228 protein-coding genes, 1 tRNA gene, 1 other RNA gene and 1 pseudogene (2 of these 231 only partly in view) are annotated in these 223,575 nt (G+C 59.8%); 135 read left to right on the top strand and 96 right to left on the bottom strand.

Annotated features, from left to right (window positions below; genetic code table 11):
- The 4 genes from B8783_RS03055 to B8783_RS03040 form a co-directional block, all read right to left on the bottom strand.
- A protein-coding gene (locus tag B8783_RS03055) for a DUF2493 domain-containing protein (RefSeq protein WP_009802165.1) crosses the window boundary here: on the bottom strand, nt 1–495 show its 5' portion. Its footprint begins 444 nt before the window's first position; the window shows 495 of its 939 coding nt (coding positions 1–495); its start codon is at nt 493–495; the stop codon falls past the left edge of the window.
- Nucleotides 496–811: 316 nt separating this feature from the next.
- Entirely contained in the window at nt 812–1,852 is a 1,041-nt protein-coding gene (locus B8783_RS03050; RefSeq protein ID WP_084418288.1) for a DUF7146 domain-containing protein, read from the bottom strand.
- 96 nt (nt 1,853–1,948) lie between these two features.
- A complete protein-coding gene (locus tag B8783_RS03045; RefSeq protein ID WP_084418287.1) occupies nt 1,949–4,006 on the bottom strand; it encodes a ParB/RepB/Spo0J family partition protein in 2,058 nt (685 codons plus the stop codon).
- Nucleotides 4,007–4,132: 126 nt separating this feature from the next.
- Complete coding sequence (locus B8783_RS03040) at nt 4,133–5,329, bottom strand: DUF932 domain-containing protein (protein WP_084418286.1); 1,197 nt, start codon at nt 5,327–5,329, stop codon at nt 4,133–4,135.
- A 220-nt stretch (nt 5,330–5,549) separates the two neighbouring features.
- On the opposite strand from B8783_RS03040, the gene B8783_RS03035 reads away from it, so the two are divergent.
- The 4 genes and pseudogenes from B8783_RS03035 to B8783_RS18810 form a co-directional block, all read left to right on the top strand.
- Nucleotides 5,550–5,828 (top strand): hypothetical protein, encoded by a 279-nt coding sequence (locus B8783_RS03035; RefSeq protein WP_206740500.1) that lies wholly within the window; start codon nt 5,550–5,552, stop codon nt 5,826–5,828.
- Nucleotides 5,825–6,184 carry a toxin-antitoxin system TumE family protein gene (locus B8783_RS03030; protein ID WP_084418285.1) on the top strand — a complete coding sequence of 120 codons (360 nt, stop codon included), beginning with the start codon at nt 5,825–5,827 and terminating at the stop codon, nt 6,182–6,184. The genes B8783_RS03035 and B8783_RS03030 overlap by 4 nt, the downstream gene beginning before the upstream one ends.
- Complete coding sequence (locus tag B8783_RS03025) at nt 6,181–6,573, top strand: HVO_A0114 family putative DNA-binding protein (protein WP_009802170.1); 393 nt, start codon at nt 6,181–6,183, stop codon at nt 6,571–6,573. The genes B8783_RS03030 and B8783_RS03025 overlap by 4 nt, the downstream gene beginning before the upstream one ends.
- Nucleotides 6,570–8,216: pseudogene (locus B8783_RS18810) on the top strand (recombinase family protein); the annotation flags it as partial. The gene B8783_RS03025 and the pseudogene B8783_RS18810, both read left to right, overlap by 4 nt.
- Here the strand turns inward: B8783_RS18810 and B8783_RS03015 are convergent.
- A tRNA-Ser gene (locus tag B8783_RS03015) sits at nt 8,187–8,276 on the bottom strand. The pseudogene B8783_RS18810 and the gene B8783_RS03015 overlap by 30 nt on opposite strands.
- Nucleotides 8,277–8,440: 164 nt before the next feature.
- Here B8783_RS03015 and B8783_RS03010 point away from each other — a divergent pair.
- From B8783_RS03010 to B8783_RS02985, 6 genes are all read left to right on the top strand, one after another.
- Nucleotides 8,441–9,172 (top strand): 50S ribosomal protein L21, encoded by a 732-nt coding sequence (locus B8783_RS03010; protein WP_084418284.1) that lies wholly within the window; start codon nt 8,441–8,443, stop codon nt 9,170–9,172.
- A gap of 39 nt (nt 9,173–9,211) precedes the next feature.
- The gene (rpmA, locus tag B8783_RS03005) at nt 9,212–9,481 is read left to right on the top strand and encodes a 50S ribosomal protein L27 (RefSeq protein WP_084418283.1); all 270 of its coding nucleotides are present in this window, start codon (nt 9,212–9,214) and stop codon (nt 9,479–9,481) included.
- Between the two features lie 106 nt (nt 9,482–9,587).
- Complete coding sequence (locus tag B8783_RS03000) at nt 9,588–10,112, top strand: GNAT family N-acetyltransferase (RefSeq protein ID WP_084418282.1); 525 nt, start codon at nt 9,588–9,590, stop codon at nt 10,110–10,112.
- A gap of 10 nt (nt 10,113–10,122) precedes the next feature.
- Nucleotides 10,123–11,163, top strand: a complete 1,041-nt coding sequence (gene obgE / locus B8783_RS02995; RefSeq protein WP_084418281.1) for a GTPase ObgE — start codon at nt 10,123–10,125, stop codon at nt 11,161–11,163.
- Entirely contained in the window at nt 11,163–12,278 is a 1,116-nt protein-coding gene (proB, locus tag B8783_RS02990; RefSeq protein ID WP_084418280.1) for a glutamate 5-kinase, read from the top strand. Before obgE ends, proB begins: the two co-directional genes overlap by 1 nt.
- 44 nt (nt 12,279–12,322) lie before the next feature.
- Entirely contained in the window at nt 12,323–13,783 is a 1,461-nt protein-coding gene (locus B8783_RS02985) for an SLC13 family permease (RefSeq protein WP_233355652.1), read from the top strand.
- A 7-nt stretch (nt 13,784–13,790) separates the two neighbouring features.
- On the opposite strand, the gene B8783_RS02980 is transcribed toward B8783_RS02985, so the two are convergent.
- From B8783_RS02980 to B8783_RS02965, 4 genes are all read right to left on the bottom strand, one after another.
- The gene (locus B8783_RS02980; RefSeq protein ID WP_084418279.1) at nt 13,791–14,087 is read right to left on the bottom strand and encodes an HPr family phosphocarrier protein; all 297 of its coding nucleotides are present in this window, start codon (nt 14,085–14,087) and stop codon (nt 13,791–13,793) included.
- Nucleotides 14,084–14,488, bottom strand: a complete 405-nt coding sequence (locus tag B8783_RS02975; protein WP_084418278.1) for a PTS sugar transporter subunit IIA — start codon at nt 14,486–14,488, stop codon at nt 14,084–14,086. The genes B8783_RS02980 and B8783_RS02975 overlap by 4 nt, the downstream gene beginning before the upstream one ends.
- A gap of 80 nt (nt 14,489–14,568) precedes the next feature.
- Entirely contained in the window at nt 14,569–16,179 is a 1,611-nt protein-coding gene (locus tag B8783_RS02970) for a stimulus-sensing domain-containing protein (RefSeq protein WP_084418277.1), read from the bottom strand.
- 26 nt (nt 16,180–16,205) lie between these two features.
- A complete protein-coding gene (locus B8783_RS02965) occupies nt 16,206–16,670 on the bottom strand; it encodes a peptidylprolyl isomerase (RefSeq protein WP_084418276.1) in 465 nt (154 codons plus the stop codon).
- Between the two features lie 134 nt (nt 16,671–16,804).
- On the opposite strand from B8783_RS02965, the gene B8783_RS02960 reads away from it, so the two are divergent.
- Nucleotides 16,805–17,326 (top strand): DUF1993 domain-containing protein, encoded by a 522-nt coding sequence (locus B8783_RS02960; protein WP_084418275.1) that lies wholly within the window; start codon nt 16,805–16,807, stop codon nt 17,324–17,326.
- Here B8783_RS02960 and B8783_RS02955 read toward each other — a convergent pair.
- The 5 genes from B8783_RS02955 to B8783_RS02935 all read right to left on the bottom strand — a co-directional run bounded on the left by B8783_RS02955 (nt 17,323) and on the right by B8783_RS02935 (nt 22,235).
- On the bottom strand, nt 17,323–17,721 hold the full coding sequence (locus B8783_RS02955; RefSeq protein WP_084418274.1) for a DUF779 domain-containing protein: 399 nt from the start codon (nt 17,719–17,721) through the stop codon (nt 17,323–17,325). The genes B8783_RS02960 and B8783_RS02955 overlap by 4 nt on opposite strands.
- Nucleotides 17,693–18,721 (bottom strand): alcohol dehydrogenase AdhP, encoded by a 1,029-nt coding sequence (gene adhP, locus B8783_RS02950; RefSeq protein ID WP_084418273.1) that lies wholly within the window; start codon nt 18,719–18,721, stop codon nt 17,693–17,695. Before adhP ends, B8783_RS02955 begins: the two co-directional genes overlap by 29 nt.
- Nucleotides 18,722–18,828: 107 nt before the next feature.
- Entirely contained in the window at nt 18,829–20,319 is a 1,491-nt protein-coding gene (gene adh / locus B8783_RS02945) for an aldehyde dehydrogenase (RefSeq protein WP_407646315.1), read from the bottom strand.
- 165 nt (nt 20,320–20,484) lie between these two features.
- A complete protein-coding gene (locus tag B8783_RS02940; RefSeq protein WP_084418271.1) occupies nt 20,485–21,468 on the bottom strand; it encodes a GAF domain-containing protein in 984 nt (327 codons plus the stop codon).
- Between the two features lie 71 nt (nt 21,469–21,539).
- Nucleotides 21,540–22,235, bottom strand: coding sequence for a response regulator transcription factor (locus tag B8783_RS02935; protein ID WP_084418270.1), 696 nt, complete (start codon nt 22,233–22,235; stop codon nt 21,540–21,542).
- A 254-nt stretch (nt 22,236–22,489) separates the two neighbouring features.
- Here B8783_RS02935 and B8783_RS02930 point away from each other — a divergent pair, with 254 nt between their 5' ends.
- From B8783_RS02930 to B8783_RS02910, 5 genes are all read left to right on the top strand, one after another.
- Nucleotides 22,490–23,539, top strand: coding sequence for an acyltransferase family protein (locus B8783_RS02930; RefSeq protein WP_084418269.1), 1,050 nt, complete (start codon nt 22,490–22,492; stop codon nt 23,537–23,539).
- An 88-nt stretch (nt 23,540–23,627) separates the two neighbouring features.
- On the top strand, nt 23,628–25,100 hold the full coding sequence (locus tag B8783_RS02925) for a caspase family protein (RefSeq protein WP_084418268.1): 1,473 nt from the start codon (nt 23,628–23,630) through the stop codon (nt 25,098–25,100).
- A gap of 163 nt (nt 25,101–25,263) precedes the next feature.
- Nucleotides 25,264–26,538, top strand: a complete 1,275-nt coding sequence (locus tag B8783_RS02920; protein ID WP_084418267.1) for an MFS transporter — start codon at nt 25,264–25,266, stop codon at nt 26,536–26,538.
- Nucleotides 26,539–26,625: 87 nt separating this feature from the next.
- Nucleotides 26,626–27,726, top strand: a complete 1,101-nt coding sequence (locus tag B8783_RS02915; RefSeq protein ID WP_084418266.1) for an MORN repeat-containing protein — start codon at nt 26,626–26,628, stop codon at nt 27,724–27,726.
- Nucleotides 27,727–27,829: 103 nt separating this feature from the next.
- Nucleotides 27,830–28,297, top strand: coding sequence for a GyrI-like domain-containing protein (locus B8783_RS02910; protein ID WP_084418265.1), 468 nt, complete (start codon nt 27,830–27,832; stop codon nt 28,295–28,297).
- 250 nt (nt 28,298–28,547) lie between these two features.
- Here the strand turns inward: B8783_RS02910 and B8783_RS02905 are convergent, their stop codons facing one another.
- Genes B8783_RS02905 through B8783_RS02890 form a run of 4 tightly spaced genes read right to left on the bottom strand, consistent with a single transcriptional unit; the run spans nt 28,548 to nt 31,863 of the window.
- Nucleotides 28,548–28,928 carry a DUF7668 domain-containing protein gene (locus tag B8783_RS02905; RefSeq protein ID WP_084418264.1) on the bottom strand — a complete coding sequence of 127 codons (381 nt, stop codon included), beginning with the start codon at nt 28,926–28,928 and terminating at the stop codon, nt 28,548–28,550.
- Nucleotides 28,929–29,114, bottom strand: coding sequence for a DUF3553 domain-containing protein (locus tag B8783_RS02900; protein ID WP_084418263.1), 186 nt, complete (start codon nt 29,112–29,114; stop codon nt 28,929–28,931). It abuts the gene before it with no gap.
- Nucleotides 29,089–29,520, bottom strand: coding sequence for a DUF4279 domain-containing protein (locus B8783_RS02895; RefSeq protein ID WP_084418262.1), 432 nt, complete (start codon nt 29,518–29,520; stop codon nt 29,089–29,091). Before B8783_RS02895 ends, B8783_RS02900 begins: the two co-directional genes overlap by 26 nt.
- Complete coding sequence (locus B8783_RS02890) at nt 29,521–31,863, bottom strand: UvrD-helicase domain-containing protein (RefSeq protein WP_084418261.1); 2,343 nt, start codon at nt 31,861–31,863, stop codon at nt 29,521–29,523.
- Between the two features lie 107 nt (nt 31,864–31,970).
- Between B8783_RS02890 and B8783_RS02885 the strand changes: the two genes are divergently transcribed.
- Together B8783_RS02885 and B8783_RS02880 are read left to right on the top strand one after the other, a co-directional pair.
- Nucleotides 31,971–33,770 (top strand): AsmA family protein, encoded by a 1,800-nt coding sequence (locus tag B8783_RS02885; protein WP_084418260.1) that lies wholly within the window; start codon nt 31,971–31,973, stop codon nt 33,768–33,770.
- 118 nt (nt 33,771–33,888) lie between these two features.
- Nucleotides 33,889–34,509: a hypothetical protein gene (locus B8783_RS02880; RefSeq protein WP_084418259.1), complete on the top strand. Its 621-nt coding sequence runs from the start codon at nt 33,889–33,891 to the stop codon at nt 34,507–34,509.
- Between the two features lie 36 nt (nt 34,510–34,545).
- Here the strand turns inward: B8783_RS02880 and B8783_RS02875 are convergent, their stop codons facing one another.
- Nucleotides 34,546–35,079 carry a DUF3833 domain-containing protein gene (locus B8783_RS02875; protein ID WP_084418258.1) on the bottom strand — a complete coding sequence of 178 codons (534 nt, stop codon included), beginning with the start codon at nt 35,077–35,079 and terminating at the stop codon, nt 34,546–34,548.
- A gap of 133 nt (nt 35,080–35,212) precedes the next feature.
- Here B8783_RS02875 and B8783_RS02870 point away from each other — a divergent pair, with 133 nt between their 5' ends.
- Complete coding sequence (locus B8783_RS02870) at nt 35,213–35,764, top strand: DUF4287 domain-containing protein (RefSeq protein WP_233355650.1); 552 nt, start codon at nt 35,213–35,215, stop codon at nt 35,762–35,764.
- 83 nt (nt 35,765–35,847) lie between these two features.
- Here B8783_RS02870 and B8783_RS02865 read toward each other — a convergent pair whose 3' ends face one another.
- The 3 genes from B8783_RS02865 to B8783_RS02855 all read right to left on the bottom strand — a co-directional run bounded on the left by B8783_RS02865 (nt 35,848) and on the right by B8783_RS02855 (nt 38,499).
- Nucleotides 35,848–36,660, bottom strand: coding sequence for an enoyl-CoA hydratase/isomerase family protein (locus tag B8783_RS02865; RefSeq protein WP_084418257.1), 813 nt, complete (start codon nt 36,658–36,660; stop codon nt 35,848–35,850).
- A 93-nt stretch (nt 36,661–36,753) separates the two neighbouring features.
- Nucleotides 36,754–37,308 carry a nuclear transport factor 2 family protein gene (locus B8783_RS02860; RefSeq protein WP_084418256.1) on the bottom strand — a complete coding sequence of 185 codons (555 nt, stop codon included), beginning with the start codon at nt 37,306–37,308 and terminating at the stop codon, nt 36,754–36,756.
- 78 nt (nt 37,309–37,386) lie between these two features.
- Nucleotides 37,387–38,499: an NADH:flavin oxidoreductase gene (locus B8783_RS02855; RefSeq protein ID WP_084418255.1), complete on the bottom strand. Its 1,113-nt coding sequence runs from the start codon at nt 38,497–38,499 to the stop codon at nt 37,387–37,389.
- A 151-nt stretch (nt 38,500–38,650) separates the two neighbouring features.
- On the opposite strand from B8783_RS02855, the gene B8783_RS02850 reads away from it, so the two are divergent.
- Nucleotides 38,651–39,664 carry a hypothetical protein gene (locus B8783_RS02850; protein ID WP_084418254.1) on the top strand — a complete coding sequence of 338 codons (1,014 nt, stop codon included), beginning with the start codon at nt 38,651–38,653 and terminating at the stop codon, nt 39,662–39,664.
- Between the two features lie 186 nt (nt 39,665–39,850).
- Here the strand turns inward: B8783_RS02850 and B8783_RS02845 are convergent, their stop codons facing one another.
- From B8783_RS02845 to B8783_RS02835, 3 genes are read right to left on the bottom strand one after another with little or no spacing between them, the layout of a single operon-like run.
- On the bottom strand, nt 39,851–40,027 hold the full coding sequence (locus B8783_RS02845; RefSeq protein WP_084418253.1) for a DUF4169 family protein: 177 nt from the start codon (nt 40,025–40,027) through the stop codon (nt 39,851–39,853).
- Between the two features lie 7 nt (nt 40,028–40,034).
- Nucleotides 40,035–40,625, bottom strand: a complete 591-nt coding sequence (locus B8783_RS02840; protein ID WP_084418252.1) for a GNAT family N-acetyltransferase — start codon at nt 40,623–40,625, stop codon at nt 40,035–40,037.
- Between the two features lie 4 nt (nt 40,626–40,629).
- Nucleotides 40,630–40,926: an aspartate decarboxylase gene (locus B8783_RS02835; protein ID WP_084418251.1), complete on the bottom strand. Its 297-nt coding sequence runs from the start codon at nt 40,924–40,926 to the stop codon at nt 40,630–40,632.
- 137 nt (nt 40,927–41,063) lie between these two features.
- Here B8783_RS02835 and B8783_RS02830 point away from each other — a divergent pair, with 137 nt between their 5' ends.
- From B8783_RS02830 to B8783_RS02820, 3 genes are all read left to right on the top strand, one after another.
- A complete protein-coding gene (locus tag B8783_RS02830; RefSeq protein WP_084418250.1) occupies nt 41,064–42,092 on the top strand; it encodes a hypothetical protein in 1,029 nt (342 codons plus the stop codon).
- Between the two features lie 256 nt (nt 42,093–42,348).
- Nucleotides 42,349–42,843 carry a MarR family winged helix-turn-helix transcriptional regulator gene (locus B8783_RS02825; protein WP_233355649.1) on the top strand — a complete coding sequence of 165 codons (495 nt, stop codon included), beginning with the start codon at nt 42,349–42,351 and terminating at the stop codon, nt 42,841–42,843.
- On the top strand, nt 42,840–43,286 hold the full coding sequence (locus tag B8783_RS02820; protein ID WP_084418249.1) for a hypothetical protein: 447 nt from the start codon (nt 42,840–42,842) through the stop codon (nt 43,284–43,286). Before B8783_RS02825 ends, B8783_RS02820 begins: the two co-directional genes overlap by 4 nt.
- A 34-nt stretch (nt 43,287–43,320) precedes the next feature.
- Here B8783_RS02820 and B8783_RS02815 read toward each other — a convergent pair whose 3' ends face one another.
- The 8 genes from B8783_RS02815 to fumC form a co-directional block, all read right to left on the bottom strand.
- Nucleotides 43,321–43,758: a GNAT family N-acetyltransferase gene (locus tag B8783_RS02815; protein WP_084418248.1), complete on the bottom strand. Its 438-nt coding sequence runs from the start codon at nt 43,756–43,758 to the stop codon at nt 43,321–43,323.
- Between the two features lie 51 nt (nt 43,759–43,809).
- Nucleotides 43,810–43,947 carry a hypothetical protein gene (locus B8783_RS18440; protein WP_169711684.1) on the bottom strand — a complete coding sequence of 46 codons (138 nt, stop codon included), beginning with the start codon at nt 43,945–43,947 and terminating at the stop codon, nt 43,810–43,812.
- An 86-nt stretch (nt 43,948–44,033) separates the two neighbouring features.
- The gene (locus B8783_RS02810) at nt 44,034–44,597 is read right to left on the bottom strand and encodes a phage tail protein (protein ID WP_233355648.1); all 564 of its coding nucleotides are present in this window, start codon (nt 44,595–44,597) and stop codon (nt 44,034–44,036) included.
- Between the two features lie 112 nt (nt 44,598–44,709).
- Nucleotides 44,710–46,350 carry a SulP family inorganic anion transporter gene (locus B8783_RS02805; RefSeq protein WP_084418347.1) on the bottom strand — a complete coding sequence of 547 codons (1,641 nt, stop codon included), beginning with the start codon at nt 46,348–46,350 and terminating at the stop codon, nt 44,710–44,712.
- A gap of 111 nt (nt 46,351–46,461) precedes the next feature.
- Nucleotides 46,462–47,271 carry an SDR family oxidoreductase gene (locus B8783_RS02800; RefSeq protein WP_084418246.1) on the bottom strand — a complete coding sequence of 270 codons (810 nt, stop codon included), beginning with the start codon at nt 47,269–47,271 and terminating at the stop codon, nt 46,462–46,464.
- Between the two features lie 80 nt (nt 47,272–47,351).
- On the bottom strand, nt 47,352–47,648 hold the full coding sequence (locus B8783_RS02795; RefSeq protein ID WP_084418245.1) for a CcdB family protein: 297 nt from the start codon (nt 47,646–47,648) through the stop codon (nt 47,352–47,354).
- A gap of 3 nt (nt 47,649–47,651) precedes the next feature.
- Nucleotides 47,652–48,071, bottom strand: coding sequence for a type II toxin-antitoxin system CcdA family antitoxin (locus B8783_RS02790; protein ID WP_084418244.1), 420 nt, complete (start codon nt 48,069–48,071; stop codon nt 47,652–47,654).
- Nucleotides 48,072–48,112: 41 nt separating this feature from the next.
- Nucleotides 48,113–49,522, bottom strand: a complete 1,410-nt coding sequence (gene fumC, locus B8783_RS02785) for a class II fumarate hydratase (RefSeq protein WP_084418243.1) — start codon at nt 49,520–49,522, stop codon at nt 48,113–48,115.
- Between the two features lie 148 nt (nt 49,523–49,670).
- Here fumC and hemH point away from each other — a divergent pair, with 148 nt between their 5' ends.
- Together hemH and B8783_RS02775 are read left to right on the top strand one after the other, a co-directional pair.
- Nucleotides 49,671–50,732, top strand: coding sequence for a ferrochelatase (gene hemH, locus B8783_RS02780; protein WP_084418242.1), 1,062 nt, complete (start codon nt 49,671–49,673; stop codon nt 50,730–50,732).
- A 116-nt stretch (nt 50,733–50,848) separates the two neighbouring features.
- Nucleotides 50,849–52,096 (top strand): pentapeptide repeat-containing protein, encoded by a 1,248-nt coding sequence (locus B8783_RS02775; protein WP_169711683.1) that lies wholly within the window; start codon nt 50,849–50,851, stop codon nt 52,094–52,096.
- A gap of 142 nt (nt 52,097–52,238) precedes the next feature.
- On the opposite strand, the gene B8783_RS02770 is transcribed toward B8783_RS02775, so the two are convergent.
- On the bottom strand, nt 52,239–53,036 hold the full coding sequence (locus B8783_RS02770; protein WP_084418240.1) for a GGDEF domain-containing protein: 798 nt from the start codon (nt 53,034–53,036) through the stop codon (nt 52,239–52,241).
- 118 nt (nt 53,037–53,154) lie between these two features.
- On the bottom strand, nt 53,155–55,431 hold the full coding sequence (locus tag B8783_RS02765; protein ID WP_084418239.1) for a TonB-dependent receptor: 2,277 nt from the start codon (nt 55,429–55,431) through the stop codon (nt 53,155–53,157).
- Between the two features lie 216 nt (nt 55,432–55,647).
- On the opposite strand from B8783_RS02765, the gene B8783_RS02760 reads away from it, so the two are divergent.
- Complete coding sequence (locus tag B8783_RS02760) at nt 55,648–56,004, top strand: RusA family crossover junction endodeoxyribonuclease (protein WP_084418238.1); 357 nt, start codon at nt 55,648–55,650, stop codon at nt 56,002–56,004.
- A gap of 80 nt (nt 56,005–56,084) precedes the next feature.
- Nucleotides 56,085–56,483 (top strand): MAPEG family protein, encoded by a 399-nt coding sequence (locus B8783_RS02755; protein ID WP_084418237.1) that lies wholly within the window; start codon nt 56,085–56,087, stop codon nt 56,481–56,483.
- 33 nt (nt 56,484–56,516) lie between these two features.
- Here the strand turns inward: B8783_RS02755 and B8783_RS02750 are convergent, their stop codons facing one another.
- The 7 genes from B8783_RS02750 to B8783_RS02720 all read right to left on the bottom strand — a co-directional run bounded on the left by B8783_RS02750 (nt 56,517) and on the right by B8783_RS02720 (nt 61,838).
- A complete protein-coding gene (locus tag B8783_RS02750; RefSeq protein ID WP_084418236.1) occupies nt 56,517–56,981 on the bottom strand; it encodes an SET domain-containing protein in 465 nt (154 codons plus the stop codon).
- Between the two features lie 127 nt (nt 56,982–57,108).
- Nucleotides 57,109–57,564 (bottom strand): PaaI family thioesterase, encoded by a 456-nt coding sequence (locus tag B8783_RS02745; protein WP_233355647.1) that lies wholly within the window; start codon nt 57,562–57,564, stop codon nt 57,109–57,111.
- A gap of 6 nt (nt 57,565–57,570) precedes the next feature.
- Nucleotides 57,571–58,068 (bottom strand): SspB family protein, encoded by a 498-nt coding sequence (locus B8783_RS02740; protein WP_084418345.1) that lies wholly within the window; start codon nt 58,066–58,068, stop codon nt 57,571–57,573.
- Nucleotides 58,069–58,245: 177 nt separating this feature from the next.
- On the bottom strand, nt 58,246–58,446 hold the full coding sequence (locus tag B8783_RS02735) for a hypothetical protein (RefSeq protein ID WP_084418235.1): 201 nt from the start codon (nt 58,444–58,446) through the stop codon (nt 58,246–58,248).
- Nucleotides 58,447–58,532: 86 nt separating this feature from the next.
- Nucleotides 58,533–58,892: a transfer-messenger RNA gene (gene ssrA / locus B8783_RS02730) on the bottom strand.
- A gap of 66 nt (nt 58,893–58,958) precedes the next feature.
- The gene (locus B8783_RS02725) at nt 58,959–60,479 is read right to left on the bottom strand and encodes a VWA domain-containing protein (RefSeq protein WP_084418234.1); all 1,521 of its coding nucleotides are present in this window, start codon (nt 60,477–60,479) and stop codon (nt 58,959–58,961) included.
- Between the two features lie 141 nt (nt 60,480–60,620).
- Nucleotides 60,621–61,838 carry a hypothetical protein gene (locus tag B8783_RS02720; protein ID WP_084418233.1) on the bottom strand — a complete coding sequence of 406 codons (1,218 nt, stop codon included), beginning with the start codon at nt 61,836–61,838 and terminating at the stop codon, nt 60,621–60,623.
- Nucleotides 61,839–62,084: 246 nt separating this feature from the next.
- Here B8783_RS02720 and B8783_RS02715 point away from each other — a divergent pair, with 246 nt between their 5' ends.
- Entirely contained in the window at nt 62,085–62,879 is a 795-nt protein-coding gene (locus tag B8783_RS02715; protein ID WP_084418232.1) for a thymidylate synthase, read from the top strand.
- A gap of 92 nt (nt 62,880–62,971) precedes the next feature.
- Nucleotides 62,972–63,655, top strand: a complete 684-nt coding sequence (aqpZ, locus tag B8783_RS02710; RefSeq protein ID WP_084418231.1) for an aquaporin Z — start codon at nt 62,972–62,974, stop codon at nt 63,653–63,655.
- Nucleotides 63,656–63,688: 33 nt separating this feature from the next.
- On the opposite strand, the gene B8783_RS02705 is transcribed toward aqpZ, so the two are convergent.
- The 3 genes from B8783_RS02705 to B8783_RS02695 form a co-directional block, all read right to left on the bottom strand.
- Nucleotides 63,689–64,045 carry a carboxymuconolactone decarboxylase family protein gene (locus B8783_RS02705; protein WP_084418230.1) on the bottom strand — a complete coding sequence of 119 codons (357 nt, stop codon included), beginning with the start codon at nt 64,043–64,045 and terminating at the stop codon, nt 63,689–63,691.
- A 93-nt stretch (nt 64,046–64,138) separates the two neighbouring features.
- Nucleotides 64,139–64,924 (bottom strand): SDR family oxidoreductase, encoded by a 786-nt coding sequence (locus tag B8783_RS02700; RefSeq protein ID WP_084418229.1) that lies wholly within the window; start codon nt 64,922–64,924, stop codon nt 64,139–64,141.
- 73 nt (nt 64,925–64,997) lie between these two features.
- Entirely contained in the window at nt 64,998–65,711 is a 714-nt protein-coding gene (locus tag B8783_RS02695) for a VUT family protein (RefSeq protein ID WP_084418228.1), read from the bottom strand.
- 125 nt (nt 65,712–65,836) lie between these two features.
- On the opposite strand from B8783_RS02695, the gene B8783_RS02690 reads away from it, so the two are divergent.
- Entirely contained in the window at nt 65,837–66,364 is a 528-nt protein-coding gene (locus B8783_RS02690) for a dihydrofolate reductase (RefSeq protein WP_084418227.1), read from the top strand.
- A gap of 86 nt (nt 66,365–66,450) precedes the next feature.
- On the top strand, nt 66,451–67,359 hold the full coding sequence (locus tag B8783_RS02685) for an SMP-30/gluconolactonase/LRE family protein (RefSeq protein WP_084418226.1): 909 nt from the start codon (nt 66,451–66,453) through the stop codon (nt 67,357–67,359).
- Nucleotides 67,360–67,373: 14 nt separating this feature from the next.
- On the opposite strand, the gene B8783_RS02680 is transcribed toward B8783_RS02685, so the two are convergent.
- Entirely contained in the window at nt 67,374–67,715 is a 342-nt protein-coding gene (locus B8783_RS02680; protein ID WP_084418225.1) for a DUF3088 domain-containing protein, read from the bottom strand.
- A 4-nt stretch (nt 67,716–67,719) separates the two neighbouring features.
- The gene (locus B8783_RS02675) at nt 67,720–68,907 is read right to left on the bottom strand and encodes an Mrp/NBP35 family ATP-binding protein (RefSeq protein WP_084418224.1); all 1,188 of its coding nucleotides are present in this window, start codon (nt 68,905–68,907) and stop codon (nt 67,720–67,722) included.
- Between the two features lie 90 nt (nt 68,908–68,997).
- Between B8783_RS02675 and hflK the strand changes: the two genes are divergently transcribed.
- From hflK to B8783_RS02645, 6 genes are all read left to right on the top strand, one after another.
- Nucleotides 68,998–70,152, top strand: a complete 1,155-nt coding sequence (gene hflK, locus B8783_RS02670) for an FtsH protease activity modulator HflK (protein ID WP_084418223.1) — start codon at nt 68,998–69,000, stop codon at nt 70,150–70,152.
- 2 nt (nt 70,153–70,154) lie between these two features.
- Nucleotides 70,155–71,051 (top strand): protease modulator HflC, encoded by an 897-nt coding sequence (hflC, locus tag B8783_RS02665; RefSeq protein ID WP_084418222.1) that lies wholly within the window; start codon nt 70,155–70,157, stop codon nt 71,049–71,051.
- A gap of 36 nt (nt 71,052–71,087) precedes the next feature.
- The gene (locus B8783_RS02660) at nt 71,088–71,285 is read left to right on the top strand and encodes a DUF2065 domain-containing protein (RefSeq protein ID WP_084418221.1); all 198 of its coding nucleotides are present in this window, start codon (nt 71,088–71,090) and stop codon (nt 71,283–71,285) included.
- A 75-nt stretch (nt 71,286–71,360) separates the two neighbouring features.
- Complete coding sequence (locus B8783_RS02655; protein ID WP_084418220.1) at nt 71,361–72,824, top strand: Do family serine endopeptidase; 1,464 nt, start codon at nt 71,361–71,363, stop codon at nt 72,822–72,824.
- 100 nt (nt 72,825–72,924) lie between these two features.
- A complete protein-coding gene (locus B8783_RS02650; RefSeq protein WP_084418219.1) occupies nt 72,925–73,308 on the top strand; it encodes a MarR family transcriptional regulator in 384 nt (127 codons plus the stop codon).
- A 14-nt stretch (nt 73,309–73,322) separates the two neighbouring features.
- The gene (locus B8783_RS02645) at nt 73,323–74,171 is read left to right on the top strand and encodes a C40 family peptidase (protein WP_084418218.1); all 849 of its coding nucleotides are present in this window, start codon (nt 73,323–73,325) and stop codon (nt 74,169–74,171) included.
- Between the two features lie 4 nt (nt 74,172–74,175).
- On the opposite strand, the gene B8783_RS02640 is transcribed toward B8783_RS02645, so the two are convergent.
- The gene (locus tag B8783_RS02640; protein WP_169711682.1) at nt 74,176–75,042 is read right to left on the bottom strand and encodes a c-type cytochrome; all 867 of its coding nucleotides are present in this window, start codon (nt 75,040–75,042) and stop codon (nt 74,176–74,178) included.
- 233 nt (nt 75,043–75,275) lie between these two features.
- Between B8783_RS02640 and B8783_RS02635 the strand changes: the two genes are divergently transcribed.
- Entirely contained in the window at nt 75,276–76,133 is an 858-nt protein-coding gene (locus tag B8783_RS02635) for a prephenate dehydratase (RefSeq protein WP_084418216.1), read from the top strand.
- A gap of 3 nt (nt 76,134–76,136) precedes the next feature.
- Here the strand turns inward: B8783_RS02635 and serB are convergent, their stop codons facing one another.
- A complete protein-coding gene (gene serB / locus B8783_RS02630; RefSeq protein ID WP_084418215.1) occupies nt 76,137–77,066 on the bottom strand; it encodes a phosphoserine phosphatase SerB in 930 nt (309 codons plus the stop codon).
- Nucleotides 77,067–77,117: 51 nt separating this feature from the next.
- On the opposite strand from serB, the gene miaA reads away from it, so the two are divergent.
- The 12 genes from miaA to eda all read left to right on the top strand — a co-directional run bounded on the left by miaA (nt 77,118) and on the right by eda (nt 90,332).
- Nucleotides 77,118–78,047, top strand: coding sequence for a tRNA (adenosine(37)-N6)-dimethylallyltransferase MiaA (miaA, locus tag B8783_RS02625; RefSeq protein ID WP_084418214.1), 930 nt, complete (start codon nt 77,118–77,120; stop codon nt 78,045–78,047).
- A gap of 180 nt (nt 78,048–78,227) precedes the next feature.
- Nucleotides 78,228–80,018, top strand: coding sequence for an acetolactate synthase 3 large subunit (locus B8783_RS02620; protein WP_084418213.1), 1,791 nt, complete (start codon nt 78,228–78,230; stop codon nt 80,016–80,018).
- A 146-nt stretch (nt 80,019–80,164) separates the two neighbouring features.
- A complete protein-coding gene (ilvN, locus tag B8783_RS02615) occupies nt 80,165–80,716 on the top strand; it encodes an acetolactate synthase small subunit (RefSeq protein WP_084418212.1) in 552 nt (183 codons plus the stop codon).
- Nucleotides 80,713–81,717: a hypothetical protein gene (locus tag B8783_RS02610; RefSeq protein WP_084418211.1), complete on the top strand. Its 1,005-nt coding sequence runs from the start codon at nt 80,713–80,715 to the stop codon at nt 81,715–81,717. Before ilvN ends, B8783_RS02610 begins: the two co-directional genes overlap by 4 nt.
- Nucleotides 81,718–81,731: 14 nt before the next feature.
- Nucleotides 81,732–82,751, top strand: a complete 1,020-nt coding sequence (gene ilvC, locus B8783_RS02605) for a ketol-acid reductoisomerase (RefSeq protein WP_084418210.1) — start codon at nt 81,732–81,734, stop codon at nt 82,749–82,751.
- A gap of 23 nt (nt 82,752–82,774) precedes the next feature.
- Nucleotides 82,775–84,445 (top strand): phosphatidylglycerol lysyltransferase domain-containing protein, encoded by a 1,671-nt coding sequence (locus tag B8783_RS02600; protein ID WP_084418209.1) that lies wholly within the window; start codon nt 82,775–82,777, stop codon nt 84,443–84,445.
- 4 nt (nt 84,446–84,449) lie between these two features.
- Entirely contained in the window at nt 84,450–84,722 is a 273-nt protein-coding gene (locus tag B8783_RS02595) for a hypothetical protein (RefSeq protein ID WP_199288147.1), read from the top strand.
- Nucleotides 84,723–84,844: 122 nt separating this feature from the next.
- On the top strand, nt 84,845–85,264 hold the full coding sequence (locus B8783_RS02590; protein WP_169711681.1) for a DUF3617 domain-containing protein: 420 nt from the start codon (nt 84,845–84,847) through the stop codon (nt 85,262–85,264).
- A gap of 143 nt (nt 85,265–85,407) precedes the next feature.
- Nucleotides 85,408–86,877 (top strand): glucose-6-phosphate dehydrogenase, encoded by a 1,470-nt coding sequence (gene zwf / locus B8783_RS02585; protein ID WP_084418207.1) that lies wholly within the window; start codon nt 85,408–85,410, stop codon nt 86,875–86,877.
- A complete protein-coding gene (edd, locus tag B8783_RS02580; RefSeq protein ID WP_084418206.1) occupies nt 86,874–88,718 on the top strand; it encodes a phosphogluconate dehydratase in 1,845 nt (614 codons plus the stop codon). Before zwf ends, edd begins: the two co-directional genes overlap by 4 nt.
- Complete coding sequence (locus B8783_RS02575; protein ID WP_169711680.1) at nt 88,711–89,691, top strand: glucokinase; 981 nt, start codon at nt 88,711–88,713, stop codon at nt 89,689–89,691. The genes edd and B8783_RS02575 overlap by 8 nt, the downstream gene beginning before the upstream one ends.
- Nucleotides 89,688–90,332 (top strand): bifunctional 4-hydroxy-2-oxoglutarate aldolase/2-dehydro-3-deoxy-phosphogluconate aldolase, encoded by a 645-nt coding sequence (gene eda, locus B8783_RS02570; RefSeq protein ID WP_084418204.1) that lies wholly within the window; start codon nt 89,688–89,690, stop codon nt 90,330–90,332. Before B8783_RS02575 ends, eda begins: the two co-directional genes overlap by 4 nt.
- Nucleotides 90,333–90,335: 3 nt before the next feature.
- Here eda and B8783_RS02565 read toward each other — a convergent pair whose 3' ends face one another.
- The 4 genes from B8783_RS02565 to B8783_RS02550 form a co-directional block, all read right to left on the bottom strand.
- Complete coding sequence (locus B8783_RS02565) at nt 90,336–91,253, bottom strand: DMT family transporter (RefSeq protein ID WP_084418203.1); 918 nt, start codon at nt 91,251–91,253, stop codon at nt 90,336–90,338.
- A gap of 64 nt (nt 91,254–91,317) precedes the next feature.
- Nucleotides 91,318–92,328 (bottom strand): LLM class flavin-dependent oxidoreductase, encoded by a 1,011-nt coding sequence (locus tag B8783_RS02560; RefSeq protein ID WP_084418202.1) that lies wholly within the window; start codon nt 92,326–92,328, stop codon nt 91,318–91,320.
- A gap of 63 nt (nt 92,329–92,391) precedes the next feature.
- The gene (locus B8783_RS02555) at nt 92,392–93,168 is read right to left on the bottom strand and encodes a GGDEF domain-containing protein (RefSeq protein ID WP_139792219.1); all 777 of its coding nucleotides are present in this window, start codon (nt 93,166–93,168) and stop codon (nt 92,392–92,394) included.
- 73 nt (nt 93,169–93,241) lie between these two features.
- On the bottom strand, nt 93,242–93,841 hold the full coding sequence (locus B8783_RS02550; RefSeq protein WP_084418200.1) for a tetratricopeptide repeat protein: 600 nt from the start codon (nt 93,839–93,841) through the stop codon (nt 93,242–93,244).
- 163 nt (nt 93,842–94,004) lie between these two features.
- On the opposite strand from B8783_RS02550, the gene B8783_RS02545 reads away from it, so the two are divergent.
- From B8783_RS02545 to B8783_RS02485, 13 genes are all read left to right on the top strand, one after another.
- On the top strand, nt 94,005–94,865 hold the full coding sequence (locus B8783_RS02545) for a hypothetical protein (RefSeq protein WP_084418199.1): 861 nt from the start codon (nt 94,005–94,007) through the stop codon (nt 94,863–94,865).
- 68 nt (nt 94,866–94,933) lie between these two features.
- On the top strand, nt 94,934–95,905 hold the full coding sequence (locus B8783_RS02540; RefSeq protein ID WP_084418198.1) for an oxidoreductase: 972 nt from the start codon (nt 94,934–94,936) through the stop codon (nt 95,903–95,905).
- A 22-nt stretch (nt 95,906–95,927) separates the two neighbouring features.
- The gene (locus B8783_RS02535; RefSeq protein ID WP_233355646.1) at nt 95,928–96,329 is read left to right on the top strand and encodes a cupin domain-containing protein; all 402 of its coding nucleotides are present in this window, start codon (nt 95,928–95,930) and stop codon (nt 96,327–96,329) included.
- 44 nt (nt 96,330–96,373) lie between these two features.
- Nucleotides 96,374–97,198, top strand: a complete 825-nt coding sequence (locus B8783_RS02530) for a class I SAM-dependent methyltransferase (RefSeq protein ID WP_169711679.1) — start codon at nt 96,374–96,376, stop codon at nt 97,196–97,198.
- 80 nt (nt 97,199–97,278) lie between these two features.
- Entirely contained in the window at nt 97,279–98,022 is a 744-nt protein-coding gene (locus B8783_RS02525) for a TVP38/TMEM64 family protein (RefSeq protein WP_084418195.1), read from the top strand.
- A gap of 163 nt (nt 98,023–98,185) precedes the next feature.
- The gene (locus B8783_RS02520; protein WP_084418194.1) at nt 98,186–99,721 is read left to right on the top strand and encodes a 2-isopropylmalate synthase; all 1,536 of its coding nucleotides are present in this window, start codon (nt 98,186–98,188) and stop codon (nt 99,719–99,721) included.
- Nucleotides 99,722–99,845: 124 nt separating this feature from the next.
- Nucleotides 99,846–100,193, top strand: a complete 348-nt coding sequence (locus B8783_RS02515) for a hypothetical protein (protein WP_139792218.1) — start codon at nt 99,846–99,848, stop codon at nt 100,191–100,193.
- A gap of 264 nt (nt 100,194–100,457) precedes the next feature.
- Nucleotides 100,458–101,498 (top strand): rod shape-determining protein, encoded by a 1,041-nt coding sequence (locus B8783_RS02510; RefSeq protein WP_084418192.1) that lies wholly within the window; start codon nt 100,458–100,460, stop codon nt 101,496–101,498.
- Nucleotides 101,499–101,599: 101 nt separating this feature from the next.
- Nucleotides 101,600–102,505 carry a rod shape-determining protein MreC gene (mreC, locus tag B8783_RS02505; RefSeq protein ID WP_084418191.1) on the top strand — a complete coding sequence of 302 codons (906 nt, stop codon included), beginning with the start codon at nt 101,600–101,602 and terminating at the stop codon, nt 102,503–102,505.
- A 3-nt stretch (nt 102,506–102,508) separates the two neighbouring features.
- Nucleotides 102,509–103,069, top strand: a complete 561-nt coding sequence (locus B8783_RS02500; RefSeq protein WP_084418190.1) for a hypothetical protein — start codon at nt 102,509–102,511, stop codon at nt 103,067–103,069.
- Nucleotides 103,069–104,988 (top strand): penicillin-binding protein 2, encoded by a 1,920-nt coding sequence (gene mrdA / locus B8783_RS02495; protein WP_233355645.1) that lies wholly within the window; start codon nt 103,069–103,071, stop codon nt 104,986–104,988. Before B8783_RS02500 ends, mrdA begins: the two co-directional genes overlap by 1 nt.
- Nucleotides 104,988–106,160, top strand: a complete 1,173-nt coding sequence (rodA, locus tag B8783_RS02490; protein WP_084418188.1) for a rod shape-determining protein RodA — start codon at nt 104,988–104,990, stop codon at nt 106,158–106,160. Before mrdA ends, rodA begins: the two co-directional genes overlap by 1 nt.
- An 81-nt stretch (nt 106,161–106,241) precedes the next feature.
- A complete protein-coding gene (locus tag B8783_RS02485; protein ID WP_084418187.1) occupies nt 106,242–107,657 on the top strand; it encodes a sodium-dependent transporter in 1,416 nt (471 codons plus the stop codon).
- Between the two features lie 120 nt (nt 107,658–107,777).
- On the opposite strand, the gene B8783_RS02480 is transcribed toward B8783_RS02485, so the two are convergent.
- Nucleotides 107,778–108,197 (bottom strand): hypothetical protein, encoded by a 420-nt coding sequence (locus B8783_RS02480; protein ID WP_139792217.1) that lies wholly within the window; start codon nt 108,195–108,197, stop codon nt 107,778–107,780.
- A gap of 95 nt (nt 108,198–108,292) precedes the next feature.
- Entirely contained in the window at nt 108,293–109,249 is a 957-nt protein-coding gene (pip, locus tag B8783_RS02475) for a prolyl aminopeptidase (protein WP_084418185.1), read from the bottom strand.
- Between the two features lie 132 nt (nt 109,250–109,381).
- On the opposite strand from pip, the gene B8783_RS02470 reads away from it, so the two are divergent.
- Nucleotides 109,382–109,996: a hypothetical protein gene (locus B8783_RS02470; RefSeq protein ID WP_084418184.1), complete on the top strand. Its 615-nt coding sequence runs from the start codon at nt 109,382–109,384 to the stop codon at nt 109,994–109,996.
- 24 nt (nt 109,997–110,020) lie between these two features.
- Here B8783_RS02470 and B8783_RS02465 read toward each other — a convergent pair whose 3' ends face one another.
- The gene (locus B8783_RS02465) at nt 110,021–111,682 is read right to left on the bottom strand and encodes a DUF262 domain-containing protein (protein WP_084418183.1); all 1,662 of its coding nucleotides are present in this window, start codon (nt 111,680–111,682) and stop codon (nt 110,021–110,023) included.
- Between the two features lie 116 nt (nt 111,683–111,798).
- Between B8783_RS02465 and B8783_RS02460 the strand changes: the two genes are divergently transcribed.
- From B8783_RS02460 to B8783_RS02390, 15 genes are all read left to right on the top strand, one after another.
- Nucleotides 111,799–112,653: a fumarylacetoacetate hydrolase family protein gene (locus B8783_RS02460; protein ID WP_084418182.1), complete on the top strand. Its 855-nt coding sequence runs from the start codon at nt 111,799–111,801 to the stop codon at nt 112,651–112,653.
- A gap of 6 nt (nt 112,654–112,659) precedes the next feature.
- A complete protein-coding gene (locus B8783_RS02455) occupies nt 112,660–113,436 on the top strand; it encodes an MBL fold metallo-hydrolase (RefSeq protein WP_084418181.1) in 777 nt (258 codons plus the stop codon).
- A 306-nt stretch (nt 113,437–113,742) separates the two neighbouring features.
- Nucleotides 113,743–114,975: an EAL domain-containing protein gene (locus tag B8783_RS02450; RefSeq protein ID WP_084418180.1), complete on the top strand. Its 1,233-nt coding sequence runs from the start codon at nt 113,743–113,745 to the stop codon at nt 114,973–114,975.
- 67 nt (nt 114,976–115,042) lie between these two features.
- Nucleotides 115,043–115,897, top strand: a complete 855-nt coding sequence (locus tag B8783_RS02445; protein WP_084418179.1) for a TIGR01459 family HAD-type hydrolase — start codon at nt 115,043–115,045, stop codon at nt 115,895–115,897.
- A gap of 55 nt (nt 115,898–115,952) precedes the next feature.
- On the top strand, nt 115,953–116,384 hold the full coding sequence (locus B8783_RS02440; RefSeq protein ID WP_084418178.1) for a MaoC family dehydratase: 432 nt from the start codon (nt 115,953–115,955) through the stop codon (nt 116,382–116,384).
- Nucleotides 116,384–117,307 carry a riboflavin biosynthesis protein RibF gene (ribF, locus tag B8783_RS02435; RefSeq protein ID WP_084418177.1) on the top strand — a complete coding sequence of 308 codons (924 nt, stop codon included), beginning with the start codon at nt 116,384–116,386 and terminating at the stop codon, nt 117,305–117,307. The genes B8783_RS02440 and ribF overlap by 1 nt, the downstream gene beginning before the upstream one ends.
- A gap of 63 nt (nt 117,308–117,370) precedes the next feature.
- Nucleotides 117,371–117,832, top strand: a complete 462-nt coding sequence (locus B8783_RS02430; protein WP_084418176.1) for a YbjN domain-containing protein — start codon at nt 117,371–117,373, stop codon at nt 117,830–117,832.
- A 110-nt stretch (nt 117,833–117,942) separates the two neighbouring features.
- Complete coding sequence (locus tag B8783_RS02425) at nt 117,943–118,416, top strand: YbjN domain-containing protein (protein WP_084418175.1); 474 nt, start codon at nt 117,943–117,945, stop codon at nt 118,414–118,416.
- A gap of 199 nt (nt 118,417–118,615) precedes the next feature.
- Nucleotides 118,616–121,561 (top strand): isoleucine--tRNA ligase, encoded by a 2,946-nt coding sequence (ileS, locus tag B8783_RS02420; protein WP_084418174.1) that lies wholly within the window; start codon nt 118,616–118,618, stop codon nt 121,559–121,561.
- Nucleotides 121,558–122,118 carry a signal peptidase II gene (lspA, locus tag B8783_RS02415; protein WP_084418173.1) on the top strand — a complete coding sequence of 187 codons (561 nt, stop codon included), beginning with the start codon at nt 121,558–121,560 and terminating at the stop codon, nt 122,116–122,118. Before ileS ends, lspA begins: the two co-directional genes overlap by 4 nt.
- A gap of 28 nt (nt 122,119–122,146) precedes the next feature.
- On the top strand, nt 122,147–122,626 hold the full coding sequence (locus B8783_RS02410; RefSeq protein WP_169711678.1) for a DUF3035 domain-containing protein: 480 nt from the start codon (nt 122,147–122,149) through the stop codon (nt 122,624–122,626).
- A gap of 51 nt (nt 122,627–122,677) precedes the next feature.
- A complete protein-coding gene (locus B8783_RS02405) occupies nt 122,678–124,036 on the top strand; it encodes a M16 family metallopeptidase (RefSeq protein ID WP_084418171.1) in 1,359 nt (452 codons plus the stop codon).
- Nucleotides 124,037–125,566, top strand: a complete 1,530-nt coding sequence (locus B8783_RS02400) for a M16 family metallopeptidase (RefSeq protein WP_084418170.1) — start codon at nt 124,037–124,039, stop codon at nt 125,564–125,566.
- Between the two features lie 128 nt (nt 125,567–125,694).
- Nucleotides 125,695–127,590 (top strand): DNA mismatch repair endonuclease MutL, encoded by a 1,896-nt coding sequence (gene mutL / locus B8783_RS02395; protein ID WP_084418169.1) that lies wholly within the window; start codon nt 125,695–125,697, stop codon nt 127,588–127,590.
- The gene (locus B8783_RS02390) at nt 127,591–128,259 is read left to right on the top strand and encodes an HAD family hydrolase (protein ID WP_084418168.1); all 669 of its coding nucleotides are present in this window, start codon (nt 127,591–127,593) and stop codon (nt 128,257–128,259) included. It abuts the gene before it with no gap.
- A gap of 10 nt (nt 128,260–128,269) precedes the next feature.
- Here the strand turns inward: B8783_RS02390 and B8783_RS02385 are convergent, their stop codons facing one another.
- Nucleotides 128,270–128,557 (bottom strand): hypothetical protein, encoded by a 288-nt coding sequence (locus B8783_RS02385; RefSeq protein WP_139792216.1) that lies wholly within the window; start codon nt 128,555–128,557, stop codon nt 128,270–128,272.
- Between the two features lie 160 nt (nt 128,558–128,717).
- On the opposite strand from B8783_RS02385, the gene B8783_RS02380 reads away from it, so the two are divergent.
- The gene (locus tag B8783_RS02380) at nt 128,718–129,869 is read left to right on the top strand and encodes an alpha-hydroxy acid oxidase (protein WP_084418166.1); all 1,152 of its coding nucleotides are present in this window, start codon (nt 128,718–128,720) and stop codon (nt 129,867–129,869) included.
- Between the two features lie 636 nt (nt 129,870–130,505).
- Here the strand turns inward: B8783_RS02380 and B8783_RS02370 are convergent.
- Both B8783_RS02370 and B8783_RS02365 read right to left on the bottom strand, forming a co-directional pair.
- Nucleotides 130,506–130,991: a YaiI/YqxD family protein gene (locus B8783_RS02370; protein ID WP_084418164.1), complete on the bottom strand. Its 486-nt coding sequence runs from the start codon at nt 130,989–130,991 to the stop codon at nt 130,506–130,508.
- Nucleotides 130,984–133,062 (bottom strand): amidohydrolase family protein, encoded by a 2,079-nt coding sequence (locus tag B8783_RS02365; RefSeq protein WP_084418163.1) that lies wholly within the window; start codon nt 133,060–133,062, stop codon nt 130,984–130,986. Before B8783_RS02365 ends, B8783_RS02370 begins: the two co-directional genes overlap by 8 nt.
- 201 nt (nt 133,063–133,263) lie before the next feature.
- On the opposite strand from B8783_RS02365, the gene B8783_RS02360 reads away from it, so the two are divergent.
- From B8783_RS02360 to B8783_RS02330, 7 genes are all read left to right on the top strand, one after another.
- The gene (locus B8783_RS02360) at nt 133,264–134,577 is read left to right on the top strand and encodes a PQQ-dependent sugar dehydrogenase (RefSeq protein WP_084418343.1); all 1,314 of its coding nucleotides are present in this window, start codon (nt 133,264–133,266) and stop codon (nt 134,575–134,577) included.
- Between the two features lie 61 nt (nt 134,578–134,638).
- Nucleotides 134,639–135,832 carry a GAF domain-containing sensor histidine kinase gene (locus B8783_RS02355; RefSeq protein WP_084418162.1) on the top strand — a complete coding sequence of 398 codons (1,194 nt, stop codon included), beginning with the start codon at nt 134,639–134,641 and terminating at the stop codon, nt 135,830–135,832.
- A gap of 74 nt (nt 135,833–135,906) precedes the next feature.
- Nucleotides 135,907–136,329 (top strand): hypothetical protein, encoded by a 423-nt coding sequence (locus B8783_RS02350; protein ID WP_084418161.1) that lies wholly within the window; start codon nt 135,907–135,909, stop codon nt 136,327–136,329.
- A gap of 40 nt (nt 136,330–136,369) precedes the next feature.
- Nucleotides 136,370–136,807: a hypothetical protein gene (locus B8783_RS02345; protein ID WP_084418160.1), complete on the top strand. Its 438-nt coding sequence runs from the start codon at nt 136,370–136,372 to the stop codon at nt 136,805–136,807.
- A gap of 2 nt (nt 136,808–136,809) precedes the next feature.
- The gene (locus B8783_RS02340; RefSeq protein ID WP_084418159.1) at nt 136,810–137,022 is read left to right on the top strand and encodes a helix-turn-helix transcriptional regulator; all 213 of its coding nucleotides are present in this window, start codon (nt 136,810–136,812) and stop codon (nt 137,020–137,022) included.
- 78 nt (nt 137,023–137,100) lie between these two features.
- On the top strand, nt 137,101–137,607 hold the full coding sequence (locus B8783_RS02335) for a hypothetical protein (RefSeq protein WP_084418158.1): 507 nt from the start codon (nt 137,101–137,103) through the stop codon (nt 137,605–137,607).
- 131 nt (nt 137,608–137,738) lie between these two features.
- Nucleotides 137,739–138,449, top strand: a complete 711-nt coding sequence (locus tag B8783_RS02330; protein WP_084418157.1) for a hypothetical protein — start codon at nt 137,739–137,741, stop codon at nt 138,447–138,449.
- On the opposite strand, the gene B8783_RS02325 is transcribed toward B8783_RS02330, so the two are convergent.
- The 5 genes from B8783_RS02325 to rnhB all read right to left on the bottom strand — a co-directional run bounded on the left by B8783_RS02325 (nt 138,446) and on the right by rnhB (nt 144,329).
- Nucleotides 138,446–139,000: a 2-hydroxychromene-2-carboxylate isomerase gene (locus B8783_RS02325; RefSeq protein WP_407646314.1), complete on the bottom strand. Its 555-nt coding sequence runs from the start codon at nt 138,998–139,000 to the stop codon at nt 138,446–138,448. The two genes, B8783_RS02330 and B8783_RS02325, sit on opposite strands and share 4 nt — an antisense overlap.
- A gap of 71 nt (nt 139,001–139,071) precedes the next feature.
- Nucleotides 139,072–139,947 carry a tRNA 2-thiocytidine(32) synthetase TtcA gene (gene ttcA / locus B8783_RS02320; RefSeq protein WP_084418156.1) on the bottom strand — a complete coding sequence of 292 codons (876 nt, stop codon included), beginning with the start codon at nt 139,945–139,947 and terminating at the stop codon, nt 139,072–139,074.
- 104 nt (nt 139,948–140,051) lie between these two features.
- Complete coding sequence (locus B8783_RS02315; protein ID WP_084418155.1) at nt 140,052–141,788, bottom strand: alpha/beta hydrolase; 1,737 nt, start codon at nt 141,786–141,788, stop codon at nt 140,052–140,054.
- A gap of 247 nt (nt 141,789–142,035) precedes the next feature.
- Nucleotides 142,036–143,667, bottom strand: a complete 1,632-nt coding sequence (locus B8783_RS02310; RefSeq protein WP_084418154.1) for an acyl-CoA synthetase — start codon at nt 143,665–143,667, stop codon at nt 142,036–142,038.
- A gap of 92 nt (nt 143,668–143,759) precedes the next feature.
- On the bottom strand, nt 143,760–144,329 hold the full coding sequence (gene rnhB / locus B8783_RS02305) for a ribonuclease HII (RefSeq protein ID WP_084418153.1): 570 nt from the start codon (nt 144,327–144,329) through the stop codon (nt 143,760–143,762).
- A 51-nt stretch (nt 144,330–144,380) separates the two neighbouring features.
- On the opposite strand from rnhB, the gene B8783_RS02300 reads away from it, so the two are divergent.
- A complete protein-coding gene (locus tag B8783_RS02300) occupies nt 144,381–145,352 on the top strand; it encodes a quinone oxidoreductase family protein (RefSeq protein WP_084418152.1) in 972 nt (323 codons plus the stop codon).
- Here the strand turns inward: B8783_RS02300 and B8783_RS02295 are convergent.
- The 4 genes from B8783_RS02295 to B8783_RS02280 form a co-directional block, all read right to left on the bottom strand.
- Nucleotides 145,349–145,567, bottom strand: coding sequence for a dodecin (locus B8783_RS02295; protein WP_084418151.1), 219 nt, complete (start codon nt 145,565–145,567; stop codon nt 145,349–145,351). The two genes, B8783_RS02300 and B8783_RS02295, sit on opposite strands and share 4 nt — an antisense overlap.
- 145 nt (nt 145,568–145,712) lie before the next feature.
- Complete coding sequence (locus B8783_RS02290; protein WP_084418150.1) at nt 145,713–146,621, bottom strand: M23 family metallopeptidase; 909 nt, start codon at nt 146,619–146,621, stop codon at nt 145,713–145,715.
- Between the two features lie 21 nt (nt 146,622–146,642).
- Nucleotides 146,643–146,864 carry a DUF2093 domain-containing protein gene (locus B8783_RS02285; protein ID WP_084418149.1) on the bottom strand — a complete coding sequence of 74 codons (222 nt, stop codon included), beginning with the start codon at nt 146,862–146,864 and terminating at the stop codon, nt 146,643–146,645.
- Between the two features lie 71 nt (nt 146,865–146,935).
- On the bottom strand, nt 146,936–147,691 hold the full coding sequence (locus tag B8783_RS02280; protein WP_084418148.1) for a hypothetical protein: 756 nt from the start codon (nt 147,689–147,691) through the stop codon (nt 146,936–146,938).
- A 188-nt stretch (nt 147,692–147,879) separates the two neighbouring features.
- Between B8783_RS02280 and recA the strand changes: the two genes are divergently transcribed.
- Nucleotides 147,880–148,968: a recombinase RecA gene (recA, locus tag B8783_RS02275; protein ID WP_084418147.1), complete on the top strand. Its 1,089-nt coding sequence runs from the start codon at nt 147,880–147,882 to the stop codon at nt 148,966–148,968.
- A gap of 151 nt (nt 148,969–149,119) precedes the next feature.
- On the opposite strand, the gene B8783_RS02270 is transcribed toward recA, so the two are convergent.
- Nucleotides 149,120–149,590 carry a MaoC family dehydratase gene (locus B8783_RS02270; protein WP_084418146.1) on the bottom strand — a complete coding sequence of 157 codons (471 nt, stop codon included), beginning with the start codon at nt 149,588–149,590 and terminating at the stop codon, nt 149,120–149,122.
- Between the two features lie 177 nt (nt 149,591–149,767).
- Between B8783_RS02270 and B8783_RS02265 the strand changes: the two genes are divergently transcribed.
- On the top strand, nt 149,768–150,253 hold the full coding sequence (locus B8783_RS02265; RefSeq protein ID WP_084418145.1) for a CinA family protein: 486 nt from the start codon (nt 149,768–149,770) through the stop codon (nt 150,251–150,253).
- A gap of 154 nt (nt 150,254–150,407) precedes the next feature.
- Entirely contained in the window at nt 150,408–151,337 is a 930-nt protein-coding gene (locus B8783_RS02260) for an NAD(P)-dependent oxidoreductase (RefSeq protein ID WP_084418144.1), read from the top strand.
- Here the strand turns inward: B8783_RS02260 and B8783_RS02255 are convergent.
- The 9 genes from B8783_RS02255 to B8783_RS02215 all read right to left on the bottom strand — a co-directional run bounded on the left by B8783_RS02255 (nt 151,334) and on the right by B8783_RS02215 (nt 160,389).
- The gene (locus tag B8783_RS02255; protein WP_084418143.1) at nt 151,334–151,894 is read right to left on the bottom strand and encodes an AAA family ATPase; all 561 of its coding nucleotides are present in this window, start codon (nt 151,892–151,894) and stop codon (nt 151,334–151,336) included. The two genes, B8783_RS02260 and B8783_RS02255, sit on opposite strands and share 4 nt — an antisense overlap.
- Nucleotides 151,891–152,652 carry a tRNA pseudouridine(38-40) synthase TruA gene (truA, locus tag B8783_RS02250; protein WP_084418142.1) on the bottom strand — a complete coding sequence of 254 codons (762 nt, stop codon included), beginning with the start codon at nt 152,650–152,652 and terminating at the stop codon, nt 151,891–151,893. Before truA ends, B8783_RS02255 begins: the two co-directional genes overlap by 4 nt.
- Entirely contained in the window at nt 152,649–153,146 is a 498-nt protein-coding gene (locus B8783_RS02245) for a GNAT family N-acetyltransferase (RefSeq protein ID WP_084418141.1), read from the bottom strand. The genes truA and B8783_RS02245 overlap by 4 nt, the downstream gene beginning before the upstream one ends.
- The gene (fmt, locus tag B8783_RS02240) at nt 153,143–154,111 is read right to left on the bottom strand and encodes a methionyl-tRNA formyltransferase (RefSeq protein ID WP_084418140.1); all 969 of its coding nucleotides are present in this window, start codon (nt 154,109–154,111) and stop codon (nt 153,143–153,145) included. The genes B8783_RS02245 and fmt overlap by 4 nt, the downstream gene beginning before the upstream one ends.
- Before the next feature lie 135 nt (nt 154,112–154,246).
- Nucleotides 154,247–154,786, bottom strand: coding sequence for a peptide deformylase (gene def / locus B8783_RS02235; RefSeq protein ID WP_084418341.1), 540 nt, complete (start codon nt 154,784–154,786; stop codon nt 154,247–154,249).
- Between the two features lie 49 nt (nt 154,787–154,835).
- A complete protein-coding gene (gene rmuC, locus B8783_RS02230; protein WP_084418139.1) occupies nt 154,836–156,206 on the bottom strand; it encodes a DNA recombination protein RmuC in 1,371 nt (456 codons plus the stop codon).
- A gap of 222 nt (nt 156,207–156,428) precedes the next feature.
- On the bottom strand, nt 156,429–157,604 hold the full coding sequence (locus tag B8783_RS02225) for a PAN domain-containing protein (protein ID WP_084418138.1): 1,176 nt from the start codon (nt 157,602–157,604) through the stop codon (nt 156,429–156,431).
- Between the two features lie 66 nt (nt 157,605–157,670).
- Entirely contained in the window at nt 157,671–159,500 is a 1,830-nt protein-coding gene (locus B8783_RS02220) for an ABC-F family ATP-binding cassette domain-containing protein (protein WP_084418137.1), read from the bottom strand.
- A 49-nt stretch (nt 159,501–159,549) separates the two neighbouring features.
- Nucleotides 159,550–160,389, bottom strand: coding sequence for an ABC transporter permease (locus tag B8783_RS02215; RefSeq protein ID WP_084418136.1), 840 nt, complete (start codon nt 160,387–160,389; stop codon nt 159,550–159,552).
- A gap of 228 nt (nt 160,390–160,617) precedes the next feature.
- Between B8783_RS02215 and B8783_RS02210 the strand changes: the two genes are divergently transcribed.
- Complete coding sequence (locus B8783_RS02210) at nt 160,618–161,139, top strand: GcrA family cell cycle regulator (RefSeq protein WP_084418135.1); 522 nt, start codon at nt 160,618–160,620, stop codon at nt 161,137–161,139.
- A 135-nt stretch (nt 161,140–161,274) separates the two neighbouring features.
- Here B8783_RS02210 and B8783_RS02205 read toward each other — a convergent pair whose 3' ends face one another.
- The 8 genes from B8783_RS02205 to B8783_RS02170 form a co-directional block, all read right to left on the bottom strand.
- Nucleotides 161,275–163,023 (bottom strand): cation:proton antiporter domain-containing protein, encoded by a 1,749-nt coding sequence (locus B8783_RS02205; protein WP_084418134.1) that lies wholly within the window; start codon nt 163,021–163,023, stop codon nt 161,275–161,277.
- 132 nt (nt 163,024–163,155) lie between these two features.
- Nucleotides 163,156–163,833, bottom strand: a complete 678-nt coding sequence (locus tag B8783_RS02200) for a TorF family putative porin (RefSeq protein ID WP_084418133.1) — start codon at nt 163,831–163,833, stop codon at nt 163,156–163,158.
- Nucleotides 163,834–163,989: 156 nt separating this feature from the next.
- On the bottom strand, nt 163,990–164,802 hold the full coding sequence (locus B8783_RS02195) for an SDR family NAD(P)-dependent oxidoreductase (RefSeq protein ID WP_084418132.1): 813 nt from the start codon (nt 164,800–164,802) through the stop codon (nt 163,990–163,992).
- A gap of 101 nt (nt 164,803–164,903) precedes the next feature.
- Nucleotides 164,904–165,368 carry a 23S rRNA (pseudouridine(1915)-N(3))-methyltransferase RlmH gene (gene rlmH / locus B8783_RS02190; protein WP_084418131.1) on the bottom strand — a complete coding sequence of 155 codons (465 nt, stop codon included), beginning with the start codon at nt 165,366–165,368 and terminating at the stop codon, nt 164,904–164,906.
- A gap of 20 nt (nt 165,369–165,388) precedes the next feature.
- Entirely contained in the window at nt 165,389–165,724 is a 336-nt protein-coding gene (gene rsfS, locus B8783_RS02185; RefSeq protein WP_199288149.1) for a ribosome silencing factor, read from the bottom strand.
- Between the two features lie 111 nt (nt 165,725–165,835).
- Nucleotides 165,836–166,456: a nicotinate (nicotinamide) nucleotide adenylyltransferase gene (gene nadD, locus B8783_RS02180; RefSeq protein ID WP_233355643.1), complete on the bottom strand. Its 621-nt coding sequence runs from the start codon at nt 166,454–166,456 to the stop codon at nt 165,836–165,838.
- Nucleotides 166,457–166,469: 13 nt separating this feature from the next.
- Complete coding sequence (locus tag B8783_RS02175) at nt 166,470–167,756, bottom strand: glutamate-5-semialdehyde dehydrogenase (RefSeq protein WP_084418129.1); 1,287 nt, start codon at nt 167,754–167,756, stop codon at nt 166,470–166,472.
- 59 nt (nt 167,757–167,815) lie between these two features.
- Nucleotides 167,816–169,270, bottom strand: a complete 1,455-nt coding sequence (locus tag B8783_RS02170) for a TrkH family potassium uptake protein (RefSeq protein WP_233355642.1) — start codon at nt 169,268–169,270, stop codon at nt 167,816–167,818.
- 361 nt (nt 169,271–169,631) lie between these two features.
- Between B8783_RS02170 and B8783_RS02165 the strand changes: the two genes are divergently transcribed.
- The 14 genes from B8783_RS02165 to murB all read left to right on the top strand — a co-directional run bounded on the left by B8783_RS02165 (nt 169,632) and on the right by murB (nt 185,197).
- Nucleotides 169,632–170,126, top strand: a complete 495-nt coding sequence (locus B8783_RS02165; protein WP_084418128.1) for a division/cell wall cluster transcriptional repressor MraZ — start codon at nt 169,632–169,634, stop codon at nt 170,124–170,126.
- Nucleotides 170,126–171,118: a 16S rRNA (cytosine(1402)-N(4))-methyltransferase RsmH gene (rsmH, locus tag B8783_RS02160; protein ID WP_084418127.1), complete on the top strand. Its 993-nt coding sequence runs from the start codon at nt 170,126–170,128 to the stop codon at nt 171,116–171,118. Before B8783_RS02165 ends, rsmH begins: the two co-directional genes overlap by 1 nt.
- Complete coding sequence (ftsL, locus tag B8783_RS02155; RefSeq protein WP_084418126.1) at nt 171,115–171,453, top strand: cell division protein FtsL; 339 nt, start codon at nt 171,115–171,117, stop codon at nt 171,451–171,453. Before rsmH ends, ftsL begins: the two co-directional genes overlap by 4 nt.
- Nucleotides 171,453–173,108, top strand: a complete 1,656-nt coding sequence (locus tag B8783_RS02150) for a peptidoglycan D,D-transpeptidase FtsI family protein (protein ID WP_084418125.1) — start codon at nt 171,453–171,455, stop codon at nt 173,106–173,108. The genes ftsL and B8783_RS02150 overlap by 1 nt, the downstream gene beginning before the upstream one ends.
- Nucleotides 173,105–174,538, top strand: coding sequence for a UDP-N-acetylmuramoyl-L-alanyl-D-glutamate--2,6-diaminopimelate ligase (locus B8783_RS02145; RefSeq protein ID WP_084418124.1), 1,434 nt, complete (start codon nt 173,105–173,107; stop codon nt 174,536–174,538). Before B8783_RS02150 ends, B8783_RS02145 begins: the two co-directional genes overlap by 4 nt.
- Entirely contained in the window at nt 174,538–176,028 is a 1,491-nt protein-coding gene (locus tag B8783_RS02140; protein ID WP_084418123.1) for a UDP-N-acetylmuramoyl-tripeptide--D-alanyl-D-alanine ligase, read from the top strand. The genes B8783_RS02145 and B8783_RS02140 overlap by 1 nt, the downstream gene beginning before the upstream one ends.
- Nucleotides 176,018–177,211, top strand: a complete 1,194-nt coding sequence (gene mraY, locus B8783_RS02135) for a phospho-N-acetylmuramoyl-pentapeptide-transferase (protein WP_084418122.1) — start codon at nt 176,018–176,020, stop codon at nt 177,209–177,211. Before B8783_RS02140 ends, mraY begins: the two co-directional genes overlap by 11 nt.
- A gap of 10 nt (nt 177,212–177,221) precedes the next feature.
- Nucleotides 177,222–178,649, top strand: coding sequence for a UDP-N-acetylmuramoyl-L-alanine--D-glutamate ligase (murD, locus tag B8783_RS02130; RefSeq protein WP_084418121.1), 1,428 nt, complete (start codon nt 177,222–177,224; stop codon nt 178,647–178,649).
- Nucleotides 178,646–179,800 carry an FtsW/RodA/SpoVE family cell cycle protein gene (locus B8783_RS02125; protein WP_084418120.1) on the top strand — a complete coding sequence of 385 codons (1,155 nt, stop codon included), beginning with the start codon at nt 178,646–178,648 and terminating at the stop codon, nt 179,798–179,800. The genes murD and B8783_RS02125 overlap by 4 nt, the downstream gene beginning before the upstream one ends.
- Nucleotides 179,793–180,896, top strand: coding sequence for a UDP-N-acetylglucosamine--N-acetylmuramyl-(pentapeptide) pyrophosphoryl-undecaprenol N-acetylglucosamine transferase (locus B8783_RS02120; RefSeq protein ID WP_084418119.1), 1,104 nt, complete (start codon nt 179,793–179,795; stop codon nt 180,894–180,896). The genes B8783_RS02125 and B8783_RS02120 overlap by 8 nt, the downstream gene beginning before the upstream one ends.
- Nucleotides 180,897–181,010: 114 nt before the next feature.
- Complete coding sequence (murC, locus tag B8783_RS02115) at nt 181,011–182,444, top strand: UDP-N-acetylmuramate--L-alanine ligase (protein ID WP_084418118.1); 1,434 nt, start codon at nt 181,011–181,013, stop codon at nt 182,442–182,444.
- Nucleotides 182,441–183,607, top strand: a complete 1,167-nt coding sequence (locus B8783_RS02110; protein ID WP_084418117.1) for an energy transducer TonB — start codon at nt 182,441–182,443, stop codon at nt 183,605–183,607. Before murC ends, B8783_RS02110 begins: the two co-directional genes overlap by 4 nt.
- Nucleotides 183,608–183,803: 196 nt before the next feature.
- Complete coding sequence (locus B8783_RS18295; RefSeq protein ID WP_233355641.1) at nt 183,804–184,199, top strand: hypothetical protein; 396 nt, start codon at nt 183,804–183,806, stop codon at nt 184,197–184,199.
- A gap of 38 nt (nt 184,200–184,237) precedes the next feature.
- On the top strand, nt 184,238–185,197 hold the full coding sequence (gene murB, locus B8783_RS02105) for a UDP-N-acetylmuramate dehydrogenase (RefSeq protein ID WP_084418338.1): 960 nt from the start codon (nt 184,238–184,240) through the stop codon (nt 185,195–185,197).
- Here murB and B8783_RS02100 read toward each other — a convergent pair.
- Together B8783_RS02100 and B8783_RS02095 are read right to left on the bottom strand one after the other, a co-directional pair.
- A complete protein-coding gene (locus tag B8783_RS02100) occupies nt 185,194–187,245 on the bottom strand; it encodes a TonB-dependent receptor domain-containing protein (RefSeq protein WP_084418116.1) in 2,052 nt (683 codons plus the stop codon). The genes murB and B8783_RS02100 overlap by 4 nt on opposite strands.
- Before the next feature lie 118 nt (nt 187,246–187,363).
- The gene (locus tag B8783_RS02095) at nt 187,364–188,221 is read right to left on the bottom strand and encodes a formate/nitrite transporter family protein (protein ID WP_084418115.1); all 858 of its coding nucleotides are present in this window, start codon (nt 188,219–188,221) and stop codon (nt 187,364–187,366) included.
- 185 nt (nt 188,222–188,406) lie between these two features.
- On the opposite strand from B8783_RS02095, the gene B8783_RS02090 reads away from it, so the two are divergent.
- From B8783_RS02090 to lpxC, 5 genes are all read left to right on the top strand, one after another.
- Entirely contained in the window at nt 188,407–189,315 is a 909-nt protein-coding gene (locus tag B8783_RS02090) for a D-alanine--D-alanine ligase (protein ID WP_084418114.1), read from the top strand.
- Complete coding sequence (locus tag B8783_RS02085; protein ID WP_084418113.1) at nt 189,303–190,169, top strand: cell division protein FtsQ/DivIB; 867 nt, start codon at nt 189,303–189,305, stop codon at nt 190,167–190,169. The genes B8783_RS02090 and B8783_RS02085 overlap by 13 nt, the downstream gene beginning before the upstream one ends.
- Before the next feature lie 2 nt (nt 190,170–190,171).
- Complete coding sequence (gene ftsA, locus B8783_RS02080) at nt 190,172–191,467, top strand: cell division protein FtsA (protein ID WP_084418112.1); 1,296 nt, start codon at nt 190,172–190,174, stop codon at nt 191,465–191,467.
- A 94-nt stretch (nt 191,468–191,561) separates the two neighbouring features.
- On the top strand, nt 191,562–192,998 hold the full coding sequence (ftsZ, locus tag B8783_RS02075) for a cell division protein FtsZ (RefSeq protein ID WP_084418111.1): 1,437 nt from the start codon (nt 191,562–191,564) through the stop codon (nt 192,996–192,998).
- Nucleotides 192,999–193,147: 149 nt separating this feature from the next.
- Nucleotides 193,148–194,068: a UDP-3-O-acyl-N-acetylglucosamine deacetylase gene (gene lpxC, locus B8783_RS02070; protein ID WP_084418110.1), complete on the top strand. Its 921-nt coding sequence runs from the start codon at nt 193,148–193,150 to the stop codon at nt 194,066–194,068.
- Between the two features lie 61 nt (nt 194,069–194,129).
- On the opposite strand, the gene B8783_RS02065 is transcribed toward lpxC, so the two are convergent.
- Nucleotides 194,130–194,606, bottom strand: a complete 477-nt coding sequence (locus B8783_RS02065; protein WP_084418109.1) for a helix-turn-helix domain-containing protein — start codon at nt 194,604–194,606, stop codon at nt 194,130–194,132.
- Nucleotides 194,607–194,788: 182 nt separating this feature from the next.
- Here B8783_RS02065 and B8783_RS02060 point away from each other — a divergent pair, with 182 nt between their 5' ends.
- From B8783_RS02060 to ligA, 3 genes are read left to right on the top strand one after another with little or no spacing between them, the layout of a single operon-like run.
- Nucleotides 194,789–195,610, top strand: a complete 822-nt coding sequence (locus B8783_RS02060) for an outer membrane protein assembly factor BamD (RefSeq protein ID WP_084418108.1) — start codon at nt 194,789–194,791, stop codon at nt 195,608–195,610.
- Nucleotides 195,611–195,665: 55 nt separating this feature from the next.
- Nucleotides 195,666–197,366, top strand: a complete 1,701-nt coding sequence (gene recN / locus B8783_RS02055) for a DNA repair protein RecN (protein ID WP_084418107.1) — start codon at nt 195,666–195,668, stop codon at nt 197,364–197,366.
- Nucleotides 197,363–199,468 carry an NAD-dependent DNA ligase LigA gene (ligA, locus tag B8783_RS02050; protein WP_084418106.1) on the top strand — a complete coding sequence of 702 codons (2,106 nt, stop codon included), beginning with the start codon at nt 197,363–197,365 and terminating at the stop codon, nt 199,466–199,468. Before recN ends, ligA begins: the two co-directional genes overlap by 4 nt.
- 4 nt (nt 199,469–199,472) lie before the next feature.
- Here ligA and B8783_RS02045 read toward each other — a convergent pair whose 3' ends face one another.
- Complete coding sequence (locus B8783_RS02045; RefSeq protein WP_084418105.1) at nt 199,473–201,284, bottom strand: aminopeptidase P family protein; 1,812 nt, start codon at nt 201,282–201,284, stop codon at nt 199,473–199,475.
- Between the two features lie 44 nt (nt 201,285–201,328).
- The gene (locus tag B8783_RS02040; RefSeq protein ID WP_084418104.1) at nt 201,329–202,189 is read right to left on the bottom strand and encodes a 50S ribosomal protein L11 methyltransferase; all 861 of its coding nucleotides are present in this window, start codon (nt 202,187–202,189) and stop codon (nt 201,329–201,331) included.
- Nucleotides 202,190–202,266: 77 nt separating this feature from the next.
- Between B8783_RS02040 and B8783_RS02035 the strand changes: the two genes are divergently transcribed.
- Together B8783_RS02035 and B8783_RS02030 are read left to right on the top strand one after the other, a co-directional pair.
- On the top strand, nt 202,267–203,166 hold the full coding sequence (locus tag B8783_RS02035; RefSeq protein WP_084418103.1) for a peptidylprolyl isomerase: 900 nt from the start codon (nt 202,267–202,269) through the stop codon (nt 203,164–203,166).
- Nucleotides 203,163–203,441: an ASCH domain-containing protein gene (locus B8783_RS02030; RefSeq protein WP_084418102.1), complete on the top strand. Its 279-nt coding sequence runs from the start codon at nt 203,163–203,165 to the stop codon at nt 203,439–203,441. Before B8783_RS02035 ends, B8783_RS02030 begins: the two co-directional genes overlap by 4 nt.
- 75 nt (nt 203,442–203,516) lie before the next feature.
- Here the strand turns inward: B8783_RS02030 and B8783_RS02025 are convergent, their stop codons facing one another.
- A complete protein-coding gene (locus B8783_RS02025; RefSeq protein WP_084418101.1) occupies nt 203,517–204,146 on the bottom strand; it encodes a hypothetical protein in 630 nt (209 codons plus the stop codon).
- Between the two features lie 144 nt (nt 204,147–204,290).
- Here B8783_RS02025 and dapB point away from each other — a divergent pair, with 144 nt between their 5' ends.
- The 10 genes from dapB to B8783_RS01975 all read left to right on the top strand — a co-directional run bounded on the left by dapB (nt 204,291) and on the right by B8783_RS01975 (nt 214,154).
- Complete coding sequence (gene dapB / locus B8783_RS02020; RefSeq protein WP_199288146.1) at nt 204,291–205,100, top strand: 4-hydroxy-tetrahydrodipicolinate reductase; 810 nt, start codon at nt 204,291–204,293, stop codon at nt 205,098–205,100.
- Nucleotides 205,101–205,185: 85 nt separating this feature from the next.
- Nucleotides 205,186–206,430, top strand: coding sequence for an acetyl-CoA C-acetyltransferase (locus B8783_RS02015; protein WP_084418100.1), 1,245 nt, complete (start codon nt 205,186–205,188; stop codon nt 206,428–206,430).
- A gap of 121 nt (nt 206,431–206,551) precedes the next feature.
- Nucleotides 206,552–207,451, top strand: coding sequence for an alpha/beta hydrolase family protein (locus B8783_RS02010; RefSeq protein WP_139792212.1), 900 nt, complete (start codon nt 206,552–206,554; stop codon nt 207,449–207,451).
- 164 nt (nt 207,452–207,615) lie between these two features.
- Nucleotides 207,616–209,082 (top strand): sigma-54-dependent transcriptional regulator, encoded by a 1,467-nt coding sequence (locus B8783_RS02005; RefSeq protein WP_084418336.1) that lies wholly within the window; start codon nt 207,616–207,618, stop codon nt 209,080–209,082.
- 47 nt (nt 209,083–209,129) lie between these two features.
- Nucleotides 209,130–210,137, top strand: a complete 1,008-nt coding sequence (locus B8783_RS02000; RefSeq protein WP_084418098.1) for a restriction endonuclease — start codon at nt 209,130–209,132, stop codon at nt 210,135–210,137.
- Nucleotides 210,138–210,203: 66 nt separating this feature from the next.
- Nucleotides 210,204–211,085, top strand: coding sequence for a methylated-DNA--[protein]-cysteine S-methyltransferase (locus B8783_RS01995; RefSeq protein ID WP_084418335.1), 882 nt, complete (start codon nt 210,204–210,206; stop codon nt 211,083–211,085).
- Nucleotides 211,086–211,126: 41 nt separating this feature from the next.
- Nucleotides 211,127–211,597, top strand: coding sequence for a hypothetical protein (locus B8783_RS01990; protein WP_084418097.1), 471 nt, complete (start codon nt 211,127–211,129; stop codon nt 211,595–211,597).
- Complete coding sequence (locus B8783_RS01985) at nt 211,594–212,064, top strand: VOC family protein (protein ID WP_084418096.1); 471 nt, start codon at nt 211,594–211,596, stop codon at nt 212,062–212,064. The genes B8783_RS01990 and B8783_RS01985 overlap by 4 nt, the downstream gene beginning before the upstream one ends.
- A gap of 55 nt (nt 212,065–212,119) precedes the next feature.
- Nucleotides 212,120–213,472, top strand: a complete 1,353-nt coding sequence (locus B8783_RS01980; protein WP_084418095.1) for an ABC1 kinase family protein — start codon at nt 212,120–212,122, stop codon at nt 213,470–213,472.
- Nucleotides 213,473–213,503: 31 nt separating this feature from the next.
- Entirely contained in the window at nt 213,504–214,154 is a 651-nt protein-coding gene (locus B8783_RS01975) for a hypothetical protein (RefSeq protein ID WP_139792211.1), read from the top strand.
- A gap of 39 nt (nt 214,155–214,193) precedes the next feature.
- Here B8783_RS01975 and B8783_RS01970 read toward each other — a convergent pair whose 3' ends face one another.
- Nucleotides 214,194–215,468: a cytochrome P450 gene (locus B8783_RS01970; RefSeq protein WP_084418093.1), complete on the bottom strand. Its 1,275-nt coding sequence runs from the start codon at nt 215,466–215,468 to the stop codon at nt 214,194–214,196.
- Between the two features lie 97 nt (nt 215,469–215,565).
- On the opposite strand from B8783_RS01970, the gene B8783_RS01965 reads away from it, so the two are divergent.
- The 6 genes from B8783_RS01965 (at nt 215,566) to B8783_RS01940 (ending at nt 219,277) form a co-directional block, all read left to right on the top strand.
- Nucleotides 215,566–216,198: a TetR/AcrR family transcriptional regulator gene (locus B8783_RS01965; protein ID WP_169711676.1), complete on the top strand. Its 633-nt coding sequence runs from the start codon at nt 215,566–215,568 to the stop codon at nt 216,196–216,198.
- A gap of 21 nt (nt 216,199–216,219) precedes the next feature.
- Nucleotides 216,220–216,399 carry a rubredoxin gene (locus B8783_RS01960; RefSeq protein ID WP_084418091.1) on the top strand — a complete coding sequence of 60 codons (180 nt, stop codon included), beginning with the start codon at nt 216,220–216,222 and terminating at the stop codon, nt 216,397–216,399.
- A gap of 57 nt (nt 216,400–216,456) precedes the next feature.
- Nucleotides 216,457–217,203: a CPBP family intramembrane glutamic endopeptidase gene (locus B8783_RS01955; RefSeq protein WP_084418090.1), complete on the top strand. Its 747-nt coding sequence runs from the start codon at nt 216,457–216,459 to the stop codon at nt 217,201–217,203.
- 107 nt (nt 217,204–217,310) lie between these two features.
- Nucleotides 217,311–217,757 carry a PaaI family thioesterase gene (locus B8783_RS01950; protein WP_084418089.1) on the top strand — a complete coding sequence of 149 codons (447 nt, stop codon included), beginning with the start codon at nt 217,311–217,313 and terminating at the stop codon, nt 217,755–217,757.
- Nucleotides 217,754–218,743 (top strand): alpha/beta fold hydrolase, encoded by a 990-nt coding sequence (locus B8783_RS01945; protein ID WP_084418088.1) that lies wholly within the window; start codon nt 217,754–217,756, stop codon nt 218,741–218,743. Before B8783_RS01950 ends, B8783_RS01945 begins: the two co-directional genes overlap by 4 nt.
- A gap of 42 nt (nt 218,744–218,785) precedes the next feature.
- Entirely contained in the window at nt 218,786–219,277 is a 492-nt protein-coding gene (locus tag B8783_RS01940) for a GNAT family N-acetyltransferase (protein WP_084418087.1), read from the top strand.
- A gap of 77 nt (nt 219,278–219,354) precedes the next feature.
- Here B8783_RS01940 and B8783_RS01935 read toward each other — a convergent pair whose 3' ends face one another.
- The 3 genes from B8783_RS01935 to B8783_RS01925 form a co-directional block, all read right to left on the bottom strand.
- A complete protein-coding gene (locus B8783_RS01935; protein ID WP_084418086.1) occupies nt 219,355–219,861 on the bottom strand; it encodes a hypothetical protein in 507 nt (168 codons plus the stop codon).
- Between the two features lie 115 nt (nt 219,862–219,976).
- Nucleotides 219,977–220,762 (bottom strand): hypothetical protein, encoded by a 786-nt coding sequence (locus B8783_RS01930; protein WP_084418085.1) that lies wholly within the window; start codon nt 220,760–220,762, stop codon nt 219,977–219,979.
- A 162-nt stretch (nt 220,763–220,924) separates the two neighbouring features.
- Nucleotides 220,925–222,181, bottom strand: a complete 1,257-nt coding sequence (locus tag B8783_RS01925; protein ID WP_139792210.1) for a hypothetical protein — start codon at nt 222,179–222,181, stop codon at nt 220,925–220,927.
- Nucleotides 222,182–222,563: 382 nt separating this feature from the next.
- Between B8783_RS01925 and B8783_RS01920 the strand changes: the two genes are divergently transcribed.
- The 3 genes in view from B8783_RS01920 to arsB are tightly spaced (at most 12 nt apart) and all read left to right on the top strand, a layout consistent with a single transcriptional unit that may run on beyond the window.
- Nucleotides 222,564–222,941 (top strand): ArsR/SmtB family transcription factor, encoded by a 378-nt coding sequence (locus B8783_RS01920; RefSeq protein WP_084418083.1) that lies wholly within the window; start codon nt 222,564–222,566, stop codon nt 222,939–222,941.
- The gene (locus B8783_RS01915) at nt 222,938–223,417 is read left to right on the top strand and encodes an ArsI/CadI family heavy metal resistance metalloenzyme (protein ID WP_084418082.1); all 480 of its coding nucleotides are present in this window, start codon (nt 222,938–222,940) and stop codon (nt 223,415–223,417) included. Before B8783_RS01920 ends, B8783_RS01915 begins: the two co-directional genes overlap by 4 nt.
- A 12-nt stretch (nt 223,418–223,429) precedes the next feature.
- On the top strand, nt 223,430–223,575 hold the 5' portion of the coding sequence (gene arsB, locus B8783_RS01910; protein WP_084418081.1) for an ACR3 family arsenite efflux transporter. The gene runs 886 nt beyond the window's last position; 146 of the gene's 1,032 nt are visible here — the first part of the coding sequence; the start codon lies at nt 223,430–223,432; its stop codon lies off the right edge, out of view.

Raw genomic sequence — 223,575 nt, 5'->3', positions numbered from 1 at the left:
CGCCGTCAGCGTCCGGTGACTGATCCGTGATCCCGAGTGCGGTCGCCAAGTCTGACCGATATGGGTCTCGAAGTGGTCGGCGGCGATATCGCGCATGAGCTCGTAAGCGTTGCGCCGCTCGATCAGCGTGGTTCCTTGCGCCGTCAGGGCTTCAAGTTCGACCGAGCGAATTTCCGACCCGTCCTGTTCGCGCTGCGAGCGTTTCTGGGCCTGCTCATTGTCGTCCAGGTCGCGGTCGACGCGGGCCGCTGTGCGATGAAACAGGTTGGTCACGGACCAGAGCAGGTCTTCGAGATCCGGTTCGAGACGCGTGTCTTCCAGCGTGGCGGCGAGCGCGTCGAAGATGTCGGCTATCGCACCCTGGAGGGCGTCGGCTTCGGGCAAGGGTCTCGGGTCGGGTTCGTCGGCGAAAGGCCGATAGCCATAAAGCTGCAATTCTTCGAGTACGGCCGCGGTTGCGGAGCTGGCCATTGGTTCGGTGGTCTCGGCGGTCATGGGATCGTCTCCTGTTCGGCATGAGCCGCGCCTCTCGCGGCCTTCCCGAGCGACGGGAAAGCGGGGGCTGTCCGGGACTGCACCGCCACGGCGGCCGGAGCCAGAGGCGGAGGACGGCGAAGGCGGCGCTCTTTTGTTTGGCGATGCAAAGCCGGGCCTTTACGCCCGGCGGCGGAAAAGAGCGCTGCCGCAGCCGTTGCCGGCCCGGTCAGTCTCCGCTCCGTCTCGCTCCTCTCGGAAGGCCGAAGGCGAGGCTCTCGAATTAGGAGGTGATCTGACGATGGCGACCAGACCAGTGACGGGACTGCTCGGCCGCTCAGTGTTCGTCGGAAAGCAACCGTGAGAAGTCGGTCGTGGCCAGTTGCTGACCCAGATGCGTCCCTAGGTCGTCCCGTCCGAGCTTGCGGAGGTCTTCGTTGAAGTCGCCGCCAAGAGAAAAAAGCCGGATCGTCTCGACACCGACGGCTCCTGCGCGTTCGGCCAGATTGGCCGCCGCCATGGCGCCTGCCTCGTCGTTGTCGGCGGCAATGTAGAGACGCCGAAGTCCGGTCGGCAGGATCAGCGCGGCGAGATGATTGGCCGACAACGCGGATATGACGGGCATGTTGGGCAAGGCCATGCGCACGGAGAGCGTGCTTTCCAGCCCTTCGCCAGCAGCGAGGATGTCGCTCGCAGTTCCGATCCGCACGCCATGGCCGAGCAGGTTCCCCATCGCCTTGCGTGATGGATCGAGGGGCGCCTTGCGAGCCGTCGCCGGGTCGAGCCATGTGCGGTGAACGCCGGTGAGATTGCCATTCCCGTCCGTGACCTTGGCGAGCAATGCAGGCCAGGTCTCCGGTGGGGTGTCTTTGGGCTGACCTTCTCGCCAATAGTAGCAGCACGGATGAAATCGCAGCGCTGGCGCGTCGCCAAGCCCGGAAAGACCGCGCCGATGAAGATAGCGCTCGGCGAGCGTTCCACCGACAGATCTTCCCATGGAGAAGAGGCGCCGTGCAGCCTCCGGCGATCCGGTGGGTGCGACCACGCGTTCGCGAGTTGGCGGTTCGGGTCGTGGGAGGCTCAGGAACAGCCGCGCCTCATCAAGCGTCTCGCCGAAGGTGCGAAGTTGCCGGGCGCCGGCGATGAGATCTAGCAGGTCGCCATGTTCGCCCGTGGCGGCGTCTGTCCATTTCCCGGCGGCGCCCGGACCGTGGGCTGGTCCCGTCAGGCGAACATAGAGACTGCGACCGGACGTGTTCTCGATGTCGCCGACGATCCAGTACCGGCCCTGCTTGCGGCCGTTGGAGAGGTAATGGCGGCAGACGGCCTCCGCCTCGCGGCCGAGCCGTCGTGCGATTTCGGATGCAGCGCTGTTCATTTGCGCCTCCATGCTGAGAGCAAAAAAGAAGGAGCCCGCCACAGTGGGCGGGCTCCAGGGGCGGCTGCGGGAGCCGTTGGGGGGCTTGGCTCCCGGTCACTCGGCCGCAGTGGCGAAGGCGTTGCCGGTGACAGCTTCATCATCGGTGATGACGACGGAATCGCCCATGGCCGTTTCGCCGCCGTTATCCGCCGATTGCGCTTCGCTCTCAGGGAGAGCCGGCATGTGCAGGACTTCGGGCAGCCAACCGGTTCCTTCGAGAAGCTCTTCGGCCGCCGCGACCATCTCTGGTTTCTTGAGACCAGCGATGCGGTCGGCCGCCCCGTCGCCCTTGGCTTCGCGCACCGCTTCCAGAATGCGGGCCTTGGTGATGCGTGCGAGATAGCTCTCGCCCGTCGGCGTCCAGCCCGCCGCCGCCATGTCGAGCCCGAGCGTCGCCGCCAGCACATCGGCATGGGCGAGTGCCCGCGGTCGGCGATTGTAGGGCTCCTGAAGGGCATTGACCGTCATGGCGACACAATGCGCGAACAGCGCCTCACGGCTGTCGCTGTCGAACCCGACCAGTGCGTCCCACAGATCTTCAGGCACCTTGGGAAGTGCCGCGAGCCAGTTTTCGGTGCGGGCGTCGACACTGAGCGCATAAGCCGTGTCGCCGAGACCCGGCGCCTGGGCGCCGAAACCGGCGCTGTGCGGGGTGATCTCGACGCAGCTATCCAGCGGATAGTGATAGAAGAGCCGGAGCGTCATCGCGTGCAGGGCGGCGAGGAACGCCGTCTGCGGATCGTTGGCGAGCGCGTCGCGAAGGGCGAGCGTGCGATGCGCCGTCAATTCCATGACGAGGCGGTCGGAGAGCGGCTTCAGGCCATCGTCTTCCTCTTCCGCCTCGTCGCTGGCGGCGGGGGTCGGAACGTCGTCGACGTCCTCCTCGGCAGACGCGTCCATCCCATCGACCTCGTCCTGTCCGTCGGATTCGACGGAAGGTTCATCCTCGGGACGGACATAGCCGCGTTCGACACGCAGACGGCCGTCATGGCCGATGCTGACGAAGACGCCGGCCACGGCGATTTCGTCCGGCTCGAAGCGGACGGGCCGCTCCTGCAAGGCCTCCATCGCCGTTTCGATCTCGCCGAGCCGGGTGTCGATATCTTCCGGGAACTCCTCGGCGTCGGCGTACTCGTCTTCGAGCTTGTCGTATTCGGCCTTCAGCGCGTGGAAGCTCGCGATCTCGTCCTCGCTCATCGGCTCGGTCTCGCCGATGATCCGGCGCAGGCCGTAGGTATGGCCGTAGGGAAAGTCCGTGCCGATCTCGATCCATTTCCAGCCCTCGGCGCGGATCGCTTCCGCATCGGTTTCGAGCTTTTCATCGACGAGTTTCGCAAGCAGGCCTGCATCCTGCAGCCAACCGCCATCATCGGACTGGAAGAGATCGCGAAGGATAGCGCCGGCGGCCGCCTCATAGGCGTCGAGCCCGACGAACTGCGCCCGCCGGTCGGAGGCGCGCACGGCGCCTTCGGTCAGCATGCGGCGGATTTCATAGGGCTGTTTCGCGTAAGTCCGTTTGATCGACTCCCAGACCTGTTCCTGGCGCTCATGGTCGGGATTGACCGTGAAAGCCATGAGCTGGTCGAGGGTCAGTTCCTCCTCGGCGTAGGCGTCGAGAAGCGACGGCGCGATGGCGGCGAGCTTGAGCCGCTGCTTGACGACATTCGCCGAGACGAAGAAGGCCGCCGCGATTTCTTCCTCGCTCTTGCCTTTCTCGCGCATCGCCTGGAAGGCGCGGAACTGGTCGAGCGGATGAAGCGGCGCACGCTGAACATTCTCGGCGAGACTGTCTTCTTCGGCGAGGCCGTCCGTGCGCACGATGCAGGGCACGGGCGCTGTGCGGTTCAGCCGCTTCTGCTTGACCAGAAGTTCGAGCGCCCGGTAGCGGCGTCCGCCGGCCGGGATCTCGAACATGCCGGTTTCAGCGCCGTCCTCATCCAGCACCGGCCGGACGGTGATCGAGGACAGAAGCGTGCGCCGGGCGATGTCTTCGGCGAGCTCGTCGATCGAGACGCCGGCCTTGACGCGGCGGACATTGGACTGGCTGAGCACCAGCTTGTTGAAGGGGATGTCGCGCGAGGCGCTGAGGGTGATTTTCTGAGACTTGGTCATGTCAGTTCTCCGTGGGCGGGCTGGCCGAAAGCCTCTCTCTCGACCTCCAAACCCGTCACGGAGAACCCGGCCCGCCTCTTCCTCTTGAGGAAGCGACGGACCGGAAAGGCGGAGCGCCGGCCGCAGCTACGCCGCGCGCTCGAGGAGCTTCTTCGCCTTGCCCTCCATTTCGAGCCGGGTGTCCTGCTGCGGCTTCGACCGGGCGACGGCGGTGATGCCCTGCACGAAATCGAATACGGACTCCGGCGGCCGACCTTCTTCGGCGAGGACTGTCTCGACGATTCTGGCCGTCTCCGCCTTGGAGAAGCCCCGTTTGCGGAGGAAGTCGGTGCGGTCATCGTCGCTGTGGGCGACGATGCGCTCGCGCGCTGCTCGAATGCCTTCGACGAAGGGTCGCGGCGAGGAGTCAGCGAAGCGGGTCAGCGCCGGCGCCGCCTCGTGCGCGAAGCGATTGGCGGCGTATTTGGAATGTCGGATGCTAATTTCCTGGAAGTCCTCAACGCCCCAGAGATTGCGGTTCTGGCAGACGGCGCGCAGATAGAAACTGGCGATGCCGAGCGTCTTCGCGCCGACTTCAGAATTCCAGCAATAGAAGCCCCGGAAATAGAGATCGGGAGATCCGTCGGACAGCTTGCCCGCCTCGATCGGGTTCATGTCGTCGACCAGGAAGAGGAAGACGTCTCGGTCGGAGGCGTAGAGCGTGGTCGTGTCCTTGGTGATGTCGACCATCGGATTGTAGACGCCGCTCGACCAGTCGAGCGTGCCGGGCACTTTCCAGCGTGTATCGCCGATGCCGTTGCCTGCGATCTTTTGCACGGCGGCGACGAGTTCGTGGTCATAGATGCGGCCATAATCCGGGCCGGTGACAGCGCGCAGCTCCGTGCGCCCATCCTCGGTTTCCAGCGTCTTGATCTGCTCGGCTTGGGTAGCGGTGAGCCCGTATTGCAGATTGATGCCCGCAAGCGGCGCCGGGAGCTGGCGCAGATAGGCCGCCGGCGCGCTGACTAGGCTGGCGAGCTGGCCGAAGCTCCAATGGGTCGGCGCGACCGGCGCCTCGGCGTCGGGCAGGATGAGCGCCAGGTTTTCCGGATCGTCGCGATGGGCTTCAACGCGGATCGCCGCGCTCTCGACTGTCCGCGTGCGGCTGCGCTCGGCGCGGCCCTTCACCGACGCGTAGAGCTCCGACAGGGACAGATAGCGCTCGTCATTCGGCCGGGAAAACCATTCCGAGGAGACGCGGCCGATCCGCTCTCCGCGCGAGATATCGACTTTGTAACCGCCGCTCGCGTCGCGCCGGCCGTCCAGGGTTTCAAGGTTGGTCATGGGTCAATCTCCGCGACAGGTCGGCCGAGAGCCTCTCTCTCGACCTCCAAACCCGTCACGGCGAAAGCCGCCGAACTCTTACTCTTTATCGGGGAACATGTTCGTCTTGATTGGCCAGGCATTTGGCGCAGCACCGCCGAACACCTGTCTTCGCCGCCGTTGACGCTTCACCCGGATGCGGAGCATTTCTCCGCGTACTACGGGGCGGCACAGTCGCTTCATGTCCAATTCCGTACCCAAACGCCGGCAGCGTTCGCGCGCGGCAAAAATTGATCTTTACGACTACGCGCAGATTCCGGAACCGAAGCCGCGTGGACGTCCCGAACCAGAGTTGACCGACTGGCGCGTCACCGATGAGTGGCTGAAGCGCGTGCCGGTCACTTCGTCCGAAGTGGATGTGTTTGAGGCCTGGTTCGGTGATCTGTTCGACGATTTGTTCGGCCCCTTGGGTTCGGTTGGCTCCTTGACAAAGTTATCATCTAAAGATAACCTAATATGACAGAGGAGACATACGATCCGAGCCTTGACGCCTTGCTCGATCTCGATGGCCAGGTGCTCGTCATCGACCCTGCGAGCAGGCATTGGGTGAAGTTCGTCGTTACGCGCGTGCCCGTTAGCCCGGAGAAGCCCCATGGGCTCGACTATTCGCTGACGCTGCACGGACCTGACGGCGAGCGGCTTGTCGGCTTCGACAATGCTCATCCTGTCGGCCGCCGCAAACGCGGAGAACCGCAGGATCACCGCCACCGGCTCCGGACCGTGCGTCCCTATGACTATCAGGATGCCGCGAGCCTGATCGTCGATTTCTGGGAGACGGTGGATGCAGTGTTAAAGGAGCGAGGCGTACTGCAATGACGACGTTGAAGATCGGCATCGCCGATTATGAGGAGATGAAGGCCCGCACCATGCGGATCGCCCGCGGCGAGCAAAAGCCGGGGCCGGACGATCCGAAGGTATGGTTCACATCGACCGAGTCCTTTGCCCAGGTGCTGTCAGCCGGTAATCGCGAACTGTTGCGGACCATCGCCGAACGCGCACCGGCTTCGCTTGACGAGTTGGCGGAGATGACTGGGCGCGCCAAATCGAACTTGTCGCGAACGCTGAAGAAGATGGCCGAATACGGTTTGGTCGAGATGGAACCGGAAGGGCGCCGGCGGCGTCCGCGAGTCCTCTACGACCGTGTTTCGCTTGATCTGACGTTGACCGGCGAGGAATGGCGAAAGGCAGCGGGAGGCGCATCATGAACGCACCGCAAAACGCCGTGAAGCTCCGCGCCGCGCTTTACCTGCGCGTCTCGACGACGCGGCAGGCCGAGCATGACGTCTCGATCCCTGACCAGAAACGCCAGGGCGAAGCGTGGTGCGAGGCGCGCGGCTACGAACTCGTCGAGACCTATGTGGAGCCAGGAGCGTCAGCAACGAACGACAAGCGCCCCGAATTCCAGCGCATGATCGAGGCGGGTACGTCCAAGCCCTCAGCCTTCGACATCGTGGTCGTCCACTCATTCAGCCGTTTCTTCCGCGACCATTTCGAGCTGGAGTTCTACGTCCGGAAGCTCGCCAAGAACGGCGTCAGGCTCGTCTCCATCACCCAGGAGATGGGCGACGATCCCATGCACGTCATGATGCGCCAGATCATGGCGCTGTTCGATGAATATCAGTCCAAGGAGAACGCCAAGCACGTCCTGCGCGCGCTCAAGGAAAACGCCCGCCAGGGCTTCTGGAACGGCTCGCGCCCGCCCGTCGGCTATCGCGTGGTCGCGGCCGAACAGCGCGGCGCCAAGACCAAGAAGAAACTGGAGATCGATCCGCTGCACGCCGACACGATCCGGCTGATCTATCGCCTCGCCCTGGAAGGGGACGGAACGCGCGGGGCCATGGGCGTCAAAGCGATCGCCACGCATCTCAATGGCAGGGGCATCTTCACGCGAGACGGCGGCCGCTGGGGCATCGGACAGGTTCATCGCATCCTGACCCGGCGGACCTATATCGGCGAGCATCAATGGGGCAAGCATCGCAAGAACAAGGAGCCGACCAAGCCGGAAGACCTGGTGACGGTTCCGGTTCCGCCGATCATAGACCGCAAGACCTTCGACGCCGTGCAGAAGCTGATGCAGGCGCGCAATCCCAAGGTCGCGCCGCCACGCGTAGTGACAGGACCAACCTTGCTGACGGGGATCTGCTTTTGCGGCAAGTGCGGCGGCGCCATGACCATCCGCACTGGCAAGAGCGGGCGTTACCGCTACTACGCCTGCTCGATCAAGGCGCGTCAGGGCGAGACTGGCTGCAAGGGCCGGACAATCCCGATGGATAAGCTCGATACGCTGGTTGCTCAGCATCTGGAGGAGCGTCTGCTGACGTCTGATCGGCTGGAAGAGGTTCTCGTCGATGTGCTCGACCGACGGCAAGAGCGCGCTGAGCGCCGCCGTGAGCACATCGCCGAACTGAACCGGCGGGCAACGGAATCGGAGCTGCGGCTGAAACGCCTTTACGACGCCATCGAGATCGGCGTCGCCGACCTCGACGATCCGGCGCTGAAAGAGCGCATCGCCGGTCTGAAAGTCCTTCGTGATCAGGCGAAAACCGACGCGGAACGCGCCGAAGCCATGCTCGACAGCGCCACTCATCAGGCCGTCACGCCGGAAATGATCGAGAGATTCGCCGCAGCGGCCCGCGAGAAAATGCGGTTGGAGGGCGGCGGCTATCGGCGCGATCATCTGCGCGCGTTAGCTCAGCGCGTCGAGGTCGACGAGCGCGAAGTGCGCATCATGGGATCGAAGAACGAGCTTCTGAGAACCCTAGCCGCCGCAAATAGCGCAGAATCGGCGGCGAACGGCGTGCCCAGTTTTATACCGAAATGGCGGAGAGAGAGGGATTCGAACCCTCGGAGCCCTTGCGAGCTCACTAGTTTTCGAGACTAGCCTATTCAACCACTCTAGCACCTCTCCGTGGGGCGGGGGGATAGCGCGGGGCGGACCTGTACGCAAGCCCCCGGATTCATGCAGGACAGGGTTTGACATGGGGGCACTGATAGTGTTTATCCGCGCCTTCATGTCCGGCGCCATGCGCGTGCGGATAATCAACTAATTACACCTTCCGGAAGGATGAGGCCATGTTCGCGGTCATTAAGACTGGTGGCAAACAATACAAAGTCGCTGAAGGCGATCAGATTGTTGTCGAGAAACTCGCAGCTGATATCGGCGCGGATGTAACATTTGACGTGCTGATGCTTGGTGACGGCAAAGACGTCACTGTCGGTGCGCCGCTTGTTGCAGGCGCGAGCGTCGTTGGCGAAGTCAACACGCAGCGCAAAGGTGACAAGGTCACCATCATGAAGAAGGTCCAGCGCTCGACCTACCGCCGCAAGAAAGGCCATCGCCAGCTTGAGAGCGTTGTCACGATCACCTCGATCCTGACCGACGGCAAGAAAGCTCCTGCGAAGAAGGCTGCTGCGAAAAAAGAAGACGCGCCGAAGGCCGAAGCTAAAGCGGCTCCGAAGACCGAGGCACCTGCTGCCAAGGCTGAAGCGGCACCGAAAAAAGAAGCTGCTCCGAAGAAGGAAGCAGCTCCTAAGGCAGAAGCGAAAGCCGATGCCAAGCCAGCAACCGACGAGCGCGGCCGTCTGGCCAAGGCCGAAGGCAAGAAGGATGATCTCAAGCAGATCTCCGGCGTCGGCCCTGCCATGGAGAAAAAGCTCAACGAAGCCGGTATCTTCCACTTCTGGCAAGTTGCAGACCTCAACAAGACCCAAGCCTCTGAGCTGGATGACGAAGCCGGTCTCGGCGGACGCATCGAGCGTGACGAGTGGGTCAAGCAGGCCAAGAAACTGGCAAAAGACGCCTGAAGTCTGTTATAGGCTTCAATCAGATCAAGGAGCGCCCTCATGGCACATAAGAAATCAGGCGGCTCGTCACGGAACGGTCGCGATTCAAATCCGAAATACCTTGGCGTGAAGAAGTTCGGCGGTCAGCACGTGATCCCGGGCAACATCATCATTCGCCAGCGTGGCACCAAGACCTATCCCGGCACAGGCGTCGGCATGGGCAAGGACCACACCCTCTTCGCGCTTGAGGAAGGCCGCGTCGAGTTCAAGCGTTCGCGCGGTGACCGTCAGTATGTGTCGGTCGTCCCGATGGCAGACGCTGCAGAGTAACAGGGCCGGTCTCTGGCCCTTGATGGCCGGATGATCGAACCAGATATTGCGAAGGGGAGACAGTCGGCTGTCTCCCCTTTTTGCTGCGCGGCAGGACGAGCATTGCATGACTGAGATCAGGACAGAGCGTTTTCTGCTTCGCCCGCCCGTTCTGGCGGATGCCGAGCGCATTACGGACATCGTGAGCGATCCGCGAATCTACAGGATGGTGGCCCGCATCCCGGCCGGTCAGCAGCTGGAACAGACGGGCCGCTGGATTCTCAGTGTCGAACGCGGCAGTGAATTCGGCACCGATCACGCCTTCGCCCTCATTGAGGACGATACATTGATTGGCATGATGGGCGCCCATCGTAGTCCCGGTGACGAGGTTTTCGAGCTTGGCTACTGGGTGGCACCCGAGGCCTGGAAGCGCGGCGTTGCGACAGAAGCGGGCCAGGCCGTTATTGACTGGCTGGCGGCCCGCGGACAGGCGGACGAAATCATCTCAGGCCATTTTGCTGACAATCCCGCTTCGGGCAGGGTACTTCACAAGCTTGGCTTCGAAGAAACGGGTATGTCCCCGGTTTTTTGTGCCGGGCGCGACCAGCAGGTCGATCACATCTTCATGGTACGCCGGGCCAAGGCGCGCTAAGGACTGAAACATGAAATTTCTCGACCAGTGCAAAATCTATATCAAGGCCGGTGACGGCGGACGCGGAAGCTCATCCTTCCGGCGTGAAGCCTATGTCGAATTCGGCGGGCCAGATGGCGGCGATGGCGGACGCGGCGGCGACGTCTATGCCGAGGCCGTCGAAGGCCTCAACACGCTGATCGACTATCGCTACCAGCAACACCATAAGGCCGAACGCGGCACCCATGGTATGGGCAAACAGCGCCATGGGCGGTCTGGCGAAGACATCACGATCAAACTGCCTGTCGGCACGCAGATCTTCGAAGAAGATCAGGAGACGATGATTGCCGATCTTACCGAGGTCGGACAGCGGGTCATGCTCGCCAAGGGCGGAAATGGCGGTTGGGGCAACCTCCACTTCAAGACATCGACCAATCGGGCCCCGCGCCGCGCCAATCCGGGCGAGGAGGGCGAGGAACGCACAATCTGGCTGCGCTTGAAACTCATCGCGGATGCGGGGCTTCTCGGCCTGCCGAATGCGGGCAAATCGACCTTCATGCGGGCTGCAACGGCCGCGAAGCCAAAAGTGGCAGATTATCCGTTCACCACGCTTCATCCCGGCCTCGGCGTTGTCGATATCGGCATGAGCACACGTTTTGTACTGGCTGACATTCCGGGCCTCATCGAAGGGGCTGCTGAAGGGGCAGGGCTTGGCCACCGGTTCCTCGGACATGTTGAGCGCTGCAAGGTGCTTCTGCATCTGGTTGACTGTACGCAGGACAATGTCGGCGACGCCTGGCGAACCATCCGCAAGGAGCTGGAAGACTACCAGCCGGAGATGGCCGACAAGCCAGAAATCGTTGCGCTGACCAAGGTGGACGCGCTCACCGAAGAGCTGATTGATGTTCAGGCTGCAGAACTTAAAGCCGCATGCGGGCAAGAGCCGCTGCGTATTTCCTCAGTTGCCCGCACTGGCGTTAAACAGGCGCTCAGCCTCATCGCGCGTGAGTTAGGTCAGCTGGAAGACCTCGAAGATGATGGCGCAGACGCCGAAGAGGGCTGGCAGCCCTGATGACGGGGCCGCTGACATCTGCGAACCGGGTCATCATCAAGACCGGGTCGGCGCTGATGGCATCATCAGGCACGCCGCGGCATGCCTGGCTGGCCAGTCTCGCGGCTGATATCGCCGCGCTGAAGGCGAGCGGAAAACAGGTGGTTCTTGTTTCCTCTGGCGCCGTTGCCCTCGGCAAGGGGTTTCTCGGGCAGAAGAGACCCCGCAAACTTGAAGACAAACAGGCCGCCGCTGCGCTTGGCCAGCCACTGCTGATGGCGGCCGTCGCAGGCGCGCTTGCGCCGCATGGCATTCACGCGGCGCAGGCTCTGCTGACCCTGGAAGATACAGAACAACGCCGCCGATGGCTGAACGCCCGTGCGACGCTCGATACGCTGCTCAGCGCAGGCGCTGTGCCCGTCATCAATGAGAATGATACGGTTGCGACCGACGAGATTCGCTATGGCGACAATGACCGCCTTGCCGCCCGGGTCGCACAGATGCTGAGCGCCGACGTGCTCATCCTCCTGTCTGACATCGATGGCCTATACACCGCCGATCCGCGCAAGGACGCCTCGGCCAGGCATATCGCCGAAATCACGGAACTCACCGAAGCCCATGACGCGATGGCGGGCAGCGCCAATAGCGAGGCCGGCGTCGGTTCGGGGGGCATGGCGACCAAGCTGCAGGCAGCGCGGATTGCGTTCGGTGCGGGTTGCGCGACCGCAATTACGATTGGCGACCGGGATAGGCCTGTCTCCGCTCTCATTGATGGGGCGCGGGCGACATGGATTATGCCTTCGGTTACGCCAGCAACGGCACGTCAGACCTGGCTGAAGGGGCATTTGACACCTGAAGGGGCGATCTTGATCGATGCAGGCGCCGCGCGTGCGCTGCAGTCTGGCTCCAGCCTGCTGGCGGTCGGTGTGTCGGGCATTGAGGGGCGCTTTGAAAAGGGCGCTGCCGTCGCCGTGAAGTCGTCTGAAGGCGCTGTCATCGCCAAGGGCGTGACGGCCTATGACGCAGCCGATGTCCAGCGAATCGCCGGCGCGCATAGCGATGATATAGAGGCTCGCCTCGGCTATAGAGGCCGCCCTGCCGTCATTCACCGGGATGATCTCGTCCTGGAAAGCTAAACCTGCTTCCAAGGCGCTTGACGAAAGCGGCCAAGGCTGGCCCAGTGCGGAAAATTGGAGGAAACCCCATCACCGCACGATTGATCGGCTTCTGGCTCGGACCGGCCCTGGCTGCGACCATGGCGTTGCTCGGCGCGCCGGACGGCCTGGACACACCCGCATGGGGCACTGCCTGCCTGCTCGTCTGGATGGCCATCTGGTGGGCGACCGAAGCCATTCCAATCCCGGCGACGTCGCTTCTGCCGCTGGTTGTGCTGCCACTGATTGATGCTGGCAGCCCCCGCCAAGTTGGCGGCGATTATATGCACCATATCGTTGTGCTCCTGCTCGGCGGGTTCATTATCGCGATGGGGATTGAGCGCTGGAATCTGCACAAGCGGATCGCGCTAAACGTCGTCCACCACTTCGGATCCTCACCCCGCCTTCTGATCCTCGGTTTCATGATCGCAACGGCGCTCTTGTCCATGTGGATCAGCAATACAGCGACGACGCTCATGATGGTGCCAATCGCGCTATCAGCCGGAGCCGCTCTTGGCGGTGACAGGAGGGCTTTCACGACTGCGCTTCTGCTTGGTGTCTGTTACGCCGCTTCTATTGGCGGGGTCGGCACGCCTATCGGCACGCCGACAAACCTGATTGCGATCAACTGGCTACAGGTTGAGGCCGGCGCAGAAATCGGGTTCCCGCAATGGATGGCATTCGGCCTTCCGGCGGTCTGCCTGATGATACCCGCGGCATGGTGGGTGGTGACGCGGAGTCTGGGGCGCATGGACTCGTCCCGTGCTATTGGGGACGATGTCGAGCATCAATTGTCTGCTTTGGGCGGTATAACAACACCAGAAGCACGCGCCGCCGCCGTCTTCGGCCTGATCGCGTTTCTCTGGGTGACGCGCCTTATCGTGGTGAACGCACTTGAGGCCGCCGGCTGGCCGCTCCTGTCGAGCTATAGCGGCGCACAGGTCGATATGATGATTGCGATCTTCGGCGCTGTCCTGATGTTCATCGTGCCTGCCAGCAAAGAGGAAGGGCGTGCCCTGCTTAACTGGGACGAGGCCGAAAAGCTGCCCTGGGGCGTGCTCATTCTGTTTGGCGGCGGCATTGCGCTCGGCAATGCGGTGTCTCGCACGGGTCTCTCAGCCTGGATCGGCGATCAGCTCGGCGTTCTGTCGGTGTTGCCACCGCTCTTCTTTATCGTCGCCGTTGTGACGCTGGTCATCTTCCTGACAGAGCTGACCTCAAACGTTGCCACGATGACGACGCTGGCGCCCATTCTTGGTGCTTTGTCCATCGCGGTCGGAGCTGCCCCTGAAAGCCTGCTGGCCCCTGCCGCCGTAGCAGCCTCTTGCGCCTTCATGCTGCCGGTCGCCACCGCGCCCAATGCGATCATCTATGCGAGCGGAGAGGTGACGATTGGACAGATGATCCGCCGCGGTCTTTGGGTGAATTTGATAGGCGTCGTGATTATCAGCGTCATCGGCTACTATATCGCGCCAATGGTTCTCTGATGGGGGACTAGTCGTCCTCGTCGCGCTCGCCGAAGCCGTCAGCAATCATCGCGCTAACCGCGTCGACGGCGGCCGCCGCATTCGGCCCGCTGGCGCGCACGTCGACCTCGCTGCCTTGGTGAGCCGCCAGCATCAGCAGATCCATAATGGAATGCGCATGCGCCACATCACCATTACGGACGACAAAGACCTGCGCCGGAAGTGTGCTTGCCAGTCGCGCCAGTTTCGCAGAGGCCCGCGCGTGCAGACCTTTGCGATTGACGATCTGAACCCGCCGCTCAACCGTTGTTCCCTGGTCGCTCACGCCGTCCGATCCATGACTTCTGACGCGACCCGAATATAGTTCTGGCCTGCATCGCGGCCGACCCGGACAGCTTCGTCCAGCTTCACGGTCTCGCGCACTTCGATCAGCTTGATCAGCATCGGTAAATTTACCCCGGCGATGACGTCGATCTTTGCATCGGGCATGACTGAAATCGCGAGGTTCGAGGGAGTCCCGCCGAACATGTCGGTCACGATGATGACGCCTTTACCCGTGTTGCAAGCCGCGACCGTTTCTCTGATCTGCTCACGGCGCGCATCGATATCGTCTTCAGCTTCAATAGAGATCGAACGGAAATAGTCCTGTTCGCCGACGACATGCTCGGTCGCGCGAACAAGTTCTCGCGCCAGTTTTCCATGGCTGACCACAACGATCCCGATCATGCGCCCTCAACACGTTTCCCGCAAAACGGATGCTGACAGACGAGGCGTATACGTCAAGACGGTTTCGTGACGAAGATGGGTTATGTTGCGGGAAGTTCTACGATAAATCGCGCACCGCCCTCGGCGCGGTTCTCGGCCCAGACATGGCCCAGATGTGTATTGGCGATCTGGCGAACGATTGAAAGGCCGAGCCCTGAATTGCGTCCGAACGCAGATCCCTTGGGTCGGTCAGTATAGAAGCGCTCAAAGATCTTCTCGAATTTGTCATCCGGTATGCCGGGGCCTTCATCTTCAACAATGATGCGGGCCGTTGTCTGTGGGCCGATGCGGCCCTGTTCGACGCGGACAAATACCTTGCCAGCGGGCGGTGAGAAAGACAGGCCGTTATCGATCAGATTGCGGATGACCTGTCCGAGTGGGCCCTCTCGGCCACGCACGCGAAGGCCCGCGCCCATGGTGGCATCCTCATAGACGACACTCGCCTGATCGTCCTCGATGGCCAGATACTCATAAGTCGCGACAATATCGGCGACAAAGCGCGCAATGTTGAGCGTCTCCGTCGGTACCCGCGTGATCTCGGCTTCCAGCCGTGACGCATTCGAGATGTCGGTGATCAGCCGGTCCAGCCGCCCGACATCATGCGCGATGACCTTGTGCAGCTTTCGCATGGCCTCGGGATTGTCCTGCACGCGTTCGGCGGTCTCAACGGCGGAACGGATGGAGGTCAGTGGGTTCTTGATCTCATGGGCGACGTCGGCGGCAAACCGCTCATTGGAGGTGATCCGTTCGAACAAGGCCTCGGTCATCGCTTCCATTGAGCTGGCGAGCGCGCCAATTTCGTCGCGCCTTCGAGTGATGCGCGGCAGGTTCAATTCCTGGCTGCTGCCTGACCGCACCCTGTCCGCTTCCTCAGAGAGGCGCCTCAGTGGACGGGCAATCCCGATTGTCAGCAAGGCAGATGTTATGAGTGCGACGAGAACAGCCACGCCAATGAACGGGATAAGCGCGGCGCGCTCAGCCCGGATAATCTCGTCAATATCGTTCGATTCCAGCGTCAGGACGCCGACGACAGCCGAAACATGCTGCACGGGCAGGGAGACCGAAATAATGCGTTGGCCGCGATCATTGAACCGCTGGCTCGCGGCCTCACCGCCCGCCATTGCGACGGCGTATTCCTGCTCGAATGTCTGTGTTCGAACTGCATCACCACCGCGATTCGGCACCAGCGCCCCGAAGGTCGAAACGGCCCATTCCGAAAGACTGCGACTCCAGCGTGAGAGCTGGCTCGGCTCCTGCAGCGGCGGAAGCCCGGAAACGATGACGCGGTCAGACAGGAAATAGCTGTCACCGACCAGCTCACCATCCGGGTCATAGACCTTCCCGCGAACAGAAACCGGCAAGGAAAGGTCAGCGAGCGTCGCGCGGGCCAGTTCCTCATCCATGACAGGCTCTGGCTGGCCAAAGGTTGCGCCTTCGGCCAGCAGATTTGAGAAGACCTGCGCCTGTCCGACGAGGTCCTGTTTCTTGGCAACGACAAAGCTCGCCCGCATCTCGTTCAGCACCATGGCGCCGATAATGAGAATGGCGAGCCCCGCCAGATTGGACGCAAAGATCAGCCGTGCGATGCGCGAACTCAGCAAATGCTTGCTGGGTTTAGGGACACGTCTACCGGTGTGATCCTTGCGCGCCATGCCGTGTTGCCTTTGCTGCGCCGATATCAGGCGTCAGCAGCGACTTTCATCGAGACAATCGAGTCCGGGTCGCGCACAGGTTCGCCGCGCTTCAACTGGTCGACATTGTCCATGCCTTCCACAACCTGGCCCCAGACGGTGTACTGCTTGTTCAGGAAGCTGGCATCGTCGAAGCAGATGAAGAATTGCGAGTTGGCCGAGTTTGGATTGTTCGTCCGGGCCATTGAGCAGGTGCCGCGAACGTGCGGCTCATTGTTGAACTCCTGCTTCAGGTCCGGCTTGTCGGAGCCGCCTGTGCCGGTGCCATTCGGGCAGCCAACCTGCGCCATGAAACCGTCGATCACGCGGTGAAAGACGATGCCGTCATAAAAGCCTTCGCGGGCCAGTTCCTTGATGCGCGCAACATGGTTGGGCGCGAGGTCCGGGCGAAGTTCGATCTTCACCGGGCCCTTGGTGGTTTCCATCAGAATTGTGTTCTCGGCGTCAGCCATGTGTAGTCTCCATTGATAATCTGCCCCCCGGCATAAGGCCCTGAAGCGAGTGAGCAAACCCCCCATCGCATTCGCTTGCGTCACTTGGGGCGACAAACTAAGCCTCAGGCCAACCAATCGGAGGAAACCAGACAATGAGCCTTTCACTTTACGATGCCGTCATCCCATCCATGAAGCAGATGGTCGGGAGTATTCAGGGCGTGCTTGAAAAAGGCGCTCAGCACTATGAAGGCAAGGGCGAGTCGCCAGACAGCCTGCTGACCGACTGCATTCACGAGACAATGCTGCCGCTGACCTTTCAGCTCAATTCGGTGATCCATCATTCCTTTGGCGCCATCGAAGGCGTGCAGGCCGGCGAGTTCAATGCCGTCTCCGGGCTCGATACGCCAGACTATGCCGGTTTTCAGGCAAATCTGGCCAAAGCAGCGCAATCGCTGGCCGATCTTTCGGCTGACGACGTGAACGCACTTGCCGGCAAGGACGTGATGTTCAAATTTGGTGAGATGCGCATGCCGTTTACCGCTGAAGGCTTTCTCTTCTCATTCTCAAAGCCCAACCTCTATTTCCACGCGACAACCGCCTATGACATTCTTCGCATGAAGGGCGTGCCGCTTGGCAAGCGGGACTTCCTTGGCCAACTTCAGCTGAAGGGCTAGGCCGCCTGGTGTCCACCGAGGGCGGCAAGCTCGTCCTCGGTGAAAACGCGTGAGCGGGTCAGGAAGCGCTTTTCCCGGCCATTGTCGAGCGAGAACATCCCGCCGCGGCCCGCCACGACATCCAGGATGAGCTGGGTGTGTTTCCAGGCCTCGAACTGGCTGCCGGAAATGTAGACCGGCACACCCGCCACCTCACCCAGCTTCACGTCCCGCTCACCGATCCTGAAATCGTCGGCCGGATAGCACATCGGGCTGGACCCGTCGCAGCAGCCGCCCGACTGATGGAAAATGATGTCAGGATAGTCTGCCTGGATTTCCTCAATCAGATCATGTGCGGCCTGCGTCGCAAGGACACGGGCAGGCGTTTCAGGCGAAGTCGAGGACGATCCGGCCATCAATTTTTCCTTCCACCATCTTGCCGAAGACATCATTGATCTCTTCCAGGCGTGCTGTCGCTGTATGGGCCCGCACAGCGCCCGCTGCCGCAAAGTCGAGCGATTCCTGGAGGTCCAGCCGCGTGCCGACAATTGACCCGCGCACGGTGATCCCGTTCAGCACCATGTCAAAGATAGGCAGGGGGAAATCGCCAGGCGGCAGGCCATTCAGCGAAACTGTCCCGCCGCGGCGCACCATTCCAAGGGCTTGTTCAAACGCTTTCGGCGAGACGGCCGTCACGAGTGCGCCGTGCGCACCGCCAATTTCCTTGCGCAGGAATATCGCCGGGTCGGTCTCCATGGCATTTACTGTCACATCGGCGCCGAGCTGGCTGGCCAAAGCCAGTTTTGACGGGTCGATATCTACCGCCGCCACCCGGCGGCCCATCGCTTTGGCATATTGCACAGCCATATGGCCGAGGCCGCCAATACCGGAAATCACCACCCAGTCGCCGGGTTTGGTGTCCGTCATCTTCAGGCCCTTATAGACGGTCACGCCTGCACAGAGGACGGGGGCAATCTCCACAAAGGAAATATCCTTTGGCAGGTGGCCGACATAGTTCGGGTCGGCGATCACATATTCCGCAAATCCGCCATTGACCGAATAGCCGGTATTTTGCTGGCTCTCGCAGAGGGTTTCCCATCCGCCGAGGCAATGTTCACAATGGCCGCAGGCAGAATAGAGCCACGGCACGCCCACCCGGTCGCCTTCCTTCACATGGGTGACGCCTTTTCCTACGCCGGAGGCATAGCCGACACCCTCATGGCCCGGAATGAAAGGCGGCTCGGGTTTGACAGGCCAGTCACCATGCGCAGCGTGCAGATCGGTATGGCAGACCCCGCAAGCTTCGATCTTTACCTGGATTTCGCCGGGGCCTGGCTCCGGTGTCTTCACTTCTTCAAGGACAAGCGGCTTGCCGAATTCACGCACAACCGCAGCCTTCATTGTCGACTCTGTCATGGGGGTGTCTTTCTTTAAGGTACTGGAATAGGGGGAATTTCTCCGTCAGGCGCCTACGTGGCGGCTCTGGAGATCTGCCCCAGGGCCGCCACGCATCAGACTGTGTCCTAGAAGAAGCCGAGCTTCTGCGGCGCGTAACTCACCAGCATGTTCTTGGTCTGCTGGTAGTGATCCAGCATCATGCGGTGGTTTTCACGCCCGATACCGGACTGCTTGTATCCGCCAAAGGCCGCGTGGGCTGGATAGGCGTGGTAGCAATTGGTCCACACCCGGCCAGCCTTGATGGCGCGGCCAAAGCGGTAACAGGTGTCTGCTTCGCGGGACCAGACGCCGGCGCCAAGACCATAGAGCGTGTCATTGGCGATGGAGAGGGCTTCCTCATTGTCCTTGAACGTGGTCACGGACACGACCGGCCCGAAGATTTCTTCCTGGAAGACCCGCATCTTGTTGTGGCCCTTGAACACGGTTGGCTTCACATAGAAGCCGCCCTCAAGATCGCCCGGCAGGGTCAGGCCTTCGCCGCCGATCAGCACTTCGGCGCCTTCCTGACGGCCAATGTCGAAATAGGAGAGGATCTTGTCTTTCTGCTCGGATGAGGCCTGCGCGCCGACCATGGTGTCGATGTCGAGCGGGTTGCCCTGCTTGATCGCGGCAACACGCCTCAGGGCCCGTTCCATGAACTCGTCATAGATTGACTCATGGATGAGGGCGCGCGACGGGCAGGTGCATACCTCGCCCTGATTGAGGGCGAACATGACAAAGCCTTCGATCGCCTTGTCGAAATAGTCGTCATCCTCGCGGCAGACATCCGGGAAGAAGATGTTCGGCGACTTGCCGCCGAGCTCCAGCGTGACCGGGATGAGGTTTTCCGACGCATATTGCATGATGAGGCGTCCGGTTGTCGTCTCGCCGGTGAAGGCGATTTTTGCGATCCGGTTCGATGAGGCGAGCGGCTTGCCAGCTTCAAGGCCAAAACCTTGCACGACGTTGAGAACGCCGGGCGGCAGAAGATCGCCAATCAGCTCAAGCAGGACGCAGATCGAGGCCGGTGTCTGTTCGGCCGGCTTCATCACCACGCAATTGCCGGCTGCAAGGGCCGGGGCCAGTTTCCAGGTCGCCATCAGCAGCGGGAAGTTCCAGGGAATGATCTGGCCGACGACGCCAAGTGGCTCATGGAAGTGGTAGGCGACCGTATCATGGTCGATCTCGCTGATGCCGCCTTCCTGGCCGCGGATGGCGCCGGCGAAATAGCGGAAATGATCAATGGCGAGGGGCAGGTCGGCCGCCATGGTCTCGCGGATCGGCTTGCCATTGTCCCATGTCTCCGCGATGGCGAGGGTTTCGAGGTTCTCTTCCATCCGGTCTGCGATCCGGTGGAGGGCGAGCGCGCGTTCCGCAACCGATGTCCGGCCCCAGCTATCTGCAGCGGCATGAGCGGCATCGAGCGCTGCTTCAACATCGCTCGCGTCTGACCGGGCAATCTGGCAGATGACCCGTCCATTGACCGGTGAAACATTATCGAAGTAGCGGCCAGCCTTTGGCTCTGCCCATTTGCCGCCGATGAAATTGCCGTAGCGCTCTTTAAAAGGCGCTTTCATGATGCCGTGGCCGAGTGTCTGCGTGTCCATATCTGATCTCCCTTTTCTGGCTGCCTCCTCTATTGGGCAGCCGATGGGAGCAATATCCGGCGGCGCGCGGGCGGCGTCATCAGGCCGGCTTTATGGACGGGGCTCTATCTGTCTCAGCTCTGAGACAGGCGCCCCCTAATTGTTTGTGGACGTATCCATGCCGAGGCGATTTAGGCGCCGGTAAAGCGTTGCGCGGCCAACACCGAGCGAGCGGGCCGCCTCGGACATATTGCCATTGGCGCGCAGGATGGCGCGTTTCAGCTCGGCGCGTTCTGCGGCCGCGAGGTCGCTTTTCGCAGGCGTTCCAGCCAGCACGTCGGCGGCTGGGCGCGGCTCAAAGGCAGGTGTGTCGCCGAGGCCGAATTCAGCGCGTGCGGCGCGGGTCGCGCCGATCACGACATCGTCACTGTCTATGGCAAGCAGGACTGCGCCCGCGCGGCCATGCCGTTCACCCATGACGATCCGGGCGCCCTCGAAATGAGCGCGGAAATTGTCGCTCTCGATACGTCTTGCCGTATCGCAGACGCTCGCGGCGATCAGCTGCGAGAAGGTGCCGGTGAGATCAGCGCGGCAGGACGAGACGTCGAGCGCCGCGACAAGCTCTCCCTGATGGTCATAGATCGGCGCGTCGATACAGCTCATGCCCGTATTGCGGCTATGGAAATGCTGGTCCTGGTGAATGGTGACAGCGCGTTTCTCGGCAAGGCAGGTGCCGATGCCATTGGTGCCTTCGCGCGCTTCGGACCAGTCGGCGCCTTCCCATAATCCCCATGAGCGGAAGGCGGCCTCATCGCCGGCCATGCCGCGCCGTTCGAGAATGATGCCGTCCGCATTGGTCATCAGAACGCTGCAGCCTGCTTCACCAACAGACCCAAACAGGCGGTCGAGAGAGGGCGACGCCACGCGCAGCAATTGTTCAAGCGGAAGACGCGCCTCGGTAAGGGCCTGTTGCGTCAGGAGATCAGGGCCGCGGCGCTCTTCCGGCTCCAGCCCGTATCGCTTCAACGAGCGGCGCCAGGAGGCAACAAGCGAAGAGCTGGCCGCGCCATTTTTGGACTCGGCGGCTTCACGCACGCGGTCAGCATGCGATGCTGAATTTGAGCGGCTTGTATCGGCCATCTATTGTTTCCTCGACGCTGATCATAGCAGATCGCGAGAGAAAACGAATAATTCTTTCTCAGAAGCGCCGATCAGCTCTCATTGTAGCGATAGCCAACGCCGTACAGCGTCTCGATCGCGTCGAATTCATCATCGGTTTCGCGGAACTTCTTGCGAAGCCGCTTGATGTGGCTGTCGATCGTGCGGTCATCGACATAGATCTGGTCGTCATAGGCTGCGTCCATCAGCTGGTCGCGGCTTTTGACATAGCCGGGCCGCTGGGCGAGCGATTGCAGGATCAGAAATTCGGTGACCGTCAGGCGAACGGGCTCTCCATCCCAGGAGCAGGCATGCCGGTTTGGATCGAGCGTCAGACGCCCGCGAACAATCGGCTTCTGGTCACTCTCGTCGGCAGCCGCTTCGCCGCCGCGTGACCGGCGCAGGACCGCCTTGACGCGTTCGGACAGGAGACGGTTGGAGCAGGGCTTACGAACAAAGTCGTCCGCGCCGATATTGAAACCGATGACCTCATCGATCTCCTCGTCCTTGGACGTAAGAAAGATGACCGGAAGCTCAGATGTCTGGCGCAGGCGCCGTAGCAGCTCCATGCCGTCCATCTTTGGCATCTTCACGTCAAGGATGGCGAGATCTGGCGGAACTTCGGTCAGACCGGACAGCGCCGACAGGCCGTCATGATACGTCTTGACCGTATAGCCTTCAGCTTCAAAAAATATCTTGAGCGATGCGACAATGTTCTCGTCGTCATCTACCAGGGCCAATGTTGCCATGATCGCCTCCTTTAAACCCGCCTTGGACCGACCGGAAAATCTCTTGCGACGCGTTGAACCATGGTTCTCGCCGCATCGGAAGCCCCCGACCGCCGATTACTAAAACGTCATCGTGTGGCCGTCCTTCGGTGAGAGCTGGACCATTTCTGGGCAAGCGCTGTCCCGCTTTGCCACAATTGCCGGTCTATACATCCTGATAATTGAGCACGATTCTTGCTTCTCGCCTGTCAGGCTAGTTTTGCAAGGACAGGCAAATGACCAAGAATCGCATTGATTGGGTCGATTACGGCAAGGGTATCTGCATCATTCTCGTGGTGATGATGCACTCGACACTCAACTATGGAGAGATGGTGCATGGCACCGGCTGGATGCATGATGTGGTCGCCTTCGCGCGCCCGTTCCGCATGCCGGATTTCTTCCTGATTGCGGGGCTGTTCCTGTCAAAGTCCATCAACGGACCTCTGACAGACTATATTGACCGCAAGGTCATCCACTTTGCCTACTTCTACATCCTATGGCTCGTCCTGCAGACAGCGGCGTTTGAGGCAAACCTGTTGCTGAGTGATCCGGCCGCTGTTGGCATGATCTTCTTAAAACAGCTTATTTTTCCAGCCAGTAGCCTCTGGTTTATCCATCAGCTTCTGTTCTTCTATGTCGCGACGCGCCTCTTGCGCCGTGTGCCGGTCCTACTTGTTTTCGGCGTCGCCGCGGTCGCTCACAGTGCGCTCTATGCAGAGCTGTTTACGGCCCCATGGTCCGTCATTGAACGGTTTGCGAACTGGTATGTCTTCTTCTTCGCTGGCTATGCCTTCGCGCCGCTGATCTTCAGCTTCGCCGAGAAGATGCGCAACCATTGGCCTGTGGCGCTTGCCAGCCTTCTGACCTGGGGTGTCTGGAATGCGGCCCTCGTTCATATGGGCTATGCCGATCTTCCCGTCGTCAGCCTTGTTCTCGGCTTTGCGGGGGCCTTCGCGATCGTCACAGTCGCGGCCCTGCTGGCCCGTTTCGAATTGGGACACGTGCTTCGCTATGCAGGTAAGAATTCGATTGTCATCTATCTCACCTTCTTCATTCCGATGAAGGTGGCGCAGAAGGGGCTTGCCGCGACTGGCCTCATTCCGGACATCGGCACGGCTTCGCTGGTGATCCTGGTGTTTGCTGTCGCAACGCCTCTGATCTTCCATTGGATGATCAAGTCGACGCCGCTCAGCTTCCTCTATGTCCGTCCAGCCTTCCTTCGGATCGGGCATCATAAGGCAGCAAAGCCAGCGGCGCGTAGCCTGGCAGACCCGAAAACGGTCTAGCGCCCATCGCCTCCGGCGTGGCAGGGCTTGCAGGCTTTGCCACGCCGCCGCTATCTTCCCCTTGCCGGACCGGCGGATGGGGGACTGAATGATCAGACTGATCGCAATTGTCTTTGCTGTTATCGCGCTTGCCATGCCGGCGATTGCTGAGCCGCGTATCGCGCTTGTCATCGGCAATTCTGACTATGAAACAACGGGTTGGAAGCTACAGAACGGCGCGCGCGATGCCCGGCTGATGAAGGCTGCGCTTGAGGGACTCGGCTTTGAGGTTGAGGCGATCACGAATGCCGATGAAGATGAGATGGAAGAGGCGTTTGCGAGCTTTGGGGCCCGCCTGAAAGAGGCCGGTCCCAATGCGACGGGGTTCTTTTTCTTTGCCGGTCATGGGGTTCAGTCCGAAGGTCTCAATTACCTCATTCCGACAGAACTTGTTGCTTATACAGAGGCCGATGTCTGGGCGAATGCGCCGCGGCTTGAGCTGCTGTTCCGTTACCTCGAAAATGCGGGAAACGCGGCCAATTTCATTGTGCTCGATGCGTGCCGGAATAACCCGCTGCCATCGGCGGTTCGCACCACCGGTGGCGGTCTGGCCGCAACGGGACGGGTGCGGGGAACACTGATCGCCTACTCAACCGCGCCGGGCGCCGTTGCCGAGGAAGGCGCCGGGAGAAATAGCGAATTCACCCTGGCGCTTGCCGAACTTATCAGCCAGCCGGGACTGTCAGCGGAGACCCTTTTTCGCCGGGTTGCGACGCGGGTAGAGACGCGGACGGGATATCGTCAGCAGCCCTGGATCGAGAGCGGTCTGCGCGGAGATGCCGACTTCTGCTTTGCGGGCTGTGAGACCGATGAGGAAGGCCGCGATGAAGCTGCGGCGCTGGCCGCCTCGCTCGGCTCTGACAGCGCGGTGGTGCTGCAGAGTTTCCTCGCCGCTTTCCCCAAATCGCGCAGCCGAAGCCTCGTCGAGGCGAGGATTGATGAGCTTGATGGAAATTCATCCGTCTCAACGGGGCCGATCCTCGGTCGATCCCTTCCCAAAACAGAAGATGGGCCTGAAGAAGAGGCACCGCCCCAGCGCACCGAGGGCGAGGTCAAAGCCATTCTCGGCGTCAGCACGCTGATCAGTGATCTCGTCGCGCCATGGCGCAAGGATGTCATGCAAACCGCAGCGCGCGCAGCCGTTCTGGCGCGCACACCGGTGTCGGAAGACACGACACGGATCAATGATGACAGCCTGTTCGTGTTCTTTGAGGAAGGCTCCAGCGCGCTCGATGAAGAGGGCGCCACCAACCTTGGGCTTTACGCACGCTATACGGCGGGGTCGCTGCCGGAAGGAACGCATGTGAAGGTCGTTGCAGGCTGCTCAAAGGACGAGAAATCCGGCAGTCTTTGCCGCGAACGTGCCAATAATGTTGAGCAGTTTCTCGTCAGCCAGGGCGTGCCGCAATCTGCGTTTCTGGCGAGCCAGAGCTATGGGCGCTACCGCCAGCTGGAAGACACTGGTTTCGGCATCGACGAGGCACCTTTGAATCGATACGCGATGGTGCAAATTATCGATTAGCCCTCGCAAAACACGGTATCGTAGCGGTGTCGCAGAGCGGCCTTTTAGTGTCGTGGCAGTGTTTTTCTGGAGCATCTGACGGCGATTCCGCGTCCAAAGCGCCGCTCAGTTGACGCACGCGTCATATTTGCTTCACGCGTGAAGTGTTCTATCTCCATCGCGAATGAGTTCTTTGCCCCCCTCCGGACAACAAGATGGGTCTGACGACGTCGAGGTGATCGCCGCCCCGGCCGGAAAGCCTGCGCCGCCTGAGCGGAGATTATCGAAAACCGAGACGCTTTTGCTCACCCTGGCGTGCGCAGTTGTCACCGCGAATGCCTATTATATTCACCCGATCATTTCCGAGGTGGCCAATACGTTCGATGTTGGCCACGGCCTGATTGGTATCGTGCCGGGGGCCAATCAGATTGCGCTGGCGCTGGGTGTGCTGCTTCTCCTGCCACTCGGTGATCGGATTTCGAACCGCAAGCTGGTGACAGTGACGGTGGCCGGTCAGTTCATCTCGATCGCCTGCATGGCGTTTGCGCAGGATTTCAGGCTGTTCACCCTGGCTTCGACGGTGCTCGGCTTTTTCACCATCGCGCCTTATCTTCTGCCGACCTATGCGTCCAAGCGCGTTGACCCGGCGAGGCTGGGCGCGGTCACCGCAATGCTGACGACCGGTGTGGTCGGCGGCATTCTGGTGGCGCGCGCCGGGGCGGGCATCATCGCCGAGACACTGGGCTGGCGGAATGTGTACTACATCGCTTCAGGCCTGATGTTGCTGGTGTCGATCCTGTTGCCGTTCATCATGGATGAGCGCGAGGCTGGCGCCGATGATCAACCCAGGCAAAGCTATTTTAGCCTGCTCTTTTCCATGCTTGGTCTGGTGCGCAAGAATCCGGAAATCCTTCTGTCAGGCACCATACAGGGACTTGGCTTCGGGGTGTTCCTGTCGGTCTGGATGGGCATCGGCCTGCATCTGCCGGATATGGGCTACGGCGTCGATGTGGTGGGCTATCTGGCCGGGCTTACCATTCTCAATCTGTTTACAACGCCCTTCCTTGGTCGCTGGGCTGACAATATCGGGCCGTACAAGGCCCGCCTTGCTTTTGCAGCGATCAATTTCTCCGGCGTCTGCCTGTTATGGCCGATGGGCAATTCGCTCTGGTTGCTGATCATCCCGATCATGTTGATGACGCTGGTGGGCCCGGCCGTCGACATCTGCAGCCGCATGACCTTCCTGTCTCTGGCGCCAAATATCCGCACCCGTTTGATGACGGTCTATATTGTGATGATGTTCATTGGCGGCGGCATTTCCAGCTCTGCGGGCACGGCGGTTTATGATGCCTTTGGCTGGGCGGGCAACGCGGTTCTGGCCATGATCATGTCCGGCACGCTCGTCGCCCTGTCAGTGATTGCCTGGTTCTGGCGGGGGCGGGAACAGTCCCCCCGCTGAGACACCCCCTTCAAGTTCATTTGATTGCCACCTCGCGGTGCGCTAGATTTGACGCGGGACGCATCAACATTTTCACAAGGGGACATTATGAAAACCGAGACCGCTTTGCGCGCCAAGCTGGCCGGCGCCTTTTTGGCGTTGATATCGATGACGGGCTTGATGGCCGGGCCGGCCATGGCGGACGATACGACCGAAGATCAGTCCGGCGACTCCGTTACAAAAACCTGCAACAGTGGCGATTGCACCTCAGGTGATGGTGTGGCGCGATATCAGCGCGATGGTGACTGGCTGTTCGACTATCGGGGCAGATTCGTCGACGGCATCCCGCATGGCGAGGGCAACATCACATTTGCGACCGGCATCACCTTCGTGGGAAACCTGGACAAAGGTGACTTGACCCACGGCACGCTGACCTACCCCGACGGCGACGTTTATGTCGGAGCGCTCAAGAAAGAAAAGTACTCCGGCCAAGGCACCTATACTTTTGGCGAGGGCGACTATGCAGGCGACGTTCTGACGGGAACATTCGTGGAAGGATTTCCGCTTCAGGGCACCTATCGCGCGTCAGATGGCCGTGTTTATCAAGGATGGTTCGAGGCCTGGCGGTTTGACGGTCAAGGTGAGTTGAACTTCACCAATGGCAACAAATATGTCGGCACGTTCAAGCAAGACCAGATGTCTGGCAAGGGCGTCTACACCTGGGGGCCCGGCGAATTTGAAGGCGATACGCTGACGGCCACATTTGCCGATGATGCCCCCGTTGAGGGCACGTATCGTTGGGCAAACGGGCAGACTTATACCGGTGAATGGGATGGTTGGTCGCGCAGCGGACAGGGTGAAATGCGCTATTCCAATGGCAATCTCTATACAGGCGGATGGGCTGAGGGCGTCCGGTCCGGAACAGGGACCTATAAATGGCCTGATGGCCGGGTTTTTACGGGCCAATGGGTTGATGGCCAGCGTGTCAGCGGCACTGAAACCGACGCTGATGGCATGGTCTATGTCGGCGATTTTGAGGACGACAATCGACAGGGGCAGGGGACGCTGACCTATCCAGATGGACAGGTTTTTACCGGCACATGGGTCAACGATTTGCCAACGGTCGGCACGTATCAGGCCCCTGGGACGGAGCCGCGCCCGGTTCGTTATGAAAATCGCGAATTTGTTTTCACCGATGGCGCGCCATAAGACGGTCTCGTAGAGGGCAGTAAAACTAGCCTGATGAACGTTCTGGCTGGCTGGTGGATGGCAAGTCTTTAGGGTAGTCTCTCGGCGACACCTGGAGAGTCGTATGGCTATTGAACGACGCACATTGCCCGCGCTGCATTACCTTTATACCGACCATGCCGAACAGCTCGACGCGGCCGCCGTGGCCGAAGCGATGGGCCGTGGATTTGCCGAAGTCGGCGCTTTTCTGCAGGCGCACGACATTGCGCCGCTTAGCATGCCGGTTGCCGTCTATGTCGAGATGCCTGGCAATGAACGTCTGGCGTTCCGCACCGGTATTTTCGTCAGCGAGAAGGATGCGCTCAAGGCGTCTGGCAATGTGAAGCAGGGATTCATCCCCGAAGGCGACGCGGCGATGGATACCCATGTCGGCTCTTATCAGACCCTGCATGTGAGCCACAAACAGCTCTGGGATGACATGCTCGACTGGGGCATCACCAAGGGCCTGCCAATGTGGGAGCTCTATGTCGACGATCCTGGCGTGGTGCCGGAGGCAGAGCTGCGCACGGAGATTTACCGGCGGGTGGGGTGAGATCTTGGCGCGCGCGCCCGTGTGGTTCGACTTCGCTCACCATGCGGGCTGTGGGGCGTTGGTTTGTAAGCGCGTTGGTGGCCGGCTGAGCTCCCTTCTCCCGGGTGCGGGAGAAGAGAAAGCGTTTTGCCTGTGGCCGGGGGATGGGCCTCGCCCTTCGACAGGCTCAGGGTGAGGCCTATGGGGGCCTTCCAACATGCACCCTCATCCTGAGCTTGTCGAAGGATGAAGCGGCTAAAACCGTCCGGGCCTAAGGCACATAAATCAGTCCCGGCTCAATCGCGTAGCCGCTCTCAGTTTCCTTGACTTCCGCATGAAGAACCAGATCGGTGACAGTGCCGTCCGCGGCGGTGAGATCGATTAGCAACTTCCAGCAATCGCCTATCCAGTAAGAAACGGACGTGCTCCACGCACTTTCAGCCAGTTCACCGAGCGGATCAGGATACGCTTTGATGTTGCCTCGGCTGATTTTGAGGATGTCCTCGTCAATGGAACCCATCGCTACAAGCGGGTCTGCGCCGGGTGACAATCCCAGTACCATGAAATCAGCGAGCTGTTTCAATGCTGGCCGCCACAGATCAGGAACTTGCAGCTGCTCATCGAGCCTCTTCTCCACAGGTATGAATGCCACCTATACCCCCGTCACAAACGTAGAGATCACCTTCTTCAGCCCGGCCTTCTCAAAGTTCACCTGCAGCTTTGTGCCGTCAGCGGCCAGCACCTGTCCGTAGCCGAATTTGTCATGGTGGACGCGTTGGCCGACGCGGAAGCCGGACTCGATGAGTCTGTCATCAATCTTCGCTTTCCGGACCAGCATAGACTGATATTACAATCAGAATTCCAGCTTTTCCGAGCAGCGCCGCAGTAGCCGGCGAAAGTGCGAAGCAAGGTCGCTCATCGGTGAAAGCTGTGATGATGATCTCTTTGTCCCACGTTGCGGGCAGCTGAGCGACCAAATCCACGTTGAGCGCTCCTTTTTCAAAGAGCGCCAGTATCGCATCTTCAACTGAACGGTGTTTGAGGGCAGCGCTTTCAGGTGTGCTGAAGTGCCAGAAGCGGTGCGCCGGGTTGATCGATTTCTTCCGTTGTTCAAGCGTGTTTGACGACTTCCGGGGCTGTATTCCTAGAAGCCTGGTAACATTGTTCGGATCAAGATCCTGAGCCGTTACAGAAAAGAAGGAAGACGTCTCATAGTCATTTGAATCGTTCTTGTTGACTGCCACCTATACCCCCGTCACAAACGTGGAGATCACCTTCTTCAACCCGGCTTTCTCGAAGTTCACCTGTAGCTTTGTCCCGTCCGCCGCGAGCACTTGGCCGTAGCCGAATTTGTCGTGGTGGACGCGTTGGCCGATGCGGAAGCCGGATTTGCCGGCGCTTGTGGCGATGAGTTCGGCCTTGCCGTCGATGATGGGGCCGGTCTTTGAGCCTTTATTGGCGTTCTCTTTCAGGCGGCGCCAGCCGGGGGAGTTGTAGGAGCTGCGCTCACCCAGATCCTCGATCGTGCCCTGAAAGCCGGTATCGCCGCCCGGCATGGTGGAATAGCCGGTCTCGCTGACGGCTTCGACATGCTCATGCGGTAGCTCGTCTACAAAGCGGGACGGCAGGACCGATTGCCAACGCCCGAAAATCATGCGGTTGGCGACGAAGCTGATCGAGCATTTTTCGCGCGCGCGGGTGATGCCGACATAGGCGAGGCGGCGTTCTTCCTCGAGGCCCTTCATGCCGCTTTCATCGAGCGAGCGGCGGGACGGGAAGACCTCTTCCTCCCAGCCCGGCAGGAAGACCATCGGCCATTCAAGTCCCTTGGCGGCGTGCAGGGTGAGGATCTGGACTTCATTGCCGGACGATTGCCCACCGACATCCATGACCAGCTGCACATGTTCGAGAAAGCCTGCGAGGCTGTCGAACTGGCCGATGGCGTGGATCAGCTCTTTCAAATTGTCGAGGCGGGTCTGCGCCTGCGGGGACCTGTCCTTCTGGAGCATGTCGGTATAGCCGCTCTCGTCGAGGATGACCTGCGCGAGTTCGTGGTGAGGCATGCCATTATTGAGGCGGTCGCGCCAGAGATTGATCTGGTCGATGAAAGTGACGAGGCCGCGCTTGGCGGGGCCTTTGATCTCATCGGTCTGCAGCACCATGGGCGTCAGCGTGAAGAGCGAGCGGCCATCCGCGCGTGCGAAGGTCTGCAGTTTCTGGATCGTGGTTGCGCCAATGCCGCGCTTGGGCTGATTGACGACGCGCTCAAAGGCGAGGTCATCATCGGGGCTGCGGACGAGGCGGAGATAGGCGAGGGCATCGCGGATCTCGGCGCGCTCAAAGAAGCGCGGGCCGCCGATGACGCGGTAGGGGATGCCCAGCATGATGAGGCGCTCTTCGAAGAGGCGCATCTGCCAGGAAGCGCGCACCAGGATGGCGCAGTCTTCATACTGGCCGCCCTTGTTCACATAGTTTTCGATATCGTCGCAGATGAGCCGCGACTCTGCCTCCCCATCCCAGAGGCCGCGGACCTTGACCTTGTCGGCGTCCGGGTCTGCGGAGGTTTCCTCGCCGACATAGAGCGTCTTGCCGAGCCGGCCCTTATTGTAGCCGATGACGGAGGAGGCGGCCGCAAGGATATGCTTGGTCGAGCGGTAATTGCGCTCAAGCCGGATGACTTTGGCGCCCGGAAAATCCTTCTCGAAGCGCAGGATGTTGTCGACCTCGGCGCCGCGCCAGCCATAGATCGACTGGTCGTCATCGCCGACGCAGCAGATGTTACTGGAGCCGCGCGCGAGCAGGCGCAGCCAGAGATACTGGGCGACGTTGGTATCCTGATACTCGTCAACCAGGATGTATTTGAACCGCTTATGATAGTCTGCGAGCAGGTCCGGATTGTCCTGGAAGATGGTGATGTTGTGGATCAGCAAGTCGCCAAAGTCGCAGGCATTGAGGACTTTCAGGCGTGACTGGTAGATGTCGTAGAGCTTGATGGCCTTGCCGTCGGCGAAGTTCCAGGCCTCATCCTTGGGGACTTTGGCTGGGACGAGGGCGCGGTTTTTCCAGCCGTCGATGGTGGCGGCGAGGTGGCGCGGCGTCCAGCGCTTGGTGTCGATGCCTTCGGCTTCGATGATCTGCTTGCAGAGGCGGATGACGTCATCTGTGTCGAGGATGGTGAAGCTGGATTTGAGGCCCGCCAGTTCGGCGTGACGGCGAAGGATCTGCGCGCTGATCGAGTGGAACGTACCGAGCCATCGAAGGCCCTCACCGGCATCGCCAATGAGATGCATGGCGCGTTCGCGCATTTCGCGGGCGGCCTTGTTGGTGAAGGTGACGGTCAGCGTCTGGCTCGGCCAGGCGAGCTTGTTGGCGATGATATGGGCGAGACGGGTCGTCAGAACGCGCGTCTTGCCTGTGCCCGCACCGGCCAGCACGAGCAGTGGGCCTTCAGTCGTCTCGACCGCTTCGCGCTGCTCGGGGTTGAGGCCATCGAGATAGCTCGCGCCAGTGTCAGGGCGCGGCGCGCGGGCGGAGGCCATCTCGGAGATGGAAGGCTGTCGATTCGGGCTGGAACTCATAGAGAACATATAGCAGGAACCGCCGCCAATGGCAGGGGCAAGCTGCGGCAGGTCTTTAATGGGCGGCGACAGTCAATTGGCGAGAACCGACGCGCTGCCGATGCGTTATCCCTTGTATGCAGGCCACCGTCATCAGGACATTCAAGATCATTTTGATGGTCATCGCGGCGCTGCTGGTGATCGCGGTCCTCTTTCTTCTGGCCATGACCCAGCCGCGCTTTGGCACGCCGATGGCGAACTGGGCGCTCGGCCAATGGGGGCCTGAAGGCTCCAGCGTCGGGCAGGCGCATGCGAAGTTTCCGGCCATTACCACGGTCGTTGCCGATGAGGTCAGCCTGCCAGACCGTCTGCAAGTGGCGGAGCTGGAGATGCGGACAAACCCGCTCGGCTTCCTGCCATTTATCAGCTGGGTTTCACGGCTGAAGGCCAATGACGGATATGTGCGCTTTGCGAGCGACAGCGAAGACAACGGCAAGGACGATAAGAGCCTTAATGACTACAGCCGCATTGTCGACGAGATCAATGTGGCCGACATCGAGGTGCGGATCGAGGACGCCGATGGGCGGCGGACCATCTATGTACGCGACGGCGCCGGGTCGCTGAGGTCAGGCACGCTGAGCGTCTATGCGACTGGCGCGAACTCAACGCTGGAATTTGAAGGTGGGACAAAGCAGGCGGCGAGCCATATTGATGGGCGTCTGAAAATGACCGGCGAAAATTTCGCCGATCTCGCAAGCCTCGCCGGGCTGGCCGCGCCGGATACACCGCCCTTCGATATCGTGATGATGGTGGATGTCGGCGAAAAATCCTGGGCGTTCGAGATTTTGCCCGAGACCAGAATTGGCGATAGCGATCTGTCCGGCAAGGTCGATGTGGACCCGGCGCGCGATACGCCCTTTATTCGCGCTGATCTGACGTCTCAGACGCTCGACGCAGACGATCTTGGTATCGTCTTCGGTATTCCGATCGGCGTGGGCGAAGCAGAAACCAGCGGACCCGTGCAGCAGAAGGCGCGCGCTGCCTATGAGCGCAGCGACCGGCTAATCCCCAATGGCGTGATCGATTTCTCGCGGCTCGACGCTGTGGATGGCACGATCAAATATACCGCCGAGAGCGTCACGGACTCCGTGTTCGATGTGCGCGGGCTCAAAATGGATTTCGATATTGATGGCCGGGTTGTCCGCGCTCCACTGCTTCAGATGTCATTTGTTGAAGGCGTCTTGACCGCCTATGCCACGCTGGACGGGTCACAATCGCCAGCCTTCACGACGGCGCAAGGCACGCTGGACGGCGTTCCGTTCGACAACCTTTCGCTGTCGCCCTATCTGCGCGGAACCGCCGATGGGAAGTTCAATATCAGTGCGCCGGGCAACGGGTTTCAGCAAGCGGCCGCCGGGCTTGAGGGAAATGTCGCTCTCTGGTCCAGGGACGCTGACATTCTGGCGCTTGCGGCAGAAGGGGCCGCGCTCGATATCGGTGAGGCGATAACGCTGCTTGGTGAAAGCGCGGACAACCGCACCTATGCAAATGCGCGCTGCGCTGCCGTTGCGATTGATTTCACAGGTGGCATTGGAACGCTGGACCCTGCCGTCGTTGATACAGATGACAGTGTGGTGGTCCTGCGCGGCGATATAAATCTTGGCGACGAGACCCTGAAGCTTAGCCTGCGATCAGACGCAAAAGATGCTTCGCTTGGCACCTTGATTGGGGATGTTTCGATTGGTGGCACTTTGCGTAACCCCCAAATTCAGCCGATCAGCGCGTCCACTCTGGCACAATTTGGGATTGCCGCAGTGCTTGGATCCTTGAGTGGCGGCCTCGCGGCTTTGCCCTTCATCGAGCCCGGTATGGCAAGCGATGCGCCGTGCGGGGCCTTGCTGGCTGAGGCTGAGGCGAGCGCACAGGCTCCGCAATAATCGTCATCAAAATTTCATGCTCGAATTGCGTTGAATTTCAGAGGTTTCGTTAATCCGGCATGCTTCTTGCGGCTCATGACAGGTATTTGTTCTGACGTGGGAAGTGGACGCAAGATCAATGACTATCGACCAAGCCATATTTGAATACGGATATCGCTCGAGGATCGGCGCAATGGGCGGCGCCTTGCTGATGTGGCTGCTCTTCGCAGTAGCAGTGGCAGGCGCAGCAACGCTGCTTTATTTCGGCTATAGGACGGAAAGTGCGGTCTGCGCCGTGCTGGCGCTCCTCTTTCTTCCTTACACGATTGCTACGCATCGCCGCGCGCGTATGCGCCAGGAGTGGCGCGTGTGTCTCAGACGTGGACATGCGACCCTGGTTTTGCCGGCCAATCGGGCCCGCCATTATCCAACAGACTGGTTTGAAGGCGAGATCAGCTATCGCGATATTCGCGCAATCGTCCGCCGCGAAGAGGTCTATTCCAATGTGGGCATCATGGGGACGACGATGCCTTACTGGCTGGTCCTGCATGACGGACAGCGCATTCTGCTCGGGGAAGACCGCGCGCCATCCGAACAGGGCACCGCGGATTTCGGGACCGTCGGACGGGCCGCAAATGCCATCAGCGCGGCCTCCGGGCTGGGGCTGACCCGGCTTGAGCAGGCTGAAGGCCGGCAGGGCATTCCTGTTATCTGGCCAACGCGTCCGCCATCCTGGCCGCAGGATAGCCTGCGGTCCTGATAAGGGGCCGATGTAAAAAGCGCAGGCGCGCGCAGACTATTTCTGGAAAGCGATTGTGACTTGGCCAATGCGGATGCCATAGCGGGTCACATAGGCGCGGTTGATCATCACATCGTCCTGCAGCAGGTACATCCAGTCATCGAAACCGACATTCCAGGTGTCGTCGCCGACTTTCAGGTCGACCTTGTATTTCCAGTTGAAGGCGTTTCCGACAGCGCGGCCTTCGGCCATGTCCGGCACGTCATTGGCGGTGCCGCGATAGCGCCCGTCGCCGAGGATTTCGATGGTCCAGGTGCGGGTGTCCTGCTCGCCGTCATAATAGTCGAACTCTTCCACCAGGGTGAGCGTGTTGCCATCAACTGTGCCGGTAATGTCGACATCAAACTGTCGCCGGACCTTGCCAAAGCGATCCTCGAAAATGCCGTAGGCTTTGGTCTCTCCCTCAAAATAGTTTTCGAGACGTAGTGTCTGCTCAGCTTGTGAGAAATCATCCAGCGAGGCGGACACGCAGCCCGTCGTCGAGACAGCAAGCGTGATGGCGGCGGGGGCGAACAGCATGGACAATTTCATCGGGGCAACTCCTGAGGCGTGTCTGGAGTCTACGCGCCGGTTCGACTTTTGGATCAGCTTGACAGGTGCGAGCCCGCGACGGCTTGATGAGAGGCCTTAACGTTGGGGCACAGGAGAAGGAGGGGGGGCAGGTATGGCGAAGACGCAGGAAGAGATTCTGGCCGCGCACATTGCCGGCATGGAGGCCAAGACCGGCAAGCCGCTGGCGCATTGGGTGAAGCTGGTCCAGTCCAGCGGACTGGAAAAACATGGCGAGCAGGTGAAGATGCTGAAGGAGCAGCACGGCTTCGGTCATGGCCACGCCAATATGGTCTGCCAGGCAGCGAAGGGCCGGTTTGAGGCCGATGAAGGCGACATGCTGTCGGGCCAGTATGAGGGGAAGGAAAGCCTCCGGCCGATCTACGACGCCCTCGAAGCCTTTGCGAAGACACTTGGCGATGATGTCGAGATCGCGCCGAAGAAGACGGCGGTGGCGTTCCGACGGTCAAAGAATTTCGCTGTGGTTACGCCGGCGACCAAGACCCGCGTTGATCTTGGCCTCAATCTCAAGGGCGAGACTGGCACGCTGCGTCTCGCCGAGGAAAAGCCGGGCAGCATGTGCACGCACAAGATCAAGCTGCAGGCGGCCGAAGAGGTCGATGACGAAGTGAAGGCCTGGCTGAAAGCCGCGTATGAGCGGGCTTGATTGTTGATGCGGTGATGTCCGCGCCCCTGCGTGGTTCGACTTCGCTCACCATGCGGGGCTAATTCAGAGCTTTCAAACGCCGACTAGTCGATCCGCGCCTGCGCTTTATGGCGCGCGGCGTTGAAGTCGGGTTTGCGCTTTTCCGCAAAGGCGGCGACCGCTTCTGTATGCTCTGGGAGGGTGAAACACGTCTCGAGCTTTTCGTGCTCGCGCGCCTGAATGCGGGCCGTATCGGTGTCGCAGGCATTGGCGCTGAGCAGTTCTTTCGTCATCCGCAGCATTGGTGATGGATTGGCCGCGATCTGCTCGGCCAGCTCCAGAGCGTCATCCAGCAGGGTCTCCGGGTCTGACAGGCGATCAGCTAGTCGGATGCTGACAGCTTCCTCCCCAGAGACGGGACGGGCGGTCAGAAGCAGATCATGCGCCGTGCCCCAGCCGACGCGCTGGACGAGGAAGTGCGAGCTTGCGAGTTCCGGCACGATGCCAACCTTTACGAAGACGAGGCCGAACTTCGCCGCCGTCGACGCGACAATCATGTCGAAGGGCAGGATTTGCGTCACGCCAATGCCGAAGGCCGGGCCGTTGACGGCGGCGATGCAGGGCTTGGATGAGCGGATGAGGCTGATCCAGTCAATGCCGCCATCACGCTTGTGGGCCTTTGTCTCGGACGCATCGATGTTGGACTGGAAGTAGGACATGTCGGCCCCGGCGCAGAAGCCGCGGCCGGCGCCCGTCATCACGATTGTGCCAATGGCGTCGTCCTCATTGGCAGCCGTGATCGCCTGACCGAGCTCGCGGCTCATATCAGGCGTCCAGGCATTAAGCTTTTCGGGCCTGTTCAGCGTGATGAGGCAAACAGCGCCGCGTGTTTCAACCGTGATCTGTTCATATGGCATGGCGTTTCTCCCGATATCTTTTGGGAGAGATTAGACGCCGTGCCGCAAGGGTAGTCACGATCAAATTTTGCGGGTGCAGCGCGTTCCGCCCCGCTAGTCTTCCATCACTTCGGCGTGCGCCAGCGTGTCGGTGTATTGCTGGAAGCTTTTGATCTTGCCGTCTTCAAGCGTCCAGACGTGGACGAAGGGAATGTCCATTTCCTTGCCGGTGGCCTTGTTCTTTGCGGTGTAGCGACCGATCGTGATGACCTTGTCGCCGCTTGGCAGAAACTCGTCAGGCGTGGCTTTGAAATAGTCCCACTCAGCGCCGAGGCGCGCAAAGAGGCCGGTGACGATCTCGTTCGTGCCTTCATAAGGGTTCTGGTCAGAATAGGGGCTGTTCTCGGCCTCGTTCCAGACGACATCGTCGGCGAATTCAGATGTGGCGAGTGCGATGTCACCGGCAGCGAAGCCGTCATAGACGGTTTTCACGATGGCGGTGCTGTCGGTGGATGTCTCGGCCTCTTCCGGGGCCTCCGCATTATCGGTGACTTCCATCTGCGCATCTACGGGTGGAGCCTGCGCTTCGGCGGGTTGCACGCCGGTCGTGTTTGTCTCGCCGCAAGCGACGAGCAGGGCAATTGCGGCGATGGCGATCGTGTACTTCATATTTCGGTCCCCCAATGAACTGGAAGGCTGAGTAGTCCACGAAAGCCACCGCGCGTCAATCGAATGGGCGGGTGCCCCCTAGTAAAGCGTTTTCATCGCTTCGGCGTCATAGCCTTCAAGCTCGTCCATGCGGCCTTCCTTGACCTTCTGGGCCCAGAGCGGGTCCTGAAGCAAGGCGCGGCCGACGGCGACGAGGTCAAACTCGCCCTTGTCGAGACGTTCGATGAGGTCTGTCAGCGGACGGGTCTTGGAGTCTTCGCCGCGCATGCCGCCGATGAACTCACCCGAGAGACCGACCGAGCCAACTGTGATGGTTGGAAGACCGGTGAGCTTCTTCGCCCAGCCGGCGGTGTTGAGGCCGTTCTCGCCGTCAACGTCCGGGAATTCGGCTTCCCAGAAGCGGCGTTGCGAGGCGTGCAGGATATCAACGCCTGCATCGACGAAGACTTTCAGGAAGGCTTCAAACTCCTGCGGGGTCTGGGCAAGCTTGGCGTCGTAGTCCTGCTGTTTCCATTGCGAGAAGCGCAGGATGATCGGCATGTCGGGGCCGACCGCCTTGCGCACTTCGGAGATGACCTCGCCGCCGAATGTGGCGCGGTCAGCCAGCGAGCCGCCATACTTGTCTGCGCGGCGGTTCATGACCTCCCAGAAGAACTCGTCGATGAGATAGCCGTGTGCGCCGTGGATTTCCACGCTGTCGAAGCCGAGCTCCTTGGCGCTAGCCGCGGCGGTTGCGTAGGCGGCGACCATGTCGGCGACTTCGGATTCTGAAGGCTCTTCGAAAATCTGCTTGCCCTTATGGGTGACGCCGGACGGGCTGTCGGACGGGGCGTCCGGGTAGTGGCCAGTGCCAGCCTTGCGCAGGAGGCCCTGGTGCCAGATCTGCGGCGCCATCTTGCCGCCCTTGTCGTGAACGGCATCGATGACCTTCTTCCAGCCGGCGAGCGCAGGCTCTGTATGGAAGAGGGGGTAGTTCGGATTGTCGGACGCGCCCTTACGAGGGACCAGCGTGCCTTCGGAGACGATCAGGCCGACATCAGCTTCGGCGCGGCGGGCATAATAGTCGCGCACATCATCGGTGGGCACACCATTGGGGCTGAAGCCCCGTGTCATGGGGGCCATGACGATGCGGTTTTCCAGTTCAAGCGATTTGACTTTGAACGGCTCGAACAGGGGGGCAGCTGAGGACATTGGGCAACTCCGTTATATTTCACTAGGCAAGCATCTGGGATATCCGCGAAGCCGGTTCAACTAAAAACCACCGCCCAAATTATTCAGTGGCCGTTCACTTGAGAAATTCTAACCCTGATGACATGAATAGGCCCGTGGATGGGAGGGAACAATGAAAACGACAATGGTTTTGCTTTTTGCGGCGGCTCTGGCGGCCTGCTCAACGCCGGGGATCAGCTATTCCGGGCGCCTCGTTCCTGAGAATACCGCCGCCGTAGAAACACGTTCTGTCGATGTTGGGCGTTTCGATGGGCCGGCAGGCAACTGGTATGCGAGCCGCTTCGAACAGATGATCTCCAGCGCGCTTTTCGACGGACGCCCCTGGTTCCGCATCGCTCGCTATAGTGATGGCTATGTGCCACAGAATGAGCGGGCCGGGATCTATGAGGGCACAATCGATATCGAGGATTATTTCGCCGAGGAGTATGGTGAAACCACAAGCGAGTGCGTTGAATGGGATGGCCCCTTCGACTGTGAGCGCCGCGTGGATGTGGAACAGATCTGCCTGCGCGAAACCGTGAAAGTGTCAGCGACGCCGCGCCTCATAGAGTATGGCTCTGGGCGGCTTCTTTTCCAGAACACCTATTTCGGAGAAGCAACATCAGAGAGCTGCGAGGAAAACTATTATCTTTCGCGGCGGGGCAGACGGTCTGGGGCAGGTTGGGATTATGGCATGCGGGCCGGTGTTCAGCCGCCGCACGGCCTGGTCCAGGATGCATTGGCCAGCACGCTGCAACAGGTGCGCAACGATATCGCGCCGCGCAACGCAACGATGAAAGCGACCTTCCTCGATGAGGCATCTGATCCGGTGGTGGCGGCCGATCCGCGGTTTAAGCAGGCCTTGAAAGCCGCGAAAAACGATCCGGGTGTCTCGTGCGCGATGTGGCGGGATTTGAGGGTGGCCTATCCTCAGGCCCCGGCGGTCACCCACAATCTGGGCGCGTGCCTTGAGTCATCCAGGGACTTTCTGGGGGCCCATTCGCTTTATGCTGAAGCGGCAGACCAGTCGGTCGCGTTGAATGGTGCGGTGAATCCGGACATTGCGCGATCATTGTCGCGGTTGTCCGCCTATCGGCGTGGGCTGGAAGTTCTGGACCGGCTGCTGGGACAACCGGCGCGCAGCTGATCCGGCCTCAGTGACTACATGGTGGCCATGAGGAAGCCGAGTGCCGTTGCACCGGCGAAAAAGGCCGCGATGATTGTCGTCTTGTATAGAACCTTTGCCATGAAGCGTTTCCCTTTCTGAAAGGACGCGGGGGCGCTTTCGGGCGCCCTGCGACACATTAACAGAAGATGAACGCAAGATATATGCTCAGCGTTCCCGCTTGGCCTGGTCGATCGTGGTCTGGAGCTTTGTCGCGGCCAATTTCTCGGCATTTTTCTGGGACTTGGTGCGCCCGAATTTTTCGCGATTTTCGGCGGCGGTGCGGCTTTTTTCGGCTTTTGCCTTGGCTTTGCGGGCCTTGTTGAGGTTGATCGGGGTCGTCATTCGGTCCTCACTCAAAAGCTGCGAGCCGGGTGTCCAGCGTTTCACGCACGGCAGGCCATTCGGCTTCGAGGATCGAGAACACCACAGTGCTGCGTAGAAAACCATCCGGCAGAATGCGGTTGTGGCGAAGAAGCCCTTCCTGCTGTGCCCCGAGTTTCAGCACGGCACGGCGCGAGCGGACATTGCGCTCGTCCACATGAAAATAGACCCGGATCGCCCCGGCGTTGAAGGCATGGGTCAGCAGCAGCCGCTTGCAGGCTGGATTGATGGCCCGGCCCTGAAACTCCGGCGCATAAATGGTCATGCCGACTTCGACATTGCGCCACTCCGGGTTGGGATTGAGATAGGACGTCATGCCGGCGAACTGCCCATCCGGCGTCAGCACTGCGAAAGGGATCAGCGTGCCCGCCTCGGTGCGCTGGCGGATGGTCCTTGTCCACGGCGTGATCCAGTCACCCGGCGGGTTGTAGAAGGGCCAGGTCGCAAGCCGCTCGCCCGAGCGTTCTGCCATATCGCGCAGAAGCGGAGCGTGACGCTCTAGATCGAACGGGACGAGGCGGACGAATTTGTCCTCCAGCAGGCCGACCGACAATTGCATATGGCTAGTCCTGATGCGTGTCGCGCCACTGCTCCATGGCGAGCGAGATAGCAAAGGTCTCACGGTATTTTGGGCTGGAGGCGGGCCGAGGCGCGCGCGCCGATGTCATGGCCATGATCTCCGCGAGCTTGTTGTGCGCGGCGCCCGACTGGCCGGCGCCAATATAGGCATGCAGCTCAACCAGCGCCGAGGAAAGCGGGTCATGGGCGCGGATAACGAAATAGGGTTCGTCTTCTGCAAGTTTCGACAGGACATCGAATTCAGATGGATTGGCTTTCGAGCCGACGGGGGCTTTGGACATTTGGGCGGACCTTTCTGACAGCATTGATTCCCTTCGCGCACCGTAGCGCACTTTGCGCGTGCCGATATAGCCAACGCTTTCACTTCCCGTCGAGCACGCTATCGTGTTGGCAATACGGGGAAACGGGAGAGGCACGCATGATCATATTCTGGGCCGGGTTCGCCGCGGCGATCGTCGCGCTCATCGCGTCCTACGCGATTGCCGGTCGCGACTGGGGTCCGCACGCGGTCTTGCTCAGGATCAGGGGCCAGAGGTTGGCCATAAGTGGCGCATTGGGAGAGTTGACCGTCTTCATTCTGTGTAGCCTTCTTCTCCTTATCCTTGGGGCAGTCAGTCATCACAGCTCCATCACACAGATCGTCGCCACTTACGGGCTGCTATTGACGGCCTTCTTCTTCGGCCTCCTTGTCTTCCAGAGTCTGTCCGGCTGGGGAATTGGGGGCAAAACGACGGAGGGCAGCAAAAGCGTGCGGCTCGCCTCTGCGCTTTTGTGTTATCGCATATATGCGTCGATATTTCTGACCGGAGTGCTGGCGGCCTTACTCATTCTCTATGATCACGCATCGGTCCAGCTGCTGGCATTCGAACAGCTTGCTGAAGCGCCCCGCGCGAAACTCGAGAACCGCATGCCGGCAAACATCGAGACATTTGTCACGACGCTGGAGTGGTCTGCGCTCGATATGCAGATGCTGTTGCGCAGCAATTACGACATACTCGATCCGACCCTGGTCTTCGCCGTCGGCATATTTGTCATCAACCTGTTTGTCCTGATGACGCCCTTGCGCTGGATGTCTGCTATTGGCCAAACCCACCAAACGCTGTGGTCTCTCATGGTGGCGCTCATTACGCTCGGTGCCGTGTGTGTCTGGCTATACAGCGTTTCATACTATCCCACAGTGAATGCCTATATGCATGCGCTGGAAGCGTATGGCGCCAATCTGAAATCTGCGCCGCCGGATGCCGTTCAGCGCTATGCCGAGATTGTTCTCGACTTTTCGGTCCAAAAAACCGCCTACTGGTTTGTCAGCAACATGATTTTCAGCAATGGCGGAGCTTTGATTCTGATCGGACTGGCGACGTCGCAGGTCCTGTTCGAAACTGTCCTCCGGTGGAGAAAGAAACCGAACAGGTCTGATATTCTGGCGTCTCCGGTGACGCCAGACTAGTGCCTGGTGCCGAGGGCGCCGGTGCGCTGCTGTAATCCACTGCCAGCGCATGAAGTCGACAATCACGACATCCGGGTCTTGTTCACGGCGGCCGTCGATATTCGACTTTCCGGTTTTCGCCCAGGGAAAGACCGGGCCCCATCACCGGAGGCGAGCCCGGGTGCGTTTTCAGGGGATGGGCGCCGCTGGTCCCGGTTGAAATATCCATTTGACAACATGCTGTCAAAGTGACAACAAGCAGTCAAATGGAGCGTGGATGATGAAGATGGATCAAACTCATGGGCCGGTGATCACGGACCTCATGCTGGAGGTTTTCCGCCTGAATGGAGCTCTGCTCGAGGCGGGGGACCAACTGGTCAAGGACCTCGGCCTGACGAGCGCCCGCTGGCAGGTGCTCGGCGCCGTCATGTTGGAGGGCGCACCGCAGACCGTGGCGCAGATTGCCAGACGCATGGGGCTTTCGAGACAGGCGGTTCAACGTGTCGTCCACGATCTGACGGCGCAGGGCCTAGTCGAGCCGAGGGAGAACCCCGACCACAAGCGCGCGCCCCTGATCACACTGACGCCTGAAGGAGAGGCCGCCTATGGTGACGCCATCAAGCGACAGGACGACTGGGCCAGCGAGCTTGCGGCCAAGATCGACGGTGAGCAGGCGCGGGCCGCGCTCGAGACGTTAAAGGCGCTTTCGGCGCTCTGCGGCGCGACGAGACGCCCTGCCTTGCCCTCAAAGGGGAAAGGAGGGGCACAATGAAACAGATCGTGCATCGTCTGGCGGGCACGCTGGCGCTCTTACTGATCAGCAGTTTCTGGCTGGCGACAATTCTGACCGAGCTTAGCGGCCGCGAAGAGGCGATCTTTCTGGCCAAGCGGAGCATTCTTTACGCAATGGTATTGCTCATTCCGGCGCTCATGATCACGGCCGGCAGCGGCTTTGCCCTGGCTGGCAAGCGGGTCGGGCGGCTTGTGAGCGCCAAGAAAAAGCGGATGCCGTTCATTGCGCTGAACGGTCTGCTGATCCTCGTCCCCAGCGCTGTCTTCCTCTGGTGGAAAGCGGGACAGGGCGAGTTCGATCTTTCCTTTGCGGTGGTTCAGGCCATGGAGCTCGCTGCTGGCGCAACCAACATCACGCTTATGGGACTGAACATGCGCGACGGCATTCGCCTGTCACGGATGCTTGCGAGGAGACCGGTCTAGAACACCGCGACGGGTCGTCTTTCCTTTTGCGCCCTCAGCGTCTGCGGCAGATATGCGTGATGTCCGGCATTCTTACAGGCTCGAAGCCGAGTGATTCCCAGAAGGGGGCGGCCAGCGCTGTTGCCCGGGCATTGCAGGTGAGAAGCGGGGCCTGCTCGAAGCCCCGCCTCATTGCGGCCCTGGCCAGCGCGCGGCCGTGGCCGACGCGGCGGTGGGCTGGATGGACGTAGAAGCGGCGCATCCGCATTGCCGGCTCGGCCAGACCGGTTTGCGGCGTGACCCCGCCGACCGCGACCAGCTCTTCCCCCTCATGGGCGGCAAACAGGGCAGCGCCATCGCGGTCGAAGCGCTGCTCGCCGGAGGTCCATTGAGCCTGCAGCAGGTCCATGTTGCGTACGCCTTCGGACCGGGCGGCGGACAGCAAGCGGTCCATCCCGTCTGGAAGCGAACCGGATACAATAACGATCTTCATTCTCTGCGACCTCAAGCGGCCGGCTGGCTGTATCCGGGGGTTGCCCTGAGCCTAGTGTCCACTGCCGAACACGCCGGTGCGGACATCATAGTCCACGGCGAGGGCGTCGTCAGGATCATCTTCGCCATCGACCATCAGCTGGTCTGCGCGCTTCAGACCCTGGTGGCAGTTGCGGGACAGGTGGCGCAAACTCAGGCAGAATCTCCGAATGCGTCACGCCCATGTCTCAGCCAATGCCCGGCCGCCGGTCGAGGGCGGCCGGGACAGGCAGAAGCCTAGTTTCGGGATGGATAAATCCCCTGCATGACGACGCACATCTTGACCGCCAGATAGGGGTCGCGGATCGCTATTGGCTGAGCGCCGCCTCCCTCTTTATAACCGAGTTTGACGTCATTGCCGCTAGCCACGGTCACAGCGGACGCCTGATTTTCAACGACCGCGAGCTCCCCGTGCGAGGGTACTTGCCTCCCGTCGAGCGTGACCTCCTCTTGCCCTCCGCGCGATCCAGGTTTGATCTCGGAGAGGCCTGGGCCCTTACCCTGATGGACAGGCGAGCGACCGCGAAGGTCCGGCAGGGCGAAGGTCGTGAGGCCATCGCCGCCATACGTTGTTCCAAGGAGCGAGAACAGCGCCGTGTTCTTGTTTATCCCAAGGAGAGTTCCATCTGCCGGCGCCGAGCCGCGTGGACAGAAGTTGCTGGCGGTCATGAAGATTTCGCCGAGATATTTCTCCTGCGCTGCTGCGGGTGCGGCAAGCGTGGTGGCGGTGATAGCGCCAAGGGCTGTTGCGCCCAGAGCCATACGGATGCGGCCCGCCAGCCGGTGAGTATTTGATGTCATTTCTGTTAGTCCCCCATCAAGGGCGATCACGCCCCCTAAATGCTGCCCGATGCAACATCTGGGACCTACATTATCGACTACTGTACGGCTGTACAGCCGCCTGACGGGACTTCTAGTGCCCGCCGCCGAAAACGCCCGTGCGCACCGAATAGTCCGCTGCGAGGGTATAATCGGGGTCATCATCGCTATCGACCATGAGTTGGCCGGCTCTTTTCAGGAGCTTGTGACAGTCACGGGACAGGTGACGTAGACGCAGTGTCTTGCCGTGGGCTTCATACTTGGCGGCGAGGTCTTCAATGGCCTGCAAGGCTGACTGATCGACAACGCGGGAGCGCATGAAGTCCACGATGACCACGTCCGGGTCTGTCTCCGGGTGGAAGAGTTCGGCAAAGCCATCGGTCGAGCCGAAGAAGAGCGGGCCTTCGATTTCATAGACGTGCGCGCCGGGGGTGTGCACCGAATCGCGCTCGATAATGCGAATGCGGCGGGCATTATTCCAAGCATAAGCGAGGGCGGACACGATCACGCCGACGACGACGGCCGTGGCAAGGTCATAGGCGACGGTGACGCCGGTCACGAGCACGATGACCAGCGCATCGGTGAACGGGATGCGCGTCATGATGCGAAGGCTATTCCAGGCGAATGTGCCGATGACGACCATGAACATGACGCCGACAAGCGCGGCGAGCGGGATCAGCTCAATGATGCCGGAGCCGACAAGGATAAAGGCGAGCAGGAAGAGCGCCGCAGTGATGCCGGAAAGGCGTGTGCGACCGCCGGATTTCACATTGATCATCGACTGGCCGATCATGGCGCAGCCGCCCATGCCGCCGAAGAAGCCGGTGACGAGGTTTGCGGTGCCCTGGGCGATACACTCCTGGCTGGCGCCGCCGCGCTTATTGGTCATTTCGCCAACAAGGTTGAGCGTCAACAGGCTTTCAATGAGGCCGATGGCGGCGAGGATCACCGAATAGGGCAGAATGATCTGAAGTGTTTCGAGATTGAGTGGCACCATCGGGATGTGGAAGGTGGGCAGGCCGCCCTGGATGGAGGCAAGATCACCCACGCGTGGCACGTCGAGGCCGAGACCGATGACGAGTGCGGCGACAAGGCCGATGCCGGCAAGCGGGGCAGGGATGGCTTTGGTCAGTTTTGGCGTGCCCCAGATGATCGCCATGGTGAGGGCAACGAGGCCGAGCATCAGGATCAGCGGCCAGCCAGTCATCCATTCGCCGCCCGCCATGCCGTGGCCGGACGCAGCGGCGGTGCCAGGCACCTGAAACTGGGACAGTTGAGCAAGGAAGATGACGATGGCGAGGCCGTTCACAAAGCCCAGCATGACTGGGTGCGGGACCAGCCGGATGAACTTGCCGAGCTTAAAGATACCCGCGCCAAGCTGAAGGATGCCCATCAGGACAACAGTGGCGAAGAGGTATTCGACGCCGTGCTGGGAGACGAGAGCGACCATGACGACGGCAAGCGCGCCGGTTGCGCCGGAGATCATGCCTGGACGCCCGCCAATGCAGGCGGTGATGAGGCCAACGATGAAAGCGGCATAGAGCCCGACAAGCGGGTGCACACCGGCGACAAAGGCAAAGGCAACCGCTTCCGGCACGAGCGCCAGCGCGACGGTGAGGCCGGAGAGCACTTCGGTCTTGATGCGGCCCGGCGTGAACTTGGCGAGGTTCGCCTGTGAGAAATTCTGCGCGCCGAGGCGATCTGCGAATGTCTGGAAGGTTGTCTTGGTCGTCACGCGGCAGCCCACCCGTTCAGTTTCAAAGTCATGGCATGCCTATGACGGCCTTCATGCTGCGGCGCAACACGAAGACCGTCATTGGAGCTGAATTTTCTCGGCCGTGCGTGCCTAGCTGGACGAGACGATTCCGCCATCGCACGGGATGGTGTGACCGGAAATGAAGGACCCTGCGCGCGATGAGAGGAACATGGCGAGACCCGCAATATCCTCTGGCGTGCCGACGCGGCCTGATGGGTTGCGCTCAGCGACAGAGTCCCAGTCAACGCCTTCGGTTTCGCCGCCAAAGCCAACGCCGGTGGACAGCATCCAGGTCGGGAAGGGGCCCGGCGCGATACCGTTGACGAGGATATGTTCGCCAACATGCTGGGCGGCCATGAAGCGCGTCAGGTGAATGACGGCGGCTTTCGATGTGCCATAGGCATAGCCGCTGAAGGGCGAGGTATGCAGGCCATCGATTGAGGCGATGTTGATCACGCGGGCCGGGTCTTCAGCGCTGGCGGACTTGCGCAGGAGCGGGATCAGCTTCTGGAACAGGAAGAAGATGCCTTTGACGTTGACATCCATCACCTTGTCCCAGCCGCTTTCCGGGAACTCTTCCAGTGTCGCGCCCCAGGCAACGCCGGCATTGTTGATCAGCACGTCGACCTTGTCTTCACGCTTGGCAATCTCATCGGCGAGATGCTGGATGCCGACCATCTGGCCCACGTCTGACGGGATCGCGTAGATCTCGCCGCCATATTGGTTCTTGAGGCGCTCAACGGTTTCTTCGCAGGCCTTTTCCTTGCGGGAGGAGATGATGACCTTGGCGCCATTCGCGAGATAGCCCGCCGCGAGCATCTCGCCGATGCCACGCGACCCGCCGGTGATGACGACGGTCTTGTCTTTGACCGAATAGAGATTGCTGAAATCGGTTGCCATGAGCGTTTCCTCCTATGCTTCACTGGTGAAGCTTTTGACGGAGGACGCGCGCGGGGGCAAGTGGATGGAGCGCGCTAGCGCTAATTTCCGAAGAAAAGCCGGGCGAGGGCGCGCTGTATCTCGTATTCGTGGGCGAGGAGTGAGCCGATTTCATCACCCAGAGCCGAGACATGAACACTGGCAAGCAGATGCGTGCCGAGCAGGTATGCCTCGCCGTTCAGCGTTACATTCGGCGTCACGACGTCGATGGGTTTCGCAGCGCCAGCTGGATAAAGCGGTGCGGCGAGGACGTAATCGCCAGTATCAATGCCGGGATATTGCAGGACCACGATGGGCGGTCGATTATCTGCTGCCCGAAAAACGGCGAGATGTCTCATCGATCAGAACGCCCGATACCCGTCGGACCAAAGGCCTTCGCGTTTTACCAGGTCGTTCCAGCTCTCAATGGCTTCGCGGTTTTCTTCAGAGAAGCGCTTCATCCGCTCGGTCTTAACCGCGCGCTCGACTGCAGTTCGCGCGATTTCGGTCGCATCCAGCCCGTAGGATGCCGCTTCCTGAAGAAGCGCGGGATGCAAGTCGAGTTCGCCGCGCTGAAATGTGGCGCGGTCTTCCGCCAGTCCGCCGGCCTGGCCCGATAGGGCCGCTTCTACGGCGGCATGCGAGGATGCCCGGAGGCTGCCGGTCGCGCCTGACATGAAGCTGTACAACGTAGTCGGCGCAATACCGGCGCGTTCCGCAATACCGGAAACAGGTAGCTTAGAAGCGCTGATAGCTTCGCGGAGCGCGTCAGGATGCAGCATCTACGGAAATTACGGAATTCCGTAGATGCTGTCAATCTACATCACCCCGGCGAGATCATCTTGCTCGGGTCAACGATGGCGTCGAAATCCTCTTCGGGGATGCCGTCCTTGATGGCTTCTTCGCGCAAGGTCGTCCCGTTCTTGTGGGCGGTCTTGGCGATCTTGGCGGCGCGGTCATAGCCGTATTTTTCCTTCAGCGGGGTGACCAGCATCAGGGAGTTTTTGAGGCCGCGTTCGATATTGTCGAGGCGTGGCTCAATGCCGACGACGCAATTGTCGGTGAAGGACACCGCAGCGTCTGCCAGCAGGCGGACCGATTGCAGGAAGTTGTAGGCCATCATCGGATTGAAGACGTTGAGCTCAAATTGGCCCTGGCTGCCGGCAAAGGCAATCGCGGCATTGTTGCCGTGAATGTGCGCGCACACCTGCGTCATCGCCTCGCACTGGGTCGGGTTGACCTTACCCGGCATGATCGAGCTGCCCGGCTCGTTCTCTGGCAGGGCGAGCTCACCGAGGCCCGAGCGTGGGCCTGAGCCGAGGAAGCGGATGTCATTGGCGATCTTGAAGCAGGACATGGCGACCGTGTGGATCGCGCCATGACCGAACACCATCGCGTCATGCGCGGCGAGCGCTTCGAACTTGTTCGGAGCGGTCTTGAATTGGAGGCCAGTAATCTGGGCGATCTTCTCGGCTACCATGGTATCGAAGCCTTCAGGTGAGGCAAGGCCGGTGCCGACGGCCGTGCCGCCTTGGGCCAGTTCCATCAGCTTGGGCAGCGTGCTCTCGATCCGCTCAATGCCGTTCTTCAGCTGCGTCGCATAGCCGGAGAATTCCTGGCCGAGCGTGACGGGTGTGGCGTCCTGCGTGTGCGTGCGGCCGATCTTGATGATGTCTTTCCAGGCCTCTGCCTTGTCATTCAGCGCCTTGTGGAGCTGTTGCAGGGCAGGGATGAGACGGTGGCTGACTTCCTCGGCGCAGGCAATGTGCATCGCGGTCGGGAAGGTGTCGTTCGAGGACTGCGACATGTTGCAGTGATCGTTCGGGTGGACGGGCTTTTTCGAGCCCATCTCGCCGCCGAGGATCTCAATGGCGCGATTGGAGATCACTTCATTGGCGTTCATGTTGGACTGGGTGCCGGACCCGGTCTGCCAGACAACGAGCGGGAAATGTTCGTTGAGCTTGCCTTCGATCACCTCGTCCGCCGCCTGGATGATGGCGGCGCCGAGCTTCGGGTCGAGCTTGCCGAGCGCCATATTGGTTTCGGCGGCGGCTTTCTTCACGATGCCGAGGGCGCGGACGATCGGCTCTGGCTGTTTTTCCCAGCCGATCTTGAAATTGCCAAGTGAGCGCTCTGCCTGGGCCCCCCAATACTTGTCACCGGGGACTTCAACTGGCCCCATTGTGTCAGTTTCGGTGCGTGGTTTCGGCTGCTTGTCGCCAAAAATGCCCATGGAAGGCTCCTGTCTGTGATTTTTTGATTTAGGTTGCCAGCGGGCTTTAACATGGGTGCACCATCACGCAAATGCGCCGAAGTGCTTGCCGCGGCGAGATGCGCTCTATCTATAGGCCGGTAAAAGAAACTGAGGGGCTTCGACGGACATGCCAGATACTCGAACCGCGCTCAGCGCGCAGAGACCGCCACATGCACCGGCTGATCATCCGGTTGTGTCGCAGGGCAAGACCGGCGTTCTGCTGGTCAATCTCGGCACGCCTGACGGGACCGATTACTGGTCGATGCGACGCTATCTGTCGGAATTCCTGTCTGACCGGCGTGTGATTGAGCTGACGCCGCTCCTCTGGCAGCCCATCCTGCAGGGGCCGATCCTGACCTTCCGGCCGAAGAAATCCGGCCGCGCTTATGAGAAGGTCTGGATGGAAGAGGGCTCTCCGCTTCTGGTCTATACCAAACGCCAGGCCGAGAAGCTTGCCGCGCGCATCGGACACGAAAACCTGATCGTCGATTTTGCGATGAATTACGGCAATCCGTCGATCGCGTCGAAAATCGAGAAGCTGAAAGATGAGGGGTGTGACCGTATCGCTGTGGTCGCGCTCTATCCGCAATATTCGGCAACCACGACAGCGAGCGTTTACGACCGGACATTTGCTGCGCTGAAGAAGATGCGCTGGCAGCCAGCGGTCCGCACAGCCCCGCCATTCTGCGAGCATCCGGCTTATGTCCAGGCGCTTTCAGACTCGATCCAGCAGCATATTTCCGGGCTGGATTTTGTACCTGAGCGCGTCTTGATGAGCTATCACGGGCTGCCGAAATCCTATCTCGACAAGGGCGATCCGTATCATTGCCAGTGCTACAAGACGACCCGGCTCGTCGCTGAAAAGCTGGGCTGGGACAGCGATTTTGCGATGACGACATTCCAGAGCCGGTTTGGCCCGATGGAATGGCTACAGCCTTACACGGACAAGACCCTTGAAGCGCTGCCAGGTGAGGGCGTGAAAAAGCTGGTTGTTGTGTCGCCAGCCTTTGTCTCTGATTGTCTGGAGACGCTGGAGGAAATTGCGATGGAGGGCCGCGACGGCTTCATGGAAGCAGGCGGAACGCATTTCTCTGTGGCGCCATGCCTGAACGACACTGACCACGCCATTGACCTGCTTGAAACGCTGGTCGCCCGCGAGCTGGCAGGTTGGACGAATTTGCAGACCTAGTTGACGATCTTGCGCGCTCCGCTCAAACTCTACGCTAACGATCACGAAGGATGTGGTGCAATTTCCGCCGTAGTATATACACTCGTCAGAGTTTATTGAGTTGTCGCGGTGATAAATTGAGTAAGCCTAAAGACCTCCAAGACTGGTTGGGTTTGAAGAAGTCCACTGACTACGCTGCAGTAGCGTGGCTTGGCCCTATTGTTTGTGCGTTGGCCATACTACTGCTCTTGACGGGCGTTGCGATGATCATCGCAACGATTTTTCTATTATTTATAACAATGCTCGGAGCTGAAGTTGATCTCGGTATCAACCGAAGTGAAGGCATTAGAAATTACGGTCTGGTTCTAGCAGCGTTGCTAGGTGCTCCATTCATCGTTTGGCGCTCGGTTGTGGCCGCAGAACAATCCAAAACCGCAGCAGAGGCTCTTTTCAATGATAAAGTTAACTCGGCCGCACAAGGTTTGGTCTCTCGGCATCAAGTAAGCTGCAAAGATATTACGAGCGGTGAACGATACGTGGAATGGCAGGACGATTTGGTGGCTCGATCAGCCGCAATTGACCGATTAGAAGGCTTGGCCTTTGAGCGCCCTGATGCCTCAGTAAGGGTCGTGCGCTTGCTAGCAAATTATGTTCGCGGAAACTTTCCATGTTTGAGCAAACAACCTACGCCGAACTTTGCTAGTCGCCCCCTCCCCCGGATGGATATGGAGAGGGCGATCGCTTCAATTGGTAGAGTGCTTCCCCTAGCTGCACAGTACGATAGCTCAGAGTGGCGATTAGATCTAAAGGATTGCAACTTTGACGGCGTTCATTTCTCGGAGGGGTGCTTTAGGGCGGTCAATTTTGGACGCTCTCGATTCGAAGGGGCTGTCTTAGCTTCCGCGAATTTTGAGGGCTGCATTTTTGTAGATTGCTTACTTAATTTCGCCGACTTCCGCCGCGCCAATTTTAGAGGCGCCAATATGGATCGCATCGTACTCGAGAAATGTAATGGCGTGTTTGGGTTTGCTGGCGCGGACATCGAGGGGGTAACCTTTGTTGGAGCGAACTTACTAGGGTTGAGTTATTTGGGACCTAAAAATGTCGTCCAGAAAACGTTTGGGAACGCAGATACGAAAGTTTCCGCCCCCGTCAGCCGAAGAATGTTAAATTCGACCGATTGGAACGAGGCTCACCTGTTCATGCATTTTGCTGAAGACGACGAGCTGGACACACATAATCGAGATTTGGTTAATAGACTCAAGCAATCAGGATTTTTGCACTGGGCGCCTTATAGTTCTGACGATCTTGCATTAGGAGAGATGATCAATAAGTTCTACAAAGAGTTGAACATGAATGTTTGGCCATATTGGGAATATGGCTGATCCGTAAATGCCTAAACATTGCAAAAGCTAGTATATAGTTTAGGGGCTCGTTCAAACTACTCAGCATTAGTGTTTTTGCTCAAGGGGTTGTTGAAAATGCGAGGAAAACTTTTAATCTAACACATATAACTATGAGTGCATGTTAGACGGCCTGCCGCATACGATCTGTGGTGTTGAGCGTCCGTGTGGTGTTGCGCCCCGCAGCTTTGGCTTCGTACAATGCCTGATCTGCATCGGCCAACACACGTGTCAATTTCGCGTTAGAAGACAGCGCCGCAACGCCGAAACTGGCCGTGAGCGTCAAACCCGGCGCGATCTCTGAGAAACTGGTATCGGCAAAAGACTGGCGAAGCCGGTCCGCGATAAAATAGGCCTGCCGGGGTGTCACATTGGTCAGCAGAATTGCGAATTCCTCACCGCCCCAACGGGCGATGACATCGCTCGGCTGGCGAAGCGATTTGCGGGCGGTGTCAGCCACCTTTGTCAGGACCTGGTCGCCGACAACATGCCCGAACGTGTCATTGATCGTCTTGAACCAGTCGATGTCAAACAGGATGACGGATGCATCCTGACCGGTGTTCTGCATCAGTTTTTGCTGAGCTTCGATCAACGCTTCGAATGAGCGCCGGTTAAGGGTGCCGGTAAGGGAGTCCGTTGATGCCAGAATTCTCAGGCTTTCGCGCTGCTCGAGAATGCGCCGGTCTCGTAGGTAGTGGGTGTAACCTGCAGGGATGGTGACGCAGATGCCGATAAAGACAGTCACGCAGATGAACAAAAGCCCATTCTCGTTGAGGCCGAACAGAACCATGATCGACGCCAGTATTCCCGCAAGCGCGACGGACGCACAGCTTATCAAAACTGGAATGAGTGCAGGCTTGTGGTCCGGCTGAAGCAGGAGGGTCTTGAGTGCGATCTTCATGTCGGCGGGTGTGGCAGACATTAGTTACCGCAAAATATAAAAAGTAGCCATTTCACCATTTTATTTAGACCGTGCGATAGAAAAAAAGAGCCACGCATTCTGCGTGGCCCTCAACGTCTCCCGGATTTTTACGATCCGATCAGAACGACTTGCTCAGGCGAGCCCCGAAGAAGGTTGGCGTGCCTGAAATGAAGGTCGGGATGTTGAAACTGTCACCTGTGTTGCCGGCGTCGATGATATAGTCTTCGCCTGTGACGTTGGTGATGTAGGCTTCGACACCGTAGCCATTCTCGAGGTTGAGCTGCAGCTTGAGGTTCAGCAGACCATACGCGTCCTGACTGATTTCGTCGCGCTGCTCATTATCGAAGTAGACGCGCGACTGCCAAGTGTAGCTCGGCACCAGGACGACCTCGCCGAAACCGGCGTCAGCCAGCGTGAAGATCGCCGAGACGGCTGCCGTGTGGTCCGGCGATAGGCGAAGCTTGTTGCCTTTAAAGGATCCGTCCTCGAAGCGAGCCTTGTTGTAGCCATATGAGGCGACAAGATTGATCGCGTCATTGACCAACCAGTTGGCCTGGGTCTCGAAACCCTCAGCCGTGGCGTCGCCAGCATTGATCGGCGCAATCAGGCCGTCTTGGACTACGGTCGTCTGGAAATTTGTGTAGTCGTAATAGAACACCGACGCATCTAAATTGAGGTCGCCGTTGAGGAAGACGCCTTTGATGCCGCCTTCTATGGCATCAACGATTTCCGCATCGAGGATCGCAAAGCCAGCCGCTGGCTGGGAGCCCGAGGCGGTGATAACTTCCGGTCGGCGACCGCGGGCATAGTTGGCGAACAGGTTGACGTTGTCGGTCAGCTCAAACTTGGCGGCCGCCCGCCAGGTGAAATCATCAAATGTTTCTGACCGTGAGATGAGACCGCCGGACGGTTGAACAAACAGCCCCGCACCGGTTAGTGCACTCGGCCCGTTCAAGAGTTCGACATTGAGGCCGCTCGTCTTGTCTTCCGTTGTGTAGCGAAGACCGGCGGTGAGTTGCAGGCGGTCTGTCACATCGACGGTGCCATCTGCGAAAAGTTCAACGGCCTGGGTGTCCCCGAAATTGGTGAAGGCCTCATTGTGGATGGGCTTCAGCGGGACAATCACGGTGCCGCCAGATTGCTGGAACACCGTCAGGTTAATGTCTGGAAGCTGGCTGACATCGGGGGCATTTGGCGGAACAAGGAAGCCGCCGAGCAGGGCCTGCACGGCACGCTCGTCAAAGGTCAGCGGGACGTATTGCTCGCCCGTCTCGTCGAAATAGCTCGCACCGACAAACCCGCGGGCCCGCCCGCCATTATCGTAGTTGAGGCGCAGCTCCTGGCTGTACTGTTCGCCTTTCGCGCCTTCGGCAAAGATCATGAGGTCGAGCCCGAATCCGTCCGGATCAAAGACTTCGAGGCTGTCAAAGTCGCGCCAGCCGCTGATCGACGACAGGGAGAGACTGTCACTGATCTGCCAGTCGCCCAGCAAGGTCACACTTCGTACCTCGCGGTTCAATCCTAGCTTCTTGCCGCCGAGAAAATCGCCGAATGTGTTGAGGTTGGCAGGGTCCCATGGCGCGGTCGAACGGTTTGGAAGCGGGGCGAAGGCTTTCGACTTGAAGCTGGTGCCTGAGGGATTGTCTTCCTGATAATTGGCAATGAGATCGAAGCGCAGCGTCGAGCTTGGCTCGAAGGCGAGCGAGGCCCGGACCGCGCGCATGTCCTGGCTGTTGAAATCCTCTTCGTCAGGATTGAGGCTTTCGACATAGCCGTCGCGCTCACGCAGCCGGCCAGCGAGCCGGAAAGCAAGCTTGTCACCTGCGATCGGGCCGGTCACATAGCCGTCGAGATATCGCTCATCGTAATTGCCGATACCCGCTGTCACCTGGCCGGAAAAATCGAACTCTGGCTTGGCCTGGATGATGTTGACGCCGCCGATCAAGGCGCCGCGCCCGAACAGGGTAGGTTGTGGGCCCTTGGCAACTTCGACGCGCTCAAGGTCGAAAAGCTCGACGATGGAGCCGCGAGAGCGGGAGATGGAAACACCGTCCTGAAAGATGGCGATGCGCGGCTCGATATTGGATTCGCCGCTATCGGATGTGATGCCCCGGATGACAAAGCCCGGATTGTTCGGGCTTTGCTCCTGCACCTCGAAGCCGGGCACGTAGCGCGCAAGTTCGCTGAATTCGTCGAGGCCGAGATCGTCCATGAACTGCTCGTCGATTGCGGAAACGGCGACGGGCACGTCGCGCAGGTTTTCTTCACGCTTCTGAACGGTGACGGTCACCGTAGACTGGCGCAGTTCACCCTCATTGGTTTCCTGGGCGCTCGCGGGTCCGGATACGATCGCCGTCAGGGCAATCGCGGTTGTGCAAACATAAATAGATTTCATTGGGAGGCTCCGCCATTTGAGTATGGTCTGGCGGCGCTCTTAGGTGTGCTCTGCGACAGCGCGACGACGCTTTCACGACAGTGGGAAGACGATTGCACCTATTCGAAAAATGGGCCTGCAGCCTGTGCGTCTGGGGGCACTGACAATGACTGCGAAATACTGTCGAACCGGCGAATGCCTCTTTCCAATATCAGCGTGGCGGCATAGCTGAATAGGATGGATGACTGGATCAAATCCGGCAAAGTGCGCGGCCGCATCACTGAAGACGGTGCGCTGGAAGTGCGCTGCTCTGGCCTGACGACGCAGGCGAAATACTACAAGCCGCTTCTCAAGGAGTTTTTCCGCAAGGACTTCACGCGCCTGCGGCCGGGCCATGGCGACTATTACGTGCACATCGTGATGGAATATACCGGCGATCCGCCATGGATGGATCTCGACAATCTCGCCAAGGCCTTGCTCGACAGTGTGTCCGGCAATGCGTTCGTAGATGACCATCAGGTCGCGCGCCTGCTGGTTGAGCGCCGCGTCGGCGAGCGCGAAGGCATTTATATGCGTGTCGAGGCGATGGACTGATTGAAAGGACTAAATTTTTTCCATGGTCGTACGGGTCGTGCCGGTATAGAATGGGGGTCTTCTAATGGAGGGCTATCGGAATGTCTCAGGAACTTCTCTATCTCTATGGGTCTTTGCTGATCCTGCTGGTGCTGATTGTCGCGCAAGCGGCGAATACGGTCATCACAAACGGAATTAGCTACGGGGTAGGCCCCCGTGATGAGCCTGCCGAGACAAATGCGTTTGGCGGACGGGCCAAGCGGGCCGTGGCCAACCATATGGAAGGCCTCGCGCTGTTTGGCTTTGCGATCCTTATCCTCGAAGTGAGCGGCCTGAATTCCGGCCTGTCGACGATGGGCGCGGCCCTCTATTTCTGGGCACGGCTTGCCTATGGGCCGATCTATCTGCTGGGCGTTCCATGGATCCGCACAATCGTCTGGACAGTCGGCCTGATCGGCACGCTGATTGTCTATTACGTCATTGGAGTTGCCGCTTTTTAAGGCGCGGCCCCCATTGGGTCTTGCCGCATCGGACTAGCCAGCGCACCGGATTTCAGATGACTTGCTTGCGAATGCAATGTTCAGCACGTCCTGCGATAGCTGCCGTCCAAGCGGTGTGATCGAGGCCATCATATTGTCGGCCGTTGTGTCGAATTCGCGATAGTCGCAGGTCAGTTCGACGCCGGCAGGGATGTCGAACAGCGCGTAGCCGGCATCAATCGACGAGAAGTCCGTGTTTGGCTGTTCGCTATGGTTCATATAGCGACCTTCATCGCCGTCCAGAATGCACACGCTGGTGTCATAGGGCGGGATGTAGGTGTAGCGCTTCAGGAAATCAGACAGACGCTCATCAGCATCGCTGAAGCTGTCCAGCGAGATCATGCGATCAACGCGCGGGTCAAATCTCCAGATAAGCTCACCACGTCTGACAGGTTCGCGAGAAAAAACGCCAAGACCCTCGATTTCAGAGGCGGCGAGGTAACAGGGCACCAGCATCATGGCCGGACAGCTCCCAACAAGACCGGGGCGCCGCCCGGTGGCGAATCAGGGTTTTGCCCGCGCTGGCGTCGCGCAATTTCCTAATTGCGCCCGATTTGGATTTATTCAAGTGAATTTATTGGGACGGTCAGAACCGCTTGAATGGCTTCGGCGCTGCGGTCGCTGTGGCGGTTGCGACAAGCTTTCCGTCGGGGGTGAGACAACGCGCTTCAGAGAAGCAGACCGTCTTGCCGAATTTCAGGATTTTCGCCTCGACCGTCGCTTTGCCGACAAAGAGCGGCGCGAGGTAGGACACTTTCATTTCCAGCGTCGGCGCCGTCATCGTGACGTTTGATGCGATGATGATGTTGGTCGAAATGGCCTCGTCCAGCATGGCGGCGATGAAGCCGCCCTGGATTGCGCCTGTCGGGTTGGCGAAGCTCTCATTGGCCGTGAACTCGACAACGACCCGCATCTCGTCCTGATGGACTTCAGCCAGATGCATGCCGAGCGTATCCGAACAGGCCGGCCGCTTTTTCGAGTTCTGGAAGCGCGCCAGCATTTCGGCATCGCTGAGGCGTGGTTTTTCGACTGGGCCAGTCAAACCGGACTATTTCCGGCGGAAGGCGTCGATGCTGACGACGGTCGATCCGGTATCGTCGCCCGAAGCGCGCGGACGCTCTTCCTGGGCGGCGTAGTCGGAATCTGCGTCTTCCATAGCGGGCGCGACGACATCCTGACCGGTGGATTTCTCGTCCTTGTCGAAGGACAGGCCGAAATTCACTGCCGGGTCAACGAAACGGGTCATCGCCGCAAACGGGATCGACAGGTGTTGTGGCACGCCGTTGAATTTCAGAATGACTTCGAAATGGCCGTCATGAACTTCGAGGTCCCAGAACTGATGCTGGACCACGATCGTCATTTCCTCGGGGAAACGCTCGACCAGATGGTCGGCCATACGCACGCCCGGTGCCTTGGTCCGAAAGCTGATATAGAAATGGTGCTCGCCGGGGGCTGCGCCATTGCTGGCCGTCTGCCGGAGCGCTTCACGAACGACCCCGCGCATCGCTGCGCGCGTCAGAGCTTCGTATCCGATATAGTCAGTCATACGGTCCATCCCTTTTCAGATGTCACGTTGTAGCTGCGATTCCGCAAGGTTCAACATGCTTCATTTATAAAGCGAGCGCCGCTCTCGCAGCTCGCGAACTTGGGCATTTTTCCGACACTGACGACGGAAAGGCAAGACGCGACTGCGCCTTGCCGACCGAAATGATGCGAATAAGCGTTAGCCGCTCTGTTCACCTTCCGATGTGACCGTCTCGTCCTTGGCACGCGTATTGGTGACCGCAGCGATGAGGCCGATACCGCCAAGGATGACAGCGCCGATGACAACCCATTGTGTTGGAAGGCCGAGCGCGACAGCCGCCCAGATAAGGCCGCCAAGAAATAGCATAAAGCCGATGACGTAGATCATGAATGATGACATTTGTTTCTCTCCATTTTGCAGCTTCAACGCGGGCGGGGGCCATAGCGTTCCGAACATCGCGATGGATTGCTGTGCGGGGGAGAGAAAGTGGAGGCTTCTGTTGCCAGGCGCCTCCGGGCCCCGCCTAAGGCGCTGAAGCCCTAGGAGTTAAGTTCGGTAAACCGAGCGCAGACTAGGCTGCGAGCAGTTCGCCTTCAGCAAAGTTGTCATTAGCAACTATTGTGAATTGAGCTTCTAACGCAGCTCATGCGGGCGAAAGCATCGTCTTTACACGTCCGTCGATCCTATTTCGGCCCCATCCCGATCTGCCTAATGAGCAGAAGAAATTTGGTGGAGCCGCCGGGTACCGCCCCCGGGTCCGAACCGCTTATTGCACGCACGTTTATCGCCATAGTCCCCGAAGGAACATCTTCAATATAGGCAAAGGGGGCGCCCGTTGAAAGGGCCAATTCAGTCAGCAGTCCGGCCCCGCTGCAGATGAGAGGGGCCGGTTTGCTGTCTTTGGGTATGGATCAGAACTTGATGCGCAGGTTTGAGATCGACGTTGCAATTTGCTGATAGCTCTCCAGCAGCTCTGCACCATTATCAGCCTCAAATGCGAACTCCGGTCCGGAGGCACAGTATTCCATGATCTCCTTACCCGCCTTAGGCGCGTCGAAGGCGATCGTGTAGACCGTGACGTTGTCGTCCTTGATTGCATCACAGATTTTCTTGGACTGGGCAAAGGAATTGCCCTGCGAATTGTGAAATTCCGAGTTAAATTCGCCGTCGGTCATGATGATGATCGATTTGACGACGCCAGCGCGGTCATGTTCCAGCGGCTTGGCGCTGTAGTCGAAGACATTGCCCCACTTGTCGGAAATCATGTACCAGCCCCAGGCAATGCCCTGGTGGCCAGCTGTGCCACCGCCAGCCTTCAAACGATCAATATACTTCTCGATCTGTGTTGCGTTGTTGCTCAATTCGAATGGCGCGACATCGCTGCAGTCTGTTCCAACTGTCCGGAAACCGGCCGATTCATAGCGGCTACCCGGATGCCAGTAGGCATAGGCTGAAGTAAGGTAGCCCTCAGGATTGTCCGGATCTGTACTTGCATTGTAGGAGCCTTCTGGAAGGCGATTGACCAGCGCGCCGGATTGAAGCTGCTTGGGCTGCTTATCGGTGAACGCTTCGTCGCCATTGCGCTCATAGACGCAGGTCGAATTCATCGTATATTCTTTATCGACCGGTTTTTCGACCCAGCGTGTTTTCTCAACGTTCTTCCACTCACATTGATATGGGCCGTAGCGAAGGCAGATTCCCCAAAAGGAACTGATGCACGGATAACCGCATTCCTCTTCGCGGTCGGTGTAGGTTTCCTCAACCGTTTCCATTTCAGTGTGAACGTATTTGCGAACTTTCTTGAGGCCTGTGACCTCTTCAAAGAATTCGCCAGCGTCGATCATGCTATTATAGGCCACCATGGCGATGCGAACATCACCAGAGCTTGACGAGCCAGGCTCTGGCAGAAGCGTGTCGGCGGCGTCCTTGGCAGCCACTTTCAGATCAGCCAGCCGGCCATGACTATTCATCGAACCGGAAATATCGAAAACAAAGGCGACATCGAGTTTGCTCACGCCAAAAACGACAGTGGATGCAACCTGGAAATCGAGCTTCTTGTTGCCAATGATCTGGGTGAGGATTGTCGCCTGACTACAGTTGGCGCTGACCCTGATTTCGTCTTTTGATGGAAGCTGGACTTGCAAACCGTCGCAAGTGAGGCCGCCGCTGCCGGATCTGGACATGGCGTCAAAGTATGACTGGGCGAAGCCGCGTATGTCATCCTTATCTGACGTCTTTTGCATCATCCGTGCTGCGGCAAGCGCGGCGGAGTCGGCTGCTTGCTGGACGTGCTCTTTCTTCGTGAAGCCGATCTGCGAGTCGATGGCAAAGCCAGCGACCGCAATGATTGGCAGTAGCGTCAGGGCAAATATCATCGAGATATTCGCGCGCTTGTCAGCCCAGAATTGAGCGATGGTTCCTGAGAATCCCATAACTGGCGGTTTCCCCCCGCAAAGAAAGTTTGAATTTTGAGGTTTTGTTGTACCGGAACGAGATTGCCGGGACGTTTGGATTGGTAAGAAAAATGGTGGCGATTGTTTACGCTTGATTAGGACTGCTCGCAGCCCTCCTGCTTAGTGAACGATGCGAATGTCGCTCAGGCTGCCAAATGTCTTGGCATTGAGATGCGCACAGTCGGAGGCGAGGTCCGCATTGCCCGAAAAGGTCACCGTGTCTGCCACCAGCATGGTGCAGGGGGAGCCGGATGCCGCGCCGCCATTGAAGGTCAGATGATTGTTCGGGAAATAGAGAACGCCTTCCAGGATACTGGTGGCGTTGCCGTTCATCTGGATATCGATTGACGAGGGCATGGTTTCACGGTCGCCATACATCAGGATGCCAGCATATTCCCCGGTCAATTTCGCCGACAGATCGATCGCGCCACCATTCGCGTTCTGAAATTCTCCTGCATTCATGAAGATCAGGGTGACGTTATCCCCATGGATGGCAGCCCAGCCGGACTTCATTTCCAGATCGGCCCCGTCGAAGACGAACGTGCCGCCGGTTTCCAGTTCCAGATCGCCTTTGGCTGAGACGGTCGAGCAGTATTTGCCAGATTGCAGGAAGAGGTCCCTGGAGTCGATTTTTGTCGGCGTCTGGCATGGCCAGTCCTCTATATCGTCCGGGACGCTGATATCATTATAAGGATCGACCAGTGCCCGGCCATTGGGGATGGGGTCGAGGCAATTTGTTGTCGTGATCGCGGCTGCATTGGGGATGCCGCCGGCGGCATAGGCGCACGATGCCGTCAATGAGCCTGAGCCGGAAAGAGCAATGCTTTCGGTGCTGCGGGAGTTGGAGATCACCGCGCAGCTCAATGAGACATTGGCTGAGCCGGTCACATCAACGCCCGTCCAGTTGCTGGTGCCGAGCGCAAGCACGCATCCATCTGCGGCGACGTTGAACTGCGTGGCCGTCGCCACTGTGAACTGCATGGCCTCAGACCCGGCCAATGCCGCGAAAGGCGACGGTTCCGTGCACGACCAGCTGGCATTGACGCGTGTGCGCGTATTGGTGAGCGAGAAATCCGTCAATTCGCAGGTCAGGCCGTCTGTATGCTCTGAGACTTTCTGCTGCATGGCATGTTCAGCAATGGCGCGGATGTCCTCATCCGGTTCATCATCCATGAGCGCGAGCGTCGCCATGATGGCCGCCTTGTCCGCAGCCGACTGCATTTCTGCTTTGGTATTTGCAACGTTGCGGACGTCCAGCGTGACGGAAATCACCCAGAAGAAGGGCAGGGTAGAGAGCGAGGCAATGGCCGCGACCTTGCCGGAGGTGTCGCGCCTCAAACATTTAAGGCGCCTGACCCATTGAGAGGAAGACGCTTTGATTATGGATACCATTGCGCGTTCCGTTAAACCATCTGGTCAGCCCGTTAACACTTTTAGAGGGAATAGATTTCGCAGGTTCTATTCTGAGAGGGGAAGATTGTCCGTGCACGTTCATCTCGCATTAGCCATGCTGGTGCTGCAGATGCTGGGGATAAATGACCGTCTGGTCTGGACTTCGCGGTGCGAGTCGCCATTGATCTGCATATGCGCCAGTATCTAGATCTGCTTCAGGATGTGCTCGACAACGGGATCGCCCGCGATGACCGGACGGGGACCGGCACGCTCGGCGTTTTCGGCCGTCAGCTTCGCTTCGATCTCGGCTCAAGCTTTCCGCTGCTAACCACCAAGAAACTGCATCTACGCTCTATCATCATTGAGCTTCTGTGGTTCCTGAAGGGCGATACGAACATCAAGTATCTGAAAGATAATGGTGTTTCGATCTGGGATGAATGGGCCGATGAAAATGGTGATCTTGGCCCCGTCTATGGCAAGCAGTGGAGAAGCTGGGCTGCGCCGGACGGGCGTGTCATCGATCAGATCGAATGGGTGCTGAACGAGATCCGGACAAATCCGAACTCGCGCCGTCTGATTGTCTCCGCCTGGAACCCGGCGGACGTGAACGAGATGGCGCTGCCGCCCTGTCACTGCCTGTTTCAGTTCAATGTCATGGACGGCAAGCTGAACTGCCAGCTTTACCAGCGCTCGGCCGACATCTTTCTCGGTGTGCCGTTCAACATCGCGTCCTATGCGCTGCTGACCATGATGATGGCGCGCGCGACGGGGCTGAAGCCCGGTGAGTTCGTCCATACGCTGGGCGACGCGCATCTCTACTCAAACCATCTCGAGCAGACCAAACTGCAGCTGACGCGTGAGCCATTGGCCCCGCCGCAGATGATCCTCAATCCTGAGAAGACGGACCTCTTCTCATGGGAGTATGAAGATTTCGAGCTCGTCGGCTACGAGGCCCATAAGCACATCAAGGCGCCTGTTGCTGTCTGACGCAGTGCAGCACAAAGTTTTCGCGACAAATCACGTAAATTTTGCCAAATCTCTCGGGCGCGGCGTGGGGCCGCCCATGAGGGGAATACATCATGAAGAAGTTTGTGGCCGAACTTATCGGCACATTTACGCTCGTTCTGTTTGGTTGCGGGGCCGCTGTGCTTGCGGGCGCGCAGGTTGGTCAGCTCGGCATCGCCTTTGCCTTCGGCCTGACCATTACCGGCATGGCCTATGGCATCGGCCCGATTTCGGGCTGCCATATCAATCCGGCTGTCTCCTTTGGCAGCTTCGTCTCCGGGCGGATGCCGCTCAATGAAATGCTGCTCTACTGGGCCGCGCAATTCGTCGGCGCGGTGATCGCGGCCGGCGTGCTCTACCTGATCGCCAGCGGTAAGGCCGGTTATGAGCTCGCCACGGGCGGTCTCGGCCAGAACGGCTTTGGCGAGCACTCACCGGGCGGTTACAGCCTGCTTTCGGGCTTTGTGTTCGAAGTCGTGGCGACGTTCATCTTTCTGATCGTAATTTTCGGCTCGACCCAGAAGGCCGCGCCCGGCGCGGTCGCTGGTATGGCGATCGGCCTGACGCTGACCTTGATCCACATTACCGGCATTCAAGTGACCGGCGTGTCGGTCAACCCGGCCCGCAGCTTCGGACCGGCTGTCTTCGTCGGCGGGGCCGCCCTGACGCAGCTCTGGCTGTTTATCGTCGCGCCGCTGATCGGGGCGGGCCTTGCCGGCCTCGTTCTGAGAGCAGGCATCGTCGAGAAGGAAGACTAGGCCGCATACTACTGTTGGGGGCGCCGGAGGGTCTTATCCGGCGTCCTTCAGCTGCGTCCACGCCGTCCAGGCATCGGCCGCATACATCAGGGACGGTCCGCCGCCCATATAGACGCAGACGCCGAGCGCATCGGCGACTTCTTCGTCGCTCGCGCCGAGTTTCTTCAGAGCTTTGGTGTGAAAGCCGATACAGGCATCGCACTGTTTGGCGACGCCGATCGCGAGCGCGATCAATTCCTTGGTCTTGTGATCGATTGCGCCATCGGCATTCGCGGCTTTGGATAGGCTGCTGAACGCGCTCAGCGTGCCACCTGCCACCTTGCTGAGGCCGGACAGGCCCTCATTCACCCCGTCGGTGATCGCTGCGTAGTCTTTCTTTCCCGTGGCCATGAGCGGTTTCCCTTTCCTGTCTGGCGTCCTGCTGATCTCGGGTCGGGGCAGGCAGGACGCCATAAGGGAAAATACGGAAACCGGCTTTGCTGTTTAGCGCGGCGCCATGCGGATGGAGCCGTCGAGCCGGAAATTGTGCCCGTTGAGATACGTGTTGCGCGCGATCTCCACCGCGAGCGAGCCGAACTCCTCAGGTTTGCCGAGACGTTTGGGGAAGGGAACAGATGCGGCCAGACTGTCCAGCACTTTCTGTGGCGCGCCCAGCATGAGCGGTGTCGCGAAGATGCCTGGCATGATCGAGTTCACGCGGATGCCGACGTCCATCATGTCGCGCGCCATAGGCAGGACGAGGCCGTTCACACCCGCCTTGCACGAGCCGTAAATAACCTGGCCGATCTGCGCGTCCTGGGCTGCGACTGACGCCGTCAGCGTAATTGAGCCGCGTTCGTCATCATCGTTCAGCGGCTCTGAGTTTGCCATGCCCTCTGCAGACATGGAGGCGATGCGGTAAGACGAAACCAGGATGCCCTGTGCGCCGCGATCATATTGCTCTGTCGGCGTGCGCTTATAGCTCATCGTCTCCTTGTCGAAGGAGAGCGTCTTGCCGCGTCCGGACGTCATGGCGCAATGGACGGTGATCCGCTCCTGACCGTGCGCCGCGCGGGCCTTCTCGAAGCCAGCTTCGCAGGACGCCTCATCCAGGATGTTCACATTGCAGAAGACGCCGCCAATGGCCTTGGCAACTTCCTCGCCCTTGTCTTCCTGAATATCGAAGATGGCGACTTTCACGCCATGGGCGGCAAGCGCCTCTGCCGTTGCGCGGCCGAGCCCTGATGCGCCGCCTGTGACGATGGCGGGTGTGTTTGATCCGATTTTCATGCGTGTCTCCCTGTTTATGCGTTTTGGTTCAGGTTAGAGCGACGCAAACAGAGGGGGAAGCGGTGTCGCCGGGTCAGTCTGCCGGGGCAGGGCTGGAAGCCGGCGAGAAGCCATCATCGTCGTAGGGGTCCACCTTGCCGGCATCCTCCCGGCGCCGGATCAGCCATGACACAATCACCGCGCCAACCATCTTGCCGATGATAAACACAATCCAGTTTGCCCAGTGCAACATATTGCCCGGCTCATCTCCCAGCCGGATCTGGCGCGCCAGATCTGCGCCATAGAGGAAGATCGTCGTGTCAATCGGCGCAGCGACGGCGCTGGACAGAATGATTCGGGTGGACAGCCGGTATCTAGTAAAAGTGAAAATCAACCAGTCCGCGATTTCCGAGACAGCAAAGGCGAGGCCGGATGCTAGCGCTATCACTGGCCAAGCATAGTAAAACGACCAGCCAATCGCGAGCGCCATGACGATAAGAACGTAGTGACCCATTCGCCTTTGAACGAAGTCACGAAACACAAAAACCAGACCTGTCACCATGGTAAGCGGGTGCAGCTCTATGCCGTTCTGAAAAGTCTCATTCGGTGAAACCAGCGTCATGCTGTCAATAACGCCAAATGACCAATTCAAAAATGGAATGGTTGCGAAATATAAAAACGCCCAGAAGCGACCTTTGAAGTAATATATTAGCCCCAATGTAATGCAGAGGCCAATCAATACAGGAACTAGATTTCCCGGTTGCTGGTTTGTTATTGCGTCTACGATACCATTCAAGAAATCCATCATCAGTAGAAACTGCTCTTATTTGTGATGTGCGCCATTGATATTGCTATATGGCTGGCCCAAGAGGGTACTGGGTGGCCTAATCATTACCGTCGCAGGTGGGGGCGGAAAAGCAAGGATATTGGTGTATGCCACACCAGGTAAAGTTGTCGCTGATCGTAGCGCGAGCGCGCAACGGCGTAATCGGTCGCGATGGGGATCTGCCTTGGCATCTGGCCGATGACATGGCGCTGTTCAAGCAAGCTACGGCTGGCAAGCCGATCATTATGGGCCGTGCAACGTGGGAGAGTCTTCCGCGCAAGCCGCTGCCTGGCCGACAGAATATCGTCCTGACGCGAGACTGGTCCTATGCGGCGCTTGGCGCGCGCGTGTATTCAAGTCTTACGGCATCTATCGCTGCCGCGCGTGCGATTGCGGCCAAGGACGGCCAGGATGAAGTGTTCATCATCGGCGGGCAAAGCGTCTATGCCAAGGCCCTGCCCATTTCAGATATTCTCTACATTACAGAAGTCGACGTTGAGATGGAGGGCGATGCCCGGTTCCCGGAATTTGACGAGGGCGAATTTCGTGAGGTGGGCTCTACGAGCTACAAGAAAAGCCGTCGCAATGACCATGACTTCACCTATCGAATTCTTGAGCGGGTCAGCGCTAATTAAACCTTTCGGCTTTCCGCAAGGGCGCGCCTTGTAACGATCCATCTCCCGCGCAAAGCTTCCTGCATAAAAACAGGAGGCGAAGTGACATGGATTTTGAAGTTTTTGCTGACGGATTGAGGTTTCCCGAAGGTCCCGTCGTGATGGCGGATGGCTCGGTGATCGTCGTTGAGATCGAGAGCAAGAAGATTACCCGCTGCTGGCCGGGCGGCAAAACTGAAACCGTCGCCGAGCCGGGCGGCGGCCCGAATGGCCTCGCGATCGGGCCAGATGGGGCGCTCTGGTGCACCAATAATGGCGGGTTTCTCTATCATGAGCGCGACGGACTTCTTATTCCCGGTCATTGCCCCAAGGATTATTCGGGTGGCCGTATTGAGCGGATCGATCTGGACACCGGCAAGGTAGATGTCGTTGCCACCCATTGCGGTGACAGGCCCCTGAAAGGCCCGAACGATCTTGTCTTCGACAAGGCCGGAAACCTCTATTTCACAGACCTCGGCAAAACCTATGCGACCAGCCGCGATACCGGCGGAATCTACTATATGGCCGCCGGGTCGAGCACGGTTGAGGAGCTGGATTACAATCACATCTCCCCGAATGGCATCGGTCTCTCGCCGGATGAGCAGACGGTCTATTTTGCCGATACGATGACGGGCCGCGTCTGGGCGTATGATCTGGAAAGCCCGGGCGTGGCGAAACAGGCAACCCCTTTCACCAAGGGCCGCGTCGTGGCGGGTATGCCGGACCTCCGCTATTTCGACAGTCTCGCGATCTCGGCGGCGGGCAATGTCTGCGTCGCCTCGATCATCAAGGGCGGTATCACGACGGTTCAGCCCGACGGCAATCACTCGCACATCGCGCTGCCTGATCCGTTCGTGACGAATATCGCCTTTGGCGGTGAGGATATGCGCGACGCCTACATTACCCTGTCAGGGACAGGGCAACTCATCAAATGCCGCTGGCCCGAAGCGGGACTGAAGTTGAACTTCAATGCCTGAGCGCGTCTCTGCGCTCAGGGGTGCGGGCGGGGAAAGCCGTGACGTTCGGCGAGGGCTTCAAGGATCGCATCGCGGTCGTTGATGAAGGCCCGCCCGTTGACTGTGCCCGTCTGGTGCGGTGAGGTTTCCCCTTCGGCCAACAGCAACATCGGCAGGGACTGGTTTTCCTCACCTATAAGCTCAACGATCTTCGTGCGCGGACGCGGCCATTGAATGCGTTCGACTTGAAGGTTTTTGCCGTGCTGCGGCGCGGAGGCAAGAACCCCTTCGACCATGGCGCAGGGGGGGCAGAAATAGATCTCACCGGGCATGTCGGGGTCTTCGCCGGGAAGCAGCAGATAGAGTGTGTCAGCCATTGTATTAGTCCTCGAAAATGATTGTAGGCGGCGCCTTTGTCTGCAGGCTGTCCAGGTTCAGCGCGACAGCGCGGGCAAGCTCGTGAAACAGTGTGCCTGCCGCGTCATCTGTAATGGCTGCGGGTTTGCCAGCGTCTCCGCCCTCGCGAATGGAAGCCATCATAGGAAGCTGCCCGAGAAGGGGCAGACCGAGCGTCTCGGCCATTCTCGCGCCGCCCCCTTCGCCCATCAGATAGTGGCGGTTGCCGGCCGGGTCCTCGAACCAGCTCATTGTTTCGACGATGCCGAGCACCGGAACGGCCGTCTTGGCAAACATCGCGGCGCCGCGGCGCACATCTGCCAAGGCGACTTCCTGCGGGGTGGTCACAAGCACAGCCGCCGTCACAGGCACTTTCTGCGCGATGGCGAGCTGGGCGTCACCGGTGCCGGGCGGGGTATCAATGATGAGCAGGTCAAGCGGATCTTCGGGCGTGCCCCAGGCCGCATCGTTCAGCATCTGCGTGATGGCTGACATGACGATCGGCCCGCGCCAGATCATCGGCGAATCCGGGTCGGACAGATAACCGATGGAGAGCGACCGGATGCCATGTGCGTCAACCGGAATGAGCTTGCCATTGGCGTCTGTTTCCGGCGCGCGATCAGTTGTGCCGAGCATGGTTGGCGCGCTTGGGCCGTAAATATCTGCGTCGAGCAGCCCGGTTTTCAGACCGAGTTTCGCAAAGGACGCCGCTAGGTTGATTGCAACGGTCGATTTGCCGACCCCGCCCTTGGCGCTGGCGACGACCAGAATTCTTGAGATGCCCGGGATACCGCCAGCGCGCTCTGCGCCGGGTTGTCCCTGGCTGAGCGCTTCATCCGACAGACGCGCGCCCTTGCGCACGCGTTGACTGCCAGCCCGTAGCGGGGGCTCGCCTGCATGGCTGTGTTGATGGTTTGGCGGCGTCTGGCCGGGCGCGCGTTCAGCGGTCAGCATGGCTCGCACATCGCTCACGCCTTTGACATTCATCGCACGGGCTTCGGCTTCCACGCGCCGGATTTCGGACGCCTGGAGATCGTTCGGGTCACCCTCGAGGATGAGTGTCACCTCACCGCCATCCTTCACGCGGACCCCCTGTAACCAGTCGGGCTCGCCCAGGGCGCGGCGGATTTCTTGTTCGAGATTGCCAGATTGTCGCTGTTTACGGCGAAACATGCGGGTAACTCCTTGATGCGCAGGCCATGGGGTGCACATATCTGCGTAGTGCCTATATGGCCAGAGACGGACAGTCATGAAGGAGGGGCAATGCCCTGGAATGATAATAAGGACGGCGAAGGTTCGTCCAAAGGCAGTGGCAGCCCGTGGGGGTCTGGTAACAAAAAGCCTGATTCTCCCTGGAACCGCCCCGGCGGCTCCGGAGGCGGCAACAATGGCGGCGGCGGAGGCGGTGATAAGAATCGCCCGGATCTGGAAGAACAGATGCGCCGCATGCAGGAACGCTTTCGCCGTGGTCGCGGCAATAACGGCAGCGGCGGTGGTGGCGGCGGACGCGGCGGGCAGAATTTTGGCCCGTTCAGCTTCGTCGTTCTCGGCTTTGTTGCGCTGCTGGCGTGGCTTTTCACCGGTGTCGTTGTTGTAGACGAAGGTGAGACGGCTGCTGTTTTCCGGTTCGGCAAATGGGAAAAGAATTTCGGCCCAGGCCTTCACGTTCACCTGCCAACGCCGATCGAAGCGCATGAAATCATGCCTTCGCAGAAGCAACAGGTCACGCAGATCGGTGCCAATGAAGAAGAGCGTCTGATGCTGACGGGCGATGAGAATATCGTCGACGTCCAGTACCGCATCTTCTGGTATTACGACGAAGAAGACCCAGAGGACTTCATTCTCAACGTTGAAGACGGCGAAGACCTCGTCAAAGCCGCTGCGGAAAGCGTCATGCGCGAAGTGGTCGGCAAGTCGAACCTCAACGATGTCATCACAACCGGCCGTAACGAGCTGCAGCAGCAAGTGCGTGAGCAATTGCAGGCTCTGCTCAACGATTACCGCGCCGGTGTGGAAATCCTGAACGTTGAAATTCAGGAAGCCCAGGCGCCGTCTGAAGTGCGCGCAGCATTTATTGACGTGGTGAATGCCGGTCAGGACGCCGAACGTGCGGTCCAGGTTGCCAATCGCTATGCGAATGACATCATCCCGCGTGCGCGTGGTGAAGCCCAGCAAATCCTGCAAAACGCCGAAGCTTACCGCGATCAGGTGATTGCAGACGCTGCCGGTCAGGCCAACCGCTTCAAGCAAATCCTTGCTGAGTATCAGCAGGCCCCACAGGTGACACGCGAACGTATGTATCTCGAAACCATGGAGCGCGTCCTGCAACGCAGCGACAAGCTCATCCTCGACAGTGAATCCGGTGCAGTGCCTTATCTGCCGCTGGACAGCGTCAATCGCCGCAATCAGGAGAACTAGACATGAGACCGTTTGGTATTCTTGGAGTTGTCGCGATCGTTCTCGTACTGATCGTGCTGTTCAATTCATTCTTCATTGTCGACCAGCGCAAGCAGGCCCTGCTTCTGCAGGTGGGTCGTGCTGTCCAGGCTTATAATGAGCCGGGCACAGATGAAGCTGGCCTCAAATTGAAAATTCCGCTCGTGCAGAATGTGGTGATGTATGACCGCCGCAATCTTGGTCTGAACGTTCCGGGCATTGAGGCCTATGCCTCGAACCAGGAGCAACTCATCGTCGACGCGTTTGTGCGCTGGCAGATTTCAGATCCACTTGCCTTCTATCAGCGCCTCAACACGGAGCGTGAAGCCCGTGAGCAGCTGACGAACTTTACCGATGCTGCGATCCGGAACGCGCTGGCTTCGCGCCTGCCGGAGGAGATTATCTCCGGTCAGCGCTCCGAGTTGATGGATCAAATCCGCGATAATCTGGCTGGCAATATCGCAGGCCGGGGTATTGAGATCATCGATGTGCGTATCCGCCGCGCAGACCTGCCGGACGATGTGTCCGACCGCGTTTTCCAACGTATGGAAGCCACACGTGAGCAGGAAGCTGAGGAAATTCGCGCCAAGGGCGACGAACGCGCCCAGCTGGTGCGCGCCACGGCCGAACGTGAACGTACAGTGCTGTTGGCTGAAGCGCGTCAGCAATCGGAAGAGATCCGTGGTGAAGGCGATGCGAAGCGGAACGAGATTTACGCAGAAGCGTATGAGCGTGATGCCGAGTTCTTCCGCTTTCAGCGCGCGCTGATTGCCTGTGAAGAGGCATTCACGGAAGGCACGCGTGTTGTTGTGGCCCCGGATCAGCTTGGACTTTGCAATGATTTCATTGAACAGGCCCGACGGAACGGTTCGCGCCGTTAAATCAGTCACTGACTCTGGCGAGCAGGGCGTGTCAGCATGAGCTGGCAAATCCTGCTCGCCGCTTTCGGTTTATGGTTCGCGATAGAGGGCATCCTCTATGCTGCTGCGCCAGACACGATGAAGCGCATGGCCGAATTTCTGGCGCGATTGCCGGTCGAGAGTATTCGTAGCGGCGGTATGTGGTCGGCCCTGCTCGGGCTGGTTCTATTTTATGTCGCCGTGCGGTTTTGCTGACGCGTTGCACTTTGCCCGCGAAGCGTCATATTCTTGCGCTACTTTAGCGGGCAGTTGAGTATTGGAGACCGGTTGATGAAACGACTTGCGACACCCTTGATGGGCATGATGGCCAGCGCGCTCATTCTAGCTGCGCCCGCCGTCGCCCAACGAGCCAGTGGCGCGGACAGCTCGCTTTCCGATAAGGTATCGCAGATCAATCAGAAGCAGGCGCCGGATTCCTTTTCCGGCCTGGCGAAACGCCTGATGCCATCTGTCGTCAACATCACCACCAGCCAGACCGTTGCCCCCGAAGGCCTGCCAGAATTTCCGGACGGCTCGCCGCTGGAGCGGTTCAATGAATTTTTTGGCCGAGACCCTGAAGGCTTTCGCCGCGAGGGCTCGCTCGGCTCCGGTTTTGTGATTTCTGCTGATGGCATCGTCGTGACGAATAATCACGTCATCGAGGGCGCCGATGAAATCAATGTGGTCTTCAACTCCGGCCGCACCCTTCAGGCACAGCTGGTTGGCACCGATCCGGAAACCGACGTCGCCGTCCTGAAAGTCGAGAGCGATACTGATCTGCCTTTTGTCGAGTTTGCTGACAGCGACAATGCTGAAGTTGGCGACTGGGTGATGGCGATTGGCAACCCGTTCGGGTTCGGCGGCTCTGTTTCAGCCGGCATTATTTCCGCGCGTAACCGCGACATCCAGTCCGGCCGCTATGACGACTTCATCCAGACCGATGCCGCCATTAACCGCGGTAACTCCGGCGGACCGCTGTTCAATCTCAACGGTGAAGTTGTGGGCGTGAACACGGCGATCATTTCGCCAACCGGCGGCTCAGTCGGCCTTGGCTTTTCGATCCCGTCCAATCTGGTTGAGCAAATTTCCGGGCAGCTGATCGAGTATGGCAAGCCGCGCCGCGGCTGGTTTGGCGTCAACGTCCAGGGCATCGATGATGATCTGGCCGGCGCCTACGGCCTGAACAAGGCCAGCGGTGTGATCATTACATCGATCGACAGCGAAGGCCCTGCGGCCAGCGCCGATTTCGAGGTTGGCGACCTTGTGCTTCGGTTTGATGGCAAGACGGTCGAGAATGTACGCGGCCTGACGCGCGTCGTCGCAGATACCGAAATCGGCAAGACGGTCAGCGTCGACATTATCCGCGACCGCAAGCGCAAGACGGTGTCTTTCAAGATTGGCGAGCTGACCTCTGATGACGAGGTAGAGGCCCGTGAACCGCTGCCGGAAAATGCGCTCGCGCAGAACCCGCTCGGCGCCGAATTGAAAACAATCGATGATGATGCGCGTCGTCGCTACGGGATTGCGCGCGATGTCGATGGCGTTCTTGTCAACTCCGTCGCGGCGAGCGGGCCGAGCTTTGGCAAGCTGCGCAAGGGCGATGTGATCACCGAGATGGGCTTTGAGAAAATTGCCAATCTGGACGATGCCTATACCGCACTTGAGCCAGGCAAGGCACCTCCAGGAAAGCCGCTACTGGTGCGGATCAACCGCACAGGGCAGACAATGTTTTTCACAATCAAGACAGAGCGTTAGGCCGCGCAGGCGGATTCGGTCGCCTGACAGCACTTTACCTCGGTCCCAAATCAGATTCACATTTGAGGTGAAGGTAAACAGCCGTCAGGGAGCGTGGAACATGGCACTGAGTGAGCGACAGTCTCTCGAGCTTTGGCGCCGGACAATGACGGCCTATGTGCGCTCCTCCGAGAGCGATCTCTCGGCGCGCCAACAAGCCATCTTCATGACTGTTGCTCTCTCTGCGGGCCCGCATACCGTTCGCGGCCTCTCTGCAGATTTGAACCTCGCAAAACCCGCTGTCACCCGCGCCCTCGATGCGCTTGAGAAAGCGGGCTTCGTGCGCCGGCGCCGTGACGAAAACGATCTTCGCAGTGTGTTTATTGAGCGGACGGTCGAAGGCATGAACTGGCTGCGCGGGTTCGCCGGCCTGATCATGGCAGCCGAAGCCGGTGAAGAGCCAGCGCCCCTGGTCGCCAGCAAGTCGGCTGAAGCGGCCGCCTGACGAAAGGCCAAGCTATGCCGTCATTTGACGACCGCCGCCTCAGCATTCCCGACGCAAACCCTATAGGGCAGTTCCAGGTGAGCGCCGCTGTCGTGCCGATGCGTGATGCGCCGCGCGCCGATGCACAACAGGTGACACAAGCCCTGCACGGCGAAACCGTAACGCTGCTGAGGGAAGAGGGCGAATTTGGACTGATCCAGATGCACCGCGACCGATATGTCGGCTGGGCGCCTCTGGAAGGCCTGTCCGCGCCCATCATAAAGCCCACCCACAAAGTCAGTGCCCTACGGACCTATGCCTTTTCGGCGGCGGATCTGAAGTCAGTGCCGAACATGCTGATCTCGCTGGGAGCCCGGATCCATATCACGGCTGAGGCGGGCGAGTTTCTCAAGGCAGAACGGGCTGGATGGCTGCCAAAGCAGCACGTGGCGCCCATCAATGATTTCGAAGATGACCCTGCGGGCGTGGCCCTCCGCTATCTCGGCGCACCTTATTTCTGGGGCGGTTGCGAAAGCCTTGGCCTTGATTGTACCGGGCTCACGCGCGCGGCTTACGATGCCTGCGGCGTGAGCCTGCCGCGCGACAGCGACATGCAGTTTGCCTGGTCCGGGAAGTCGGTCGACAATTGGAGAGAGGCGGGCACCCTTCAGCGCAATGACCTGGTCTTCTGGAAAGGCCACGTGTCCATCATGCTCGACGCTGAGCGGATGCTGCATGCGAACGGCTATCATATGGCGGTGGCTGAAGAGCCTCTGTCAGAAGCGATCGAGCGGATCGCAAAAACAAACGGCGAACCCGTTGGGGTCCGCCGTATTGATCTTGTTGAAGAGAGACACCGTAAGCCGGACTGGCTAACGGCCTGATCCCTTACTCTTCGGTTTCGTCGGTCTCGGCTGGCGCTGCAGCGTCCGTGTCCGGTGTTGTCGCTGCAGGGGCAAGCTCGACTTCGCCCTCATTGCCATTGGCCTGATTGGTGTCGTCGACGGAATCAACGGTTTCAATCTCGCCAGTTGCCTGAGCAGGCGCGTCTTCGACGGTCTCAGCACCCAGTGTCGCTTCAACGGCGTCACCTTCGCTCGCGTCGCCTTCAGCTGACGCGTCCTGGCCTTCGACAGCTTCGCCGTCCGCGCCGTTATCTTCAGGCAGAGGCTCAGGGAAGTCCGGTGCGTTTGGCGTATTGGATGCGAGGTAGGCAATCACGTCTGCGCGCTCATCGTCGCGGCGAAGACCAGCGAAGGCCATCGTGGTGCCGCGGATGTAGGAGGATGGATTTTCCAGCCACGAATCGATGCTGGAATAGGTCCACTGCGTTCCGGCGGTGGCTTGCATGGCTGAGGAGTAGCCAAAGTCAGCGCGGTGAGCGTGGGCCTCTGCCAGAATGCCGTGCAGATTAGGGCCTGTGCCGTTAGAGCCGCCCTCCGTGATGGTGTGGCAGGTCGAGCACTTTGCCTTGAAGGTCCGCTCGCCATTGCCAGCATCTGCGGAGGCCAGCAGGGCGCCGAGGTCGTAGACCTCTTCGACTTCTACGCCGCCAGCCGAAGATTCGGCGATGTCGGTGTAATAGGCGAAGCGGGTGTGGGCCCAATCGTTAAGAGTGCCGCCCTCCTCTTCGGTGTGATGACCGCCTTCACCTTCGGAAGCAAAAACGCTTTCGGAAAGTAGCTGCAAGCCCATGACGCCGAGTACGACGGCCAGGATTGCGCCAAATACCTTGTTCCAGAAGAGATCGCCCATAGGGATCGTCCTTGTATGATTATCAGCCTTGTGCGCGCCTTCTGGCACGCTATCGAGTCGTAGGCAATATAACGGCATGCATCACAGGATGCGCGGGCTGATATAGCGGCGAAACGGCGCAGTTTGCGAGGTCCTGGTCTAAAGACGGGGCTTGAATTGTCGCTTCGGCTCGCGCAAGGCATGTCGCCGCAGCCCGAATTGGGGCCGCCGAGCTGAAGTTGGAGTGGCGAATCATGAGCGAAACACGAACAGGCCGGATCGCCTATCAGGGTGAACCCGGCGCAAATTCGCACATTGCCTGCAATGATACCTATCCAGGCATGGAGCCGGTGGCCTGCAAGACATTTGAGGATGTCATCACCATGGTCGAGCGCGGCGATGCCGATCTCGCCATGATCCCCGTCGAAAACACGATTGCGGGCCGCGTGGGCGACATCCACCATCTATTGCCCGGCACCAGCCTGCATATGATTGCCGAGCACTTCATGCCGATCCGCTTTCAGCTGATGGCGCTTCCGGGCGTGACCATCGACGAGATTGAAACGGCGCATTCGCATATCATGGCGCTCGGCCAGTGCCGTCGTTATCTGCGCGACCGGAGCATCAGTGCGGTGATTGCTGCCGATACCGCAGGGGCCGCGCGCATTGTGCGCGATCTCGGCGATCGTACAGTTGCAGCCATTGCGCCTGAGCTTGCGGCAGAAGTCTATGGGCTGGATATCCTCGCTCGCAACATTGAGGATGCCGAGCACAACACGACGCGCTTTGTGATTATGGCCCCGCAGCCGGTTGAGCATGATCGCACCGACGGGCCGACTGTCACTGCGTTTCTTTTTCAGGTCCGCAACATTCCTGCCGCGCTTTACAAGGCGATGGGTGGGTTCGCGACGAATGGCGTCAACATGACCAAGCTGGAAAGCTATCAGGTCGACGGCTCATTCACGGCAACGCAATTCTATGCCGAGATCGAAGGCCATCCCGATGAGCGCAATGTGCAGCTCGCGCTTGAAGAGCTGGGCTTCTTCTCGACCTCGCTGAAAATTATCGGCGTGTTCCCCGCCCATCCAGAGCGGTTTCGCTTTGCGCGTTGAGGCTTAATGCTTCCAGACGATCTCGCTGTCGGAATATCCTTGGAAATAAAGCGCAGCAGTGAGGTCAGTGACCGAGATCGCACAGTCTGAGGCGGCTGCCGTCACGGGCTTGGCGCGGTAGGCGACGCCGAGGCCGGCTGCTTCGATCATGGCCAGATCATTGGCGCCGTCGCCCATCGCCAGAGCATCGCTGACGGTGACATCCATCTCTGCCGCTTCTGATTTCAGGGCGTCCAATTTGGCCTCGCGGCCGAGAATCGGTGTGCCGACCTCGCCCGTAAGCTGCACGCCATCATCGATCAGCGTATTGCCGCGATGGCTGTCGAAACCGGCCGCGTTGGCGATTCGCGACGTGAAATAGGTGAACCCGCCGGAGACCAGAATGCAGCGCGCGCCCTCCGCCTTCATCGAGGCGACCAGCGTTTCTGCGCCCGGCATCAGTGTGATGCGTTCCTTGTAGCAGCGCTCCAGCGCTGAGAGGTCGAGGCCTTTCAGCTTGCCGACACGTTCTCTTAGGGCGTCCTCAAATTGCAGCTCGCCGCGCATGGCGCGTTCGGTGATTGCCGAGATCTCGGCTTTCAGTCCGGCGAAGTCTGCCAACTCATCGAGGCATTCCTGTTCGATGATGGTGGAGTCCATATCGCAGATGAGCAGTTTCTTGCGCCGATTTGCGGTCGGCGAGATGCAGATGTCGGCCTTGTCCTTGAAAACTTTCTCAAGGGAGTCGCGCAGAGCTGCTGTGTCTGCAACGTCTGCGGCCTGCTCGATCGCAGTGAAGTGACCGTCGCCGCTCAGCAGGCGGACAGGGCCGACATTGCTGATATTGCAGCTCGCCAGCGCCGTCCCCAGCGTATCACCGAGATGTTGGAGGCTGTGCGAAGACTTCGCGACCACCGTGGCAACGTGGCTGAAATCTGACGTTTTTTTATCCATCGCGGCTGTCCTTACTTAACGAGGGCGTTCAAACTCTCTACGTCTATATTGATGAAACCTGCAATCCTGATCCACGGACCAACTGCCAGCGGAAAAACAGCCCTCTCAATTGAGGTTGCACGTAAATACAATGGCGAGATCGTCAACGCCGATTCCATGCAGGTCTACAGCGAGCTGAAAGTTATTTCCGCGCGCCCCGACGCAGAAGAGATGGAGGGGATCCCGCATCATCTGTTTGGGCACATGCCTGCAGGTGAGCGCTATTCGACCGGCATCTGGCTGGAGCAGGCGCGCGCCGTCATCGAAGACATTCAGAAGCGCGAGAAGACGGCTGTCGTGGTCGGCGGAACGGGGCTTTATCTTTTGGCGCTGGTGGACGGCCTCTCCGATATCCCGCCCGTGCCAGAGGATGTCCGCCACGAAGTTCTGGAAATTTCCAAGAAGGACGGTCTGCGCGGTCTCAAGATCCGCCTCCAAGCTGTCGACCCGGAAGCGGCCGAGCGGATAAATGATAATGATCGCCAGCGCCTGATGCGCGCCTATGAGGTGTGGCTGGCCACTGGGCGCGCGCTGACCAGCTTTCAGCAGCAGCGCACAAAGGGTGTTCTCAACCCCGATGAATGGCTGGGCGTGGCGCTAACCCCGCCCCGGTCAAAGCTTTATGCGCGGATCGACAAACGGTTCGAAGGCATGCTGATGGAAGGCGCGATGGAAGAGGCGCGTAAGCTGGTAGACCTCGGCATCGACCCTGAGCTGCCAGCCATGAAAGCGCATGGCATGCCCTGGCTCTCTGCCTTTATTCGCGGTGAGATCGATTCTGAAACCGCTGCGGAGAATGCCAAGCGTGATACGCGCCGCTATGCAAAACGTCAGTTTACCTGGATCGGACGTCAGTTCCCGTTCTGGCCGAGAATACCGGGAACAGAGCTTTCAACGCGGATGAGGGTTATTTCTGCCCTTTATAAGGAGGTTGACCGCTAGCTTGAGGCACGTTATGCCCCTTTCAAGTTTTGGAGGAAACACCCTTGCGCCAGCAGAAGGTAATCGTACTTAGGCACCCGTGACCGACATGTCATATGTCGGCGCGGGCGCGCATGGAAGGGTCTCTAACGAGGCCCTTTTTCTTTTTAAGCCCTGATCATTCGCCGGAAATCTAAACAGATGAGCAGCAATATGGACACCCACACGCTTTCGCAGACCGATACGACGCCCCGCATCATGACGGGCGCCGAAATTGTGATCACCGCGCTGAAAGAGCAGGGCGTGGAAACGATGTTCGGATATCCGGGCGGGGCGGTTCTACCCATTTATGACGCGCTCTATTCAGAGCCGTCGATCCGGCACATCCTTGTTCGACATGAGCAGGGGGCAGGCCATGCCGCAGAAGGCTATGCCCGTTCCACGGGCAAGTGCGGCGTCGTGCTCGTCACCTCCGGACCCGGCGCGACGAATATGGTCACGCCGATTACAGATGCGATGATGGACTCCATTCCAATGGTCGTCATCACCGGCCAGGTGCCGAGCCACCTGATCGGCACGGATGCCTTCCAGGAATGCGATACGGTCGGCATCACGCGGTGCTGCGCCAAGCACAATTATCTCGTCACCGACGTCGATAATCTGGCCCGCGTCATCCATGAAGCGTTCCTGATCGCGACATCCGGACGTCCCGGCCCCGTCGTGATCGACATCCCGAAGGACGTCCAGTTCGCGACCGGTCGCTATATCGGCAAGGCCGGCGTTGTGAAGAAAACCTATCAGCCGAAGACCGAACCGAGCGAGCACGCCATCCGCGATGCGCTCGACATGATGGCCACCGCGCGGCGCCCGGTTTTCTATACCGGCGGCGGGGTCATCAATGCCGGGCCAGAAGCCTCCAGGCTGCTGCAGGAATTGCAGGCAGTCACGGGTGTTCCGGTCACATCGACCTTGATGGGCCTTGGCGCCTTCCCGGCCAGCCACGAAGACTGGCTCGGCATGGTTGGCATGCACGGCGCCTATGAAGCCAATAATGCGATGCATGATTGCGATCTGATGATCTGTGTTGGCGCGCGGTTTGATGACCGGGTGACCGGCAAGGTCTCGGCCTTCTCGCCGGGTTCACGCAAGATCCACATCGATATCGACCCGTCCTCGATCAACAAGATCATCCGGGTCGACGTGCCGATCATCGCCGATTGCAAGAATGCGCTTCAGGCCCTGCTGGATGGCTGGAAGAAACGCCAGCTGCCCAAGCCGGACCTGTCCGACTGGCAAGAGCAGATCGCAAAATGGCGCGCGGTCGATTGCTTTTCCTATCCTGAAAATGACGGGTCGATCCGCCCACAATATGCGGTTGAGCGGCTCTATGAGCTGACCAAGGATCGCGACACCTACATTTCGACAGAGGTTGGCCAGCACCAGATGTGGGCGGCCCAGCACTATCATTTCGAAGAGCCGAACCGCTGGATGACCAGTGGCGGCCTCGGCACGATGGGCTATGGCCTGCCGGCAGCGGTCGGCATTCAGGCGGCCCACCCGGACAGTCTGGTGATCGACATTGCCGGCGAAGCTTCGGTCCAGATGGTGATGCAGGAAGTTTCCACGGCCGTTCAGCACAGATTGCCGATCAAGATTTTCATCCTGAACAATGAGTGGATGGGCATGGTCCGCCAGTGGCAGGAATTGCTGCACGGGGAACGTTATTCGCACTCCTATAGTGATAGCCTGCCTGACTTTGTGAAACTGGCAGAAGCCTATGGCGCGCACGGCATACAATGTTCTGACCCGGCGGAGCTCGACACGAAGATCATGGAGATGATCGATCATGATGGTCCGGTGGTGTTTGACTGCCTTGTCACCAAGGCGGAGAACTGCCTGCCCATGATCCCGTCAGGCGCCCCGCATAATGAAATGATCCTCGGCAAGATCTCAGGAAACGAGATCGATGAAGCCGGACGGAAAATGGTCTGAGCGATGACTTTTCAGGCAATCACACATCCGGGCTTCGACAAGCTCAGCATGAGGTTTCTCTTTGCTGACCCGGCAGCTATACGCACCCTCATCCTGAGCCTGTCGAAGGATGAAGCACAAACCCGATATCCCTCCGGAGCCCGCGCATGAGCAAAGAGCCAATCCCCGCCAGCGCCTATGATATGGATCACGCCGAAGAGGCCGACGAGCGCCGCACGCTCGCCGTCCTTGTCGACAATGAGCCGGGCGTCCTAGGCCGTGTCGTCGGGCTGTTCTCTGCGCGTGGCTACAATATTGAGAGCCTGACTGTCGCCGAAGTGGACCGGGGCAAACATCGCTCGCGGATCACCATCGTGACGACCGGGACCGCCCATATGCTCGAGCAGATCGAGGCGCAGCTGCTGCGTCTGGTGCCGGTCGCTGCCGTCATCGACATCACCAAGTCCAAGCGCGGCATTGAGCGTGAGCTGGCGCTGGTGAAGGTTGCGGGGCAGGGCGAACCGCGCGTCGAAGCGCTGCGCATCGCAGAGATTTTCCGTGCCCGCGTCATCGATACGACGAATGAGAGCTTCATCTTCGAGATCACCGGCGCGTCCGACAAGATCGACCAGTTCACCGACCTGATGGAGCCGCTCGGCCTCGTCGAGGTCAGCCGCACCGGCGTCCTCTCCATTCGGCGCGGGAAGGATGCGGGATGAATTGGGAAGATGAGGCAGAATGCGCTATCTGTGGTGAAGGTGCATGCGGCTCGCAGTACATAGGCTCCCGCGATGTAACCCAAGCAAATTGCCCCGCTTGCGGCGATTACTTCGCGGGTGACTTGAGTTTCGAAGTTCTCGAATCTGACAAGTGGTGGACTGAGGTTCGTCGAGCAGCTCTTTCTCACCTCATTAGAACAAAACGAAATCTGCCATTCTATTCAGATACGACAATTCCGTGGATCTCCCATGCCGAGCTGGAGAGATTGAAGAAGGAAAACATTTCACTACCCACTCGTCTCGTTCAAATGGACAATCTGGTAAGATATCTTGGCGATCTAGAGTTGGAAAAGGGTTCTCCCGATTTCGAGGCAGCAATTGGGCTGCAGGGACTTATAGGGGCGCCGTCAGAAGAGTCCCTTGGAAGGTTGGCTATGGATATGGTCGATGAAGGGCTACTGTCGGACAGTACTACCTTAGATGAGGTGATGGGAGCTCCTCCGACTTTGCTGCAGGCACGACTTAGTTTGGCGGGTTGGAAACGGTGGGAGCAATTGGCTCGTGGTGACACCCGATCGAAAGACGGATTCATAGCAATGCAATTCGGAGATGCTCGACTGGATGCATTCATCAACGATGTGTTGAAGCCCGGAGTCGATAAACATCTGGGCGTCGCCGTGAATCGAGTAGACAGCCCTGACACAGTTAAAGCGGGCCTCATTGACAACGTAATGAGGGAAGCAATCGAAGACGCCGCTTTTGTGCTGGTCGATCTCAGTCACGGCAACAAGGGAGCGTATTGGGAAGCGGGCTTGGCGGAAGGGCTCGGCAAACCTGTGATCTATTTGTGCGAACAAGCGGTATGGGATGATCCCCGCACTCGCCCACATTTCGACGTCAACCACCGAACGACCATCATGTGGGATGAAGCTAACCCCGAAAAGTTTGTCACTACTCTTGTGGCCACAATTAAAAACTCACTCAGACATCGATACAACTAACGGAGTAACTCAAAGTGAAAGTCTATTACGAGCAGGATGCCGACCTCGGCCTTATCCAGTCCAAAAAAGTTGCTGTCATTGGCTATGGCAGCCAGGGCCATGCGCATGTTCTGAACGCACGCGACAGCGGCGTGAAAGATGTGGTTGTCGGCCTTCAGGAAGGCTCTTCCAGCCGCAAGAAGTGCGAAGCCGAAGGCCTGACGGTCATGACGCCAGCCGAGGCCACCAAGTGGGCCGATGTCGTGATGATCCTCATTCCGGATGAGAAGCAGGCTGTCCTCTGGGCGAATGAAATCGAGCCGCATGTCCGCCCCGGTCAGCACATCATGTTCGGCCACGGCTTCAACGTTCACTACAACCTCATCCGCCCGATGGAAGGCGTTGACGTCTCGCTGTCCGCGCCAAAAGGCCCCGGCCACACCCTGCGTGACCAGTATCAGCGCGGCTTCGGCCTGCCAGGTCTCGTTGCGATCCATCAGGACGCGACGGGCACCGCAAAAGACGTGGCGCTCTCTTACTCCAAAGCCATCGGCAACACTCGCGCCGGGGTCATCGAGACCTCGTTCCGCGAAGAAACCGAAACTGACCTCTTTGGCGAACAGGCCGTGCTTTGCGGCGGTATCGTCGAGCTGATCAAGGCAGGCTTCGAGACCCTCGTCGAGGCAGGATACGCCCCGGAGATGGCCTACTTTGAGTGCCTGCACGAAACCAAGCTGATCGTCGACCTGATATATGAAGGCGGTATCGCCAACATGAACTACTCGATTTCCAACACCGCTGAGTATGGCGAATACGTCTCCGGTCCACGCGTTGTGACCAGCAAGACGAAGTCGGAGATGAAGAAGATCCTGACGGACATCCAGGACGGCACGTTCGCGCGCAACTGGGTGCTGGAAAACCAGGCCGGTGCGCCAGGCTTCCACGCCAAACGCGCCCGTATGAACGATCACCTCATTGAGGAAGTCGGCGAAAAATTGCGTGGCATGATGCATTGGGCACAGAACGATCGTCTGGTAGACAAGTCGCGTAACTAGGCGACCTTCCAGGGAAAACAGACATGGCAGATCCGAAGATCGAAGATCAAAAACCTTCGACCGGCGGGTCTGCCGTGCGCTTTCTGGCAGGTGAGGCCGTTTACCTGCTGGCGCCGCGGACCTTTGCGGGTCTCGCTGCAATTGCAGGCGTGCTGGTGCTCGCCGCCCTGATGATCCCCGCCAGTCTGGAGGATCTGCCCTTCGACTTGCCGCTTGGCCTGCTCGAAGTCTCTCACTTCGTCGCCTCGATTGCGGGCACGCTTCTCATCCTGCTGTCTATGGGCCTCGGGCAGCGCCTGCACTCTGCCTGGCTTGCGGGTCTCATCATCATCGCCTTGCTGTCGGTGCTGACGGTTCTGGCTGGCGGGCATGTTGGCCTGGCGATTTTCCTGGCGCTCGCGACGGTTGCCATGGGCGCCTCGCGACATGCCTTCTACCGTAAGGGGTCGATCTCCGAGATCGCCGTTTCGCCAGAGCGCGTGCTGTTGCTGGTCGGGCTCCTGGCCGGGGTCGCCTGGCTTGGTTTCTTTGCCTATCGCAACGTCCAGTACCGCAATGACCTCTGGTGGACTTTTGCGCTGGATGCAGATGCCTCTCGCTTCTTGCGGGCGCTCGTCACCGTTGCTGTTACGGCGGCGCTCTTCATTTTCTGGCGCCTTTTGCAGCCGCGCGGCGCCCCGGGCCTGCCGGAGCGGACCGCTGAACTGGATGAAAAGATAAGCGCCGTATTAAGCGCGCCCGGCACAGCGCAGGCCGAAGGTGCGCTCGCCTATCTGGACGACAAACGTTTCATGTTTTCCGAAGATGGTCGCGCCTTTGTCATGTATGGCGTGCGCGGGCGAAACTGGATCGTCATGGGGCCTCCGGTTGGGCCGAAAGATGCCGCCCAGACGCTCGCCTTCGCCTTCAAACGATTTGCAGACCGCGCCCGCGCCAATGTGATCTTTTATGCGGTGCCGGCCAGCTTCCTGCCCGTCGCGCTCGATCTTGGGCTGGTCGCTCAGAAGGTGGGTGAGACCGCGATCATAAATCTCGAAGACTTCACGCTGGAGGGCAGTGACCGGGCCCGCTTGCGCCAGGCGGTCAACAAGCTGAAGCGCGAAGACAACAGGTTTGAAATGCTGCCGCCCGGCGCGTTCGATGAGCATGCCGAGGTCTACAAGTCGGTCTCTGATGCCTGGCTCGCGCGTCACTCAGGCGCAGAGAAAGCCTTCACGCTTGGCAAGTTCGATGAGGACTATCTGCGCCGCTTCAGCCTCGCGACGATCTGGAAAGGCGACCAGCTGATGGCGTTCGCAAATGTCTGGGAATCGGGCGACCGCAAAACCCTGATGATCGACCTGATGCGTCACCATCCCGACGCGCCAAGCCCCGTGATGGATGCGCTATTTGCTGAGCTTGCCCTTTGGGGCCGCGCGGCAGGCTTCAAGCGGCTCGATCTCGGCATGGCGCCGCTCGCAGGTCTTGCGACCCAACGCGAAGCCGATGTGCTGAGCCGCCTCGGTGCCTTCGTCTATTCGCATGGCGAAAACGTCTACGGCTTTGAAGGCCTGCGCCGCTACAAGGAGAAGTTCCACCCTGATTGGGAGCCGGTCTATCTCGCCGCGCCGGGGCGGATGAATATCGCCCTCGCGCTGGCCGATGTTGCCCTGCTGACCAGTGGCGGCCTCCGCAAGATGCTAGGCGGCAAATAGGCATTTGCCCGCTATCGACGACTTCCACCAAGCCTTGTCGCGCCTACCCACTGGCTACAGTCAGGGGGGCTATGAAGGCAATCGCTGGGGCGTGACGGTGGAGCGGTCTTCGGACGGTCGGCGCGTGAAGCTTTATGGCGAAGCGCTGGGCGGCAATGATCATGTCAGCTTCAATCTCTACCGGGTTTCTGGCGAGGCCCGTTTGAAGCCTTGCGAAATGCCTGCAAGCAAGGTCATTGCGTTTGTCGCGGGCTTCGTGCCCGACGCAACATCATGACATAATTCTCATTTGCCCGGTCTGAATTTCGCCTGAATGGCGAATTAAAAAGCTTTGTGTTGAGGCCGATGTGGCCAGGCGCCATTTTCATGGGACCGCCAAGCAGAAGTTTGAGAGAGCAAATGAGAATCAAGACACTGACAGCCTGCGCGATGTTCGCAATGCTACCGATTTCCGCGTCTGCAGACACCAATGTGCGTCCTGGCCTCTGGAGCTATCAGGCGAGCTTTGCGCTCGGTCCGATCCCGATGCAGGACGTGGGCAGCCAGTGCATCGATCCGGTCATGGCTGGATCGTCCTATGACGCGCTTCTGAATGACATCAATGCCAATTGCGAGGTGACGAGCAGTTCCTACCAGACCGATGGCTATCACTTTAAGATGCGCTGTGCTGGCGGTCCGGACGGTGAATTGAGCGGACGGCTGACGGTGAACGGCGATCAGGCGCAACTCAATGCCACGGGATGGACCGGAACAACCGAAGAGAACGTCCCGGTTATTCTGTCCGCGTCTGCATCACGGGTCGCAACGACCTGCCAATAAATTTTCGGGACTTCATTTTCCGGACGCTTTATGCCCGGAAAATATCCCTGTTTGACTGCTATCCATGCAGTCGCGCCGAAGGGTGTTGAAGCTTCGTCAGGTCGCTTTGACAGCCTTCGGCGTTTTCCATAGGTGTGGCACAGATGGCCAAATTTATACCTGTAGATACGTTCGACCTTGTCATTTTCGGAGGGACGGGCGACCTCAGTCAGCGCAAGCTGCTTCCGGCCCTGTACCACCGTTTTCTTGACGGGCAGATCCCTGAAGATTCAAGGCTCGTAGCCGCCTCGCGCAGCACGATGTCGAACAAGGCGTTTCGCGAGTTTGCGCTTGAGGCCTGTAAGAATTTCACGGGCGAAACCGTTGAGCCGGAGGACTGGGCCAAGTTCGAGAAGATGCTGTCCTATATCAGCATGGACGCAACAGACCCGGACGCCGACTGGGATAAGCTCAAGGCCCAGCTCGTCGATGATGATCGGCCCACCATCTTCTATCTGGCAGTGACGCCTAAAATCTACGTTCCTATTTGCGAGGCGCTTGGCAAGGCGGGCCTGTCGAAGGGCGATGCGCGCGTCGTGCTGGAAAAGCCGATCGGGACTGATCTAGAGTCCGCGCGCGCCATCAATGCGGGCGTCGGCGCCGTTTTCCGCGAAGACCATATCTACCGGATCGATCATTATCTCGGCAAAGAGACCGTCCAGAACCTGTTGGTGCTGCGCTTTGGAAACACTCTGTTCGAACCGCTCTGGAACCGCACAGCCATCGACCACATCCAGATCACCGTGTCTGAGGATGTCGGCGTCGGTGATCGCGCGGGCTATTACGACAGCGCAGGCGCCGTGCGGGACATGTTGCAGAACCATCTGCTACAACTGCTTTGCCTCATCGCGATGGAGCCGCCAAATTCGGTGACCGCCGATGAGATCCGGACGGAAAAGATCAAGGTACTGAATGCGCTTCGGCCGGTTGAGGCGAAATGCGCGGCGCAGGAAACCGTGCGCGCGCAATACGGGCCGGGCACCGTCGATGGCAAGCAGGTCAAAGGCTATCTCGAAGAGCTCGACAATCAGGACAGCAAGACCGAGACCTTCGTCGCGATCAAGGCATGGGTGGATAATTGGCGCTGGGCGCGCGTACCGTTCTATCTTCGGACCGGCAAGCGCATGCGGTCTCGTCACTCAGAGATCGTGGTGCAGTTCCGTGAGGCGCCACACGCCATGTTTGGCGAGGAGCAAGCCCATTCTAACCGGCTGATCATCCGGCTGCAGCCCGATGAGGGCGTGCAGCTCTATGTGCAGATCAAAGAACCCGGACCGGGCGGCCTCCGCGTTCAGTCTCTACCGTTGAACCTGTCCTACGCAGAGTCCTTTCAGCTGAGATATCCGGACGCCTATGAGCGTCTTCTGATGGATGTCGTGCGCGGCAACCTCTCCCTCTTCATGCGGCGCGAAGAGGTCGAGGAAGCTTGGGAATGGGTGGATGGTCTGCTGGACGCCTGGCAGGACGCAAAAGTGCCGGTCTACACGTATTCCGCAGGTCTCGAAGACGGCCCGGTTGAGGCCCGCATGTTGCTTCGCCAGGACGAACGCGATTGGTGGAGCAACGGCAAATGAGCGATCTTCACCCAAAAATCGCAGAGGTCACAGCGCGGATCGAAAACCGGTCCAAGGAGACCCGTGCCGCCTATCTTGATCTCATCGCCTCGCGAAAGCCGGAGGGCTTTGCGCGTGAGAAGCTCGCCGACGGCAATCTCGCGCATGCCTCGGCCGGGTGTGCTGTCATCGACAAGACCCAGCTTCTGGGCGCGTCATGGCCGAATATCGGCATCATCACCGCCTATAATGACATGCTCTCGGCGCATGCGCCCTATGAGCATTACCCTGAGATCATCCGCGATGCCGCACGCAAGGTGAACGCGACCGCGCAGGTCGCGGGCGGCGTTCCGGCCATGTGTGATGGCGTCACCCAGGGCCAGGAAGGCATGGAGCTGTCGCTCTTTTCGCGTGATGTGATCGCGCTGGCCTCGGCCGTCTCGCTGAGCCACGACATGTTCGATGGTGCGCTGCATCTTGGCATCTGTGACAAGATCGTGCCGGGTCTGATGATCGCGGCTTTGCGCTTTGGTTGGCTGCCGCATGTCTTCGTACCGGGCGGGCCTATGCCATCGGGCCTGCCAAACCCGGAAAAGCAACGCATCCGACAGGAATACGCGCTCGGCAAGGTCGACCGTGCAGCGCTGCTCAAGGCCGAATCCGAGAGCTATCATAGCCCTGGCACCTGCACCTTTTATGGCACGGCAAATTCGAACCAGATGCTGATGGAGGTGATGGGGCTTCACCTGCCAGGTGCGGCCTTTGAAAACCCGGGCACGCCGCTGCGCGAAGCCCTGACCCGGGCCTCGGTCGAGCAAGTCGTCGGTCTCACTGTGAAGCGCGACTACACGCCGATGGGCGAGATGATCGATGCGAAAAGCTGGGTCAATGCGCTGGTCGGCCTGATGGCAACCGGTGGCTCGACCAATCATGCACTCCACATTCCTGCGATGGCGGCAGCTTCGGGCTATCAGATTGAACTTGAAGACTTTTCCGACATTAGCGAGATCACCCCGCTTCTTTGCCGGATCTATCCGAACGGCCCAGCCGATGTGAACCATTTCCAGGCCGCCGGCGGCATGAGCTTCGTCATGAACGAGCTGCTGAAAGCAGGCCTCCTCAATGCGGAGGCGCGCGGCGTGATGGGCTCGATTGCAGACCATGCGCGCGAGCCATGGCTGGACGATGGCAAGCTTGCCTTCCGCGCGCCCGCAGAAGAAAGCGGCGATCTCGATATCGTGCGCCCCGTGTCTGATCCGTTTCAGGCGGAAGGTGGTCTACGCATGCTGGACGGTCCGCTTGGGCGCGGCGTTATCAAGGTGTCTTCGGTCAAGCCGGACCGGCGCGTTATCGAGGCGCCCGCTCGCGTGTTCGACAGCCAGGAGGCGCTGAAAGAGGCGTTCAAGACCGGCGAGCTGGATCGCGATGTCGTCGCTGTTGTGCGGTTTCAGGGCCCGGCAGCCAATGGCATGCCAGAGCTGCATGCCCTGTCGCCAGCGCTCGGCGCGCTGCAGGATAAGGGCTTCCGTGTGGCGCTGGTCACCGATGGACGGATGTCCGGCGCGAGCGGCAAGATCCCTGCGGCGATCCATGTCGGCCCAGAGGCAGCGCGCGGCGGGCCACTGGCGCGCGTTCAGGACGGGGATGTCATCCGGCTGGATGCTGACACCGGGCGACTGGATATAGACGTCGACCCATCCGTGTTCAGCGCGCGTGAGCCGGCCCAGTTCAGGCCCAATCTGCGCGGTCAGGGCCTTGGACGCGAATTGTTCAGTGCGTTCCGTGACAATGCCGGTCGCCCGGAGAGTGGCGGCAGCCTGTTCGAGTTTTTCCTTCCCGGCCCAGGAGCAGGCATTGGTTGAGACTGTTCTCGTCGGCGATATTGGTGGCACGAATGTGCGCTTCGCAGTCGCGCGGCAAGGCTTTGCCGGTCATCCGGTGATATCTGACGTGTCCGTGATGCCGGGCGACGATTTTGCTGACTTTGACGATGCGCTCATCGCCTATTGCGAAAGCCTCGGCGACAAGAAGCCCACCCGCGCGCTCATTGCGCTTGCTGGACCGGTCAGCGACGGTCACGTCAAGCTGACCAATCGCGACTGGGTCGTTGATGCTAAGCGGCTCGAAGCCAATTGCGGGCTGGAGACAGTTCGGCTCGTCAACGATTACGCGGCGATGGCGCGCTCGATTCCTGAGCTGCCGGATAGTCACTTCAAACTTCTGCACGATGGCGAACAGGAGGCTGGCGGGCGCCAGCCCATTCTTGTGTCCGGGCCAGGAACGGGGCTCGGCATGGCGACGCTTCTGCCGGTCGGGCAAAGCGGATGGCGCGTTGTGACAGGGGAGGGCGGCCATGCGGCGTTCGCCCCGGCAACCCCCCGCGAATGGGCGCTCTATGAAGCGCTGAAAGACAAGCATGGTTACGTCTCGAGTGAATTGGTGCTGTCCGGGTCCGGACTAAACGAGGTTCACAAGGCCCTTTGCCGGATCGACGGTGTGGCGTGGCAGGAAATTCCGCCGGCCGAGATGCTGAAACGGGCGCGCGAGGGCGACCAGATCTGCAATGACATCTGTGAGATACGCGCGCGCGGTACGCTCTATGCGCTCGGCGATGCGGCCCTGATGAATGGCACCAAAGGCGGCGTGGTCATTACCGGCGGGGTGGCCGAACGTCTGGCAGACTGGCTTGAAGCCCCCGCTGCGCTGGAGCGGTTCTTCCAGCGTGGACCGATGAGTGCCTATATGAAGCCAATCACTATTCGTCTTCTATTGGCGGGTGAAGCAGCATTGGTCGGTGCGGCCGCTCTATATTTTGATGAGGTGAGCTTACAATGAAAACAATGACTGCGTTCCGGCGCGCCATCGACAAGGCTCCCATTGTTCCGGTTCTCACCGTGCAGGATGTGGCATACGCCGCGCCGCTGGCAGACGCGCTTATCAAGGGCGGCCTGACCTCGGTTGAGGTTACATTGCGCACGCCGGCGGCTCTGGAGGTCATTCGCATCATGGGCGACATGGACAATGATCTGCTTGTTGGTGCGGGTACGATCATTTCTGAAGGCGATGTCGATGCGGCGTTGAAAGCCGGATCGGACTTTCTGGTGACGCCGGGCACATCACCCCTGCTGCTGGAGGCGCTCAGCAATCATGACGGTGTTATCCTGCCGGGTATTTCCTCGGCGAGCGAAGCCATGGCGCGCTTCGATGAGGGCTATGGCGTCATGAAGTTCTTCCCTGCAGAGGCATCCGGTGGCGCGTCTTTCCTGAAATCGCTTGCCGGGCCGTTGCCGCATATGGACTTTATGCCGACGGGGGGGATCACACCAAAGAACGCGGCAGACTATCTCGCCCTGCCAAATGTAATTGCGATTGGTGGCTCATGGATCGCGACGCCAGCCGACATGGCAAACGGGGATTGGGACGCCATCACCGACAAGGCGAGAGATGCTGTCCGCATCGGACGCGACAAAGGCTAGGCTCTATTCCGGCAGGTCGCTCGCAGGCATCTGCGCGAGCCTTCGCGTGCGATAGTGGTCTTCAAAGGCGACGATGAAACAGCTGGCGACGATGATCACCGCGCCCAGCCATAACGGCCAGCCGGGCAGTTCATCGAAGAAGATGAGACCGATCACCGCGCTCCAGATAAGCGCCGAATATTCCAGCGGGGCCAGTCTCTGGGCCGGCGCGCGGGCATAGGCGAGCGTCATCAGGAACCAGACTGAATAGCCAAGGACGCCAAGCATCAGGAAGAGCGGCAGGCTGGCAAGGGCCGGAAAGCCGAACAAGCCGAGTGTGATCGGCAGAAGCGCAACTGCCGGGACAACATTGGTGAACATCGCAATCGTTGTGGCGTCTTCTTTCGTCGCCCGCATCCGCAGCAGAACCAGGACAAATGCATAGCCGACGGTTGAGGAGAACAGCGATATCAGGCCGAGCGCGCGATTGCCGGTTTGCGCTTCGGGGTCACCGCCTGCGCCAAGAACCGCAAGCGCAACGCCGCCAAATCCAAGCACAGCAGCACCAACCGCGATGGGGCTTATTCTTTCGCCGATGACGACACGTGCCACCGGCGCGACCAACAAGGATGCGGTAAAGCCAAGCGCGGTCGCTTCAGCCAGTCGAAGTTGCGTCAGTGCGTAGAAGAAAGTGAAGGCGCAGAACAGCTGCAGAAGCCCGCGCGCGGTATGAAACCGGATTGCGGCATTGCTCGGGCGAGGGCGTTTCTTGGCGCGGAACACGGCAAAGGCGAGGACGCCGCCAAACAGGAACCGCCAGGCCAGAAGATAATGCAGGCCGGCGCCCGGCGCGATGCCTTTCACCAATGCGTCGACGCACGTCCCCAGGAATATGGCGACGGCAGCAACAAGGACCGGCATGGCAAGAAATCGTGTCAGCATGGCCCGGCCATCTAACCGAGCCGCCGCGTTGACTCCATGGATTAAATGCGGGGGTCGCTAAATCCTATTCAGCAGCCTTCGGCACCGTCAGGCGCTCGCGCACCTCTGCAGCGATCTCATATGAGCGGTGACGGGCCTTCTCATCATAGATATTGGCCGACAGGATCATTTCGTCTGCCCCGGTCTTCTCAAGGAAGCTTTTGAGCTTGGTTTCCACCGTTTGCGGCGACCCGACGGCTGAACAGCTGAGGATCGTCTCAAGCATGGTGTGTTCGTGCGGCTGGATCTCTTCATCGAAGGAGAGATCGGGCGGTGAGAGGCGTGTCGGCGTTCCGCGTCTCAGATTGACGAAGGTCCGCCGCAGGGACGAGGCGAGCACATGGGCTTCTTCGTCAGTATCGGCGGCAATCATGTTGAAACCGAGCATGACGTAAGGCTTTTTCAGCTGCTCGGATGGCTGGAAGGTTTCACGGTAAATCGAGATCGCCTGCATCATCTGCTGCGGCGCAAAGTGTGAGGCAAAGGCATAGGGCAGGCCAAGATGGGCGGCCAGCTGCGCGCCAAATGTCGAGGAGCCGAGAATCCAGAGCGGAACGTTCGAGCCGCCGCCGGGAACAGCCTGCACGCGCTGACCGGGCTGAACCGGCCCAAGATAGGCTTGCAGCTCCATGACTTCGCGCGGGAAGCGGTCTTCTCCGCCGACCATCGTGCGGCGCAGGGCCTGCGCGACCAACTGGTCACCGCCCGGTGCGCGGCCAAGGCCAAGATCGATACGCCCCGGATAGATAGCGTCGAGCGTGCCGAACTGTTCGGCAATCATGATCGGCGCATGATTGGGCAGCATGATGCCACCGGCACCGAGCCGGATGGTCTTCGTGTCGCGGCCGGCGCGGGCGATCATGACCGCCGTCGCAGCACTCGCAATGCCGGGCATGTTGTGATGCTCGGCCAGCCAGTAGCGATTATAGCCAAGCCTGTCGACATGGGTTGCAAGCCGGCTGGCGCGTTCGATTGCGTCTTGCGCACTGGCGCCTTCAACAATCGGGGCGAGGTCGAGAACGGAAAAAGGTATCATACGCCACCATGTATGTATGGCGGAGCCGCGTCTCAATACGCAGCATGGGCGAGGAGCGTTATCTCAGGCGACGCTCTTCAGCGGGGCGACACTCATCACCTTGTTGCGACCGGCGCTTTTGGCCCGGTAGAGCATCTGGTCAGCCGCTTCGAGCGATTCCTCGAGCCGGCACCCCTTGGTCAGAGGTGCAATGCCGAAACTGGCGGTGACGCGCACCGTGGTGCCGTTGAACGTCAGGTCCGTGGAGGCAATGCGCTCGCGCAGGCGTTCACAGACACTTTGCGCCTGATCAATGTTTACGTTTGTCAGCAGGATGACAAATTCCTCGCCGCCCCAACGACCAAGCCTGTCGAACGGGCCGCGCAGCGCGGCGTGGCTGATATTTGCGATGGATGTCAGAACCCGGTCGCCAAAGGCGTGGCCATGAGCATCGTTCACACGTTTGAAATTGTCGATGTCGAACGTCACGATGCAAACGCCGTGATCGGTCCGCTGCATGCGACTAATCTCCTCATTGGCGAGGATCTTGAATGCCCGGCGGTTCAAAAGCCCGGTGAGCGGGTCGGTCGACGCCATCGCTTCTAGTGTCGCGTGATAGCGGTCGACCCGATACTGGTTTTGCGCGGCGAGTGCGCCCATCGGTCCGGCGACACAGGCGGTGATGATGATCGTCATCATCATGAAGTCCGACTGATCTCGCGGCGTGCCGAAATAGGATGAGAAAATGATCGCGAAAATTATTGCAAGAGACAGCGCGGCGACGATTACAAAGCCAAAGAAGCTCAGTGCCCGCACCGCGGAGTTTGGATCGGCCTGCTCAAGACGATAATTGTGGCTCATATTGTGAAGATACACACAGTTACCGAATATTCGCGTAACTCGATTGTTTGAATTTCAAACAATTAATTGAGTATTAGAGCCCCCGGCGTTCAGGCAGGCCAAATCCTCGCGCGCGCTCGCACGCCCAGCTATCGCCTTCAGCGCAGGCTGTCTGGATGTAGCGTTTGCCTTCATCGCGTTTCATGGCGCCGCCCTGACCGCGATACAGCATTGAGCCATAACCGGCGCATCCGGTCTTGTTGCCGAGCGAGCAGGCTTCCTTGTACAGCTTGCGCGCATAGGCATAGTCCTGATTGCCATCGGTGCCCTTGAAGCTGACATTGGCCTGCTGCATGCAGCTTTCATCGTCGCGGCCTGTGAAGCAGGCTTCGTCATAAAGAGCCTGGGCCTTGTCATAGTCCTGACCGCCTTCAAGCCCGCGGCGATAGATGTCGGCCAGCTTGCGGCAATTGCGAGACCATGTTGCTTTCTGGCGAGACCGGTCCTCGCAGGTGGCGCTGTAGCGCTCGATGGCGTCGTCGTACCAGCCGCGCTCCACGGCCATGTCAGCATAGACTTCATCCTTGTCGGGACGCGCAATCTGCTCGCGGCCGAACTGCGCAGACGCCGGGAGGCTGAATGTAATCGCCGCGAAAGCACAGAGGCTGGCAATGAGTGCAGGACGTCTGGACATGGTAAACCTCGAAGTCTGAAATTCTGTTATGAAGTAACTACGCACGATAATTGTGGCGGTTTCCTGTCGGCGGATGTAATGCAGTTTGACCGGAAGGGGGACTCCGGTATCGCTATTACAACAGGTTCGAGGCGCAGCGAGGCCTCATATTGCGGGGGACACGATGCGTATTTTGTTTGGGGCGATACTGCCTTTGATTGCCGTTTTCCTGGTCTGGTCCATCGGGGCGCCTGCTCCGAAAAGCGTATTCTGGGACACGGGCAAGGGCGAAATTACTGATTATATCAGCGAGACAGTGGAGACCGGATACGGCCCCGCCGATCTGAGCTATCCTGTCGTATCGCTGCCCGACGGCGAAGTGCGACGGCTTCTGGTCGAAAACCGGCATGACCTTGAACTGGTCAAGGAAAACTGGCCGCTCGGCGATCAGGTTTCTGTGCGCCTTCACCCCAAAAAAGACTTCGCCTATGCGCTGAGCGATCCTCAGCCCGTTCTTTGGACGGCAATCGTGATAACAGCGGGCGCCGCCGTGATCCTCATCTTTTTCGTCTATTCCTTCTTCAGAGAAGGCGGCGGTGTCGCGCTGTTTCTGGCCGGCGTCGGCACGTGCTTTGTCATGCTCCCGCTGATCCTGCTGCGCTTCATGTGGACATTCGGAGACCCTCCGCCGGTCTCGCTCTTCTGGCCGAAGGAGACCGTCGAAGTTGTCTCGAACGAGATCACTGAGCGTCCCTGGGCGGGCGGACGGATCGCCCGGACGGCCAATATTGTCGTGGAAGATGCAGACGGAGAGACCGCGCCGCTCAAGACAGCCGGGCGCGCCGATGATGTGGCAGCAGAATTCGAGCCCGGCACAACACATCGCGTGAAGCGCTCACCGACAGGGAAACTCTACCAGCTCGGCATGCGCTTTCCGTTTTTCATCGCCTTCCTTATGAGCGTGATCGGCCCAATAGCGATCGGCGCGGGCATCTGGGTGATTACGCTGATCTTCCGTGACCCGAAGGGAAGGGTCGAGGCCTAGCTGGGTTTGCTTGCCAGTGCGCCGACAATAGGTCACCTTCCCTGGTATATAAGGGAAGGATACCAGACATGACGGCACAAAGTCAGAAACCGATCGGCTCAGGCTTCGGCGCAAAGTCGACAGCGCGTGAGGTGCTGGAGGGGCGCGATCTTACAGGCGTGAATGCCATCGTCACGGGCGGCTATAGCGGTATCGGACTGGAAATGGTGCGGGCGCTGTCCGGCGCGGGCGCCCATGTCACGGTGCCGGCAAGACGGCCGGACGTCGCGAAAGACGCGCTCTCGGACATGCCGGGTGAGATCGTCCTGGCGCACATGGACCTCTCCGACATTCCAAGCGTGAAATCATTTGCAGCCGACTATGTCGCGTCTGAGCGACCGCTGCACATCCTTATCAATAATGCGGGCATCATGGCCTGTCCGCTGAACCGGGTTGGACCGGGCTGGGAGTCGCAGTTTGGCATCAACCATCTCGGGCATATGGCGATGACCCTTGGGCTTGAGCCAGCCATCGCGCGGGCGGGTACGTCCCGTGTCGTCGCCCTTTCATCGAGCGCGCATATCAGAAGCGATGTGCATTGGGATGATCCGCATTTTGAAACTCACGACTACGACAAATGGGATGCTTACGGGCAAGCCAAGAGCGCCGATGCCCTCTTTGCAAACGCGCTGGACCGAAAATGGAAAGACAAGGGCGTGACGGCGTTCTCGGTTCATCCGGGCGGTATTTTTACGCCGCTCCAGCGTCACCTGCCGGATGAAGAGATGGTCGCTCTCGGCTGGAAAAACCCCGACGGCACGATTCCAGAGCCCATAAAGATGATGTTCAAGACACCCGAGCAGGGCGCGGCAACGGCGGTCTGGGCAGCAACATCACCAAAGCTCGACGGGCGCGGCGGGGAGTATTGCGAAGACTGTGATATCGCTCAGCTCGCAGGCGAGAACAGCCAGCGCTGGGAACATGCACGGGAATGGATCACCGACGACGCCAAGGCCGACCGGCTCTGGTCGATGAGCGAAAAAATGCTCGCTGACGCCTAGGCTGGGGGAGATGAGCAGGGCGATGAAACTTGCGAGATTTCCCGTGCACCTCGGCAAAGGCGGCACCGCCCACATCCTGCCGGAGTTTACAGGCGGGATAGAATGGTATGAGGCCTATGGTAAGCTTCATCCAGATGATGGGCTCGATGGCCGCCTGATCTCCATGCATGCGTTTGAGAGCGACTGGGACAGCTGGGAAGTCCACCCGAATGGCCATGAAGTTGTGCTTTGCGTGTCAGGTCGCATGACACTGGTTCAGGAATTTCCGGGCGGGAAAGTCCAGAAAGTCACTATTGGACCGGGCGAATACATTATAAACGAGCCCGGAGTCTGGCATACGGCCGATATGGTCGAGGCGCCTGCCGTTGCCGTGTTCATCACAGCCGGTGAGGGCACCGAGCATCGTCCTCGCCCGGACCGATGACAGGCAAGGAATATTCTGGCGCATCGCGCTTCAAGGAGACTGACATGAAACAGCATCTGATTTTCGCAAGCGCCGCGCTGGCTCTGGCTGGCTGCGCGACGGGCAATCAAATGGCGGGGCGTGCGCCTGCAGATGTTATCCCGCCGCCATCGATGGTGAGCGAGCTGGATACGGCCGCAGCGACAAATGCGATCGATAATCCGAACCGCCCTGAGACGGATACAGAGCGCGACGATCTTCGCCGTCCGATGGATGTTCTCGCCTTCATGGGAATTCCGACAGGCGTCAGCATTCTGGAAATGGAAGCCGGCGGCGGATATTTCACCGAGATTTTCTCGCGCTATGTCGGCGAAGATGGCAAGGTCTACATGCAGAACCCGGCCTCCTTCGATGCTTTCCTTGGCAACGCGCTGGAGCAGCGTCTCGATGGCCTGGACAATGTCGAATACGTCAAAGCCAATTTCGACGAGCTGCCGCTGGAAGACGCCAGCATGGATGTCGCGACCTGGTTTCAGGGGCCGCATGAGCTCTGGTACAGCCCGGAAGGCAGCGATGCGCTCGTCACTAATCCTGACGACTCATTCCCGGAAATCTTCCGCGTGCTGAAACCCGGCGCCCGTTTCGTCGTGATCGACCATTCTGCGCCTGAAGGCTCACCGGCGACGGTCGGCGGTGAAACGCACCGGATCGACCCGCAAATCATTCGCGATCTTGGCATGGAGGCCGGCTTTATTCTGGTGGCCGAGAGCGATCTGTTCGACAATCCCGATGATGATCTCAGCGCCAATATCTTCGAAGAGGCCGTCCGCGGGCGGACCGATCAGGTGATGATGATGTTTGAAAAGCCTGCGACGGCGCCAGCGCCTTAACGATCCGGTTTCGTCTCGCGGCCTTGTCTGGCTGGGCAAACCGCTTGACGATCCTCGCCGGCTGACAGAGAGGAGCGCGCATGCAAACGCCGGATGACCGCATTCCAGCTGCGCGCTCACGAAACGCGCTCTATCTTGGCCTCGCCATTGGCGCAGGCGTGATTACGCTTTTCATTCTGGGAAAGACAGGGGTCCTCGGCTCGCTCGAGGCCTTCATCGCCCAGATGCAGGAGCTTGCCGATACGCCTTGGGCGCTACCGGCGGTGATTGCCCTGTTCACTGTGGCCGCCTTTGTCGGGCTGCCGCAATTTGGCTTGATCGGCGCGGCCGTCGTGGCTTTCGGGCCGGTCAATGGCGCGCTCTATTCCTGGATCGCGACCATGGTCTCCGGCGCGGTGACGTTCTGGCTGGGGCGGCTGAGCGGGCAGGCGGCAGTCGCGCGCTTTTCGGGCAGGCGGGCCGCGCGCTTTACTGACTTCGTCAGTCGCAATTCATTTGCGGCAAGTGCCATCGTCCGCAATGTGCCGACCGGTCCGTTCCTTATCGTCAACATGGCTTTTGGCGCGGTGCGGGCAAATTTCCTCGCCTTTCTCGGCGGGATGGGAATCGGTATCATTCCGAAAATTCTGCTGGTGACATTTGCCGGGCAAAGCCTGATGGCCGCCATGAAGGGATCACCATTATTGGCGGCAGGACTGGCTGCGCTCGCGGTCCTAATTTTCGCAGCCGTCTGGTTTTTTGCACAGCATCGCTACAAAACTGGCAAAATTATTGCGTCAATGCAGCGCCGCAAGGTTGACAGCGAAACCCGGACGCCGGAATAACCACTCATGCGCAAGAAACTGCCCCTGCTGACGCTAACCAACCTGCTGCTTATCGGCCCCTGGCCGGTCGCCGCCGGACACTAATTGTCTGGCGCCTGGTCAGGGGAAAACTTCAAGCCTCGTACGCTCGTACCAGCCACCAAGTTTCCAACAGGCCAGACCAATGACGACAGACAAAGACAGAATCCTCATTTTTGACACCACGATGCGTGACGGCGAACAGTCTCCCGGCGCCTCCATGACACATGCCGAAAAGCTCGACCTTGCCGAACTGCTCGAAACGATGGGCGTCGATATCATCGAAGCCGGGTTTCCAGCCTCATCCCAGGGGGATTTCGAGGCCGTTCGCGAAATAGCGCGCCGCTCGCGCTCATCGGTGATTACCGGCCTGGCTCGCTCAACGCCCGGCGATATTGATCGCTGCGGCGAAGCTGTCCGCCATGCTGCGCGGCCACGCATCCATACATTTATCTCGACCAGCCCGGTCCACATGAAGCACAAGCTCCAGATGGGGCCGAACGCGGTGCTGGAAGCGGTGGGCCGCTCGGTCGCACAGGCGCGCAACCTCGTCGACGATGTTGAGTGGAGCGCTGAGGACGCGACCCGCACCGAGTTTGATTTTCTCTGCAAGTGCATCGACGCCGCCATCGTGGCCGGCGCGACGACGATCAACGTGCCCGACACGGTCGGCTACACGCATCCGGATGAATATGGCGGGCTGATCCGCAGCCTTCGGGAGACGATTCCGAATTCCGACAAGGTGATCTGGTCGACCCATTGCCACAATGATCTCGGACTGGCCGTTGCAAACTCCATCGCCGGGGCGAGCAATGGCGCGCGTCAGATCGAGTGTACGATCAATGGTCTGGGTGAGCGCGCCGGCAATGCCTCGCTGGAAGAGGTCGTCATGGCTTTCAAGGTGCGCGGTGACAGCCTGCCATTTGAAACCGGCGTCGATTCGACCCGTCTTGCGCGGGCGAGCCAGATGGTCAGCCGCATCACCGGTTTCCCCGTTCAGTACAACAAGGCCATCGTCGGCAAGAATGCGTTCGCTCACGAAAGCGGCATCCACCAGGATGGCATGCTGAAAAATACCGAGACGTATGAGATCATGAAGCCGGAAGATGTCGGCGTCTCGAAAAGCTCCCTCGTTATGGGCAAGCTGTCGGGCCGCAATGCGTTCCGCGACAAGCTCGCCAGCCTCGGCTATGAGCTGGACAAGGATGGCCTGAACGCTGCCTTCCGCCGCTTCAAGGATCTCGCAGACCGCAAGAAACACGTGTTCGATGATGACATCCTGGCGCTTGTTGATGACCAGCTGTCTGCCATGGGCGAGCGGGTATCGTTCAAGAGCCTGCGCGTCATTGCCGGCTCTGAAGGCCCGCAGACGGCAGATCTCAGCGTCGTGATCGATGGGGATGAGAAGTCAGCTAGCTGCACGGGTAATGGCCCGGTCGATGCGGTCTTCAATGCGATCCGTTCGATCATTGATCACGGGGCAAAGCTTGACCTCTTTCAGGTTCACGCGGTCACAGGTGGCACGGATGCACAGGCTGAAGTCAGCGTCCGCCTGAAGGAAGAGGGCTTCATGGCCGTCGGCCGCGCCTCGGACCCTGATACGCTTGTCGCGAGCGCCAAAGCTTACATCCATGCGCTCAACAAGCTTGAGGCCCGTCGCCTGAAGCAACTGGCGGCCTGATCGCTCATCTGACGGGCAGCTCAGCTGGAATCATACGGAAAGTTCACTAGGCGAAATGGGCGCTGGCCCGATAAGCCGCAGGCAAAGCTACTCCAGAAGGAGGCCTGAACTGATGATGATTTCCATGATCAAAATATTGCCTGTCGCCGCTATCCTCGCCGCAACCGGCTGTGCCAGCACGAACACCGCGATTGCGCCGCCCGTCAGTGCCGTCGAAGCCCAAGAGCAGATAGAAGCTGCCAATACCCGTGTCGAAAAGGCAGACCGTTCGCTGGACAAGGCGAGCAAGGAAGTTCGCGACGCCCGGCGCAAGGTCGAGCGGGCTGAGAACGATCTGAACAAGGCTGAGCGGTCACAACGTAAGGCCGAGGCAGAGGTTTCCGATGCCAGAAAGGCGCTCGCAGAAACACGGGCCGCCGCCAGCGATGCCGGGTTTTTGCCGAGCGCGTCCGGGACGGCCGGGCGACAATAAACACCAGGCGCACCGTTTGGCGGTTTGTCGTCCCACCCAAAACGTTACGTTTTCGAAATGAAACCGGAGTCTCCGGGGCAAATGACGGGATGTGCGGTCACTGCTGGACTTTCCCTCAGGTGTACGGATCGTTCCATTCGCAAACAGTGTTGCGCTTGCGTTCATTGCCAGGAAACGGCATGGGTGGTACGGGCTGAGCACATATAGAAACACGCGCGCGGCAGAATCATCCCTGTCCCGCCCCAAAAAGAAGCGACCTTACTCATGATCGGTAGCCTCCTCGGCATGCTCTCTACGGACATGGCCATTGACCTCGGCACAGCGAACACGCTCGTCTATGTAAAAGGCCAGGGTATCAAGCTCGATGAGCCATCGGTCGTTGCGTACATGAATCAGGGCGGCCGCAAGGTGGTTTACGCGGTCGGTAACCAGGCCAAGCAGATGCTCGGCAAGACCCCTCTGAACATGGAAGCTATCCGCCCGATGCGCGATGGCGTGATCGCGGACTTCGAAGTCGCCGAAGAAATGATCAAGCACTTCATTCGCAAAGTGCACAATCGCCGGGCCTTCGTTTCGCCGCTGATCATCATCTGTGTGCCAAGCTCAGCAACGAACGTTGAGCGCCGCGCGATCCACCAGTCGGCGCTTGCCGCAGGCGCGCGGGATGTCCAGCTGATCGAAGAGCCAATGGCGGCCGCGATCGGCGCTGGCCTCCCGATTGAAGAGCCAGCCGGCTCGATGGTCGTCGATATTGGCGGCGGTACGACTGAGGTCGCCGTCCTGTCGCTCGGCGGTATTGTCTATTCCCGCTCGGTCCGGGTTGGCGGTGACAAGATGGACCACGCCATCATGAGCTATCTGCGCAAGTCGCAGCAGATCATGATCGGTGAGATGTCGGCAGAGCGTATCAAGAAAGAGATCGCTTCGGCGAAAGCGCCAGAGAGCGGCGACGGCTTGACCGTAACCGTTCGTGGCCGCGGCACGATTGATGGCGTTCCAAACGAAGTTGAAGTCAACGAAGCCATGATGGCCGAAGCGCTGGCTGATCCGGTCGCAGAGATTGTCGATGCGATCCGGCTTGCCCTCGAAGCGATGGCGCCAGAGCTGGCCGCTGACATCGTTGACCGCGGCATTGTTCTGACAGGCGGCGGTGCGTTGCTGCGCAATCTCGACGTTGTCATCCGTGAGCAAGCCAAGCTGCCAGTGATGATTGCCGATGACCCGCTCAAATGCGTCGCGCAGGGCTGTGGCTATGTGCTTGAGAATCTGGTGCGCATGAAAAACGTGCTCTCGCCGGAAGTCTGAGCATCAGATTTTGACAACTCATTTCTGCTGAAGTCGGTATTGCGCCCGGGCGCGGTTCGCTTCACGATTAGAAGTGTGGTCGGAGGCCGGAAGGGACGTCCATGGCCCGTATGCTTGGAAAGCGTTTAAAAGGCCGCCCAGTGAGGCGCTACGCCCTGTTCATTAGCTTGGCAGGGCTTTTTGCGATTCTTCTCCTGCAAACCTCTCCCCGCCTGCGCGCGATGATTGACCCGGCGCGCACAGTGGCCGCCGATCAGCTGGCGAGTTCTGCGCGCCCCGGGCTTTGGGCGCAGATCACCGGCAAGGCCGCCCGCGATGAGCGCATCCGCGAATTGGAATCCGAAGTGCGCGAGCTGACACGCTATCGCTCTGTCGCGATTTCCATGGCCGCCCGCCTCGAAGCCTATGAAGACATGCTGAACATAATGGGTGAGCCGCCAGTTCGCGGCGTCACTGCCCGTATCACGACAGAAACCAACGGACCGTTCCGCGAAGCCATTCTCGTCAATGCCGGCAGTCTACAAGGCGTTGAAGATGGCGCTTATGCTGAAAATGAAGGCGGTCTTGTTGGACGTGTCGTCCAGCTCGGCGAACGATCTGCGCGCGTGCTTCTGGTTACTGATTTCAACTCGCGTGTGCCGGTGATGGGCGAAGCGAGCGGCATGCGGGCGATCCTGTTCGGGGACCGAGATGATCTTGGTACGCTGACGGATCTGCCTGAACGCGGCAGCTTCATTCTCGGTGAGCGCGTGCTGACCTCTGGCGAGGGCGGCATATTTCCGCGCGGGATTGTTGTTGGCGAGGTCGTTGAGCGCAGCGGTGACCTGCGCGTGGCTTTTGGCATGACGCGTGGACGAGGCGGGTTCGTGCGATTGATGCCCAGCATGAAAATCCCGACGCCTGAAGAACTCCCGACTGAGATTGAGGCTGTCGACGCCGAAGAAGAGGGCGAAACAGGCGCCGCCGAAGAGGGTGAGGCTGCCGCGGCAGATCCGGGGGCGCTTTGATCCATGGCGACGCGTAGGCGAAACAGTCGACTTTCCGGTGTCGCTCGCATCTGGGGCGAGACCGGACCGACGAGCCGTTTCCTCATCGGGACGGGCCTTGTCGCCCTGATCGGTCTTGTCGGACTGACGCCAAAAACCCTGTTCGGAACAGAGCTTGTCTGGCCCTATGCGTCGCTCGTTGCGGCTGTTGGCTGGGGACGCAGCGGCCTTGGTTTTCGGCCGATGGCTGTCCTGGTCCTTTTCGGGTTTGCGCAGGATGTCAGCGCTTATGCGCCTCTGGGCTGCTTCGGGTTCATCAACCTCGCGACTTTCGGGGCCAGTTCGATGATTGCACGCGCGTTTGACCGGGACCGTGCGCCGCTCATTACAACGCTCGCCCCCATTGTGCTTTATGCGGCGGGCTTCTTGCTCGTCTGGTTGTTTGCAAGTTTCAGCGGCAATCACCTGATCCAGGTTTCGCCACTGATGAATGTCTTTGTGGTTACCTATATTTTGCATATCCTGACCGCACCCATTTTTGATCTGGGCCGCCGCGTGGGTTCGCTGGCCGGGAGCATGTCTTGATGTCACAACTTGATTTTGAAACACGCCTGAACCGCCGCACAATCGTCGCGGGCGCAGCGGGCGGACTCATGTTCTCCGGCCTTATTGCGCGCCTCGTTCAGCTGCAGCTCTTCGAAGGCGAGCGCTACAAGGAAATCGCGAACGAGAACGGCGTGAAGCTTGATCTCGCGCCGCCGATGCGCGGGGCCATCACCGACCGTTTTGGTGTGCCGCTCGCCTCGCATCGTCAGGCGGGACGCATTTCGATCATCCGCGAGCAAGCCCGCGACATGGACGCGACGCTCGCCGAGCTTGCCAAACATATCGACCTGCCACCCCAGCAGCGTGAGCGTGTGAAACAACAGGCGCGCCAGCAGGCTTCGTTCCAGTCGACGATTGTAAAGAGCGAGCTCACCTATGAAGAGTTTGCGCGCATGTCTTTGCTCGCCGCGGACATTCCGGGCGTGCGCGCCGACATGGCCGCCACACGCTCCTATCCGCGCGGCCGCGACTTTGCGCACGTGCTTGGCTATGTCGCCAAGGCCAGCGGCGATGATCTTGCCCGTCTGACAGAGAATGTGTCGCCCGAAGAGGGGGCCCTTCTTTCGCGGTTGTTCAAACACCCGGACATGCGCACAGGCCGATCAGGCATTGAGCGGTCCGCCGAGCGCTGGCTACGCGGCGAGCCGGGGTTCCGCCGGCTTGAGACGAACGCGGCCGGCCGTGTCATCCGCGAGCTTGAAAGCGAAGACCTGTCGCCCACACCGGGCAAGGATATCGGCCTGACGGTTGATGCTGAACTACAGCGCGCGGCGATTGATCGCTTCGGCGATGAGAGCGGCGCGGCAGTTGTGCTGGATATCGAGTCTGGCGAGATCCTGGCCTTTGTGTCCACGCCGGCCTTTGACCCGAATGACTTCGTCAACGGCATCTCCTATGCGGACTACAACGCCCTGCGGGAGAATGACCGTTCCCCGCTCTATCACAAGGCCTATGATGGCACCTATCCGCCGGGTTCAACCTTCAAGATGGTCGTTGCGACTGCGGCGCTTGAGGCGGGGATCGACCCCAACCAGCGCATCCATTGCAACCGCTATTACCGCTTCGGCAATCGTACCTGGCACTGCTGGAAGCCGGGAGGCCATGGCTCTGTCGATATGCATTGGGCGATCAAGGGCAGTTGCGACGTTTACTTCTATGACATTGCGCGCCGCGTCGGCGTCGAAAAGATCGCTGAGGTCTCTCGCAAATTTGGCTTCGGCCAGGTCTGGGATCTGGGTCTGACGGGCGGCCGCGGGGGCACGGTTCCCGATGATGCCTGGAAGCGCCGCGCGCTTGGCGAGCCCTGGTATGAAGGCGAAACGCTGAACTACGGTATCGGCCAGGGCTATCTATCAACCAGCCCGCTGCAGCTTGCCTTGATGACCGCGCGCATTGCAGGGCGCGGACGTATCATCGAGCCTTACATCATCGGCCAGGGCCCAAGACCCGATAAGCCGATCCCGTACGAGGCAAAGCTCGACGAAGAGATGATGGACCGCATGATGGCCGGGATGTATGGCGTGACCTCCGAAGCCGGCGGCACCGCATGGCGGTCTGGCGATCTCGGACTGGGTGGCCCGCGCATGGCCGGCAAGTCGGGGACAGCTCAGGTCCGACGGATTTCAGAGGCTGAGCGCCGCTCCGGGATTCTCAAAGGCGAGGAAATTGCCCGTAAGCTTCGCGACCATGCCCTGTTCGTTGCATATGCCCCGGCTGATAATCCGAAGTACGCGGTCGCCGTTGTCGTCGAGCACGGCGAAAGTGGCTCAGGCGCAGCCGCGCCTTTCGCGCGCGATATCCTTGCGACCGCGATCCGCCGCGATTCCCGGCGCGCCGCGAAGTGGCAACAGACCGCGTCGGTGCCGACGGCCACGACCAGCGGCGGAGGAACTCCCTGATGGCACGCGCTGCGCGCGCATCTGCCATCCGGTTCGAGGACCGCACATTCGCCAGCACACTGGGCGAACTGCCATGGGGGCTAATCCTCATGCTGGTCAGCGTTGCCTGCATCGGCACCGCCGCGCTTTATAGCGCCACCTTCACAAACCCGTCAGAGGCAGCGCTTCCGGCGCGCCATGCGATCCGCTTCTGCGCTGCGATCGTCATCATGTTCATCATCGCGCTGGTGCCTATCGGGGTCTGGCTGAAAGCGTCATGGCCTGCCTATTTCGTGACGCTTGCCATGCTGATCGGCGTGGAATTGTTCGGCATTACCCGCGGTGGTTCCCAGCGCTGGCTGCCGCTGGGGCCAATTGCGGTCCAGCCATCGGAGTTCATGAAGCTTGCGCTCACTTTGGCGCTGGCCCGGTATTATCACTACCATCTGAACTTTCAGTCGAGCCGGGTCCTGATCCACCTGCCGCCACTTCTTATGATCCTCGTTCCGGCGGCGCTCATCTTCAAACAGCCAGACCTCGGGACAACGCTTGCGCTATTTGCGTCCGGCGGCGTTCTGATTTTTCTGGCGGGGCTTTACTACCGGATCATCATCGCCGTCTTCGTCGCTGGTGTTGCCAGTCTCTGGCCGGTCTACACATTCGTGCTCGAGCCGTATCAGCAGGAACGGGTAAACACTTTCCTCGCGCAATTGACGGGGCAAAGCGTCAATGCGCTCGATGATGGCTATCAGATCGAGCAGGCAAAGATTGCCATCGGCTCCGGCGGCTGGCAGGGCCGGGGCTTCATGGAGGGCATTCAGGCCCAGCTCGATTATATTCCCGAGCAGCAAACCGACTTTATCCTCACTGTTATTGCTGAGGAATTCGGGTTCCTTGGCGCGACGGGCCTGTTGCTTCTCTGGGCCATCATCCTCGCCTGGGGCCTCTATATTGCCGGACGCTCAGCAAGCCTCTTTGGACGCTTCGCGGCCGTTGGGTGTGTTGCCACGGTCGCCTTCTTTATCCTTTTCAATGTTGCGATGGTCCTTGGCCTTGTCCCCGTGGTCGGTGTGCCGTTGCCGCTGATCTCCTATGGTGGCACGGTGATGTTCACCACGATGGCATGTTTCGGAATCCTGCTATCAGTGCATCTCGGACGCGATGAGCGAATGTCGGCCCAAGGGGTAATTTGACCCCTTATACCGACGGAGCGTTGACCTTTGTGCTGCTCTATATAGTGTTCCGCGCAAATCTATTTCTGGAGGGAACGTAGTATGGAAATTGGTCGCAAGACGGAAACCTGGGGGTCCAAATTCGGCTTCATCATGGCCGCTGTTGGATCGTCGGTCGGACTCGGCAATTTCTGGCGCTTTCCCTATACAGCTGGCGAGAATGGCGGCGGCGCCTTCATTCTGATCTATCTGGCCTGCGTTGCCTTTATCGGTCTGCCGTTGCTGATGGCGGAATATGCGATGGGCCGTAAGTCTGGCATGTCGGCCATCGAAGGCGTTCAGTCGCTCGCCCGCGCCGAAAATCGATCGCTTAACTGGGGCATCGTCGGCTGGGTCGGCACGCTCACTGCGACCTTCATCCTCAGCTTCTATGTCGTTATTTCCTCTTGGCTGATAGCTTTCACGCTGCAGGCCGTGCAAGGCAAGTTCACCGGCATGGATGCGGCGGCGTCCGGCCAGAACTTCAATGACGTTATTGGCGTTGGTATGCATCCCATGACGTCGAAATGGTACATCCTGTTCCTGCTGGCGCTCTTCCTTGCTGCGAATGTCTGGATCGTTGGGCGCGGCGTAAAGGGCGGCATTGAACGAGCCGCAACCGTGCTGATGCCGGCCTTCTTTATTATGCTGGTCGTCGTCGTTGGCTTTGCGCTCGCCAATGGCGACGCTGGTGCCGCAGCCAAGTTTCTTCTAACGCCGAAATGGGAAGACGTCGGTTTCAACACCTTCCTGGAAGCGATTGGCCAAGCCTTCTTCTCGATTGGTATCGGCGTTGGCCTGATGATTACGTACGGGGCGTATCTTTCCCGTGACACGAATATTCCGCAATCTTCCGGGATTGTGGCTGGATCCGATACGTTGGTCGCTCTGATCGCAGGCTTTGCCATCTTCCCGATCGTCTTTGCGGCCGGTCTCGACCCTGCCGGTGGCCCGAGCCTCTTCTTCGTGTCCATGCCGGTTGCCTTCGGATCTATTCCGGGCGGCGCGATCATGGCGGTCGTATTCTTCGGCCTTGCGCTCTTCGCCGCCTTCACATCCTCGATCTCGCTGATGGAAGTGTCCGTCTCGTGGCTGGAGGAACGTCAGGGCGTGACGCGTTTCGGCGCTTCAATCGGTATCGGGGTGATCCTGTTCCTGGTTGGCTCTGCTTATGTGTTTGGCCCTGACTATCTGGACTTCATGGACTTCGTGACCGGCAACATCCTCTTGCCGCTTGGCGGGCTTCTGGCCGTGATCTTTGCCGGCTGGATCCTGTCACGTGACATGATGGCGACCGAGATTGGCGAAGGCACGATCATGAATGTCTGGCGTTTCCTGCTGCGCTGGCCTGTGCCAGCCTTCCTCGCCTTCATTCTAATCTTCGGCTTCTTCGACAAGATCCAGCAACAATACAATGTTCAGCTGCCCGGCTTCATGACGAGCTTCCTTGGCCCGAACAATGAGCTGCCGGCCGAATAGGCCGAGCATCATTACCCAAAGACAAAAGGCGCCCGATGCGGCGCCTTTTTCATATCTAGTGAAAGTCAGCGAAGCGATGCGGCTTCGATTGACTGCCCAGTCTGGGCCGTCAGGACAGCGTTAGTCGGCCCGCAGCCGGTCTCTGAGCTCGGCGTAGGGTGCTGCGTCTTCCGGGTGGCCAAGCTGGTTATATAGCTCGACGAGATTATTGGCGGTCTCGGCCCGCTGTTGATCAGGCAGGCTTTCATCCAGAGCGAGCGGCTTCAACAGGTTGATGGCGCTTTTATAATCTTGCAGTTCGACAAAGGTTGCCGCGCGCAATCTGCGCACTGTGTCACGCTCAAAGCAATTAAGATCAGAGCCCCAGAGGTCTTCTGTCAGATCAAGAACCCTTTGAGGGTCATCGCCTTGAATGAGCGCGGTCTCGGCTTCCAGATAGATGTCGCCATTGGCAGAGGTGAAGTGGGTCTTGGTGCAGGGAGAAGCCTGCGCGCCAAGAGAGGTCATCACTGCAAGTCCTAAACCTACGACGAGTTTCATCTAAATCCCTCTAATTTTGATATACTATTACATATCTCAATTAGGAGGGTTTATACGCCCGCTGACTTAGCGCATGATTAAGAATTGAAGCGAAATTAGCCAAATTTCTTGGCAAAGGTCCGCGTCGCGCTGATGAGCTGGTCGATAATGCCATTGTCGAGACTGGAGTGACCAGCATCCGGCACAATGTGCAATTTCGCATCCGGCCATGCCTTGGTCAGCGCCCAGGCCGTCCCGATCGGCGTCACGACATCATAGCGGCCGTGCACGATAATGCCGGGCATGCCCTGAAGCTTCTCGGCGGCCTGTTTCAGTAGCCAGCCATCTTCGGGGAAAAAGCCCTTATTGACGAAGTAGTGGCACTCGATCCGCGCAAAGGCGTCGGCAAATTCGTTTTCCTCGAACTTCGCAGGCCGCGAGGACGGACCCTTGATGGAGATCGTCTCGCCTTCCCAGCAGGCCCAGGCCTTGGCCGCCGCCTTGCGGGCCTTGCGGTCGTCGCCGACGAGGCGCTTGTGGAAGGCGTGAAGCAGGTCACCGCGCTCCTCTTCCGGGATCGGTTCGACATAGCGGTCATAAGCGTCCGGGAAAATGCGGCTGGCACCATCTTGATAGAACCACTGAATTTCGGCTTCCGTAATGAGGAAGATGCCGCGCAGGATCAGTCCGTGCACATGTTCGGTATGGGTCACCGCATAGGACAGGGCTAGCGTCGAGCCCCACGAGCCGCCAAAGACGACCCATTTGTCGATGCCCAGCATCTCGCGAATTTTTTCCATGTCATCGACGAGGGCCCAGGTGTCATTGCCCTCAAGCTCTGAATGCGGGGTTGAGCGTCCGCAGCCGCGCTGATCGAACAGAATGATCCTGTAGAGTTCCGGATCGAAGAAGCGGCGCATTTCGGGGCTCGATCCGCCGCCGGGGCCACCATGGACGGCGATGACGGGAAGGCCGTCCGGGTTGCCTGATTCTTCCCAATAGATCTCATGAAGATCGGAAACGCGCAGTCGGCCTGAGCGCCGTGCATCAATGGGTGGATAAAGTTTCAACATAGGGTGACCTTGCGGGAGGCATGTTCAGATTTAGTTCAAGTGATTGTGGCATAAGGGACTGGACGCAAAATTTCCAATCTGCAATTGTCGCAACTGTTAACGAATGAGACCGAGGCGGGTCGAAATTAAACGATGACAAAAATTTTCTGCTGTTTGGCGCTTCTGATGCTATCTGGCTGTGCGACTGTGTCCATGGTGTCAGAGCAGGCAATTGTGGAAACAACCGCAACGGCCGAACAATCTGAAATGCGCAAGACAGCTGCGGAATTTGAGACCCTGGCAGAGACAGAAGGCTGGGTTGGCGAGTCACGCGGCCTGGCCGGGATCGCCTCGATGCTGTTCGGCAGCAAGTCCGACAACTCCGAACCCACACCTGTTTCCTATTCAGAGCGCGTGACCAAGGACGCCAAAGCGCAGGCCGTTTATCAGACGATTGCCAGCGATGCGCGCCGCGCCACTCAAGAGCTGTCGGCCTTGCAGGCTGTGGCTGACGATGTGCTGGCCACTGGGATTGTTGATCGGGCCGATCTGATGAGCTTTGAGGGCGCGCTGGTCACGGCGCAGAAATCCTATCGCAGCTTTGCCGAAGCAACGGGGCGCGTAGAGGCGGATAACAAATCCGGTGCAGCGCTGGCTGATGCGGCGCTGAAAGACTTTGCGGCGGCGATAGATACGGCCCGAAAGTCAGCTGACACGATGGCCGACGTTTACGCAGATGAAAGCGCTAATAGCGCGCTGACCAGCTAGGCGTCTAGCTAGCTACGACAAGGCCTACGGGGCCAAGTCAGCAAACCACGCATCCATAAGAATGGTCACCAATTCCTCCGTGCGATTGCGCACGTCTTCAGGTGTCCAGGTATTGCGATGGCGCAAATCCTCGGTCAGCGAAAACACACGGACACCGTCTGCGAAGAAGAGTTTCTTTTTCTGGCGGAAATCCTTGCGGTCGGCGGCGTGATTGACGTGCTGCGGCACGATCACGAAGTTGCCGAGCGTCTCCGACAGGTCCCTCTGGACTGAACCTGCCGGCCACGTGGTATTCCAGAAGGAGTCTTCCGGCACCGCCTTTGGCAGAACGTGCTCCACCGTAGCGTCGTCCTCCGGGCGCACCGTCTCTCCGCCTTCCAGAGCTGCATTCAGGCGAAGGCATATGGCGCGTCTTTGCGCAAAATTGCCAAAGCGCCCAACCATGCGGTCGCGGATCTTTTTCTGATCTTCGCGTGAAAAATAGAACGGACCGCCGCGGCCATAGAGCGGTTTCTTGTCGAGGATGGCCTTGGTCAGGCGTGAATACATTTTCTGACGCGCGCTACTGCTCGTGGCATGCAGCATCATGCAATAGCCAAACCGCTCCAATAGCTGGAAGAATTTCGCTGCGCCTTCTCCGTCATCTGGGTGATGATAGAGGTAGGCGAGGGCAGGGACTTTCCAGAGCTGGTGGTCCAGCAGCCTCAGATGGTTCAGCGGCGTGCGGACCTGGTCTGTATGCGCGCCGAAGTCGGGATCACCGCGCAGGATGATGCGATAGGCTTCGACGTAGCGCGGCATCACCTCGTCGAGAAAGGTCTTCGCATCGACCGTCGACAGCACGGATTTGGCAAACTCGCTTGAGACCTTGCCGCGGGCGCTCCGCGAATGGATCTGGCGAATATAGTTCAACAATTCATCCAGCCCGTTTCCGCCGAGCGTCGATTCATGGTCCAGCCAGGCGCGGGAATAGACGCTGGCCTCTTCCTCGTCGAAATCAGCTTTCTGCAGGATTTCAGTCTTCACGATATCGTGGCTGTTGGGCGCCTTGCCGCGCGTATTGAGCACGCGAAACACATCATACCCGCCATCCCAGTCCGGCACGCTGACGCGCACGAGCACCACGCGCTCGCGGATCGTCTCGAACAGGCTGCGGCGTTCCTCCACCGAGAAGGATTTCAGATATTTCTCGATAAAGCGAAGATTGGACTCCATCCGGTTGTGGTTGGAGCTCTCATCGGTCTCGATATCACGGCGCAGCGTGGCGCCTTCTGTCTGGATAGCTTCGCGGAAATAGGGGTTGTCGATATGGTTCAGGGTCAGCCGCCACGCGTCCGATTTCCCAAGGAAAGCGCGGTCTGGATCGCCCAGCATGGCGTGGCCGAGCGCCTGCAATCTGGGATCGGTTTCCATGTCCCGCAGGACGGCGATGATCATCGACAGGGTTGTCAGGCGCTGCTGGCCATCGACAACCAGGAAGGTCCCGTCTGCCATTTTGACCAGCACCACGGCGCCGATGAAATGGACCTTCTTGCCCCGCGCGGCCAATTGAAGGTCGCCCAGCAGATCACGGACTTCGCCTGTCTCCCAGGCATAGCTGCGTTGATAGGGAGGCATGCGCAATTCGGTGCCCGGCGCCAAAATGTCCGACAGGCTGCATTCGCGCGCGCGGATCGCTGACTCCATTGAACTCCCCGAAATTCTCTCTAGACGTGAATCTTTATCGATAGCGGTCTGAGGCGTGAGTTAATACTCCTGATGCGCTTTGAAGCAAAAAATATTTCTAGAACAGGTTGAGCGGTATGAAATGGGCAAACGTAGAAGTGGATGGCCAGGTCTGGAGCGCCCTGATTGAGGATGGTCAGGCGTGTCTTCTTGAAGAAGGCTGCCTTAGCCGCACGCTGGGTGATCTGGCCGGCGCGGAAGACAAGGCGCGGTCCGGCCGCCGCGTGAAACTGGAAGATGTTCGTTACCTGCCGCCGGTCATTCGGCCGGGGAAAATTCTTGCCATCGGTCTGAACTATGCCGCGCACGTGGCTGAAAGCGTCAGCTTCATCTCGAACGATGCCCCCGAAGTCCAAAAATGGTTCAACAAGCAGACAACGGCCACAAATGCGCACGGCGCTGACGTGCATCTGCCAAAAGTCTCATCGCAGCTCGACTATGAGGCAGAGCTGGTTGTCATCATCGGCAAACGCGCGCGCCACGTCCCGCCAGACCGTGCCATGGAGATCATTGCCGGTTTTGCCTGCGGCTGTGACTATTCGGTACGTGACTGGCAGAAAGCGAGCCCGACCATGATCATGGGCAAGGGCTTCGATACCCATGCCCCCTTCGGACCCTATCTGGTGACGCCAGACGAGGTCGGCGAATTGGACGGGCTCGGCATACGCGCCTATGTCAATGATGACCTTCGCCAGGAGGCGACGCTCGGCCAGATGATCCACACCATCGGAAACCAGATCGCGCATTTGACGTCGGCCTTCACGCTTGAGCCTGGCGACGTCATCTTTACCGGGACGCCGGCTGGCGTCGGGGCAGGGCGAACGCCGCCTGCGTGGCTGAAGGTCGGAGACCGCGTCCGCATCGAGATTGACCGTGTCGGCACGCTCGAAAATCGGGTTGTGGCTGAACCCGGTGACACGCGGATCGGTTAGACCGCGATGAAGCCTGCCTGCCTCGCCGGATTGTTTGCCCTCGCTCTCGCTGCATGTGATGGCGCGGGCCCCGGCGAAACGCAGCTGCCTGCGGCGCCAGAGCCAGCCTCGAGCCCCCGACCAGATGTCAGGCCTGCTGATTTCGCGCTCATTCCCTGCAGCCATGAAGAGTCCACAATCTGTCTGCTCGTCCTTGCCGGTGGCAAGCGGCTTCTTTTCGGCACACCGGCCGGAACGGCGGATAATTTGACCAGCGATGACCTTGCCTTGCTGGATGCGGTGTTCCTTGTGTCCCTCAGGCCCGATGATGTCGAAGGGCTCGACGAGGTGCGCAATCGCAGCTGGCGGGCCGGGCGGCCGGATGTGCTTGCCGTGACCGGGCCGGAAGGCTCGCAAGGCCTGATTGATGGGCTGAATGCTGCTTATGAGATTTCAGATGCGCTCTCCTTTGTTGAGGACGGCGCCCCGGCCGGCGGGTTTGACGCAGCCCTTCTGTCGGTTGGGACCGAGATCAATCGGGATACTCTGGTCTTTGATACGGGCGACCTGAAAGTTCGCGGCATCTCGCAAGGGACGGGCCGCGTTACCTATCGCGTCATTTACCGCGATATTGCCGAGACCTGGCATGAGCTGGTCATCCGGCCCTGCCGCGCCCCTGAGATTGCGCCAAGCCGGTTTGACACAAGCGCCGAAAACCAGACCAGCATCGGCTGCAAGGATCTTGACCTGTCGCAGGCCTGGCCAATGAAGGACGCGCTGTTTTTGGTTAAAACAAGCCCCTGAAAAGCATCGGGGTCCCGCTTTGCAGCAGGACCCCGGTCTCCCCCGAGACGCCCCCGTCCGGCCAAATAGGCCGCGGACATTCAGGCATTTGGGCTTGCCCTATGAACAGCTGGTCAGGCATCAAAGTCAAATGACAATCAACAGGCTTGGCCAATCTATATTAAACCTGTGTCATGTTTGCCACGCCGGAACGAGGTGCATCTTGGTGCATTGGCATTCTGGACAAATCAGTCCTTAAACTACCAATTCGTTAACAATTGACCGCTATCTGTTAACGTTAAGCGACGACGGGGCCTCCTAAGACTCATGACCGGCATACTCTTTCTATTCTATATCGCTTTTGGTGGTGCACTGGGCTTCGGACTGGTGTCCTATGGCGGTCTCAGCATCCCCATTTCGATCGCACTCGGCGCCGTCACGACAGCCCTTCTAGGGCAGTTTCATCTTCTGTTTTCGCAGGTCATCGGGTCGGTAGAGAGCGATCAACGGCTCGAAAATCTGGAAATTGCACAGAAATCTACGCGTGAGCGGATGGATATTGTCGAGGACAGAGCCGGCGCGATCGAGATTTCCCTGAAGCAGGAACTGACCGAACGCCGCGACGCGCTCGTCAGCGAGATGCGCCAGCTGGAAGGTCTGATCGACCGTCTCGCCAAGAGCTTCGAATCCCGTCTCGCCGCGGAAAAAGCCCCTGAGGTCGAAGTTGATCCGCAGGAAAATGGTATGCTGCGCGCGGTTCGCTCTGCGCTTCAGGATGGCCGCGTTGATCTTCACCTGCAGCCCATCGTTTCTCTGCCACAGCGCCGTGTGGCCTTTTATGAAGGCTTCACGCGCCTTCGCAATGAAGATGGCTCTCTGATCCTTCCGGCAGACTTCATGGAAGCGGCGCGCCGCGCCCGTCTGCTGGGCGTTATCGACAACATGCTTCTGTTCCGCTGCGTCCAGATCGTGCGCCGTCTGTCCGAACGTGACCGCCGCGTTGGCGTCTTCTGCAATATCTCGCCGAACTCGCTGACCGACCCGCAATTCTTCCCGCACTTCCTGGAATTCATGAATGAGAACCGCGACCTTTGCGGCGCGCTCATCTTTGAGATTCCGGCGGATCGTTTCGAGAACCGCTCGCGTGAGCTGCGTGATGCGATGGAAAAGCTGACCGCGCTCGGCTTCCGCTTCTCCATCGATCACGCCACAGACCTCCACCTCGATCTGCAGCGCCTTCAGGCCGCCGGCGTCCGCTTCGTGAAAATGAAGGGCGGCGACCTCATCGATCAGCTTAAGGACCCGGCCGGACCGCGTCCGATTTCCAATGTCCAGCGCAAGATCACTGGCGAGGAAGTGTCCGCCGTCTGCTCACGCTTTGCGGTGACCCTCATCGCAGAGAAGGTGGAAGAGGAAGTCAGCGTCGTGGAAGTGCTCGAATATGGCATTCCTTACGGCCAGGGGAATATCTTCGGCGCGCCCAAGCCGATCAAATCGTCCCTCATGCAGGAAACTGCGCCACCAGCCGAGTTCGTCGCCCGGCTGACAGCTTTCGGCTAGGCGCACCTGGCCTCCCGCACATCATGACGTCGTTGACCGCTATGGAAGCTGTGACTACTGAGCGGCCATGACAAAACCCAAGCTCCTTTCAGGGCTGCGCGACGTCGCGGCTCAATACGACACCATCCTGTGCGACGTCTGGGGCGTGATCCACAATGGACGCAGCGCCTTCGACGAGGCCTGCGATGCGCTGACCGCGTTTCGCGGCTCCGGCAAGCCCGTCATCCTGATCACCAATGCGCCTGTCCCCAAACGTCAGGTCATCTCCTATTTTGAACCCCTTGGTGTGCCCGCTGTCTGCTTTGACGATTGCGTGTCGTCCGGCGATGCCACTCGCGCTGAACTTTCCCGGCGCAAGCATGAGAAGATCTGGCGCATGGGGATCGATAGTGGCTGGGAGCGCGACCAGTTTCTCTATCAGGGCCTTGGCCTGAACTTCGTTGAGCCAGACCAAGCCGAAACCATGTTGTGCGTTGGCCTGGAAGATCAGGAAAAAGACCATCCTGAAGATTATCGCAGCGCCCTGCGCGATGGGGCTCGCCGCGGTATTCCAATGATCTGTGCCAATCCCGACATCAAGGTCCGCATCGGCGACAAGCTTGTCTGGTGCGCGGGCGCACTGGCGCAGATTTACGAGGAAGAGGGCGGCCAGGTCATCTATCCCGGAAAACCGCATGACGCGATTTACCGCCTCGCCATCGCGAAGGCCGAAGCGCTTCGCGGGGACGCGCCCGAGAAGGTGCTCTGCATCGGTGATAGCCCGGCGACAGACATGGTCGGCGCAGCCGCGCAAGGCTTCGATTCGCTGTACGTTGGCACCGGCCTCGCCGAGCATGGTGACAATTTCGCAGGCGAGCTGGAAGCGTTGCTCGATTCCTACGGTACACGCGCCAATTGGGCGATGCCCGCCTTAAAGTGGTGACGCCGCTACCTTCGCATTGTAACACAAACATAATTGAAACTTCGGAGACCCGCACATGACCGCGAAGGACGGCTATCGTTTTGAAGAACTGAGCGTCGGCATGGCCCACGAGACGCATCACACCATCACAGAGGAAGACATCGTTCTCTTCGCGAAAGTGTCAGGTGACTACAACCCGATCCATATGGATGAGGAGTATGCAAAGGAAACCGCATTCGGCCAGCGCATCGCGCATGGCGCGCTGACGGCCAGCTATATCTCCGGTATTCTTGGCAACAATCTGCCGGGGCCGGGCGCCATCTTCACCCATCTTGAAATGCGCTTTCGTCGGCCCGTCCTGATTGGCGATACGGTGACGGCGCGTGCCGAAATCATAGAGCTTATCGAACGCGGTAATCGCGCCACGCTCAAGATCGTCTGCTCGGTTGATGGCAAGCCTGTGGTTTCTGGAGAAGCCAAGGTGATGGTGCCACCGCGGGAGGATTAATGGCGGTTTACGCCGACTATCGCGATCTGCCTGATAGCGCGCGCGGCTTTTCCGTGGCGCTTGGCAATTTTGACGGCGTGCACGCCGGTCACCGCGCCGTTATCGACGCGGCGCGCGGCATGGACGCGCCGTTGGGGATCGCCACGTTCGAGCCGCCACCGCGCGCCTATTTCCGTCCCAATGATCCACCGTTTCGCATCTATCGGCCAGAACGGCGCAATGCTAGGCTGAAGGAAGTCGGCGCCGAGGCTGTGTTCGAGCTGCCCTTCAATGGCGCGATGGCCAGCATGACGGACGAGGAATTCTGCCGCCGCGTGCTTTCAGAAGGGCTGGGCGTCAAACATGTCGCCGTTGGCTTCGATTTCCGCTTTGGGCGCGGGCGGATGGGCGATGCGTCCCGTCTCTCTTCGCTCGGGCGTTCGCTCGGCTTTGATGTGACCGTCGTTGAGAAGGTTGAAAGCCTCGATGTCGGGAAAGCCTCATCCACGGCCATTCGCGAAGCCTTGATTGCGGGCGAGCCGCAAAAGGCCGCCAGCATGCTAGGCCATGAATGGGTCGCCGATGGCCTGGTCGAGCACGGCGAGAAACGTGGCCGCACGATCGGGTTCCCGACCGCCAATATCCATCTTGGAAACCTCATCCATCCGCGCCAGGGCGTCTATGCGGTCCGCGCACGGATCAACCGGAAGGGGGACTGGCTGGCCGGCGTCGCGAATTTCGGGCGCACGCCGACAACAGGCCTCAGGGACCCGTTGATGGAAACCTTCATTTTCGACTTCGATGAGGACATTTACGGCCAATTCATCGAAGTGGCCCTGTACCATTTTCTAAGACCGGAAGCCCATTTCAAATCCGTTGAAGAGATGGTCGTGCAGATGAAGAAAGACAGCGAAACCGCCCGGGCGCTGCTCGGCGAGGGCTGATTGTATTGGGGGTGACATTCTGCAGAAATTTTGCAGAATGTGCCGTCTTAATAGGGGGCTAATATGAAATTCACATCAATCGCTGTCGCTGCTCTGGCATTAGCAATGCCCGCATTTGCGCAGTCCGATGATCAGATCACTTATGTGACAGAGGACAGTCTCGCTGAGTTTGCCGAAGGCCAGGGCCATGAAATTCTTGGCTATGGCGAAGCTGGGGCGATCTCCGTGCGCGCCGAAACCGAGGATGGGACAGTCTACTATCTCACCGGCACCGCCTGCAATGAAGGCAAGTGCGCCGGCGTCAATATGAGTGCACGTTTCGAGGCCAACGATCTGGTTACCATGGACCGGGTCAATCAAGCGAATTTGAACTATGCGGCCGTCAGCGTCTGGCGCCTCGACAACACGTACGGCATTTCGCGCTATGTCATTCTCGACGGCGGCATGAGCGAAGAAAACCTGCAGATCAACTTCGACAATTTCATCGCCATCGTGCCGATGGTCGTCGTTATGTTCGACGAATAGAAGCCTGCTTCAGCCCGCCCGCGCGAGCGCTGAAGGGCGCTCACTTTGGCTGCGTGACAAGCTGGACGTTCGCGCTACTATCGCGCGTTCAGCAACCTGCAGGTATGTAAATGAAAATCGCATTTGCCCTGGCCGGCGCGGCCATGTTCGCCACAACTGCTACGGCGCAGGCGGACAATATTATCCGGTCGGTCAACATAGATGATCTTGAAGCGCTCGCCCTTCAGGCGGGTCATCAGGTGATTGGCTTCGGTGAACTTGGCGACATTTCTGTTCACGCACGCACGCCCTCGGATATCGATTACTACATGACCGGCACGGCCTGCGAAGCCGGTTCGTGCCAGGGGATTAATTTCTCGGCGCGCTATGCCGCCGACGACACGGTGACGCTTCAAAAGGTCAATCAGAGCAATGTTCAGCGCGCGGCGGTCAATGTCTGGCTGATGAACGGCACGACGCTTGGCATCTCCCGCTATGTCATTCTCGACGGCGGCATGACCGAAGAAAACATTGTCTTCAATCGCGACAATTTTCTCGCCATCGTGCCAGAGGTTCTCGACATGTTTGTCGAGGGGGCAGGCTAGTTACTGCGCGCGTGATGACATTGGCGGGAGGCTCTGCTAGTGCCTCGGCCCATGATAATGAACCTGGGTATCAACACCTTCATTCGAATTAGCCGCCCGGCAGCGCGCTGAACGTCATGGCGACGGACAGTGCGAGGCCGGGGTTTTGCTATTTTCCGTATTTCACGCCCACAGCTAGTTCGAGACTGATCAGACCAAGATGACCGACGATACAAAGACCAACGCGAGCGACTATCGCGACACGCTATTCCTGCCCAAAACCGAGTTTCCGATGAGAGGCGGCCTGCCCAAGGCTGAGCCGAAATGGATCGAGCGCTGGGATGAGATGAAGCTCTATGAGCGCATGCGGGCCGACGCAAAGGCACGCGGCGCCAAGCCCTTCATCCTGCATGATGGCCCGCCTTACGCCAACGGACCGATCCATCTCGGCACCGCGATGAACAAGATCCTCAAGGACCTTGTCGTGCGCGGCCACCAGATGCTCGGCTATGACGCCTCCTACATCCCCGGCTGGGATTGCCACGGCCTGCCGATCGAATGGAAGGTGGAGGAAGAATTCCGCGCCAAGGGCCGCGGCAAGGATGATGTGCCGGGCGACGAGTTTCGTGCCGCCTGCCGCGCCTATGCCGCCAAGTGGATCGAGGTGCAAAAGCAAGGCTTCCGCCGCTGTGGCGTCGAGGGCGAATGGGACAATCCCTACCTCACCATGAACTTCGAGTCCGAAGCTGCGACCGTGCGCGAATTCCTGAACGTCGCCATGTCCGGCCGCCTCGTACGCGGCTCCAAGCCGATCATGTGGAGCCCGGTGGAGCGCACCGCGCTCGCCGAAGCAGAAGTGGAATATTACGACCGCAAGGTACCGGTGATCTGGGTGAAGTTCCCGGTGCAGGGCGAAGACTTTTCGGTTGTCATCTGGACGACCACGCCGTGGACGATCCCGGCCAACCAGGCTGTCAGCTTCAATCCATCGATCGATTACGGCCTCTATGAAGTCGAAACCGTGATGAGCGAGGAAGAACTAGGCTTCGCACCGTTCGCTGCGCCCGGTGACAAATACGTGCTGGCAGATGCGCTCGCGCAGGGCGTCATGGACAGCGCGAAGGTGTCGTCTTTCAAACGGGTCGCCGATATTGATCCAAAGGGCTGGACGCTGAGCCACCCGCTGAACGACCTCTCCGACTTCTACAAGCACGACATCCCAATGCTCGCCGGCGACCACGTCACCGACGATGCGGGTACGGGCTTTGTGCACACCGCGCCCGCCCATGGCGAGGACGACTTCCTCGTCTGGATCGCCAATGGCTACAAGGCATCCGACATCCGTGACATCGTCAATCAGGACGGCGCCTACGAGCATGACGACCTGCCGGAAGAGCTCAAAGGCCTCGATATCATCCGCACCTCGGGCAAGAAGCGCGGCGAGCAGGGCAAGGCGAACCCGGAAGTCATGCGCCTGCTGACCGAGAGCGGAAACCTCCTCTCGCGCGGCGTGACGATGATCCGCGATGCGCACTCCTGGCGCTCCAAGGCCCCGGTGATCCGCCGGGCGACGCCGCAATGGTTCATCGCCATGGACAAGCTGGCGTCTGACGGCACCGCGCCGCTGCGCGATCTCGCGCTCAGCGCGCTGGAAGACACCGCTTTCGTGCCGCCGCAGCTTCGTAACCGGATCACCTCCATGGTCGCCGACCGGCCAGACTGGCTCATCTCGCGCCAACGCAATTGGGGCGTGCCGATCACGCTTCTGGTCAGCCCGGACGGTGAGCCGCACACGGTCGCTCTGCCGGAAGACAAGGCGCTCGAAGTCAACAAACGCATCCTTGATGCCATTGCCGCCGAGGGCGTCGAAGCCTGGTTCTCCGCTGATGCAGCGAAGTTCCTCGACGGGATCGCAGATCCGGCAGGCTGGGAAAAGGTCAACGACGTGCTCGACGTCTGGTTCGACAGCGGCACGACGCACGCCTTCACTCTGCGCGACCGTGGCATCATCAACGAGAAGACCGGCCAGGCCGATGTCTATCTCGAAGGCTCCGACCAGCATCGCGGCTGGTTCCAGTCCTCGCTGCTGGAGAATTGCGCGACCCGCGGTAGGGCGCCCTACAAGACCGTCATCACCCACGGCTTCATCGTGGACTCCGAAGGCAAGAAAATGTCGAAGTCGCTCGGCAACACGGTCGAGCCGCAAAAGGTCGCTGACCAGTTCGGCATTGAAATCTTGCGTCTCTGGACGGCCAGCTCGGACTTCACAGAAGACCTCCGCATCTCTGACGATATCCTGAAGACGAATGCTGAGAGCTATCGGCGCCTGCGCAACACGCTGCGCTATCTACTCGGCGCGCTGGACGGCTATAGCGAAGATGAAGCGGTGCCGCGCGACGAGATGCCGGGCCTCGAAAAATGGGTCCTGCACCGTCTCGCCGAAAGCGATGCGCTCGTGCGTAAATCCTATGCGGCCTTCGACTTCAAACGCGTCATGTCCGCCATGCTGAACTTCTGCGGCGTGGACCTCTCGGCGATCTATTTCGATATCCGCAAGGACAGCCTCTACTGCGACGCGCCATCAGATATCCGCCGCCGCGCCACGCGCACGGTGATGAGCCTCGTGCTGGAGCGTCTCCTGGCCTGGCTCGCGCCGATCATGCCCTTCACGACCGAAGAAGCTTTCCTGATGAGCCATTTCGCGGGCAAGGCCGACAGCGTGCACCTGCTGACCTTCCCTGAAACGCCTCTAGGCTGGCTCGACCCGTCGCTGGCGGCCCGCTGGGAGAAAATCTTCAAGGTCCGCCGCGTGGTCAATGCTGCAATTGAGCCGCTCAGGGTACAAGGTAAAATTCGATCCTCCCTAGAAGCATCGGTTGAAGTTTACATCGCAGATGAGGACACGCTGAGAGCATTCGAGGGTGAATCGGCCAAGGACATCTTCATCACCTCACACGCACATCTGATCATGAGCCCGGCGCCTGCAGGTTCTTACGTTCACCCGGAAGTGGATGGTATTGGTGTCATTCCAACACATGTTCCTGATGGCTGGATCAAATGCGCGCGCAGCTGGAAGTATTTTGACCCGGCCACGGCAGATCCGGCCTTCCCGGATATCACGCCGCGCGACGCTGCGGCTGTGCGTGAGATAAGGGGCGCAGCATGACAGACGCTGTATCCCGGCGCTGGGTCTGGTTTGCGCTGATCGCAGGTGTGGTCATCGCTGACCAGATTTCAAAATGGATCATCCTGTCGACGCCATCCCTGAATGGCCTTAACTGCCTCGACCCGATGATCCGCTGCGGACGGATCGAGCTATCGTCCGTCTTTGACCTTTCTATGCTGTGGAACCGGGGCATCAGCTTCGGCACGCTGCAGTCAGATGGCTTCATGCGCTGGTTCCTGGTCGCGATGACGACATGCATCGCGCTCGGCTTTGGCTACTGGCTGCTACGGGCCCAGCGCTGGCTGACGGCGCTGTCGCTGGCCCTTGTCATTGGCGGGGCGATTGGAAACCTGATTGACCGGGTCCGCTTCGGCGCCGTGGTCGATTTTCTTGATTTCTCGGGCCCATGGTTTGGCGCGATGATCGGCAAATTCCCGGTCGGTTTTCCCTGGGTCTTCAATATTGCGGACGCCGCGATTACTGTCGGAGCGGTCTTGCTGTTTCTCGACCAGTTTTTAATGTCGCGCTCAGGCGCCGTTGAAGATAAGACGGGCTGAACAGGATTCGAAGAAGATGAGGACGCCGATGAGACATGCTTTCCTGACGACGCTGGCGATGGGGGCGATCCTTGCGACCGGTGGATGTTCGCTGTTTGGAAATGGTGGCGGCTCTCCAGGGCCAGATGAGTTCCGGGTTGTAACGAAGGCGCCGCTTTCCGTGCCGCCTGAGTACAGCCTGCGTCCGCCAGAAGCCGGCACGACCGTCCCGGCTGAAGCTGATCCGAACCGCGCGCCTGTCGCAACGGCCTTCGGCACCACGGTTGGGGCAGATGCAAGCGCCGCAGAGAGAGCGCTGGTCGCCGCAGCGGGTGCGAACGCGACGAACCCGGCCATCCGCTCCATCGTCGACTATGAAGAGTCCGGCGTCGTCCGCAAGGCGCGCGACGATGCCAACGAGATCATCGCCTATAGCGGCGGCAGCGTCACGGCTGACAACGCGACCGGCGACGAACAAGTCACCATTGCACGTGGTAGCGGCGAACGGATCAAACTGCCCGGAACCTGAGGCAACGCCATAACCAACGCATAGACCCTTACACTTCATTGGAGACAGTACATGAAGTCATTCATACTGGGGGGGCTCGCAACGTTCGGTTTAAGCGCAGGCCTCGCTGTTGCTGACACAGCTGAGGCTGAGTGGGCACCCACGATCTTCGAACTCGACAATGGCATGGAAGTCGTCGTCCTGCCGGATCATCGCGCACCCGTCGTGACGCATATGGTCTGGTACAAGGTCGGCGCGGTCGATGAAGACCCGGGCAAATCCGGTATCGCCCACCTCTTTGAGCATGTGATGTTCAAGGAAACCGACGATATCGGCCCTGAAGAATTCACCACTATCGTTCAGCGCAATGGTGGTCAGCTCAACGCTTTCACCAGCTGGGACTACACCGCCTATTATGAGCGCGTTGCCAAGACGCAGCTTGAAAAGATGATGGAGCTCGAAGCCGAGCGGATGACGGATCTCATCATCAATGATGATCCCGATGGCCCGTTCATTTCAGAGCGTGACGTCGTCAAGGAAGAGCGCCGCCAGCGGATCGATAACAATCCAGGCGTTATCCTGCAGGAGCAGGTGATGTCCGCGCTCTATCAGGACCACCCCTACAACATCACCGTCATCGGCAAGATGGACGAAGTCGCTGCCCTGACCCCTGAAGACGGCCTCGCTTTCTACAAGAAGTGGTACACGCCGGCAGACTCAATTCTCGTCGTTGCTGGCGACGTGACCCCGGAAGAGGTCCGCACGCTGGCCGAGAAGACGTATGGCCAGATCGAGGTCACCGAGACAGAGGCCCCGACACGCGGCTGGACAGATGTCGAGCCGCTGGCTGAAACAGAGACCATCACCCATAGCGACCCGAAGGTCCGTCAGCCTGAATGGCAGCGCTGGTATCTCTCGACGTCCTACACGCAAGACAAGTCTTTTGCCTACGCGCTCGACGTCGCGCTCGATGTTCTTGGCGGTGGTCGCACCAGCCGCCTTTATCAGGCGCTGGTCGAAGACCAGAAGATCGCGCTGGATGCCTCTGCGGGGGCCTGGTTGTCACTGCACGACACAGCGCCCGCCGTCCTTTCTGCGTCCCCGTCTGAAGGTGTCAGCCTGGACGAGCTTGAGGCCGCCTATATCGCCGTTCTTGATGACGTGCTCGCAAACGGCTTCACCGAGGAAGAGGTCGAACGGTCGCGTAATTCGCTCGCCGCGTCGTCCATCTATGACCGTGACAGTCAGTCCGGCATGGCGAACCTCTATGGCAGCACACTGGCCATTGGCGGCACGGTCGAGGATGTCATGAACTATCCAGACGATATTCGCGCCATCACCCGCGAAGACGCGATTGACGCCCTTCGCCGCGTCTTTGGTGAAGACAAGAACTATATCGAAGCGCACCTGCTTCCCGAGGAGGCCAGCTAAATGAAACGTTCTGCAAGACTTACTGTTTCAGCGGCCTTTGCCGCCTCCGCTTTCGCGCTGGTGGCCTGTCAGTCAGCGCCCAGTGAGACAATTGTTACCGAAACGGTGGAAGCCGTTGAGCCCGAAGCGGCCGCACTTGAGGTGACCGTCCATGAAGGCGACTTTGCCACCATCCAGCAATTCACCACGCCGGGCGGCATTTCTGTCTGGCTGGTCGAGGAGCCATCGATCCCGATCATGGCGCTTCGCATGGCCTGGGAGACCGGAGCAGCCACTGATCCGGCAGGCCTTGAAGGCCTGACCGACGCGATGGTCTACCACATGAATGAGGGCGCCGGCGATCTCGACTCGCTCGCCTTTGCGACCCGTATGGAAGAGCTGAATATGGGCTTCTCCTGCGGCGCCGATGACGAAACCACTTATTGCTCGGCCAATATGCTGACCGACAATGCCGATGAGGCGATGGACCTTGTCGCGCTCGCCATAAACGAGCCACGCTTCGATGCTGACCCGTTCGAGCGGTTTCGCCGCGAGGAACTTATCTCGCTGAAGACGCGTGAGACCAGTGCCGGCTTCCTCGCCGCACGCGCCCGCAGTCAGGCGCTGATGCCGAACCATCCATTCTCACGCATGAAGAGCGAAGCCAGCATCAACGCCCTGACGCCGGAACTCGCGCTTCAGCGCAAGGACGTGGTCATGGTGAAAGATGGCCTCTACGTCACAGCCGTTGGCGCCATGTCACCCGAAGAACTGGCCCCGTTGCTCGATGCCGCGCTCGCCGACCTGCCGGAAAGCTCGGTTGTCGACAGCATCGAAGACGTTGCGCTCAACGATCCGCTGCCAGCCCCCGTCGTTGTTGACCTGCCACAGCCGCAAAGCCTCGTCACATTCGCCGCGCCAGCCATGGCCCGCGATGACGAAGATTTCTTCACAGCCTATGTGCTGAACTACACCTTCGGTGGCGGCGGCTTTGAAAGCCGTCTGATGAAGGATCTGCGCGTTGATAAGGGCCTGACCTACGGCGTCTACACAGGCATTTCGACAGGCGACCATCTCAATCTCTGGACCGGTAGTGGCCAGACCAAGAATGAGAGCGCCGGAGACTTCATCGACGGGGTCAAGCAGAATATGGAGCAGATCGTCGCCGATGGCGTGACGCCCGAAGAGCTGTCGGACGCGAAAGCCTATATCATGGGCTCTTACCCGCTCTCCTTCGACAGCAACTCAAAGATCGCGTCCAATCTGATGAGTGTGCGTCTGCAGGATCTCGGTGTCGATTATTTCGATCGCCGGAACGCCATGGTCGATGCTGTGACGCTTGAAGACGTCAACCGCGTCGCCGCGACCTATCTGAAGCCTGAAAACTTCACCTTCATTGTGGTCGGTGAACCTGCCGGGATCGATGAAACCTCGACCCTGACAGTCAGCGACCGCGATGAGATCGACCTCGATGAGGCTGGCAATATGGAAGAAAGCCAGTCTGATGAGACCGATGATGTCGAGACCTCCGGGGCCGATACTGAGGGCTGATCCAAGCGTCAGAAACACAAGATCAAGAGAGGCGGTCGCAAGGCCGCCTTTTCTTTGTGTGGCGCAGAGGCACAGCACGGCATTGCCCGGTGCCAATGGGGCGCCAAGCCTGATACAATCTGGTGATCATGCCTGATTCTGCACGCCTTCCAGACCGGCCGGTCATCCGCCAGCTTCCGCCCGACGCCGTTAACCGCATCGCCGCTGGCGAAGTCGTCGAACGGCCTGCGGCGGCCGTGAAAGAACTGGTCGAGAACGCTATCGATGCGGGCGCAAAGTCCATCTCCATTTCCATTGAAGATGGCGGCCTGAAGCGCATCACAGTTGAAGATGATGGCTGCGGCATGTCGGGCGATGATATGCTAATGGCGCTTGAGCGGCATGCCACTTCGAAGCTCGCGCCGGGCCTCGATGGCATGATCGATCTGCTCAACATCCAGACGATGGGTTTTCGTGGCGAGGCATTGCCCTCCATTGCCAGCGTGTCGCGCATGACGCTGACCTCGAAAGCTGCCGGCGATGACGCTGCCGCCGAGGTGTTTGTCGAAGCGGGCCGCGTCGAAGGCCCCAAACCTGCCGCCTGGACCGGACGCAGTGAGAGCGGCACGCGGATCGAGGTGCGTGACCTCTTCCATGCCACACCCGCGCGCCTCAAATTCATGAAGTCCGAGCGCGCCGAGACCATGGCCGTCACCGACGCTGTAAAGCGCCTTGCCATGGCGAACGCCACAATCAGCTTCTCGCTCGAAAGCAATGGCCGCTCCACCTTCCGCTATAGCGCCCATAGCGCGACGCCGGAGGGGGACCTTGAACGGCTCGGGTCCATCATGGGCCGCGAGTTCCGTGACAACGCCATCCCGATCGAGTCCGAGCGTGAAGGCGTAACGCTGAGCGGCTTTGCCGGCCTGCCGACGCTCAATCGTGGCAATGCGCAATACCAGTTCCTGTTCGTGAACGGCCGCCCGGTAAAAGACCGCATGCTGACAGGTGTCATTCGCGCGGCCTATCAGGATTTCCTTGCGCGGGACCGTCATCCCATGGCGGCGCTGTTCGTTGACTGTGACCCGGAGCTGGTCGACGTCAATGTACACCCGGCCAAAACTGAGGTTCGCTTCCGTGATCCGGGCAATGTGCGGGGGTTGATCATTGGCTCGCTACGCCATGCGCTCGCCGCAGCCGGTCACCGCGCCAGCACGACCGTTGCGGGATATGCGCTCGGCCGTATGCAGGGCGAGGGGCAGAAGGACCAGCCGCTGCCTCAGCCATCGGTCTGGGACCGCTCGAGCCTCTTCCGCGACAGCCACGGCTCCGCGCCGCGTCCCGTACAGCAACACCAGCCTTATGCGCCTGCGCCCATGCCGGGCGTGGCCGAAGGTGGCGAGCGCTACGACGCGCCGTCCGTGCGCATGGAAGAGCAATCCGCTCAGCCCATCCCGTCCGACTTCCCGCTCGGCGTTGCCCGCGCACAGCTGCACGAGACCTATATCGTCGCCCAGACGCGCGACGGCATCGTTATCGTTGACCAGCACGCCGCGCATGAGCGCCTCGTCTATGAGCAGATGAAGCGCCAGATGGAAGGCGAGGGCGTCAAACGCCAGGCGCTTCTCATCCCCGAGATTGTCGAGCTTGGCGAAGATGAAGCCAGCCGCGTGATCGACCGCGCCGAGGAACTCGCCGAAATGGGCCTTGAGATCGAGGCTTTCGGGGCAGGGGCGATTTGCGTGCGCGCGACGCCTGCTTTGTTTGGCAATATGGATGCTGCCGGCCTCATCAAGGACCTCGCCGACGACTTTGCCGAATATGAGGAAGGCCTCGCCCTCAAGGAGCGGTTTGAGGATGTGATGGGCAATATGGCCTGCTCTGGCGGCGCTGTTCGGGCCGGGCGCCGTCTCAATTCAGATGAGATGAACGCACTGCTCCGCCAGATGGAAGCAACGCCTTATTCCGGCCAGTGCAACCATGGTCGCCCAACCTATGTTGAGCTCAAACTCGCCGACGTCGAGCGCCTGTTCGGGCGGCGTTAAGTGGATATCCACGCCATCATCTTCGATTGCGATGGTGTTCTGATCGATTCCGAACGCATCATTGTCGATACGCACCTGCAGGTGCTCGGTGAATTGGGGCTCGTCTATCCGCGCGATGTTCACATCAGCCGCTTTATGGGCATCCATAACCGTGACTATCACGCCGCCCTGGCTGCGGATGCAAAGGCGCGTGGCATAGATTGGCCCGAGGACGTCCCGGCCCGGTTAAGGTCGCGCACCTGGGCCCGGTACAAAACGGAGCTGCAGCCGACTGAAGGTGTGGCCGCTTTTGCCGAACGCCTGTCTTGTCCAATGGCTGTGGCGTCTTCCAGTGAGACCGAGTCCCTCAACACAAAGCTGAGAATGACGGGCCTCCATGGCCTTTTCAGCCCGCATATCTATTCCGGCGATCTTGTCGATCATGGAAAGCCCGCGCCGGACCTGTTTCTTTACGCAGCCCGCCAGCTCGGCACGGATCCCGCGCGCTGTCTGGTCATTGAAGACAGTCCGAATGGCGTGAAAGCCGGACGCGCAGCGGGAATGACGGTGGTTGGATTTACAGGCGGCGGGCACGTCGATGCGGGACTTGAGGCCCGGCTGGGTGAAGCTGGAGCGCATATGATGGCGGCATCGTTCAAAGACTTGGGCGCACGGCTCGCCCGTCGCTAGTAGGCGCCGCTCAGCCGACCTGCCGCACAATGTCTGGCGTGCATGTGCCTTCGAGAATGCGTTTGCGTTCGAGCCTGACGGTTTCACCGGTCGCCGGGCGGTCCGTCAGATCATCAAAGCTGACATAGAGATGGCCTTCGGGCGTATCGACCACGACGCCGTGTTCAACCTGCTCAACCACCTTCGCCTCAACGATTGAGGTTTCATAGCGGCAAGGACCGCCGACCATCTGCATCGGATTTAGATTGCAAGCGCCCAAACCGGCCAGTGCGGCCAGGCCCATCATAGATTTGAACACAGTATCCCCTTCGTCCCACACAAGGTCTTCCTTGAAAGGATTGCAATCATTGGCCAGGCGAGCAAGTCAAAACTGAAACGCGCCATGGGTGTGTGCGAACTTGCCGAGCTGGTCTAAGGTGCCTGCAAGCTGGTGTTTTGGAACTTACGGAGCCCCTCAAATGAAGCTGGCGCGCGCTATAAACATCAATGATCTGCGCAAGATGGCGAAGGCGCGCCTGCCGCGCATGGTGTTCGACTATATCGATGGCGGCGCCGATGATGAGGTGACGCTGAAGCATTCGGTCAGCCGTTTTGACGACTACCAGATGACGTGGCGATCATTGCTCGATGTCTCGCACATCGACACGTCCACCACGATTATGGGGCAGGACACGACGCTCCCCTTCTTCATTTCGCCGACAGCCTCCACGCGCCTCTTCCATCCCGCAAAAGGCGAGCTTGCCATGGCGGGCGCGGCTGAAAAGGCGGGCGTCATCTATGCCTGCTCGACGCTCGCTTCGCACACGCTGGAAGATATCGCAAAGGCCACCTCCGGCCCGAAATGGGTGCAGATCTATGTCTGGCGCGACAAGGAGCTCGTCCGCAACTTCCTCGCCCGGGCGAAAGAGGCGGGCTTTACCGGCTGTATCCTGACGGTCGATCTGCCTGTCCCCGGCAATCGTGAACGTGACCCCCGCAACCAGTTCTCCCTGCCACCCAGGCCTAGCCTCTCGCTCGCCCGCCAGACCATAACCAAGCCCCGCTGGGCATGGGATCTGGTGAGCGGCGGCAAGATTGAAGTCGCAAACTTCAAGGAGCTGGCGCGGGTGCAGGATCAGGGCGGCCTCGTCGGTTTCGTAAACTCGCAATTCTCCCGCGGGGTGACGTGGAGCGATGTCGAATGGATGCGCGAGTTCTGGGGGCCGGGCTTTGCCATCAAGGGCATTTCGCGCGGCGAGGACGTAAAGCGCGCCATTGATGTTGGCGCGGACACGGTCTGGGTCTCCAATCATGGTGGGCGCCAGCTCGACACGTCCGTCCCGGTAATCGACTTGCTGCCGGAAATCGTCGAGGCTGTAGGCGGACGAGCAGACATCATCGCGGATGGCGGCGTGCGCCGAGGCAGCCATGTCGCCAAGCTCCTGATGCGCGGGGCCACCGGCGTCGCCCTCGGCCGCGCCTCGCTCTACGGCCTTGGCGCTGGCGGGGAAGCCGGCGTTCTGCGCGCGCTCACAATCATGGAAGACGAGCTGCGCCGCACCATGGCGCTCCTCGGCGCAACGAAGATTTCAGAGCTTGATCCGAACCTGATGCGGGCGCCATTGCAATGAACTGGGATTGGCAACATCTGGCATTCCTTGTTGGGGTTGGAGCTTATTTCGGAATTGTGCCCGTAGTAATAAACGAGGGTTTAAACCGGCTCTTTCGGCTGAGCGCTGATGAAATACGCTCATCACGAACTGGATGTTTGGTTCTCGCGGTTGCATTCGGCGTTCCGGTTTGGCTCGCGGCGATGACGGAATTCTGGAATCCAATAATCTGGTTGCTCGGGTTCGGTTTTACGACGCCTTTTGCGGTTCTTACCGCTTATTCAATGTACGGGCCGGGGGCTGATATCCAGTCCGACGGAATTGTTATTCGGCGTTGGTCCGGGAGACGAATAAAGCTTGAGTGGCCTGACATTGAGTGTGCGAAGCTGACGGTTCTGGGTCAATACTTCACCATCTTCGCAAAGTCGGGGGGTAGGTTCGGGCTGCGCACCAACTCACTTCATCTTGGATATCTGTACTATGAGTTGCGCGCACAGGGGATCGCAGTACCGCAGATAGCCAAATTCGAAAACGCGCTCCGAAACGCTATGGATTAGGGCGATGCCGATCCGGCCTTTCTGGGAATCGCTGACGTAGCTATGCGTCGAAAAGTCAGTCTACAAAGTTCATCGAGCGTGGCTCAGATACCGTATTCACCTAACGCCCTCGCTTCAGCTTCTGCACCTCAACTTCCAGCGCCGACAGGAAGTTAGACCGGTCTGCCGGCTTGAACGCTGCAGGCCCGCTCGTCTGCTCGCCGGTTGAGCGCAAGCCCTCCATGATCGCGCGCGTCGCGACCTGCTGGCCGATGGAGTTCTCGGTGAACGCCTTACCCTTGGGCGACATCACGCGCGCGCTAGTCTCAATGCATCGCTGCGCCAGCAGGATGTCCGATGTAATCACGATAGACGCCGCGTCCGCCCGCTCGGCGATCCAGTCGTCGGCGACATCCGGCCCATCGGCCACGGTGATGCGCGTGAACAGCGCATGCGCCGGCACCCGCATGAAGCTGTTGGCCACGACAAAGACCGGCAATTGATGTCGCAGCGCCACCTTGTAGACCTCATCCTTCACCGGACAGGCATCTGCATCGACATAGATGCGGATGCCCTCCGGCGTGCTGCCCTCGCTCGCCTCACTCATCGGCAGGCGCGATGACGTCCGGAATGTCGGTAAACGGCTCAATGCCGAAAGCCGGATGAATCTCGCTCGGGAAGTAGGCGACGCCATCCTTCATCACCATGCGGATTGTCTTGATGGCCTTCAGATCATCCAGCGGATTGCCCGGCACCAGGAAGAAGTCAGCATATTTGCCGGGCTCGATGGAGCCGATATCCTCGCCAAGGCCGACATAGTCTGCCGCTTCCAGTGTCGCACGGCTCAGCACCTCGCCGCGGGTGAAGCCGATTTTCTCGTAAAGCTCCAGCTCGCGGTGAAGCGTGAACGCGCCGCCCATATCGGTGCCGAACAGGATGAAGATGCCGCGATCGCGCATCATCTCGACCGTGTCCATGATCTGCTCGAACGCGCCTGCATAGGCCGCGTCATCTTCCGGTGTTTCGATGTTGGACCAGGCCTGTTTCGCCCCGCGCTGTACGCCAATCGGCATATTGTCGATATAGTCGACAACGCCTGCCTGCGTCGTGCCATTGCGCGAGAGAAGCAGCGCTTCATGGATGGCGAGCGTCGGGTCGATGGCGACATCCTTGTCCGACATCAAATTGAGCGTCTCCTGCACAGGCGCGCTGTTGAGATCGAGGTCGGGCAGGCGGGTCAGCGCCGTCAGCCGCAGCAGCGTGCGCGTATCCTCGTCCGCCGCCAGCACCCAGCCGAGCATCACCTGATTGATATGCGTCAGCTCATCATAGCCGGCGAGGATCATGTCGTCGGCGCGCGAGAAGGCCGGCACATGTCCGGTGACCCGCATGCCGTATTCATGCGCCAGCGCCACCATTTCAGGCACCCATTCGCCCTTCATGGAGTTGTAGATCTTGATCTGGAAGAAGTCGCCCGCATCGCCATAGGTGCGAACCGCGTCGAGCGCCTCTTCCTGATTGGTGACGATAATCCCATTGTTCGAATTGAACGGGCTCTTGCCCTCGATGAAGCCCGATTTGACGATCCGCGGACCGGCCAGCACACCATCATCGATCTTGGTGATCAGCTCGGACAGCACCTCATTGTCATTGCCCATATCGCGCACAAAGGTGACGCCCGCCGCGATGTTCAGCAGCGCATCATCCTGGCCCATATGCGCGTGCATGTCAGAGAGGCCGGGGATCAGCGTGCCGCCCTGGCCATCAATCCTGTAGACGCCAGCGGGCGCGTCCGTGGCAGGCCCGACAGAGACAATACGCTCGCCCTCGACCAGCACGGATGTGCCCTCGCTCAGCTCACGGGTGACCGGATCAAACACGCGGACATTCTCGATCAGAACCGGTGCATCAAACGTGTGCGCCGTCTCGGTCTGTAGCGTCTCGAAGCGCTCTGTCGAATAGCGCACCGCGCGCGCCCGAAGGCTCTCATCATTGCCCTCAAAGCCTTCGCGGATGATCAGGAATTCCGGCGTGATGAGGCCGAGAAAGCTCTCATCGCTGTCATCCATCACGAAATAGGTCGGGTCGAGTTCAGGCCCGATCAGCGCATAGGCCGTAGCAGTCGTTTCGCCTGCCTCGGAGGCGAGCTCAAAGCTCTCCAGCTCCTGAAGGGACAGCGTGCCGCCGGGGAGGGCGGGCAGGGACATGTCATCATCATTCAGCAGCGCACCCGCATAAACGGCGAGCGAATAGGGCGTACCGGACTGGGCGATATAGACGCTAGGCTCGCTCACCTCGGCGCTGCCGCTGCCGGTGGAATCTGTCCAGCTCGCCTCGCCATCGACCAGTGAGAAGGTTTCGCTGACCGCATTGCCGAACGTCGTATTGCCACTGACGGTCCAGGCGACGGGCACGCCATCCTCATCAAGGGTGACGGCTTCGGCCATGGTCGGGCCGCGGCCATTATTGCGGTACTCATAGTCAACCACGATCTCGTCGCCGGTCTGGTCGACCACCATGTCGCCAATCTTCGTGCCGCTGACCATGACCGTGTAGACGGCGGTGTCCGTGCTGACAGCTGGGGGCGGCGCAGCGGCGATCTCGCCGCCCTGTTCGCCGCTGCTCGTGCAGGCTGCGATTGCGAGTGCGCCTAATGCGACGGTGATCTGGAATCTCATGAATGTGCCTCCCTCAAAGCTGGCCGTGTTCGGTCAGCTCCGCGCTGTTGTTCCTGCTGGCGATAAAAGCACTGCCCGCGGGACAAAGCGAGAGGCCCGGAGGTAAATGTCTGGCGCAACGGAGATGCGTGCAGCCCGTTGCAACTGGAAATTCGTCTTCAGCGTATCAATTCAATTCATATGAGACGGAGACTTATGAGCATGCACCCTGCCAAATCGATAATTACAGCCTCATTGATCGCAGCAGGGCTTTCGGCCTGCGCCAGCCAGGCAAAGGAGCCGATCTCGGTCGGCTACGGCCTGTCGCCTGAGCTTCCAGAGCCCGCCTCGAACCTTGTCCCCACCGTCAACATCGCTGAGGCGGTTGGCTGGCCGACGGGCGAAATGCCCGTGCCCGCCGATGGACTGACCGTGACGGCCTTCGCCAGCGGGCTCGATCATCCGCGCTGGCTACATGTTCTGCCCAATGGCGATGTCCTCGTGGCCGAAACGAACGGCCCGCCGCGCCCCGAAGATAGCGACGGCATCAGGGGCTTTGTGATGAAACAGGTCATGGCGAAAGCCGGGGCAGGCGTGCCGAGCGCCAACCGTATCACACTCCTGCGTGACACCGATGGCGATGGCGTCGCAGATGAAAGCCATGTCTTTCTTGAGGGCCTCAACTCGCCCTTCGGCATGGAGCTTGTCGGCGACACCTTCTACGTCGCCAACACCGATGCAATTGTCAGCTTCCCCTACACGACAGGCGAAACCAGCATTTCGGCCGCGCCGACAACGCTGACCAGCCTGCCAGCCGGCGAGATCAACCACCACTGGACCAAGAACATTATCGCCTCTGAAGACGGCTCGAAGCTCTACGCCACGGTCGGCTCAAACTCGAACATTGCCGAGAATGGGCTTGCTGCCGAAGAGGGCCGCGCTGCGATCTGGGAGGTCGATATCGCAACCGGCGAGAAGCGCCTCTTCGCCAGCGGTCTGCGCAATCCTAATGGCCTCGACTGGAACCCCGTCTCCGGCGCGCTCTGGACCGCTGTGAATGAGCGCGATGAGCTCGGCAATAATCTGGTGCCAGACTATATGACGTCGGTTCAGGACGGCGCCTTCTATGGCTGGCCGTGGAGCTATTACGGCCAGACCGTCGACACGCGCGTCAAACCGCAGAACCCCGAAATGGTCGCCAAGGCCATCGCGCCAGACTATGCGCTCGGCAGCCATACCGCTTCCCTCGGCCTTGAATTTGCTGACGGGCTAAAGCTCGGGCCTCAATATGCGTCCGGTGTCTTCATCGGCCAGCACGGCTCCTGGAACCGCAAACCGCGCAGCGGCTATAAGGTCGTCTTCGTGCCATTTGACGGGGCCATGCCCTCAGGCGACCCGGTCGATGTGCTGACGGGCTTCCTGTCGGGCGACAAGGCCCTTGGCCGCCCGGTCGATGTCGCGACAGCCAGTGACGGCGCGCTTCTCGTCACCGATGATGTGGGCAATGCCATCTGGCGCGTATCTGCGACCGACTAGTTTAATCGCGTGATTTCAATCCCACCTTCTTCTATGCATGACGTACGGACCAGAAAGGACCATGGTGCAGGACGATTTTCAGACAGATATTGACGCGATTGGACGCATCGAGTCTGTGCCAGCCATTCTGGAAGCGGCGCAGAAAGCAACGGGCATGGGCTTCGTCGCCATTGCTCGCGTGACCGAAGACCGCTGGATCACCTGCAGGTCGCTTGACAAGATAGACTTCGGCATGGGGCCTGGTGACGAGCTGGAAGTTGGCTCGACGATCTGCAATGAGATCCGCAGCAGCGGAGAGCCGGTCCTGATTGAGCACGTCTCAGAAGACACCGACTTCTGCAATCACCCGACGCCCGCGAAATATGGCTTTCAGAGCTACATTTCCGTCCCCATTCGCCGTCGGTCAGGTGCGTTCTTTGGCACGCTCTGCGCGATTGACCCCAAGCCCGCCGCGGTCAAATCCGGCACGACGCTTTCGCTCTTCAATCTCTTCGCAGAGATCATCGGCAACCAGCTGGAGGCCGAAGACAATTATGCAGAGATGCAGGAAAAGCTCTCGATTGAGCGTGAGACTTCACGCCTGCGCGAAGAGTTCATGGGCGTGCTTGGCCATGATTTGCGTAATCCGGTGGCCTCCGTCGCATCTGGCGCACGCATCCTGCTGAGGAAGATCGAGTCCGAGCGCGAGCGCAATGTAATCAAGCTCATCCAGAGCAGTACGATCCGCATGTCTTCGATGATCGACAACCTGCTGGACCTGACCCGCGTCCGCCTCGGCAATGGGCTCGGCCTCAACCTTGAGCGCGATGTCGATATTGAAGGCACGCTCCGGCAGATCGTCGAGGAGCTGTCACAGAGCCATCCGGGCACGACTTTCGAAACAAATATCGACACGCCGGAGCCGGTCACCTGCGACGCCCAGCGGATCGGCCAGCTCGTCTCGAACCTGCTTGGCAATGCCCTGACGCACGGCGCAGATGGCAAACCTGTCGGCCTTATCGCGACAACGACGGACGACCAGCTGAAAATCGAGGTTTCCAATCAGGGCGAGCCGATCCCTGAGGGCCAGCTTGCAAACCTGTTCAAGCCCTATGTCCGCGGCGACGGCCGCCCCAGCCAGCAAGGCCTCGGCCTCGGCCTCTACATCGCCTCGGAAATCGCGCAGGCCCATCACGGCCGCATCGACGTGGACTCGAACAGCGACCTCACCCGTTTCACCTTCCACATGCCGCTGGAGCCACCGAAGGACGCATAGTCAAAAATTATTGACATGTAAAAAATCTTAGACTACCTGTCGTGTCAGATATTTTTGACACGTAGGAAACACCCATGTCCTTTCACGAAAAATCAGCCTGGGCGATGGCGCTCATCATGGTGGCAGGCATCCTCTACTATTTTTCAGTTGTCGCTGACATGTCGGCGGGGCTGGACCAGCTCGCCCCGCCCGTCCTGCCGGTCGTCGTCGCCTATATCGTTGTCATCGTTGTCCTCTCCATCATCGGCCATGTGCTGATCGCGATTTCAAAGCCGTCTGAGGCAAACGACATGATGGATGAGCGCGACAAGCTCATCGCCGCGCGCGCGGGCAATATTTCCGGCGTCATTCTGGGGATTGGCGTGATTGCGGCGCTTGGCAACTACCTCTTCAACTATGACGGAAACCTGCTCTTCCACACCGCTTTTGGCGCGCTGATGATGTCGCAACTGGCCGAATACGCTGCCCGCATCGTCTATTATCGCGGCGGCTTTTGAGCCGCCCCCCCTCATGTCTACCTCAAACACGGAGACTTCCATGCCTTACTGGGAACGCAATACTGCCATTCTGGCGCTCGGCAGCCTGATCGGCGGCGCTTACTATGTGGCCATGGTGCTGATGCAGTCGATGGCCATTGGTGCCGTTGCGCCGCCCAGCCTGTTCACCTTCATCAGCTACCTCGTCCTTCAGATCGCGATTTCGGCGATTGGTGTGTCGGTTTCGACCGCTCAAGCGTCAAAAGGCCGAGAACTGGCAGGCCTGCCCGGCGGCATGGATGAACGCGACAGGCTCGTGAAAACGAAGTCCGAAGCCGGATTTGGCCACTTGCTATCGGCTGTGATGTTCCTGGCACTTGCCGCCTGGTTTCTTCACCACAATGCGAGCCTGCTGTTTCATAGCGTCGTTGTCGGACTTGTGATCGCCGAGCTCGGCCGGGCGGGTCTTCAACTCGCCAGTTACCGGCGGGGCGTCTGAGCATGGCCAAACGCCCGCCCATCACCAATCGCGTTAAGGAATTCCGCGAGCGCGACGGCCTCTCACAGGCCGCCCTCGGAGAGGCCATCGGCGTCACCCGTCAGACGGTCATCGCGATAGAGCAGGGGCGCTATTCCCCCTCGCTCGAAAGCGCCTTCCGTATCTCCCGTATTTTCGGCGTCGGTCTCGAAGATGTTTTCGGCTGGGAGGGCTGATGCGCCTCCCTTATTCCGCTTGCCGCCGATCAGGGTTCACGCCATTATCGCGGCCAAGGGGACAACAGGGGATACATCATGCGAACCATCACATTTGCAGCGCTCGCGGGCCTTGGCGCGGTCGTGGCCGCTCCGGTGAGTGCGGAGCCTTCGGACGTCACGCTGGAACAGGCCTATGAAGCGGGCGAAACCATCATCGATCTTTCCTATGTGCTGAGCGACTTCCTGTATGACAATTCCTACTTCGTGGTCTCCATCAGGCCGGACGAGACCTGTACGCTGACCAAGCGACTGGAGGATTATTCGCCAGAGGATGAGCTGACCAAGGTCACGGTGACCACCTATGACGCGGCCCTGATCGACCCGGCTCGCATCGAGCCAAACGGGTACGGCGCGATCAATTTCTGGGCCAGGGATGAGGCAAAGGTCTTCCATCAGGAAGTGATCGAAGGCGGCGATTTCTCGGCCGACCTGCCCGGCGACATGGTCACCGTCAACGAAGAGGCCGACATCGATCCGCTCATCGACGCGCTGAAGACCTTCGCGACCTGGTGCGATGAGAACGGTAGCTTCCCGGAGGGGTGATGGGCTCAAGCGCGGCTCCGGTCAGTGCTTGCCATTTGACAGACATTAAGCCTGCCCTGGCGCGCCCAGATTTCGCTTGCCAGTTCCAGGACGCGCGTGCACGCTCTGGTTTATAAAAGGGAGAGGAAATCATGCGTCTCAATCTGGTCTCAGCCGCCATTCTTGGCCTCGTTCTGCCACTATCCGCCACCGCGCAGGAAGCGCGCCAGCAAACCATTGTGGTCACCGGCTCACGGATTGATGTCGAAGATTTGAAGGCTGCACCCGCAATCTTTCGTTATATCCGGGCAGACTTCGTGCAGGTCCAGGTCGTCTGCCAGAGCGGCTCGAGAGATGCGAGCGAGCGCCGCAGCGAGCTTGAGAAATGCTTCGACGCGCTTGTCTCGAAAGCCGCTAGCACGGACGGGTTCAGCCTCGAAGGCGGCGATATCGGCGAATCCTCAGCGCCCATCGATTCGGTGCTCTTTGGCGATGTCTACTCAACGTATAACAATCAGGGCAGCTTCCGCCTCACGCTCAATGTCGACACCCGTGAGGGCGAAACCTTCGACAAACTGATGAAGCGGGCTGAGGAATTCCTGAAGTCCGTCAAACTCAACGGGCGCGCAGAATCCTATCTCGGCACCGAGCAATATCTCGGCGCGCGGAATATGGGCGCGCAACGCCAGAACCTGTTGAGCGACATTGCCGCAGAAATCCAGAATCTGCGCGGCCCACTTGGCGCGTCCGCCGTCACCGCCACAGGCCTTGAATCCCGCGTCGTCACTCAGCCCTCCGGCCCGCTTGAGCTTGAGATCTTCATTCCCTACACGCTGAAAGCGGAGTGGGGCAAAGCCGACTAGTCTTTACCCCCTGCGGCCGCTTCCAGCGCCTCCTCAAGCCGGTCATTGCCCCAGTAGAGTTCGCCGCTCACAAGGAAGCTTGGTGCGCCGAAAATGCCGGCTGCCATGGCGCGCTCGACCTGGCCCCGCAGCCTGGACTTGTTGGCGTCTGTCTGCGCCCGGGCCATGACGTCGCCGTCTGCTCCGGCAGTGCTGGCGAGCTCTGCGAGCAGCGCCTGATCGGCTACATCCCGTCCCTCGCCGAATTCGGCGGTGAACACGGCCCGCGTAAACGCATCGCCCCAGCCCTCATCGAAGCCGACGAGTGCCATTCGCGTGGCCAGTAAGCCGTTCTGCGGAAACGCGCCCGGGCCTTCGGGGGGCAGCCGCCGAAAGGGCAGGCCAAGCTTGTCAGCCTGCCGCGCCATGTCGGCCCACATATACTCGCCCTTGGCCGGATAGATGTTGAACGGTGACGTGTCCCAGCCTTGGGCGGCAAAGATCGGTCCGAGCAGGAAAGGCTGCCAGCTTACCTCGACGCCGCGCTCGCGCGCCAGCGTGCCAATCCGCATGGTCGACAGATACGAATAGGTCGACCCAAACTCGAACCAGTAGTCGATGCGCCCCACCAAGTCTCTGCCTCCTAAAACGGCACGTTCGGATCATCCTCGCCCTGACCGCCGAGCGCGAGGCCTGCAAAATCAAACACGCGCGGATCATGCAAATGGCTCGGCCGCACGGTCGCGAGCGCATGCGCCATGACCTGGCGCACACCCGGCTTCTTGCGTTCCCATTCGTCCAGCATCTGCTTCATCGCAACGCGCTGCAGCCCATCCTGCGAGCCGCAGAGATTGCACGGGATGATCGGGAAGTTCATCGCCTCGGCAAACTTCGCCAGGTCTTCCTCCGCGCAGGTGATCAGCGGGCGCAGCACGAACATGTCGCCCGCATCGTTGAGCAGCTTCGGCGGCATCGCCGCCATCCGTCCGCCATGGACAAGGTTCATCATGAAGGTCTCGAGCGCATCATCGCGGTGATGGCCGAGCACGATCGCCTCACAGCCTTCCTCGCGCGCAATCCGGTAGAGAATGCCGCGGCGCAGGCGCGAACACATCGAACAGAACGTCCGCCCCTCCGGCACTTTCTCCGTCACGATGGAATAGGTGTCCTCGGTCTCGATCCGGTATTTGACGCCCACCGTCTCCAGCCATTCCGGCAGGATGTGTTTGGGAAAGCCTGGCTGCCCCTGATCGAGATTGCACGCGATCAGCTCCACCGGCAGTGCGCCTTGCCATTTCAGGTCAATCAGCGCGGCCAGCAGGCCATAAGAGTCCTTGCCGCCCGACAGGCAGACCAGCCATTTCGGCTTGTCCGCCCGCGCGCGGTCAACCATGCCAAACTGGTCAATCGCCTGCAAAGCGTTCCGCACAATCCGCTTGCGCAGCTTCTTGAAGGTCACGCTCTTGGGCACATCGCGAAAGATCGCGGGCACCATGCTTGTCGTCAGATCATCGGCCATGAGATGCCTATCGCATGGAGCGGGGCAAATGGGAAAGAGCCGGCTTCATCAGTCGCCTCAGTCCGTGAACGCCACCGTCCCGGCTTCGTCGTGTTGCACTTCGCCTACTCAAACTCGACGATCAACTCGATGCGGCGGTTCTGTAACTCATCTGTCTCGTCAGGTGTTGCGACAGCAGGTTGTGTATCGCCCCGGCCTTCGGCGAGGATGAAGCTTGGCGAAAGACCTGTCTGTTCGACAATGTAGGCCTTCAGCGCGTCTGCCCAGGCGATCGTGCGGGCAAGGTTCTCCGCCTCGCTGCCCACCGTATCCGTGTGAGCGCGGATCGTGATGATGGAAACTTCGTTTTGCGCCAGAACAGGCATGAATTGCGGGGCGAGCGCGGCTGGCTCGAAATTGTCCCGATCCTCGACATAAAGCGTGATTTCACTTGGTGGCAGGGCAGCCGGTTCAAGGTCGCGGCCTGGCGGCGGCGCAGTTTCGGTCGGCTCTGGCGGCGGAGGCGGTGTGCGCGGGGATGGTGTGGATTTGCGGTCGGACGGCGTCAACTGGCTGACCTTGGTCAGCGGAAAGGCATCGCGGAACAGCGAGCAGTCCTTGTCGACCGGCTCATGGGCGGCATTGACGCGGAAGTATTCGAGCCCATCCGGCGTGCCACCATAACGACGGCGTTCCAGCGCGCGGGTTTCTGGGTTGGCTTCGGCCATGGCGCACAGCATGTCGCCAAGGATGAAGGGATTGTCCGAATAGTAGTTGTGGCCGAGGCCGAAGAGTTCGGTCGCGACGCCCGTCGCATCGACCGTCTCGTAAAAATTATTCTCACGGATATAGGGCTTGTCGCCATCTGTATCGCCGAGCCGCATCTTGCGGTTCACAATATTCGAGACTTGCAGCGCCTTGTCAGCGTCCGACGTGTAGATCGTGATATTGGCTTCGAGATTGTCCAAAATGCCGGTCGTCGCATCGAAAATGTCCCGGTCAACGTCGGCCGCGACCAGCACGATCCGGAACTCTATGCCGCTATCGCCATGCTTCTCGACATAGTCGTTGGCAAAATCCTCAAGCGCCTTGGTCAGTACCCGGTTGCCCATTGAATGGGCGACAATGTTGATCCGGTCGACATCGGCATTGGCGGTCAGCAGTTCCAGAAATGCCTCGAGGTGAGGCGCCGCCGCGAGCGAGCGGTCCCGGTCACCCTTATAGTCGCCGAGCGAGACCTTGCCCGCCGATGGCCAGCTAAAGAGGACCGGTACACCCACATCGAAAACATCGCGGCGCGAAAGGTCCACCGAGAGCTGCGCAGAGCGGATCAACGCATCCTCGAAGGGTGTGTTGAAGCCATGCACGAAGAGCAAGAGCGAGTAGGAATTCTCATCGATCAGCGCATCATCCAGCTGTTGCAGGAAGTAGTCCGTCCCGGCCTTGGTGATGCGCGTGATCAGCGCGTATTTCGCCAGCTCACTTGGCTCTTCGGGCGGCGTGCCTTTCAGAAAAGGCGTCTCGCCCCGGTCGCGGCTTCCGCCTTCCTCGACCAGCTTGGGCAGCCAGATATCGGCGCGGCCAACACTTAGAGAGCCGGAATCAACTGGCCGCACGTCAACTGTGTCGTTTTCTGCTGGTCCGTTGGTGTCATCAACGGCAAACAGGACTTCGCGATTTGTGCCGTAGAAGACGCGCACGCAATCGACCGCGTTTTCGGTCGTCTCGTCCAGAAGGTCGGTACAATCATTGCCAAAATCAGGGTGGTGCATCGTCATTTTTGGCTGCAGGATGGCGAAAACGATCCCGGCAGCCGCACCTGCGAGAATAATGCCCGCGATGATCAGAAGTATCCGACGCATATCCACCCCAATACGTGTGCTCGCAGATTAATCACCACAGCATCCGGGCGATATCAAGCACACCGCTTGGCGAATATATGACGGGGTCGGCAAGCGGGGGAAACTTTCGCTGAAAACAGGCGAAATGGCGCTAATTCAGCCCAACGCACCGAAAAAACACCGCTACGACACTCAAAGGGCCGGTTTCGACACCGCTACGACACCGCCCTAGAGGCCGGGTTTGCAACGGTGGGAAACTGGCGTGTCCTCAGGCCGAAACGCCAAGCTGATCCATCGCATAGATCTTGATCGACTTGTAGTCGGCCTTGCCATTTGGCGCGCGGCCAAGACTGTCCTTGAACAGGATCCGCTTGGGCGCCTTGTAACGCGCCAATTGCGTCTGGACGAAAGCGCGCAGCGTGTCTTCATCAGCGCTGGCGCCGTCATTCAATTCGACCACCGCCGTGACCGCCTGACCCCATTTTTCATCGGCGAGACCTACCACCAGCGCATCGCGCACATCGTCATGATTTTTAAGCGCTTCTTCGACTTCTTCGGGGTAGATTTTCTCGCCCGCCGAGTTGATGCAATTGGAGCCCCGGCCGAGCAATGTGATCGTGCCGTCCTTCTCCACCGTGCACCAGTCACCCGGCACGGCGTACCGCACCCCATCGACCTCCCAGAACGTCTTGGCAGACTTTTCCGGGTCCTTGTAATAGCCAAGCGGCACGGCGCCGCCGCGGGCAATATAGCCCGGCACGCCAGAGCCCGGGACGACCTCTTTTCGGTCCTCGGTGAACACCTTGCAATTGTCGCCAATCTGGAATTTCGCGGTCTCCTGAACCCCCTCAGCCGTCGTCACCGACATGCCAAAACCAACCGCTTCAGACGCGCCGAAACTGTCCATCAAGGCGACCTGCGGCATGTGCTTGATCAGCCCCCGCTTCACCTCCATCGACCACATCACGCCGGAGCTTGTGATCGTCTGGACCGACGACAAATCATACGCGCCAGGGTTCTCGTCGAGCACGCGCAGCATCGGCTTGGCAAAGGCGTCGCCAACAATCGCCATGGCCGTGACGCCGCGACGGTCAACGGTGGCCCAGAGCTCCTCTGGGTCAAAGCTTTTGGTGTTCTCGAGCGTGACGATGGCGCCGCCAGATATGATTGACCCCATCGCTGTAAAGAGGCCCGTGCCATGCATCAGAGGGCAGGCTGGAAGCTGGCGCGACAGCTTGCCGACCTCGTGAACGAAGCCGAGATGCTCCTCCATGTTGGAAGGCGCGAAACCATAGACCTTGAGCATGGCTTCGCGGGACGACTGCCGCCAGATCTTGTGGCTCCACATGACGCCCTTGGGCATGCCCGTTGTGCCACCTGTGTAGAGGAAAAAGAGGTCATCGTCGGAGCGCTCAATATCGAGCGGGCTGCCATCTCCATCCGCGGCGAGCGTCTCGTAATCGACGGCGTAGTCCGGCGTATCCGAGCCGTCCCCGCCGATTTCCACCCAGACTTTCACCTTGGGCAGACGGTCCTTCACGCGGTCGACATTCTCGCGGAACTCACGGTCAAAAAACACGACGGCGGCATCGGAATTGTCGAAGATATAGGTCAGCTCGTCATCGAGATAGCGGTAGTTGACGTTCACATGGGTGAACCGCCCTTTGAAGCAGGCGACCAGCGCTTCCATGTATTCCGGCTGGTTGCGCAGATAGAAGCCGGCCTTGTCGCCGGTCTCCACGCCTCTGGCCCTCAGGGCGCGTGCCAGATTGTTGGAGCGGGCGGTCATTTCAGGCCACGAGACAACACGGTCGCCATGAATGAGCGCCGGATGCTCGTCGCCGAGTTCGGCGCCGACAGCGTCAAGCATGTCGCCTAAATTGTAGATGCTATTACCCATGATGCGCTCTCCTCCAAAATGCATTTTAGCTTTTTTGGAGATGTAATCAGAAAACCAGCGCACCAGCGAGGGGTAACGTTGCGTCGGGCGTCTCAGGCGACGGTTTCAAGCGCCCGGCGTACCGGCGCGAAGCTCGTGCGGTGGCAGCCGCAGGGCCCTAGCTGTTGCAAGGCTTCTGAATGAGCCTGCGTGCCATAGCCTTTGTGTTTGAAGAAGCCATAGCCGGGATAGCGATGCTCGAGGTCAGCCATCGCCCGGTCCCTTGCGACCTTGGCGAGGATGGAGGCCGCCGAAATGGCCGGTTCGGTCAGATCGCCTTTCACGATTGCCCGCGCTTTGCAGGGCAGGTCGTCAGGCAGGCTGTTGCCGTCAACCAGGATTTCGTCCGGGATAACCCCCATGATCGCGATCGCCCGCTTCATCGCAAGAAACGTAGCTTCGCGGATATTCAGCGTGTCGATCTCTCCCGGGCTTGCCCAGCCAATGCCGTAAGTCAGGGCTTTGGACTTGATTTCCGGGTAGAGCGCTTCGCGTCGGGCTTCGGTCAGTTTCTTCGAATCTGTGAGGCCTTCAATCGGCTTGCGGGGGTCAAGAATGACAGCACCTGCCGTGACGGGACCTGCCCAAGGGCCACGTCCGGCCTCGTCAACGCCGCAGATCATCCTTATCTCCATCATTCACACCATACGAACATGATTCCGGGAGGATTAACTATGAGCAACGCTTATTGCATTCAGATTAACGAGCTGGGCGGCCCGGAGGTTTTAACCAAGACAGACATGGAGCCGCGCAAGCCCGGACCGGGCGAAGCTCTGGTGCGTCAGAGCGCGATTGGCCTCAATTTTATCGACACATATTTCCGTACCGGGCTCTATCGGGCAAAACTCCCTTACAGGCCTGGACAAGAGGGCGCGGGCGTCGTGGAGGCGGTTGGCGAGGGTGTCGAGAACATCAAAGTTGGAGATCGCGTGGCCTATCTCGGCCAGGGCACATATGCGACGCACTATACCGGTCCGGCCGCACGGATGCTGAAGCTGCCTGACGGCATCAGCGAAGATGATGCGGCTGCGGTGCTGCTGAAAGGCCTGACAGCATGGATGCTCCTCTTCGAGGTGTACCATCCAAAGCCCGGTGAAACCGCGCTCGTCTGGGCGCCGGTTGGCGGCGTCGGCTCGATGGTCGTGCCCTGGGCGACCTCAATGGGAGTTCGCGTGATCGCCGTAACCTCATCTGAGGAAAAAGCTGACCTTGCCCGGAAAGCCGGCGCAAGCGATGTGGTCTTCTCGAATGAGGATGTGGCGAGCAAGGTCAGGGATCTGACCGGTGGCAAGGGTGTGGACGTGTCGTATGACAGTGTTGGCAAGACGTCGGCCAAAGCGTCGCTCGACAGCCTGAAGCCGCGCGGCTGGTACATAACCTATGGGAACGCGTCAGGCGCCGTTGAACCCTTGTCGCCTACCGAACTGAACCGCCGTGGATCGCTCAACATGACCCGGCCTGGTCTTTTTCACTTTGTCGCCGACGCAGAAGGGCTGCGGCGAGGTGCTGCAGCCCTTTTCGGTGGTTTACGTACTGGAACGCTGAAAGCGCAGATCGGCCAGACATTCAGCCTGACCGATGTGGCCGATGCCCATCGCGCGCTGGAAAGCGGCAAGACGACGGGCTCAACGCTGCTTCGGCCCTAGCTGGCGCGGTCTTCGTATTTGAAGCCGATTTCGAGGGTCACCTGATAATAGGCGACCTTGCCATCATCGATATAGCCGCGCGTCGAGACCACTTCGAACCAGTCCATGTTGCGAATGGTCTTGCGGGCGGTTTCGAGCGCGCCATTGATGGCTTCCTCGATGGATGTCTTGGATGTGCCGACGATCTTGCTAATTGCGAATGTGTCTGTGGCCATGATGGTTTTCCTTCTTGGTTGTCTGCAAGACTAACAAGAGCGGGCTGCGCGCGTTCCGAAGAAGACCGAAAAAGATCATAATATTCGGAGGTTCCGCCACGGGAACTTCAAGAAAATCGCGATAATGGCGGTCAGGCCGATCAGCTTATGGTGCGGTCTGCTGCTCTGGCGCGAGTTCCAGAAGGAGCGCCGGGTCAATGAAAAAGTCGCCATCGCGCTCGGAAGTTGCCTGATTTCGCCACTGCACGGCCCAGTGCAGGTGTGGCCCGGTGGTGCGGCCCGTATTGCCTGAAAGGCCAACGATTTCGCCAGTCTTGATCTCGTCGCCGACGGACACGCCGATTTCGGACATGTGCATGAAGATCGAGACGAGCCCGTCGCCATGATCGAGGAAAACTGCGCCGCCTTCGAAATACATGTCGGGTTCGGCCATCATGACGATGCCCGGCGCCGGCGCCTTGATTGGCGTGCCCACAGGCGCGGCCATGTCATAGCCGCGATGGAAGGAGGAGCTTTCGCAAGGCTCTCCGTTCTTATCGACGCCGAGGTATTTGCGCTCCGGGCCGAAGGGCGAGGTCATCCTGCCGTCCGTCGGCCGCTGGAAACCCTGCGATGCCCCCGGCCCCTCATGGAAAATCTTGTAAGCGGCCTGTTTGGCGAGCCAGTCCTTCTCGATGTGCGCCATCTGCTCAGGCGTTCTCGGGTCGACCTTGTCGCAGTCGACGCCGCGCAGGACGCGCACGACATCATTGCGCGGTTCGATCTCGACGCTGATTGGGACGACACCGGGCGCACCGGAGGTCAGGATGAGGGGCGATGGCTCGGTGCGCGTCAGACCAATGGAGACGTGGCCCTCATCATTCGTGCGCACGGTGCGCGCGTCTGCGCCGTCTTCGCCTGCCACCCGAATGTCAGTCTCGGCCGGGCCGGTACACATCAGCAGCCCACCCTGTTTTGCCACGCCCCCACAGCTTAGCTGCACAGGCTCAGCCGCCGCAGGCAAGACTGGCGTCAGGAAAACAAGAGCAGGGACGATGAGGTCGCGCAGGAACATCCAAGGCGTCTTTTCTGGCCGTTAGCCGCGGCCTTCAACCATGCGCGAGGCCGCAGCGGCCGCGTCGACATAGGGTTCCTGCAGGTCAACGCTCCAATAGCGAAGGGCAGCGATCGGAATCTTCTGGCCCGTCACGGCGCAAGTTACGTAGTCGCCAGGCTCGATCACATCGAGATCAGCGTCGAGATAGCGAAGCTTGGCTTCGCCGGCGGGTTTTCCGGTACGTGTCAACATGAGGCTCATATTGCGCCTGTCCGGCGTAATTTTAAAGAGGCGAGCTTCATGTTGCCGGCAGAAACCAGGACGGCGTGCCGCTAGTCTCTCGCCGTTTCGGGCGGCGGCGGACGGTTGGGGTTCGGCGCCCGGAAGACGAGCGACAGGGTTTTGACGTAATCGTCAGGCCAGCGCCCTGCCTTCTGGTGGCTCTGGGCGCGCACGATCATTTCGACATCAACATCGGGGTGAGAGAAGAGATAGTCCTCAATAGCATCGCCGCCCGTCATCGGTTGGGCCGCTGGGGCCGTACCGATCCAGCGGTCGACGGCCGGACACTCGCTGATCCGTGTGGCGAGATCTGTCTGGCGGGCCCGCATCTCATCGAGCGTGGGGGTGTCAGACTGGCTCATGGCGAGCGGGCAGGTGACCTGATTGTACATGCTAGCGGCGGTCGCTTCGTCTGCGGCGGGAATGACGACAGTACAAATCATCGCGCCAAGCTCTTTAAGCGGCGCGCCTGCCTCAAAGCTTCCAATCGGTTCCCCTAATGAGGTCGACGCGCTCAATGTTGCAAAGCGGCTGGAAACAACGCCCGCCCGAATATAGGGGCCTATCTCGTCGCAGAGCGTGTCGGCAGGGGGAGGCGCTTCAGCGACTGTCGCGGTTCTCGTTGGGTAGGTGGACCGTTCAGGCGGCGCGGACTGAACGGTTGGAGCGAATGGCAGATTGGTGGTCGGCGGCGCGTCACGGTTCTGGCCATTATTGGACTGCGCAGACGCGAGCGAGCCGCACGCCAGGGCAAGACCGATGCATGCCACATGCAAAGCGGGACGAAGGCTGCGAATCGCTGTCATTTGTTCTCTGGCTAAATCCGTTCTGTGAAGAAAGCGACTTTAGGCGTGTTGCCGCCTGCTTCGCAAGCACCGCAATCATTGCGAAAGTTTTTGTTTTGTTCTCGTGAACGTTTGTGGTACAGAACGGTCTTGGACACAGACGCCGGTCTTGCATTGCAGGGCCAAATATGGACCTAAGGAGACACATCATGGCCAAACGCGGCAACCTGCAACTCGTAGACACGGATTCCGGCGTGGATAAGCAAAAAGCACTCGAAACAGCGCTATCGAATATTGAGCGCTCCTTTGGCAAAGGCTCGGTCATGCGGCTGGGCGACAAGAAGACGCTGGACGTCGAAGCGGTTTCGACCGGTTCGCTCGGCCTTGATATCGCGCTTGGCATTGGCGGCCTCCCGAAGGGCCGGATCATTGAGATTTACGGGCCTGAAAGCTCCGGTAAAACAACGCTGTCGCTGCATTCGGTGGCTGAAGCCCAGAAGAATGGCGGCGTCTGTGCCTTTATCGACGCAGAGCACGCGCTTGATCCGGCCTATGCAGCCAAGCTCGGCGTTGATCTTGATGACCTCTTGGTCTCCCAGCCTGATACGGGTGAGCAGGCCCTGGAAATTGCCGATACGCTGGTGCGGTCCGGCGCTGTTGATCTCGTCGTGGTCGATTCGGTCGCGGCTCTGACGCCGCGCGCGGAAATTGAAGGCGAGATGGGCGATTCGCTGCCGGGCCTTCAGGCCCGCCTGATGAGCCAGGCCCTGCGCAAGCTGACCGGCTCGATCTCCAAATCCAAATGTATGGTCATCTTCATCAACCAGATCCGTATGAAGATCGGTGTGATGTTTGGCAGCCCTGAAACAACAAGCGGCGGCAATGCGCTGAAATTCTACGCCTCCGTGCGTCTCGACATTCGCCGCATCGGTGCGATCAAGGATCGTGACGAGAACGTGGGTAACCAGACCCGCGTGAAAGTGGTGAAAAACAAGGTGGCCCCGCCATTCCGGCAGGTCGAGTTTGACATCATGTATGGCGAAGGCATTTCCAAGACCGGTGAACTGATCGATCTTGGCGTGAAGTGCGAAGTCGTTGAGAAAGCCGGCTCCTGGTACTCCTATAAGGAAGAACGCATCGGTCAGGGCCGCGAAAAGACCCGCCAGTTCCTCAAGGACAATCCAGCGATTGCCGATGAGATCGAAATGGAAATCCGGACCCGTTCAGGCCTCCTGTCAGACGTCATGCTGTCTGAAGACGACAGCGATGAAAGCGACGATAAGGCCGAGCTCGGCTAGGGTGGCCGTATCGGCCAATCGGTGAGCTTGGCTCACTGCGACGGCCGAGACCACCCTCACCGACAGATATTACGCCGGGATGGCCTCAGTTGGTCTCCCGGCGTATTTTTTTGTGTTGCAGAGGGAAAAGTTGAGCCTGGTCTGGAGCAATCTACTCGTCGTCTGTGCCATTCGGGTCGCGCAGTCTGATCAGGCCATTTCCCGTCATGCTCATGACGAGTTCATCGTGCTGATTGAAGACTTTCTGCTGTGAGCGGGTCAGGCCCATATCATTCCGGCTTTTCATGCGCCGCTTTGACAGAAGCGTCGTTTCAACGCGCAACTCATCTCCCGGATAAACAGGCTTATGCCATTTGAGTTCATCGACGCCCGGTGAGCCAAGGCCCGCCTGTGGTTCGCCAGCCTGCATTGTCTCAACCATCATGCGCATTGTCATGGCAGCGGTGTGCCAGCCAGAGGCAGAGAGGCGACCAAAGAAAGTGTTCTTTGCCGCCTCATCATCGAGATGAAAGGGCTGGGGGTCATACTTCCCGGCGAACTCTATCACTTCCTCACGCGTGACCTGATAGCTTCGGGGCGAGTGGCTGACGGTGCCGACGACAAGGTCTTCGTAATATCTCATGAGGCGCCCCTAATATTGGTATCCATTTGTTGGCCTGAAATCGGGTACCGCAAGCCCAATTGTAAACCCTGACCCAGCGTCACGACGCGGCACCATATGACACACTCTACTAAGGGGGCGGTCAAAAAAGATAAGCAATGCCTTGCCAGACGGTAAGGTGTACGGCTTTGTGGAAACATGCAGACCTTACTTCCTATTGCCGAAGAGATCGGCGCCATTCTGAAAGCCAAACGCCTGACAATTGGCGTTTCGGAATCATCATCTGGTGGACTGGTCTCGGCCGCGCTCCTTGCTGTGCCGGGGGCCTCTTCATATTATCGCGGCGGTGGGGTGATCTATGCACCAGCTGCGTTCCGGGGGCTGCTGGGGCTTTCGAAGGATGATCTGGGCGACATGCGCTCATCCAGTGAGCCCTATGCACGGTTTCTGGCCCGCACGATCCGCGAAAAGCTGCGGGCCGATCTCGGGCTTTGCGAGACAGGCGCGGCGGGGCCGAGCGGGAACGGCTATGGCGATGCGGCCGGCCATACCTGCGTCGCTCTGAACGGCGATGGCATCGACGTGTCGCGCACGCTCGAAACCGGCCTATCGGACCGCGCACACAATATGGAGCTCTTCGCTTATGAAGCGCTCAGCCTGCTGAAAGAGCAGCTGACAGGCTGATCGACGTCTCCTTTTCAAACGCCTGACTTGCCTGCCTTAACCCGTGTAAAACTCGGCGCAATCTGCCGACGTGAACTAGACGCGAATGGCGCGCTGATCCACAACTGCGCCTCGGAAAAGCACCTCTGGCTCCTGGAGGATAACGAGGCAGTTGATGAAGCAGTCAGACATCTCAATTCGAGTCTATGATGGCAATGACGAGGCCATCGTTTCGGCAATCAAGACGCATTTTCCCGAGATTGAAGTCACGCAGGAGCCACTGAACACAGAACGGCGCGAGCGCATCCTTGTGACGTTCCGGCCCCCAAGCGATGAAGACCTGTCGATCTACACATGGATCCACGCCCCCGCCGCGGGTGTCGACGCCATTTTTGAGGCTATCTCAGACCAACCAAAACGACCGCTGGTCACGCGCACCATTGGTAAGATGGGCCAGCAGATCGGCGAATACTGCGTCGGCTATTCGCTCGCTTACCTGCAAAAAATGAGCGAGCGACGAGAGGCCCAATCACGCAAGCGCTGGGACAGAGCGCGCCTTGCGCCGACACATCTGTTTAATTGTGACGTTGCGATCCTTGGCACGGGTTCAATCGGGCAGGGCATCGCGACCGCGTTTGCAGGGTTTGGCGCGCAGGTGACGGGCTATTCCCGGTCCGGGCGCGCGACCGATGGCTTTTCCAAAGTGAGCAAGCTGACAGGCTTCGGCAAGGACCGGCATCACCAGATCGTTGTGTCTGCCCTGCCGAGCACGCCGGATACAGCCGGGATCGTCAGCACCAATGTCTTTGAAACGCTGGAAGGCGCTATCTTCATCAATGTTGGCCGCGGCTCCACGATTGATGAGGGCGCACTTCGAACGGCGCTGTCTGGCCGACAGGTCGCGCAGGCCATTCTGGATGTCTTCGAAACAGAGCCTTTGCCACCAACGAGTTGGCTCTGGGAGCATCCAAGAGTGATGGTTACGCCGCACGTTTCTGGTCTGACGCTGCCGGAGGATTCGGCAGATCGTCTGGTCGAATTGCTGGAGCAGGCGCTTTCGGGCAAACGGCCCAAGCCAGACGCGGATATGTCGCGCGGCTACTAGGCGCGTCGATCCAAGGGCAGGCCGAGAGTGCGAAGCATGAAGTCGGCGCGGGCTTCCACCGAAATTCTTGGCAGGTCGATCAGAACATATCCGCGACGCGGATAGGCAAGACGAAGCCAGTTATATTCTTTGGTGGCCTCTTCAAAAGGCAGTGGACGTTCATCATCCTGAACATAGAGTTCGCGCCAGGGCGGGGCCATGAAAACCGGCGCCGAATAGATGCAGTGCTTCGCCTGATCTGTAATATCGACGGGCATCGGCAGGGACAGGCGTTCGAGATGGGCAATTGCATCGATAGCTGAGCGGTCAAGAAAAACGGGGCCGTCAAACGGGGCCATTTCGCGCAGGCTGTTGCGGGCCTGGTCAACGGCTTTGCGGACGAAGGCGACAGGATCGATCCACGGCAAGGCGTCACTGCCGGACGCCAGTGCCTCGCGGACGATGTTGCGACCAGGCTCTTCTATTGTGGCATAGCCGCGATCGGAAAGCGCCGCGAGCAGTGTGGACTTGCCGCCCGACGAGCAGCCAGAAATGACGATCCGGCGCCGATCTATCATGCTTGGGCCGCGCCGCCCGCATATTCCACCTTTTCCAGGTAAAGCCCATCGGCGGGGGCAACGGGGCCGCAGACGGTCCGATCCCGCGCATCCAGGATGTCCTTCATCCAGCCGGGCTCCTGCATCCCGCGCCCGACCTCGACAAGACTTCCAACGAATGAGCGAACCTGGCGATGCAGGAAGCTGCGGGCGGTTGCCGTCACTTCGATACGATTGCCAAAGCCTGTGACGTTGAGAGTGTCGAGCGTCTTGACGGGCGACTTTGCCTGACAGGCGGCATCGCGGAAGGTGGAAAAATCATGCTCGCCGATGAGATGATCGGCAGCGGCTTGCATCGCGTGGACATCAAGCGGGACAGGCACCCGCCAGAGCAGTCCGCGTTCAAATGTCAGGTGCGCCCGGCGGCTCATGATGATGTAGCGGTAGGCGCGCCCGGTGGCGCTGAAGCGGGCATGAAAGTCTTCATCGACCTCTTCGGCTTCAAGTACGCAGACAGGGTCCGGACGAAGATGATGGTTCAGCGCGTCGGCAATCTTTCGTATCGGACGAGGCTTTTGCAAGATGAGATGGGCAACCTGCCCTGTGGCATGCACACCGGCATCTGTGCGGCCTGCGCCATGCACGGTTACGGGCTGCCCATCAAGCGCTTCGGCTGCACGTTCAAGCGAGGCCTGGACCGTTGGCTGGCCCTCCTGGCGTTGCCAGCCAGAAAAGGGCCGGCCATCATATTCGACAAGAAGGCGCAGGCGCTGGGTCATGCAATGGCAGTAAAGGCTCTCGGATAGATCAAAGTACCGTAGCGGGGCGCATCTTCACGAAGCTCGATGCCCATATATTCAGGCCCCGACCACGGCGCCTTATAACGTGCGGCGACCTCAGGTGAAAACCCGAATTTCTTATAATAATCAGCATGACCAAGCACAAAGCAGAGCGCGAGATTTCGCCCTTCGATATAGGTCATGCCGTATTTGATCAGCTTCTTGCCAATGCCAAGGCCCTGAAAATCAGGGTGCACGCTCATAGGGCCGAGGCCAGCGCCGATATCGCGCCCGTCGACACGGACCCGAAAGAACTGAATGTGGCCGATGATCTTGAGGTCTTTCTCGGCCACGAGTGAGGCGAGGCTGTCGCCATTTCGGTTCAGCTGCCGGACAATCTGGGCTTCGTCCTGTGAGCCGAAAGCCAGATCATTCAGTGCAGAGACGGCTTTGACGTCCTCTAATTGTGCCTGGCGGATTGTCGCGTTTTTCATTCGAACTTGTTTCCTCTTATTATTGCGTTTCCGCGTAGAAAAACGTCAGCCTCCATTGCCCTCGAACCCGGCTTTTGCAGCTTGGTCAGCCGCACAGCCCTGGAATCGCCGCAGAGAACGAGCAGTTCGTCATCCAGCAGGGTCCCCGGTTCACCCTCATATGTGCCGTCTGCCCGCTCACTCATCAGAGCTTTCACGCGGACAGGCTCGGCGGTCTTGTCTGGTCGCCAGTGAAACCACGCCCCCGGAAAGGGGGAGAGGCCCCGGATCTGGCAATCGACCTCATCAGCCGGTCGTGCCCAGTCAATCTTCTGGTCCTCCGCCGTCAGCTTCGACGCATAGGTGGCGCCTTCGCTATCTTGCGGGACGGGTTTCAAGCTGCCATCGGCGAGGCCTTCAAGCGCGCGCGGCGCGAGGCTTGCGCCAAGTTCAGCAAGGCGGTCATGCAGGCTTTCAGCGGTCTCGAACGGAAAGATGCGCGCCTTTTCGGTCGCGAGGACAGGCCCTGTATCAAGGCCAGCCTCCATCATCATGGCCTGAACGCCCGTCATCTCGTCGCCAGCCATAATCGCGCGCTGGATCGGCGCGGCGCCGCGCCAGCGTGGCAGCAGGGAGGCGTGTAGATTCATACAGCCAAGCCGCGGCGCATCGAGGACCTCTTGTGGCAGGATCAGGCCATAGGCGACGACCACCGCCGCATCGAGATCAAGCGCCGCAAAGCGGGCTTTCTCCTCTGCGGGTTTCAGCGATTTCGGCGTGCGAACATCAAGGCCGTTCTCTTCGGCGAATTTATGCACCGGCGTTGGCGTCAGCTTCTTGCCGCGCCCGGCCGGGCGGGGCGGTTGGGAGTAGACACATGCCACGTCATGTCCGGCCTCCAGAAGCGCTTGCAGGACAGGCACGGAAAAGTCGGGGCTGCCCATAAAGGCAATCCGAAGCGTGGACGTCGGTGTCTGTTCAGGCATGTGCGACGCTCATAAGGCTGACCCGTCTCAGGCGGACGGTGTTTTCAAAAAGGATCGGGATTTATTCAAATCAATCAAGACCACGCCCGGCGCAGCCGTTCAAATGACAAAAGATCAAGCTACAGTCGAGCTGGACTAGGCAACCGTCTCAGGACGCAGTTTTTGCGCGAGCCGCTTGGCCTTTTTCACCTTATCGACGGCGCGCTGACGCTTGAGGCGTGACAGGTGATCGATGAACAGCGTGCCTTCCAGGTGATCCATCTCATGCTGGATGCAGACCGCATACATGCCCTCGGCGATCTCTTCGACTTGCTTGCCGTTATAATCGAGATAGCGCACGCGGCACTGGGTCGGTCGCTCGACTTCGTCGAAGACGTCCGGGACAGACAGGCAGCCTTCTTCATAAGGCGCCAGGTCTTCGGTCAGCGGCAGGATTTCAGGGTTCACGAAATAGCGCGGCTGCGGCTCTTCTTCCGGGCCTGCAAGGTCCATGACGATCACGCGCAGCGGCTCGCCGATCTGGATGGCCGCAAGGCCGATGCCGGGGGCGTCATACATGGTCTCAAGCATGTCATCCATGAGCGCACGGATTTCATCCGTAACGCCGCCCTCAACGGGCTTTGAGACTTCCTTCAGACGCGGGTCCGGGACGGTGAGAATTTCGCGAATAGCCATGCCGCTTAAATAAGGGACAGGGGTGGCGAAATCAACGCTGGCGGCCTGTTCAGGCTGCATCCTCTTCGTCGCCGGTGGGGCCATCATCAAATTCCAGCTCGCCTGTGCGGTCGGGCAGACTGGCGCGGGCTTCGATCTGCTCAAGCTCGGTGATCTGCTTGTCAGGCGGCGCGATTTGAAGGTCCTCGAACTTCCGGGCCGATGGCAGGACGCGGGATGTGAGGCTAGAGCTCATCTTGTTGTAATGGCCGACGGCGGAATTCAGTGACTTGCCGACGCTTTCAACATGACCGCCCAGCGTGACCAGACGGCCGTAAAGTTCACGGCCAAGTTCTGCAGCCTGACGGGCGTTCTCGGTCGCCTGCTCCTGGCGCCAGCCATAGGCCACAGCCTTGGCGAGAGCGAGCAGGGTGGACGGCGTGACCACGATCACTTGCCGTGAGGCGGCGAAGTCAAAGAGGTCAGGCTCTGCTTCCAGCGCGGCGACGTAGAAACTTTCACCCGGGATGAAGAGCGCGACGAAATCCACGCGGGCGGAAAAGGCGCTCTGATAGTCCTTTGAGCCGAGCCTGCGGATGTGCTCCTTCACCTTGGAGCCGTGGGCGCGCAGCAGGGCCGCGCGGCGGGCTGCATCGGTCTCATCCAGCGCTTTCAGATAGTCCTCGATCGACACTTTGGAATCGACCACGATCTCACGTCCGCCCGGCAGCTTGATGATGACATCGGGGCGTAGGGTCTTCTCATCGACGCGGTCATGGACCTGCTCACTGAAGTCGCAGAAGGAGGAGAGGCCGGCATGCTCCATGACATTCCGCAGGGTCGTCTCGCCCCAACGCCCGCCGCCGCGCGGGGCTGACAGGGCTGTGACCAGCTTGTTGGTCTCGCTTGTATGGCGCTGCAGGCTTTCGCCGATCAGTCGGATCTGTTGCTGAAGCGAGGATTTATCTTCGCCGCGCACCTTTTCGATCTCGGAGACGCGCTTGGCGAACTCGTCGAGGTTCTTGTTGATCGGGGTGACCAGCTCTTTGAGATTGGCTTGCGCGCCTTCCTTGTGTTTCTTGAAGGTCTCGTCCGCGAGCTGAAGGAACTGAGAATTGGCCTGACGCAGAACGCCCTGAGCGAGATCTGCGAACTTTTTCTCATCTTCTTCGCTGCGTGCTTCGCGGCGGGCAAGATCAATGCGGGCCTGTTCGGCAACCGCCGTCTGCGTCTTCAGCTCCTGGGTCAGGCGCGCTTTGTCGGCGTCGGCTGCTTCAAGCAAATCCTGCGTGTAAGTGAGGTCCCGCTCCAGCTCATTTGAACGGCTCTCAGATTTGCCGCGCATCCAGATGAATGCACCCGCAAATCCAATCGTCGTAACGAGAAGAAGGATATGTATGAGGTCGAGGCCGGTCTGGCCGATCATGATGAGGGGGTCCATACCTGTCTCCGTAAGCCGATTCGAGGCTTGGCCTGCTGACTGAGGCTGGAACATAAGCTGAACGGACAGCTTGCGCAATCACCGCAGCTGGACGGCACGAGGCCGACGCCGGTCGATTGCAAAGTCGTCGGACGTGGTTGAGAGCCGTGCGCCCTCAAACCGGGATTTCAAAATGTGTTGGGGGTCTGACGTGCCGATGACTGAACCGGCAGGGTATGCCGCCTAGTCGTCGCCCAGATATGCGCCAAGCGGATCTGGGTATTCGTCTGGCCAGTCGTCGCTGTCGCTACCTTTGTTCTTGCCTGAGGAAGACCGTTTCTTGTCGTCCTCTTTATCGGTCTCATCGCGTTCAATCGGAATGACTTCGGCGTTCTCGGGAAGGCCATCGACGAAGCCGGACATGGCGTCGTAGTCGCCGGGAAATTCGCCCATGTTCTGGACCGAATAGTTCGATACGGGGCGATCAGGCCGTTTTGGCAGTTGTGGGCGGGTCGCCCGGGTCGGAAGCGGGCGTGTGCCGGGGGTAGGCGCGGTAACAGCCGGTGTTGGCGTGGGTTGCGGACGCGGCGTCGGCCGCTGGCTCGGTGTTGCAGATGCCGGCGTCACGGTGCGCTTGGTGACATAGCTTCCCGTTGGCTCTGAGGCTGGCCGCGCGATCAGTGGCGGCGGGGCTTCTGCGACCGGGGCAGCGCTTACGGTTTGTTGCGACGAAGAGCCTTGTTGAGGCGTGAGCCGCGCCGGTGACGACGAAACGGTGCGAACTGTTTGCGTTTGGGCAGGCTGCGGCGAAGGCTGATTATAGGTCACGGTCCGCTGAGCAGTCGCCGGCGGGGGCGCTTGGCGTCCGACCGGGTACCGGGATTCCATAACCGACAGGCTCGCCTTATTGAGGGCGGCTGTTGTTGGGTCTGTTGTCGGCGCCAACGGCGTACGCGGTGCAGGTGCGGCGAACGTCTGAGGTTGATTAGGTGTCGTGGACCCAACCGTGCGGACAGGCGCAGATTGCACGGAGGCAGGTCGCTGAACCTGATAGCTGGCAGTGGCGCGCGCTGCAGGCGGCTGTGTCGGGATGGCGACGGAGGCAACCGGCCGTTCGCCATTCATCGCGCGCGGGCTCAGCCCGGAGACGTGGCCGGGTCGCGGGTAAGACTGCCCGACCGAGCTTTTCATTTCGCAGCGCGGGCCAACCCGGAAGGTCGGCGGCGTCATCGACCAGGACATGCACCGTCCATCTGCGGCGCAGCTGGCCGCGCAGCTTTCAGCGGAGGTCGCACGCAAGGATTGGTAGGTTTCCGCTGAACGGTAGGTGTCACGCTCAATCGAGGCGAGGCCGGCATCGCCAAGGGCGGCAGGCGCAAAAAGCATCGCGCTGGCAAAGGCTGCAATCAAACGCTGCATGGTCTCAATCCTTGGTCTTCAATCAGTTACAAGACGGCAGATTAAGTCTCAGGCGTTAAGACAGCGTTAGGCCTGATTGCCGCTGGCGAGGTCTTCCTTCATGGCCTCGATCTCGAGCCAGTCCTCTTCGGCCTGTTCGAGTTCGACGCGCGCCGCTTCAAGCCTTTTGCTGGCCGCGGCGAACCGGTCCGGCTTGGCCGAAAACAGCGTTGGGTCAGCCAGCTCAGCTTCCAGTTTCTCGATTTCCTTTGAGAGGCGCGGCATCGCAGCCTCAACTTCCTTCAGGCGGTGCTGATCCTTGAAGGACAGTTTCGCCTCGCGCCGGGACGCGCTTGAACTTTCAGGCGTGCGGGATTTCGACTTGGCTTTGTCGGGGGCTTTAGCCGCGCGCTGCGAGGTGAGCGACGGGACCTGCCGGGCTGCATCGGTCCATCCGCCGGGCGTTTCCAGCCATTTGCCGCCGCCAACCGGCACGAGGCAGCTGGTGACGATGGCATCGAGAAATGCGCGGTCATGGCTGACCAGAACGAGCGTGCCATCATATTCGCTCAGCATCTCTTCCAGCAGGTCGAGCGTCTGCATGTCGAGATCATTGGTCGGTTCGTCCAGCACCAGAACGTCGGTTGGCTTTGCCAGCGCAATGGCGAGCGTCAGCCGGTTACGCTCCCCGCCGGAGAGGGCTGAGACGGGCTGGCGGAGCTGGTCAGGGGAGAAGAGGAAGTCCTTGGCATAGGCGGCGACATGTTTGGAATGCCCTTGCACCATGATGGAGTCGCCGCCAGATGGGGTGAGGGCCTCCCACAGCGTATCGCGCGGGTTCAGGGTCTCGCGGGTCTGGTCGAGATAGGTCACCGTTAAGGCCTGCGACAGCTTCACAGAGCCTGCATCCGGCTCAAGCTCACCGAGCAACAGTTTCAGCAGCGTCGTCTTGCCGACACCGTTGGGGCCAACGATACCGATCCGGTCCCCGCGAAGAATTCTGAGAGACAGATCGGTCGCGATCACCGTGTCGCCAAACCGTTTGGAGACGCCGAACGCTTCCAGCACCTTGCGGCTCTGGCTGTCGCCGCTCTCTGCCGAGAGACCGGCTGTCGATTTTGCGTCATTGATCGCGGCGCGCTGGCGGGCATGTTCAGCGCGAAGGTCATGCAGGCGTGAGAGACGGCCCATATTGCGCTTGCGCCGCGCCGTGACGCCGCGCGCCAGCCAGTGCTGCTCTTCTTTCAGATGCGTCTTGAGCTTCTGAAGCTGCTTTTCTTCTTCGGCTTCGATGCCGCTAGCCCAGTCATCGAAGAAGGCATAGCCGCGCGGCGACTTCCACACCTTGCCCTGACGCAGCCAGAGCGTTGTCGTTGAGACGTTTTCAAGAAAGCGGCGGTCGTGGCTGACGAGAAGGACGGCGCCGGGAAATGACTTTAGTCGATCTTCCAGCGTCTCAATCATCGGGACGTCGAGATGGTTGGTCGGCTCGTCCAGCAGCAGGATATCCGGATCCTGCGCGAAGGCCTTGGCGAGTGCGGCGCGGCGGATCTGCCCGCCTGAGAGCGTGGCGGGATCGGCGGTCGGATCAATGCCAAACTGGCCAAGCTCTGCCTCAGCCATCCAGGTCTCAGCAAGTCCGTCACTTGTATAGTCGAGGACGGTTGCAAAGGCTGAAAGGTCAGGCTCCTGCTCGACGGTGGCCACATCGACACCGGGCTGGCGCCACAATTCGCCAGCGTCAGGCTCAAATCGCCCGGTGACGAGCCGCATCAGCGTCGACTTGCCGGCGCCATTGCGCCCGACAAGGGCTGCGCGCTCACCCTTTGCGAGGGTGAAGGTGACGCCGGTAAAAATCGGTGTGCCGCCAAAAGTCAGTTCGACTTCGGAGAGGCGAAGGATTGGTAGCTCTGCCATGATTTTGCGTTGGTGCGGGCGCGAGGGCCCTCGCGTCAAGCCGTCTTGATCAGGCCTTCAGCTTGTAGCCGGTGCGGAACAGCCACCAGACCCAGACACAGGCGAGGAAGGTGAAGATGCCCGACGCGATATAACCGACCGCAAGGTGAGAGTTCGAGACGCCTATAAAGCCCGCCCGGAAGCCGTCGATCAGATAGAAAATCGGGTCGAAATGCGCGGCCGTCTGGAATGGTTCGACCAGCACCTTGATGTCGTAGAAGGTCCCCGACAGGAAGGTCAGCGGGACAATGACGAAATTGGTGATCGCGGCCAGATGGTCGAACTTCTCGGCCCATATGCCGCCGACGGCGCCGAGCGCGGCGAGGAAGATCGTCGCCATCAGGCTGAACCAGATGACGGGCACGATATTGACGATGCTAAGGTCGGCCAGTCCGGTCAGATGAATGGCAAGACCGCCGATTACGCCCACCATGATACCGCGCGTGACCGCGCCGAATATAAAGCCGAGGGTAAGCTCAAGCGGAGACAGAGGCGGCATCAGGAAGTCGACCTGGCTGCCCTGCACCTTGGCAATTGTGAGAGACGACGAGGTGTTCTGGAACGCGTTCTGCAGCATCGACATCACAACGAGGCCGGGCGCGAGAAAGGAATTATAGTCCAGGCCTTCAAAGTCACCCGTCAGCTGACCGCGGCTACCGAAGGCCAGTTTGAACACTGTCATGAACAAAAGAGTGGTGATGACGGGCGCGAACAGGGTCTGCATCCAGACTTTGAGAAAGCGTCCAACCTCCCGCTTGTAGAGTGTCCACAGGCCTACCCAGTTAACGGCGCCATAGCTGCGCGGCGGGACTGGAAGAGGGCGGGATTGTGTAGAAACTTCGTCTGTCATTCGCGCTATTTAAGGTGCCTTGCTGTCTGTTGCGACCGCAAATTGGTGTTTCGGCTCGGTTTTTTTGCTGACTGCATAATGTGACCACTAGATATAGAAAGTCTGTGGAGAAACCATATCAGCATATTGTGTTTCGTTTCGGTTTGGATACGATATCTAGAGGTTAACAGCGGCGGCTGATATCAGCTGCCACAACATCTAGGGTGCTAAGCGCCAGGAGGCTATCCAATGTCTTGGACCGAAGATCGCGTCGAGGTTCTGAAGAAACTCTGGGCAGAAGGACATTCTGCGAGCCAGATAGCAAAGCAGCTCGGCGGGGTGACCCGCAACGCTGTGATCGGGAAAGTCCACAGGCTTGGCCTGTCGGGCCGCGCCACGCCGTCCCGTCCGGTGAAACGTCCGCCACGTCTGGCACGTCCGAAGCCAAAGGTCGGAACAGAGGGTGTCGTTCAGCAGCCAGTTGCATCCGTCGACGAAACACGGATTCGCAAATCAGATCAGCAGGCAATTTCATCGGCGCTTCAGCCGGCGCCTGTGGCCGATGGCGAAGCCGCGACGATCCTGACGCTGCGCGATTCCATGTGCAAATGGCCAATCGGTGACCCGGCAGATCCGCAATTTGCTTTCTGCGGTCGCAAGTCCGACTGCGGACCTTACTGCTCCGAGCACGCCAAGGTCGCGTTCCAGCCGCAGCGCAAGCGTGAGCGTAAGCGCACTGAAGAGCCTCAGCTTCGCAGGGTTGCCGGATAAGACAATCCACCTTCCTGTCTGGTGAAACCTGCAAGAATGGCCAGGCCCTTTATGAGGGTCTGGCCATTTTCTTTGGAGCTGGAAATTCAGTTGAGGATACGGGGCTGCCCGCGTCGACCTGACCGGCTAACCGGGTCAGGCCGCTTCTGTCTCAGCTTTTTCAGAAAGGTCAGCGGGCTCGTTAACATCGAAGCGGTCTGCCTCGCGTGACATCCAGTCAGCGACCTTCTGTTCTTCAACACCGAGCTGACGCAAGATATCTGCAGCCATTTCGATACCGACCGGCTCACCCATTGAGATCCAGGCGCGCATTCCAAGGCCGGAAAAGCGCTGGCGGTCGGCTTCATTGTCCACAGAAACAAAGCGTGGTGTGTTGGGAAACTCAACCTGTGAAGCGGGCGTCAGGTCACGCGAGACTTCATAGCGCGGTGCGCCGATGACAACGGCGCGCGGATTACGTCCCGCAACGGCCTCGACGAGGCGCAGATTGGCCGCATTGCCGAACGAGACCTTGTATCCGTCTGCAATGGCGGAGACGAAGCGGTCCGGTTCTGCATCAAGGCAGACATGCGGGATGCTGTGGTCGGCGAGCGCGTCTGCCGCCAGCCGGCCGGCGGGGGTCATGCCGAAGATGATAACCGGACGGTTCGGGCCGATGGGCGTCGTCTCGTTGACGGGCCGTGTCTGGCCTTTGAACATATTGGCCACTTTGCGCGATAGCCGCATGCCGGCCGCCGCCCAGAACGGCGCAAGTGCGAGCGATAGGGCAATCGACGCGACCGCAATCGTGTCCACAGCAGGCGGAACGGCATCGGTCGCCATCACCAGGATCGACAGCACAACCAGCGTAAATTCAGACCCTTGGGCCAGCAGGAATGACAACTGGATACTGCCGGGATTGCTCCACTTGTTGAGGCGGGCCGCGGCAAAGCCGGTCAAAGTTTTCACGCCAAGTATGGCGGCCGTGACGGCGAGCACGATGGGCCAGCGATCAAGCAGGACGCCAAGATCGACCGATAGCCCCACCGACATGAAGAAGAATGATAGAAGCAGCCCGCGAAATGGTCCTGTCTCCATCTGCACCTGATGCCGGAAGGCCGTACCCGAAACGGCGAGACCCGCCAGAAAGGCGCCAAGCGTCAGAGACAGGCCGAGATAGGCAGTGGCGGACGCGGCGCCGAGTACGAGCAGCAATGTGACAGCGGTGAAGGCTTCATGATTTCTTGTCTGGGCGAGCCCTCTAAGGATCGGCCCCATCAGGAAATGACCTGCAGCAAAGGCGACAATGAAGGCAAGGATCGCGACACCTGCGGCCTGCGCGAGGTTCAGCGCAAGCGCCATTCCGCTGATGTCATCGCCAAGCGAGTTGGCAAAGATCAGCAGGAAGATAGCGACAATATCCTGGAAGATCAGCACATGGGTCGTCGAACGGCCCAGAGGGCAGGAGCCGAGGCCCCGTTCAACCATGACCCGGCTAACGACGGCGGTCGATGACAGACCGAACGATATGCCGAGCGCCAGGGCGATAGGCCAGTCCAGCCCGAACAGCATCAAGGCGAGCGTGAATGGAAAACTGGTGAGTATAAGATGCGCCGGCGCCAGCCCCATAAGGTCCCGTCCGCTTTCGCGCAGCTCACGAAGGGAGACGTGCAGGCCGATATCGAACAGCAGGAACACCACACCAAGCTCAGCGAGCAAGTGCGTTGTCGGGCTTTCGTCGATCAGTCCAAACACATGAGGACCGATCAGAATACCCACAGCGAGGTAGCCGACAATCGGCGAGAGTTTCAGTGCTTTGGAAGCCAATGCGGATGCGCCGCCGGCCGCCAGCAGGGTCATGGCTGGGATCAGCGCATCGACAGGTGTTGTTGCGGGGTCCGCCATGTCCAGCCTCCTTGCAGCCTATATTGGCCTGCTTTGCGCCAAAAGAAAGACCGCCGACTCGATTGGAGCGGCGGCCTTGTTCTGTAGGTCTGCTTACAGGAGAGCGCAGACCTTCAGATTTGAAGTATCAGACTAGAGTGCGCGGCTTACGGAGATGACAACCGTGTCATCATTGCCGCTAATGTCGGTGCCGATATAGCGCAGGTCAAAGTCGAAGCCCTGGAAGGCGGTCGTCAGACCGACGGAATAGTCGGTATAGTCTGAGCCGCTCAGGTCCTGGAAGTCGGAATAGCCGACGGTTGCGTCCAGACCGAAATATTCGCCGAGCGGGATGCCGACGCTACCGGAGTAGTACAGGGCGTCGCCCACTTCGAGATAGAAGTCAGGTGAGTAAGCGATCGACGCGCCCACATCGACGAAGTCGCCGAGTGTCGTGCTGGCGCCTGCATAAACCTCAATGAAGTTCTGCTCAGGATTGTCCGGGGCATCCGGATACCAGTAATAGATCGCACCGATATCAAGGTCGAAAACGCCAACGGTTGGCGTCCAGCCTGCATAAAGGTCGATCTCAGTCGATGTCCCATCGCCAAAATCCACGCCTGAAGCCCAGGTGCCGACATAGAAGCTGTCGCTGGCCCAGTCGAAGCTGCCCTGGATCATCGGCGCGCCGTCCGTCTGGGTGACACCGCGGAAGAGATAGTCGCTGGTCAGGGTGACCGATCCGCTAAATTCGCCCTCTGCAATTGCCGGAGCGGCCATCAGACAGGCCGCGGCCGCCAGAATTGCACCACGTGTGAAAGTTTTGCTCATGTGAACCTCCTTTGCATCCTCATCACGAACACAGAATGGAGGGGCAGCACGCCTCAAGACCAATATGTTAGGGGCGTATGCGGATTTTTTTGCGCCGCAGCACGAATTTCGGGCATTGGGCGCAAAATCCGCCTGTCAAAAGTGCTTAAAATGACGTCAGCGTGCAGTCAGCGTCGCGAATCCGAGGTGCGTCCCGGCATCCACAAGCAGGGTTTCGCCTGTCACGTGACGGGAAGCATCCGTCAGGAAGAACATCGCCGAATCAGCGATATCGTCCGGGCCGCTCGCAGCATTGAGAGGCGTCGACCGGGCGACATTCTCTTCAAGCCGGGCATATTGATCAGCGCCCATCTCGTCCTTGAACCAGCGCGTCCCAATAAAGCCCGGGCAAACGGCATTTACGCGAATGGCAGGCGCCAAGGCCCGTGCAAGCGACAGGGTCATCGTGTTGAGCGCGCCCTTGGTCGCGGCATAGGCCACCGATGAGCCGATGCCGGTTACGCCGGCGATCGAGGAGATGTTCAGCACGGTCGCGGCCCGCCCGGTTTGCTCATGTGATTTGACCAGAAGCGGTTTGCAGGCCTGCATCATGAGAAAAGGGCCCGCGACGTTCACTGCATAAGTGTCGAGAAAGTCCTGCCGGCTAAGCGCGTCGAGATCGGAGTGATCGCGGGCATGGCGGGTGATGCCGGCATTGTTCACCAGAATATCAAGCCGTCCCCAGCTGCTCGCGGCATCGGCCAGTTTTGCGCAGCCTTCGTCTGTCGAGACATCGGCGGCAACCAGCTGCGCCTGAGCGCCAGCCTTGTTGCAGGCGGCGACTGTGGCTTCGCCTTCTTCGATGCTGCGCGTGCAATTGATGATCACATCGGCACCGCGCTCAGCCAGTTTGATCGCGATTGAGCGGCCAAGGCCCGTCGCTGAGCCGGTGACAATTGCTTTGCGTCCTGCGAGATCTTTTTCGGCCATCGGTCAGGCTCCCCTTGTGTTTTTCTGTTTGTGATTTGATGGACCGGCAGACGGTCGCGCGTCAAACCCTATCGCGCCGTAAGCTGGCGGGCGCTACGGCGTCAGGCTTTATGATAGGGCAGGCCGGCCTCAACGCTGGCGGCGCGGTAAAGCTGTTCAGCAAGCATCGCGCGGACCAGCCGGTGCGGCCAGGTCTGTTTGCCGAACGCCATGCATTTGGGAGCGGCCTGCCGGATTGCCTCGCCATATCCTTCAGCCCCGCCGATCAGAAAGCAGAGATCGCTGACGCCCTGGTCGCGCAGCTTGGCGAGCATGCTGGAGAAATCCGTTGAGCGATACTCCTTCCCGAACTCATCGAGCCGGATCAGGCTTGCGCCAGCAGGGATGCGGGCCATGAGGCGTTCGGCTTCTGCTTCAAGGCCACCGCCGGACTCAACTTCGACAATGTCGGCGCTGCGATAGCCGAGCTGGCGGCCTGCTTTTCGGAAGCGGTCGAGATAGTCGTCACACATTTCCAGTTCGGGCCCAGACTTTATCCGGCCGACAACAAGAATGGTGATGCGCATCTCAGGAAACGATCAGCGGCTCAGGCGTGGCCATGCGCGCTGTCGTCGGCCCAGATCTTCTCGAGATTGTAGAAGCTGCGGACTTCCGGGCGGAAGAGGTGGACAATGATGTCACCGATATCGAGCAAGACCCAGTCAGCATTTGGCATGCCTTCCAGCTTGACGGGCCGGCCGGTCGCTTCTTTCAGCGTTTGGGCGAGGTGGTCAGCAATGGAGGCAACGTGGCGGGCTGAACGGCCAGAAGCAATCACCATGACGTCTGCGAGTGAGGACTTACCCTGAAGATCAATCTTGACGATCTCTTCGGCCTTGTCGTCTTCGAGACTGTTAATGACGGTTTCCGCGATGGCGCGAATGTCATCAACGCTGGCTTTGGCGGCCTTTAGAGGCTGCGGGCTGGGAGAAGGCAGGGTTCAGTTCCTTGTGTTCGATTCAGGTGGCACCATAACACGCCGCGCCAGCCCGCTCTAGCTTTTTTGGCCGCCTGTTCGCAGTTTGGTCGATGAGGCCGGATTAAAGGGGGCCTTGAGGTAGACCCAGGCCGGGGCGGGCGTGAACGGCAATAGCGCTGCATCGCGCTCCGGTAGCCTCATTTGCGCATAGCGTCTGACAAAGGGTGAGCGCAGGGCGCGCGGCCCGGCATCCGGGCGTGAAACCACACAAAGTGGCAGGGTTTCAGCGATGGCCTGCCAGCTTTTCCAGTCATGGAAATTCTGCAGGCTGTCAGCGCCCATCAACCAGACAAACTTCGCGTTCGAAGCATGGCGGGTGAACCCCTCCAGAACGTCGACCGTGTACCGCAAGCCCGCCCAGTGTTCGAAATCGCTGACAAACATGCGCGGTTCATGGCCGATCAGCTCCCGCACGGCGTGGAGCCGGTCATAGAAGTCAGCCGGTTTTCCCTTCAGCGGATTGCCCCGTGCGGGCAGCCAGTAAATCCAGTCGAGATCGAGCCGTTTCAAGGCCGTTTTCGCCACGTGTAGGTGGCCGGAATGGGGCGGATTGAAGGAGCCGCCAAACAGGCCGATGCGCTGCGTGGTATTCGCAGGTGGGAGTGTACGCACAGGCGGCAGCAGCGGAGAGGTCAATTTGATCGGTCCTTCACGGACGGATCTGTCCGTTGCCGCGCACCACGTATTTGAAGATCGTCAGCTGTTCGGCGCCAACCGGGCCGCGGGCGTGGATACGTCCGGTCGCGATCCCGATTTCCGCGCCCATGCCAAACTCGCCTCCATCGGCAAATTGCGTGGAGGCGTTGTGCAGCACAATGCTCGCATCGACCCCGGCCAGAAACCGTTCGGCCGATGTCTTGTTCTCGGTGATGATCAGCTCGGTGTGTCCCGTGCCATATCGGGCGATGTGCTCCATCGCTTCATCGAGACCGTCGACGATGCGAACGGCCAGGATGGGCGCCAGATATTCTGTTTGCCAGTCAGATGGCTGCGCGGGCGTCATGTCAGGCAGGATCTCGCGGGCCGCCTCATCGCCGCGCAGTTCGCATCCCGCATCGCGCAGCGTCGCGGCAATCGCGGGCAAAAGCTGGCGGGCGACCGACTTGTTGATCAGCAGCGTCTCAAGTGCGCCGCAGACGCCGGTCCGGCGCATCTTGGCGTTAAAGACAATATTGACCGTCTTTTCCGGATCGGCGTCGACATCGACATAGGCATGGCACAGGCCTTCCAGATGTCCGATCACGGGCACGCGCGCATCTTTCTGCACACGCGCGACAAGGTTCTTGCCGCCGCGCGGAACGAGAACATCGAGATTGCCATCAAGCCCGGCCAGCATATGGCCGACGGCGTCACGGTCTGTTGTCTCCACAAGCTGGATCGCATCTGCGACCACGCCGACGCTCTGCAATCCGGACCGCAGGGCCATGGCTATGGCGAGCGAGGATTGAAGGCTTTCGCTGCCGCAGCGCAGGATGCAGGCATTGCCTGATCGCAGGCAAAGGGCCGCGGCGTCTGCCGTCACGTTCGGGCGGGACTCGTAGATGATGCCAACCACGCCAAGCGGGGTACGGATGCGGGCAATGTCGAGGCCTGACGGCACGGTCCAGCGGGCAATTTCGTCGCCGACAGGGTCAGGCAGGGCGGCAATCTTGCGCACCGCATTTGCAATCGCGTGGATGCGATCGGCGTTGAGCATCAGCCGGTCCAGCATCGCATCGCTCAAGCCCTTTTCCCGGCCCGCTTTAACATCGCGCGCATTGGCATCGAGGATGATGCGTTCGGCGCTGGAAAGCGCGTCGGCCATGGCCAACAAGCCTTCGGTGCGCTGGGCCGCCGTCAGCTGCGTCAGACGTTGGGAGGCAGAGCGCGCACGCCTGCCCATTTCACGCATTGTTTCGTCCAGCGATGTTTCGCCTGTGCTCAGTATTCGGGTCATCAGGCCTATCTGCCGCAAAGCAGGTTTTCCTGCAACTGCGACAGGGTGTGTACCGCGCGTCAGCCGCGCCAGAACCGCGCTGTCATCAACGTAAAGACCGCGATAAATTCCAGCCGGCCGAGCAACATGGCAGTGAAGCAGATCCATTTGCCGATGTCGGAGACGTCATGGAACGTGCCGGACGGGCCAATTTCAGGGCCAAGACCGGGGCCAACATTCGAAACGCTGGTTGCCGATGCCGAAATCGCCGACAGCAGGTCCATCCCGGTCATCGACAACAGGATGGTCGCGACAATGAAGGTGGCCAGGTAGAGAAACACAAACACCATGACCGATTGCAGAGTGTCCGATGAAACAACGCGGCCAGCATACCGCACGCGTACCACGCGGTTGGGCCTGACGATTTGCGCGGCGTAGGCGACAACGGCTTTGAAGCTGATCTCGATCCTGAACATCTTGATCCCGCAGGCCGCCGAGCCCGCGCACCCGCCGAGGAATGTCGCGAACAGGAAGATGACGACGACCGGCTCGCCCCAGGTGTCGTAAGGGGCTGAGGCATAGCCTGTGCCGGTCATGATCGAGATGATGTTGAACAAGGCCTGCCGGAAGCCGTGATAGACATGGTCAAAAATCGGTGGATCGACGACAGCTTCGTGCCAGCCGACAATCACGACGGCAAAGGCCACAGCGATGAAAAAATAGAGGCGCGGTTGAGGGTCTGTCAGAATAGGACGCCATCGCCCGTGCAGGATCAGAAGGGTCAGCAGGCTGAAGGGCAGGCCGGCGACGAACATGAAGAATGTCGCCGCATAGGCGGCGGGAGTGTCGCTGAAATAACCAAATGACGCGTCATGCGTGGAGTAGCCGCCCGCTGACACTGTCGTCATGGAATGTGAGATGGCGTCGAACGCGGTCATTCCGCAGGCGGCATAGCTGATCGCGCAAGCGGCAGAAATGATCAGATAGACGATGCCGGTTTGCGCTGTGATCTCGGTAATGCGTGGCAGGAACTTGCCGGACATGTCCGAGCTTTCGATCTGGAACAGCTGCATACCGCCAACACGCAGCATCGGCAGAATGGCGATCGCGGTCACAATGATGCCGATGCCGCCGATCCATTGCAGGATGGCCCGCCACAGCAGAATGCCACGCGGCGTAGAGTCGAGGCCGGTCATCGATGTCGCGCCGGTGGTGGTCAGCCCTGAAATGGATTCGAACATCGAGTCGGTGAACGACATGCCATAGCTGATGAACGGGATGGTCGCGATCAGGGGTAGGACGATCCAGATGACAACGGTCAGCAGGAAGGCTTCCCGCGCGCCTGTGGAGGGCGGAGCGCCGCCCGACAGAACGGCGAGACCAGCGCCGATTAGGATGCTGACGGCGGCAGAGACCAGAAAGATCGGCCACTGATCGGACTTGTCGGCAATGTCCAGCAGGGCCGACGGAATCATGGCCGCGCCCAACAGGGCGACCATGAGGCCAATGGCAAATATGACGGCGCGCAACTGCATGGAGGTCAGCCCTTAACACCGAAACGAGTGGAGTGCCGTCAAAAAATTCAGGCACCAGCACGGCTTAACGCAACGTGCCGCGCAAGCATGCGGGAAGCTGCAATATTTTTGAAACTATCTGTGAGTTTTGAGTCAAAAGTTAACGCCCTGTAAATAAAATGTTTTCAATGTGTTAACTATGCGGCGGCTGTATAAAGGCAGGCGGCGTCCGCTTTTATTCCCATTATGTTCTTGTTGTGGTCCCTTGTGGAGTCAGCGAATCTCCAGCTGGCCCCATTGGTTCCCAAGCCAGCCCATGGTATCCCCATTTTGAGTTAGATTGTCCCAAGAACTGGGATGATGGGCACAAGGGACGCGGCTGGTGTTTGTCTCCACCTACGAAACAGCGCTTGACGCAAAGGGACGGGTTTCCGTGCCTGCAGCCTTTCGTGCAGCCCTCGGCGGCAGCTCACGCGTCTTCCTTTGGCCGGCGATTGATGGCTCTGGCTGCCTTGAGGGCGGCGGTGATGAGCTGATGTCCGTTTACCGTCAGACCCTGTCGCGCATGGCGCCTAACAACCCCAAGCGCCGCGCCTTTATGCACGCCATTTTTACCCGTTCAGCCGACCTGAAAATGGACGAGACAGGCCGCATCTCGATCCCGTCTGCGCTTCTGGAAGCGGCGGGCATCACCAAGAAGCTCATCTTTGCAGGCTCGTTTGACCGCTTCCACGTCTGGGAGCCATCACGCTTCGAGGCCTTCGATGCGGAGATGGCAGCGACCGCGCAGGACAACACTGACGCCCTGGATGAGCCCTTCCAGCAGCTGATGAGTGCTGGCGGCCTAACTGCCATTACCGGCGGAGGGGACGTCTGATGGGGCACGTTCCAGTCTTGCTTGATGAAGTCGTCGCCGCGCTCGCGCCAATTGATGGCGAGGTGCACGTGGATGGCACTTTTGGCGGCGGCGGTTATGCGCGCCGCATTCTCGCGGCTGCCGATTGCAAGGTCATTGGCATCGACCGCGACGAAGATGCGATCGCCCGCGCGGAGACGCTGTTTGCAGATGAGCCGCGCCTCATCCCGGTACATGGCCGGTTTGGCGACATCGATGCGCTGCTGGATGATCACGGCTTTGAGCAGGTTGATAGTATCACGCTCGATCTTGGTGTTTCCTCCTTCCAGATTGATGAGGCTGATCGCGGCTTCTCCTTCATGCGCGACGGACCGCTCGACATGCGGATGGGGCGCACGGGGCCAAGCGCGGCCGATGTCGTCAATCAGATGGGCGAGCAGGACCTTGCCACCATCATCTTCCGGCTGGGCGAGGAAAAGCAGTCCCGCCGTATCGCGCGCGCGATAGTTGAGCGCCGTCTTAAGTCTCCGTTCACCACAACGCTTGATCTTGCTGATTTGATCGATGGGGCAATGGGTGGACGTCGCGGCTCGCGCACGCATCCGGCGACCCGGTCGTTCCAGGCGATCAGGATGTTCGTCAATGATGAGTTGGGCGAGCTGGCAAGAGCGCTCGAAGCATCCGAGCGGCGTCTCGTCGAAGGTGGCCGGCTCGTCATCGTGACCTTCCACTCGCTGGAGGACAGGATGGTAAAATTATTCATGCGTGAACGCGCCGGTCTGATGGGCGGCGGATCACGATATCGCCCGCAGCAGGAAGCTGCAGCGCAACCAAGCTTCGAGCTTCCCAACCGTAAGGCCATCGCGCCGGGAGATGCCGAAGTGGGTGAAAACCCTCGAGCAAGATCCTCCCGTCTGCGGGTCGCCATTCGAACCGGTGCTGCGCCTATGGGCGGTGCCGTTTCGACAGGTGTGGACCTGCCGTCGCTGGCATCAGTGGAGGTGTCTTCATGAGCAAACGTGCATTCATGGTCGGGCTGTTCGTCATCGGCCTCCTGGTGTTCAGCCTCTACCGCGCAAAATACGGCGCCCAAGAGAGCGCTGAAGAAATCGCCGCTGTCGAAGCACAGATCGAAGAAGCCGTTCGCGAGCGCAAGGTTTTGCTTGGGGAGCTTAGCCACCTTTCACGGCAGGAATGGATCGAGGAATATGCCCGCAATGAGCTCGGTATGGCGCCCGCGCGCGCCGAGCAATTCGTGCGCGCCGAAGACCTTCCAAACGTTCTGCAGCCAATTCAGCCCGCAGCCTCAGGCGACGGCGCTGCACCAAACGGCGCGGGAGGCGAGTGATGGCAGATTTCGGTTTAAGCGGATCGGCATCGGGCTCCTCCATGCGGGCGAAGCTCGTTTCGTTTGCGATGTGCTTCGGCTTTGCGATTATCGCGGTGAAGGCCGGGTTCGTCGCGATTGCCGGGCCAGAGCCAAAGACCGGCGTTGCACGGGTCTTCGATGAGCCGGTTCGCCGGGCTGATATCGTTGACCGCAATGGCGAGCTTCTGGCGACATCCGTTGACGTCTATTCGCTGTTCGCTGACCCGCGCGCCATCTGGGACCCAGCAGAAGTCGCAACGGGTATCGCATCGGTCTTTCCTGATACCGATATCGATAGCCTGACGGCCAGCCTCTCGGATCGCGACCGCGCTTTCGTCTGGGTGCGCCGTGGCCTCACGCCGCGCCAGCGTAGCGCCGTCTACGATCTCGGCCTCGAAGGCCTGGGCTTCCGTGAAGAGAGCCGCCGGGCCTATCCGCGCGGAACGCTGGCCGGTCATGTGCTTGGCTATGCGGGCACAGACGGGCAGGGCCTCGCCGGTGTAGAATACGAAATGGACAAACGTCTCGCCGCTGGCGGTGAGCCGATGAAGCTGACCATCAATTCCAATATCCAGTTCGCTCTGGAAGCTGAGCTCGCGGCCGCGGCTGGCGAATATGACATTGAAGGCGGCGCCGGTGTCGTGCTTGACGCGCGAAACGGTGAAGTGCTCGGCATGGCGAGTTGGCCGCCGATTGATCCGAACCGCGCGCACACGCTTTCCGGCGATGATCCAGCGCGTCTCAACCGCGCCGCGTCTGCGGTTTATGAGCTTGGGTCTGTTTTCAAGCCTCTCACCATTGCCGCCGGTCTTGATTCAGGTGCGATCAGCCCCAGCGACCGCTTCGCCGTGCGCGAGCCGATTGTAATTTCCGGTCGCCGTATCACCGATACCCACCGCATTGCCGGGCCGGCGACACCGGCTGAAATCGTGTCCCACAGTTCGAATATCGGTACGGTGAAGGTCGCGATCATGCTGGGCGCGCGCCGCCAGCAGGAAATCCTTGAAAAGCTTGGCCTGTTCGAGCGCTCACCGATTGAGCTGGCAGGTAGTGCTTCGCCCATCGTGCCTGCCAAGTTCGATGACATTCACGCCGCAACGATCAGCTATGGCCACGGTATTGCCGTTTCCCCGATCGCCTTCGCAACAGCATTCTCGGTCTTTGCCAATGGCGGCGAGGTTGTTGATCCAACGATCATCCTTGGCTCCACGCGTGCCCGGAATGCCCGCCGGGTCATTTCCGCGCCGACCGCTGCGCTTGTCACACAAATGCTTCGACATGCTGTGACCGACGGCACCGGGACGCGCGCCGAGGTGGCCGGTTACCGCGTTGCAGGCAAGACGGGCACCGCTGAGAAGCCGGTTCCCGGCGGTTATTCCCGTACAGCCAACATGGCCTCGTTTGCGTCGATCTTTCCCTCAAACAGCCCGGAATATGTCGTATTGGTCGTGCTTGATGCCCCCAAGATCGGACCAGGCCGTGGGCGTACGGCGTCCTGGAATGCGGCGCCGACGGTCGGCCGCGTGATTGAGCGGATTGCGCCCATGCTCGGCGTGGAGCCGCAATTCGATGATTATGACCAGCGCGACAATCCGTTTGTGCGCTCTGTCGCCGACAGAAGGAGCACGCTTTGAACCTTGCCGCACTTTTCCCGGGCAAAGGCCTGACCGCTGTTGAGGAAGTCACAGGCCTGACGGCGGACAGCCGCAAGGTGAAGCCGGGCTTCATCTTCGCAGCCCTTAAAGGCGTTACAGCCGATGGGCGGGACTATATCCCGCAAGCGATCAAGAACGGCGCAATCGCCGTCATCGGGCATGACCTGCCGGATATGGGCGACGTGGTTGCCATCGACGTTGAAGAACCGCGCCTGACGCTCGCCACCGCCTCGGCCGCTTTCTTTGCCAGCCAGCCGCAGACGATTGTCGCTGTGACGGGCACGAACGGCAAAAGCTCGACCGTCGATTTCCTGCGCCAGATCTGGGAGACGTCCGGGATTACGGCGGCCTCCATGGGCACGCTCGGCGCCATCGGGCCGAACGGCCATATCGATCTTGGACACACCACGCCGGACCCGGTTGCTATTCACCAGACACTCGCCACGCTTGCCGGGCAGGGCGTTACCCACTGCGCGATGGAAGCGTCCTCGCATGGCCTCGTTCAGTATCGCCTCGATGCGGTTAAGCTCGCCGCCTGCGCCTTCACCAATCTGACGCAGGACCACCTCGACTATCACGCCGACATGGATGACTACCGGGCCGCAAAGATGCGCCTGTTTACCGAGCTTATGCCCGCCGGTGCTCCAGCCGTCGTCAACGCCGACAGCCCAGAGCGCGGCGCGTTTGAAGCCGGCGCGAAAGCCGCTGGTCTCAAGCCGGTATCCGTTGGCTGGCGCGGTGAGGACCTCAAGATTGCCGAGCTGATGCCAAAGGCGACTGGCCAGACGCTCTTCCTCAAATGGCAGGGCGACGAGTTCGAAGTTGATCTGCCGCTGATCGGCGAATTCCAGGCGCTGAACGCCCTGACCGCCGCCGGGCTTGCGCTCTCGCTTGGCGCGCCACTGGACGGCGTTCGCGAGGGCATGTCGAAGCTGGAGCCGGTCAAAGGCCGCCTTGAATTTGTCGGCGAGACCAAAGACGGCGCGGGCGTGTTCGTCGATTACGCCCACACGCCGGACGGCCTCGATGTCCTTATCCGCGCGGCGCGGCCCCATACCGCTGGCAAGCTGGTCGTGATCTTCGGCTGTGGCGGCGACCGTGATCGCAAGAAACGCCCGCTCATGGGCGCTATCGCCGCCAAACATGCCGACGTCGTCATCGTGACCGATGACAATCCACGCTCGGAAGACCCAGCCACCATCCGCAAATCCATTCTCGAAGCCGTGCCAAACGGCATCGAAATCGGCGATCGCGGCGAGGCCATCCGCAAGGCGGTGGCCGACCTCAAATCCGGCGACACGCTGCTGATTGCTGGCAAAGGCCATGAAACCGGTCAGATCATTGGCCAGACGGTCATTCCCTTCTCCGACCAGGACACCGCGAAAGCGGCACTGGAGGCGCGCAGCTGATGACCCGCCCGCTCTGGACATCCGACGAACTGATCAAAGCCACTGGCGGTGAAGCGACAGCTTCATTCGAGGCGAACGGTGTGTCGATCGACACCCGCTCCCTGCAGGCTGGTGATCTATTCGTTGCTTTGAAGGATGTCCGTGATGGGCATGACTTTGTCGCCGCTGCCTTCGAGGCAGGCGCGAGCGCGGCGCTCGTCAGCCGTGAGGTAGAAGGCGTTTCAGGGCCGTTGCTCATCGTTGATGACGTCCTCGGCGCGCTTGAGACGATTGGGATTTTTGCCCGTGAACGGGCGAAAGATGCCGTCCGTATCGCGATTACCGGGTCTGTCGGCAAGACCAGCGTCAAGGAAATGATCGCGCGCATTCACCGCGGCGCGGGCCGGGCACACTGGTCCGTCAAAAGCTTCAACAATCACTGGGGCGTGCCGCTGACGCTGGCGCGCATGCCCGCCGACACCGAATACGCCGTGTTCGAGATCGGCATGTCGACGCCGGGCGAGATTGCGCCGCGCTCGATCATGGTCCAGCCGCATGTCGCGGTGATTACCAAGATCGCCCCGGCTCATCTGGAGGGGCTCGGTTCAATTGAAGGCGTTGCGCGTGAGAAGGCAGATATCGCTGCAGGTCTTGTCGAACCGGACGGCCAGGTCGTTCTGCCTGCAGCTGACCCGATGCTGCCCGTCCTCGTCGAGCATATCCGGAAGCTTAAGCCAGACGCGCCGATTGGCCTGTTCGGACGGATTGAAGACCGCTCACGCGCCGACTGGGTCACCAATAGAGATGGCTTTGCCTGGGTCGAAGCCTACACAACGGACAACGGTGTGAGCCATATTGCGATCAATGCGCTGACATGCCTGCTCGATGTTGAAATTGACGCGGTTGGCCGTCACTGGGCCGACAATGTCGCCTGCGCATTGCTCGCCGCTGGGCTGAACTCATCGATCGACATGTATGGCGCCGCGCGCGACCTTTCCGGCTACGGGCCGCCCCCGGGGCGCGGGACGGCGGAAACACTGAAACTGCCAGATGGCGGCGAAGTCCTGCTGGTCGATGACGCCTACAACGCCAACCCGGAATCGATGCGCGCCGCGCTCGCGAGCTTTGCCTCGCGCACGGGCGGCCGCCGCCTCGTTGCGCTCGGGGAAATGCTCGAAGTTGGCGCGACCTCGAAGGCCGAGCATGCGGCGCTGGCAGGCCCTGTAATCGACGCGGGCGCTGAAATCGCGTTCCTCGCAGGAAATGGCATGACGCCGCTGCATGAGGCGCTTCAAGCTAAAATCGAGTCACACTGGGCCTCTCAGGCAGACGGCCTGGATTCACAGGTAAAAAACTCTCTGCAAAACGGCGATCTTCTCTTGATCAAAGGCTCGAATGCCTCCGGGATGGGACGGCTCGCAGACAGGTTGCGCCAGTGGAGCAAGACCGCAGACGAGCAGGTGATGGAAGGCAGCGCCGACGGGGCTGCAGGGGGTCGTGATGCTGTATGAACTGATTGCAGCGGAAGACGGGCTGTTCAGGCTCTTCAACTACACAACGTTCCGCACAGGCGGCGCGATCGTCACCGCATTCCTGTTCACCATCTTGACCGGTGACTGGATCATTGATCGCCTTCGTGAGCGCCAGGGCAAAGGCCAACCGATCCGCGATCTATCGCTTCAGGCCCAGCTCGAAAAGCGCGGCACGCCGACCATGGGCGGCTTCCTGATCTGGATCGGCCTTTTGCTCGGCACCTTGCTCTGGGCGGACCTTGCCAACCCCTACATCTGGACGGTCCTGTTTGTGACGCTGTCCTATGCCTTCCTCGGCTTCCTGGATGACTACGCGAAAGTCACCAAGCAGACAGATGCTGGCGTGTCCGCGAAGGTCAGGCTCCTCGTGGAGTTTGTCGTGGCCGCTCTGGCAGGCGCCTTCATCATGGGGCTGCACGGGGCGAATACGCCGCTTGGTCATGCCGAGTGGGGCGCGCTCAATGGCGTGGCGGAGTTCATCGCATCGCTCGCGCCGCACACGACGGTTTCGCCGAATGACCAATCCTTCGCAGGCGGCGTCGCTGTGCCCTTTGTGAATGACTATTTTGTCCCGCTTGGCGGGTTCTTCATCCTGTTCGCGATGATCGTGATCGTCGGCTCAGCCAATGCCGTGAACTTTACCGACGGCCTCGACGGTCTGGCCATTGTGCCGATGATGTTTGCGGGCGCCTCCTACGCGCTGATCGCTTACCTGACGGGTAACGTCATCTTTGCTGATTATCTCGGTATTCAGTTCACGCCAGGCGCCGGTGAAATGGGCGTCGTGCTGGGCGCGATGATTGGCGCCGGGACCGGCTTTCTCTGGTTCAACGCATACCCCGCCACCGTCTTCATGGGCGATACCGGGTCGCTCGGGCTTGGCGGTCTGATCGGTGTCGTCGCCGTGGCTGTGAAGCACGAATTTGCGCTCGCCATTATCGGCGGCATCTTCGTGCTCGAAGCGCTATCTGTGATGATGCAGGTGACCTGGTTCAAGATCACCAAAAAACTGTCGGGCACCGGCAAGCGCATCTTCCTGATGGCGCCGCTCCACCACCATTTTCAGAAGAAGAACTGGACCGAAACGAAAGTCGTCGTCCGCTTCTGGATCCTGTCCTTCCTGTTCGCCCTTGCGGGCCTTGCCACCCTGAAGCTGAGGTGATGCGCGCAAGATGATCCCGATCACCGAATATGCCGGGCGCGATGTCGCCGTCTACGGACTAGGCCGGACAGGTCTGGCGGCAGCGCGTGCCCTGAAAGCGGGGCGCGCGCGGGTGCATGCTTGGGACGACAATGAAGCTTCGCGCGCCAAGGCCGAAGCTGAAGGCATTCCGCTATCTGACCTCAACAAGCGCGACTGGCAGAGCTTTGCAGCCCTCGTCCTCTCGCCGGGTATTCCGCTAACCCATCCCCAGCCACATCGGCTGGTTCGCCTCGCGCAGATGACCAATGTTCCGGTTGTCGGCGATATCGAGCTGTTCGCGCGCGCCGTTCAATCCATGCCACAGCGTGGCCGCCCGAAGATCATCGGCATTACAGGCACGAACGGCAAATCGACGACAACGGCGCTCATCGGGCATATCCTGAAAGAGTGCGGCATCGATGCGCGCGTCGGCGGCAATATCGGCACCGGCGTGCTGGACCTGCCGCCGCTGCATGCCAACGCCTATTATGTGCTTGAGCTGTCGTCCTATCAGCTGGACCTCGTCAAAAGCCTGCGCTGCGACGTCTCCGTGATGCTGAATGTCTCGCCTGATCACCTCGATCGGCATGGCGGCATGAAGGGCTATGTCGATGCGAAGAAACGCATCTTCAACAATCAGCAGCCCGGCGACACCGCCGTGATCGCGGTCGATGACATGTATACCCAGTCGATCGCCATGGATCTCGCCTCGCGAGGCAGGGCCCGTGTCATCCAGGTCTCGTCAGAGTTCGCGCTCGGGCGCGGTGTCAGCGCGATTGATGGAAAGCTCTTCGATAGCCTTGCCGGCAATGCCGTTCGCGTCGGAGATCTTGCTGGCGCGCCGACGCTTCCCGGGCGGCACAATTATCAGAACGCCGCCGCCGCCTATGCCGCCTGCCGCGCGCTCGGCCTCGATGCAGGCCGTATCTTTGGCGCGCTGACCACATTTCCGGGCCTTGCCCACCGCATGGAGCAAGTCGGCCAGATCGATGGCGTCCGCTTCGTCAATGATTCCAAGGCCACCAATGCCCAGGCCGCCGAGCAGGCGCTGCGGGCCTATCCGCGCGTTTACTGGATCGCGGGCGGCGTTCCGAAGGCCGAAGGCATTGAGCCGCTGTCGCCCTTCTTTGATCGGCTCGCCAAAGCCTATCTGATCGGCGAGGCCGCCGATGCCTTTGCGAAGACGCTGGACGGGAAGGCCGATTACAAACGGACGAAGACACTCGAAGCGGCGATTTCGAGCGCGCTCGAAGATGCGCGCAACTCCGGTGAGGAAAACCCCATCGTTCTGCTCTCGCCCGCCTGCGCGAGCTTTGACCAGTTCAAGGACTTTGAGGCGCGCGGTGACGCGTTCAAAACCATTGTCGCAGACCTCGGCGGACAGATCGTCAGCCGCAGCCTGAAGGAAACGGCATGACGACCCAGTACGGACAAAGCGTCATCCTGCCACGCTCGGACCGTTCGGTGATTACCGAATGGCGCCGCAGCGTCGACTGGCAGATCATAGCCGCCTCGGTCACCTTGCTGGCACTCGGTCTCGTCCTCTCGCTTGCCGCTGGCCCGCCCGCCGCAGACCGGCTCGGCTATGACGACCTCTATTATTTCGTAAAGCGCCAGAGCGTCTTTGCTGGCGCTGCGGTCATCGTCTTGTTCGGCGCAAGCCTTCTGAACCGGACATGGGCGAGACGCGGTGCAGCGATCATCTTCTGTGTTTCGCTCGTTCTGCTGGTCGCAATCCTGATCTTCGGGCACGAAGCCAAGGGCGCCCAGCGCTGGATCCAGATCGCAGGCTTTACCATTCAGCCTTCAGAATCTGTGAAGCCTGCGCTGATCATCCTTTCGGCCTGGTTGCTGGCCCAGAGGCAGCTCTATCCCGGCGGGCCGTGGGCGATTGTGGCGCTGGTCTTCTTCGTTGTGACGCTGGGCCTGCTTCTCTTGCAGCCGGATGTTGGTCAATCAGCTTTGCTGACGGCGGCCTTCATGGTCACCTTCTTTATCTCCGGTATGCCGTGGAAATGGGCAGCGGCCTTCATTGGCGGCGGCTTTGCGCTCTGTCTGTCGCTTTACAGCCTGCTGCCACACGTCAGATACCGTGTGAACAGTTTCATCAATCCGTCCGATTACGACACCTACCAGATCGACAAGGCGTCAGAAGCGATCTCGCGCGGTGGCCTTCTGGGCGCCGGGCCGGGCGAGGGGACGGTGAAATCCAGCCTGCCTGACGCGCATACCGATTTCATCTATTCGGTGCTGGGTGAGGAGTTTGGCTATGTCGCCGCGCTCGCACTGATCGCGCTTTACGTCTTTATCTGCTGGCGCGGCCTGCGCGGTGCCTCGCAGGTGCGTGACCCGTATCCGCGCGCCGCCGCAGCGGGTCTGTTCGCGCTATTTGGGCTGCAGGCGGCGATCAATATCGCGGTGAATGTCAGCCTCATTCCGCCCAAGGGCATGACGCTGCCCTTCATCTCCTATGGTGGCTCCTCAATGATGGGCATTGCGCTCACGCTGGGGCTCGGCCTCGCGCTTATCCGCCGCCAGACGATTACAGGCCGCAGGCGTTATGTCTGATCAGGCAGGATCAGCCCCACTCGTCATTATTGGCGCTGGCGGCACCGGCGGCCACATGTTTCCGGCTGCCGCCTTCGCTGACGAAATGCGCGCGCGCGGCTGGCGCGTTGGCCTGATGAGCGATGCGCGCGGCCTGCACTATGCCGACAAGTTTCCAGCCGACTGGAAAGAGGAAGTCCGCGCCGCCAGTCCAAATCTGCGCAAGCCATGGACATTGCCAGTGGCGGCCCTGAAAATCTGGGGCGGCATCAATGCGGCCTCCAGCACAATGAAGCGGTTGCAACCTGCATTGGTCGCGGGCTTCGGCGGCTATCCGGCCTTTCCGGCGCTGAGCGCCGCCCGACGCCGGAAAGTTCCGATCCTGATCCATGAACAGAACGCCGTGCTTGGCCGTGTGAACCGCGCTTTTGCGGGCAAGGCGGCGATCGTTGCATCGGGTTTTCCGCGCCTCGACCGTCTGCCGGGCGGCGTTGATCATCATCCCGTCGGCAACCCGGTCCGCGCGCCCATTGCGGCGATGCGTGATCATGCCTATCCGCCAACCGATGGCGACCTCACCGTCTTCATTACCGGCGGCAGTCAGGGGGCTAAAATCCTCGGCGACATCATTCCGCTGGCGCTCGCCAACCATATTCCGGCGCCGCTGCGCGCGCGGTTGAAAGTGGTTCAGCAGGTTCGCGAGGAACAGCTCGATCAGGTTCGCGCCGTCTATGACAAGGTGCAGCTGCGCCATGAGCTGGCGCCTTTCTTCTCAGACATGCCTGAGCGCCTCGCCGCGGCTCATCTGATCATTGCGCGTTCCGGGGCTGGCACAGTCAGTGAAATCGCTGCTGTTGGTCGCCCCTCCATCCTCATCCCACTCAAGATTGCGATGGATGACCACCAGAACGCCAATGCCGAAGCGCTGGTTGATGCCGGCGCGGCGGATGTCGTGGTTGAGGATAATCTCTATCCGAACCTGCTGGGCGAGCTGATTGGAGTTCGGCTCGGTGATGCAGAAGGCCTGAAAGCGCGCGCCAGGGCCGCCAAAGAGACCGGCACGGTGACAGCCGCGAGCGATCTGGCTGATCTCGCTGAAAAGGTTTGCCTGCGCTAGGCGCCTGCCCAGAAAACACCTTGTTCATGCCATGACAGCTGCGTGGTCCTTGCCTACACCATGGCAGACATATTATCGCGGGATATTCTGCTTTTCTGATCATGGTGGCCCTTTATGGCACTCAAACCTTCACCCTTCGAACTTGGCCCGGCGCATCTTGTCGGCATTGGCGGTATCGGCATGTCCGGCATCGCCGAGATCATGATGAACCTTGGCTACAAGGTTCAGGGCTCGGATGTGAAGGAAAGCGCGAATGTTGAGCGCCTGCGCGCACGCGGCGCGACGGTGCACATCGGGCACAAGCCGCAGAACGTGATCGGGGCCGGGGCTGTCATCGTCTCATCCGCCATCAAGCGCGATAACCCTGAAGTCGTCGCCGCCCGCGAATCCGGCATACCGGTGGTGCGCCGCGCCGACATGCTGGCAGAGATCATCCGCCTGAAATGGACCGTTGCCGTTGCTGGAACGCACGGAAAGACGACGACAACGACAATGGTCGCAGCCTTGCTGGATGGCGCCGGGATTGACCCGACCGTCATCAATGGCGGCATCATCAACGCCTATGGCTCCAACGCGAAGGCCGGCAATGGCGACTGGATCGTGCTTGAAGCCGATGAGAGCGACGGCACCTTCACCAAGCTGCGCGCCACCATCGCCATCGTCACCAATATCGACCCTGAGCATATGGAGCATTACGGCTCCATGGAGGCGCTGCGCAATGCGTTCGACCGCTATGTCGAGAACATCCCGTTCTATGGGTTCGGCGTGCTTTGCACCGATCATCCTGAAGTCTCCACCATGGTCTCGCGCGTCTCTGATCGGCGCATCCTGACCTATGGGTTCAACCGCCAGGCCGATGTGCGGGCGGTCAATCTGAATTCTGACCCGGATGGTGTTACCTTCGACGTGATTGTCTCAAGCCGCCTCAATCGCGGCGCGATGACGCTCGAAGGCGTGCGGCTGCCGATGGCGGGTGATCACAATGTCTCCAACGCGCTCGCGGCGATTACGGTCGCGCTAGAGCTTGGCGCGACGCGTGAGCAGATCAAGACGAGCTTCGCCAATTTCGGCGGCGTGAAACGGCGCTTTACACCGGCAGGCGAGTGGGTCCCGCCTGGCGCGGACGAAGACGGCAAGATCCGCATCATCGACGATTACGGCCATCACCCGGTCGAAATCCTCGCTGTGCTGAAAGCCGCGCGCGCCATGCAGGGCCAGAACCGCGTCATCGCAGTTGCCCAGCCGCACCGGTATTCCCGCCTGCACGATTTGTTCGCTGACTTTTCCACCTGCTTCGGAGAGGCCGATATCGCGCTGATCGCACCGGTCTATGCGGCAGGCGAAGACCCGATCGAAGGCACCAGCAGCGAGTCTCTGGTCAAGAACATCATCGCCCACGGTCACAAGAATGCGCGCACGCTGTCATCTTTGGATGATCTGCCAGACATTATTCGCGATATCGCGCAGCCCGGCGACATGATTGTCTGCCTCGGGGCAGGGGACATCTCCGCGCATGCCAATGCGCTGGCCGGGAAATTGGCTGGATGAGGGGCCTCGTCGCCGCGTTCGCCCTTGCCTTCACGGGGCTCGGCGCGTCGGCTCAGTCATTGTCGCTGACAAGGCCCGGACCCATCATTTTTCCGGCGGATGCCGAGGCGGCCGGACTGCCCGGCTGCTGCAAGATGACCTTTGATGTCGATGCGGACGGGAAAGCCCACAATACGTCCGGCTATTGCACCAGCGATATGTTCGAGGAAGCTGCGCGCCACAGCATGTCGCGGGCGAAATTCTCCGGCGGACCGGCCAGCAATGTCTCGATGAGCGTCGTTTTCGCGCTGGAGGGGGAGACGCCGCCGAAATGTTCGAGCCCCGATATCTGGAATGACCTTACCCGCGCGGCGAGCGATGTCTTCTATTGGGAGGCTGGCGATTACGAGACGGACGAAGACTATGAAATCGCAAAGGCCAAAGGCCTCGCGGACTTGCGCACGACATTCGACTTCAATGGCAATTGTGGCGCTGAGCCTGCCTATCCTCTCTCTTCAGCTGTAGCGGTGTCGCGGATCGGCAATTCGGACGCATTAAACCGCGCGGCCCAAGCGCTCGACAGGCGCGGCGAGTGGCTCGATTGCCGCACTGCCATCTACAATGGCTACAGCCGTCAGGCCACCGAGACGCGGGACCGCTACGCATCGCTCCCAGCCACCGATTTTCGTGCATGGATCGCCGACAGGATGGAAGCGCATTTGAGCGATGAATATGGCTACCTCGCAGACCGGAATGCGGAATACGATTCCTATCTCGATGCATGGGATGAGGCGGCGGACAACGTCGCCGCTGCCGAAGCCCGCGCCGCAGCACGCCGCCAGCGCCGCGCCGCGTCAGCGGCCTCCCCGCAGGCCCGCTCGGAGGCGGATCGCTTCTTCGACTCGATCGGACCCGGCCGCTATGAAAGCTGCATGCAATCGGCCAATGGCTATGGCGCCCGGCAAGCCTGCATGAATGACTGGATAAGTCGCGGGACGGGGTTCCAATTCCCGGGGCTCAGATCGAAACGCTTCGAGACATCGCCGCCGCCGGTCAGCACGCCGGATCGTCCGCGTCCGCCACCGCCGCGGAGAGAGCCACCGAAATCGACCTGTCCGGAAGGCTATTCGTGCAGCTGCATGCCACCGACCCCCATCGTCCAGGGCGGCGGGACCTGCCGTTAAACCGGCAGCGAGACCGGATATTGGTTTCATTAGCCATGTAAGGGCTGCTTCATGGCCTGATCTTTCGCAGATTCGCTTTCAGAGATGCGCGGCAAACTGCTGATGGATCAACCGCTTAGACATATATCTGGTTTCGCGTCAGCAGGCCTGCAAATGCACTGGCCGGACCCCTGTCTTTGAAGGCCTGGATATTGGTTTGGAACACCTGAATATTGACGGATTCGAGAATTGGCAGCAATCTTGCTATGATAGGGGCATGACTGTGCAACATTTCGAAAACTGGGACTGGGGGCGTCTAGAAGCCGAGGCTGCCGCCGTATTGGGCGAGCATTGGCGCGCGCATCTGATCGGACTGACGGGGTTAACCCGAAAAGCGCTATTAGGAATGGAGCGAGGTGAACGGGACATCCCTCAGGGCCTGTCTCTGGCAGTCGCGTTGATGAAGGTCGTCGAGCTGGATGTTCTGACCGATCCGGCCAAGATCGAGGCGCTGGGCGAATTTATGGCATATGACCCGCCCCTATCTCCAAGCATCGAGCCTGCGGAAAAACGATCTGCAAACGGCATTCACGACGGCAATATCGGCGTCTGAGGCTTTCGCGATCATCTCCAATCGGTTAGGCCGATTTGATGCCTGATCTGCGATCAAACCTCCCCAACGTCCGCGGCAAACTGCTGCTGGATCAACCGCTTGCGCCATATACCTGGTTTCGCGTCGGCGGACCTGCTGATGCGCTGTTCCTGCCAGCAGATGAAGACGACCTTGCCGATTTTCTGAAAGCGCTGCCTGAAGACATTCCGGTCACATTCATGGGCGTTGGCTCTAACACCATCGTCCGCGATGGCGGCATCGAAGGCGTCACGATACGCTTGATGGGCGGCTATTGGGGCAAGGTTGAACCGGGTGGTCCAAACTCTCTTTTCGCCCGCGCCGGCGCGCTCGACCTGTCAGTCGCAAAAGCCTCAGCTAAGGCCGGGATCGCGGGGCTGACCTTCCTCTCAGGTATTCCGGGCTCCATCGGCGGCGCCGTGCGTACCAATGCTGGCTGCTATGGCCGGGAGCTGAAGGATGTCGCCAATCAGATCGAAGGCATTACGCGATCAGGCGAACGCGTCCGCTTCGAAGCCGAGATCGCTCAATATGGTGATCCGAAGATCGACTTCTCTTACCGCCACACCAATTTTCCCGGCGACATCATCGTCACAGGTCTGCTGCTGACCGGGTCGGGCGAAGGCGATCCGGGCGAGCTGGAACAGGAGATCGCCGACCATCAGGCGCGGCGCGCCGAAACCCAGCCGATCAAGGACAAGACCGGCGGGTCCACCTTCGCCAATCCAGACCCACCGGGCACACCCAATCAGCGCTCAAGCTGGAAACTGATCGATCAGGCCGGGTGCCGCGGGCTGCGTGTCGGAGGGGCGCAGGTCAGCGAGAAGCATTGCAACTTCCTGATCAATACTGGCGAGGCGACAGCCGCAGACATCGAAGCGCTCGGTGAGCTGGTCCGCGCCCGCGTGCTGGCAGAGACGGGCGTGGACCTGCGCTGGGAAATCCGCCGCATTGGCCGGATCCAGACGCCGCAGACCTAGAACGTTCCTTTCAGGCTCAAGGTCACGATCGGGCCGGCTTTCCAGTCCCGGTCCTCCGAAAAGGCGAGCGCGCCGTCGCGCCGAGGCGTGTAGACCTGCCGGGTAAACTGTTCTTCGGAGTCCGTCAGGTTGAACACCTCCACGCGGCCGATGAGACCGAAAATGTCCTTGTGCTCCAGATAGGCGTAGAGATAGCCGGGCCGCAGCTCGAAGAGTTGGCGCTCATTCAGGCGGACAAATGGCGCCTCGTCGGTGCGTTCGCCGCCGAGCGCTGTGGCCCAATCGGTGTTCGGAATGTCATAGCGCAGTTCGAATGAGCCGCCGATAACGGCGTCCTGATTGATCCGCCGCGATTCGCCGGTCAGCGGATCCTTCAGATCAGATTGCCGCGCCAGTAATTCGTATTCCAGCTGCAGGCCTTCCAGACCGACCGGGGCGAACTTGAATGTTCCGTTGGCGGAGATGCCGTAGCGGGTTGCCTTGTCCAGATTTCCAGGGCCTTCAGCATCAGGTCCGAATGGCACACGGTCAACAATGTCCTCAATCGACTCATGAAATACTTTGATGGTGTGGGCGCCTGCTTGCCCAAAGCTGCGATCCAGGGCGATTTCCGTCAGCCAGCTTTGCTGCGGCACGATATCCGGATTGCCCTGATTGCCCGATCCGGAGTTCACATTCACCGATGAGATGAAGTCAAAGAAATCCAGCTGGCCGACTTCTCGCGCGAATTTGGCGTTGATGGTCGTGTTTTCGCTCGCCGTATAAGCGGCTGAAATGAAGCCCTTTGGCCGTGTAAAGCTACGTTCCTGATTGGCGTCGCCTGACTGGGAAAGCTGCGAATACTCAAGACCGAGCGATGTCTGCACGGACAGTTTGGGCGACAGTTTCCGGCCATGGGTGACTGCTATCTCTGCGCGCTTCTCTTCAACGCGGGCATTTGCATTGGACAGAGCCACTTCAACAAGGGCGCCGTTCGCATCCAGTGTTCTAAGGCGGGCATCCGCCTCGAGAAAATTGAACGCGCCTTCTGCCGCAATCTGCCAGTCACGTCCGGGGGCCGGCGTCCAGCCATATTCCATGCGCAGGATTGATTCGCCTTCATCGACGGTCTGATCAAACACCGTCTTTTCGGTGACCACGCCATCAAAGCGGGTCTGTTGAACGCGTGAGACGACGGGGCTGTGCTCAAACCGCCACAGCGCGATGGTTTTCAGTCGGCCTGAGCCGAGCGAGAATTCATAGTCGCCGCCAATTTCGCTGCTCCACTCGTCTTCGGAGTCCTGGTAGAACCGCGTATTGTCCGGGCGACCATCAATCGGAAACCGCTCGGATATCTCGCGCGTATCGATCTGGAAAATATTGTATTCAGCATTGAGGTTCGCGATGTTGCCGTTCAGCGGCGTCCATTCAAGTGTACCGGAGACACCTGCCTCATCGCCGACATTGTTGACGTCTTCATCACGTGTTTCGATCAATTGCCTGTTGCCATCACGCACATATTCCGGTCCACGCGCGGCCCCTCGGATCGGGTAGCTATCGAGGCCGAGCGTCCAGGCGAGCGTATCGGCGCGTCCGGTCACCGATATGTTTCCGCCATGATAGTAAGGCGGCAGGTTTTCACGGAAACGCGCGCGCCACTTCCACGTGCCAGAGATGCCGTTCACCTTGGCGATGACGTTGGCGACCTGTCCTGAAAGTCCCGGTATATCCAGCGTCGCCCCGTCCACGAGTTCGATCCGTTCGACATTTGTAGCAGGAATACGGACAAGGGCCTCACTAAGGGACAGCGATTTGCCCGCGACGCGCCGGCCATTGATCAGGACATTGCCTTCGGCCTGGCCAAGGCCACGGTCGCCGGAATTGTCTTCGCGGATCGAGAAGCCTGGAATTCTCGTAACCATATCAAGCGATGTGCTGGGAGAAAACTGACGAAAGTCCTCTGCGGTGAAGGTCCGTGTGTGGGACGTTTCGGTATCGCCGGACTGGGCGAAACCTGTGTTGCAGGCAAGCAGGATCGTGCCTGCCAAAAGAGCAGATTTGAGGTACATTCTTTCGTGTCCTTCGGATTTTCTGAAAGTTTATTGTTGTTGTGCGTTACAGATGTAACGACAGCAAACCGACGTCCGCATCAACTTACATTCTTGTAATGTTTGGCGCGTGGAGAGCTTAGCGCTCGCCTTCAACTTCTTCATGCACTTGGCCCCAGGCCAGCATGGCGAAGAGGCCCGCACCGCCGATAATGTTACCAGCCAAAGCGGGCAGCAGGTTCATCGTCAGGAGTTTTAAGGGGGCCTGTTCACCGGCAAGCGCCACGGTGAAGAGCTCAACCGAGCCGACGACAACGTGCGCGAAATCACCCGCTGCGATCAGATAGGTAAAGAACAGGACGACCCAGAACTCGCTGCCCTCTGAGCTCGGCAGCATCCACACAATGGCTGCGATCAGAAAGCCTGCAGGCATCGCCTTGATCAGGGTTTCCCACGTGCCCCATCCGGCGACGTGCCGGCTGATATCAAGCATTGCGCCTGCGACATCGGCATTCATGGCGCCGCTATAGGACAGGAAGGCGGCGGCGATGAACCCACCAACCATGTTCGCAAGGAAGACGGTGCTCCATAGCCTCGCAGTTCCGCCAAACGTATTACGGCAGGGGTCACCCAGCATTGGTATGACGGCTGTAACAGTGTTTTCGGTGAACAGTTGCAGGCGCGCGAGGATCACCAGCAGAAAGCCCGCCGAGTAGCCGATGCTTTCGACGAGGTGGCGCCATGGAGTATCTGGCAGGTTTACGCGCAGAATGGCTTCCATCACCAGCGACATGGATATGCCGATGCCCGCTGCGATGCCTGACCACCAGATAGATGCCTGTGGCCGAGAGAGCTCTGATCTGCCTTCCTGACGGATGATCTCATAGACGATCCGGGACTTCAGGCGGGTCAGTTGGGAGGCTTCGGCGCGTTCCTCCTCCGTGATGTGATTTTGCTCTTCATCATTTTTCGGAGAATTGGGGGAGTCATCGCGCATACGTCACACAACGCCCAGCAAGGCCGCTTGTTCAGTCGCTTGCGCCTTAACCTTGCACTGCGTTTTTTGCTGCATGAAATTGCCTCATGCCGCAATTCGTAAGCACTGCCTTAATTTCTCTGGTCCAATTTGATTGAGTATCGGCTGGCGGAGAGACGTCCGCTCGCCGGAATTTGGAGATTGGAATGAAGCGCGTTGCCGTGATCTTTGGTGGTTGGTCGTCTGAACGGGATGTCTCCCTCTCATCAGGCGAGCAAATGCTGAAAGCCGCCCGCGACGCGGGGTATGACGCGATCGGTATTGATGCGACCCGAGATCTTGCGCGCCAGATCGAAGGCGAAAAGCCCGATGTGATTCTCAATGGCCTTCACGGGCCTTGGGGCGAGGACGGTTGCGTCCAGGGCCTGTTTGAAATCCTCGGCATTCCCTACAGCCATTCAGGCGTGACGGCGTCCGCCATCGCCATGGACAAGCGCAAATCCAAGGCCGTCTATCTGCAGGCAGGTCTCGATGTCGCCAAGGATGTTGCCGTGACGCGCGAGGAGGCTGCGCGTGCCCATCCGCTGAAGCCGCCTTACGTCATCAAGCCCGTCAATGAAGGCTCCAGTTTCGGTGTCGTGTTCGTTCGTGAGCAGAATAATGGCCCGTCGCAATTCGTCCTGTCCGATGACTGGAAGTATGGCGACAATCTCATGGCGGAAGAATATATTCCGGGCCGTGAGCTGACCGTCGCTGTGATGGGTGACAGGGCGCTCGCCGTAACGGAAATCACAACGTTAAGAGACTTTTACGATTTTGACGCAAAATATGCAGCTGGTGGATCGCGCCATGTGGTGCCCGCAGACATTCCAGAGCATGTGACAAAAGCTGCGCTGGAAGCTGCATTGAAGGCGCATCAGGCCCTCGGTTGCCGAGGCGTGACGCGGTCAGACTTTCGTTTTGACGAGGAGAAGGACCGGCTCGTGATTCTGGAAACCAATACCCAGCCAGGCATGACCCCGACTTCGCTTGTGCCCGAACAGGCTGCGTTCATCGGTATCAGTTTCGAAGAGCTCGTCAGCTGGATGATCGAGGATGCTTCATGCCACCGGTAAAGAAGCGTGCCCCCAAGGCCGCGCCGCGCCGGCGCAAGGCCGCGGCCCCGCCGCCGCCAGAGGTCAACGAGTCTTCGGTTGATGCCTCATCCGTGGTGCTGGGGCTGGTCATGGTGCTTGCCGTGATTGTGGCCGGTGCCGCGCTGATGGGGGGCTCCATGTCACGGATTGGCGGACATTTCTCCGGCACAGTCGACAATATCGCGACAAGCATGGGCTTCGGTGTCGCCGATGTCAGCATTATCGGGCTTGAGCAAAACCCCCGCCGGGCCGCGCTTGTCGCTGAGATGGCAGAAGTTCAGCCGGGCGATAACATGTTCCGGGCAGACCCGCACAAGATCCGGCGCCGCGTGCTCGCGACAGGGCAGGTTACCGATGCGCGCGTCTACCGCTTCTGGCCAAACCAGATCCTGATCCATGCCGCACCCGCTCAGGCCTCCGCTGTCTGGTACAACGGCACCGAATGGCAGGTCGTCGACAGTCTCGGGCGCATCATGGAAGGCGTACAAGCCGGCGACTATGCTGACCTTGTCCGACTGTCCGGCGCTGCCGCGCCAGACGGCGTGCCCGCGCTGCTGCGGGTGCTGGACGGCGTCGAAGGGCTGGAAGCCCATCTCTCCTATGCTGAGCGCGTGTCGCGCCGCCGCTGGAACATCAAGCTGCGCAACGGCGTGTTGATCAAACTTCCAACCGATCACAGCGTTGGCCGGGCGACAACAGAACTTGCCGCCTTTGAGGCGTCAGCCGACCTTACATCCCGTTCGCTTTCGCAGATTGATCTGCGGGTGCCGGGCAAGACCTTCCTGAAACCAAAAGAATTGACGGGTGCTGGTGAAGCGCCTGCAGAAAGCTGATCATGTCGAGGGCAGAAGCCAGATTGAAACCCGCCAAGGCGGCGAAGGTCGGTCAGACAATCGCTTCGCTGGACGTCGGGACGTCCAAGATCACGTGTCTGATCGGTCGCTTTGACCCGACCTCAAAGGCCGGGTTTTCGTTTCTTGGCGGCGGGCGTCAGCAGACGCGCGGGTTCAATGGCGGCTCGATCACAGACATGGAAGCGCTTGAGCGCTCCGTTCGCCTCGCCGTGGAAGATGCCGAGCGCCAGGCTGGCGAGCGGATTGAGTCCGTCGTCGTCGGCGTGACCGGCACGCGGGTCGCCTGTGAGTTTGTCGGCGCCATCATCGATGTTGGCGGGCGGGAAGTCACGCCGAAGGACCTCAAAAAGCTGCACTCGCAGGCCATGGGCAAGGTCGACCCAAAGCAGAGCGAAATCCTCAGCGCACACCCGGTTCTCTATAAGCTAGACGAGCAGGATGGCATCCGCGACCCGTCCGGAATGATCGGCAACAAACTGAGCGTACTCTTGTCAGTGGTCACCGCGCCAAAGTCGCTCGTCCGGAATATCGTCGAATGTGTCGGCCGCGCGCATCTTCACGTCGAACGCCTGATCCCGGCCGCGATAGCCAGCGGCGCAGGCACGCTGATCGACGATGAAATCGAGAATGGCGCCATTTGCATCGACATGGGCGCAGGCGTCACTGCGGCATGCGCCTTCATCAATGGTGCCCCGGCCTGGCTGGGTCTGGTCCCGGCTGGCGGCGCCAAGGTCACGAGCGATCTCGCCCAGGGCATAGGCACAACGTTTGCTGCAGCAGAGCGCATGAAGACGGTGCACGGAAACGCCGATTCCAAGAGCCCCGGCATGGCCGAACGAATCGAAGTGGCAAAGCTCGCCGATGATGGCCGTCTTAACGGTTTCAGGATGACGCGCGGCGAACTCGCCGAAATCATCGAGCCGCGAATCGAAGAGACGTTCGAATTTGCCGCAAAACTCATCGCTGAATGCGGAATCCGCAAGATTATGCCGAGACGCACCGTACTAACAGGCGGCGCCAGCCTTCTGCCGGGCGTTCGAGATACGGCCGCTCGCGTGCTCAATCAGCCCGTTCGTCTCGGAAAGCCGCTGGAAACCGACATTTTAGGTGAATCTCATGCCAATCCGGTCTTTTCCACAGCCGCAGGTCTGTTATCGTACGATTTCAGGGGTTTTACAGATGTGTCGAGGGCTGGAAGCACATCCGATACGGGAGCAACTTCGGGCAAAACCGGTTTTCTGAACAAGATCTTTCGCTGGCTCAGTGAAAATTTTTGATCCGGAAACACATTGCTTAACGGTCTCTTAGTGAGACGTCTGCAATTTGTGCCCAAGGATTCTCCAAAAGTAGACTGGCAAAGGCGGACTTTTCATGACTCAGGAACTCAAACCACGCATCGTCGTATTTGGTGTGGGTGGCGCTGGCGGTAACGCTGTCGACAACATGATCGAAGCGAATTTGCAGGGTGTTGAATTCGTGGTTGCCAACACCGATGCCCAGGCCCTCGAGCGTTCCAAGACTGAAAACCGTATTCAGCTTGGCCTTGAAACCACGTCCGGTCTTGGGGCCGGTGCCCGTCCAGAAGTCGGTGCCGCCTCTGCCGAAGAATCCCTGGAAGATATCAATCGCCACCTTGATGGCGCACACATGGTCTTTATCGCTGCTGGCCTTGGCGGCGGAACCGGGACCGGCGCGGCTCCAGTCATCGCGCGCGCAGCCCATGATCGCGGTATTCTGACCGTCGGCGTCGTCACAAAGCCTTTCGGATTTGAAGGCGCCCGCCGCATGAAGATCGCCGAAGACGGCCTCAAATGCATGCGCGAATCAGTCGACACGACGATTGTCGTTCCAAACCAGAATCTGTTCCGCGTTGCCAATGAGCGCACGACCTTTGCGGACGCCTTCCGCATGGCCGATGATGTTCTCTATTCCGGCGTTCGCGGCATTACCGACCTGATGGTCATGCCTGGCCTGATCAATCTCGACTTTGCCGATGTGCGCACGGTCATGAAGGGTATGGGCGCTGCCATGATGGGCATGGGCGAAGCAGAAGGTGAGGGCCGTGCCCTCGAAGCTGCCCGCGCTGCCATCGACAACCCACTCCTCGATGATGTTTCGATGAAAGGCGCCCGCGGCGTCCTCATCTCCATCACCGGTGGGTATGACATGACCCTGTTTGAGCTTGACGAAGCGGCCAATGAAATCCGCCGCGAAGTCGACGCTGACGCGCTGGTCATTCTCGGCTCCACATTCGACCCAGAGCTGGAAGGCAAACTCCGCGTCTCTGTCGTCGCAGCCGGTATCGATTCCGAATATGACGTTCGCGAAGAGCGTCCAGCCGAAGCGATCGCCAGCCCACAAGCTGCGCCCGTCGCCGCCCCAGTGGCTGCCGAGGAAGAAGATCGCCCGAAAGTCGTTGTGAACGCGGCTGAAGAAGAAACAATTGAAGATGAGGCTGAAGAGCAGGTCGAAGCCGATACCCGGCCTGATTTCACCAGCCGCCCGCTGCCAGCCGCCCATCAGGAAGCCGCTGAAGGCTCTGACCAGGTGTCCGCTGACCAGGTTTTCTCTCGCCCACAACCAAAAGCCGTTGATCGCCAAGAGCGTGAAACTGCGAACGCAGGCGGTGCTGGTTTTGCCAATCTGTTCGGTTGGCCAAAGGGCGCGCGTCAGGGCGACAATGACCTGGACACCGATGATGCATCGGACGAGATCGTGTCGTCACCGGATGACTACCCACACCCAGCGCCATTCGACGATGCCGATCTTGAGATTCCAGCCTTCCTCAGACGGTCCGCAAACCACTAGATTTCAGCCCGTTCTGAAACATAAAAATTGCTTTTGATTTAGGGCGCTAACCTCGGTTGGCGCCCTTGTTGTAATAAAGCGAAATACTCCTTGTTTTGATGTGTTTCCCAAACGCGCCTTTATAGGACCCAAGGAAAATGGGCACCATTATGACTCGCGTACAGTATCAGCAAACCATCAACTTCCCTGTGGTCTGCGCCGGTGTCGGCGTTCACAGCGGCAAGCGCGCCCGCATCGTGATGAAGCCGGCTGCCGCCGGAACGGGCATTCGTTTCCGCCGTACGGATGTGAAAGGCTGTGACACCGAGATCGTGGCCCGCGGTGACTTTGTCACTGAAGTCCAGCTTGGCACCACGCTCACCAATGAAGATGGCGTTTCCGTTGCCACGGTCGAACACCTTTTGGCCGCTTGCGCCGGCGTGGGTGTCGACAATCTCATCATTGAGATCGACGGCCCTGAAGTACCGATCATGGATGGCTCTTCAGCCGTTTACTGTGAGCTTCTGCTCGCGGCGGGCCTGCGCCATCAAGGCGGCTTCCGTCGCCGTCTTCGTATCCTTGATACGGTCGAAGTGACTGATGGCGTCAAGACAGCGCGGCTCAGCCCGTCTGCTGACGATTATCTCACCATTCATGCCAAGATCGAATTTGAGAGCCGCGCCATCGGCACCCAGCAGATGTCGCTGCGGCTGGTGCCCGGCATGTTCGCGCGTGACATTGCGTTTGCCCGCACCTTCGGCTTTGCGAAGGATGTGGAAAAGCTGCAGGCGATGGGGCTCGCACGCGGCGGGTCGCTTGATAATGCGGTGGTTCTCGATGGCGATGAGATCGTCAATCCAGAGGGGCTGCGCGTCAGCGATGAATTCGTCCGCCACAAGATTCTTGATGCGGTCGGTGATCTGATGCTCGCCGGTGCACCGATTGCGGGCGTCTATGAAGCGCGTCAGCCTGGACATGCGCTGAACAACAAGCTGGTGCGCGCCTTGCTCGCCAATCCGGACGCCTGGTGCTGGGAAACGGACGCCGATCTCGTGGATGCAGCGCCAGCCGCCGTCGCAGCCCGCCACTAGGGCGGCGCTTACTTAAATGTGTCGGTAATGAAGGCAGGGCGCCGCCGCAAAGCGGGCGTGTCTAGTCCATAGATGCGCGCGTGCGTTCGACGGTTTTCTTCGCTTCTGCTGAAGACATTGCAACACTATCGTCCGAAGACACATCCGCGCTGTTGTCAGCATCCGCCAGCGTACGAATAAGGTTGAGGATTGCCGCCCGCGAGCGCTCATCATTGATCCGCGCAAGATTGCGCACGCATTCGATGGCAAAACGCGAAGAGCCCTGCAGATCATCCTCTGACTCTTCAAGCCCGTCAGTCAGCCCGTCAAAGAACCAACCTGGTGACACGTTCAGCCGCTCAGCCAGCAGGTAGAGACGTCCTGCGCTCACACGATTGGCGCCCGTCTCATACTTCTGAATTTGCTGGTAGGACACACCAAGCGCTTCGCCTAGCTGGTCCTGCGTGAGGCCGGTCAGAATGCGACGGCGCCGAATGCGCTCGCCAACGATCTTGTCGACATCAGATGCGGAAAACTGCTCGCTATTTATAACACTCATCTCGTTGTCGCCTTTCGGGCGCGGGTGCCTGTGTCCCCTAAATCGGCAATATCAGTGGTATACACCAACTTATACCTTATTGATAACACGAAAGCATCCGTCCGGTTCCTGTAGCCGACGTCTTTACAAGAAAGGGCAGACGGGCAAAGTGAGGCCAAGTCGTATATGGACCAGGATCTGCAATGAAGCTGACAACTCTAGGCGCGCTCTCTGCCGTCGCCGCATCCTTGCTTTTGACAGGCTGTAATTCGAACCGACAGGCCCGCGACCTTGCCTACGTGGAGCGTCCAGTCGAGGCGCTCTACAACGCTGCTGCCCAGGAATTGGACCGCGGCGATTATGTCAGCGCGATCGAACTGTTCAATGAAGTTGAGCGTCAGCACCCCTATTCAGAATGGGCCCGCCGCTCGACCATGATGTCGGCTTACGCCTCGTACCGCTCACGCCGTTATGACGATGCGGTCTCGACGGCGCAGCGTTATCTGTCCCTCAATCCGGCTGGTCAGACGGCGCCTTACGCCTACTACATCATCGCCATGAGCTATTTCCAGCAAATCGTCGATGTTGGCCGCGACCAGAAAACGACAGAGCTTGCGCTGAATGCGCTGACGGATGTTGTCCGCCGTTTTCCGAACACAGACTACGCCCGTGATGCGAGCGTGAAGATCGACATGGTCCGCGATCAGCTGGCCGGCAAGGAGATGGAGATTGGTCGCTGGTATCTGCGCCGCAATGAGCATCTGGCCGCAGTCAATCGCTTCAAGACCGTGGTGGACGAATACGATACCACAACGCATACGCCTGAAGCCCTTCACAGGCTGGTTGAGGCTTATCTCTCCCTTGGTTTGACAGATCAGGCCGTCGCGGCCGCATCGGTGCTGCAGTACAATTATCCTGACAGCCGCTGGTATCGTGATAGCTATGATTTGATCGAACGCGGTGGCTCTGGCGCAGAGCCAGCCTCATCGGATCGCACGCTTCTGCAGCGCCTCACGCCTTGGTAAGGACCGCGCGCAAATAGCGCTTGTTCCGCTTTTGTTCCGATGATATGCAGGGCGCATGATTATTGCGCTCTCTATCCGATCCTTCCTGCTCATCGAACGGCTCGACATCGAGGCCCGCGATGGCTTTACAGCTCTTACCGGCGAGACCGGTGCGGGCAAATCCATCATTCTTGACGCGCTCGGCCTCGCGCTTGGCGCGACCGCCAGCCGCAAACTGGTCCGCAAGGGCGCCGATCAGGCCAGCATTCTGGCCGAGTTCGCGCTGGAGGCAGATCATCCAGCATGGTCGGTCCTGGCTGATTATGGGTTTGAGGCGTCACCTGATGAAACCCTGATGCTGAAGCGTGTCATCCCGGCCTCGGGCCCTGCGCGTGCCTTCATCAATGACCAGCCCGCAAGCGCATCACTGCTGGCGGAAGTCGGGGAGACGCTGGTTGAAATTCATGGCCAGCACGCCGCGTCCGCTTTGATGCGCCCATCCAGCCACCGCATGCTTCTCGATACCTATGCCGGTAACGAATCACTGCTCGCCGCATGTGCGACGAGCTGGGCAGAGTTTGAAGACCGCAGACGCGCACGTGAGGCGCTTGAGAAAGACCTCAGCGATGCCGAAGAGGCGCACGCCTGGCTTGTTGAGACTGTCGAAGAACTTGAGAAGCTCGCGCCAAAAACAGGCGAATTTGATCGGCTTACCGCTGAGCGCAACGTTCTCATGCAATCTGAGAAGATCGCCGAATCAGCGTCTGAAGCCTTTCAGGCGTTTGAGGAAGCCGATGTCGAATCATGTCTCGCTCGCGCCAGCCGTGCGACTGAACGCGTCCTGCGCATCGACGGGCTCGACACGCTGGAGGGCGGCCTCTCCAGCGCAGCGCGCGCAGCCGCCGAGGCGCTGGAGCGCGCTTTGATCGAAGTGGGTGAGGCAAGTGCCGCGCTCGAGGCGCTGGGGCAAGCTGCCGTTCATGACCCGGACGTTCTGGAACGAACAGAGCAACGCCTGATCAGTCTGCGATCGGCCGCGCGCAAGCATGATGTTGAGCCGGCCGCGCTGGTCGATCTGCTTCAAGCGACGCGTGACAAGCTCGCGCTCAGTGATGCGCCGGGCGGCTCGCTCGACAAGGCGCGTGCCGAGGAGAAATCAGCCTCGGCCCGTTGGCAGACCGCAGCTGACCGTTTGACCCGAGCCCGCCAGACCGCAGCCGCGCGTATGGAAAAGGCCATCGCTGCAGAGCTGAAGCCGCTGAAGCTTGAGCGGACCAAGGTCAAGGTGCGTTTCGATGAGATCAGCGAATCAGCCTCCGGCGCTCAAGGGCGCGAACGCGCGGAGTTTGAGATTGAGACCAATCCCGGCGCTGGTTTTGGCCCGCTCAAGCAGATCGCCTCAGGTGGTGAACTTGCCCGCTTCTCGCTCGCCCTCCAATGCGTGCTGGCCGAGACGACCAGTGTGCCTGTCATGGTGTTTGATGAGGCCGATCAGGGCGTTGGCGGCGCGGTGGCAGCGGCCATTGGTGAGCGTCTCACGCGCCTCGGTCAGACGCGTCAGGTGTTCGCGATTACGCATAGCCCGCAAGTCGCGGCGGCGGCGGCCAATCAGTGGCTCGTCTCCAAGTCAGGTCGCGCATCAAGCGGGGTTGGCGAAACCCGTATCACCGGTCTAGATGCTGGTCAGCGGCATGAGGAAATCGCCCGCATGCTGTCTGGCGCGACAGTTACGCAAGAGGCAAGGGCCGCAGCAACGAGGCTCCTTGAAGATGTATGAGTGGAAACAAGCCGGTCGAAAGCCTCACCGAGGCTGAAGCACGTCGTGAGCTCGCCCGGCTCGCGACCGAAATCCGGCTGGCGGACAGCGCCTATTACAAGGATGATGATCCGCACTTCACGGACGCCGAATATGACGCGCTCCGCACCCGCAATAGCGAGATAGAAGCCCATTTCCCGGCGCTCAAACGTGCCGATAGCCCGAGTGACCGGGTCGGTGTTGAAGTGTCCGACGCGTTCAGCAAGGTCGAGCATGGCATCCCCATGCTCTCGCTCGACAACGCCTTTTCTGAAGAAGATGTTGCAGAGTTCGTCGCCCGTATCCGCCGATATCTCGGTCTGGAGGCAGGCGAAGAATTGTCGATCACGGCAGAGCCGAAGATCGACGGTTTGTCGCTCAACATCACTTACGAAAATGGCGTGATGGTGCGGGCTGCAACACGCGGCAATGGACAGGTCGGCGAAGACGTCACCGTCAACGCCCGCACAATTGAAGACATTCCCAAAAAGCTCGCAGGAAGCGGCTGGCCGGACCGCATCGAGATTCGCGGCGAGGTCTATATGACCGGCGATGCGTTCAACACGCTTAATGAAACCCAGGAAGCGTCTGGGAAGAAGACGTTCGCCAACCCGCGTAACGCGGCGGCGGGCAGCCTCCGCCAACTTGATGTCGCCATCACGCGTTCGCGCCCACTCCGCTTTTTCGCTTATGCCTGGGGAGAGGTCAGCGGCGCCTTCGCCGAAACGCAGACTGAAGCGGTCGCGAAGCTCTCAGACTGGGGCTTTGTCACCAATGAGCTGTTTGCGGCGTATGATGATGTCGCTGGCCTGATCGGGGCTTATGACGATATGGCCGAGCGCCGCGCCATGCTTGGCTATGATATTGATGGCGTTGTCTACAAGGTGAACCGGCTCGACTGGCAGGCGCGCCTTGGCTTTGTCAGCCGTTTCCCGCGCTGGGCAATCGCCCACAAATTCCCGGCTGAGCGCGCGGTGACCAAACTCGAAGCGATCGAGATCCAGGTTGGCCGCACCGGCACGCTGACACCGGTTGCTCGCCTCACACCAATCACCGTCGGCGGCGTGGTCGTGTCGAACGCCACGCTCCACAATGAGGATGAAATTGCCCGCCTCGATGTGCGCCCCGGCGACATGGTCGAAATTCAGCGCGCAGGTGACGTCATCCCGCAAGTCCTGGGTGTCGTTGATGCCGATAATGAGAACCGCGCCGAGCCATTCGAGATGCCCCATACCTGCCCGGAATGCGGTTCGGCAGCTGTTCGCGAGGTGGATGATAAAGGCGTCTCGGACGTTCGCCGTCGGTGCACGGGCGGGCTGACCTGTCCGGCGCAAGCAGTGGAGCGCCTGAAGCATTTCGTCTCGCGCAAGGCGCTCGACATTGATGGCCTTGGCGCCAAACAGGTTGAGCTGTTCTACACGAAAGGCGCTGTCAAAGGCCCTCAGGATATATTCCGGCTGGCCGCCCGGTTTGAAGCAGAAGGCCTCCCGCCGCTTAGCGAATGGGAGGGTTTTGGTGAGACCTCAGCCAGCAATCTCATGGCCGCTATCGATGCGCGCCGCACACCGCCCTTTCAGCGCTTCCTCAACGGTCTTGGCATCCGCCATGTCGGCGAGAACACGTCAGGCCTCTTCGCGCGCCACTTTCTTGAATGGGACGCCTTCTGGTCGACCGTGAAGAAAGCCGCTGACGGCGATACAAGCGCTGAGGCTGAATTGCTCTCCATCGACGGCGTCGGCCAGACGGCGGTTGATAGCCTGAAAGACTTCGCGCTTGAGCCGCACAATATCGAGATGCTGGAAAGTCTGCTGAGCGAAGTTGAGGTCGAGGCGGCAAAGGCGGCCAGCAATACCAGCGCGGTGTCCGGCAAGACGATCGTCTTCACCGGCACACTGGAAAAGATGACACGCGACGAAGCCAAATCCCGCGCCACGGCCCTAGGGGCCAAGGTATCAGGCTCGGTGTCGGCGAAGACCGATATCGTGGTCGCTGGCCCTGGCGCCGGCTCCAAGCTGAAGAAAGCTGAAGAGCTCGGCGTGCAGGTGATGAGTGAGGATGACTGGCTGGAGCTTGCCGGTCTCTAACCGATCAAAGCGGCGTGCACTGCGCCGTCAGCCAGTCCGAAACCTCGCCGTCGACAAGCGGTCCGATCTTCTCCAGCACGTCGGCGTGATAGGTATCGACCCATTCACGCTCTGCCGGTGTCAGCAGGTCGAGCGCAATGAGATCACGCGCGAGCGGCGCCCATGTGAGGTTCTCAAAGCCGAGCATCTCGATCTCGCCGCCCTCAATCGCGGCCGGTTCGGTCACGAATTGCAAATTCTCGATGCGGATGCCGTACTGGCCTTCGCGATAGAAACCAGGCTCATTCGACACAATCATGCCGGGCGATAGCGGTATCGCGTTCCACGGCTTGGCAATCCGCTGTGGGCCTTCATGCACGCCGAGATAAACTCCGACGCCATGACCCGTGCCATGCCCATAGTCGAGCCCGGCTTGCCAGAGCGAATGGCGCGCCAGCACATCAAGGTGAGTGCCAGTTGTCCCTTCCGGGAAGCGCACAGCCGCCAGCGAAATATGGCCTTTCAGCACCAGCGTGTAATGGCGCTTCATATCCGCGCTCGGCTCGCCAATCGGCACCGTGCGCGTCACATCGGTCGTGCCGTCGAGATACTGCCCGCCGCTATCAACGAGATAGAGCGTTCCGCGCGCGAGCTTAAGGTTTGAAGCTGACGAGACGCGGTAATGGGGCAGGGCCCCATGCGGCCCGGCGCCTGAAATCGTCTCGAAGGAGAGGTCGTTGAGGTCACCCAGATCCTCGCGCAGGCTTTCCAGCTTCAGCGCGGCATCAATTTCGGTCACCTCGCCGCTTTGCGCATCGGTCGCCAGCCAGTGGAGGAAGCGCGTGAGCGCGGCGCCATCACGAATGTGCGCGGCCTGCGTCCCGGCAATTTCGGTAGCATTCTTGCACGCCTTGGGCAGCAGCGCAGGGTCCGGCTGGCGAAGAATTTTCGCGCCGGCATCCTCGACCGCCTTGAAGAACCATGCCGAGGCCAGAGACGGATCAAGGCTGACCGTCTTGCCCTTCAGGCTTGCGAGCGCGCTATCAAGCTCATCGATCGGGCGCAGCGTGACAGTATTGCCAAGATGCTTGCGCAGCGCGTCCGACGTCTTGCGCGGATCGATAAAGAGATCAGCACTGCCATCATCATTCAGGATGGCGCGCGAGAGCGGCAGAGGCGAACAGGCGACGTCGCCGCCGCGAATATTGAACGCCCAGGCCACAGAGGCGGGCGACGTGATCACCGCCGCATCGGCGCCGTCGGCCTTCAGCGCTTGCGCAATCGCCTCGCGCTTTTCGGTGGCATCGACGCCGGCATGTTCCAGCGGCTGAGGCACGACAGGGGCCAGCGGCTCAGCAGGCCGGTCATCCCATGCGGTATCGATCGGATTGGCATCAACCGCTTTCAACGAAGCGCCCGCCTTGGCAGCGGCGCTTGCAAGCTTGTCGAGATCATCCGGCGTCATAAGCCGCGGATCATAGCCAACCGTTTTGCCCTTGAGGCTTTGCTTGGCGATCCAGCCAAACGGGCCGGGGTCAGGCAGGCCCTCGATCTTGAACAGGTCCGGATCGGTTTGGTCACGCACCTGCAACGTGTAGCGCCCGTCCGCGAAGACGACGGCGCTGTCTAGAAGGATCATCGCGGCGCCGGCAGAGCCGGTAAAACCGCTGACCCAGGTCAGCCGGTCATTCGAGGCTGGCAGATATTCATTGTGATACTCGTCTTCATGAGGGACGTAGAAAACGTCGAGCCCCATGGACTTCATGGCATCGCGAAGGCGGGGAAGGTTGTTGCGGCCAAGCTGCGGGCCGCCCTTCACATCAAAGTTCTGTCTCATGCCTCTAATCTAGGGGCAAAGGGCAGGCTTAGGAAGGCGCGCTGTCAGACAGGCCTCTGAAAAACCATGGCCGACCAGCCATCCCGCCGAACGCGGTGTACCAGTGCCAGGCCATGGCCTTCATAAGCGCGCCGGACCAGCGGCTCCTGATGCGTCAGCAAGCCGGACAGGATCACATGGCCGCCGGGGGCTGTGAGCCCCACAATTTTCGGGCAGAGGCCGACCAGTGGGCGGAACAGGATGTTCGCAAAGATGAGGTCATACGGCCCATCGCGGCGGATGGTGGCATTGAAGCCGCCGCCTGTCTCGAAGGTGCGGAAGGCATTGGCGACATGGTTCTTGGCGGCGTTCTCATTGGCGACGCGCACGCTGTCCTTGTCGATCTCGGTGCCCCAGGCGCGCTTAGCCCCCGCCTTGATGGCCGCGATGGCCAGCACGCCAGAACCGGTGCCAACATCCAGAACTTTTTGCGGCCGGTCGGTCTTCAGGACATGCTCAAGCCCGAAAAGGCAGCCAAGCGTCGTGCCATGGTGGCCGGTGCCGAAGGCTGGGCCAGCTTCGATCAGGATCGGCGTCTTGCCCGGCGCTGATTTTGCCAGAACATGGCTGCCCGCCACGATGAAGCGCCCCGCAGCAACCGGCGGCAGGCCTTCCAGCGACATGACAACCCAGTCCCGGTCCTCAAGGGCTTCGATAACAGGGTTCAGCGACGGCGAGGTTTCAAGGATAATCGCCTTGCAGGCTTCGGCGTCCTCTGCGCTTTCGGCATAGGCGTCGAGGCGCCAGGCATGGCGGCCATCTTCCTTGGCGTCGACCGCGCCAGCCGGCGAAGGGTCGGTCCAGGCCAGGGCATCCCAGGCCGGTTCAATGGCCTCACGCGGGCCTTTTGCAGTGATCTGATACATGGGAAAAGGCCCATAGCAGAGCCGGTGATTGCCCGATAGGGTGCGAATTCGGTGAAAGCGCACGAAAGGGGCAAAGCATGTTTCTCAGATTAGCCACACTGGCAGTCACATTGGTCTTCTGCGGCGCGCATGCCGACGCGCAGACGGAGGGTGAAACCCGCCGCATCGTCCGCGCCGCGCCTGAACCGGACTGGCGCCCCATCGCGCCGGAAAACCTGCTTTTGATCGAGACCGAAAAAGGCACGATCACGGTCGAGCTCAACCCGGATTTTGCGCCGGAACATGTTGAGCGTATGCGCAAGCTCGCCTTTGGCGGCATCATGCATGGCCAGCGTTTCTATCGCGTCATTGATGGCTTTGTGGCGCAGGGCGGCTTTGAAGATGAAGCGCTGATGGTCGACTGGCCAACCCTCACCAATGAGAATGAGCGCGTTTATGGCGGCGCGGGTTTTGTGCCGCTTGGCAATGATGATCTCTTCGCGCCAGAGACCGGCCATATCGATGGCTTCCCGGTCGGGCGCAGCGCAGAACTTCAGACCGAATGGCTGCTTCATTGCCCGGGCGCGATGGCGATGGCCCGCGATACAGACCCCGATTCCGGCTCAACCGAGTTCTACATCGTGCTGGATGCGCAGCGCTATCTGGACCGGAATTTGACCGTCTTCGGCCGTGTCATCGACGGCATGGAGCATGTGCAGGCCATGAAGCGCGGCAAGCGTGAAATCGAAAGCGGCGTGATCCAGGCGCCAGAGCAGGGCGATCTCATTCGCTCGTTCCGCCTTGCCAGCGAAATGATGGAAGAAAACCGTCCGCACTGGGAGGTGATGAATAGCGAGAGCGAGCTGTTCGAGGACTTCAAGACATCCCGGCGTGTGCGCGATGACCCGTTCTTCTACCGCAAGCCGCCTGAAGTGCTCGACATTTGCAGCATCTCTGCGCCTGTCCGCCAGGTGAAGCCGGGTGACACGCCGCAATGATGTTCAAGGCGTCGCTGCGCGATGGGGTCCGGCGCGGCGACATCACAACGACGATCCGCATCTGGAAGACGCCGCGGGTGAAACCCGACCATCGCTACAAGATGGCGCCGGGGGCGGTGGTCGTCGAGAGCGTTCAGGAAATCGCGATCAGTGACATCACGCCCGCCATGGCGCGCGAGAGCGGCTTTGAAGGTGTGGTGGATTTGCTGAAGACCGCAAAGCATGGCGAAGGCCAGCGCGTCTTTTTTATCCGCTTCCACTATGTCGAAGATTGATCATGCCAGCAGTGTGGTCGCGCAGGCGCAAAGTCCGACGCAACCACATTCCTGAACCCGGCACGCTATGATCGCCTAGTGCTTCCAGCCATGATCGTAATGGGCCCAGGCCCGGTCACGATCGTTATGGGTGCCGACATTGTAATTATAGCCGCTGTCATAGGTCGGGCCGGTTTCGTAATAGGCGCCTTCGCCGCCGCTGGACCAGACAACCGTGTTTTCGTCATACACCTCGCCGCCAGCATAATAGCCTTGGTCATAGGTGCTGGCGCTCTCATAGCTATACGACGCGCCATCATAATAGGTGTCGCTGCTGCTATAGGTTGGAGCGGTCTGATAGCTGCTGGTCGTCCCGTGATAGGCGTGGGTGCCCGTGTTCGGATGGTAGCAGTCTGGCGGCGCGAGGCGGGTATAGGTGCGCGTATAGGTTTTCGTGACCGCAGGCGGGGAGTAATGCGTCGGCGCGGCAACCGGCGTTGAGCAGGTCGTGTAACAACAGGCGGCGCAGCTGGTTGCGGGTGCCGAGCTATGGAAACGGGTTACCTGAACGTCGCGCTCATAGGTCGTATGGGCGGCGGGCGGCACGTATTCGGCATGCGGGGCCGGGGCTCTATGCGGATGATGGGCGGTTTCATAACCGTCTGCCATGGCCGGCATCGCGGCCAGCATGACCAGTCCAAATCCTGCAGCTATCTTGGTGATCATCGGGACGTTTCCTCGGCTGGTTGATCGTATGGTAAACGATTAGTTAACAGCAATGCGGCGAAATTCGGGAATGTTCCTCACCGGCGCAATTTTTTAGGTGTCGCGCGCTGTTCAGACGGCTGCGAAAGCGGTTATGCAGGGGCCATGACTGTTTCATTGAAAATCGCAATTGCCGGTGTCGCCGGACGTATGGGCCAACAGCTCGCAACCGCTGCCCTTGAGGCTGGCCACATGCTTGTCGGCGGGACCGAAGCGCCGGGCTCTGACAATATCGGCACGGACATTGGCGAGATATTGGGGCGCGGCGCGATTGGCGTGGCTGCTGTCGAAGACGTCGCTGAAGCGGCCAGGGACGCAGACGTCTGGATCGATTTCACCAGACCAGAGGCAACGCTTGCCGCGGTGAATGCGCTGTCTGGCAGTGGCGTAAAGGCCGTGATCATCGGCACGACCGGTTTCGATGCCGCAGGTGAAGCGGCCATCACGGAAGCGGCGGGCAGTCTTGCCATCGTCAAGGCTGGCAATTTCTCGCTGGGCGTGAACCTCCTCTGCAGTCTCGTCGAACGGGCCGCCCGCAGTCTTGGCGAAGACTGGGATATTGAAGTGCTCGAAACCCATCACCGCCGAAAAGTGGATGCGCCGTCCGGCACGGCGCTCATGCTGGGGGATGCCGCCGCATCCGGGCGCGATGCTGATCTGAAAGCTTTACGCGCAGGGCCTTATGATGGGCCGGATGCCAAGCGCGAACCGGGCACGATCGGCTTTGCAGTTCGCCGGTCTGGCGGCGTCATCGGCGAGCATGAAGTGACGTTCGGCTCTGACATGGAAATTCTGAGCCTCTCCCACACCGCGCTGGACCGCGCCGTCTTTGCGCATGGGGCCTTGGCCGCCGCGCGCTGGGCCGTGCGCCAGTCACCGGGCCTCTATGATATGGATGACGTGCTCGGCCTTTGACGTTGGGTGAGGAATTGCCAAGCCCCGATTGAGGTAGCACTGGATAGTCCAAATCCAGTCCAGTCCGCTTATTCGGGAGACCCACATGTCAGAAGCATACATTATTGACGCCGTCCGCACGCCGCGTGGCATCGGCAAGGTTGGCAAGGGCTCGCTCGCCCACCTTCACCCGCAGCACCTCGCTGCGACCGTGCTCGGCGCGATCCGTGACCGCAACAATCTCGACACGGCGACTGTCGACGACATCATCTGGGGCACCAGCTCTCAGCGCGGCGCGCAAGGCGCAGACCTTGGCCGTATGGCCGCGCTCGATGCCGGCTTTGACGTCAAAGCCTCCGGTGTGACGCTTGACCGTTTCTGCGGCTCGGGCATCACGTCTGTCTCGCTCGCAGCTGCGCAAGTCATGTCCGGCATGGAAGACTGCGTTATCGCAGGCGGCACCGAGATGATGAGCTACACGGCTGCGACGGCTGACCCGAAGAACCCGCCAATGATGGATGCGGGCAACCTCCACCTTCGCGAGCTGCACCCACAGTCTCAGCAAGGCGTTTGCGCCGATGCGATCGCAACGCTCGAAGGCATTGATCGCGAAGCGCTTGACCAGCTTGCCGTGACCAGCCAGCAGCGCGCGAAAGTGGCAATGGATGAAGGCCGTTTCGACAAGTCCTTGATCCCTGTCTACAACCGCGACGGCACACTCGCGCTCGACAAGGACGAGTTCCCACGTCCAAGCACGACGATGGAAACGCTCGGGAACCTCAAGACCGTGTTCAACATGTATATGGACATCCCGGTCGACGATCAGGGCAATACTTACGGCTCCATGGTCACGAAGAAATACCCACAGCTCGAAGGCAAGATGACCCATGTTCACCATGCCGGTAACTCGTCCGGCGTGGTCGATGGCGCAGCGGCTATCCTCGTCACCTCGAAAGAGTATGCCGACAAGAACGGCCTGAAGCCGCGTGCCCGTATCGTGGCGACCTGCAATATGGGCGACGACCCGACGCTGATGCTCAACGCGCCGGTCCCGGCTGCGAAGAAAGTCCTCGAAAAGGCTGGCCTGACAACGGACGATATCGACGTCTACGAGATCAACGAAGCGTTCTCTGTCGTCGCAGAGAAGTTCATCCGTGACCTCAATCTTGATCGTTCCAAGGTCAACATCAATGGCGGCGCCATGGCGCTTGGCCACCCAATCGGTGCGACCGGTTCGATCCTCATCGGCACTGCGCTGGATGAGCTTGAGCGCTCCGGTGGCAAGTATGGCCTGGTTACGATGTGTGCGGCTGGCGGCATGGCCCCGGCGATTATCATCGAGCGCATCTAGGCCCACTCGACACCTCATCATGACAACCGCCGGGCCCGCACATGCTGGCCCGGCGGTTTCTTTTTGGGCGACAGGTCCGGCCGTCGCCAATAGGATGGCAGGTCATGGAGGGCCTGAAATCATGACTTTGAAATCCTTGACCTGCGCGGCGCTGTTCGCGGCCACTGCGATTGCGGGCTGCGCCACGACAAGCACAGACCCCAAATCCTACAACTCCGATCCCATTGCGATCGATGCCGATTTCCCGCCATCACTTGTCGAGCTGAATTTCGAGAGTAACGGCGACCGGCTGAACGGGCTGGCCTATCTCGCAAATGGCGAAGGGCCACACCCGACCGTCGTGCTTCTGCATGGCTACCCGGGAAATGAGAAGAACCTCGACCTTGCCCAAGCCCTTCGGGCCGATGGCTTCAACGTCTTCTTTTTCCATTATCGCGGGGCCTGGGGCAGCGAGGGACTTTTCAGCTTCACAAATGTCATCGAGGACGTCGCCGCTGCGACCGACTATCTGCGCGCCAACGCCGAAACCTATCGCACTGACCCTGACAATATCATTCTCGTCGGTCACTCGATGGGCGGCTTCGCCTCGCTCGAAGCGGCTGCGCGGGATGACCGCATCAATTGTACGGCTGGGCTCGCCCCGGCAAACTTTGGTGCGATCGCTGCGGTACTGAACGCCAGTCCTGAGCAGGCCGCCGGGTTCGCGGCCTATTCCGACACGCTTCAGATGCTGGCCGGATGGAGCGGCGAGAAGGCAAATGCTGAGCTCGCCGCCAATCAGCAGGCCTTCGATACGCGCTTGCTCGCGCCGCAGCTTTCCGGAAAGTCTGTCCTGCTGATCGCGGGTGACAAGGACACATCAGTGCCGCCTGAGACGATCCATGCGAGCATGGTCGCCGCCTATGAAGCTGAGCCCGGCATTACGCTGACCGCCAAAGTTCTTCCCGGTGATCATTCTTTTTCATGGTCTCGCCACCGGCTGATCGATGAGGTGACGAGCTGGGCGAAGACCTGCCGCTGACCCGCGCGGCCGCCAGCAAGCTTTGCGATACGATGGGGCGCCATACCAAGACCGACCGAACTTCCATCAAATTTCAAAGACCGACTGAACCATAATTCCACACCTCTGTGCCACATTGGGGCGTAACGAAATGATCCAACAGGGTCTGATAACGGATGGTGATGATGGCTAAGACGGTTCTTGTAATCGATGACGACCCAACACAGCGCAGGCTGCTTCAGGCAGCTGTCGAGAAGTCAGGCTTTGCCTGTCGGACGGCGCCAGATGGCGAGAGCGGCTTCACCACGGCGACCGAAGCAGGCGCCGATGTTATCCTCCTTGATCTCAATATGCCGGGCCTTTCCGGCATGGAGACGCTGGAGCGCCTCTCCGAACGTATTCCGGACGTGCCGGTCATCATGTTGACGGCCACCTCCGGCATCGACACCATTGTGTCCTCGATGCGCGCTGGCGCTGTAGATTTCATCGTAAAACCAGCCAATCCAGAGCGCGTCGTTGTCTCCATCCGCAATGCCCTCAAAATGTCGTCGCTGACCGGCGAAGTAAAACGTCTCACCCGCAAGAGCGAAGGCGGCATGAACTTCGAGGACATGATCGCTTCGGCCCCGTCCATGCGCCAGGTGATCCGTCTTGGACAGCGCGCGGCAAGCTCTGACATTCCGGTTCTTATACTTGGTGAAAGTGGTGTGGGTAAGGAAGTGATTGCCCGCTGCATCCAGGGCGCATCTGACCGCGCTGGCAAGCCTTTCGTCACCGTCAACTGCGGTGCCATTCCAGAGAACCTCGTTGAGAGTATTCTCTTCGGCCATGAGAAAGGCGCGTTTACCGGTGCTGTCTCAAAATCGCTCGGTAAATTCGTTGAGGCAGATGGCGGAACGCTGTTCCTCGATGAGATTGGCGAGCTGCCACTCGACATGCAGGTGAAACTGCTGCGCGCCCTGCAGGAAGGTGAGGTCGATGCTGTCGGCTCCCGCCGTCCGACCAAGGTGGACGTCCGCATCATTTCCGCGACCAATCGTGATCTGGCTGAACAGGTCAAATCAGGCAACTTCCGGGAAGATCTGTACTATCGCCTCAACGTCTTCCCGGTCGATGTGCCGGCCCTGCGTGAGCGCAAGGACGATATTCCGTCGCTGGTCGACTTCTTCATCTCCCGCTTCAACGTGTCTGAAGGCCGCGATGTCACAAGCGCGACGGACGAGACGCTGCGCATGCTGTGCGCCCATGACTGGCCGGGCAATGTCCGTCAGCTTGAGAACGCCGTCTTCCGCGCGGTGATCCTGGCTGAAACCTCGCAGCTGCAGCCGCATGACTTTCCGCAGATCTCCGGCATCATGCCTGAGATGGCAGACCTGCCGCCGGTTCCGGCCCGCTCTGAGGCGGCTAATGACATGCAGGCCGTGCCGAGCGATGGCTATGCGACCGCCGCTGGCCCTGTCGGCATCAAGGATGATGCAGGCGAACTGCGCACCCTGTCGGAGATCGAGCGCGACGTGATCGAATATGCGATCGACTTCTATCAGGGGCATATGTCCGAAGTCAGCCGCCGGCTCGGCATTGGCCGCTCCACGCTCTATCGCAAGATCCGCGAATACGAGCTGGACCAGCAGAACGAACAAAAAGCCGGCTGAACTCATTTTCGATAAAGGTCGAAGCCGCGAATTTGGAGACGAAAAAGATGGGTGGCATTAACATGTCATCTTCGGATTTTGTGGATCATTTCATTGAGATAGTTGGCTACAAATCTGGAGTCGTAATTGGCCGCAAAAAATTGTTTCAAATTGTAGAGGATTACGATCCAAGGATCACTTTGGCGTTGGGACCAGAGGGTGCCGGTTCCTATCGCATGCATTCTTCAGAGTTTGAGAGCATCGTTGCCCATCTCCTGCACAGAATCGGTAACATTGACGACCCAAGTACAATGCCCGTGAGCATTAGGTTATTCCATCAATCTAAAAATGATCCCGTAGCTTTGAAGCGCTACGAAGAAATTATGGAAACCTACACTGGTTTTATGCGCCGAGCCCTTCGAACGGCTAAGCCTGCGAGCAAGATTGATCCTTCGCCGTTTCTCCAAAACGTTTTCGATCGATTTGGAGTTCAAGGTGTAGAAATGGCAATGAGGTTGCTTCGCGGCGTCAATCATCAGCTACACATTTCACCTTGGGGACGGATGCGCGCTTTTGAATGGAGCGACGAAGTTGAATTAGAGACATTATTCCGGGACGAGGGGCTAGAAACGCTTCATGGTAAATTTTTCGACCAACGCTTCATCGATTACCTGAACAACAACTTTGACGATTTGGGGGATATCCATTGGCGGAAATTTGAAGCGCTGGCGGGCGAGTACTTCGAAAGGCAAGGATTCAAAGTGGAAATGGGCCCTGGGCGAAATGATGACGGAATTGATCTTCGCATCTACCCAATGTCTAGCGAAGTCGAATCGCCTCCACTGATTTTGGTTCAATGCAAACGACAAAAAGCGGCGATAGGCAAAGCGCTTATTAAGTCAGTTTACGCAGATGTGTTGCATGAGAAGGCTGGCTCGGGGCTGATAGTTACTAGCTCACGGTTGTCGCCAGGCGCTGCTGCGTTGAGAACAGCGCGAGGCTATCCAATTGAGGCGGCCGATCGCAAAACTCTGCAAGATTGGATATCCAATATGAAAACTCATCGGCTATGCTAGGCGGATAGACACAACACCCGCAAGATTCAGGTGGATGGCGTCGTCGTGGGGGGTAAACTGCGGGCGATGACGACATCCACTGATCTTTCCGAACGCTCTGCCGCCTATGCGCGAATGGCCGACGCCTTGCGCCATCTCGGCGATACTTGGCAGGACTGGCCGGACCTCTCCCAATGCGCGAAAGCGATGGGCGTCTCGCCGTATCATTTTCAGCGTGAATTCACCCGCTGGGCGGGCATCAGCCCCAAGCAGTTTCAGGCGACCCTCGCGCATGCCGAGGCCGGTGACCTTTTGCGGCAAGGCGCTTCGGTGCTCGATGCGAGCTTCGCGACAGGCCTGTCCGGGCCATCGCGCCTGCATGATCTTTTTATCGCGCATGAAGGCCTGACCCCCGGCGAGGCCAAGTCCGGCGGGGCAGGGGCTGACCTGACCCTCGGCGAGGCGCCGACCCCCTTCGGCACCGGTGTCTTTCTGGTCTCCCCTCGCGGCTTGTGCGGCCTTGGCTTTGCCGATGATGGCGTTGGCGAGAAGACCGGATTTGAGCATCCGGGCTATTCGAGAGAACAGGTGATTGAAGACCTTGCCGGGCGATATCGAAACGCCAGCATTGCCCGCAATGACGATGAAGCGGCTCTCTGGTCAGAACGGATTTTCCAGAAGGACGACCCGATCCCGGTCGCCCTCTATGGGACGCCTTTTCGGCGCCAGATCTGGCGGGCGCTGCTCGATATCCCGGCTGGCGAGACGCGGACCTATGGCGAAATCGCCGCTTCGGCAGGCCAGCCAAAAGCTGCGCGTGCAGCAGGAACAGCGATTGGCGCGAACACGCTGGCTTGGCTGATCCCCTGCCATCGCGCTCTTGCGTCGGACAAAAGGTTACATAATTACCATTGGGGTGTGGCGCGCAAACGCGCCATGCTGACATATGAGCGCGCGCACGCGGTCTGACGACCTTGAGGCATGCGCCCGCAGAGCCGACAGGATTAGTCATGGGAATTTTGACCTTTTACGCCTTCATGTTCGCATTGCTGGGCGGTTGGGGCATCTGGCTTTTGATGCAGTGGCGTGGGCTGCCAGACTTCTCGAACGCCGTTTACAATTCGATGACCGAGAAGGGATTGCTCTCGCCGACCGTCGGCCGTGAGGAATTCAAGGAAGCTTTTATCCGCTGTGAAGCCCCTGTGGCGGCGAGCTATCGCTGGGTATCGGCCCTGGTCAGCCTGATTGCGCTGCCGCTGCTCGTCCTGATCTTCAACACGATCTATGACTTCTTCTGGCGTCTTGGCGGCGCGGTCCCTGGGCCGCTTGAGCGCGGCTACATGTTCCACACATTCCTGACCTTCGTATTTGTCATGGCCGTGATTGTCGGTCTGCTCTACCTTGTAACGGCCCACTATTACAGACATGCGCCGCCCTCCCTGAAATCGGAGATCCGGCGGCTGGAAGGACAACCCGCATGAGCGTTGAATATCTGCACACCATGATCCGCGTCTCTGACATTGACGCGGCCAAGACATTTTTCTGCGATGGCCTTGGACTGAAAGAGCTGCGGCGCGTCGACAATGAGGGCGGGCGTTTCACGCTTGTCTTTCTGGCCTCTGAGGAAGATGCGGCCCGGTACAAGGCCGACCGTGATGAGAACGGCCTGCCACCAGGTCTGCCGATGATTGAGCTGACCTATAATTGGGACCCGGAAGAGCTCGAGGGCGGCCGCAATTTTGGCCACCTCGCTTACAAGGTTGATGACATCTACGCCGCGACCGAGCGCTTCCAGAAGCTCGGCGTAACGATCAATCGCCCGCCGCGTGATGGACGGATGTGTTTTGTCCGCTCTCCGGACGGGATTTCGGTCGAGCTGCTTCAGAAGGGCGACCCATTGCCTCCGAAAGAACCGTGGGCGAGCGCGGAGAATATCGGCACCTGGTAGCCGCGCGCCATATCGCGCAGTTGTAACGGGCCCGCATCCGCCTACTTCCAGCGTGATGGCAAACGAAAAAGACCCCGAACGTAACCGCCTGAGTGCGCGTCTCCTACGCACCGCCAAGGTTGGCTCTAACCTCTCCGGGGCGGGCCTCTCCTTTGCGGCAAACTCCATCTTTGGCGGTGATGAGAGCGACGAGAAGATCGCCCGCGCGCTTGCTTCGGCCCTTGGCAAGACCAAGGGGCCGTTGATGAAGGTCGCGCAGATGCTATCGACCATTCCTGATTTCCTCCCGGCTGAATATGCCGCCGAGCTGTCGCAGCTTCAGGCGCAAGCGCCCGCCATGGGCTGGCCATTTGTGAAGCGACGCATGCGCGCTGAGCTGGGACCTGACTGGCAGAGCAAGTTCGCTGAATTTGGCAAGGAGGCCGCGCATGCTGCCTCGCTCGGGCAGGTCCACCGCGCCACGCTGCCGGATGGGCGCGAGGTTGCCTGCAAGCTGCAATACCCGGACATGGCGAGCGCGGTCGAAAGTGATGTCGGACAGCTAAAAAGCATGCTCGGCCTTTTCCGCCGCATGGACGGGTCGATCGACCCGCGTGAGATGGTTGGCGAGATTTCCGACCGGCTTCGCGAGGAGCTCGATTATGCCCGTGAGCGCAAGCACATGCAGCTTTATCGGCTGATGCTGGAGGACAAGGACTTCGTCCACATTCCGGCGCCGGTGGATGAATTGTCGACCGACCGTTTGCTGACCATGGACTGGGTCAGTGGTGGACGCCTTAGCGATTATGAGGATGCCAGCCAGGAGGTGCGCAATGGCATCGCCAAACGCCTCTACTGGACGTGGTGGCTGCCCTTTACCCATTACGCCGTCATCCACGGGGACCCGCATCTTGGTAATTATCAGGTGACCCGCGGCGGCGAGGGGCTGAACCTCTTGGACTTCGGCTGTATCCGCATCTTCCCACCACATTTCGTTGGCGGCGTTGTCGATCTTTACCGGGCGCTGCTCGCAGATGATTTTGACGCGACCTATGCCGCCTATGAGAAATGGGGCTTCAAGAACCTCAACCGTGACCTTGTTGAAGTGCTCAATATCTGGGCCGGCTTCATCTATGGTCCGCTTCTGGATGACCGGGTGCGCAGTGTCGCCGATGGTGTTGCGCCGGGCGAATATGGCCGCAAGGAAGCCTTTCAGGTCCGAAAGATGCTGAAGGAAAAAGGGCCGGTGACCATCCCCCGTGAGTTCGTCTTCATGGACCGCGCCGCCATCGGCCTTGGCGCCGCCTATCTGCGCCTCGGCGCCGAGCTCAATTACCATCAACTCTTCGAGGAGAGCCTCGAGGGTTTCGATGAAGCCGAACTGGCGCAGCGGCAGACCGACGCGATGGGCGCGGTGGGGCTGATCTAAATCAGCGGAAATCTGCAGGCTTCTTTTTTCTTTGACGGATCAACTCAAACAAAGCAAACCTTCAACCGAAAGTGTGGAAGGAAACAATTTGCGTTTGGTGTTTGAAAAGATTTTCACTTGTTTCGTTTTGTCAGCCTGTATTGCGGGAATGGCAACTGCGCAAACTTTTGTCGCCGCGCCAAATAGCAGCTTTGTGTTGGATTTTGACACGGATGACGGAGCGTATTCCTCTTGGCGTGCTGACGATTTGTCGGGTTTGAATGCCATGGAAGCCCGCGTGACGTTTCTCAGGAAAGGCAAGCACAAGAAATGGGTGCCGTCTTTTTCTATTTCATTGGCTGATGAGGCGGACAGAGCGACTCTTAGCGTGACGGCGTTGCCGAAAAGTGGCCCATTGGTCATGAGAACCGAGACCTCCTCTGAAAGGGGTGATGACCCTTTTCCGGTGTATGCTTTACCGCCTGAGTTCGGCGAGGAATTTGATCTTCTTGTCGAATGGAACGACCAGGGGCTGGTTGTCTTCACCGTCTACTCCAAGGCGGCGGAGACCATGAACGGATATGAACGGCATGAAGTTCAACTCGATCATGCCCCGAACAAACTCAGGATTTCGGTTTCGACCGGCGAGGTGATGTTCGATCCGCTGCGACTTGGACGGATGGAAAACGCCGAAACGGAGTGACCCTTTCGGCGCTCGGCATCCATTTCGCTTGGCACGGGCCTAGCTCATCTTGAATCGGATCGGGATCGATTTTGGCCCCGAGACGAAATTCGCCTGCACGCGGCTTGGCTTGCCGTTCAGTTCGACCGATTGCAGGCGCGGCAGCAGCTCTTCCCAGAGGATACGCATTTCCATCCGGCCGAGGTGCTGGCCGAGGCAGACATGCGCGCCGTAGCCGAAAGCGACATGCTTGTTCGGGGACCGGTCGACGCGGAAAGTGTAGGGATCGTCGAACACATCCTCATCGCGGTTGCCCGACGGATAGGACAGGAACAGCCAGTCGCCCTTCTTTATCTGCTTGCCATGTACCTCCGTGTCGGCTGTAGCCGTGCGCATGAAGTGCTTCACCGGCGTTTCCCAGCGGATGGATTCTTCCACCATGGACGGGATCAGCGAGAGATCCTCTTTTACCTTGCGAAACTGGTCCGGGTTCTCCGCCAGCGCCCACATGGCGCCGCCGGTCGTGTTGGAGGTCGTGTCATGCCCAGCTGTTGCGGCGATGATGTAATAGGACATGGCTTCCAGATGGCCGAGCGGTTTGCCATAGACTTCGCCATTGGCGATGACGCTGGCGAGGTCTTCGCGCGGAGTCTTTCGGCGGTCCTCGGTCATCTCCATGAAATAGGTGAAGAAGTCGGAGACCGTGGCCTGGATATTGGCAAGACCTGTGTCGGAGTCTGAAACGTCCGCGCCTGTCCGGTTCACTTCCGGGTCCTGTGCGCCGAACAGCTCCTGTGTCAGTTTCAGCATGCGCGGCTCGTCAATCTCCGGCACGCCCAGCACTTCCATGATCACATGGAGGGGGTAGAGGAAGGCGACGTCGCGGGCGAAGTCGCACTCGGTGCCCTTCTCGGCCATCTGGTCGATGAAGCCACGGGCAATCTCTCGGATCCGGTCTTCCAGCTTGCGCAAATTCTGCGGCATGAACCAGGCCTGTGTCAGGCGCCGATACTGCATGTGATCCGGATTATCCATCTGGACGAGGGAGCGTAGCAAATTGGGCGAGCCGCCCATCATCGCGCGGACCTTCTTGTCGGTCTCGATATTGGTGAGCGTCGCGGAGCGGTCTTCATTGTGGAAGAGGTCGTTCTGCTTCTCGATGTTAAGGATATCGGCGTGTTTGCTGACCACCCAGAACGGATCGAAGCCCTCCAGCTCGGCGGTATCGAGCGGTGCATTTTTGCGCAGCCAGGCGAATGCTTCATGCGATCTGTCCCAGTCAGCATAGGCTTTAGGGTCGACCACGGCTTCGGCGATGTGGCTTGGTATTGTCATGATTTTCCTCCTCCTTGGCAGGGCGATGCCTGCTTCCTTTGATATGCCGATATCATATACTTGCTATACGGCCAACAAATATGTTACGGACAGAGCCATGGCTGAAACTGACACCGAGACGTCTTCTGCGCGCCTGACACAGGCTGAACGGCGCGACCGTTCTGAACGCGAACTGCTGGAAGCGACCATGCGGGTTGTGTCGAAGCATGGCGTTTCGGCAGCGACATTCGACGTGATCGGCCGGGAGGCGGGTTATTCGAGAGGGCTTGTGACCCAGCGCTTCGGCTCCAAGGATGGCCTCATCCGTGCGCTCATTGCCTATCTGCATACATGGCAGCAGGAGGCGCTTGGGCAGGGTCAACTGGATGAAGATGACGGCCTCGCCGAGCTTGAGGCCTTCATCAAGCTGCATTGCCTGTCCGTCGGCGGTCATGAGGAGAGCAAGGCCTACTACATGCTTCTGTCTGCCGCCGTTGCCGACAGGGACAATACGGCGGCCTTCGCCGATGAGCACGAAGTCGAGCGCCAGCTGATCCGCCAGATGATCGAACGCGGCCAGCAGGAAGGCCGCATCAAGCGAGACGTGGACGCCGATGCCACGGCGCTCATGATCGGCTGCGCGCTGATCGGTATCCGCATGCAGAAGCTGATTGATCCGGCGACCGGTGTAGAGCCGATCAGGAAGGCTCTGATGGAGACTCTTCGGGCGCGTCTCGCGCTCGCGAAGTGAGGGCGGAAAGGGAAACAGGGGATGACTGCAACACCTTACAAGACATGGCAGTGCCGGACCTGCGGTTACATTTATGATGAGGCCGAAGGCGATCCGAACGAAGGCCTCGCCCCCGGTACACGGTGGGATGACATCCCCGAGGACTGGATCTGTCCGCTCTGCGGAACGCCGAAGTCCGACTTTGACATGATCGAGTTGTAAGCCCGAGTGCGGCAAGAGGCGCTTTCCAAGTCTGGCCTGAGAGACTAGTCCAGCTGGATGGAACACGGTCGATTCAACACGCCAGCCGCGCTCGCAAAAGAGCCTTTCACCGCCGCGTTCTGGACGCTGTGTGCGCCTTTTCTGTTTCCGGTCCTGGGCGCGACCCTGCTGGCGCTGGCCTGGCCGGGCTTCAACCAGATCCTTCAGGGCAACACCACCGACCCAAATAGTATCGGCCTGATGTGGACCGCATTTGCTGGCTTCCATCTCGTTCACTTTGCGATTCTCAGCTTCTGGAGTGAGCGGATTGGCGCGGGCGCGTTTGCGGGCAGTATGAAAGCTTCGCAGAACTGGATTATCGCGGCGATCCTGCTCGGCCCGGTCATCCTGATCCTGCCCAATCTCGTTGCTGCGAGCTTCTTTGGCGGCGAGCAAGGCTGGGAATATTCCAGCGACGTGAATGAGGACCTTTTCTCCACAGCCAATTGGGGGCCTGCCTATCTCGTCTTCGCGCTGGTGCTGGCGCCGCTCCTGGAAGAGGTGACGTTTCGCGGCGTGGCGCTTGGCGCCATGGTTGTTCGCGGTGTCCCGCCCGTGATGGCGGCGGTGATCTCATCGGCGGCGTTCACCTTCCTGCATCTGCAATATTCGATCCCGGCGCTTGTCGTCGTCTTTGTCGCGGGGCTGGCCTTCGCCTGGCTCCGCCTGAAGAGCGGAACCATAGTGGTGCCAATCATCGCGCATATCGCGGCCAATAGCGCGATCACCTTTCTCGCGAGCCTCGCGCCACCCACCACGCCATGACCTGAACCATAGTCGGCGCGTGGCGGTGTCGGATAAATTCTGCTGCGTCGCTCCCGCTAGGTGAGGTCTTGTTGCGAGGTGCGGCTTGCGGCAAACCGCTCGGCGACATGACAGACGATTTTACCAAATCCCAGAGTTTCGATGTGCCGGACGGCTATCAGCTGCTTCCATGGCATCGCGGGTTCGGCCGGCAGGTCGGGCCGCTGTTTGAAAAGCGCGGCCCGAACGGCATGACGCGCGGCTTCCGCGTTGAGGAGCATCACACCAACGGTATGCAGAACGCCCATGGCGGGATGCTGATGACGTTTGCGGATATGGCATGGGGCAGCGCCGTCGAGAGTGGTGAGGACACCTGGTGGGTCACGATCCGCCTGCTGTGTGACTTCCTCTCCGGCGCCAAGCTCGGCGAGTTCGTCGAGGGCAATGCGACGGTGGTGAGTGAGGTCGATGGCGTCTTCACCGTTGAGGGCCGCATCTGGACCGGCGAGCGCACGCTGCTGACCGGCACAGGCATCTTCAAGGTCATCGAACGGCGCGTGGGGGCAGGCGGATGAGCAGTGCAGACCAAAATCGCCAGACGCCCAATACACGCCGGAAGCCCAGCGATGACGACCTTGTCCTGAAGCCCTATGGTGGCGAGCGTCCGCCTGCGCCGGACTGGTTCGAGCGGGCCGTCGACACGCCCTATCGCACGGGCGAGGTCACGGTTGATGGCGCGAAGATCACCTATCAGGCCTGGGGGGACCCGTCCAAGCCCGGCCTTTTGCTGGCGCATGGCAATGGCGCCCATTCCCATTGGTGGGACTTTATCGCCCCCTTCTTCGCCGAGGACTATCACGTCGTCGCGCCGAGCTTTTCCGGCATGGGCGACAGTGACTGGCGCGAGGCCTATTCATTCTCGCTGTTCTCAAAGGAGCAGCATGCCGTCTGTGAACATGCCGGTCTCTTTGCGCACGCGCAGAAGCCGATCATGGTCGCGCACTCTTTCGGTGGGATCATCGCCCTTCATACCACCATGATCGAAGGCGGGGACAGGTTTGGCGGCGCGGTGATCGTCGATAGCCATATCGAACCGCCCGGCGAGGAGCGCCCGCGTCCGCCGCGCCGGACCGGGCCGAACCGCGTCTATCCGGATTTCGATAGCGCGCTCGCGCGCTTCCGGCTGGCGCCGCCGCAGCCCTGCGCCAATCACTTTCTGGTCGACTATATCGCCCGCCACAGCTTGAAGCCTGCCACCGATGAGAGCGGCCATGAGGGCTATACCTGGAAGTTCGATCCTTACATCTTCAACTCGCTGATGACGGCGTGGGATGAGCTTGACCTGACGTCGCTCGATACGCTGTGCCCGATCATGTTCATGCGGGGGGCGAGCTCGCTGCTGGCGACGCCGTCGGTCGCGGCCTATATGGTCTCGCTGCAGGATCCGCCCGTTCCGATGGTGACGGTGCCCGATGCGCATCATCACATCATGCTGGATCAGCCGCTCGCCTTCGTGACCGGTGTGCGCGGCATTCTCGCAAACTGGCCGCCTGCCCGATAATCCTGTTTGCAACGCCGCCCGGCACCCATTAAGGCCGCGCCCATGATCGAGATCCTCCCCGAAACGCCTGAGCTCCACGCCGACGCGATCGAAGACCTGTTCGACGCGACCTTCGGCCCTGGCCACTTTGCCAAGACCGCCGAGCGCCTGCGCGAAACCTCCGCCTCCATCCCGGAGGTGAACCGGGTCGCGCTGATGGACGGCGAGGTGATCGCCGTCTGCCGCGTCTGGCCGCTGGTTGTCGGGCCAAAGAGAGACCGTGCGTTGTTCTACGGCCCCGTCGCCGTCGCCCCCGGCCATCGCGGCAGCCGCCTTGGCCTGACGGTCACCGGCGAGGCGCTGGAAGCGGGCGAGAAAGCCGGCTGGCCCGCCGCCATATTGATCGGCGCGCCGGCCTATTTTGGCGAGATCGGCTTTACGGTGACACCGCGCAATCAGCTGCTCTTTCCGGGCCCGCAGGACCAGTCACGGGTGATGGTGCGGGACCTGGCGGGTGATGCGAGCCTGTTGTCTGGGATGGTGACGGCGCCCTGAGGGGGGGTGTTTGGAGGAGGGCGCTTGGGGTGGATTGCCGGATGGCCCTCGTCCTTCGACTTCGCTCAGGATGAGGGCTATGGGGTGCTTGTTCCAACCATAGCACCCTCACCCTCCCAACCCCCACCAACCTCATCCTGAGCGAAGTCGAAGGATGAAGCCCCAAACGCCAACGCCCCCAAAACCAGCACCAAAGCCCGCAGACTCCTCGAAAAGAGCGCGGCCGAAATCAAATTCCAGAAACCAAGCATCATAGGCGGCCCGCGCCCGGCGCGCACGTCGGGGCGCAACGGCAAAACACCCGCAGGCCAGAGTGGCGCAGCGCGAGGCCCATCCATAAAACCGCCAAGCGAGGCATAAGCCGCGCCAGCGTCCAGCGCGAGGCGGTCCCATGGCGTGCGGTCAAAGCTTGTGGCCATGGCCCCTCGCGCGGCGCGTTCAGCGTCGGACTCGTCGCAATACTCGATCCAGATGCGGCCATCGCGTGTCAGGTGCCAATGGAAGAAGCGGCGCCCTTCCTCGGCATAGACAAGGAAGGTCTCGTCGAGGCGGCGCAGATAATGCCACAGCACCGGCCAGTACATGACCGGTACCTGTGTGTGGCACCAAAGGATCGTTCGCCAATCGAGCATGCGGGAAGACTAGACCGGGCGCGAGGGGCGGGGGAAACGGGTGGGAAGCTTTCGGTGTGGCGCGCCTTCAAAGCAGGTTTCGCGCGCGGTCGACGCGGAGGCTCTTGCCGGGCCGTCTATGCCCGCTGAGCAAGCGCTCTGTGAGGCGCTGATAGTGGAGGATGAAGGTTTTGACCCAGGCGATCTCGGCCGGGGTGAGCGTGCCGGGGGCCTTGCCGAGATTGCCTTCCTCCTGCTGCAGACGCCAGCCTAGCACGGCATCAAAAGAGGGGGCATCGATGTGGATGAACGCGTCTGCCATGTCCCAGAGCCGGGCATAGGGCCCGGCGAGCTGCGCCTCCTGATAGGCACGCCAGTCCCCGCTTTCATCGCGCGCCTCAATGGCGTTGAGGGGCGGGCTCTCAGGCGAGGACGGGTCGGCCTCAAGGCCCATCAGCCAGCCTTCAAGGACGATGAGATCGGGGCGGCCTGTCCAGGTTTCCCAGTCGTCTGGCGGCAACCGGTCATCGGCGGCCTTGGAAAAGCGGGGCAGGGCGATGCGGTCACCGGGCGCGGCGGTTTTCAGCGCCGTCAGCGTCTGCATGAGCAGCGTGAGATCATAGGTGCCAGGCGGCCCACGCGTTTCGAACAGGGGGTGGACCTCTCGGGCGAGCGCCAGCCGCTCGGCCTTCGGCAGGTAAAAATCATCAAGGCCGAGGCCGATGGCGCGCGCGCCTAGCTGCGAGAGCGCACCGCGAAGCGCAGTCGATTTGCCGATCCCCTGCGCGCCAGACACGAAGACGATCTGCGGGGCCGAGGCGGCCTCCAGATGCGCGGTCAGCTGCCGCGCGAGCGCATGTGAGAGCGGTGTCATGCGGGGAAGTGTTGGGGCAGGAGGTGCGGGGGGAGTAAGTGTTGGGTTGGTTGAGGCAAAGCCGCGCGGGCATGTGCGTTTGACCGTCTAGTTGAGCTCCCAGCAGCAGGCTTATGGACTGGCGGAGCGGGAAGCGCGCTGGATGTTTTATGTGCGTGCTGTTCAGAAGACATCAATGCAAGATTCATTGAGCCATTCTGGAATTTTTACATTTCTAGCTTTTGGGTGACTGGCGAACATAGCTCGGATATTGGCTAAGCTAATAAGCGTGTCTGTGAGCAGCTTCTTTCGTTCATCATAATACTTGTTCGAAAAATCGTCTCGCGTGAACTCGTGAGCCGGACGTTGGCGTAAGCGACGAATTTTGCGTAGGGGCTGAATGACCACTTTCTTGAAGGTGTCGGGATCGTCCCATTCGATTTCTTTCAAAAGCCATTCCTCTAGAAGAGTTAGAGATGCCTTTCTTTGAGCTCTGATCTTGCCGTCTGGACGCTCTGACTCGGTTTCCATTGCGCAGCTGCCCTCGAAAAACGAGTATTCAATGCTTTCGGACAATAGTTTGTCTAGTGACAATACAAGACGATTGAAATTCTCTGCCGTTGGTCGGAGAAAGGACGTGAGTCCAATCGGAACGTATTTTCCACTTTGATCGCGAAAAAGGCTTTTCCCCCAAATAGCATTAGATAGTTCTCGAATAAGACGTAGTTCCTCAGTGATTGCGTATCGTATTGAGCGATTGCGCCACCATTCGTTAGCTATGCTTGTTTGATAGTATTGTTTACACATACGAACATCGCCGGATGCGCTGTAGCTTTGCCAGTATTTTTGGTGATCTGGTGACAAGTCCGCCAAGTAACGGAGGAAAGCGATGGTGTGAGGGACTCCATGGTTATCAAATCCCAATCCGAACGTTTGAAGTGAAACTTTGTCGCGTTCGGGATGTTTTTTGTCACCATATGCGTCGTTCTTTATCGACATCTGACCCATGTAGTCTTTAAAAACTATATCATATCTCGGGTCCGAGACGTATCTTTCTAAGACCCCCATATCGAAAGCTCGATAGCCTAGTTGCGGTTCGCCAAGCAGCAACTCTTTCGAAAATGGACGATCACTCCAAGCTTCGACATTCGTGCGTTTTCGAACCTCGTTGGCGGTCGGGTAAAGGCAAAAGGCGTCGAGAGCTTGATCCGTCAGAAGCTCGATTTGTTTCCCAATCGGCATTTCTGGAAAACGTTTGATATGCATGTTTGGCGATGAACAGGCGAATATTGCTGATGCTTTGTTCGCCCTGATCAATTCTTCCAGAACCTTTTTCAACTCGTCAGGAGTTTCTTCAACCTCTAATAACTTGGAGGCGACAATGCCGTTGAAGCGGTTTCGTTTAGCGCCGACGATGAATTTTTCAGCGATACTATCCATTATGTTTTTGGTGTGCATTTCTGCAAAGTACCTAGAGTCTTGGCAAAGAAGTAGGCTCTTTATTTCCGTCATGTCTCGATATCGGCGTCGGCATGATGAGAAATATAAGCCACCACGACCGGCATGAAGACTAGGCTGGCGAAGCCATGCGTCGCAGTATCGCCACACTTCCCCATTCCTCACCCATCCACCCACGCCCAGTCTCCCACCATAACACCCGCCCCATAAGAGGCGGGGCATAGGGAGGACTTTCGCATGAGCCCGTTTGACGCTGTTGACCCGGAGCTGCGGCCGTTTTTTGCGGCGCGGCCGAATATTAAGCTACGCCACGGATGCCCAAATTCCAGTTGACCCAATTCCATATTTCAACGATTATTGAAATATGGACAAGACCGAGGCCCTTCATGCGTTTTCGGCGCTCTCTCAGGAGGGGCGGCTGGATGTGTTTCGGCTGCTCGTGCGGGCGGGGCCGGAGGGGCTGGCGGCGGGCCGGATTGCCGAGGCGACGGGCCGTGCGGCCAATACGCTTTCGGCGCAGCTGAATATCCTGTCGCAGGCCGGCCTGATCGATAGCCGGCGTGAGGGACGGTCCATTATCTATTCGGCAAATTTCAGCGAGGTGAGCGATCTGATCGTTTACTTGCTGGAAGATTGCTGTGCGGGGGAGGCTTGCGTCGCAACGAGCGTGCAGGCGGCCGCCGAACGATCCCTGTGTTGCAGCCCGGGCGATGATGTCCCGGAGAAGGATGCCCTGTCATGAAACGCCTCCATGTCCATGTCGCCGTGGATGACCTCACCCGCGCCATCGCTTTCTATGAAACCCTGTTCGCGACGCCGCCGAGCGTCGTGAAAGCCGATTATGCGAAATGGATGCTGGACGATCCGCGGGTCAATTTCGCGATCAGTGCGCGCGGGGCGAAGCCGGGCGTCGAGCATCTTGGCATACAGGTCGAGGATGCGGGAGAGCTGGCTGAGGTCTACGACCGGCTGGAGCGCGCCGATGCACCGGTGCTGGAGGAGGGCGACACGGTCTGCTGCTATGCGCGCTCCGAGAAGAGCTGGATCACCGATCCGGCAGGCGTACCGTGGGAAGTGTTTCATACCCATGGCGAGGCGGCCTCCTATGGTGGTGGAGACGTCGCGGAGGACGCGCGCCTTGCCGTGACACCGACGGGGCGGCCAGAGGCGCCCTGCTGCGCGCCGGCGGGTCCAGCGCCAAGCGCCTCCTGCTGCTAAGGGAAATGGGGCATGGGCGCGTTTGAACGCTATCTTTCAGTCTGGGTGGCGCTCGCCATTATTGTGGGGATCGCGCTCGGCCAGGTCTTGCCCGGCGTGTTTGGCGCGCTGGCGGGCTTTGAGTATGCGAATGTGAACTTCGCGGTCGCCATCCTGAT

It is taken from the genome of Henriciella litoralis (genome assembly GCF_002088935.1).
GTDB classification, from domain to species: Bacteria; Pseudomonadota; Alphaproteobacteria; order Caulobacterales; family Hyphomonadaceae; genus Henriciella; species Henriciella litoralis.
This window is presented reverse-complemented; position numbering and strand designations above follow the sequence as displayed.

What these genes read in the sequence shown, in the direction of transcription:
- B8783_RS03050 (WP_084418288.1), bottom strand. Translation starts at nt 1,852, where the DNA reads ATGAACAGCGCTGCATCCGAAATCGCACGACGGCTCGGCCGCGAGGCG.
- B8783_RS03045 (WP_084418287.1), bottom strand. Translation starts at nt 4,006, where the DNA reads ATGACCAAGTCTCAGAAAATCACCCTCAGCGCCTCGCGCGACATCCCC.
- B8783_RS03040 (WP_084418286.1), bottom strand. Translation starts at nt 5,329, where the DNA reads ATGACCAACCTTGAAACCCTGGACGGCCGGCGCGACGCGAGCGGCGGT.
- B8783_RS03035 (WP_206740500.1), top strand. Translation starts at nt 5,550, where the DNA reads ATGTCCAATTCCGTACCCAAACGCCGGCAGCGTTCGCGCGCGGCAAAA.
- B8783_RS03030 (WP_084418285.1), top strand. Translation starts at nt 5,825, where the DNA reads ATGACAGAGGAGACATACGATCCGAGCCTTGACGCCTTGCTCGATCTC.
- B8783_RS03025 (WP_009802170.1), top strand. Translation starts at nt 6,181, where the DNA reads ATGACGACGTTGAAGATCGGCATCGCCGATTATGAGGAGATGAAGGCC.
- B8783_RS03010 (WP_084418284.1), top strand. Translation starts at nt 8,441, where the DNA reads ATGTTCGCGGTCATTAAGACTGGTGGCAAACAATACAAAGTCGCTGAA.
- rpmA (WP_084418283.1), top strand. Translation starts at nt 9,212, where the DNA reads ATGGCACATAAGAAATCAGGCGGCTCGTCACGGAACGGTCGCGATTCA.
- B8783_RS03000 (WP_084418282.1), top strand. Translation starts at nt 9,588, where the DNA reads ATGACTGAGATCAGGACAGAGCGTTTTCTGCTTCGCCCGCCCGTTCTG.
- obgE (WP_084418281.1), top strand. Translation starts at nt 10,123, where the DNA reads ATGAAATTTCTCGACCAGTGCAAAATCTATATCAAGGCCGGTGACGGC.
- proB (WP_084418280.1), top strand. Translation starts at nt 11,163, where the DNA reads ATGACGGGGCCGCTGACATCTGCGAACCGGGTCATCATCAAGACCGGG.
- B8783_RS02975 (WP_084418278.1), bottom strand. Translation starts at nt 14,488, where the DNA reads ATGATCGGGATCGTTGTGGTCAGCCATGGAAAACTGGCGCGAGAACTT.
- B8783_RS02970 (WP_084418277.1), bottom strand. Translation starts at nt 16,179, where the DNA reads ATGGCGCGCAAGGATCACACCGGTAGACGTGTCCCTAAACCCAGCAAG.
- B8783_RS02965 (WP_084418276.1), bottom strand. Translation starts at nt 16,670, where the DNA reads ATGGCTGACGCCGAGAACACAATTCTGATGGAAACCACCAAGGGCCCG.
- B8783_RS02960 (WP_084418275.1), top strand. Translation starts at nt 16,805, where the DNA reads ATGAGCCTTTCACTTTACGATGCCGTCATCCCATCCATGAAGCAGATG.
- B8783_RS02955 (WP_084418274.1), bottom strand. Translation starts at nt 17,721, where the DNA reads ATGGCCGGATCGTCCTCGACTTCGCCTGAAACGCCTGCCCGTGTCCTT.
- adhP (WP_084418273.1), bottom strand. Translation starts at nt 18,721, where the DNA reads ATGACAGAGTCGACAATGAAGGCTGCGGTTGTGCGTGAATTCGGCAAG.
- adh (WP_407646315.1), bottom strand. Translation starts at nt 20,319, where the DNA reads ATGAAAGCGCCTTTTAAAGAGCGCTACGGCAATTTCATCGGCGGCAAA.
- B8783_RS02940 (WP_084418271.1), bottom strand. Translation starts at nt 21,468, where the DNA reads ATGGCCGATACAAGCCGCTCAAATTCAGCATCGCATGCTGACCGCGTG.
- B8783_RS02935 (WP_084418270.1), bottom strand. Translation starts at nt 22,235, where the DNA reads ATGGCAACATTGGCCCTGGTAGATGACGACGAGAACATTGTCGCATCG.
- B8783_RS02930 (WP_084418269.1), top strand. Translation starts at nt 22,490, where the DNA reads ATGACCAAGAATCGCATTGATTGGGTCGATTACGGCAAGGGTATCTGC.
- B8783_RS02925 (WP_084418268.1), top strand. Translation starts at nt 23,628, where the DNA reads ATGATCAGACTGATCGCAATTGTCTTTGCTGTTATCGCGCTTGCCATG.
- B8783_RS02920 (WP_084418267.1), top strand. Translation starts at nt 25,264, where the DNA reads ATGAGTTCTTTGCCCCCCTCCGGACAACAAGATGGGTCTGACGACGTC.
- B8783_RS02915 (WP_084418266.1), top strand. Translation starts at nt 26,626, where the DNA reads ATGAAAACCGAGACCGCTTTGCGCGCCAAGCTGGCCGGCGCCTTTTTG.
- B8783_RS02910 (WP_084418265.1), top strand. Translation starts at nt 27,830, where the DNA reads ATGGCTATTGAACGACGCACATTGCCCGCGCTGCATTACCTTTATACC.
- B8783_RS02900 (WP_084418263.1), bottom strand. Translation starts at nt 29,114, where the DNA reads ATGCTGGTCCGGAAAGCGAAGATTGATGACAGACTCATCGAGTCCGGC.
- B8783_RS02890 (WP_084418261.1), bottom strand. Translation starts at nt 31,863, where the DNA reads ATGTTCTCTATGAGTTCCAGCCCGAATCGACAGCCTTCCATCTCCGAG.
- B8783_RS02885 (WP_084418260.1), top strand. Translation starts at nt 31,971, where the DNA reads ATGCAGGCCACCGTCATCAGGACATTCAAGATCATTTTGATGGTCATC.
- B8783_RS02880 (WP_084418259.1), top strand. Translation starts at nt 33,889, where the DNA reads ATGACTATCGACCAAGCCATATTTGAATACGGATATCGCTCGAGGATC.
- B8783_RS02875 (WP_084418258.1), bottom strand. Translation starts at nt 35,079, where the DNA reads ATGAAATTGTCCATGCTGTTCGCCCCCGCCGCCATCACGCTTGCTGTC.
- B8783_RS02870 (WP_233355650.1), top strand. Translation starts at nt 35,213, where the DNA reads ATGGCGAAGACGCAGGAAGAGATTCTGGCCGCGCACATTGCCGGCATG.
- B8783_RS02865 (WP_084418257.1), bottom strand. Translation starts at nt 36,660, where the DNA reads ATGCCATATGAACAGATCACGGTTGAAACACGCGGCGCTGTTTGCCTC.
- B8783_RS02860 (WP_084418256.1), bottom strand. Translation starts at nt 37,308, where the DNA reads ATGAAGTACACGATCGCCATCGCCGCAATTGCCCTGCTCGTCGCTTGC.
- B8783_RS02855 (WP_084418255.1), bottom strand. Translation starts at nt 38,499, where the DNA reads ATGTCCTCAGCTGCCCCCCTGTTCGAGCCGTTCAAAGTCAAATCGCTT.
- B8783_RS02850 (WP_084418254.1), top strand. Translation starts at nt 38,651, where the DNA reads ATGAAAACGACAATGGTTTTGCTTTTTGCGGCGGCTCTGGCGGCCTGC.
- B8783_RS02845 (WP_084418253.1), bottom strand. Translation starts at nt 40,027, where the DNA reads ATGACGACCCCGATCAACCTCAACAAGGCCCGCAAAGCCAAGGCAAAA.
- B8783_RS02840 (WP_084418252.1), bottom strand. Translation starts at nt 40,625, where the DNA reads ATGCAATTGTCGGTCGGCCTGCTGGAGGACAAATTCGTCCGCCTCGTC.
- B8783_RS02835 (WP_084418251.1), bottom strand. Translation starts at nt 40,926, where the DNA reads ATGTCCAAAGCCCCCGTCGGCTCGAAAGCCAATCCATCTGAATTCGAT.
- B8783_RS02830 (WP_084418250.1), top strand. Translation starts at nt 41,064, where the DNA reads ATGATCATATTCTGGGCCGGGTTCGCCGCGGCGATCGTCGCGCTCATC.
- B8783_RS02825 (WP_233355649.1), top strand. Translation starts at nt 42,349, where the DNA reads ATGATGAAGATGGATCAAACTCATGGGCCGGTGATCACGGACCTCATG.
- B8783_RS02820 (WP_084418249.1), top strand. Translation starts at nt 42,840, where the DNA reads ATGAAACAGATCGTGCATCGTCTGGCGGGCACGCTGGCGCTCTTACTG.
- B8783_RS02815 (WP_084418248.1), bottom strand. Translation starts at nt 43,758, where the DNA reads ATGAAGATCGTTATTGTATCCGGTTCGCTTCCAGACGGGATGGACCGC.
- B8783_RS02810 (WP_233355648.1), bottom strand. Translation starts at nt 44,597, where the DNA reads ATGACATCAAATACTCACCGGCTGGCGGGCCGCATCCGTATGGCTCTG.
- B8783_RS02800 (WP_084418246.1), bottom strand. Translation starts at nt 47,271, where the DNA reads ATGGCAACCGATTTCAGCAATCTCTATTCGGTCAAAGACAAGACCGTC.
- B8783_RS02795 (WP_084418245.1), bottom strand. Translation starts at nt 47,648, where the DNA reads ATGAGACATCTCGCCGTTTTTCGGGCAGCAGATAATCGACCGCCCATC.
- B8783_RS02790 (WP_084418244.1), bottom strand. Translation starts at nt 48,071, where the DNA reads ATGCTGCATCCTGACGCGCTCCGCGAAGCTATCAGCGCTTCTAAGCTA.
- fumC (WP_084418243.1), bottom strand. Translation starts at nt 49,522, where the DNA reads ATGGGCATTTTTGGCGACAAGCAGCCGAAACCACGCACCGAAACTGAC.
- hemH (WP_084418242.1), top strand. Translation starts at nt 49,671, where the DNA reads ATGCCAGATACTCGAACCGCGCTCAGCGCGCAGAGACCGCCACATGCA.
- B8783_RS02770 (WP_084418240.1), bottom strand. Translation starts at nt 53,036, where the DNA reads ATGTCTGCCACACCCGCCGACATGAAGATCGCACTCAAGACCCTCCTG.
- B8783_RS02765 (WP_084418239.1), bottom strand. Translation starts at nt 55,431, where the DNA reads ATGAAATCTATTTATGTTTGCACAACCGCGATTGCCCTGACGGCGATC.
- B8783_RS02760 (WP_084418238.1), top strand. Translation starts at nt 55,648, where the DNA reads ATGGATGACTGGATCAAATCCGGCAAAGTGCGCGGCCGCATCACTGAA.
- B8783_RS02755 (WP_084418237.1), top strand. Translation starts at nt 56,085, where the DNA reads ATGTCTCAGGAACTTCTCTATCTCTATGGGTCTTTGCTGATCCTGCTG.
- B8783_RS02750 (WP_084418236.1), bottom strand. Translation starts at nt 56,981, where the DNA reads ATGATGCTGGTGCCCTGTTACCTCGCCGCCTCTGAAATCGAGGGTCTT.
- B8783_RS02740 (WP_084418345.1), bottom strand. Translation starts at nt 58,068, where the DNA reads ATGACTGACTATATCGGATACGAAGCTCTGACGCGCGCAGCGATGCGC.
- B8783_RS02735 (WP_084418235.1), bottom strand. Translation starts at nt 58,446, where the DNA reads ATGTCATCATTCATGATCTACGTCATCGGCTTTATGCTATTTCTTGGC.
- B8783_RS02725 (WP_084418234.1), bottom strand. Translation starts at nt 60,479, where the DNA reads ATGGGATTCTCAGGAACCATCGCTCAATTCTGGGCTGACAAGCGCGCG.
- B8783_RS02715 (WP_084418232.1), top strand. Translation starts at nt 62,085, where the DNA reads ATGCGCCAGTATCTAGATCTGCTTCAGGATGTGCTCGACAACGGGATC.
- aqpZ (WP_084418231.1), top strand. Translation starts at nt 62,972, where the DNA reads ATGAAGAAGTTTGTGGCCGAACTTATCGGCACATTTACGCTCGTTCTG.
- B8783_RS02705 (WP_084418230.1), bottom strand. Translation starts at nt 64,045, where the DNA reads ATGGCCACGGGAAAGAAAGACTACGCAGCGATCACCGACGGGGTGAAT.
- B8783_RS02700 (WP_084418229.1), bottom strand. Translation starts at nt 64,924, where the DNA reads ATGAAAATCGGATCAAACACACCCGCCATCGTCACAGGCGGCGCATCA.
- B8783_RS02695 (WP_084418228.1), bottom strand. Translation starts at nt 65,711, where the DNA reads ATGATGGATTTCTTGAATGGTATCGTAGACGCAATAACAAACCAGCAA.
- B8783_RS02690 (WP_084418227.1), top strand. Translation starts at nt 65,837, where the DNA reads ATGCCACACCAGGTAAAGTTGTCGCTGATCGTAGCGCGAGCGCGCAAC.
- B8783_RS02685 (WP_084418226.1), top strand. Translation starts at nt 66,451, where the DNA reads ATGGATTTTGAAGTTTTTGCTGACGGATTGAGGTTTCCCGAAGGTCCC.
- B8783_RS02680 (WP_084418225.1), bottom strand. Translation starts at nt 67,715, where the DNA reads ATGGCTGACACACTCTATCTGCTGCTTCCCGGCGAAGACCCCGACATG.
- B8783_RS02675 (WP_084418224.1), bottom strand. Translation starts at nt 68,907, where the DNA reads ATGTTTCGCCGTAAACAGCGACAATCTGGCAATCTCGAACAAGAAATC.
- hflK (WP_084418223.1), top strand. Translation starts at nt 68,998, where the DNA reads ATGCCCTGGAATGATAATAAGGACGGCGAAGGTTCGTCCAAAGGCAGT.
- hflC (WP_084418222.1), top strand. Translation starts at nt 70,155, where the DNA reads ATGAGACCGTTTGGTATTCTTGGAGTTGTCGCGATCGTTCTCGTACTG.
- B8783_RS02660 (WP_084418221.1), top strand. Translation starts at nt 71,088, where the DNA reads ATGAGCTGGCAAATCCTGCTCGCCGCTTTCGGTTTATGGTTCGCGATA.
- B8783_RS02655 (WP_084418220.1), top strand. Translation starts at nt 71,361, where the DNA reads ATGAAACGACTTGCGACACCCTTGATGGGCATGATGGCCAGCGCGCTC.
- B8783_RS02650 (WP_084418219.1), top strand. Translation starts at nt 72,925, where the DNA reads ATGGCACTGAGTGAGCGACAGTCTCTCGAGCTTTGGCGCCGGACAATG.
- B8783_RS02645 (WP_084418218.1), top strand. Translation starts at nt 73,323, where the DNA reads ATGCCGTCATTTGACGACCGCCGCCTCAGCATTCCCGACGCAAACCCT.
- B8783_RS02640 (WP_169711682.1), bottom strand. Translation starts at nt 75,042, where the DNA reads ATGGGCGATCTCTTCTGGAACAAGGTATTTGGCGCAATCCTGGCCGTC.
- B8783_RS02635 (WP_084418216.1), top strand. Translation starts at nt 75,276, where the DNA reads ATGAGCGAAACACGAACAGGCCGGATCGCCTATCAGGGTGAACCCGGC.
- serB (WP_084418215.1), bottom strand. Translation starts at nt 77,066, where the DNA reads ATGGATAAAAAAACGTCAGATTTCAGCCACGTTGCCACGGTGGTCGCG.
- miaA (WP_084418214.1), top strand. Translation starts at nt 77,118, where the DNA reads ATGAAACCTGCAATCCTGATCCACGGACCAACTGCCAGCGGAAAAACA.
- B8783_RS02620 (WP_084418213.1), top strand. Translation starts at nt 78,228, where the DNA reads ATGAGCAGCAATATGGACACCCACACGCTTTCGCAGACCGATACGACG.
- ilvN (WP_084418212.1), top strand. Translation starts at nt 80,165, where the DNA reads ATGAGCAAAGAGCCAATCCCCGCCAGCGCCTATGATATGGATCACGCC.
- B8783_RS02610 (WP_084418211.1), top strand. Translation starts at nt 80,713, where the DNA reads ATGAATTGGGAAGATGAGGCAGAATGCGCTATCTGTGGTGAAGGTGCA.
- B8783_RS02600 (WP_084418209.1), top strand. Translation starts at nt 82,775, where the DNA reads ATGGCAGATCCGAAGATCGAAGATCAAAAACCTTCGACCGGCGGGTCT.
- B8783_RS02590 (WP_169711681.1), top strand. Translation starts at nt 84,845, where the DNA reads ATGAGAATCAAGACACTGACAGCCTGCGCGATGTTCGCAATGCTACCG.
- zwf (WP_084418207.1), top strand. Translation starts at nt 85,408, where the DNA reads ATGGCCAAATTTATACCTGTAGATACGTTCGACCTTGTCATTTTCGGA.
- edd (WP_084418206.1), top strand. Translation starts at nt 86,874, where the DNA reads ATGAGCGATCTTCACCCAAAAATCGCAGAGGTCACAGCGCGGATCGAA.
- eda (WP_084418204.1), top strand. Translation starts at nt 89,688, where the DNA reads ATGAAAACAATGACTGCGTTCCGGCGCGCCATCGACAAGGCTCCCATT.
- B8783_RS02565 (WP_084418203.1), bottom strand. Translation starts at nt 91,253, where the DNA reads ATGCTGACACGATTTCTTGCCATGCCGGTCCTTGTTGCTGCCGTCGCC.
- B8783_RS02560 (WP_084418202.1), bottom strand. Translation starts at nt 92,328, where the DNA reads ATGATACCTTTTTCCGTTCTCGACCTCGCCCCGATTGTTGAAGGCGCC.
- B8783_RS02555 (WP_139792219.1), bottom strand. Translation starts at nt 93,168, where the DNA reads ATGAGCCACAATTATCGTCTTGAGCAGGCCGATCCAAACTCCGCGGTG.
- B8783_RS02550 (WP_084418200.1), bottom strand. Translation starts at nt 93,841, where the DNA reads ATGTCCAGACGTCCTGCACTCATTGCCAGCCTCTGTGCTTTCGCGGCG.
- B8783_RS02545 (WP_084418199.1), top strand. Translation starts at nt 94,005, where the DNA reads ATGCGTATTTTGTTTGGGGCGATACTGCCTTTGATTGCCGTTTTCCTG.
- B8783_RS02540 (WP_084418198.1), top strand. Translation starts at nt 94,934, where the DNA reads ATGACGGCACAAAGTCAGAAACCGATCGGCTCAGGCTTCGGCGCAAAG.
- B8783_RS02535 (WP_233355646.1), top strand. Translation starts at nt 95,928, where the DNA reads ATGAAACTTGCGAGATTTCCCGTGCACCTCGGCAAAGGCGGCACCGCC.
- B8783_RS02530 (WP_169711679.1), top strand. Translation starts at nt 96,374, where the DNA reads ATGAAACAGCATCTGATTTTCGCAAGCGCCGCGCTGGCTCTGGCTGGC.
- B8783_RS02525 (WP_084418195.1), top strand. Translation starts at nt 97,279, where the DNA reads ATGCAAACGCCGGATGACCGCATTCCAGCTGCGCGCTCACGAAACGCG.
- B8783_RS02520 (WP_084418194.1), top strand. Translation starts at nt 98,186, where the DNA reads ATGACGACAGACAAAGACAGAATCCTCATTTTTGACACCACGATGCGT.
- B8783_RS02515 (WP_139792218.1), top strand. Translation starts at nt 99,846, where the DNA reads ATGATCAAAATATTGCCTGTCGCCGCTATCCTCGCCGCAACCGGCTGT.
- B8783_RS02510 (WP_084418192.1), top strand. Translation starts at nt 100,458, where the DNA reads ATGATCGGTAGCCTCCTCGGCATGCTCTCTACGGACATGGCCATTGAC.
- mreC (WP_084418191.1), top strand. Translation starts at nt 101,600, where the DNA reads ATGGCCCGTATGCTTGGAAAGCGTTTAAAAGGCCGCCCAGTGAGGCGC.
- B8783_RS02500 (WP_084418190.1), top strand. Translation starts at nt 102,509, where the DNA reads ATGGCGACGCGTAGGCGAAACAGTCGACTTTCCGGTGTCGCTCGCATC.
- mrdA (WP_233355645.1), top strand. Translation starts at nt 103,069, where the DNA reads ATGTCACAACTTGATTTTGAAACACGCCTGAACCGCCGCACAATCGTC.
- rodA (WP_084418188.1), top strand. Translation starts at nt 104,988, where the DNA reads ATGGCACGCGCTGCGCGCGCATCTGCCATCCGGTTCGAGGACCGCACA.
- B8783_RS02485 (WP_084418187.1), top strand. Translation starts at nt 106,242, where the DNA reads ATGGAAATTGGTCGCAAGACGGAAACCTGGGGGTCCAAATTCGGCTTC.
- B8783_RS02480 (WP_139792217.1), bottom strand. Translation starts at nt 108,197, where the DNA reads ATGAAACTCGTCGTAGGTTTAGGACTTGCAGTGATGACCTCTCTTGGC.
- pip (WP_084418185.1), bottom strand. Translation starts at nt 109,249, where the DNA reads ATGTTGAAACTTTATCCACCCATTGATGCACGGCGCTCAGGCCGACTG.
- B8783_RS02470 (WP_084418184.1), top strand. Translation starts at nt 109,382, where the DNA reads ATGACAAAAATTTTCTGCTGTTTGGCGCTTCTGATGCTATCTGGCTGT.
- B8783_RS02465 (WP_084418183.1), bottom strand. Translation starts at nt 111,682, where the DNA reads ATGGAGTCAGCGATCCGCGCGCGCGAATGCAGCCTGTCGGACATTTTG.
- B8783_RS02460 (WP_084418182.1), top strand. Translation starts at nt 111,799, where the DNA reads ATGAAATGGGCAAACGTAGAAGTGGATGGCCAGGTCTGGAGCGCCCTG.
- B8783_RS02455 (WP_084418181.1), top strand. Translation starts at nt 112,660, where the DNA reads ATGAAGCCTGCCTGCCTCGCCGGATTGTTTGCCCTCGCTCTCGCTGCA.
- B8783_RS02450 (WP_084418180.1), top strand. Translation starts at nt 113,743, where the DNA reads ATGACCGGCATACTCTTTCTATTCTATATCGCTTTTGGTGGTGCACTG.
- B8783_RS02445 (WP_084418179.1), top strand. Translation starts at nt 115,043, where the DNA reads ATGACAAAACCCAAGCTCCTTTCAGGGCTGCGCGACGTCGCGGCTCAA.
- B8783_RS02440 (WP_084418178.1), top strand. Translation starts at nt 115,953, where the DNA reads ATGACCGCGAAGGACGGCTATCGTTTTGAAGAACTGAGCGTCGGCATG.
- ribF (WP_084418177.1), top strand. Translation starts at nt 116,384, where the DNA reads ATGGCGGTTTACGCCGACTATCGCGATCTGCCTGATAGCGCGCGCGGC.
- B8783_RS02430 (WP_084418176.1), top strand. Translation starts at nt 117,371, where the DNA reads ATGAAATTCACATCAATCGCTGTCGCTGCTCTGGCATTAGCAATGCCC.
- B8783_RS02425 (WP_084418175.1), top strand. Translation starts at nt 117,943, where the DNA reads ATGAAAATCGCATTTGCCCTGGCCGGCGCGGCCATGTTCGCCACAACT.
- ileS (WP_084418174.1), top strand. Translation starts at nt 118,616, where the DNA reads ATGACCGACGATACAAAGACCAACGCGAGCGACTATCGCGACACGCTA.
- lspA (WP_084418173.1), top strand. Translation starts at nt 121,558, where the DNA reads ATGACAGACGCTGTATCCCGGCGCTGGGTCTGGTTTGCGCTGATCGCA.
- B8783_RS02410 (WP_169711678.1), top strand. Translation starts at nt 122,147, where the DNA reads ATGAGACATGCTTTCCTGACGACGCTGGCGATGGGGGCGATCCTTGCG.
- B8783_RS02405 (WP_084418171.1), top strand. Translation starts at nt 122,678, where the DNA reads ATGAAGTCATTCATACTGGGGGGGCTCGCAACGTTCGGTTTAAGCGCA.
- B8783_RS02400 (WP_084418170.1), top strand. Translation starts at nt 124,037, where the DNA reads ATGAAACGTTCTGCAAGACTTACTGTTTCAGCGGCCTTTGCCGCCTCC.
- mutL (WP_084418169.1), top strand. Translation starts at nt 125,695, where the DNA reads ATGCCTGATTCTGCACGCCTTCCAGACCGGCCGGTCATCCGCCAGCTT.
- B8783_RS02380 (WP_084418166.1), top strand. Translation starts at nt 128,718, where the DNA reads ATGAAGCTGGCGCGCGCTATAAACATCAATGATCTGCGCAAGATGGCG.
- B8783_RS02370 (WP_084418164.1), bottom strand. Translation starts at nt 130,991, where the DNA reads ATGAGTGAGGCGAGCGAGGGCAGCACGCCGGAGGGCATCCGCATCTAT.
- B8783_RS02365 (WP_084418163.1), bottom strand. Translation starts at nt 133,062, where the DNA reads ATGAGATTCCAGATCACCGTCGCATTAGGCGCACTCGCAATCGCAGCC.
- B8783_RS02360 (WP_084418343.1), top strand. Translation starts at nt 133,264, where the DNA reads ATGCACCCTGCCAAATCGATAATTACAGCCTCATTGATCGCAGCAGGG.
- B8783_RS02355 (WP_084418162.1), top strand. Translation starts at nt 134,639, where the DNA reads ATGGTGCAGGACGATTTTCAGACAGATATTGACGCGATTGGACGCATC.
- B8783_RS02350 (WP_084418161.1), top strand. Translation starts at nt 135,907, where the DNA reads ATGTCCTTTCACGAAAAATCAGCCTGGGCGATGGCGCTCATCATGGTG.
- B8783_RS02345 (WP_084418160.1), top strand. Translation starts at nt 136,370, where the DNA reads ATGCCTTACTGGGAACGCAATACTGCCATTCTGGCGCTCGGCAGCCTG.
- B8783_RS02340 (WP_084418159.1), top strand. Translation starts at nt 136,810, where the DNA reads ATGGCCAAACGCCCGCCCATCACCAATCGCGTTAAGGAATTCCGCGAG.
- B8783_RS02335 (WP_084418158.1), top strand. Translation starts at nt 137,101, where the DNA reads ATGCGAACCATCACATTTGCAGCGCTCGCGGGCCTTGGCGCGGTCGTG.
- B8783_RS02330 (WP_084418157.1), top strand. Translation starts at nt 137,739, where the DNA reads ATGCGTCTCAATCTGGTCTCAGCCGCCATTCTTGGCCTCGTTCTGCCA.
- B8783_RS02325 (WP_407646314.1), bottom strand. Translation starts at nt 139,000, where the DNA reads ATGCGGATTGGCACGCTGGCGCGCGAGCGCGGCGTCGAGGTAAGCTGG.
- ttcA (WP_084418156.1), bottom strand. Translation starts at nt 139,947, where the DNA reads ATGGCCGATGATCTGACGACAAGCATGGTGCCCGCGATCTTTCGCGAT.
- B8783_RS02315 (WP_084418155.1), bottom strand. Translation starts at nt 141,788, where the DNA reads ATGCGTCGGATACTTCTGATCATCGCGGGCATTATTCTCGCAGGTGCG.
- B8783_RS02310 (WP_084418154.1), bottom strand. Translation starts at nt 143,667, where the DNA reads ATGGGTAATAGCATCTACAATTTAGGCGACATGCTTGACGCTGTCGGC.
- rnhB (WP_084418153.1), bottom strand. Translation starts at nt 144,329, where the DNA reads ATGATCTGCGGCGTTGACGAGGCCGGACGTGGCCCTTGGGCAGGTCCC.
- B8783_RS02300 (WP_084418152.1), top strand. Translation starts at nt 144,381, where the DNA reads ATGAGCAACGCTTATTGCATTCAGATTAACGAGCTGGGCGGCCCGGAG.
- B8783_RS02295 (WP_084418151.1), bottom strand. Translation starts at nt 145,567, where the DNA reads ATGGCCACAGACACATTCGCAATTAGCAAGATCGTCGGCACATCCAAG.
- B8783_RS02290 (WP_084418150.1), bottom strand. Translation starts at nt 146,621, where the DNA reads ATGTTCCTGCGCGACCTCATCGTCCCTGCTCTTGTTTTCCTGACGCCA.
- B8783_RS02285 (WP_084418149.1), bottom strand. Translation starts at nt 146,864, where the DNA reads ATGAGCCTCATGTTGACACGTACCGGAAAACCCGCCGGCGAAGCCAAG.
- B8783_RS02280 (WP_084418148.1), bottom strand. Translation starts at nt 147,691, where the DNA reads ATGACAGCGATTCGCAGCCTTCGTCCCGCTTTGCATGTGGCATGCATC.
- recA (WP_084418147.1), top strand. Translation starts at nt 147,880, where the DNA reads ATGGCCAAACGCGGCAACCTGCAACTCGTAGACACGGATTCCGGCGTG.
- B8783_RS02270 (WP_084418146.1), bottom strand. Translation starts at nt 149,590, where the DNA reads ATGAGATATTACGAAGACCTTGTCGTCGGCACCGTCAGCCACTCGCCC.
- B8783_RS02265 (WP_084418145.1), top strand. Translation starts at nt 149,768, where the DNA reads ATGCAGACCTTACTTCCTATTGCCGAAGAGATCGGCGCCATTCTGAAA.
- B8783_RS02260 (WP_084418144.1), top strand. Translation starts at nt 150,408, where the DNA reads ATGAAGCAGTCAGACATCTCAATTCGAGTCTATGATGGCAATGACGAG.
- B8783_RS02255 (WP_084418143.1), bottom strand. Translation starts at nt 151,894, where the DNA reads ATGATAGATCGGCGCCGGATCGTCATTTCTGGCTGCTCGTCGGGCGGC.
- truA (WP_084418142.1), bottom strand. Translation starts at nt 152,652, where the DNA reads ATGACCCAGCGCCTGCGCCTTCTTGTCGAATATGATGGCCGGCCCTTT.
- B8783_RS02245 (WP_084418141.1), bottom strand. Translation starts at nt 153,146, where the DNA reads ATGAAAAACGCGACAATCCGCCAGGCACAATTAGAGGACGTCAAAGCC.
- fmt (WP_084418140.1), bottom strand. Translation starts at nt 154,111, where the DNA reads ATGCCTGAACAGACACCGACGTCCACGCTTCGGATTGCCTTTATGGGC.
- def (WP_084418341.1), bottom strand. Translation starts at nt 154,786, where the DNA reads ATGGCTATTCGCGAAATTCTCACCGTCCCGGACCCGCGTCTGAAGGAA.
- rmuC (WP_084418139.1), bottom strand. Translation starts at nt 156,206, where the DNA reads ATGGACCCCCTCATCATGATCGGCCAGACCGGCCTCGACCTCATACAT.
- B8783_RS02225 (WP_084418138.1), bottom strand. Translation starts at nt 157,604, where the DNA reads ATGCAGCGTTTGATTGCAGCCTTTGCCAGCGCGATGCTTTTTGCGCCT.
- B8783_RS02220 (WP_084418137.1), bottom strand. Translation starts at nt 159,500, where the DNA reads ATGGCAGAGCTACCAATCCTTCGCCTCTCCGAAGTCGAACTGACTTTT.
- B8783_RS02215 (WP_084418136.1), bottom strand. Translation starts at nt 160,389, where the DNA reads ATGACAGACGAAGTTTCTACACAATCCCGCCCTCTTCCAGTCCCGCCG.
- B8783_RS02210 (WP_084418135.1), top strand. Translation starts at nt 160,618, where the DNA reads ATGTCTTGGACCGAAGATCGCGTCGAGGTTCTGAAGAAACTCTGGGCA.
- B8783_RS02205 (WP_084418134.1), bottom strand. Translation starts at nt 163,023, where the DNA reads ATGGCGGACCCCGCAACAACACCTGTCGATGCGCTGATCCCAGCCATG.
- B8783_RS02200 (WP_084418133.1), bottom strand. Translation starts at nt 163,833, where the DNA reads ATGAGCAAAACTTTCACACGTGGTGCAATTCTGGCGGCCGCGGCCTGT.
- B8783_RS02195 (WP_084418132.1), bottom strand. Translation starts at nt 164,802, where the DNA reads ATGGCCGAAAAAGATCTCGCAGGACGCAAAGCAATTGTCACCGGCTCA.
- rlmH (WP_084418131.1), bottom strand. Translation starts at nt 165,368, where the DNA reads ATGCGCATCACCATTCTTGTTGTCGGCCGGATAAAGTCTGGGCCCGAA.
- B8783_RS02175 (WP_084418129.1), bottom strand. Translation starts at nt 167,756, where the DNA reads ATGACCCGAATACTGAGCACAGGCGAAACATCGCTGGACGAAACAATG.
- B8783_RS02170 (WP_233355642.1), bottom strand. Translation starts at nt 169,270, where the DNA reads ATGCAGTTGCGCGCCGTCATATTTGCCATTGGCCTCATGGTCGCCCTG.
- rsmH (WP_084418127.1), top strand. Translation starts at nt 170,126, where the DNA reads ATGGGGCACGTTCCAGTCTTGCTTGATGAAGTCGTCGCCGCGCTCGCG.
- ftsL (WP_084418126.1), top strand. Translation starts at nt 171,115, where the DNA reads ATGAGCAAACGTGCATTCATGGTCGGGCTGTTCGTCATCGGCCTCCTG.
- B8783_RS02150 (WP_084418125.1), top strand. Translation starts at nt 171,453, where the DNA reads ATGGCAGATTTCGGTTTAAGCGGATCGGCATCGGGCTCCTCCATGCGG.
- B8783_RS02140 (WP_084418123.1), top strand. Translation starts at nt 174,538, where the DNA reads ATGACCCGCCCGCTCTGGACATCCGACGAACTGATCAAAGCCACTGGC.
- mraY (WP_084418122.1), top strand. Translation starts at nt 176,018, where the DNA reads ATGCTGTATGAACTGATTGCAGCGGAAGACGGGCTGTTCAGGCTCTTC.
- murD (WP_084418121.1), top strand. Translation starts at nt 177,222, where the DNA reads ATGATCCCGATCACCGAATATGCCGGGCGCGATGTCGCCGTCTACGGA.
- B8783_RS02125 (WP_084418120.1), top strand. Translation starts at nt 178,646, where the DNA reads ATGACGACCCAGTACGGACAAAGCGTCATCCTGCCACGCTCGGACCGT.
- B8783_RS02120 (WP_084418119.1), top strand. Translation starts at nt 179,793, where the DNA reads ATGTCTGATCAGGCAGGATCAGCCCCACTCGTCATTATTGGCGCTGGC.
- murC (WP_084418118.1), top strand. Translation starts at nt 181,011, where the DNA reads ATGGCACTCAAACCTTCACCCTTCGAACTTGGCCCGGCGCATCTTGTC.
- B8783_RS02110 (WP_084418117.1), top strand. Translation starts at nt 182,441, where the DNA reads ATGAGGGGCCTCGTCGCCGCGTTCGCCCTTGCCTTCACGGGGCTCGGC.
- murB (WP_084418338.1), top strand. Translation starts at nt 184,238, where the DNA reads ATGCCTGATCTGCGATCAAACCTCCCCAACGTCCGCGGCAAACTGCTG.
- B8783_RS02100 (WP_084418116.1), bottom strand. Translation starts at nt 187,245, where the DNA reads ATGTACCTCAAATCTGCTCTTTTGGCAGGCACGATCCTGCTTGCCTGC.
- B8783_RS02095 (WP_084418115.1), bottom strand. Translation starts at nt 188,221, where the DNA reads ATGCGCGATGACTCCCCCAATTCTCCGAAAAATGATGAAGAGCAAAAT.
- B8783_RS02090 (WP_084418114.1), top strand. Translation starts at nt 188,407, where the DNA reads ATGAAGCGCGTTGCCGTGATCTTTGGTGGTTGGTCGTCTGAACGGGAT.
- B8783_RS02085 (WP_084418113.1), top strand. Translation starts at nt 189,303, where the DNA reads ATGCCACCGGTAAAGAAGCGTGCCCCCAAGGCCGCGCCGCGCCGGCGC.
- ftsA (WP_084418112.1), top strand. Translation starts at nt 190,172, where the DNA reads ATGTCGAGGGCAGAAGCCAGATTGAAACCCGCCAAGGCGGCGAAGGTC.
- ftsZ (WP_084418111.1), top strand. Translation starts at nt 191,562, where the DNA reads ATGACTCAGGAACTCAAACCACGCATCGTCGTATTTGGTGTGGGTGGC.
- lpxC (WP_084418110.1), top strand. Translation starts at nt 193,148, where the DNA reads ATGACTCGCGTACAGTATCAGCAAACCATCAACTTCCCTGTGGTCTGC.
- B8783_RS02065 (WP_084418109.1), bottom strand. Translation starts at nt 194,606, where the DNA reads ATGAGTGTTATAAATAGCGAGCAGTTTTCCGCATCTGATGTCGACAAG.
- B8783_RS02060 (WP_084418108.1), top strand. Translation starts at nt 194,789, where the DNA reads ATGAAGCTGACAACTCTAGGCGCGCTCTCTGCCGTCGCCGCATCCTTG.
- recN (WP_084418107.1), top strand. Translation starts at nt 195,666, where the DNA reads ATGATTATTGCGCTCTCTATCCGATCCTTCCTGCTCATCGAACGGCTC.
- ligA (WP_084418106.1), top strand. Translation starts at nt 197,363, where the DNA reads ATGAGTGGAAACAAGCCGGTCGAAAGCCTCACCGAGGCTGAAGCACGT.
- B8783_RS02045 (WP_084418105.1), bottom strand. Translation starts at nt 201,284, where the DNA reads ATGAGACAGAACTTTGATGTGAAGGGCGGCCCGCAGCTTGGCCGCAAC.
- B8783_RS02040 (WP_084418104.1), bottom strand. Translation starts at nt 202,189, where the DNA reads ATGTATCAGATCACTGCAAAAGGCCCGCGTGAGGCCATTGAACCGGCC.
- B8783_RS02035 (WP_084418103.1), top strand. Translation starts at nt 202,267, where the DNA reads ATGTTTCTCAGATTAGCCACACTGGCAGTCACATTGGTCTTCTGCGGC.
- B8783_RS02030 (WP_084418102.1), top strand. Translation starts at nt 203,163, where the DNA reads ATGATGTTCAAGGCGTCGCTGCGCGATGGGGTCCGGCGCGGCGACATC.
- B8783_RS02025 (WP_084418101.1), bottom strand. Translation starts at nt 204,146, where the DNA reads ATGATCACCAAGATAGCTGCAGGATTTGGACTGGTCATGCTGGCCGCG.
- dapB (WP_199288146.1), top strand. Translation starts at nt 204,291, where the DNA reads ATGACTGTTTCATTGAAAATCGCAATTGCCGGTGTCGCCGGACGTATG.
- B8783_RS02015 (WP_084418100.1), top strand. Translation starts at nt 205,186, where the DNA reads ATGTCAGAAGCATACATTATTGACGCCGTCCGCACGCCGCGTGGCATC.
- B8783_RS02010 (WP_139792212.1), top strand. Translation starts at nt 206,552, where the DNA reads ATGACTTTGAAATCCTTGACCTGCGCGGCGCTGTTCGCGGCCACTGCG.
- B8783_RS02005 (WP_084418336.1), top strand. Translation starts at nt 207,616, where the DNA reads ATGGCTAAGACGGTTCTTGTAATCGATGACGACCCAACACAGCGCAGG.
- B8783_RS02000 (WP_084418098.1), top strand. Translation starts at nt 209,130, where the DNA reads ATGGGTGGCATTAACATGTCATCTTCGGATTTTGTGGATCATTTCATT.
- B8783_RS01995 (WP_084418335.1), top strand. Translation starts at nt 210,204, where the DNA reads ATGACGACATCCACTGATCTTTCCGAACGCTCTGCCGCCTATGCGCGA.
- B8783_RS01990 (WP_084418097.1), top strand. Translation starts at nt 211,127, where the DNA reads ATGGGAATTTTGACCTTTTACGCCTTCATGTTCGCATTGCTGGGCGGT.
- B8783_RS01985 (WP_084418096.1), top strand. Translation starts at nt 211,594, where the DNA reads ATGAGCGTTGAATATCTGCACACCATGATCCGCGTCTCTGACATTGAC.
- B8783_RS01980 (WP_084418095.1), top strand. Translation starts at nt 212,120, where the DNA reads ATGGCAAACGAAAAAGACCCCGAACGTAACCGCCTGAGTGCGCGTCTC.
- B8783_RS01970 (WP_084418093.1), bottom strand. Translation starts at nt 215,468, where the DNA reads ATGACAATACCAAGCCACATCGCCGAAGCCGTGGTCGACCCTAAAGCC.
- B8783_RS01965 (WP_169711676.1), top strand. Translation starts at nt 215,566, where the DNA reads ATGGCTGAAACTGACACCGAGACGTCTTCTGCGCGCCTGACACAGGCT.
- B8783_RS01960 (WP_084418091.1), top strand. Translation starts at nt 216,220, where the DNA reads ATGACTGCAACACCTTACAAGACATGGCAGTGCCGGACCTGCGGTTAC.
- B8783_RS01955 (WP_084418090.1), top strand. Translation starts at nt 216,457, where the DNA reads ATGGAACACGGTCGATTCAACACGCCAGCCGCGCTCGCAAAAGAGCCT.
- B8783_RS01950 (WP_084418089.1), top strand. Translation starts at nt 217,311, where the DNA reads ATGACAGACGATTTTACCAAATCCCAGAGTTTCGATGTGCCGGACGGC.
- B8783_RS01945 (WP_084418088.1), top strand. Translation starts at nt 217,754, where the DNA reads ATGAGCAGTGCAGACCAAAATCGCCAGACGCCCAATACACGCCGGAAG.
- B8783_RS01940 (WP_084418087.1), top strand. Translation starts at nt 218,786, where the DNA reads ATGATCGAGATCCTCCCCGAAACGCCTGAGCTCCACGCCGACGCGATC.
- B8783_RS01935 (WP_084418086.1), bottom strand. Translation starts at nt 219,861, where the DNA reads ATGTACTGGCCGGTGCTGTGGCATTATCTGCGCCGCCTCGACGAGACC.
- B8783_RS01930 (WP_084418085.1), bottom strand. Translation starts at nt 220,762, where the DNA reads ATGACACCGCTCTCACATGCGCTCGCGCGGCAGCTGACCGCGCATCTG.
- B8783_RS01925 (WP_139792210.1), bottom strand. Translation starts at nt 222,181, where the DNA reads ATGGATAGTATCGCTGAAAAATTCATCGTCGGCGCTAAACGAAACCGC.
- B8783_RS01920 (WP_084418083.1), top strand. Translation starts at nt 222,564, where the DNA reads ATGGACAAGACCGAGGCCCTTCATGCGTTTTCGGCGCTCTCTCAGGAG.
- B8783_RS01915 (WP_084418082.1), top strand. Translation starts at nt 222,938, where the DNA reads ATGAAACGCCTCCATGTCCATGTCGCCGTGGATGACCTCACCCGCGCC.